Source organism: Streptomyces sp. NPDC048002 (genome assembly GCF_040653275.1).
Lineage (GTDB): Bacteria > Actinomycetota > Actinomycetes > Streptomycetales > Streptomycetaceae > Streptomyces.
Genome location: NZ_JBEZNL010000016.1, coordinates 1 through 165,469, shown reverse-complemented (window position 1 = coordinate 165,469; position 165,469 = coordinate 1). Strand labels below are relative to the sequence as shown.

154 protein-coding genes and 3 pseudogenes are annotated in these 165,469 nt (G+C 73.1%); 75 read left to right on the top strand and 82 right to left on the bottom strand.

The features are described from left to right. Positions 1 to 1,252: S8 family serine peptidase (locus tag AB0E07_RS21285; RefSeq protein WP_362254164.1), on the bottom strand; the 1,252-nt coding region annotated here is incomplete at its 3' end. A gap of 278 nt (positions 1,253 to 1,530) precedes the next feature. Between AB0E07_RS21285 and AB0E07_RS21280 the strand changes: the two genes are divergently transcribed. Further along, positions 1,531 to 2,247, top strand: coding sequence for a BTAD domain-containing putative transcriptional regulator (locus AB0E07_RS21280; RefSeq protein ID WP_362254188.1), 717 nt, complete (start codon positions 1,531 to 1,533; stop codon positions 2,245 to 2,247). A 184-nt stretch (positions 2,248 to 2,431) separates the two neighbouring features. Next, on the top strand, positions 2,432 to 3,202 hold the full coding sequence (locus AB0E07_RS21275; protein WP_362254185.1) for an isoprenyl transferase: 771 nt from the start codon (positions 2,432 to 2,434) through the stop codon (positions 3,200 to 3,202). A gap of 61 nt (positions 3,203 to 3,263) precedes the next feature. On the opposite strand, the gene AB0E07_RS21270 is transcribed toward AB0E07_RS21275, so the two are convergent. Together AB0E07_RS21270 and AB0E07_RS21265 are read right to left on the bottom strand one after the other, a co-directional pair. Beyond that, positions 3,264 to 3,719 (bottom strand): hypothetical protein, encoded by a 456-nt coding sequence (locus tag AB0E07_RS21270; RefSeq protein WP_362254161.1) that lies wholly within the window; start codon positions 3,717 to 3,719, stop codon positions 3,264 to 3,266. A 17-nt stretch (positions 3,720 to 3,736) separates the two neighbouring features. Continuing rightward, positions 3,737 to 4,315, bottom strand: coding sequence for a hypothetical protein (locus AB0E07_RS21265; RefSeq protein WP_362254159.1), 579 nt, complete (start codon positions 4,313 to 4,315; stop codon positions 3,737 to 3,739). Positions 4,316 to 4,491: 176 nt separating this feature from the next. Here AB0E07_RS21265 and AB0E07_RS21260 point away from each other — a divergent pair, with 176 nt between their 5' ends. Further along, on the top strand, positions 4,492 to 4,893 hold the full coding sequence (locus tag AB0E07_RS21260) for an SseB family protein (protein ID WP_362254156.1): 402 nt from the start codon (positions 4,492 to 4,494) through the stop codon (positions 4,891 to 4,893). A gap of 226 nt (positions 4,894 to 5,119) precedes the next feature. On the opposite strand, the gene AB0E07_RS21255 is transcribed toward AB0E07_RS21260, so the two are convergent. The 7 genes from AB0E07_RS21255 to AB0E07_RS21225 form a co-directional block, all read right to left on the bottom strand. Next, a complete protein-coding gene (locus tag AB0E07_RS21255; protein ID WP_362254153.1) occupies positions 5,120 to 6,109 on the bottom strand; it encodes an AraC family transcriptional regulator in 990 nt (329 codons plus the stop codon). A 117-nt stretch (positions 6,110 to 6,226) separates the two neighbouring features. Then, positions 6,227 to 6,616, bottom strand: a complete 390-nt coding sequence (locus AB0E07_RS21250; RefSeq protein ID WP_362254150.1) for a MarR family transcriptional regulator — start codon at positions 6,614 to 6,616, stop codon at positions 6,227 to 6,229. Between the two features lie 73 nt (positions 6,617 to 6,689). Beyond that, positions 6,690 to 7,040, bottom strand: coding sequence for a VOC family protein (locus tag AB0E07_RS21245; RefSeq protein ID WP_362254147.1), 351 nt, complete (start codon positions 7,038 to 7,040; stop codon positions 6,690 to 6,692). A gap of 152 nt (positions 7,041 to 7,192) precedes the next feature. Next, entirely contained in the window at positions 7,193 to 8,224 is a 1,032-nt protein-coding gene (locus AB0E07_RS21240) for a LacI family DNA-binding transcriptional regulator (RefSeq protein ID WP_362254144.1), read from the bottom strand. Next, the gene (locus AB0E07_RS21235; RefSeq protein ID WP_362254141.1) at positions 8,221 to 9,126 is read right to left on the bottom strand and encodes a carbohydrate ABC transporter permease; all 906 of its coding nucleotides are present in this window, start codon (positions 9,124 to 9,126) and stop codon (positions 8,221 to 8,223) included. The genes AB0E07_RS21240 and AB0E07_RS21235 overlap by 4 nt, the downstream gene beginning before the upstream one ends. Beyond that, positions 9,123 to 10,097 (bottom strand): sugar ABC transporter permease, encoded by a 975-nt coding sequence (locus AB0E07_RS21230; RefSeq protein ID WP_362254138.1) that lies wholly within the window; start codon positions 10,095 to 10,097, stop codon positions 9,123 to 9,125. The genes AB0E07_RS21235 and AB0E07_RS21230 overlap by 4 nt, the downstream gene beginning before the upstream one ends. Further along, positions 10,094 to 11,422, bottom strand: coding sequence for an extracellular solute-binding protein (locus AB0E07_RS21225; RefSeq protein ID WP_362254134.1), 1,329 nt, complete (start codon positions 11,420 to 11,422; stop codon positions 10,094 to 10,096). The genes AB0E07_RS21230 and AB0E07_RS21225 overlap by 4 nt, the downstream gene beginning before the upstream one ends. A 184-nt stretch (positions 11,423 to 11,606) precedes the next feature. On the opposite strand from AB0E07_RS21225, the gene AB0E07_RS21220 reads away from it, so the two are divergent. The 9 genes from AB0E07_RS21220 to AB0E07_RS21180 all read left to right on the top strand — a co-directional run bounded on the left by AB0E07_RS21220 (position 11,607) and on the right by AB0E07_RS21180 (position 20,722). Then, on the top strand, positions 11,607 to 13,637 hold the full coding sequence (locus AB0E07_RS21220; protein WP_362254131.1) for a beta-galactosidase: 2,031 nt from the start codon (positions 11,607 to 11,609) through the stop codon (positions 13,635 to 13,637). A gap of 119 nt (positions 13,638 to 13,756) precedes the next feature. Beyond that, positions 13,757 to 15,316, top strand: coding sequence for a glycosyl hydrolase 53 family protein (locus tag AB0E07_RS21215; RefSeq protein ID WP_362254128.1), 1,560 nt, complete (start codon positions 13,757 to 13,759; stop codon positions 15,314 to 15,316). Positions 15,317 to 15,508: 192 nt separating this feature from the next. After that, complete coding sequence (locus AB0E07_RS21210; RefSeq protein WP_362254182.1) at positions 15,509 to 15,796, top strand: ArsR family transcriptional regulator; 288 nt, start codon at positions 15,509 to 15,511, stop codon at positions 15,794 to 15,796. Between the two features lie 2 nt (positions 15,797 to 15,798). Further along, positions 15,799 to 16,770: an SMP-30/gluconolactonase/LRE family protein gene (locus tag AB0E07_RS21205; RefSeq protein ID WP_362254125.1), complete on the top strand. Its 972-nt coding sequence runs from the start codon at positions 15,799 to 15,801 to the stop codon at positions 16,768 to 16,770. A 165-nt stretch (positions 16,771 to 16,935) separates the two neighbouring features. Continuing rightward, on the top strand, positions 16,936 to 17,385 hold the full coding sequence (locus AB0E07_RS21200) for a CrcB family protein (RefSeq protein WP_362254122.1): 450 nt from the start codon (positions 16,936 to 16,938) through the stop codon (positions 17,383 to 17,385). Continuing rightward, a complete protein-coding gene (gene crcB / locus AB0E07_RS21195; RefSeq protein WP_362254119.1) occupies positions 17,382 to 17,744 on the top strand; it encodes a fluoride efflux transporter CrcB in 363 nt (120 codons plus the stop codon). Before AB0E07_RS21200 ends, crcB begins: the two co-directional genes overlap by 4 nt. A gap of 66 nt (positions 17,745 to 17,810) precedes the next feature. After that, positions 17,811 to 18,542, top strand: a complete 732-nt coding sequence (locus AB0E07_RS21190; RefSeq protein WP_362254117.1) for a FadR/GntR family transcriptional regulator — start codon at positions 17,811 to 17,813, stop codon at positions 18,540 to 18,542. Between the two features lie 134 nt (positions 18,543 to 18,676). Continuing rightward, complete coding sequence (locus tag AB0E07_RS21185; protein WP_362254179.1) at positions 18,677 to 19,732, top strand: asparaginase; 1,056 nt, start codon at positions 18,677 to 18,679, stop codon at positions 19,730 to 19,732. Between the two features lie 48 nt (positions 19,733 to 19,780). After that, positions 19,781 to 20,722, top strand: a complete 942-nt coding sequence (locus tag AB0E07_RS21180) for a glutaminase (RefSeq protein WP_362254114.1) — start codon at positions 19,781 to 19,783, stop codon at positions 20,720 to 20,722. A 104-nt stretch (positions 20,723 to 20,826) separates the two neighbouring features. Here the strand turns inward: AB0E07_RS21180 and AB0E07_RS21175 are convergent, their stop codons facing one another. Continuing rightward, positions 20,827 to 21,660, bottom strand: coding sequence for an MOSC N-terminal beta barrel domain-containing protein (locus AB0E07_RS21175; protein WP_362254111.1), 834 nt, complete (start codon positions 21,658 to 21,660; stop codon positions 20,827 to 20,829). Positions 21,661 to 21,861: 201 nt separating this feature from the next. Between AB0E07_RS21175 and mptB the strand changes: the two genes are divergently transcribed. Together mptB and AB0E07_RS21165 are read left to right on the top strand one after the other, a co-directional pair. Next, positions 21,862 to 23,256 (top strand): polyprenol phosphomannose-dependent alpha 1,6 mannosyltransferase MptB, encoded by a 1,395-nt coding sequence (gene mptB / locus AB0E07_RS21170; RefSeq protein WP_362254108.1) that lies wholly within the window; start codon positions 21,862 to 21,864, stop codon positions 23,254 to 23,256. Beyond that, complete coding sequence (locus tag AB0E07_RS21165; RefSeq protein WP_362254105.1) at positions 23,253 to 24,644, top strand: glycosyltransferase 87 family protein; 1,392 nt, start codon at positions 23,253 to 23,255, stop codon at positions 24,642 to 24,644. Before mptB ends, AB0E07_RS21165 begins: the two co-directional genes overlap by 4 nt. Positions 24,645 to 24,679: 35 nt before the next feature. Here AB0E07_RS21165 and AB0E07_RS21160 read toward each other — a convergent pair. The 3 genes and pseudogenes from AB0E07_RS21160 to AB0E07_RS21150 all read right to left on the bottom strand — a co-directional run. Beyond that, positions 24,680 to 25,567, bottom strand: a pseudogene (locus AB0E07_RS21160) (serine hydrolase); the annotation flags it as partial. A gap of 106 nt (positions 25,568 to 25,673) precedes the next feature. Beyond that, positions 25,674 to 26,798 (bottom strand): transcription termination factor Rho, encoded by a 1,125-nt coding sequence (rho, locus tag AB0E07_RS21155; RefSeq protein ID WP_362254102.1) that lies wholly within the window; start codon positions 26,796 to 26,798, stop codon positions 25,674 to 25,676. Between the two features lie 492 nt (positions 26,799 to 27,290). Continuing rightward, the gene (locus AB0E07_RS21150) at positions 27,291 to 27,689 is read right to left on the bottom strand and encodes a nuclear transport factor 2 family protein (protein ID WP_362254099.1); all 399 of its coding nucleotides are present in this window, start codon (positions 27,687 to 27,689) and stop codon (positions 27,291 to 27,293) included. A gap of 68 nt (positions 27,690 to 27,757) precedes the next feature. On the opposite strand from AB0E07_RS21150, the gene AB0E07_RS21145 reads away from it, so the two are divergent. Together AB0E07_RS21145 and AB0E07_RS21140 are read left to right on the top strand one after the other, a co-directional pair. After that, a complete protein-coding gene (locus AB0E07_RS21145; protein WP_362254096.1) occupies positions 27,758 to 28,321 on the top strand; it encodes a PadR family transcriptional regulator in 564 nt (187 codons plus the stop codon). Between the two features lie 28 nt (positions 28,322 to 28,349). Continuing rightward, the gene (locus AB0E07_RS21140) at positions 28,350 to 29,099 is read left to right on the top strand and encodes a methyltransferase domain-containing protein (RefSeq protein ID WP_362254093.1); all 750 of its coding nucleotides are present in this window, start codon (positions 28,350 to 28,352) and stop codon (positions 29,097 to 29,099) included. Here AB0E07_RS21140 and AB0E07_RS21135 read toward each other — a convergent pair. The 4 genes from AB0E07_RS21135 to AB0E07_RS21120 form a co-directional block, all read right to left on the bottom strand. Beyond that, on the bottom strand, positions 29,069 to 29,812 hold the full coding sequence (locus AB0E07_RS21135; RefSeq protein ID WP_362254090.1) for a GntR family transcriptional regulator: 744 nt from the start codon (positions 29,810 to 29,812) through the stop codon (positions 29,069 to 29,071). The genes AB0E07_RS21140 and AB0E07_RS21135 overlap by 31 nt on opposite strands. 134 nt (positions 29,813 to 29,946) lie before the next feature. Beyond that, complete coding sequence (locus AB0E07_RS21130) at positions 29,947 to 30,915, bottom strand: acetylxylan esterase (protein WP_362254088.1); 969 nt, start codon at positions 30,913 to 30,915, stop codon at positions 29,947 to 29,949. Between the two features lie 133 nt (positions 30,916 to 31,048). Beyond that, complete coding sequence (locus AB0E07_RS21125) at positions 31,049 to 31,843, bottom strand: ferredoxin reductase (protein WP_362254176.1); 795 nt, start codon at positions 31,841 to 31,843, stop codon at positions 31,049 to 31,051. 22 nt (positions 31,844 to 31,865) lie between these two features. After that, the gene (locus AB0E07_RS21120) at positions 31,866 to 32,471 is read right to left on the bottom strand and encodes a sulfite oxidase-like oxidoreductase (protein WP_362254086.1); all 606 of its coding nucleotides are present in this window, start codon (positions 32,469 to 32,471) and stop codon (positions 31,866 to 31,868) included. A 154-nt stretch (positions 32,472 to 32,625) separates the two neighbouring features. On the opposite strand from AB0E07_RS21120, the gene AB0E07_RS21115 reads away from it, so the two are divergent. Next, on the top strand, positions 32,626 to 33,336 hold the full coding sequence (locus AB0E07_RS21115; RefSeq protein ID WP_362254083.1) for a GNAT family N-acetyltransferase: 711 nt from the start codon (positions 32,626 to 32,628) through the stop codon (positions 33,334 to 33,336). 9 nt (positions 33,337 to 33,345) lie between these two features. On the opposite strand, the gene AB0E07_RS21110 is transcribed toward AB0E07_RS21115, so the two are convergent. Further along, positions 33,346 to 33,804 carry a MarR family winged helix-turn-helix transcriptional regulator gene (locus AB0E07_RS21110; RefSeq protein ID WP_362254080.1) on the bottom strand — a complete coding sequence of 153 codons (459 nt, stop codon included), beginning with the start codon at positions 33,802 to 33,804 and terminating at the stop codon, positions 33,346 to 33,348. A gap of 214 nt (positions 33,805 to 34,018) precedes the next feature. Here AB0E07_RS21110 and AB0E07_RS21105 point away from each other — a divergent pair, with 214 nt between their 5' ends. Beyond that, positions 34,019 to 34,801 carry a putative protein N(5)-glutamine methyltransferase gene (locus AB0E07_RS21105; protein WP_362254077.1) on the top strand — a complete coding sequence of 261 codons (783 nt, stop codon included), beginning with the start codon at positions 34,019 to 34,021 and terminating at the stop codon, positions 34,799 to 34,801. A gap of 699 nt (positions 34,802 to 35,500) precedes the next feature. Here the strand turns inward: AB0E07_RS21105 and AB0E07_RS21100 are convergent. Next, positions 35,501 to 37,588 carry a SpoIIE family protein phosphatase gene (locus tag AB0E07_RS21100; protein ID WP_362254074.1) on the bottom strand — a complete coding sequence of 696 codons (2,088 nt, stop codon included), beginning with the start codon at positions 37,586 to 37,588 and terminating at the stop codon, positions 35,501 to 35,503. 221 nt (positions 37,589 to 37,809) lie between these two features. On the opposite strand from AB0E07_RS21100, the gene AB0E07_RS21095 reads away from it, so the two are divergent. The 4 genes from AB0E07_RS21095 to AB0E07_RS21080 all read left to right on the top strand — a co-directional run bounded on the left by AB0E07_RS21095 (position 37,810) and on the right by AB0E07_RS21080 (position 41,898). Then, on the top strand, positions 37,810 to 38,682 hold the full coding sequence (locus AB0E07_RS21095; protein WP_362254071.1) for a hypothetical protein: 873 nt from the start codon (positions 37,810 to 37,812) through the stop codon (positions 38,680 to 38,682). Positions 38,683 to 38,823: 141 nt separating this feature from the next. Then, positions 38,824 to 39,195 carry a hypothetical protein gene (locus AB0E07_RS21090; RefSeq protein ID WP_362254068.1) on the top strand — a complete coding sequence of 124 codons (372 nt, stop codon included), beginning with the start codon at positions 38,824 to 38,826 and terminating at the stop codon, positions 39,193 to 39,195. A gap of 89 nt (positions 39,196 to 39,284) precedes the next feature. Then, complete coding sequence (locus tag AB0E07_RS21085) at positions 39,285 to 41,300, top strand: NADPH-dependent 2,4-dienoyl-CoA reductase (protein ID WP_362254065.1); 2,016 nt, start codon at positions 39,285 to 39,287, stop codon at positions 41,298 to 41,300. A gap of 40 nt (positions 41,301 to 41,340) precedes the next feature. Next, positions 41,341 to 41,898, top strand: a complete 558-nt coding sequence (locus AB0E07_RS21080; protein ID WP_362254063.1) for a PadR family transcriptional regulator — start codon at positions 41,341 to 41,343, stop codon at positions 41,896 to 41,898. A gap of 122 nt (positions 41,899 to 42,020) precedes the next feature. On the opposite strand, the gene AB0E07_RS21075 is transcribed toward AB0E07_RS21080, so the two are convergent. Next, on the bottom strand, positions 42,021 to 42,566 hold the full coding sequence (locus tag AB0E07_RS21075) for a hypothetical protein (protein WP_362254060.1): 546 nt from the start codon (positions 42,564 to 42,566) through the stop codon (positions 42,021 to 42,023). Between the two features lie 226 nt (positions 42,567 to 42,792). After that, positions 42,793 to 43,791: a fibronectin type III domain-containing protein gene (locus tag AB0E07_RS21070; protein ID WP_362254057.1), complete on the bottom strand. Its 999-nt coding sequence runs from the start codon at positions 43,789 to 43,791 to the stop codon at positions 42,793 to 42,795. Positions 43,792 to 44,204: 413 nt separating this feature from the next. Between AB0E07_RS21070 and AB0E07_RS21065 the strand changes: the two genes are divergently transcribed. Further along, positions 44,205 to 44,903: a glycoside hydrolase family 75 protein gene (locus tag AB0E07_RS21065; RefSeq protein ID WP_362254054.1), complete on the top strand. Its 699-nt coding sequence runs from the start codon at positions 44,205 to 44,207 to the stop codon at positions 44,901 to 44,903. Positions 44,904 to 44,976: 73 nt separating this feature from the next. On the opposite strand, the gene AB0E07_RS21060 is transcribed toward AB0E07_RS21065, so the two are convergent. Next, positions 44,977 to 45,738, bottom strand: a complete 762-nt coding sequence (locus tag AB0E07_RS21060; protein WP_362254051.1) for a glucose 1-dehydrogenase — start codon at positions 45,736 to 45,738, stop codon at positions 44,977 to 44,979. Between the two features lie 129 nt (positions 45,739 to 45,867). Here AB0E07_RS21060 and AB0E07_RS21055 point away from each other — a divergent pair, with 129 nt between their 5' ends. Further along, positions 45,868 to 46,521 (top strand): TetR/AcrR family transcriptional regulator, encoded by a 654-nt coding sequence (locus tag AB0E07_RS21055; RefSeq protein ID WP_362254048.1) that lies wholly within the window; start codon positions 45,868 to 45,870, stop codon positions 46,519 to 46,521. 21 nt (positions 46,522 to 46,542) lie between these two features. On the opposite strand, the gene dhaM is transcribed toward AB0E07_RS21055, so the two are convergent. From dhaM to AB0E07_RS21035, 4 genes are all read right to left on the bottom strand, one after another. Beyond that, complete coding sequence (dhaM, locus tag AB0E07_RS21050; RefSeq protein ID WP_362254045.1) at positions 46,543 to 46,953, bottom strand: dihydroxyacetone kinase phosphoryl donor subunit DhaM; 411 nt, start codon at positions 46,951 to 46,953, stop codon at positions 46,543 to 46,545. Further along, on the bottom strand, positions 46,946 to 47,545 hold the full coding sequence (dhaL, locus tag AB0E07_RS21045; RefSeq protein WP_362254042.1) for a dihydroxyacetone kinase subunit DhaL: 600 nt from the start codon (positions 47,543 to 47,545) through the stop codon (positions 46,946 to 46,948). The genes dhaM and dhaL overlap by 8 nt, the downstream gene beginning before the upstream one ends. A gap of 46 nt (positions 47,546 to 47,591) precedes the next feature. Next, the gene (gene dhaK / locus AB0E07_RS21040; RefSeq protein ID WP_362254036.1) at positions 47,592 to 48,584 is read right to left on the bottom strand and encodes a dihydroxyacetone kinase subunit DhaK; all 993 of its coding nucleotides are present in this window, start codon (positions 48,582 to 48,584) and stop codon (positions 47,592 to 47,594) included. A gap of 121 nt (positions 48,585 to 48,705) precedes the next feature. Then, on the bottom strand, positions 48,706 to 49,605 hold the full coding sequence (locus AB0E07_RS21035) for a LysR family transcriptional regulator (RefSeq protein ID WP_362254033.1): 900 nt from the start codon (positions 49,603 to 49,605) through the stop codon (positions 48,706 to 48,708). 122 nt (positions 49,606 to 49,727) lie between these two features. Here AB0E07_RS21035 and AB0E07_RS21030 point away from each other — a divergent pair, with 122 nt between their 5' ends. Together AB0E07_RS21030 and AB0E07_RS21025 are read left to right on the top strand one after the other, a co-directional pair. After that, complete coding sequence (locus AB0E07_RS21030) at positions 49,728 to 50,243, top strand: SRPBCC family protein (RefSeq protein WP_362254030.1); 516 nt, start codon at positions 49,728 to 49,730, stop codon at positions 50,241 to 50,243. A gap of 41 nt (positions 50,244 to 50,284) precedes the next feature. Continuing rightward, a complete protein-coding gene (locus AB0E07_RS21025; RefSeq protein WP_362254026.1) occupies positions 50,285 to 51,169 on the top strand; it encodes an NAD(P)-dependent oxidoreductase in 885 nt (294 codons plus the stop codon). Positions 51,170 to 51,219: 50 nt separating this feature from the next. Here AB0E07_RS21025 and AB0E07_RS21020 read toward each other — a convergent pair whose 3' ends face one another. Continuing rightward, the gene (locus AB0E07_RS21020) at positions 51,220 to 51,444 is read right to left on the bottom strand and encodes a DUF2180 family protein (RefSeq protein WP_362254023.1); all 225 of its coding nucleotides are present in this window, start codon (positions 51,442 to 51,444) and stop codon (positions 51,220 to 51,222) included. Between the two features lie 115 nt (positions 51,445 to 51,559). Next, on the bottom strand, positions 51,560 to 52,474 hold the full coding sequence (locus tag AB0E07_RS21015) for an EamA family transporter (protein ID WP_362254020.1): 915 nt from the start codon (positions 52,472 to 52,474) through the stop codon (positions 51,560 to 51,562). Between the two features lie 69 nt (positions 52,475 to 52,543). On the opposite strand from AB0E07_RS21015, the gene AB0E07_RS21010 reads away from it, so the two are divergent. Continuing rightward, positions 52,544 to 53,398, top strand: coding sequence for a LysR family transcriptional regulator (locus AB0E07_RS21010; protein ID WP_362254017.1), 855 nt, complete (start codon positions 52,544 to 52,546; stop codon positions 53,396 to 53,398). A 27-nt stretch (positions 53,399 to 53,425) separates the two neighbouring features. Here the strand turns inward: AB0E07_RS21010 and AB0E07_RS21005 are convergent, their stop codons facing one another. After that, the gene (locus AB0E07_RS21005) at positions 53,426 to 54,007 is read right to left on the bottom strand and encodes a hypothetical protein (RefSeq protein ID WP_362254014.1); all 582 of its coding nucleotides are present in this window, start codon (positions 54,005 to 54,007) and stop codon (positions 53,426 to 53,428) included. A 185-nt stretch (positions 54,008 to 54,192) separates the two neighbouring features. Between AB0E07_RS21005 and AB0E07_RS21000 the strand changes: the two genes are divergently transcribed. The 3 genes from AB0E07_RS21000 (at position 54,193) to AB0E07_RS20990 (ending at position 56,987) form a co-directional block, all read left to right on the top strand. After that, the gene (locus tag AB0E07_RS21000; protein ID WP_362254173.1) at positions 54,193 to 55,164 is read left to right on the top strand and encodes a nitroreductase family protein; all 972 of its coding nucleotides are present in this window, start codon (positions 54,193 to 54,195) and stop codon (positions 55,162 to 55,164) included. Positions 55,165 to 55,345: 181 nt separating this feature from the next. Continuing rightward, complete coding sequence (locus AB0E07_RS20995; RefSeq protein WP_362254011.1) at positions 55,346 to 56,020, top strand: pyridoxamine 5'-phosphate oxidase family protein; 675 nt, start codon at positions 55,346 to 55,348, stop codon at positions 56,018 to 56,020. A gap of 148 nt (positions 56,021 to 56,168) precedes the next feature. Continuing rightward, complete coding sequence (locus AB0E07_RS20990) at positions 56,169 to 56,987, top strand: universal stress protein (RefSeq protein ID WP_362254008.1); 819 nt, start codon at positions 56,169 to 56,171, stop codon at positions 56,985 to 56,987. A gap of 16 nt (positions 56,988 to 57,003) precedes the next feature. On the opposite strand, the gene AB0E07_RS20985 is transcribed toward AB0E07_RS20990, so the two are convergent. Both AB0E07_RS20985 and AB0E07_RS20980 read right to left on the bottom strand, forming a co-directional pair. Further along, positions 57,004 to 57,450 carry a pyridoxamine 5'-phosphate oxidase family protein gene (locus AB0E07_RS20985; protein WP_362254005.1) on the bottom strand — a complete coding sequence of 149 codons (447 nt, stop codon included), beginning with the start codon at positions 57,448 to 57,450 and terminating at the stop codon, positions 57,004 to 57,006. Positions 57,451 to 57,586: 136 nt separating this feature from the next. Continuing rightward, entirely contained in the window at positions 57,587 to 57,952 is a 366-nt protein-coding gene (locus AB0E07_RS20980) for a hypothetical protein (RefSeq protein ID WP_362254002.1), read from the bottom strand. A 209-nt stretch (positions 57,953 to 58,161) separates the two neighbouring features. Here AB0E07_RS20980 and gap point away from each other — a divergent pair, with 209 nt between their 5' ends. Together gap and AB0E07_RS20970 are read left to right on the top strand one after the other, a co-directional pair. Further along, a complete protein-coding gene (gap, locus tag AB0E07_RS20975) occupies positions 58,162 to 59,190 on the top strand; it encodes a type I glyceraldehyde-3-phosphate dehydrogenase (protein WP_362253999.1) in 1,029 nt (342 codons plus the stop codon). A 94-nt stretch (positions 59,191 to 59,284) separates the two neighbouring features. Beyond that, on the top strand, positions 59,285 to 61,015 hold the full coding sequence (locus AB0E07_RS20970; RefSeq protein WP_362253996.1) for a GAF domain-containing sensor histidine kinase: 1,731 nt from the start codon (positions 59,285 to 59,287) through the stop codon (positions 61,013 to 61,015). 201 nt (positions 61,016 to 61,216) lie between these two features. On the opposite strand, the gene AB0E07_RS20965 is transcribed toward AB0E07_RS20970, so the two are convergent. Further along, a complete protein-coding gene (locus AB0E07_RS20965) occupies positions 61,217 to 62,104 on the bottom strand; it encodes a universal stress protein (RefSeq protein ID WP_362253993.1) in 888 nt (295 codons plus the stop codon). Positions 62,105 to 62,284: 180 nt separating this feature from the next. On the opposite strand from AB0E07_RS20965, the gene AB0E07_RS20960 reads away from it, so the two are divergent. Both AB0E07_RS20960 and AB0E07_RS20955 read left to right on the top strand, forming a co-directional pair. Further along, a complete protein-coding gene (locus AB0E07_RS20960; RefSeq protein ID WP_362253990.1) occupies positions 62,285 to 62,707 on the top strand; it encodes an Hsp20/alpha crystallin family protein in 423 nt (140 codons plus the stop codon). Between the two features lie 144 nt (positions 62,708 to 62,851). Continuing rightward, complete coding sequence (locus AB0E07_RS20955; protein WP_362253987.1) at positions 62,852 to 63,004, top strand: hypothetical protein; 153 nt, start codon at positions 62,852 to 62,854, stop codon at positions 63,002 to 63,004. 24 nt (positions 63,005 to 63,028) lie between these two features. Here the strand turns inward: AB0E07_RS20955 and AB0E07_RS20950 are convergent, their stop codons facing one another. Next, the gene (locus AB0E07_RS20950) at positions 63,029 to 63,211 is read right to left on the bottom strand and encodes a hypothetical protein (RefSeq protein WP_362253984.1); all 183 of its coding nucleotides are present in this window, start codon (positions 63,209 to 63,211) and stop codon (positions 63,029 to 63,031) included. A gap of 130 nt (positions 63,212 to 63,341) precedes the next feature. Continuing rightward, on the bottom strand, positions 63,342 to 63,998 hold the full coding sequence (locus AB0E07_RS20945; RefSeq protein WP_362253980.1) for a DUF4389 domain-containing protein: 657 nt from the start codon (positions 63,996 to 63,998) through the stop codon (positions 63,342 to 63,344). A 225-nt stretch (positions 63,999 to 64,223) separates the two neighbouring features. Between AB0E07_RS20945 and AB0E07_RS20940 the strand changes: the two genes are divergently transcribed. Genes AB0E07_RS20940 through AB0E07_RS20925 form a run of 4 tightly spaced genes read left to right on the top strand, consistent with a single transcriptional unit; the run spans position 64,224 to position 69,080 of the window. After that, positions 64,224 to 65,075 carry a universal stress protein gene (locus AB0E07_RS20940; protein WP_362253975.1) on the top strand — a complete coding sequence of 284 codons (852 nt, stop codon included), beginning with the start codon at positions 64,224 to 64,226 and terminating at the stop codon, positions 65,073 to 65,075. Between the two features lie 2 nt (positions 65,076 to 65,077). Continuing rightward, positions 65,078 to 65,818, top strand: a complete 741-nt coding sequence (locus tag AB0E07_RS20935; protein WP_362253973.1) for a beta-phosphoglucomutase family hydrolase — start codon at positions 65,078 to 65,080, stop codon at positions 65,816 to 65,818. Then, positions 65,815 to 68,202: a glycosyl hydrolase family 65 protein gene (locus AB0E07_RS20930; RefSeq protein ID WP_362253970.1), complete on the top strand. Its 2,388-nt coding sequence runs from the start codon at positions 65,815 to 65,817 to the stop codon at positions 68,200 to 68,202. The genes AB0E07_RS20935 and AB0E07_RS20930 overlap by 4 nt, the downstream gene beginning before the upstream one ends. Further along, the gene (locus AB0E07_RS20925) at positions 68,199 to 69,080 is read left to right on the top strand and encodes a universal stress protein (RefSeq protein WP_362253967.1); all 882 of its coding nucleotides are present in this window, start codon (positions 68,199 to 68,201) and stop codon (positions 69,078 to 69,080) included. Before AB0E07_RS20930 ends, AB0E07_RS20925 begins: the two co-directional genes overlap by 4 nt. Positions 69,081 to 69,095: 15 nt before the next feature. Here the strand turns inward: AB0E07_RS20925 and AB0E07_RS20920 are convergent, their stop codons facing one another. The 4 genes from AB0E07_RS20920 to sulP form a co-directional block, all read right to left on the bottom strand. Next, positions 69,096 to 69,803: a response regulator transcription factor gene (locus AB0E07_RS20920; protein ID WP_362253964.1), complete on the bottom strand. Its 708-nt coding sequence runs from the start codon at positions 69,801 to 69,803 to the stop codon at positions 69,096 to 69,098. A 156-nt stretch (positions 69,804 to 69,959) separates the two neighbouring features. Next, positions 69,960 to 70,640, bottom strand: a complete 681-nt coding sequence (locus tag AB0E07_RS20915; RefSeq protein WP_362253961.1) for a CBS domain-containing protein — start codon at positions 70,638 to 70,640, stop codon at positions 69,960 to 69,962. Positions 70,641 to 70,677: 37 nt separating this feature from the next. Beyond that, positions 70,678 to 71,142 carry a cyclic nucleotide-binding domain-containing protein gene (locus tag AB0E07_RS20910; RefSeq protein ID WP_362253958.1) on the bottom strand — a complete coding sequence of 155 codons (465 nt, stop codon included), beginning with the start codon at positions 71,140 to 71,142 and terminating at the stop codon, positions 70,678 to 70,680. Positions 71,143 to 71,258: 116 nt separating this feature from the next. Continuing rightward, positions 71,259 to 72,971 (bottom strand): sulfate permease, encoded by a 1,713-nt coding sequence (sulP, locus tag AB0E07_RS20905; RefSeq protein ID WP_362253956.1) that lies wholly within the window; start codon positions 72,969 to 72,971, stop codon positions 71,259 to 71,261. A gap of 180 nt (positions 72,972 to 73,151) precedes the next feature. Between sulP and AB0E07_RS20900 the strand changes: the two genes are divergently transcribed. The 4 genes from AB0E07_RS20900 to AB0E07_RS20885 all read left to right on the top strand — a co-directional run bounded on the left by AB0E07_RS20900 (position 73,152) and on the right by AB0E07_RS20885 (position 76,770). Then, positions 73,152 to 73,787, top strand: coding sequence for a hypothetical protein (locus AB0E07_RS20900; protein WP_362253953.1), 636 nt, complete (start codon positions 73,152 to 73,154; stop codon positions 73,785 to 73,787). A 140-nt stretch (positions 73,788 to 73,927) separates the two neighbouring features. Beyond that, positions 73,928 to 74,833: a universal stress protein gene (locus AB0E07_RS20895; protein ID WP_362253950.1), complete on the top strand. Its 906-nt coding sequence runs from the start codon at positions 73,928 to 73,930 to the stop codon at positions 74,831 to 74,833. A 39-nt stretch (positions 74,834 to 74,872) separates the two neighbouring features. Next, complete coding sequence (locus AB0E07_RS20890; protein WP_362253947.1) at positions 74,873 to 75,895, top strand: zinc-dependent alcohol dehydrogenase; 1,023 nt, start codon at positions 74,873 to 74,875, stop codon at positions 75,893 to 75,895. Next, positions 75,892 to 76,770, top strand: coding sequence for a universal stress protein (locus AB0E07_RS20885; RefSeq protein WP_362253944.1), 879 nt, complete (start codon positions 75,892 to 75,894; stop codon positions 76,768 to 76,770). Before AB0E07_RS20890 ends, AB0E07_RS20885 begins: the two co-directional genes overlap by 4 nt. Positions 76,771 to 76,775: 5 nt before the next feature. Here AB0E07_RS20885 and ppk2 read toward each other — a convergent pair whose 3' ends face one another. Next, positions 76,776 to 77,579 (bottom strand): polyphosphate kinase 2, encoded by an 804-nt coding sequence (gene ppk2, locus AB0E07_RS20880; RefSeq protein WP_362253941.1) that lies wholly within the window; start codon positions 77,577 to 77,579, stop codon positions 76,776 to 76,778. Between the two features lie 74 nt (positions 77,580 to 77,653). Here ppk2 and AB0E07_RS20875 point away from each other — a divergent pair, with 74 nt between their 5' ends. The 4 genes from AB0E07_RS20875 (at position 77,654) to AB0E07_RS20860 (ending at position 84,174) form a co-directional block, all read left to right on the top strand. After that, complete coding sequence (locus AB0E07_RS20875; protein WP_362253939.1) at positions 77,654 to 80,035, top strand: phosphoketolase family protein; 2,382 nt, start codon at positions 77,654 to 77,656, stop codon at positions 80,033 to 80,035. Positions 80,036 to 80,220: 185 nt separating this feature from the next. After that, positions 80,221 to 82,914: a GNAT family N-acetyltransferase gene (locus AB0E07_RS20870; RefSeq protein ID WP_362253936.1), complete on the top strand. Its 2,694-nt coding sequence runs from the start codon at positions 80,221 to 80,223 to the stop codon at positions 82,912 to 82,914. 14 nt (positions 82,915 to 82,928) lie between these two features. Beyond that, positions 82,929 to 83,660, top strand: a complete 732-nt coding sequence (locus tag AB0E07_RS20865; protein WP_362253934.1) for a CBS domain-containing protein — start codon at positions 82,929 to 82,931, stop codon at positions 83,658 to 83,660. A gap of 16 nt (positions 83,661 to 83,676) precedes the next feature. Further along, positions 83,677 to 84,174 carry a flavodoxin domain-containing protein gene (locus AB0E07_RS20860; RefSeq protein WP_362253932.1) on the top strand — a complete coding sequence of 166 codons (498 nt, stop codon included), beginning with the start codon at positions 83,677 to 83,679 and terminating at the stop codon, positions 84,172 to 84,174. 71 nt (positions 84,175 to 84,245) lie between these two features. Here the strand turns inward: AB0E07_RS20860 and hypE are convergent, their stop codons facing one another. The 12 genes from hypE to AB0E07_RS20800 all read right to left on the bottom strand — a co-directional run bounded on the left by hypE (position 84,246) and on the right by AB0E07_RS20800 (position 95,564). After that, a complete protein-coding gene (gene hypE, locus AB0E07_RS20855) occupies positions 84,246 to 85,280 on the bottom strand; it encodes a hydrogenase expression/formation protein HypE (RefSeq protein WP_362253929.1) in 1,035 nt (344 codons plus the stop codon). Continuing rightward, positions 85,277 to 86,380: a hydrogenase formation protein HypD gene (hypD, locus tag AB0E07_RS20850; RefSeq protein WP_362253927.1), complete on the bottom strand. Its 1,104-nt coding sequence runs from the start codon at positions 86,378 to 86,380 to the stop codon at positions 85,277 to 85,279. The genes hypE and hypD overlap by 4 nt, the downstream gene beginning before the upstream one ends. Then, positions 86,377 to 86,997, bottom strand: a complete 621-nt coding sequence (locus AB0E07_RS20845) for a CBS domain-containing protein (RefSeq protein WP_362253924.1) — start codon at positions 86,995 to 86,997, stop codon at positions 86,377 to 86,379. The genes hypD and AB0E07_RS20845 overlap by 4 nt, the downstream gene beginning before the upstream one ends. Then, positions 86,990 to 88,351, bottom strand: a complete 1,362-nt coding sequence (locus tag AB0E07_RS20840) for a nickel-dependent hydrogenase large subunit (protein ID WP_362253921.1) — start codon at positions 88,349 to 88,351, stop codon at positions 86,990 to 86,992. The genes AB0E07_RS20845 and AB0E07_RS20840 overlap by 8 nt, the downstream gene beginning before the upstream one ends. Further along, positions 88,348 to 89,100, bottom strand: coding sequence for an oxidoreductase (locus tag AB0E07_RS20835; protein ID WP_362253918.1), 753 nt, complete (start codon positions 89,098 to 89,100; stop codon positions 88,348 to 88,350). Before AB0E07_RS20835 ends, AB0E07_RS20840 begins: the two co-directional genes overlap by 4 nt. Beyond that, complete coding sequence (locus AB0E07_RS20830) at positions 89,100 to 89,906, bottom strand: FAD/NAD(P)-binding protein (RefSeq protein WP_362253916.1); 807 nt, start codon at positions 89,904 to 89,906, stop codon at positions 89,100 to 89,102. Before AB0E07_RS20830 ends, AB0E07_RS20835 begins: the two co-directional genes overlap by 1 nt. Beyond that, positions 89,903 to 90,367, bottom strand: a complete 465-nt coding sequence (locus tag AB0E07_RS20825; RefSeq protein WP_362253913.1) for a cyclic nucleotide-binding domain-containing protein — start codon at positions 90,365 to 90,367, stop codon at positions 89,903 to 89,905. Before AB0E07_RS20825 ends, AB0E07_RS20830 begins: the two co-directional genes overlap by 4 nt. Before the next feature lie 3 nt (positions 90,368 to 90,370). Continuing rightward, positions 90,371 to 91,510 carry a 4Fe-4S dicluster domain-containing protein gene (locus AB0E07_RS20820; protein ID WP_362253910.1) on the bottom strand — a complete coding sequence of 380 codons (1,140 nt, stop codon included), beginning with the start codon at positions 91,508 to 91,510 and terminating at the stop codon, positions 90,371 to 90,373. A 33-nt stretch (positions 91,511 to 91,543) separates the two neighbouring features. After that, positions 91,544 to 91,876, bottom strand: a complete 333-nt coding sequence (locus tag AB0E07_RS20815) for a HypC/HybG/HupF family hydrogenase formation chaperone (RefSeq protein WP_362253907.1) — start codon at positions 91,874 to 91,876, stop codon at positions 91,544 to 91,546. 6 nt (positions 91,877 to 91,882) lie between these two features. Then, positions 91,883 to 94,168 (bottom strand): carbamoyltransferase HypF, encoded by a 2,286-nt coding sequence (hypF, locus tag AB0E07_RS20810; RefSeq protein WP_362253904.1) that lies wholly within the window; start codon positions 94,166 to 94,168, stop codon positions 91,883 to 91,885. Further along, positions 94,165 to 94,671, bottom strand: a complete 507-nt coding sequence (locus AB0E07_RS20805; protein ID WP_362253902.1) for a hydrogenase maturation protease — start codon at positions 94,669 to 94,671, stop codon at positions 94,165 to 94,167. The genes hypF and AB0E07_RS20805 overlap by 4 nt, the downstream gene beginning before the upstream one ends. A 74-nt stretch (positions 94,672 to 94,745) precedes the next feature. Next, positions 94,746 to 95,564: a universal stress protein gene (locus AB0E07_RS20800; protein ID WP_362253900.1), complete on the bottom strand. Its 819-nt coding sequence runs from the start codon at positions 95,562 to 95,564 to the stop codon at positions 94,746 to 94,748. A 178-nt stretch (positions 95,565 to 95,742) separates the two neighbouring features. Between AB0E07_RS20800 and AB0E07_RS20795 the strand changes: the two genes are divergently transcribed. The 7 genes from AB0E07_RS20795 to AB0E07_RS20765 all read left to right on the top strand — a co-directional run bounded on the left by AB0E07_RS20795 (position 95,743) and on the right by AB0E07_RS20765 (position 105,892). Beyond that, the gene (locus AB0E07_RS20795; RefSeq protein ID WP_362253897.1) at positions 95,743 to 96,657 is read left to right on the top strand and encodes a universal stress protein; all 915 of its coding nucleotides are present in this window, start codon (positions 95,743 to 95,745) and stop codon (positions 96,655 to 96,657) included. Next, complete coding sequence (gene ppdK / locus AB0E07_RS20790; RefSeq protein WP_362253894.1) at positions 96,654 to 99,344, top strand: pyruvate, phosphate dikinase; 2,691 nt, start codon at positions 96,654 to 96,656, stop codon at positions 99,342 to 99,344. Before AB0E07_RS20795 ends, ppdK begins: the two co-directional genes overlap by 4 nt. Positions 99,345 to 99,393: 49 nt before the next feature. Continuing rightward, entirely contained in the window at positions 99,394 to 99,768 is a 375-nt protein-coding gene (locus AB0E07_RS20785) for a ferredoxin (RefSeq protein WP_362253891.1), read from the top strand. Between the two features lie 104 nt (positions 99,769 to 99,872). Next, the gene (locus tag AB0E07_RS20780) at positions 99,873 to 101,051 is read left to right on the top strand and encodes an acyl-CoA dehydrogenase family protein (RefSeq protein WP_362253887.1); all 1,179 of its coding nucleotides are present in this window, start codon (positions 99,873 to 99,875) and stop codon (positions 101,049 to 101,051) included. 9 nt (positions 101,052 to 101,060) lie between these two features. Beyond that, the gene (locus AB0E07_RS20775; protein ID WP_362253885.1) at positions 101,061 to 102,050 is read left to right on the top strand and encodes an oxygenase MpaB family protein; all 990 of its coding nucleotides are present in this window, start codon (positions 101,061 to 101,063) and stop codon (positions 102,048 to 102,050) included. Further along, the gene (locus AB0E07_RS20770) at positions 101,962 to 104,229 is read left to right on the top strand and encodes a serine/threonine-protein kinase (protein ID WP_362253883.1); all 2,268 of its coding nucleotides are present in this window, start codon (positions 101,962 to 101,964) and stop codon (positions 104,227 to 104,229) included. Before AB0E07_RS20775 ends, AB0E07_RS20770 begins: the two co-directional genes overlap by 89 nt. Before the next feature lie 85 nt (positions 104,230 to 104,314). Next, the gene (locus tag AB0E07_RS20765) at positions 104,315 to 105,892 is read left to right on the top strand and encodes an NAD(P)/FAD-dependent oxidoreductase (RefSeq protein ID WP_362253880.1); all 1,578 of its coding nucleotides are present in this window, start codon (positions 104,315 to 104,317) and stop codon (positions 105,890 to 105,892) included. Positions 105,893 to 105,983: 91 nt separating this feature from the next. Here AB0E07_RS20765 and AB0E07_RS20760 read toward each other — a convergent pair whose 3' ends face one another. Further along, positions 105,984 to 107,747 (bottom strand): serine hydrolase, encoded by a 1,764-nt coding sequence (locus tag AB0E07_RS20760; RefSeq protein ID WP_362253877.1) that lies wholly within the window; start codon positions 107,745 to 107,747, stop codon positions 105,984 to 105,986. Between the two features lie 171 nt (positions 107,748 to 107,918). Between AB0E07_RS20760 and AB0E07_RS20755 the strand changes: the two genes are divergently transcribed. Both AB0E07_RS20755 and AB0E07_RS20750 read left to right on the top strand, forming a co-directional pair. Continuing rightward, positions 107,919 to 109,028 carry a nitronate monooxygenase gene (locus tag AB0E07_RS20755; protein ID WP_362253874.1) on the top strand — a complete coding sequence of 370 codons (1,110 nt, stop codon included), beginning with the start codon at positions 107,919 to 107,921 and terminating at the stop codon, positions 109,026 to 109,028. Next, positions 109,025 to 110,578: an acyl-CoA synthetase gene (locus AB0E07_RS20750; RefSeq protein WP_362253872.1), complete on the top strand. Its 1,554-nt coding sequence runs from the start codon at positions 109,025 to 109,027 to the stop codon at positions 110,576 to 110,578. Before AB0E07_RS20755 ends, AB0E07_RS20750 begins: the two co-directional genes overlap by 4 nt. A 22-nt stretch (positions 110,579 to 110,600) precedes the next feature. On the opposite strand, the gene AB0E07_RS20745 is transcribed toward AB0E07_RS20750, so the two are convergent. After that, on the bottom strand, positions 110,601 to 111,008 hold the full coding sequence (locus tag AB0E07_RS20745) for a RidA family protein (protein ID WP_362253869.1): 408 nt from the start codon (positions 111,006 to 111,008) through the stop codon (positions 110,601 to 110,603). 98 nt (positions 111,009 to 111,106) lie between these two features. Here AB0E07_RS20745 and AB0E07_RS20740 point away from each other — a divergent pair, with 98 nt between their 5' ends. Next, positions 111,107 to 111,502, top strand: coding sequence for a helix-turn-helix domain-containing protein (locus AB0E07_RS20740; RefSeq protein WP_362253867.1), 396 nt, complete (start codon positions 111,107 to 111,109; stop codon positions 111,500 to 111,502). A 39-nt stretch (positions 111,503 to 111,541) separates the two neighbouring features. Next, positions 111,542 to 112,411 (top strand): endo alpha-1,4 polygalactosaminidase, encoded by an 870-nt coding sequence (locus AB0E07_RS20735; RefSeq protein ID WP_362253864.1) that lies wholly within the window; start codon positions 111,542 to 111,544, stop codon positions 112,409 to 112,411. 54 nt (positions 112,412 to 112,465) lie between these two features. Here the strand turns inward: AB0E07_RS20735 and AB0E07_RS20730 are convergent, their stop codons facing one another. Beyond that, positions 112,466 to 114,874 (bottom strand): penicillin acylase family protein, encoded by a 2,409-nt coding sequence (locus AB0E07_RS20730; RefSeq protein ID WP_362253861.1) that lies wholly within the window; start codon positions 114,872 to 114,874, stop codon positions 112,466 to 112,468. Positions 114,875 to 114,996: 122 nt separating this feature from the next. On the opposite strand from AB0E07_RS20730, the gene AB0E07_RS20725 reads away from it, so the two are divergent. Together AB0E07_RS20725 and AB0E07_RS20720 are read left to right on the top strand one after the other, a co-directional pair. After that, positions 114,997 to 116,496 carry an acyl-CoA synthetase gene (locus AB0E07_RS20725; protein ID WP_362253859.1) on the top strand — a complete coding sequence of 500 codons (1,500 nt, stop codon included), beginning with the start codon at positions 114,997 to 114,999 and terminating at the stop codon, positions 116,494 to 116,496. Positions 116,497 to 116,505: 9 nt separating this feature from the next. Then, on the top strand, positions 116,506 to 117,390 hold the full coding sequence (locus AB0E07_RS20720) for an alpha/beta hydrolase (protein WP_362253856.1): 885 nt from the start codon (positions 116,506 to 116,508) through the stop codon (positions 117,388 to 117,390). On the opposite strand, the gene AB0E07_RS20715 is transcribed toward AB0E07_RS20720, so the two are convergent. The 4 genes from AB0E07_RS20715 to AB0E07_RS20700 form a co-directional block, all read right to left on the bottom strand. Continuing rightward, entirely contained in the window at positions 117,359 to 119,086 is a 1,728-nt protein-coding gene (locus AB0E07_RS20715) for a sulfatase (protein ID WP_362253853.1), read from the bottom strand. The genes AB0E07_RS20720 and AB0E07_RS20715 overlap by 32 nt on opposite strands. A gap of 137 nt (positions 119,087 to 119,223) precedes the next feature. Continuing rightward, positions 119,224 to 119,640 (bottom strand): hypothetical protein, encoded by a 417-nt coding sequence (locus tag AB0E07_RS20710; protein WP_362253851.1) that lies wholly within the window; start codon positions 119,638 to 119,640, stop codon positions 119,224 to 119,226. Between the two features lie 34 nt (positions 119,641 to 119,674). Further along, a complete protein-coding gene (locus AB0E07_RS20705; RefSeq protein WP_362253848.1) occupies positions 119,675 to 120,151 on the bottom strand; it encodes an SHOCT domain-containing protein in 477 nt (158 codons plus the stop codon). An 83-nt stretch (positions 120,152 to 120,234) separates the two neighbouring features. After that, positions 120,235 to 120,864, bottom strand: a complete 630-nt coding sequence (locus AB0E07_RS20700) for a DUF308 domain-containing protein (protein WP_362253845.1) — start codon at positions 120,862 to 120,864, stop codon at positions 120,235 to 120,237. Between the two features lie 195 nt (positions 120,865 to 121,059). On the opposite strand from AB0E07_RS20700, the gene AB0E07_RS20695 reads away from it, so the two are divergent. Next, a complete protein-coding gene (locus tag AB0E07_RS20695; RefSeq protein ID WP_362253842.1) occupies positions 121,060 to 122,466 on the top strand; it encodes a DUF2252 domain-containing protein in 1,407 nt (468 codons plus the stop codon). 69 nt (positions 122,467 to 122,535) lie between these two features. Here the strand turns inward: AB0E07_RS20695 and AB0E07_RS20690 are convergent, their stop codons facing one another. From AB0E07_RS20690 to AB0E07_RS20670, 5 genes are all read right to left on the bottom strand, one after another. Then, positions 122,536 to 122,733, bottom strand: a complete 198-nt coding sequence (locus tag AB0E07_RS20690; RefSeq protein ID WP_362253839.1) for a hypothetical protein — start codon at positions 122,731 to 122,733, stop codon at positions 122,536 to 122,538. A 145-nt stretch (positions 122,734 to 122,878) separates the two neighbouring features. After that, the gene (locus AB0E07_RS20685) at positions 122,879 to 123,412 is read right to left on the bottom strand and encodes a hypothetical protein (protein ID WP_362253836.1); all 534 of its coding nucleotides are present in this window, start codon (positions 123,410 to 123,412) and stop codon (positions 122,879 to 122,881) included. Further along, positions 123,409 to 125,067 carry an MFS transporter gene (locus tag AB0E07_RS20680; protein WP_362253833.1) on the bottom strand — a complete coding sequence of 553 codons (1,659 nt, stop codon included), beginning with the start codon at positions 125,065 to 125,067 and terminating at the stop codon, positions 123,409 to 123,411. The genes AB0E07_RS20685 and AB0E07_RS20680 overlap by 4 nt, the downstream gene beginning before the upstream one ends. Then, on the bottom strand, positions 125,064 to 127,712 hold the full coding sequence (locus AB0E07_RS20675) for a LuxR C-terminal-related transcriptional regulator (protein ID WP_362253830.1): 2,649 nt from the start codon (positions 127,710 to 127,712) through the stop codon (positions 125,064 to 125,066). The genes AB0E07_RS20680 and AB0E07_RS20675 overlap by 4 nt, the downstream gene beginning before the upstream one ends. 251 nt (positions 127,713 to 127,963) lie before the next feature. Next, on the bottom strand, positions 127,964 to 129,571 hold the full coding sequence (locus AB0E07_RS20670; protein ID WP_362253827.1) for an acyl-CoA synthetase: 1,608 nt from the start codon (positions 129,569 to 129,571) through the stop codon (positions 127,964 to 127,966). 165 nt (positions 129,572 to 129,736) lie between these two features. Between AB0E07_RS20670 and AB0E07_RS20665 the strand changes: the two genes are divergently transcribed. From AB0E07_RS20665 to AB0E07_RS20640, 6 genes are all read left to right on the top strand, one after another. Next, positions 129,737 to 130,537: a crotonase/enoyl-CoA hydratase family protein gene (locus AB0E07_RS20665; protein ID WP_362253825.1), complete on the top strand. Its 801-nt coding sequence runs from the start codon at positions 129,737 to 129,739 to the stop codon at positions 130,535 to 130,537. Between the two features lie 11 nt (positions 130,538 to 130,548). After that, entirely contained in the window at positions 130,549 to 131,499 is a 951-nt protein-coding gene (locus AB0E07_RS20660) for an OB-fold domain-containing protein (protein WP_362253822.1), read from the top strand. Then, positions 131,496 to 132,539, top strand: coding sequence for a thiolase domain-containing protein (locus AB0E07_RS20655; RefSeq protein WP_362253819.1), 1,044 nt, complete (start codon positions 131,496 to 131,498; stop codon positions 132,537 to 132,539). Before AB0E07_RS20660 ends, AB0E07_RS20655 begins: the two co-directional genes overlap by 4 nt. Further along, positions 132,536 to 133,702 carry a thiolase domain-containing protein gene (locus AB0E07_RS20650; RefSeq protein WP_362253816.1) on the top strand — a complete coding sequence of 389 codons (1,167 nt, stop codon included), beginning with the start codon at positions 132,536 to 132,538 and terminating at the stop codon, positions 133,700 to 133,702. Before AB0E07_RS20655 ends, AB0E07_RS20650 begins: the two co-directional genes overlap by 4 nt. 94 nt (positions 133,703 to 133,796) lie before the next feature. Continuing rightward, positions 133,797 to 134,039 carry a DUF397 domain-containing protein gene (locus AB0E07_RS20645; protein WP_362253813.1) on the top strand — a complete coding sequence of 81 codons (243 nt, stop codon included), beginning with the start codon at positions 133,797 to 133,799 and terminating at the stop codon, positions 134,037 to 134,039. Between the two features lie 181 nt (positions 134,040 to 134,220). Next, a complete protein-coding gene (locus AB0E07_RS20640; protein ID WP_351922374.1) occupies positions 134,221 to 134,718 on the top strand; it encodes a hypothetical protein in 498 nt (165 codons plus the stop codon). Positions 134,719 to 134,723: 5 nt separating this feature from the next. On the opposite strand, the gene AB0E07_RS20635 is transcribed toward AB0E07_RS20640, so the two are convergent. Together AB0E07_RS20635 and AB0E07_RS20630 are read right to left on the bottom strand one after the other, a co-directional pair. Next, the gene (locus tag AB0E07_RS20635) at positions 134,724 to 136,592 is read right to left on the bottom strand and encodes a peptidoglycan recognition family protein (RefSeq protein WP_362254170.1); all 1,869 of its coding nucleotides are present in this window, start codon (positions 136,590 to 136,592) and stop codon (positions 134,724 to 134,726) included. 244 nt (positions 136,593 to 136,836) lie between these two features. After that, positions 136,837 to 137,976, bottom strand: a complete 1,140-nt coding sequence (locus AB0E07_RS20630) for an aminoglycoside phosphotransferase family protein (protein ID WP_362253809.1) — start codon at positions 137,974 to 137,976, stop codon at positions 136,837 to 136,839. 254 nt (positions 137,977 to 138,230) lie between these two features. Here AB0E07_RS20630 and AB0E07_RS20625 point away from each other — a divergent pair, with 254 nt between their 5' ends. Next, the gene (locus AB0E07_RS20625; protein ID WP_362253806.1) at positions 138,231 to 139,721 is read left to right on the top strand and encodes a hypothetical protein; all 1,491 of its coding nucleotides are present in this window, start codon (positions 138,231 to 138,233) and stop codon (positions 139,719 to 139,721) included. Between the two features lie 48 nt (positions 139,722 to 139,769). Here the strand turns inward: AB0E07_RS20625 and AB0E07_RS20620 are convergent, their stop codons facing one another. After that, complete coding sequence (locus AB0E07_RS20620; RefSeq protein ID WP_362253803.1) at positions 139,770 to 141,197, bottom strand: SpoIIE family protein phosphatase; 1,428 nt, start codon at positions 141,195 to 141,197, stop codon at positions 139,770 to 139,772. Between the two features lie 453 nt (positions 141,198 to 141,650). On the opposite strand from AB0E07_RS20620, the gene AB0E07_RS20615 reads away from it, so the two are divergent. Next, the gene (locus AB0E07_RS20615; RefSeq protein ID WP_362253801.1) at positions 141,651 to 142,064 is read left to right on the top strand and encodes an SsgA family sporulation/cell division regulator; all 414 of its coding nucleotides are present in this window, start codon (positions 141,651 to 141,653) and stop codon (positions 142,062 to 142,064) included. 16 nt (positions 142,065 to 142,080) lie between these two features. On the opposite strand, the gene AB0E07_RS20610 is transcribed toward AB0E07_RS20615, so the two are convergent. Continuing rightward, positions 142,081 to 143,178, bottom strand: coding sequence for a chemotaxis protein (locus AB0E07_RS20610; protein WP_362253798.1), 1,098 nt, complete (start codon positions 143,176 to 143,178; stop codon positions 142,081 to 142,083). A 150-nt stretch (positions 143,179 to 143,328) separates the two neighbouring features. Here AB0E07_RS20610 and AB0E07_RS20605 point away from each other — a divergent pair, with 150 nt between their 5' ends. Both AB0E07_RS20605 and AB0E07_RS20600 read left to right on the top strand, forming a co-directional pair. Then, positions 143,329 to 144,756, top strand: coding sequence for a basic amino acid/polyamine antiporter (locus tag AB0E07_RS20605; protein ID WP_362253795.1), 1,428 nt, complete (start codon positions 143,329 to 143,331; stop codon positions 144,754 to 144,756). Between the two features lie 19 nt (positions 144,757 to 144,775). Then, positions 144,776 to 146,032: an arginine deiminase gene (locus AB0E07_RS20600; RefSeq protein ID WP_362253792.1), complete on the top strand. Its 1,257-nt coding sequence runs from the start codon at positions 144,776 to 144,778 to the stop codon at positions 146,030 to 146,032. Between the two features lie 20 nt (positions 146,033 to 146,052). Here AB0E07_RS20600 and AB0E07_RS20595 read toward each other — a convergent pair whose 3' ends face one another. Beyond that, positions 146,053 to 146,475, bottom strand: a complete 423-nt coding sequence (locus AB0E07_RS20595; RefSeq protein WP_362253789.1) for a PaaI family thioesterase — start codon at positions 146,473 to 146,475, stop codon at positions 146,053 to 146,055. A 66-nt stretch (positions 146,476 to 146,541) separates the two neighbouring features. On the opposite strand from AB0E07_RS20595, the gene AB0E07_RS20590 reads away from it, so the two are divergent. Continuing rightward, a complete protein-coding gene (locus tag AB0E07_RS20590) occupies positions 146,542 to 146,964 on the top strand; it encodes a MarR family winged helix-turn-helix transcriptional regulator (protein ID WP_362253787.1) in 423 nt (140 codons plus the stop codon). A gap of 98 nt (positions 146,965 to 147,062) precedes the next feature. Here AB0E07_RS20590 and AB0E07_RS20585 read toward each other — a convergent pair whose 3' ends face one another. After that, positions 147,063 to 148,637: an alpha/beta hydrolase gene (locus AB0E07_RS20585; RefSeq protein WP_362253784.1), complete on the bottom strand. Its 1,575-nt coding sequence runs from the start codon at positions 148,635 to 148,637 to the stop codon at positions 147,063 to 147,065. Positions 148,638 to 148,921: 284 nt separating this feature from the next. On the opposite strand from AB0E07_RS20585, the gene AB0E07_RS20580 reads away from it, so the two are divergent. Further along, positions 148,922 to 149,350, top strand: a complete 429-nt coding sequence (locus AB0E07_RS20580; RefSeq protein ID WP_362253781.1) for a chaplin — start codon at positions 148,922 to 148,924, stop codon at positions 149,348 to 149,350. Between the two features lie 49 nt (positions 149,351 to 149,399). Here the strand turns inward: AB0E07_RS20580 and AB0E07_RS20575 are convergent, their stop codons facing one another. From AB0E07_RS20575 to AB0E07_RS20565, 3 genes are all read right to left on the bottom strand, one after another. Next, the gene (locus tag AB0E07_RS20575) at positions 149,400 to 150,128 is read right to left on the bottom strand and encodes a class I SAM-dependent methyltransferase (RefSeq protein ID WP_362253778.1); all 729 of its coding nucleotides are present in this window, start codon (positions 150,126 to 150,128) and stop codon (positions 149,400 to 149,402) included. Beyond that, positions 150,125 to 154,474 carry an aminotransferase class I/II-fold pyridoxal phosphate-dependent enzyme gene (locus tag AB0E07_RS20570; protein ID WP_362253775.1) on the bottom strand — a complete coding sequence of 1,450 codons (4,350 nt, stop codon included), beginning with the start codon at positions 154,472 to 154,474 and terminating at the stop codon, positions 150,125 to 150,127. Before AB0E07_RS20570 ends, AB0E07_RS20575 begins: the two co-directional genes overlap by 4 nt. Positions 154,475 to 154,579: 105 nt before the next feature. Next, a complete protein-coding gene (locus AB0E07_RS20565) occupies positions 154,580 to 155,065 on the bottom strand; it encodes a nucleoside deaminase (RefSeq protein ID WP_362253772.1) in 486 nt (161 codons plus the stop codon). A 171-nt stretch (positions 155,066 to 155,236) separates the two neighbouring features. Between AB0E07_RS20565 and AB0E07_RS20560 the strand changes: the two genes are divergently transcribed. Further along, a complete protein-coding gene (locus AB0E07_RS20560) occupies positions 155,237 to 156,187 on the top strand; it encodes an NAD-dependent epimerase/dehydratase family protein (protein ID WP_362253768.1) in 951 nt (316 codons plus the stop codon). Here the strand turns inward: AB0E07_RS20560 and AB0E07_RS20555 are convergent, their stop codons facing one another. The 8 genes from AB0E07_RS20555 to AB0E07_RS20520 form a co-directional block, all read right to left on the bottom strand. Beyond that, positions 156,188 to 156,451, bottom strand: coding sequence for a GlsB/YeaQ/YmgE family stress response membrane protein (locus AB0E07_RS20555; RefSeq protein WP_362254167.1), 264 nt, complete (start codon positions 156,449 to 156,451; stop codon positions 156,188 to 156,190). 183 nt (positions 156,452 to 156,634) lie between these two features. Further along, positions 156,635 to 157,075 (bottom strand): SPW repeat protein, encoded by a 441-nt coding sequence (locus AB0E07_RS20550; RefSeq protein WP_362253765.1) that lies wholly within the window; start codon positions 157,073 to 157,075, stop codon positions 156,635 to 156,637. A gap of 118 nt (positions 157,076 to 157,193) precedes the next feature. Then, on the bottom strand, positions 157,194 to 157,886 hold the full coding sequence (gene urtE, locus AB0E07_RS20545; protein WP_362253762.1) for an urea ABC transporter ATP-binding subunit UrtE: 693 nt from the start codon (positions 157,884 to 157,886) through the stop codon (positions 157,194 to 157,196). Then, positions 157,887 to 158,651 (bottom strand): urea ABC transporter ATP-binding protein UrtD, encoded by a 765-nt coding sequence (urtD, locus tag AB0E07_RS20540; RefSeq protein WP_362253759.1) that lies wholly within the window; start codon positions 158,649 to 158,651, stop codon positions 157,887 to 157,889. Further along, complete coding sequence (gene urtC, locus AB0E07_RS20535; protein ID WP_362253756.1) at positions 158,648 to 159,730, bottom strand: urea ABC transporter permease subunit UrtC; 1,083 nt, start codon at positions 159,728 to 159,730, stop codon at positions 158,648 to 158,650. The genes urtD and urtC overlap by 4 nt, the downstream gene beginning before the upstream one ends. Further along, the gene (gene urtB, locus AB0E07_RS20530; RefSeq protein WP_362253753.1) at positions 159,727 to 160,623 is read right to left on the bottom strand and encodes an urea ABC transporter permease subunit UrtB; all 897 of its coding nucleotides are present in this window, start codon (positions 160,621 to 160,623) and stop codon (positions 159,727 to 159,729) included. The genes urtC and urtB overlap by 4 nt, the downstream gene beginning before the upstream one ends. A gap of 64 nt (positions 160,624 to 160,687) precedes the next feature. Then, positions 160,688 to 161,974 (bottom strand): urea ABC transporter substrate-binding protein, encoded by a 1,287-nt coding sequence (urtA, locus tag AB0E07_RS20525; protein WP_362253750.1) that lies wholly within the window; start codon positions 161,972 to 161,974, stop codon positions 160,688 to 160,690. Between the two features lie 217 nt (positions 161,975 to 162,191). After that, a complete protein-coding gene (locus AB0E07_RS20520) occupies positions 162,192 to 163,304 on the bottom strand; it encodes a substrate-binding domain-containing protein (RefSeq protein WP_362253748.1) in 1,113 nt (370 codons plus the stop codon). A gap of 78 nt (positions 163,305 to 163,382) precedes the next feature. Between AB0E07_RS20520 and AB0E07_RS20515 the strand changes: the two genes are divergently transcribed. Both AB0E07_RS20515 and AB0E07_RS20510 read left to right on the top strand, forming a co-directional pair. Beyond that, positions 163,383 to 163,820, top strand: coding sequence for a MarR family transcriptional regulator (locus AB0E07_RS20515; protein WP_362253745.1), 438 nt, complete (start codon positions 163,383 to 163,385; stop codon positions 163,818 to 163,820). Positions 163,821 to 163,934: 114 nt separating this feature from the next. Next, a pseudogene (locus AB0E07_RS20510) lies at positions 163,935 to 165,251 on the top strand (aldehyde dehydrogenase family protein); the annotation flags it as partial. Positions 165,252 to 165,328: 77 nt separating this feature from the next. Here AB0E07_RS20510 and AB0E07_RS20505 read toward each other — a convergent pair. After that, positions 165,329 to 165,469 (bottom strand): annotated as a pseudogene (locus tag AB0E07_RS20505) (ABC transporter permease); the annotation flags it as partial.

Sequence of the window (165,469 nt, the reverse complement as noted above, 5' to 3'; positions counted from 1 at the left end):
GGGCGGGCGGGGCCTGGGCCGCGGGCGGGGCCGTCGGCGGCAGCGGCGGCAGCGCGGGGGGCGGTGCGGGGGCAGGGGCGGAGAGGTGCGCCGCCGCCGCGGGCTGCGCGCCCGTGAGGTCCGGCCCCGGCTGGGGCGCGGTCATCGATGGTGTCGCGGTGGCGGGCGGTGCCGAGTGGGGGACGGGAGGCGGGGCCGCGGCCGCGGACAGACCCTCGGCCGCCTCCCCGGCGTGCGCGTGTACGGCGTTCGTGTCCATGACGATGGCTCTTCCTTTCGGTTCGGCGTGCGGCGTCCGGCGTGTCGAGATGCCGCCGGCGCCGCTCACGGAGTCGTCCCGTACTCCCTGCGGGGCGACTGAGCCCCCCTCCCTGATCAGGTCGAATGCCCGTGCGGCGGAGAGTCGGCCGCCCAGGAGCCGACGGCATCGCGGTGCGTCGTCCGGGGTGCACGGCGGCCGTTCGGCGGAGGCAAGGACGGCCCGGCCCGCGGCGAGCGGGTCCGGTGCGCCGCCCCCGGCGATCTGCTCGGCGACGAGCAGCGCCGCCACCCCGGTGACCACCGGGGTGGCGAAGCTGCTGCCCGTCAGGGCGGCGAGGCCGCCGCCCGGGACCGCGCCCTCGATCTCGCGGCCGGGCGCGAGGACGCCGTTCGCTCGGTAGGCGGGGCCCCAGTTGTTGATGTCGAGCGGTTCACCCGCCGCGTCCGTCGCGCCGACGGCGAGCGCCGAAGGAGTGGCGGCCGGGGCCTGGAGACAGTCACAGCTGTCGTTCCCGACCGCCGCGACCACCAGCACTCCGTTCTCCGCGCACCGTCGGAGCGCCCGCTCCAGCATGGCCTCCGCCCTGCCGTCCGCACTGCGCTCGCCGCCGCTGATGTTGATGATGTGCGCACCCGCCTCCATGGCCTGTTCGACGGCCCGCGCGAGGTCGAGCTGGGACACCCGGGTCACCCGTCCGTCCCCGGACTCCCGGAAGACCGGAACGACGAAACCCCGGCACCTCGGTACGAGGCCGGCCACAGGAGATCCGGGCTGCCCGAACAGAGTGCTCGCCACATGCGTGCCGTGCAGGGACATCGGCCCGGAACCCGCGGCATCGGAGACGAGCGTGGGCAGGCGGGTCAGATCCGCACCCGTGAAACACGGATGACCGAAGTCGACGGGACCGTCGAGCACGGCGACCCGCACCTCGGGGGTGCCCAGAAGCCCGGTTTCCCCGGGAACCGCGCGCAGTACCGAGCGGACGTCCATACGACCCTCCGTTCCCGGACCATCCGGTCCCTCCGGCTACGGAACACATTTCCCACACGGCCGTCCCTCGGTTATTCGACGAAATATGAATTGTTTATACAGCCGGTATCCCTGGTGCGTTCCCGGAGCGTTGGGGATGCGTTTTCTGTGTGTCACGAACCCATTCTTGAGGCGCTGATCAGGTGATTCCTAAATCGTTTCGTGAGGCGGGCGTACCTGGTCCGACGGGGTTACAGCGGTTGCAGCGGAATAACGCGTCGAGCACAGTGTTAGCTGTGATGAACGCAGTGCGGCTCGAAATCCTGGGGCCATTTGAATTAATCCGCGGCGGCCGATCGGCCGCCGTACCGGCGGGGGCTCAGCGGCTGATAGCGCTGCTCGCGGTGCGCGGCGAAGGCATTCACCGTCGAGCCGCCGCCGAGGAGCTCTGGCCCGAGTGCGCCCCCCTGCGGGCGGCGGCCAACCTCCGTTCGGCGCTGTGCCAGGGCCGGAAGATCGGCCCGAGCGGCGCGGTCGTCTGCGAGGGTCACCGACTCGCGCTGTCGCCGTGCGTCACCGTGGACCACCGGGACGCCTGCGAAGCGGCCCGGCACCTCCTGGAGGCCGAGAGCGGGGTGACGGACGCGCCCGCGGAACTCGACGGGCTCGTCGAGGCGCTCTGCCGGCCCCTGCTCCCGGGCTGGGACGACGAGTGGCTGATCCTCGCCCGGGAGCGCTGGGACCAGATGAGGCTCTACGCGCTGGAGGGGCTCGCGCAGCACTTCCTCGCCCTGGAGCGGTACCTGCCCGCGCACCAGGCGGCGCTCGCCGCCACCGCGGTCGACCCCTACCGGGAGACCGCCCACCGCATCGCCATCGAGGTCCACGCGGCCGAGGGCAACATCGCCTGCGCGGTCAAGCACTACCTGGAGTACCGCAGACTGCTCCAGCAGGAGCTGAGGGTCTCGCCCTCACCGCGGATGACGGAGCTGATCCGGGAACTGACGACGGCCTAGGCGGTGCCGGGGGCGGATGACTCCAACGGCGTTGCTCCTCGGCAGCGTTGGCGTCGGCCCGCCTCCCGTCTCATGAGGGGGCCGGTGCGGACGCCCACCGGCGCCGATGGCTCAGGCTCCGCACCGGGCGATACGGTGGCCCCCACTAGCGGTAGGTGGGGACGAAGGGACATGGCACGTGGCCTTGAGGGCGCTTCGCGCGGGATTGGAAGCCCTGTACGTCAGGCGGCTGGCGCGCAAGCTGGACGGCAAGCCACGGCCGCGGCACGTCGCCATCATGCTCGACGGCAACCGTCGTTGGGCCCGCGGCGCCGGCCACGACGACGTCCGTGAGGGGTACCGCGTCGGCGGTGCCAAGGTCGGCGACTTCCTGCGCTGGTGCGACGCGGCCGACATCGAGCACGTCACGCTGTGGATGCTCTCCGACGACAACCTCCACCGGCCGCCGGCCGAACTCGGGCCGCTGCTCGACATCATCGAGGAGACCGTGGCCAGCATCTGCGCGGCCGAGGAGGACTGGCGGATCGAGGTCATCGGGGCCCTGGACCTGCTCCCGGGGGAGACCGCGCGGGCTTTGAAGGACGCCGTCGCCCGCACCAACGGCCGGACCGGCCTGAAGGTCGACGTCGCGGTCGGCTACGGCGGGCGCCGCGAGATCATCGACGCGGTGCGGTCGGCCTTCGACAAACACATCTCCGCCGGTGGCGACCCGGTCGAACTGGCCGAGAACTTCGACCTCCGGCACATCTCCGACAACCTGTACTCCCCGGCGGGCCCCGACACCGACTTCATCATCCGCACCTCCGGCGAACAGCGGCTGTCCGGCTTCCTGTTGTGGCAGTCGGCCTACGCCGAGGTGCACTTCGTCGAGGTCCTGTGGCCCGCCTTCCGCGAGATAGACCTCCTCCGCGCCCTGCGTTCCTACGCCGTCCGCGACCGGCGCTACGGCAGGTGACGCGTGCCTCCCGCGGCGCGCCGGGCACGTGAGCCGGTGCGTGCGGTCGGCCGGGTGCCCGTCAGGCGTCGCGCCACAGCCTGAGCTTGTCCGGGTTGAGCACCGACCAGATCTGCCGGATCCGGCCGCCCGCGATGTCGAAGGCGAGCACCGACACGGGAACCCCGTCCACCTCGGCGACCAGGCCGGGCTGACCGTTCACCGTGGACTCCCGCAGGGTCAGCTCCGGCACCAGTTCCTTGCGGCCGGCGAAGAAGCGGGCGACCTCCTCGGCGCCCACGACGGGGTGCAGCAGGGCCCGGACCAGGCCGCCGCCGTCGCCGGTCGCCGTGGCGTCCGGTGACAGCACACCGATCAGCGCGTCGATGTCCTTGGCCTCCCACGCCAGTTTGAACGCCCTCACCGTGTCGGCGCGTCCGGCCGAGGGCGCCGTCGGCACGGGCGCCGGCCGGACGGCGCGGATCCGGTGGTGCACGAGGCCGGGCGGGTCCCCACGAACCCGCCCGGCCGCGGGCATGCCGTACCGGTCCGTCCTCAGCGGGCGCCCGTCCAGTTGTGGGCGACGTCCAGGACGATCCGGTCGGTCAGCACCTGCACCCGGAACGGCAGCCGGGCACGGACGCCGAGTCCGACGAGCGTCTCCCCTTCGAAGCTGCCGCCGAACCGGGTGTCCCGGAAGGTGCGGTACCCGGCGAGGTCGACCCCGGGCAGGGGCCTGCCCACCCGGCCGGGATAGGTCGGGGCGCCGGTCTCGTGGTCGTAGGCGGGCGCGGCCACCCGGACCTCCAGCACGGCGCCGCCGCCGACCGGTATGGGGCGGCCGGAGCCGTCCTGGTACAGGCGCTCCACGTAGCGGACCGAGTAGCCGAGACCGGAACGCCCGGCACCCGGCACGTCCACGACCAGTCGGTCGTAGCAGGCGTGACGGCCGCTCCTGATGTCGCGCAGCGGCTCGGTGGTGGCCGTCGGCCGGACCTCGGGCAGGCTGCCCCATCCGGTCGGACAGGCCGTGGCCTGCGCGGTCGCCGCCGAAGCGGTGGCGGCGGGCAGGGCGGGCAGTCCCAGGGCGGCGATGGCCGCGAGGGTCACTGAGGTGGTTCTGATTCTTCGCATGTCGTCCCCCGACAAGTGCGTCGTTCTGATATCAGGTGAGACAACCGGAATAGGCGAATGGTTGCGGTGCGGCACGAAGGTCCGTCCCGGTCCGTCCGACGCGATCGTGTATGAATGCCGCGCTCCGGATGGGGTACGCGGCCCGGACGACCGCTGCCGCTACCAGGGGACCTGTGATGGAGACACCCGCGAACCGCTACACCGCCACACCGGCCCGGCAGGCGCTGGAGGCGCTGGCCGACAACCAGGACGACACCGCGGCGCTGGACACCCTCGCCGGGAGCGAGGTGCTGGTGCCGGTGCCGGACGACGTCACCGAGGAGGACGCGACCGATCCGGACACCGTCGCGCTGCCCGTACTGGAACAGCCGGACGGCGGACCCGTGGTGCCCGTGTTCACCTCGGAGCCCGCGATGGCGGAACTGTTGCCCTCCGTCGGCCGCTACCGTCTGGTGCCGCTGGGCGCGCTCGCCGCGCAGTGGCCGGCCGAGGAGCTGAACCTCGCCATCGACGCCGGGTCGCCGCACCCTCTGACCCTCACGGCCGAGGGGGTGCGCACGCTGCTGGCCCGGCCCTGAGCAGGTGCCGGTCCGGCCCGGCCACCGAGGCGTCGGAAGGGGAACGGCCGGGTCGTCCGGGCGACGTCCCGCGCGGGGCCGAGTGGCACCGACTCCGCTCGGCCCCGCGCGGTCACGGTCGCCGTGCCCCCTGAAGATAGGACCGTCCCCGGGCCCCGTCGCTCCCTCTTGCGCGGCGCCTGTCCGCAAAACGCGGCGGACCTGTGGCCGACCGGGAGCGGGCGGTTCAGCCGGGTGCGCGCAGCGTCTGCGACGGCGACTCGCCGAAGCGTTCGCGGTAGCGTCGCGCGAACCGGCCCAGATGGGCGAAGCCCCACTGGTAGGCGACCTCCGCCACCGTCGTCGTACCCGGCTCGGACGCCCTGAGCTGGCCGTGGACGCGGTCCAGCCGCACCTCGCTGACGTACGCCATGGGCGGCACCCCCACGTGCTTGCGGAAGGCGTCCTGAAGGGTGCGCACACTGACGTGGCCGATCGCCGCGAGCCGCGCGGCGTCATAGGGCTCGGCCGGGAGTTCCTGTACGACGTCCATGACCCGTTTCACCGCGGCGGGCCGCATCGGCGGCGGCGGCCCCTCCAGCTCGGTCCGGTAGGAGTGGTCGGCGGCGAGCAGCACTCCTTCGAGCAGGGTCTGTTCGAGCCGGTCCCGGATGAGCGGGCGGCGCAGCAGACCGTCCGGGAGCTCCCGGTCCTCCAGGAGCCAGCGCACCAGCCGCGCCCAGCTGTGGCCGGGCCCGCACGCGACGTCGATGTACGGCTCGAAACGCGGCGGGCGGCGCACCGTTCTGCCCAGCAGGGCCTCCAGGCCGTGCAGCAGGGCGCGTTTGTCGATCTTCACCGTGAGGGAGTGGCAGTCCGCGGACCAGTCGTCGACGCGCACGCCGTACTCGGGATCGATCAGGACGGCCCGCCGCGGGGTGGCGCGCAGCCGGCCGCCCCGGCCCTGCTGGATGCCGAAGCCGCCGGTGAGGGGGACGGTCACGTGGAGGACGCCCGGCTCGCCGCAGCTCATCCGCACCCCGGTGCCGAAACTGATGTCGCCGACCGTGAGCGAGGCGAGGTCGACGACGCTCAGGCTCGTGCGGAACTCCGCGACGGGGCCGGTCACTTCGAGCCGCAGGTCGTAGTAGTGGGCGGCTATCGCCTCATGGCTCTCCTCCACCGATCGCGTCGTGTACGCGAAGTACGCGCCGGTACCGTCCTCGTCCGCGGTCAAGGTGATGTCTCCCCGTCCCCTCACAGGGTTGTGGGAGTGATGATGCCCGGGGCCCGCGGTCCGGAACAGTCCGCCGGGGCCGCGCCGGGTCCCGGCTCGGCCCGGGAGGGTCCTGACTCAGCCCGGGAGGGTCCTGGCGAGTGCGTCCCGCTGGAGGGGGCGGACCTCGGCGTGCAGTTCACGGCCCCGGGCGGTGAGGGTGACCCAGACCCCGCGCCGGTCCTCCGCGCAGATCGAGCGTTCCACCAGGCCGTCCTTCTCCAGGCGGCCGATGAGCCGGGACAGGGCGCTCTGGCTCAGGTGCACCCGTCCGACGAGGTTCTGCACCCGGCAGTGCCCGCCCTCCTCCGGGACGGTGGTGGCGAGGATGTCGAGGACCTCGAAGTCGCTCGCGCCGAGTCCGTGCGGATGCAGCGCGCGATCGATCTCGCACATGGTGCGCGCGTGCACCGACAGGATGTCCCGCCACTGTTCCTCTAGCCCGGCTCCGGCCGTCCTGACTGCCATACCCGCACGGTAGCACCGATCCGACCGATTGTTGAGCATGCAACTAGTGCATACGCAACCTACTGGGCGCCGCTCACTTCCCGGTGTCCTGCAGAAGCCCGATCGGGTTGCCCTCGGCGTCCTTGAGGGAGGCGATGAGCCGGCCGCCGCCGACGTCCTGCACGTCCTGGAGCACCTCGGCGCCGGCCGCCATTAGGGCCTCGCTGGTCGCCCGGATGTCCTCGACGTGCCAGTAGGCGACCGGGCCCGTCATGCCCTTGGCGTGGCCGTTCGGATCCAGCCCGACATCCTGGCCGGCGTCCTTGTAGCCGACGTAGTACGGCTCGTCCGCGTAGGGCTCGGTGCCGAGCAGGGCGCCGAAGACGGCCTTCGCGCGGGCGAGGTCCTTGACGGGGTAGATGATCGTCTGCACTCCGGCGGTCATGGGGCACTCCTCGAAGATTCGGGTCCGACGCCTGTCGTCGGTGCCTTCACGCTAGGTCCGGCCCCGCCCGTCCCGCTTCTCGAAAACTGACCGCTTGCCGCGCCCCGCCCACCTCCGAAGAGGAGGGCGGGTGGTCCCCTCAAGTCGACGCCTCAGGTCGACGCGCGGCGCACCAGTTCCGTGGGGAGGATCACCGCGGCCGGGTCCTCGCCCCCGATCTGAGCCAGCAGCACCCGGACCATCTCGGTGCTGATCCGGTCCCAGGGCTGGCGGATGGTGGTGAGTTCGGGACGGGCCGCGACGGCGGCGGGGGAGTCGTCGAAACCACCGACGGCGACGTCCTCGGGCACCCGGCGGCCGGACCGCTCCAGGGCCGTCAGTACGCCCTGCGCCATGAGGTCGGAGGCGACGAACACGGCGTCCAGGTCCGGAGCCTGCGCGAGCAGCCGGTCGGCGCCGGCCTCACCGCTGGCCCTGCTGTAGTCGCCGGAGACCACGAGCCGGTCGTCGAGCTCGACCCCGGCCTCGGTAAGCACCTCCCGGTAACCGGCGAGCCGCTCGACACCGCCGGGGGTGTCCAGCGGTCCGGTGACCACGCCGATCCGGCGGCGGCCCAGCGAGAGCAGATGGCGCACCATGTCGCGGGCGCCGTCCCGGTCGTCCGCCGCCACATAGCTGACCTTGGAGCCCAGCCCGATCGGCTTGCCGCAGGCGACCAGCGGCACCCCGGCCTCGCGCAGCTGCTCGGCGACCGGGTCCCCGGAGTGGCTGGAGACCAGGAGCACCCCGTCGACATGACCCGCGGTGATGTAGCGGGTTATGCGCCGCCGTTCGCCCTCGGTGCCGGCGATCATCAGCAGCAGCGGGATGTCGTGCGCGGCCAGGGCCTGGGTGCAACCCCGCAGCAGGACATTGAAGTTGGGGTCCTCGAAGAACCGCTCCTGGGGCTCGGTCAGCAGGAATCCGACCGAGTCCGAGCGTCCGGTGATCAGGGAGCGGGCGTGCCGGTTGACGACGTAACCGGTCTTGCGGATGGCTGCGTTGACCGCGTCCTGTGCCGCGGGACTGACGTAGTGACCGCCGTTGAGGACCCGCGAGACGGTGCCCCTGGAGACCCCCGCCTCGCGTGCCACGTCATGGATCGTCGGTGGTCTGCGCCGGCCCCCCGTGTTGCTCATGGTCATGACTTTACGGCCCCGGACAGCAGATCGAGGCTCCAGAACCGCTGGATGACCAGGAAGAGCACGATGAGCGGAAGCACCGCGAGCAGCGCCCCGGTGATCACCAGCGTGTACAGCGCCGGGGTGTTGGCGCCCTGTTCGAGGAGGGTGTAGAGGCCGAGCGTGATCGGGAACTTCTCGTCGTCGCTGAGCATGATGTACGGCAACAGGAAGTTGTTCCACACGGCCACGAACTGGAAGAGGAACACCGTCACCAGACCGGGCACCATCATCGGCAGCGCGACCCGGGTGAAGATCCGCCACTCGCTCGCGCCGTCCATGCGTCCGGCCTCGACCACGTCGGAGGGCACCGCGGCGGCGGCGTAGATACGCGCCAGGTACACGCCGTAGGGGGAGAGGACCAGCGGCAGCAGCACCGAGAGGTAGGAGTCGGTGAGGTCGGCCTCGGCCAGCAGCAGGTACTGCGGCACGGCCAGGATCACCGGCGGCATCAGGACGCCGGCCAGCAGCACGTTGAAGATCGTCTCGCGGCCGCGGAAGCGGTAGATCGCGAGCGCGTAGCCGCTGAACGCCGAGACGACGGTGGAGAGCAGGGCGCCGAGACCGGCGTACAGGGCGGAGTTGCCCATCCACTTCCAGTACACGCCGTCGCGGTAGGCGTTCAGGTCGGAGAGGTTCTGGGTGAAACCGGTGCCCGGCAGGAAGGTGAAGGTGGAGAACAGTTCGCTGCCGGACTTGGTCGCCGCGATCACCACCCAGGCGACCGGCAGCAGGCAGTAGGCCGCGCCGATCAGCAGGGTGATCGTGGGCAGCAGCGCGATCCGGCCGCGCAGCGGCGGGCCCTGGGCGGTGCCGGGCGTGGTGCCCGCGGCGGGGCGGGTCTTGCGGACGGCAAGAGAACTCATCGTGCGGCCTCCTGCTTCTGACGACGGTTCGCGGCTCGCAGGAAGCCGAAGGAGAGCACCAGCGTGGCCAGCGCGATGATCACGGCCTGGGCGGCGGCCGCGTAGATGTCACCCTTGCCGAAGGCGTCCTGGTACACCTTCATCAGGGGACTCCACGTGGTGGAGACGGAGTTGGTGAGCGGCTTGAGGGTGGTCGGCTCGTTGAACACCTGGAGCGTGGCGATGATCGAGAAGAAGAAGGTCAGCACCAGCGAGGGCGCCACCATCGGGATCTTGATCTTCAGCGCGATCTGCAGCGGGGTGGCGCCGTCCAGCTTGGCCGCCTCGTACACCTCGGCCGGGATGGACTGGAGCGAGGTGTAGATGACGATCATGTTGAAGCCGGTGCCGCCCCAGACCGCGATGTTCGACAGGGCCAGGTAGAGCGGACCGCCGTCCAGCAGGTCCGGCTGCGGCAGGCCCAGCCGGTCGAGCACGAAGTAGAAGGGGCTGACGTCGGGCAGGTACAGGAAGCCCCACAGCAGCGCCGCCACCACACCGGGGATGGCGTACGGCAGGAAGATCGCGAGCCGGGTGAAAGGCGCCAGGCGCACCTTGTCGGAGTCGAGCATCAGCGCGAAGACCAGGGCCAGGCCCAGCATCACCGGCACCACGATGCAGCCGTAGCCGAGCACGCGCAGGGCGCCGTCGACCAGTTCGCTGTCGCCGAGGGCGTCGGTGTAGTTCTCCAGGCCGGCCCAGACCTCCGAGCGGGCGCCGGCCCCGAGACCGAGCCCGGAGACCTGCACCTTGCGGAAGCTGAGATAGACGGCGTAGCCGATGGGCAGCGCGAAGAACAGCAGGAAGAGGATTGTTGCGGGGAGAAGGAAGAAGTAGGGCGCGCTTCGCGCTCGTTTGAGGGTGGTGGTGGGAGACGGGTGGGCGTACGGGGCCCCCTTGACCCCGTACGACCTCCGGCGTGCGGTGGTCACTCCGCGACCTCGAAGCCCTGCTTCTTCATGTCGGCGACCGTGTCGTCCTGCATGGTGTTCAGGGCGGCGACGAAGTCCGACTTGTTCTTGGCGGCGGCGCCGAACGCGTCCTTGAAGGTCGTGTAGGCGACGTTGACGTTCGGGCCCCAGGCGGACGGAGCGGTGCTCTTGGCTATCTCGGCGGCCTGGGTGTAGAAGTCCGCCTGGTTCGAGAAGTACTCGGGCGGGCTGGTGAACGCGCCGGAGGTCTGGGCGTTGGTGGCGGCGGGGTAGATGCCGCTCTCCTTGGCCAGCGCCTGGAGGGCTTCGTCGTCGGTGTTCAGCCAGGCGGCGAACTTGGCGGCGGCGGCGCGGTGCTTGGAGTCCGTGGTGACGGCGGTGGAGGAGCCGCCCCAGCTGCCGGTGAGGTTCTCGCCCTCGGACCACTGGGGGAGCGGGGCCATGGCCCACTTGCCCTTGGTGTCGGGCGCGGCCGTGGTCAGCGTGCCCGGCGCCCACACCGCGGAGACCCAGGCGATCTGCTTGCCGGTGTTCAGCGCCTTGTTCCAGGCCGGGGTGTACATCGGCTGGTTGTCGATGGCGCCCTCCTTGACGAGGTCGCCCCAGAACGTGGCGACCTTCTGGGTCGCCGCGTCGTTGATGCCGACCTTCCACGTCTGGCCCTCGGTGGTCCACCAGGAGGCGCCGGCCTGCTGGGCCAGGCCCGCGAAGAGGCCGGAGTCGTTGGCGGAGAAGGTGGTGAGGTCGGTCTCGGGGGACTTCTTCTTCAGCTGCCGGGCGGTCTCGGCGAACTCCTCCCAGGTCTTGGGGACGTCGAGGCCGTACTTCTTGAAGAGGTCCTCGCGGTAGTAGAACATCATCGGGCCGATGTCCTGCGGGACCGCGTAGACGGCATCCGTGCCCAGCGTGGTCTGCTGCCACACGCCCTCGGCGAACTTGGTCTTCGCGTCGCCGGTGTCCTCGGCGATGTCGGCGAGCGCGTCATTGCTGACCAGGGTCGGCAGCGCCTGGTACTCGGCCTGCACCAGGTCCGGGGCCTTGCCGGCCTTGTGCGCGGTGAGGATCTTGGTGACCAGCGTGTCGCCGGACGCCTGCTTCTTCACCGTGACGGTGATCTGGTCCTTCTTGCCCGGCCCGTCGTTCCACAGCTCGACGACCTTGTCCATGCCGGGCGTCCAGGTCCAGTACGTCAGCGACACCGGCCCCGATTCGGCCTCGGTGTCGTCGTCGGAGGAACCGCAAGCGGCGAGGGCGGTGGCGCCGAGCGTGACGGCGACGGCGGACGCTGCGACCTTGAAGAGTCGCCGGCGCTGGGTGTTGGGCATGGATCTCTCCCCTGACCTGGGGTCCTCGCCTGCTGCGAGGACCTGCCATGCTTCTGTGAGCGTTCACAGTAGAGAAACATCCCGGACACTTGTCAATGGTTGTTGCTGTGCGGTTATGTTGGGCTCGCACCGCCACCGCTGTGTGTGCACGTTCCCAAATGATCGATTACCCGGGAGAGATTCCATGCCGGAGACCACCCCCAAGGGCCTCACCAGGCTCGCCTTCGGTGGGGACTACAACCCCGAGCAGTGGCCGGAAAGCGTCTGGCAGGAGGACGTCCGGCTGATGCGCGAGGCCGGCGTCACGATGGTGAGCGCCGGGATCTTCTCCTGGGCCCTGCTGGAGCCCTCGCGCGGCACCTACGACTTCGGCTGGCTGGACCGCCTGCTCGACCTGCTGCACGAGAACGGCATCCGCGTCGACCTCGGCACCCCCACCGTGGTCCCGCCGGTCTGGTTCTACCGGGAGCACCCCGAGGCCCTGCCGCTCGCCGCCGACGGCACCCGCTACGAGTTCGGCTCCCGCGGCGCCATCTGCCACAGCAACGCCGACTACCGCGCCGCCGCCGCGAACATCACCACGAAGCTCGCCGAGCGCTACGCCGGCCACCCGGTCCTGGCCATGTGGCACGTCCACAACGAGTACGGCGTCCCCGTCTCGGCCTGCTACTGCGACTCCTGCGCCGCCCACTTCCGCCGCTGGCTTCAGACCACGTACGGCACCGTCGAGGGGGTGAACGAGGCCTGGGGCACCGCCTTCTGGGGCCAGCGCTACACCGACTTCGCGCAGATCAACCCGCCGCGCACCACCCCGACCGTCGGCAACCCCGCCCAGGCGCTCGACTACCGGCGCTTCGCCGACGCCACCATGCGCGAGAACTTCGTGGCGGAGCGGGACATCCTGCACCGCCTGACCCCGGGCGTCCCGGTGACGACCAACTTCATGACCGCGCTCAGCCAGTGCGACTCGGTCGACTACTGGGCCTGGGGCCGTGAGGTCGACATCGTCACCAACGACCACTACCTGATCACCGACGGCCGCCGCACCCACGTCAACCTCGCGATGGCCGCCGACCTCACCCGCTCGGTCGCCGGGGGAGCGCCCTGGATCCTCCTGGAGCACTCCACCTCGGGCGTCAACTGGCAGCCCCGCAACCCGGCCAAGGCCCCCGGCCAGATGGCCCGCAACTCCCTGGCCCACGTGGCGCGCGGCTCCGAGGGCGCCATGTTCTTCCAGTGGCGGCAGTCCCGGCGCGGCGCCGAGAAGTTCCACTCGGCGATGGTCCCGCACGGCGGCACCGACACCCGCGTCTGGCGCGAGGTCGTCGAACTCGGCGCGCACCTCGACTCGCTGAGCACGATCCGCGGCACCCGCACGCGGGCCGACGTGGCCGTCCTGTGGGACTGGAACTCCTGGTGGGCGCAGACCCTGGACTGGCGGCCCAGCGAGGACCACGACCCGCGCGAGCGCGCCGACGCGTTCTACGAGGCGCTCTGGGACCGCCACCTCACGGTCGACTTCGCCCACCCCGAGGCCGACCTCTCGGCCTACCCCCTGGTCGTCGTCCCCGCGCTGTACCTGATGACCGAGGCGGCCGGTGCCAACCTCCGGCGGTACGTCGAGAACGGCGGCACCCTCGTGGTGTCGTACTTCTCCGGCATCGTCGACGAGCACGACGCCGTCCATGAGGGCGCCTACCCCGGCGCGCTGCGGGACGTCCTCGGGCTGACCGTCGAGGAGTTCTCGCCGCTGCTGAAGGGCGACTCGGTGCGCGTCGATGGTGTCGAGGGCGCCGAGGACGTCGAGCTGACCGGGGACGTGTGGACCGAGTTCGTCGTGCCGCGCGGCGCCGAGACGGTGTGGACGTACGCCGACGGCCTGACCGCTGGCCGTCCCGCGGTCACCCGGCACCGGCTCGGCGAGGGAACCGCCTGGTACGTGTCGACCCGCCTCGACGCGCACGGCCTGGACGCCCTCCTCGGCCGGGCCGCCGAGGACGCCGGCATCGCCCCGCGCGACGGCCTGGCCCACGACGTCGAGGTGGTCCGCCGCGACGGCGAGTCCGGCAGCTACCTCTTCGCGATCAACCACAGCCCGTCGGACGCCAAGGTGCCGCTGGAGGCGCACGGCACCGAACTCCTCACGGGCGAACGGGCCGCGGGCCGCCTCGAAGTGCCCGCAGGAGCCGTCCGGGTCGTCCGGCTCGACGGCTGAACAGAGCCCCCCACCGCCCGCGCGTGCCACGAGAGCCGCGGGCGGAGGGGCACCCCGGGCCGGCCGCTCGGACCGGGGTATCCCCATCCCCATTCATGTCGAAGGGACGACGGACGAAGATGTTCCATCCCAGACGCACCCTCAGGGCCCTGCTGCTCCCGCTCGCGGCCGGGCTCGCCCTCACCGGTCTCCCCGCGCAGACCGCCCAGGCCGCCAGCACGCTGACCAACGGCGGCTTCGAGACCGACGGCACGGGCACCGCCACCCCGTCCGGCTGGTCCGAGTACGGCTCCACCGGGGCCAGTTACGTCGAGGCCGGCGGCCACGGCGGCAGCTACCGGCTCAGCCACTACGCCTCCACCGCCTACAAGGTGGAGACGTACCAGTACCTCTCGGGCCTGACCAACGGCACCTACAAGCTCACCGCCTGGGTCCGCTCCGGCGGCGGCCAGAACTCCGCCTACCTCGCCCTGAAGAACTGCGGCTCCACCGAGCAGCGCACCGACCTGCCGGTCTCCAGCAGCGGCTGGATACGCGTCGTCGTGCCGGTCAACGTCACCAACAACCAGTGCACGATCAGCATCTACAGCGACGCCAACGCCGGCAACTGGATCAACGTCGACGACCTGACCTTCGCCTCCGGCACGGGCGGCACCACCATCAAGGGCTCGGACATCTCCTCCCTCGCCAAGAGCGAGGCCCTCGGCGGGGGTTACAGGACCGCGTCCGGCACGAGCGGCGACGCCCTCGCCATCCTGAAGTCCGCCGGACAGAACTACGCCCGTCTGAAGGTCTGGGTGAACCCGGCCGACGGCTACAACAACAAGGCCCGGGTCCTGGCCATGGCCAAGCGCGTCAAGGCCCAGGGCATGAAGCTGCTCGTCGACTTCCACTACTCCGACACCTGGGCCGACCCCGGCGCCCAGGCCAAGCCGGCCGCCTGGGCGGGCCACTCCTACAGCCAGTTGAAGACGGACGTGTACAACCACACGTACGACGTCCTCAACGCGCTGAAGGCGCAGGGCACCACCGCCGACATGGTCCAGGTCGGCAACGAGATCAACGGCGGCATGCTGTGGTCCGAGGGCTCCACCGGCAACTGGTCGCAGCTCGCCGGTCTGCTCAACTCCGGCTACAGCGCGGTCAAGGCGGTCAGCTCCTCCACCACCGTCGCTCTGCACCTCGCCAAGGGCGGTGACCTCGCGGGCACCCGCTGGTGGTTCGACAGCGCCGTCGCCAACGGCGTCAACTTCGACGTCATCGGCCTGTCCTACTACGGCTACTGGCACGGCACGCTCTACGACTTCCAGACCACGCTGGACGACGCCGCCTCCCGCTACGGCAAGCCGGTCTACGTCGCCGAGACGGCCTACCCCTTCCGGCTCGACAGCGAGGACTCGCACGAGAACATCATCGACCTGGCGAGCGAGCTGGTCTCCGGCTACCCGGCCACGACGGCCGGCCAGACGCGGTGGATGAACGACATCGCGAGCATCGTGGAGGCCGTGCCCAACGGCCGTGGACTGGGCGTCTTCTACTGGGAGTCGACCTGGACCGCCGTCACCGGCAACGGCTGGGACCCCACCGACGCCTCCTCCGGCAACGGCTGGGAGAACCAGGCCCTGTTCGGCTACGACGACAAGGCCCTCCCGGCGATGGCGTGGTTCAGCCACCGCTGACCCCGCCCCGAGGGACCGGGCCCGGCCGCGAGCACGCGCGGCCGGGCCCCACTCCGTGCACCGAAGGCGAACACCTGCCCCTCGCACGGCAGTTCGGTACCGGCCAAGAGGTCACGAGCGCCGGACATGTCGGCTTCCGCTGCGGGACAGTGGGGACACTGGCTTCGAGCGGAACCGGACGGAGGGGACGTGATGGTGAGGACTCCGGTGAGTGAACGGCGTCTGGACATCCTGGAATGGCTCAAGGATCCGTCCACGCACTTCCCGCCCCAGCGGCACGGCGACCTCGTCGAGGACGGCGTCACCTCCGCCGCGGTCGCCGCCAAGCTCGGCGTGGACCGGAAGGTCGCCGACAGCCATCTGGGCCTGCTCACCGGCATCGGCCTGCTGCGCACCCGCCGCATCCGGCGGCGCACCTACTACCGGCGCGACGAGATCCGCATCGCCGAGGTGGCCCGCATGTTCGAGAAGGGCTGGTAGCGGTGGCGACGGCGGACCGCGCCCGGCCGCTCGTCCCGCACCGCTACGTCGCGATCGGCGGACGCGGACCCGAGGACGTGGTGGCCGACTCGCGCGGGCGTGTGCTCACCGGCGTCGAGGACGGCCGTATCCTCCGCCTCGACCGGCTCGACGACCCCGGGGGCACCCGTGTCGAGGTCCTCGCCGAGACCGGCGGCCGCCCCCTCGGGCTCGAACTCCTCTCCGACGACACCCTGTTGGTGTGCGACGCCGAACTGGGCCTGCTCCGCGTCGACCTCTCCGACGGCACCGTGCGCATCCTCGCCGACTCGGTCGCGGGGGAGCGGCTGCGGTTCTGCAGCAACGTCGTCGCCCTCTCCGACGGCAGCGTCTGCTTCACTGTCGCCAGCCGCCGCTACTCCCTGCGCCAGTGGATCGGGGACATCGCCGAGCACACCGGATCGGGCCGCCTGCTGCGCCTCGCCCCCGGCAGCGAGAGCCCCGAAGTCCTCCTGGAGGGGCTCCAGTTCGCCAACGGCCTGGTGGCGAGCGCCGACGAGTCCTTCCTGGTCGTCGCCGAGACCGGAGCCCGCCGCCTGACCCGCCTCTGGCTCACCGGCCCCCGCGCCGGGCGCAGCGAACCCTTCGCCGAGAACCTCCCCGGCATGCCCGACAACCTCTGGCGCGGCACCCCGGACGGCCTCCTCTGGGTTGCCCTCGCCGGTCCCCGCCTCCCGCCCCTGGAACTGCTGCACCGAAGCGCCCCCGCCGTCCGCCGCGCCGCCGCCCGGCTCGCCGTCCGCGCGCCGTTCCGGCCCACCGGCGGCATCGGCGTCTTCGCCTTCGACGACACCGGCGCCCGGGTCCACCACCTCGCCGCCCGGCACTCCCGCTTCCGGATGGTCACCAGCGTCTGCGAGGCCGCGGGCCACCTGGTCCTGGGAAGCCTGTGGGAGCCCGGGGTGGCGCTGTGCGAGCCGCCCGCCCCGAAGTGACCGCGGCGATCACCCGGCGTTAGGCTGAGTGCCGGCCGCGTCGACCCGAGCGGCGCGGCGGTGGGGCCCGCCGTATCCGAACCGCGGCGAGAGCGCCGACAACGGTCCCTACTTGCAGAGGCGTACGCCCGCGCTCCGGGCCCCGGCGAGTAGGAGAGTACGACCATGACCGGCCACCGCACCGATGTCCCGCCCCGGCCGGAGCCGCTGCTGCGCGGTCAGGCCCCCGTGCTCGCCGCCGTCGCGGCCGGCGGAGCGCTCGGGGCGACGGCACGCTACGCGCTGGCCCTGTGGTGGCCCCTGCGGCCCGGCGGATTCCCCTGGGCGACCTTCTGGACCAATGTCGCCGGGTGCGCCGTGATCGGCGTGTTCATGGTGATCGTCTCGGAAGTGCGGCCCGTCCACCGCCTGGTCCGCCCCTTCTTCGGCACGGGTGTGCTCGGCGGCTTCACCACCTTCTCCACCTATGCCGTCGACATCCGCCTGCTGTTCCGCTCCGGCCACCCGGAGACGGCCCTGGCCTACCTCGCGGCGACCCTCCTGGGAGCCCTGGCCGCGGTCGGCCTCGCCACCGCGGGCACCCGGCGCCTGCTGAAGGGCGGGAACGCGTCGTGAACTGGCTGCTGGTCGCCCTGGGTGCCATGGTCGGCGCACCGTTGCGCTATCTCACCGACCGCGCGGTGCGCTCCCGGTACACGGGGGTGTTCCCTTGGGGCACCCTCGCGGTCAACGTCACCGGCTGCCTGGTCCTCGGCCTGCTCACCGGCGCCGCCACGGATCCCCAGGTCCGGCTGCTGCTCGGCACCGGGCTGTGCGGGGCGCTGACCACGTACTCGACCTTCTCCCACGAGACCCTCCGGCTCGCGGAGACCGGCGCCGGCCGCGCGGCCGCCCTCAACGTCACCGCGAGCGTGACGGCGGGCCTGTGCGCCGCCTTCGCGGGGGTGTGGGCCGGGCAGGCGCTGTGGGGGTAGGGGGCGCCCGGGGTCCCGCTCGGTCCTGCCTTGACAGCGGGCAGCCCGCGGTCGGATCATCGCACCGTGGACCTGTCAGACAGCCGGACAGCCGGACAGCCCCCGCGACGCGTCAGCGCGATGGAGGCGGTCCTCGCCCATCTGCGCGCCGCCATCGAGCGCGGCGAGTACGCCGTGGGGGACAAGCTGCCCTCGGAGGCGGAGCTGTGCCGCGCCCTGGAGGTGAGCCGCCCCGTCCTGCGCGAGGCCCTGCGCGCCCTCCAGACGATGGGGCTGACCGTCTCGCGCACCGGCAAGGGCACCTTCGTCGTCGCCCACACCGTGGAGGACCCCACCTTCGGCGACTACGCGGCCAGCGACCTGATGGAGGTGCGCCGGCACGTCGAGATCCCGGTCGCCGGGTACGCGGCGCTGCGGCGCACCCCGGAGAACCTGGACCACCTGGCCCACCTCCTGGCCCGGATGGAGCGGGAGACGGACACCACCGCCTGGGTCGCCATGGACACCCTCTTCCACCTCGCCGTGGCCGAGGCCGCCCAGAACCCGGTATTCCGCAAGGTCATCGAGGAGATCCGGGACGCGCTGGCCCGCCAGTCGGCCTTCCTCACCGAACTCGGCGGCCGCCGGGAGCAGTCCAACCGTGAGCACCGGGCGATCGTCGAGGCGCTCACCGACGGCGGTGAACGGGACGCGACCGAGGCCATGGCCCACCACCTGGACCGCGTCGAGACCTCCCTCGCCGACATCGTGCGGGCCGGCCACGCCGGCTCCACCATGGAAGACGGAGGGGGACGGTGAACGGCACGCCGTCGCCGACGGCCTGCAGAAACGTTCCTCTGTACTCGGCGCCCGAGACCGGCGCCACCCCGCCCACCCCGCCGGCGCGTGCCCCGCGCCCCGGCGGCAACCCACCCCCCATGGATCAGGCAGCGATGCACAGCAGTTCCCTGGCGGACGCACCCCCCGTCCGCGCCCCCCGCCACGTCCCCGTCGCCCACGTCGTACGCGGCGGAGTGGTCGAAGGAGTCCACCACGGCTCGGTCGTCGTCCTCGGCCCCGACGGCGAGGTCCTGTTCAGGCTCGGCGACATCGAGGCCGCCTTCTATCCGCGCTCGGCCCTCAAGCCGCTCCAGGCCGTCGCCATGGTGCGGGCCGGACTGCCGCTCGACGGCGCCCTCCTCTCCCTCGCCGCGGCCAGCCACTCCGGTGAGGAGCGGCACCTGGCGGGCGCCCGCCGCATCCTGGAACTGGCCGGACTCGGCGAGGACGACCTGGGCAACGTCAGCGACCTGCCGTTCGACCCCGCGGTGCGCGACGCCTGGGTGCGCGAGGGCCGCGCGCCCTCCCGGCTCGCCCAGAACTGCTCGGGCAAGCACGCGGCCATGCTGTACACCTGCCGGCTCAACGACTGGCCGCTGGACGGCTACCTCGACCCCGGGCACCCGCTCCAGCAGGCCGTCGCCGAGATCGTCGAGGACCTGACCGGGCAGCGGATCGCCCGGGTGACCGTGGACGGCTGCGGCGCACCGCTCTTCGCCGTCTCCCTGCACGGCCTGGCCCGCGCCGCCGCCCGGATCACCACCGCCGTGCCGGGCACCCCCGAGGCCCGGGTCGCCGACGCGATGCGGGAGCACGCCGAGATGGCCTCCGGTGCCGGACGCGACGTGGCCGCGCTGATGCGGGCCGTGCCGGGACTGCTCGCCAAGGACGGCTTCGAAGGGGTCCAGGTGGCCGCGCTCCCCGACGGCCGCGCCGTCGCCGTCAAGATCGCCGACGGTGCCGTACGGGCCAGGATCCCCGTGGCCGCGGCCGCGCTCGCCCGGGCCGGTGTCGACCCCGGGCTGCTCACCGAGTTCGCCGGCGAACCCCTGCTCGGCGGCGGCCGTCCGGTCGGCCGGGTCCGCCCGGTGCGCGCCCTGGACCCGGACGCCCCGGCCGAGTACACCCACGCCGGGGCGACGGCCCCGTACCTCGGAAGCACCGGGTGAGGTGCCCTCCGATCTGAGCGGACGCAGCGGAACCGGCCCGGAGGCACAATGGCGATCATGAGTGTCCCGCCGTCGTCCCGGACCTTCCGGCCGGTCCTGGAGCGTATCGCCGACGAGATCGGCCGCACCCCGGGCCGGGGCCGCGCCGCCGACTACATTCCGGCGCTCGCCGCCTGCGACCCGCGCAGCTTCGGCATGGCCGTCGCCGAACTGGACGGCTCCGTGTACGGGGTGGGGGACTGGCGCGAGCCCTTCTCCACCCAGTCCCTCACCAAGGTCTTCACCCTCGCCCTCGATCTGGCCCGCGAGGGCGACGAACTCTGGGAGCACGTGGGCCGCGAGCCCTCCGGCAACCCGTTCAACTCCCTGGTGCAGCTGGAGTACGAGAACGGCATCCCGCGCAACCCCTTCATCAACGCCGGCGCGCTGGTGGTCACCGACCGCCTCCAGACCCGTACCGGCGACGCGGCGGGCGCGCTCCTCGCGTTCCTGCGCACCGAGAGCGGCAACCCGGACCTGGACTTCGACAAGGAGGTCGCCGCCTCCGAGACCGCGCACGGCGACCGCAACGCCGCCCTGGCCCACTTCATGGCCTCCTACGGCAACATCGACAACCCGGTGCCCGGTCTGCTGGACCAGTACTTCCGCCAGTGCTCGATCCGCGCCTCGTGCGCCGACCTCGCCCTGGCCACGACCTTCCTGGCCCGCCACGGCGTCCGGTCCGACGGCTCCCGGCTGCTGACCCGCAGTCAGGCCAAGCAGGTCAACGCCGTCATGATGACCTGCGGCACCTACGACGCGGCCGGTGACTTCGCCTACCGGGTGGGTCTGCCCGGCAAGAGCGGCGTGGGCGGCGGCATCATCGCCGTCGTGCCGGGACGCTGCGCGCTGTGCGTGTGGAGCCCGGGCCTGGACGAGCGCGGCAACTCGGTGGCGGGCGTGGCGGCCCTGGACCGCTTCACCACGCTGACCGGCCTGTCGGTGTTCTGACCCCCGCGACCGGCTTCCCGCGACCGGGCCCGCCGTGAGCACGGGCGGGCGGGACCGACGGGCGTCCGCCGGCCCGGTGAGCGGTTCCCGCTCGGGGTGAGGGACTACCGCTCGGCGGCGCCCCACTCGTCCACGGCCACCTCGTCGCCGAGGGACAGCTTCCCGGGCCGCAGCACGGACAGCTTCGTGCCGAACACCACGCCTCCGCCCGCCGCGCGCCGGTAGCGGGCGAGCGTGCGCAGCGGCTCCTTGCCCCCGCGCGCCCCGGTCTCCTGGTCGACCAGCGTGACCGCGCAGCGCACCGCGAGCTTGGCGTAGCCCAGTTCCGTACCGCCGATCCGCACCCGGCGCACCAGGTCCTCGGCGTGCGGCTCGGCCGCCCAGTCCGAGCCGTCCACGACGATGTTGGGGCGGAACCGGTTCAAAGGCAGCGGCGGGGCGCCCAGCTCGGCCATCCGCCGGTCCAGCAGGGCGAGGGAGGCGCGGGAGAGCAGGTGGACGGCGCTGCTGTCGGCGTACCCGGACGGTCCCGGGGTCCGGCCCGCGGCGATCCGGTCGTGCTCGGGCGGCACCCGTACCAGCCGGCTCGGTGTGCCGAGGACCGCCGTGAGCCAGTCGGCGACCTCGTCGCCCTGGTCGATCCCCCCGAACGTCTCGCCGAAGAGATCGACGGAGCGGCGCGGCGCGGACGTGGTGACCGCGACGCGCACCTCCGTGCCGTCCGCGTCGAGCAGGAGTTCCGTGCCGTCGGGGCTCACCGTGGGCCGGATCAGCGCCAGGCGCGGGTGGCGGCGCTGGGTGCGGTAGACCCCGTCCTCGCTCGTCACCATGAACGTGCGGTCGTGCGCGAGGCCCGCCGCGGTGAGCGGACCCTCGCTCAGCGACCGGCCCGCGCACCCCTTGACGGGATAGCAGATGAGATCCATGACCTCGGCCATGTACGCTCCCCCCTCGCCCGGCCGCCAGGTTAGGACATCGGCTCGACGCCCCCGGAACCGGCGGCGGCCGGGACCGCGACCGGCCCGCACCCGTCCGCACTCCGGTACCGGCCACGCACCGGACACACCTCGGCTGCCCTCCGGTGTTCCCCGCGTCGATTTCCGGCCATCCGCCACAGGCACGCTGACCGAGTGTTGGCCATGGCCTTTCCCGTCGATCTCCGCCGCTGCCAGGTACTCGGACTGGCGGGTACCGCCGTCCTCGCGGCAGGTGGCGGAACAGCAGGAGCGCTCCCCGTCCGGGACCTCCTCGCCCCCTCCTCCGCCGAGGCCGCCCTCGGCCTGATCGGCGTGTACTTCGGCGTCGTCCTGCTGATAGCGGCCTGGGCGCTGCTGGGCCGGCTGCTGCTGACCGACCGGCCGCCGACCCCGCGGGCCCTGCTGCTCACCCTCGCCGTCTGGGCGGTCCCGCTGCTGCTCGCGCCGCCGCTGTTCAGCCGGGACGTCTACAGCTACCTCGCGCAGGGCGCCATGGTCGACGCCCACATGGACGTCTACGCGCACGGGCCGGCCCGGCTCGGCGGCCCGCTCGCCGAGGAGGTCGCCCCGCTCTGGCAGCACACGGGAGCCCCCTACGGCCCGGTCTTCCTCGCCCTGGCCTCCGCGCTGTCCGCGCTGACCCGCGGTGAACTCCCCGCGGGCCTGGTCGGCATGCGGCTGGTCGCGCTGCTCGGGGTCGCCCTGATGGCGGCCGCCCTGCCCCGGCTGGCCCGGCACAGCGGCGCCGACCCGGCCGCCGCGCTGTGGCTGGGCGCCCTCAACCCGCTGGTGCTGCTGCACCTGGTCGCGGGCGCCCACAACGACGCCGTGATGCTCGGCCTGCTCGGCCTCGGCCTGGTCGCCGCGCTGGGCCGGTGGCCGGTCCTCGGAGCCGTGCTCGTGACCCTCGCCGCCCTGGTCAAGGCGCCCGCGGTGCTCGGACTCGTCGCGGTCGTCGTACTCCAGGCGCGGGCCGGCCGCGGCCCCCTCCGCGCCGTGCTCACGACCACCGCGGCCGCCGCCGCGACGACGGTCGCCGCCACCTCCGTCGCCGGCACCGGCTACGGCTGGATCGGCGCTCTCGACACACCCGTCTCGCCCCACAACTGGGCGCTCACCAGCCTGCTGGGCCGGGCCACCCGCGCGCTGCTGGAAGGGCTGGGCAGCGACCTGGCGCCGCTGGCCGTCCCGGCCTGGCACGCCCTCGGTATCGCCGCCGCCGTGATCGCCATAGCGGTCATATGGCTCAGGCTCCGAGTGCGTCCGGTCTACGCGCTCGGCCTGAGCCTCGCCGCCGTGGCCGCCCTCGGCCCGGCGATCCGCCCCTGGTACGCCCTGTGGGGCCTGTTCCTCATCGCCGCCGCGGCGCCGAGCACCTCGGTCCGCCACCGGCTGGCGGCCGTCGCGGGCGTACTGGCGCTCGCCACCCTGCCGAGCGGGGGTCAGGCCGACACCGGTCAGCTGGTGCTCGCCGTCTCCGGCGGGGTGCTCGCGGTGGTGGTGCTGTGGCAGGCCCACCAGGCGGAGCTGGCGCCGGCCTGGGGGCGTGCCGCATGAGACTGCCCCGTACCGATCCGGGGCGGCTGCTCCTGGTCCTCGTCCTGGCCGCCGCCGTGACCGCGTTCACGGCGACCGTGCCGCTGCTGCGCGACTGGTTCGACCTGCGCGTCTACCACGGCACCGTGGACAGCTGGGTGCACCACGGCGGCCACATCTACGACTACCTCGTCCCCGGCACGACGTACGGCTTCACCTATCCGCCGTTCGCCGCCGTCGCCATGCTGCCCATGGCCCTGCTGAACCTCCCGGCCGCGGTCGCGGTGGCCCTGCTGCTCAACCTGGCCGCGCTGGGCGTGGTCCTGCGCGTCCTGGCGGGGCGGGACCTGCGGCGCTACGGCTGGTTCGGCGGTGCCCTCGCCGTCTGCGCGCTCGCCCTGTTCGAGCCGCTGCGCGACACCTTCAGCTTCGGCCAGGTGAACCTCGTCCTGCTCGCCCTGGTGCTGACGGACGCCTGGCTGCTGGCCACGGGCCGGGAACGACGGGCGGGAATCGGGATCGGCCTGGCCGCCGCCGTGAAGCTGACGCCGGCGGTCTTCATCGGCCTGCTGCTGCTCGCCGGCCGCCGGCGGGCCGCGGGTGTCGCCACGGCCGTGGCGGTCGGGGCGACGGCACTGGCCGCCTGGGTGGCCCCCGACGCGTCCCGCTACTACTGGACGACGGCCCTGTGGGACACCACCCGGGTGGGCCGCCTCGACTACGTCTCCAACCAGTCCCTCCAGGGCGTTCTCGCCCGGCTCGGCGAACCGGAGCGGGCCCTGTGGGCGCTGGCGGTCCTGCTGGTGCTGGGTGTCTGGGCGTGGCGCACGAGCCGCGCGGTCGCGGCGGGGGAGTGGATCGCGGCGTTCGCCCTGACCGGGCTGGTGGCCTGTCTGATCAGCCCCATCACCTGGGTCCACCACCTGGTGTGGCTGCTGCCCGCGTTCGCGGTCCTGGCGCGCGCGGGGCGCCCGCGGGTCGCGGGCGCCCTGTACGCGGTGATGTGCACGAGCGTGGTCTGGCTGTGGTTCGACGACTCCTCCGGCGTCGACGGCTTCCTCGGCTCCAACCTCTACGTCTGGATCACGCTCGGGCTGCTGCTGTGGCTGCCGGTCGGTCAGCCTCCGTCGGCCCGGCGCCTGCCGGGGCGCAGTGTCACCGCCACGGCGGCCGCGCCGAGCATCGCGGCGGCGGCGACCAGCCAGGCCGCGCCCCAGCTCGGACCCCCGTCCGCCGACGCCGACGCCGACGCCGCCGCTGCCGGAGCCGCGGTCGGGGAGGCGCTCTCGACGGACACCGCCCCCGGAGCGGGGCTCGGTGTGACGCGCAGCGCGTCCAGCGAGCCCACCGGATCGACCCGCCCGGCGGCCGCGAAGCCCCAGTCGAGGAGCTCCCGGGCCTCCTCGTAGACCGCGAGGCCGCCGCCGGCCTGAGGGTTCATCACCGTGACGACCAGGGTGCGGCCGTCCTTGCGGGCGGCGCTGACCAGGGTGTGGCCCGCCTTGCTGGTGTAGCCGTTCTTGACGCCGATCAGGCCCGGGTAGCGGCCGACGCCGTCGGCGCCGGTGAGCAGCCGGTTGGTGTTGCGGATGCCGTACGACCAGCCCCCGCGGCCCGGGAACCTCGCCTCCGCCGTGCCGCAGTACCGCGCGAAGTCCTTGTTGCGCAGCCCCGCCCGGCCGAACACCGCGAGGTCGTACGCCGAGGAGACCTGGCCGGGCGCGTCATAGCCGTCCGGTGACACCACGCGGGTGTCGAGGGCGCCGAGGGACCGGGCCTTGGCCTGCATCCCCGCGGCCGTGGCCCGCCAGCCGCCGTTGAGATGCGCCAGCACGTGCACGGCGTCGTTGCCGGAGTTGAGGAACACTCCGTTCCACAGATCGGAGACCCGGTACGTGTACCCCTCGGCCACCCCGACCAGGCTGCTGCCCGCCCCGATGCCGGCGAGTTCCTCCTCCTTGACCGTGTGCCGGACGCCCGCGGGCAGCGAGGGCAGCACGGTGAGGGCGAAGAGGGTCTTGAGGGTGCTGGCGGGCGGGAGTCTGCGGTGCGCGTCGTGCGCGGCGAGCACCTCGCCGGTGGCGGCGTCGGCGACCACCCAGGAGAGCGCGGAGACCCGCGGTACGCGGGGCGCGCCCGCCTGCGGCCGTACCTGCGTGCCGGACCGGCGCAGCAGCGACGGCTCCGGAACCGTGGCGACACGCGCGCGCTGCGCGTCGCCGGGGTCGGTCGTGCCCCGCGCGGCGGCCGTGGCGGGGGCGAGCCCCAGCAGACCGGCCACGCAGAGCGCGCCGGCCGTGAAGGTCACCCGGGATGAGAATCCGATCTTCATGCAAATCAACCTAGAAAGGCCGGGCCGGGACATCGCGCTGCCCTGACGGAGCGTCGCCCGCGAGCACCCGGATGCCGCACGCGCGGAGTCCGGCGGCCCGCGCGGATCACCTCGGCTGAGGCAGCGTCGGCTGCACGCGGCGCAGGAAGGCCGCGTTGTCCGGCGTCTCCCGCATGCGCTCCAGCAGCGTCTCCAGGCCGTCCTTGGCCTGGAGGACCCGCCGCAGGCCCTGGGCCGCGCTCAACTCGGCCGGTGCCAGCAGCAGTTCTTCCCGGCGGGTGCCGGAGGCCGTGATGTCGACCGCCGGGAAGACCCTGCGGGAGGCCAGGTCGCGGCTCAGGCGGAGTTCCATGTTGCCCGTGCTCTTGAGTTCCTCGAAGAAGAACTCGTCGGCGCGGGAGCCGGTCTCCACCAGGGCGGTGGCGAGGATGGTCAGGGAGCCGCCCTCCTCGGCCGCCCGCGCGGCACCGAAGAACCGCTTCGGGCCGATGAGCGCGGAGGCGTCGACGCCACCGCTGAGGGTGCGGCCCCCCGAGGCGGCCGCGTTGTTGTGGGCCCGGCACAGCCGGGTCAGGGAGTCGAGCAGGATCACGACGTCCTCGCCCGCCTCGACCAGCCGCTTGGCCCGCTCGACGACGAGTTCGGCGAGCGCGATGTGCTGCTTGGGCGTCCGGTCGAAGGTCGAGGCGTACACCTCGCCGCGCACCGAGCGCCGCATCTCGGTGACTTCCTCGGGGCGTTCGTCGAGGAGCAGCACCATCAGGCGGCTCTCGGGATGGTTGCCGGCGACGGCCGCGGCGATCTGCTGGAGCAGTACGGTCTTCCCGGTCTTGGGCGGGGCCACGATCAGCCCGCGCTGGCCCTTGCCGACGGGCGCGATCAGGTCGGCGACGCGCCCGGTGAGGCCGGCCGCCGGGTGTTCGAGGCGGATCCGCTCGCTGGGGTGCAGCGGGGTCAGGTCGCCGAAGTGGCGGCGGTTGCGGTCGGGGGCCCGCCCGCCGACGCGGGCGACTTCGGTCAGGGCCCGCCGGCCGTCCCGGACGCCCTCGACGAGGTCGCCCCTGCGCAGGCCGTGACGGCGGATCAGGGCGGCGGGGACCTGGAGGTCGGAGGCCGTCGGCAGCAGGCCGGCCGGACGCAGGTGGCCCTTCCCGCTCGCGTCGATGTCGAGCACACCGATGACGGTCTGCGGCGGGGACTTCTGTACGGGGGGTTCGAGTGTGGTGGTCATGGGAGGGGTCCTTTCACGGACGTACGGCATGAGACATGCGAGAAGGGGAGGGGTCGCCGCGGGAACGAGGCGGACAAGGCGCCTTCGGGCGGCGGGGAACAGCACCCCGGAGTACGGCGGAACCGCTGGTCACGAGGTGGTGAGGAGAGGCCGGTACGACGACCGGCCGAAGGAGAACTGGCACCGGCGCCCTGGACAGGGCGTACACAAGGGCTGGCGGGACCGTACCACGCCCATGTCGTGCGTGGCGAGGATCCAAGGGGGAGCGGGTGCGGGCGACTGTGCGCCTCTGCGCGGCTCTCGGATGTCCGGTCCCGTGGGCTTCAACGCGTCGACGGCCTCGCCTATTCCGGGCGTCCGGTCGAGGCGGAGCGGGAACTCCGGGACGGGATGTGCGACCGGCCCCCGCGGCGGGTGGGTTCCCGCTTCGAGAGGGCCGGTCCGGGGCGTCGGCCCGTACGGGCCGCAAGGGGGCGCGTGGAGGCGCCCGGGTCAGACGGAGCGCGCCTGCGCGTCCGCCGCGATCCGGTCGAACTGCGCGCCCATCGCGGTCGCCAGGGCCTGCGCGGCCGACAGCGGACGGACCATCACCGTGAACTCGTCGATCAGGCCGTCCTCGTTGACGTGGAGGAAGTCGCAGCCCTGGATCTCGCGGTCACCGACCCGGGCCGTGAAGATCAGCGCGTGGTCGCGGCCGCCCGCGTCGTTGATCTCCCGGACGTAGCGGAAGTCCTCGAAGACCCGCGAGACCCCGCGCAGGATCGCGGCCGTCATCGCCTTGCCGGGGTACGGCTTGAACACCACCGGGCTGGTGAAGACGACGTCCTCGGCCAGCAGTGCCTCGGCGGCGTCGAGGTCCCATTTCTCGATCGCCTCGCGGAACGCCTGCATCGCCCCTCCATAGTCAATTTGTTGAATAGGTGCGGATGACATTAGTCACCTGCTGCTAGCGTGTCCACATGTCGCTGAAGTACGCCGTCCTCGCCGCCCTCCTGGAGGGAGAGGCGTCGGGCTACGAGCTGTCCAAGGTGTTCGACGTGTCGCTCGCGAACTTCTGGGCGGCGACGCCTCAGCAGCTCTACCGGGAACTGGAACGGCTGGCGCAGGACGGTCTGGTGGCGGCCCGCGTGGTCCAGCAGGAACGCCGGCCCAACAAGCGGATGTTCACGCTGACGGAGACCGGCCGGGCGGAGCTGCGCGCGTTCGCGGTGGAACCGGTGCGCAGGCCCGCCGCGATGCGCGACGAACTCCTGATCAAGATCCAGGCCATGGACGAGTCGGACCCGGTCGCCACCCGTGCCCTGATCGAGGAGCGGATGTCCTGGGCGCAGGGCAAACTCGCCCGCTACCAGCGGGTCAAGGACCGCATGCTGGACGGGCGGAGCGAGGAGGAGTACCTGCGCGGCACCGACCGCGTCGGGCCGTACCTCACCCTGCACGGCGGCATCGCCTACGAGCAGGAGGTCCTGCGCTGGTGCGAGCGCGTCCTCGCCGTCGTCGAGCAGCGCGCGCCGCTGGGCTGAGGTCAAAAGACGCCCTAAGCTGGCGCCGATGTTCAGCCCAGAAGGTCCCTCCCTGCGCGAACTCGCCGTCCAGGCGCTGTCGTCCGTCGAGCGCGGCTACGACCTGCTCGCGCCCAAGTTCGACCACACGCCCTTCCGCACCCCGGACTCGGTGCTCGACGCGGTCGCCGCGGCACTGGAGCGGACGGGGCCCTTCGACAGCGGGCTCGACCTGTGCTGCGGTACCGGCGCGGGCGTCGACGTGCTCACCCGGGTGTGCCGGGGCCCGGTGGTCGGCGTGGACTTCAGCGCGGGCATGCTCGCGGTGGCCCGCGCCCGCCGATCCGGTCCGCGCGTCTCCTACGTCCGCGCCGACGTCCGGGCCCTGCCCTTCGCCCCGGCCTTCGACCTGGTGGTGAGCTTCGGGGCCTTCGGGCACTTCCTGCCCCGCGAACTGCCGGACCTGTTCGGCCGGGTGCGTTCCGTGCTGCGGCCCGGCGGCGCCTTCGCCTTCCCCGTCGTCGCCCCGCCGCGGCCCACTTCGTGGGCGTACTGGATGCTGCTGGGCTTCGACGGGGTGATGCGGGTGCGCAACGCCGTGTGGCGGCCGCCGTTCGTCATGTACTACCGCGCCTTCCGGCTCGGCGAGGTGCGCCGGGAGCTGGAACGCGCCGGACTGACGGTGGAGCTGACGGCGCTGCCCGAGTTCGGGCAGCGCCGGGACGGCGGCCCGCGGGTGCGGATGGTGATCGCCCGGCGGCCGCCGGATCAGCCGGCCGCGGGGAGCGTGAACTCGTAGACCAGGGCGTCCTGCCGGGCGTCCACCAGGAGTTCGGTGATCTCCAGCGGGCGGGCGTACTGGTCGTGCACCCGGCGCGTCACGCGCACCGAGGAGGCGCCGGCGAGCGGGGTGATGGCGTCCCGGTGGTGCAGGGTCAGGCCCGCCTGGCGCATCCAGTCGTAGGCCCGGCGCAGTTGGGCGCTGGACGAGTCGCCCGCGCGGTCCCGGTAGCGGCCCAGCTCGCGGACCTCCGCCAGCGCCACGGCGGAGAAGGACGTCACGGCCGTCCGGCGCCCCTGGCCGCAGGCGTCCGCCGACTCGTAGCGGTGCACCAGGGTCGGGCGGTGCGGGGCCAGGCCCAGGGCCCGGGCGTGGCCGGGCGGGGGCGTCTCCCAGGTCACCGTCGTCCGGTCCACCGCGCCCGGATCGTCCGGCCGGGCGCCGACGGGGAAGGTCAGCGCGGCGGCGTTCTCCACCGGCAGCCCGGGGAGCGCGGCGTGGCTGCCGCGCCGGTCGGTGGCGACCGCGCCGTCGTGCCGCAGCACCTCCAGTGCCTGCCGTACGGTCTCCCTGCTGACGCCGTACTGGCGGGCCAGGTGCCGTTCGCCCGGCAGGCGCTCCCCGGGCGGGATCGTGCCGTCGCGCAGCTCTTCGAGCAACTGCGTGGCGACGCGCCAGTAGAGGGGCTGTCCCTCGGTGAGCTGATGGTCGTGCGGGGTGGTGCGGGCCATGCCGCGCCCTCCTGTGGGTGACGTGCCGTAGCCGTGGCGACTCATTGCGCCACCAGATCTAGCATTGGTCTAAACCACTAGGGAAGGGCGTCGGGCCGGTTCGGCCGAAACCGGCCCGCGCGCGGGCGCTCCCGTCAGGCGTGCGAACGCAGCCAGTTCAGCTTGGCGACGTCGTGGAAGGGGCCGCCGCCCTCGTGGTCGTTGAAGTCGTAGACCTCCATCGCCTTGTCGTCGTGCGCCCAGGCGTTGAACGCCGCGAACACGGTCGAGGGCGGGCAGGTCTGGTCCTCCAGTGCGGCCGAGAACAGCGCCGGGGCCGTGCCGCGTGCGGCGAAGTGGACGCCGTCGAAGTAGGACAGCGTGCGCTGCACCTCCGCGCTGCGGCCGCGGTGCGTCTTGAGGTAGAGCGCGATCTCGCGGTACGGGTGACGGTCCGTCAGGGTGGCGGCGCGCGGGAAGTCGCACAGGAACGGCACGTCGGGCGCGACGGCCGTCAGGTCCGGCACCAGGCCGCCGACCGCGATCGTGATCCCGCCGCCCTGGCTGGCCCCGATCACCGAGGTGCGCGAGGCGTCGGTCAGCGGGTGCGAGCGGGCCGCCTCCACCGCCCGCACGGCGTCGGTGAACACCCGGCGGTAGTAGTAGTTCTCCGGCGCGTCGATGCCGCGCGTCATGAACCCGGGGAACGAGGGCGCGCCGCCCACCGGGTCGGCGGTCGCGCCGCCGCCGCCCCAGGCGCTGCCCTGGCCGCGGGTGTCCATCACGAAATGGGCCCGGCCCGAGGACGCCCACAGCAGACGCTCGTGCGGCAGTCCGCGTCCGCCGCCGTAGCCGATGAACTCCACCACCAGCGGGAGGGGTTCCTCGGCCGCCGCGGGCAGGATCAGCCAGCCCTTCACCGGGTGGCCGCCGTACCCGGAGAAGGTCACGTCGGACACCGTCACCGTGGACAGGCCCGTCTCGACCGGCTCGAAGCGGGCGTCCAGGTCGTGCTCGCGCGCCTCCTGGAGCGTCTTGGACCAGAACGCGTCGAAGTCCTCGGGCGCGGCGGACTCGCTGCGGTAGGCGCGCAGTTCGTCGAGCGGGAGGTCGAACCAGGGCATGAGTGACCGCCTTTGGAAGGAGGAGGTGCGGGCGATCACACGGTACGTGGGGGCGAGGGCTTTCACCAGGTCGCGGAGGGTAAAGCGCTTTCTTTTCCGGGCTCGGGGACGCGTCCGTCCGCCCGCGCGGGGGTCAGCCGAAGCGCTCGATGCGGATGCGTTCCACCGGCTGCCCGGCCGCGACGAGCAGCCGGGAGGCGTGCTCGGCGAAGGCGTTGGAGCCGCACACGTACGCCTCCCAGCCGCCGTCCGGCGCCTCGGCCAGGAGCGGTGCCACATGGGCGGCCGACATACGTCCCACCGGGACCCCCTCGGGGGCGCCGCGCGTGAACACCGGGGTCGTCTCCGCGCCGTACTCCCGCGCGTAGATCAGCTCCTCCGGGCCGCGCGCCGACACCAGCAGCCGCAGCGGAACGTCCAGGGCGCGTGCCCGGTGGTGCCGCACCATCGACATCAGCGGTACGACGCCCGAACCGGCGCCGATCAGCAGCGCGGGCCGGTCGCCGGGCCACGCGAAGAAGCCGCTCAGCGGTCCGCGCACCGCCACCCGGTCGCCGGGCCGGGCCACGGTGTGGAACCAGCCGGAGACCTCGCCGCCCTCGACGTGGTCCAGGGTCAGCTCGATGTGTCCGCGGTCGTCGGGCGGCGACGCGATCGAGTAGTGCCGCTGGGCGGTGTAGCCGTCCTCGGCGGTCAGCCGCAGCGTCAGGTGCTGGCCGGGCAGATGCCCTGCCCACCCGGGCACCGCGAGCCGCACGGTGACGGCGTGCGGCGTCTCGCGCCGGACCTCGGTGATCGTGGCGGTCTGCCACGCCGTCGCCGTCTGCTGGTTCACGGCGATCCGTCCGGGCACGGCGAACCGGGTCGGAGGGGTGAAGGCCGCGGTGGTCACGTCCGCGGTGGTCACATCCGCGGTCGTCTCGGTCATGGTCGTCTGGGGCATGGTCGTCTCAGTCACCGGAGTACCGCTGTTCCTCCCAGGGGTTGCCCCGCTCGTGGTAGCCGTTCTGCTCCCAGAAGCCCGGCTCGTCGTGGTCGAGGATGCGCAGGCCGGCGACCCACTTCGCGCTCTTCCAGAAGTACAGGTGCGGCACCACCAGCCGCGCCGGTCCGCCGTGCTCCGGGGCCAGCGGCCGCCCGTCGTACTCCCAGGCGATCCAGGCGCGCCCGCCCCGGAGGTCCGCGAGCGGCAGGTTCGCGGTGTAACCGGTGTGGGAGTAGGCGACGGCGTGCGTGGCCGAGGCCTGCGGCCGGACCGCGTCGAGGAAGGTGTCCAGGGAGACGCCCCCGAACCGCACCCCGAACTTCGACCAGCCCGTCACGCAGTGGATGTCACCCTCGTACCCCGACCCCGGCAGCGCGTGCGCCTCGTCCCAGGTCCAGGTGCGGGCCTGCTCGACCAGCCCGTCGACGCGGAAGGTCCACGCGTCGGCCGAGAGGTCCGGGGTGACCTCCGCGGACAGGACGGGCCAGTCGTCGCCCGCGTCGTACTGGCCCGGCGGCAGGCCGGGCCGGCGGACGCGGTCGCGCCCGGTGAAACCTCGGGTGACGTTCATTGCGGGTGGTGCCTCCAGGCCGCCGCGCGGGACGGCCGTGTTCGTGCGGTGCGTCTTCGTTGCCCCTTCAACCGTACTGGCCCGCGCGCGCGGGAATACCCGGGGGCCGATCCTGCTTGGCCTCTGTGTCGGTGCAGGCGGAGAGAGGGAGCAGATGTCCAAGGCGCACGACGGGGTCCTCGACCATCCGGCCCGGGCCGCGCTGACCGGCCCGCACGCCCGGTTCGCCGAGCGGCGCGGCAGGGTGCTGCGCTACCCCGCCGAGGTCGCTCCCTGGGTGGCCCTGCCCGACGACGCCCGGGACGCCGACTGGGCCGACGTCGCCGCGCTCACCGGTCCCGGCAGCGAGGCCCTGACGGTCGGCTTCCGGGGCAGCCTGCCCGAGGGCTGGCCGACCGTGTTCCGCGCCGACGGAGTACAGCTCGTCGGCGAGGACGTGGCCGGGGAGCCGGACCCGGAGGCGGTGCTCCTCGGCGCGGTCGACGTGCCCGAGATGCTCGACCTGGTCGCCCGCACCCGCCCCGGGCCCTTCCTGCCGCGCACCCGGGAACTCGGCACCTATCTGGGCATCCGCCGCGGCGGAGCGCTCGTCGCCATGGCGGGGGAGCGGCTGCGGCCGCCCGGCTGGACCGAGATCAGCGCCGTCTGCACCGACCCGGCCGTGCGCGGCCAGGGCCTCGCCGGGCGCCTGGTGCGGGCCGTCGCCCACGGCATCCAGCGGCGCGGTGAGATCCCCTTCCTGCACACCGGCGCCGACAACGCGGGCGCGATCCGGCTGTACGAGTCCCTCGGCTTCCGGCACCGCCGCGACATCCTCTTCCTCGGCACCCGAGTCCCGGACGACCTGCTGGAGCCGGTCGCCTGACCCGCTCTCCTACCCGGCGCTCCGGTCGGCCGCAGGACCGGGCGCCGCGTTGTACCGCTCCAGATACGCGGCGAACCGCTCCAGGTCCGCCTCCGGCCAGTCGGCCAGCCGTTCCCGCACGACCTCCCGCCGCCGCTCGGTGACCTGGGCGAGGAGCCGGCGCCCGGCGTCCGTCAGGTGCAGCAGCTGCACCCGCTGGTCGTCGGGATCGACGCTCCGCCCGATCAGCCCGTCCCGCTCCAGTGCGGCCACCTGGCGGCTCACCGTCGACTTGTCCAGCGCGTAGTGCGTCGCGAGATCGGTGGCCCGGCAGCCGCCGCTCTCCTCCAGGTGCCCGAGCAGGGTGTACGACACCAGGGACAGCTCCGGGTGCATCCGTCCGGCCGAGGCGCGGGCCCGGCGGGCGAAGGCCGTCATCTCGCGCTGGATGGTCTCCACGGCCGTGTCCGGAACGTCCCTCGTGCTCATGGTTGCAGAGTACAACTCGGCGCTTCCGGGCGCCCTCGCACGGGTGATCGCCGGTGTACTCTTGCCCTCCGTCCGCGGATCGTCCCGGGCGTGTCGAGCCGAGGGGGTGAGACCCATTACCGCTGTGTCAGGTCGGGTGCTCTCCCCGCGCGTCGGCGCGGTCGCCGGTCGTCGGTGACCTCTGGAGCGCCCTTCGGATCCCGAAAGGCTCCCCTTGTCCTCCCTGTCCTTCTCCCATGACGCGGTCGTGGCCCAACTGCGCGCCGCCGGCTGTGTCTTCGCCGAGGACGAAGCGCGACTGCTGATCGACGCCGCCGTCGACCCGGCCGGACTCGCCGTGCTGGTGGAGCGTCGCGCCGCCGGTCATCCCCTCGAACTCGTCCTCGGCTGGGCCGAGTTCCGGGGCCTGCGCATCGACGTGGAACCCGGCGTCTTCGTACCGCGCCGCCGCACCGAGTTCCTGGTCGAACAGGCCCTCGCGCACGCACCCCATGCCCGCGTCGTCGTGGACCTGTGCTGCGGCTCGGGCGCCGTCGGCGCCGCCCTGGCCGCCGCGCTGGGTCCGGTCGAACTGCACGCGGCCGACATCGACCCGGCCGCGGTGCGCTGCGCCCGCCGCAACCTCGCCCCGTACGGCGGACTGGTGCACACCGGTGACCTGTTCCGGGCGCTGCCCACCGCCCTGCGCGGCCGGATCGACATCCTCGCCGCCAACGTCCCGTACGTGCCCAGCGCCGACATGGCGCTGCTGCCCGCCGAGGCGCGCGACCACGAGCCGCCGGCCGCCCTCGACGGCGGCGCGGACGGCCTGGACCTGATGCGCCGGGTCGCCTCCGGGGCGGCACGATGGCTGGCGCCCGGCGGCTGCCTGCTGGTCGAGACGAGCGAACGCCAGACGCCGGCCGCCGTGGAGGCATTCCGCCGAGGCGGCCTGACCCCGCGTCCGGCGAGCTGCGAGGAGCGGTACGCGCAGGTGGTGGTGGGCGTGTTCGGATAACCGAACGGCACGGTTCGTCGGGTGCCCCCCTGCGCGGCGGTGGCCCCGGTCCCGTGGGGTGGTGCCCCGGTCCTGTGGGGTGGTGCCCCGGTCCTGTGGGGCGGTGGCCCCGGTCCCGTGGGGCGGTGACGGCGGTCCCGTGCGGCGGTGGGCCCGGTCCCGCGCGGCGGTGACCTTGGCCCCGCGCGGCGGTGACGACGGCCCCGTGCGGCGGTGACGGCGGTCGCGTGCGTCGGTGACCCCGGCCCTGCGCGGCGGTGTCGGCGGCCCCGTGCGGCCGTGACCCCGGTCCCGCGCGGCGGTGGGGCAGCCCCGTGCGGCGGTGACGGCGGTCCTGCGCGGCGGTGGCCCCGGTCCCGCGCGTCGGTGACGGCGGTCGCGTGCGGCCGTGACCCCGGTCCCGTGCGTCGGTGGGGCAGCGCCGGGCGGCGGTTTATCGGCAGGCCGGGGTAACCCGTGCGCGTCGGCCGCCCGGCACGCGGCGGGGCAGGACGGCCACGAAGGCGACCGCGCCCTGATCGGGGCGGGGCGTCCGCCTGCGCGAGGGCGGAGCCCTTCGGGCGGCCGTCGGGGCGGCGGACGCCCCTGACGGCCGCCGCGGTGCGGTCGAGCGGCGGCCTCACCGGTGCCGGGTGCCGCGCGCACGGCAGGCCCCGGGCGGGGGCCACGCCGCCGGTGATCCGCCGGGCCGTCACCGGATCAACCGGTGCGGTCCGGTGGGACGGCGCGTGCGATGAGCAGGGCGACGTCGTCGGAGTTGTCAGGCTGGTGCAGGGTGCGCAGGAGCAGATCGCACACCTCCTCCAAGGGGCGGTCCGGTCCGCCGAGGAGGCGCAGCAGCGCCTCCAGCCGTTCGTCCAGCGGGTGCTGGCGGGTCTCGACCAGGCCGTCGGTGTAGAAGACCAGCCGGTCCCCGGGCTCCAGCGACACCGTGGTGGTGGAGAAGGCCACGCCCCCCACGCCCAGCGGTGCCCCGGTGGGCAGTTCGAGCAGTTCGGGAGCGTGTCCGGCGCGCAGCCGGACCGGCGGCAGATGCCCGGCGTTGGCGATCCGGCACTCGTTGCGGTACGGGTCGTGGACGGCGTAGACGCAGGTGGCGATGGAGTGGTCCAGGCCCTCCGTGGTCCGGTCCAGATGCTCCAGCAGACGCGCGGGATCGAGGCCCAGCGAGGCGAGCGTGTTGGTCGCGGTGCGCAGCCGTCCCATGGTCGCCGCGGCGTTCACCCCGCTGCCCATCACATCACCCACGACCAGCGCCGTCCGCCCGGCGTCCAGCGGGATCACGTCGAACCAGTCGCCGCCCACCTCGGCGGTGGCGCCCGCGGGCTGATAGCGGGAGGCGACCTCCAGGCCGCCCGTCACCGGCGGATGGCTGGGCAGCAGGCTGCGCTGGAGGGTGAGGGCGGTGTCGCGGGCGTTCTGGTACCAGCGGGCGTTGTCGATCTGCACGGCCGCACGGGCCGCCAGCTCCCGCGCCAGCAGCACGTCGTCGTCCCCGAAGGGCAGCGGGTTGGAGGTCCGCTTGAGGTCCAGCGCGCCCAGCACCTCGCCGCGCGCGATCAGCGGAACGGCGAGGTAGGAGTGGACGCCGGCGCGGGCCAGCTGCACCGCGGCCTCCGGGGAGCGGGCGATCCGGGGCAGGTCCGCCGGCTCGACCTCGGCCACCAGGACCGGGCTGCCGGTTCGTACGCACTGGGTGACCAGGCGGTCGGGGGCGTACCGGGCGATCTGGCCGGGCGGGTCGGCGGCGTCCAGGGCCTCGGAGGGCCCCACCGCCTGGACGGCCAGGGCGCGGATCACGGCCGGTTCGGCGGGGCCGAGGATGCTGCGTCTGCCCTCCACCACCGCGTCCAGCAGGTCCACGGCGGCGACGTCGGCCAGTTCCGGCACCGCGACGTCGGCGAGTTCGTGCGCCGTACGGCCCAGTTCCAGGGTGGTTCCGATGCGGGCGGAGGCGTCGGCGATGACGGCGAGGCGCCGGCGGGCCGAGTCGGCCTCGATCTGGGCGTGGCGCTGCTCGGTGATGTCCACGATCATGCAGGCCACGCCGGTCACCGAGCCCGGGGCGTCCTCCAGCCGGTACATCGAGACCGACCAGGCGTGGTCCTCGTCCGGATCGGCCGGGGTGCGTCCGATGGTGGCCTGGTCGACCAGGGGCTCCCCGGTCTCCAGCACCCGGCGGGCCAGGGACTCCAGGGCGGCGGTGTCCAGGCCCGGCAGGACGTCGGGGAGGGTACGGCCCAGGTGTTCCTCGGCGGGCACGCCGTTGATCCGCTCCAGGGCCGGGTTGACGGAGACGTACCGCAGATCGAGGTCGAGCACCGCGAGCCCCAGCGGTGACTGCGAGACCATCCGCGCGGAGAGCGCCACGTCCCGTTCCAGGCGGCGAACCGTCGACTGGTCGGCGGCCAGACCGAGCGCGTAGAAGTCGCCCCGGTCGTCGAGCAGCCGCTGGTTGCGGAACTCCACCATTCGGGTGCTGCCGTCCTTGTGCCGGATCGGGAAGGCGCCGGACCAGCTCTCCCCGGTGTCCATGACATCGGCGAAGAGTTTGAGCACCACGTCCAGGTGCCGTTCGTGGATCATCAGGCTGACGGCGGACCGGCCGAGCGCCTCGCTCGCCGCGTAGCCGAAGAGCTGCTCGGCCTGCGGGCTCCACAGCACGATGTGACCCCGCGCGTCCAGGACCACGGAGGCCATGCCGAGGACGTCCAGCAGCCCGCCCGGGCGCAGGCTCCCGCGCACCGGCTGGTCGTCCCGGGCCACGGGAGGTCCGGCTGCAGTCATCCCACGCACCGCCTTCGCCTGTTCGCACGGCACGCCGTCCCCCGTGCCGACTCCCCTTGTTCTACCGCGTTCAACCGTCTCCGCGACCTCTCGCGTCGCTCACCTCCACCATCCCTCAACACGCGGGAGATCGTCCGACGTTGGTCTGTACATGACCGTCCGGGCCCGGTCAGACTGTCCGCCGACTCGCACGCCCACCCCCGACCCGGGAGCCCCCAACCATGCCCCTGCGTGCCCGGCAACGTTGTCATGCCCTCATGGCCGGCCTCGTCGCCCTCGCCGCTGCCGCCGTCCTGTCCGGCGCCCCGCCCGCCCTCGCCGCCGACACCTGGACCGAGGTCGGCTCCGACCGCGCCGACCCGCTCACCGAGAGCCAGGGCCTGACCTCCGTGGAGGTCCCGGCGAACAGCCCCAACCGCTACACCGGCATCGGCACCATCCCGATCGGCGTGTCGAGCCGGGGCTGGAACCACGTGGGTGACCCGGACGCCTCCTACGACGGCCACTACATCGAGCCCTATCAGGCCGACTCCGGGTCCGCGAAGATGTTCCGGGTCCAGGCCCCGGGCGGCTCCTGGTCGGAGTACGTGCACACGCTGGCCGGCGGGGAGGCGCTGAACAACTCCTGGGTCGCCGTCGCGCCCGGCGGCCGGTGGATGCTGGCGGGGGAGTGGGGCACCATGAACCGCCTGCTCGTCTTTCCGACCCCGGGCGTCAACCCCGCCACCTCCCCGTCGGCGAACCTCCCGCTGGCCTCCACCGTGCGCCTCGACCGCGGTGTGCGGGACGTCCAGGGCTGTGACTTCTCGGGTCCGACCACGCTGCTGTGCTCCTCGGACGACCCGGCCGGCACCCTCTTCGGCATGACCAAGCCGCTGCTGCGGATCGACCTGTCCGCCGAGCCGGGCGCCTCGGACGTCGACGGGAAGGTCACCGCCCTGCGTCAGCTCCCGCTGCGCAGCGGCTGCTCGGGCACCTTCGAGACGGAGGGCGTCGACTTCGACCGCCGTACCGGCACCCTGCGGGTGATCGTCCTGTCGCCCGGGTTCTGCGTCCTGACCGACAGCAAGACCTACCGCTTCACCCGGAACTGACCGGCCGCTCCCGCTGGGGCCGCTCTGGGCCGCTCTGGGGCCGCGCATCCCGGAAGACAGTGGTTCTCTGGGAGTGGGACACGGTGTCGCGGGGGAACCCGGTGCCCGTGCCGGGGCGCGGCCCCGAGAGGAGCGATCAGGATGGACAGCGAACGACTGCACCCGGAATCCGTCTCCGTGGAGATCAGCGGGTGCAGCAAGGAGGACGCCCGGATCGTGTTCGAAGCCCTGTGCGCGTACTACGACTCCGACCGGCGCTCCGACGAGATTCCCGAGGAATGGCACGAGACCCGGCCGACGGTGTGGCTGGGCACCTTCGACGTCTCCGACCCCCATCCGGGCGCGGCCCCCGGCGGGCGGCTGACCCGGTCCGTCGAGGCGGACGTGCAGGGCGGCTACTGGGCCATCGACCGGTTCCGCACCACGCTGCACGACCTGTTCACGGTGCACGACCTGAGCACCGCCTCCGGCGATCAGGAGCGTGAGCTGCACGTACGACTGGAAAGCCGGTGACCTGGGTCTCTCCTGTTGTGCAACTAGTTGCATAATCCGTGCGCGGTCCTCTACAACAGTGAGGACGACACCGCGTACGGAGGGGCCCGATGAGCCGATACCCGCATCTGCTGAACCCGCTCGACCTGGGCTTCACCACGCTGCCCAACCGCGTCCTGATGGGCTCGATGCACGTCGGTCTGGAGGAGGCCGAGCGCGGCTTCGAGCGCATGGCTGCCTTCTACGCCGAACGGGCCCGCGGCGGTGTCGGCCTCATCGTGACCGGCGGCATCGCGCCCAACGACGAGGGCCGCCCCTACCCCGGCGGCGCGAAGATGACCAGCGAGGCGGAGGCCGAGCAGCACCGCGAGATCACCGACGCGGTGCACCGCGAGGGCGGCCGCATCGCGATGCAGATCCTCCACTTCGGCCGGTACGCCTACCATCAGGAGCTGGTGGGCCCGAGCCCCCTCCAGGCGCCGATCAGCCCCTTCCCGCCGCGCGAGCTGACGGACGCCGAGGTCGAGCGGACGATCGACGACTACGCCGAAGCGGCCCGCCTCGCCCGCCGGGCCGGCTACGACGGCGTGGAGATCATGGGCTCCGAGGGCTACCTGATCAACGAGTTCATCGCCAGGCAGACCAACCACCGCACCGACCGCTGGGGCGGCTCGTACGAGAACCGCATGCGGTTCCCGGTGGAGATCGTGCGGCGGGTGCGCGAGGCGGTCGGCGAGGACTTCATCATCGTCTACCGGCTGTCCATGCTCGACCTGGTCCCGGGCGGCTCCACCCTCGACGAGGTGATCACCCTCGCCAAGGCCGTCGAGGCGGCCGGTGCCACCATCATCAACACCGGCATCGGCTGGCACGAGGCCCGGATCCCCACCATCGCCACCTCCGTGCCGCGCGGCGCCTACACCTGGGTCACCAAGCGCCTGATGGGCGAGGTGTCCATCCCGCTGGTCACCACCAACCGCATCAACACCCCGGAACTGGCGGAGCAGTTGCTCGCCGACGGCTGCGCCGACATGGTCTCGATGGCCCGCCCGATGCTCGCCGACCCCGAGTTCGTGAACAAGGCCGCCGAGGGCCGCCCCGAGGCCATCAACACCTGCATCGGCTGCAACCAGGCCTGCCTGGACCACACCTTCCAGCTGAAGATCACCTCCTGCCTGGTCAACCCGCGCGCCTGCCACGAGACCGAGCTGGTGCTCTCCCCGACCCGGCTACGCAAGCGCGTCGCCGTCGTGGGCGCCGGACCGGCCGGCCTCGCCGCCGCGGTGACCGCCGCCGAACGCGGCCACGACGTCACCCTGTTCGACGCGGCCGCAGAGGTCGGCGGCCAGCTCAACGTCGCCCGCCAGGTCCCCGGCAAGCAGGAGTTCGACGAGACCCTGCGCTACTTCCGCCACCGCCTCGACGAGGAGGGCGTGGACGTCCGGCTCGACACCTGGGTGACGGCCGAGGACCTCTCCGACTACGACGAGGTCGTGGTCGCCACCGGTGTCACCCCGCGCACCCCGGAGATCCCGGGCGTCGACCACCCGAGCGTCGTCGGCTACCTCGACGTGCTGCGCGACCGGGTGCCCGTCGGCGAGCGGGTCGCGATCCTCGGCGCCGGCGGCATCGGCTTCGACGTCGCCGAGTTCCTCACCGACGGCGGCGACAAGGCGCACGAGGACCCGGAGACGTACTTCCGGCACTGGGGCGTCGACACCTCCTACGAGGGTCCGGGCGGACTGGCGGCGCCCGAGCGCCCCGCCCCGCCGCGCACCGTCCACCTGCTCCAGCGCAAGACCACCAAGGTGGGCGCCGGCCTCGGCAAGACCACCGGCTGGATCCACCGCACCGAGCTCAAGCACCGCGGCGTCACCATGGTCCCCGGGGTCAGCTACGACCGGATCGACGACGCGGGACTGCACGTCACCGTCGGCGAGGAGAGCACGGTCCTGCCCGTCGACACGATCGTCCTGTGCACCGGCCAGGAGCCGCGCCGGGACCTGTACGAGGAGCTGGCGGCGGCCGGCCGCGCCGTGCACCTGATCGGGGGCGCCGACGTGGCGGCGGAACTCGACGCCAAGCGCGCCATCAAGCAGGGCACCGAGGTCGCGGCGGCCTTCTAGGCGCCGTCACCGCCGTCCCGGACGTCCTTAGGATGACGTCATGTCACTCCCGCACGCGATCCTCACCGCCCTGCTCGAAAAGCCGTCCTCGGGGCTGGAGCTGACCCGTCGCTTCGACAAGTCGATCGGCTACTTCTGGTCGGCGACGCATCAGCAGATCTATCGCGAGCTGGGAAAACTGGAGGGCGACGGGTTCATCCGCACCCTCCCGGCCGAGCAGCCGGCCCGTGGGCAGAAGAAGAGCTACGAGGTCCTGCCCGCGGGCCGCGCCGAACTGGCCCGCTGGAGCTCAGCCTCCCAGGACCCCAAGCCGCACCGGGACACGCTGCTGCTGCGGCTGCGCGCGGCGGCCGTGGTCGGCATCGAGGGCATCGAGGGCGACCTGCGCCGCCACCTGGAGCTGCACCGGCGGCAGCTGGCCGAGTACGAGGCGATCGAGCGGCGCGACTTCCCGCCCGGCAGGGACGGACAGGGCGACCGGCTGCGCCACCTGGTGCTGCGGGCGGGCATCGATCTGGAGACGTTCTGGACGGGGTGGCTGGAACACGCGCTGACGGAGTTCGCCGAACTGCCCTCCGGTGAGGACCGGGCCGGCTGAGGCGAGCGGGCCGAGCCGGCGAGGACCGGCGCGCCCGCGCGCGCCGGTCGATCGGCGTGAGGGGGCGGGCGGCCGGTCCGGCGACCCGCCTGCCCGGTCACCGAGTGGGTACCTCCGTCCCGTCAGAGCCGGTAGGGCCTCGACCTGCGGCGCAGGAACCACACCGTGGCTCCGGCGCCGAGCACCAGCAGACCCCCGCCGGCCGCGAGGGTCAGCGTGCCGAAGTCCTTGGAGGAGCCGCCCATACCGCCCATGACGCCCCGCGAGGGCGAGGCGGACGCGGTGACCGTGGGCGAGGCGGACGCCGAGACGACGATCGCCTGGGTGCCCGCGGTCTGGCTGTTGTAGGCGCACTGCACGATGACGGTGTACGTACCGGGGCTGACGCTCGACCAGGCGGCGGACTGGAGGCTGGTGGTGCCCGACAGGGCCACCTGGCGGCCCTGGGCGAAGCTCGCCTGGCTGCTGGTGAGCAGGGCCGCGGTGCCCCAGCTGCCGGCGGAGTCGGTGCGGTTGCACGCGCTGGTGGTGACCGAGACGGTGGAGCCGCTGGTGCTCACCGAGATCCCGGACTGCGCGGTGGCCGTCGTTGCGGTCAGGGCGAGCGGAAGCGCGGCGGCGGCCGCCACGGTCAGCCCCGAGCGGAGAAGTGGCGATGTGTTGCGCATGTGGACTGCCCTCCGACGGCACGGTTGGCGGTACATCCCTTGCGCCGCCGAGGGTCGGGAAACGCCCGTGCTGCCTCAGGGGCAGCCAACGCGCCCCCGGCCCGCGCCGCATGCGGACGGCCGCCGGGCAGGTGACGGATTCCCACGTCCGGCCCATGAAGCCCCCCGCCACCGCCTCCGCCCTCTCCTGTCCGTGCCGGTGCTGCGCCCGCGCCGTGCGGGACGCTCACCGCTCCGCGTCGCCCGTCGTCACCGTCCGTTCCGCCGAGAAGCCGCCCCAGGTTCCGTCGGGCAGCCGGGCCCGCAGCCGGACACGGTGGTCGACGCCCGGCTCGGTGCCCGCGTAGAAGCTGTACTCGGCCCGCTCGCGGGGCGCGTCACCGCCGAAGACCACCGAGGTGGCCGCGCGCCCGTCGAGGTGCACCTGGTACTCCGTGATCACACCGTCGGTGTCCGGCGGCACCCAGCTGAGGTCGATGTAGTACGCGCCGTCCCCCTTGTCGCGGTGGCTCGTCGCCCGGAAGGCGCCCGGGGCCGTACCGCGGCCGTCGTCACTGCCGGGTGTGGTGAGGCGGACGGGGCCGCCGGCCGCGGAGACGTTGTCGGCGGCGTCCCGGGCGCGGACCGTGAAGGTGTAGCGGGTCCCCGGCCGCAGCCCCGTGACCACGGCGGCGGTCTGGTTCCCACCCACACTGTGGATCTTCGTACCGCCCTGAAGGATGTCGTACGAGGCCACGCCCCGGTCGTCCCGCGCGGCGGACCAGGACAGCTGGACGGCGCGGCTGCCCACCGCGCGGCCCTCGACGCCACCCGGCACCCCCGGGGCGGCCCGGTCTGCCGGGCCCGCCGCGGGAGTCGTGGCGCGGACCTCCTCGCTGGGCGGGCCGAGCCGGCCCTCGGTGTCACGGGCCCGCACCGTGAAGACGTAGGACGTGGACGGGCGGAGCCGGATCACGTCCACCATGTGCGCGTCACCCGGTACGTCCCTGACCTTGGTGGTGCCGCGGTACACCTCGTAGCCGTCGATGCCCTGGCTCGCGGTCACCGCGTTCCACATGACGTGCACGCTGGTCGCGCTGCCCGCCTCGGCGGTGACGCCTCTCGGCGCGCCGGGCACGGGGCCCTCGTCGGCCCCGCCCTGCCACCCGCAGGAGGCGAGCAGGACGAGCGCGCCGCTGACCAGGGCGATTCTGCGCGGACGGACGGGAACCGGAACGCGTCGCACGACTCTTCCTCCCCGGCGAACGGGTCCGCGGCGGAGCGCCTCCACTCCGGCACGGAAATGGTCCGGACCAATATGACCCGGCTGACGCGATCACATCAAGAGGGAGGGGTCGGGGAGTGCCCCGCGGAAGGTTACGTATGCTGGCCTCTCACGGCTGAACTTCCCGTGCTGATCCGGTAGTTCACGTCGGTGGCGCGGACCGCTGTCGTCGCAGATCCCGCGCCGTGCCGTGCGCGGCCGGGAGTCCGAGCGGACACAGGCTCAGACTCCCGGCCGCCGCCGGAAGTTCCGTGCCGCGCCGTCGTCGGGCGGGCGCGTGCACCGTCTGGCCCCCGAGCGGTGGCCTCGTGCGCGGACCGGCACCAGGGTGGGCTGAGTGTCCGTCAGTGTTCCGCCGGAGAGGGTCCCTTATCGTGCGTGCCAAGTCGCTGACCCTGGCCGCGGTGAGCGCCGTCCTGCTCGCCCCGACCATGCTGCCCGACGCCGAGCCCGGGGCCGGGCAGGCGCCGGTGGCGCATCCCCTGGGCGAGATCCGCGCCGCCGACCTGCTGGCCAGGGTCCGCACCTGCGCCCAGGTCTCCCAGGAGCGCTACGCCACCGACGCCGGTGGGTCCCCGACCGTCCCGGTCTGCGGTACCCGGGAGGCCGTCTTCTGGAAGGCCGACCTGGACATCGACTGCGACGGACAGCCCGGCGCCCGCTGCAACGGCGTCACCGACCCCTACTTCAGCGACGCCACGGCCTTCACCCAGTCCGACGGCCGCTACCTGGACGCCGAACGCCTCCCGTACGTCGTCGTACCCGCCCCGAGCCACCGCTGGGACTACCGGGAGCACGGGATCACCGGCGGCTCGGTGGTCGCGCTCGTGTACGGCGACAAGGTGCGGTACGCGGTCGTGGGTGACGTCGGGCCGCGCGACATCATCGGTGAGGCGTCCTACGCCGCCGCCGAGGCGCTCGGTGTGAACCCGGACCCGCACGGCGGCGGCACGCCCTCCGGCGTCACCTACATCGTCTTCAAGGACTCGCGGGTGCGGCCGATCGAGGACGCCGCGGCCGCCGCCGCGGAGGGGGAGCGGCTGGCCCACCGGTTCCTGGGCGGTGGCCGCTGAGCCCTCGTCGGACCGCCGACCAGCCTTCGTCGGGCCGCCGTCCAGCCGTCGTCAGACCCTCGTCCGGCCCTCGTCAGACCGCCGACCAGCCGTCGTCCACGGGCAGCACCACGCCGTTGATGTTGCTCGCCGCCTCGGAGGCGAGGAAAACGACGGCCGCGGCCTGCTCCTCGGGCCGGGCCAGCCGTCCGACGTTCACGAAGTGCGGGCCCAGCGCCGCCGGTCCGTGCGCGGCCTGGTCGGCGTCGACGACGATGCCGGTCGCGGTGCCGCCGGGCGCGATGGCGTTGGCGCGGATGCCCTGCTTCCGGTACATCACCGCGAGGTTCTTCGTCAGGCCCACGACGCCGTGCTTGGAAGCCGTGTAGGCGGCGCCCGCGGCGCTGCCCCTGAGGCCCGCCTCGGAGGCGGTGTTCACGATCGCGCCCCCGCCCGCGGCCAGCATGTGCGGCAGAACGGCCCGGGTGAGCTGGAACGGAGCCGTCAGATTGACGCGCAGCACCCGCTCCCACTCGGCGTCCGTGACATCCGCGAGCGCCGACATCCGGTCCATGATCCCGGCGTTGTTGACCAGTACGTCCACACCGCCGAACCGCTCCACCGCGACCGTGACCACCGCGTCGACGACCGACTGCTCGCTCAGGTCGCCGGTGACGGCCACCGCGGTGCCGCCCGCCTTCTCGATCTCCTCGACCACGGCTCGCGCGCCCTCGGCGTTGAGGTCCGCCACCACGACGTGGTCGCCCAGCTCGGCGAAGGCCAGGGCCGTGGCGCGGCCGATACCGGAGCCCGCTCCGGTGACGATGACACTGCGTCCGTCGGGGCCGTCGGTCATGGGGTCGCTCCTGTCGTCGGTCCGGGGCCGAGTGCCCCGGAGGGCCCACTGTACGACTTAATGTCTCCGAGTGACATAAAGTCGTGGTGTGAGAATTCCGGCAGAGCGATCAACGAGCCGGAGGAAGAGATGACCGCAGCCAGCGGACGCACGGGCCGACCGCCGCTGACCGAGGAGCGCAAGGCGGAGATCCGGCTGGAGATCGCCCGGGCCGCCGTCGGTCTGTTCGTCGCCCAGGGCGTCACCGCCACCACGGGCGAACAGATCGGGCAGGCCGTCGGTGTCTCGGCGCGCACGGTGTGGCGCTACTTCCCGAGCAAGGAGAGCTGCGTGCAGCCCCTGTTCTCGGCCGGGATCTCCGCGATCGCCGAGTCGCTCCGGCGGTGGCGGCACGGGGAACCGCTCCAGGAGGTCTTCGACCGGGGCCTGATGGCCGACGGCGCCCCCGGCCGCGATCAGGGCCACGCCACCGTGGGCGCCCTGGTCCGGCTGACCCGCACCGAGCCCGGCCTGCGCGCGGTGTGGCTCCAGACCTACGACGAGGCCGAACCGGCCTTCACGCGCGCCCTCGCCGAGCGGGCCGGGCTGCCCGCGGACGATCCGCGCCCGGTGATCGAGGCGGCGATGCTCAACGCCGCCCTGCGCGCCGCCGTGGAGCACCACGCCTGGCACGGCACCGAAGGGCACGGCACCGACACGGCCCCCGACGCCGAGGCGACGAGGGCCGAACTGGAAGCGGCGCTGCGCACCGCGCTTGAGGTGGCGGCGCGGGGCATCTCCTGAGCGAGGCGGAGCAGGGCGGGCTCACACCTTCCGGTAGGTGTACGCCTCCTCCGCGGCCGCCCGTACGGCCGCGAGGTCCGCGCCGGTGGCCGCCGTGACGACCGCGGCGATCGCGCCCTCGACGAAGGGCGCGTCCACCAACAGCGTGCCGTCGGGGAGTTCGTCGCCCTCGGCGAGCAGCGCCTTCACGGTCAGCACGGCGCTGCCGAGGTCGGTCAGGACCGCGACCCCGGCGCCCCGGTCCACGGCAGCGGCCGCGGCGGCGATCAGTTCCGCACTGGTGCCGAGGCCCCCGTCCTCCGTACCGCCCGCGGGTGCGACCGGCACCGCGGCACCGCCGCCCGCGAGACTCCTCGCCAGTTCGGCCACCGAGTCGGCGACCGCCGCGCTGTGCGACACCAGCACGATCCCGACCCGCTGGTCCTCACTCACCGTTCGCCTCCGCCAGAGCCGCGACCAGCAGGGCGGACGAGGTCGCCCCCGGATCCTGGTGCCCGATGCTGCGCTCGCCGAGGTAGCTCGCCCGGCCCTTGCGCGCCTGGAGCGGAGTCGTGGCCAGCGCCCCCTCCTCGGCCGCGGCCCGCGCGGCGGCGAAGCCGGAGTCGAGCGCGTCCCCGGCGGGCACCAGCGCGTCGATCATCGTCTTGTCCCCGGGCGCCGCGCCCCCGAGGGTCATGACCGCCTCGACCCCGGTGCGGAACGCCCACGCGAACTGCGCCTCGTCGACCTCGGGGGCCTCTCCGAGCGCCTTGCCGGTGCGCCGGAGCAGCGTCCCGTACAGCGGGCCCGAGGCGCCGCCCACCGTCGAGATCAGCTGCCGTCCGGCGAGGGTGAGGACCGCCCCCGGGGTGGCGGGGGCCTCCTTGTCGAGGGTCGCCGTCACGGCGCGGAAGCCGCGCAGCAGGTTGCTGCCGTGGTCGGCGTCGCCGATCGGGGAGTCCAGGGCGGTGAGCCGTTCCGCCTCGCGTTCCACGGACGCGGCGGTGGCGGCCATCCAGCGGCGGAAGAAGTCGGCGTCCAGCACACAATCTCCTTGCTCGGTAGGATCGTTGACAGCCGGCCGGGCCCGTTCACATGCCCCAGCGCAGTCCGGCCGTCCGGACCGGCGCGTCCCACAGACGCAGCAGCTCCTGGTCGATCCGGCACAGGGTGACCGAGGCGCCGGCCATGTCGAGGGACGTGACGTAGTTGCCCACCAGCGTGCGCGCCACGGCGACCCCGCGCTCGCCGAGCACCCGCTGCACCTCGGCGTTGAAGCCGTACAGCTCCAGCAGCGGGGTCGCTCCCATGCCGTTGACCAGCACCAGCACGGGATTGCGGACGGGCATGTCCTCCAGGATCGCGTTCACCGCGAAGTCGGCGATCTCGCCCGAGGTCATCATCGGGCGCCGCTCCCGGCCGGGCTCCCCGTGGATGCCGACGCCGAGCTCCAGCTCACCGTCGGGCAGCTCGAAGGTCGGGCTGCCCTTCGCGGGCGTGGTGCAGGCGCCCAGGGCGACACCGAAGCTGCGGGAGTTCTCGTTGACCTGCCGGGCCAGCGCCTCCACCCGCTCCAGGGGCATGCCCTCCTCGGCGGCGGCGCCCGCGATCTTCTCCACGAACAGGGTCGCGCCGGTGCCGCGCCGCCCCGCGGTGTACAGGCTGTCGGTGACCGCCACGTCGTCGTCGACGAGGACCTTGGCCACCTGGATGCCCTCGTCCTCGGCGAGTTCGGCGGCCATGTCGAAGTTCAGCACGTCACCGGTGTAGTTCTTCACGACGAACAGCACTCCGGCACCGCTGTCGACGGCCGCCGCCGCGCGCACCATCTGGTCCGGGACCGGGGAGGTGAAGACCTCGCCCGGACAGGCGGCCGAGAGCATGCCGGGCCCCACGAACCCGCCGTGCAGCGGCTCGTGCCCCGATCCGCCCCCGGAGATCAGCGCCACCTTCCCGGCCACGGGCGCGTCCCGCCGGACGATCACCCGGTTCTCCACGTCCACGGTCAGTTCGGGGTGGGCGGCCGCGAGACCCCGCAGGGCGTCCGCGACGACGGTCTCCGGGACGTTGATGAGCATCCGCATGGGTACCTCCAGGTGAGCCGACAGACAGCTTCCGTACCACTCCCGGCAGTATCGACCTTGGCGCGGGGAAGGTCACGTGCCGGGGCGGAGTCGGCGGCGCGCCCCGGGGCGTTCCGTGGGACTACCAGCTCCGCGCCACCACCCGCAGCCGCTCCCGGACCCGCGCGACGTCGGGGTTGGCGTCCGCCCCCGGGCGCTGGACGAGGAAGAGCGTGTTCAGCGGGGCCTCCACGGGCTCGTGCAGCAGGCTGAGCCGGCCGGAGTCCAGGTGCTCCTGGCACAGCGAGCGGGGGAGCACGCTGTACCCGGCGCCCGCGGTGACCGCCGAGAGCACCGCGTACAGATTGGGCACGGTCACCGACGGCCGGGCGGTGAGCTGCCGCCCGAAGACCGTGCGCCAGTAGCGGCGCAGGATCGGCAGGTCCTCGGCGTACGTCACCATCGGGACGTCCCGCAGCGCGGCGCCCACCTCGCCGCCCCCGGTCCGCTCGGCCCACCGGGGGCTCGCGACCAGCAGGTACTCCTCGTCGGCCAGCGGCACCGACTCCAGGGCCCGGCCGCGGGGCCGGCGCGTGGCGATCACCAGGTCGTGCCGGCCCGCCCGCAGCTCCTCCAGCAGCGGCTCGGGCAGGCCCTGGCCGACCCGGAGCTGCACCCCCTCGGCGACGAGCGGCACCAGCGCGGGCAGCACCCGCACGCAGAGCAGCTCCGAGGGCCCGGCCAGATGCACCGGCGCCGCCGCCGCGCCGGCGTCCTCCAGGGTGGCCAGCGCGTCCAGCGGCGCCGTGATCCGCGCGGCCAGCTCATGGGCGTACGGCGTGGGCTCCACCCCGCGCGGCAGACGCGTGAACAGTTCCCGCCCGGTCTGCTGCTCCAGCGTGCGGATCTGGGCCGTCACGGTCGGCTGCGACAGCCCGAGCCGGGGTGCCGCCGCCGTGAAGGAGCCCGAGCGGTACACGCCGAGGAAGGTGCGCAGCAGGTTCAGGTCCGCGTGCTGCGGCAGCTGCGTCCGGTTCGTCATGGGGTCAGCCTAGCGAGCCCGCCCATCGGGGTCCCGATATCGGAAATCGGCCTTCCTATTGGTGAGCGGATGGCGACCGGGCCTACCGTCGAGACAGCCCGCATCCCACCGAAGGAACCCCGATGACCACGCAGAACGCGATCAACTGGCCCGAGAAGTACCTGCCCGGAACCGGCGACAACTTCGTCTCCAACGAGGTGATCGTCAAGGGCGTCACCGCCGCCCGGGTCTGGCCCTTCCTGACCGACACCGCCACCTGGGAGTCGTACTACGACAACGTCGCCGACATCTCCTTCCCCGGGGGCGGCGGTCCCGCGCTCCACGACGGCGCCGACTTCAGCTTCGGCACCTTCGGCTTCCCGCCCCTGGACGCGCACGTCGTGGAGTTCCAGGAGCCCGCCGACGGAGTCCCCGGCCGGCTGTCCTGGACGGCCCGGCAGGACGGCACCCCGGCGGAGCGGCTGGACGTGCTGCACGCCTGGCTGGTGGAGGATCTACCCGGTGGCCGGGTCCGGATCCTCACCCAGGAGACTCAGCTGGGCGAGCCCGCGGCGGCCCTCGCCGAGGAACGGCCGAACCCGATGCTCAACGGCCACCAGGCGTGGCTGGACGGGCTGATCCGCGCCGCCCGCCGCTGACGCCGTACCCGAGCACGACGAGATCAGGAAGGCGAACACCCATGAGCGAGAAGCTCACCGTGGCGGTGCTGGGCACCGGGATCATGGGGGCCGCGATGGCCCGCAACCTCGTCCGCGCCGGACACGCCGTCCGCGCGTGGAACCGCACCCGCGCGAAGGCCGAACCGCTCGCCGCGGACGGCGCGTTCGTCGCGGAGAGCCCCGCCGAGGCGGTGCGGGGCGCCGACGTCGTGCTCACCGTCCTGTACGACGGTCCCGCCGCCCTGGACGTGATGGGCGAGGCCGCGCCCGCCCTGAGCCCCGGCGCCGCGTGGGTGCAGTCGACCACCGCCGGTCTCGACGCCCTCCCCGCGCTGGCCGCCTTCGCCCGCGAGCACGGGCTCGCCTTCTACGACGCCCCCGTGCTCGGCACCCGGCAGCCCGCCGAGGCCGGTCGGCTGACCGTGCTGGCCGCCGGGCCGGAGGACGGCAGGGAGCGCGTCACGCCCGTCTTCGAGGCCGTCGGCGCACGGACCGTGTGGACCGGCGACGACGGCGCCGCCGGATCCGCCACCCGGCTGAAGCTGGTCGCCAACAGCTGGGTCATCGCGGCCACCACCGCCGCCGGAGAGGCCCTCGCCCTGTCCCGGGCCCTGGACGTGGACCCGCAGCAGTTCTTCGCACTCATCGCGGGCGGCCCGCTCGACATGGGCTACCTGCACGCCAAGTCCGCGCTGATCCTGGAGGACCGGCTCTCCCCGGCCCAGTTCGCGGTCTCCACGGCCGCGAAGGACGCCCGGCTGATCGTCGAGGCGGGCGAGAGGGGCGGCGTCCGCCTCGACGTCGCCGCCGCGGGCGCCGCCCGACTGGAGCGGGCCGCCGCCCAGGGGCACGCGGAGGAGGACATGGCCGCCGCCTACTTCGCGAGCTTCGACGAACGGAGCTGACGCGCCGGCCGCCGCGGGCGGGGCGGACCGGCCGTGGCCTCCCACCTGGTTCACCCGGCCCGGCGTTCCCGGGCGAACGCCTCGGCCGCGTGACAGGTCGCGCAGGTCACCCGCCGAGCCGTCCTCGGGCCGTAGGTCAGGCCCAGACCGGCCTCGTGCGGCACGGCCTGGTCGGCGACGTGGGCGTGGCGCAGACACACTCCGCATCCGCAGCGCACACACATCGCGACAGCGGGCGCGGCCTCGTCTTCCAGCGCGCATTCGTAACACTGCACGACGCACCTCCTTCGTGCGGTCCTCCCCTCCCATGGTGGAACGGGCCGTGCGGTCCCGGAGTGGGCCACCCGGCCCGTTCGTGCGGGCCGCCCGGCCGACAGACGGACCCGGCCCTCACGCCCGCACCCCGCCCCGCCGGGTACCCCCGACGCCCAACGCGAGCGCGTTGGCCGTGACGATCGCCGTGATGCCGCACCACTCCGCCAGACCCAGCTCCTGGCCCAGACCGACGAGTCCGACCAGCGCGGCGATGACGGGGTTGACGCTCATGAACAGGCCGAAGGCCCGAGCGGGCACGTGTCGGAGCGTGAACAGGTCCGCCGCGTAGGGCACCGCGGAGGAGAGCACCCCCGCCGCCACCGCGCACCCCAGCGCCCCGGCCGTCAGCGGCTCGCGCACCGCGAGCACGACACCGACCGGCAGGAACAGCACCGCGGACAGCGCGGCCGCGGCCGCCGCTCCCTGCGCGCCCGGGACCCGCTTTCCGACGGTCCGGTTCAGCAGGATGTACGCGGCCCAGCAGGCGGCGGCCAGCAGCCCCAGCGACATGCCGACGTAGTCGGCGGACGGCCGCGGACGCATCAGGATCACGACCCCCGCGGCGGCGAGCAGCGAGTACAGCACGTCCACGCGGCGGCGCGAGCCGGCGAGCGCGATGGTGAGCGGGCCGAGGAACTCCAGGGTCACCGCCAGGCCGAGGCCGATCCGGTCGACGGCGGTGTACAGCGAGAGATTCATGGTGCCGAAGACCAGGGCGAGCAGCACCACGGGCCACCACTGGTGGCGGGTGAAGGACCGCAGGCGCGGTCGGCCGATGGCGAGGAGGACCACGGCGGCCACGTACTGACGTACCGCGACGACGCCGAGGGGGCCCACCACGGGGAAGGCGAGCGAGCCGATCGCGGCACCGGTCTGGTTGGCCAGGCCGCTGCCGAGCATCGTGGCCACCGGGGCGATGCCGATCCGGGCCGACTCCGCTGCGGGAAGCGGGACTTGGAGCGGAGGCGAGGGTACGGTTCGGGCGCTCATGCAGGCATCGTGATGCCGGGCACCCGGATACGTAAAATGCACTGATGGGTTTATCCATACGCTTGAGTCATGGATGTGGAGCTCAGGCAGTTGCGCTGTCTCGTCGCGATCGTGGACGAGGGAGGGTTCACCGACGCCGCCCTCGCACTCGGTGTCTCCCAGGCCGCCGTGTCGCGCAACCTCGCCGCACTCGAACGGGCCCTGGGCACCAGACTGCTGCGCCGTACGTCCCGGGAGGTGGCACCCACCGCCACCGGGCAGCGCGTGCTGGCCCACGCCCGCCGGGTCCTCGGCGCGGTGGACGACCTGACCCGCGAGGCCGCCTCCGGCCACGAACGGCTGCGCGTCGGATACGCCTGGGCCGCCCTCGGCCGGCACACCCCGGCCTTCCAGCGGCGCTGGACCGCCGCGCACCCCGGCACCGACCTCCACCTGGTCCGCGTCAACTCGCCCACTGCGGGTCTCGCCGAGGGCGCCTGCGAGCTGGCGGTGGTGCGCAGACCGCTGGACGACCGCCGCTTCGACTCGGTCATCGTCGGGCTGGAACGGCGGCTGTGCGCCATGGCCGCCGACGACCCCTCGGCCCGGCGACGCTCGGTACGCCTCGCCGACCTCGCCGGACGCACCCTGCTCGTGGACCGCCGTACCGGCACCACCACCTCCGAGCTGTGGCCGCCCGACGCGCGGCCGGCCACCGAGGAGATCCAGGACGTCGACGACTGGCTCACCGTGATCGCCACCGGCCGGTGCGTCGGTATGACCGCGGAGGCCACCGCGCACCAGTACCCGCGCCCCGGAGTGGTCTACCGCCCGGTGCGGGACGCCGAGCCCATCGCGGTACGGCTCGGCTGGTGGCGGGACGACCCGCACCCCGCGACCCAGGCGGCCGTGGAACTGCTCACCGCGCTGTACCGCGGCGAGTGAGCGTGCCGCCGTGCCGAGCGGAACGTGTCAGTTGTGCTGGCGCCGCCACTCGGGTTCGACCAGTTCCCACTCCTGGCCCCACCGCTCCGCGGAGTTCCGGCCGAGCCGCCAACGGGCCGCGGCGCCCGCGCCGAACACCAGCCCCGCCAGGGCCAGTCCGGCGGCCGTACCCAGGGCGCCGGACTCCCAGGCGGCCTCCGAGGCGCTCGGTGGCCGGGTCGCGGGGTCGCCCGCGCGGTCCAGCCAGAGGGTGACCTCGGCGCCGGCCTTGAGACCCCGGTCCACCATCGCCTCGTCCGTGCGCTCGGTGCCGGCGCCGGTCGTCCAGCGCACCCTGGCCAGGCCCTGCGGCCTCGGCGAGTCGGCCGAGCCGTCGGCCCGTGGCACATCGGTGAGCAGGACGGCCCGGGTGGGCCGTCGCTCCGCACGCTGCTCGGCGAACGCCCGGTCCGCCGCGTCCGACACCACCAGTCCCGCGAGGACGCCTCCGACCACCACGAGGAACCAGACCACCAACACGATCCATGCCTCGACCACGTCGGAGCGCCGTCGCAGCGGGTTCCTCCGCCAGCGCCACATACGCTGCCTCGCGCACCCCTTGTCGCCCATGGCCGAGCACCTCCTCGTCCCCTCGCTGTCTCGAACGTCGCATCCCGCGCCGGGTGACGGGAGAGGCCGAACAGACGGCTTGCACGGACGGTCGGACCCCGGCCCGGGACCAACGGCCCCTCACCGATCCGGGACCGCGCGCCCACGCTCGAACGACGGAACCGTTCCGGCGCGAGGAGGGCATGATGCACAGCACGATCCTTGACGCCACAGCGCTGGAGACCTGCGTCGCGGCCGCCGTGGCCGCGCCCTCGCTCCACAACTCACAGCCCTGGCGCTTCCGTCTCGATCCGGAGACGGTCACCTTCCACATCCGTGCCGCCCCCGACCCGGGCCTGTGTCTGACGGACCCGGACGGTCGTGCCCTGCACGTAGCGGTGGGAGCGTGCCTGCTCAACCTCCGGGTCGCCATGGCCCACTTCGGCTGGACCCCGGTCACCCGGTTGCTTCCCGTCCCACGTGACCCGGCGCTCCTGGCGGCCGTGTGCCCGACCGAGGTGGGGACGGGGCCCCTGACGGCCGACGCCGACCTGTACGGCCCGCTCTGGCGCAGGCACAGCAGTCGCCTGCCCTTCACCGGTGACGACCTGCCCCCGCAGGTCCGCGCCGACCTGACCGCCGCGGCACGAGCGGAGGGCGCGAGCCTGCACTTTCCCGGGCGCAGGGAGACGGAGCGGCTGCTCGGGCTCACGGCGCGCGGGGAGCGCCGCAACCACGAGAGTCCGGGCCGGGTCCGGGAGAGCCGCCGCTGGGTGCGCGACGACCCCTACGAGGAGTACGAGACGGGCCTGCCGCCGGAGGCGCTCGGCCCGCAGGACGCCCGTGAGCGGCTGCCGCTGCGCGACTTCACCGGGCAGCGCCACGCCGACCGGCTGACCGCCCGCAGCTTCGAGACGGCGCCCGTCGTCGCCCTGCTGTCGACCCGGCACGACCGCCGCGCCGACTGGCTGCGCGCCGGGCAGGCACTGGAACGCGTGCTGCTCGTCGCGACGGCAGGCGGACTGCGCACGTCCCTGCTGCACCAGGCCATGGAGTGGCCCGACCTCAGGCGGTTGCTGAGCCCCGTGTCCGGGCACGCCCAGATGCTGATCCGCCTCGGGCACGGTCCCCAGGGACCGGTCACTCCGCGGCGGCCCGTCGCCTCGGTGCTGGTCTGAGTACGCGCGCCGCGGTCGGTGCCGGGGACGGCCCGCGCGGGTCGGGGCGCCTGGGGAAAGTGCCCCGACCGGCGCCCGGACCGGGGCCGACCGGCCCAAGCGGAGTGCGGGGGACACGCACACGCTGGAGGGACAGCGGGCCGGTGAACGGCCCGGAGGCCGGACGAGGAGGCAACGGGTCATGGCGGAACAGATCTCGACGGAGGCGGCCGAGTTCCTCCCGGTCGGCGACCTCGGACGACGACTCGCGCTCCGGCGCACCCGGCTCGGCCTCTCCGTCGAGGAGGCGGCCGACCGCGCCGGCATGGCCCCCAGCTACCTCCGCTACCTGGAGGAGCAGCCGGTGGCCGCACCCGGCATGGGCGCACTCCTCAGGCTCGCGGGCGCGCTGCGGACCACGGTGACCGAGCTGACCGGAGGCGATGCCGACCGGCCGCCGGGTCCGGGCCGGGCCGCTCCCCGGGCGGAGTTCACCGAACTCACCTCGGCGGAGTGCCGCGCCCTGCTCTCCACCCACGGGGTGGGACGCCTGGCCGTGACCACCGCGACCGGTCTCGCCGTCGTCCCGGTCAACTACACCGTCGTCGACGGCACCATCGTCTTCCGGACCACCCCGGGCACGACACCCTCGCTGGCCGCCGGACTGGAGGTCGCCTTCGAGGTGGACCGCATCGACGACGCCTTCAGCAGTGGCTGGAGCGTGCTGGTGCGCGGGCGGGCCCATGCCGTCTTCGACTCCGCCGAGGCCACCCGCCTCGACAGGGCCGCGTACAGCGCTCCTTGGGCGTCCGGCCCCCGCACGCTGTGGGTCCGCGTCGAACCCCGGGCGATCAGCGGACGCCGAATCTCCGTGTGAGCGGAGCGGATTGACCGGGCGGACGGCGAACCGCCGGGCGCCCGGCTCTCCTTGGGCCGTCCGGGCGCCCCGTGGGGCTGCTCGGCCCCTGCCGCACCCTTCCTTCCAGGTCGAGGATCGGAGTCATCCGGAGGAAGGGAGAGGGGCCATGACTTCACCGTACGTCGTCGTGGGTGTGGACGGTTCCCTGGCTGCCGTACGCGCGCTCGACCGGGCGGCGCAGGAGGCGGCACGGCGTGAGGCCGTGCTGCGGATCGTGTACGCCGTGCGCGACCGGGACGAGGCCGGACCGGTCCTCGGGGCCGCCGTGACCCGTGTCCACGCATGTCATCCGGAACTCCGGGTGGAGTCCAGGACGGCCGTCGGCGGTGCCGTGGCCGGCCTGGTGGGGGAGAGCCGGGGGGCCGTGCTCACGGTGGTGGGCTCCCGCGGCCTCGGCACGGTCTCGGGTGTGCTGGCCCGATCGGTGGGCCTGGGGCTGGCCGCGCAGCTCCGCGGTCCACTCCTGGTCGTCCGCGGAGACCACCGGTGCGACGCCTCACGCGCGGTCCTGCTCGGCCTGGCGGGCGACTCCGACGCCGCACCGGCCGCCCACGCCTTCGAGGAGGCGGAGCGACGTGGCGTGGGGCTGGAGGTGGCGCACTGCTGGGCGCACCGCTTCCTCGCTCCCGAGCTGCCCTCCCTGATCCCGGCGACCAGCCCCGGGCAGCGGGCGAACGCGACGACCGGCCGGTCGGAGGACGCCGTGCCGCGGTTCAGCCTCGCCGGGCTCCGCGACCGGCACCCGGGCGTGCCGGTCGAGGCCCGCACCCTCCGCACGGGACCGGGGCGCACCCTGCTCGCGGCCACGCGTGACAGCTCCGTGGTCGTCATCGGCGCCCGGCACCACCACGGCCGCCTCGGACCCGTCGCGCACACCCTGCTGCGCCGCTCCCACTGTCCCGTGCTGCTGGTGCCCACGCCCTGACGAGCAGGTGCCGGGGTCAGGCCGCCGTGAGCCGGACCCCGGTGACCATGTCCGGGCGGATGCGGACCGCGTAGTCCATGGTGTGCGGGGACCACGGACGGAGGATCGTCGCGAGGCGCGCCAACTCGTCCTGGTCGGTGACCAGTCGGGCGTATCCGGTGACGACCACGCTCCAGCCCAGGTGGGTGGTCTGGTCGATGGCGTCCGCCTCGTAGGCCACGACGACGCCGGGGGACTGTGCCAGTCCGGCCCGTGAGGTCAGGGCCGCGCCGTCGTGGGTGCGGATGACGATGTCCCCGCCGTCCATGACGTGGTTGACCGGACGGATCGTCGGCAGCGCGTGCCGGGTGAAGACGACGCGTCCCAGGGACACGCTGCCGAGCAGCCTCAGTGCCTCGGCGTCGTCGAGCACGACGCTTCGGCGTGGGCAGGTGACCGCCTGGCGGCCGTTGTCGTGTGACATGGCGGGCTTCCGTACGGGTGAAGGAGGCAACCCTCGGCGCGGAAAGGTTCGATCTGATCATTCGAACCGGCGGGACGCCCTACCGGCTAGGGCCGTTCGGCCCCGACCGGTGTCCGGCGGTCCCTCGTCGTGCGGCTCAGCCGGCGGCCGGACCGCCCCGCCAGGGAGGAGGCGTCGCCGACCTGCGCGCCGTGTCGGCCCGGTGCGCCGCCCGGTCGGCCCGGACGCGCAGCCGGTCACGCAGCCGGTCGGCCAGCTCGTGCGCGGTCGCCTCCCGCGCGTGCAGGAGCAGATGTTCGTCGCCCAGCCGGATCTCGGCGGACGCCGACCAGGGCCGCTCGACGCGGTCGGCCGCGGCCTTGGTCACCCGGACCTCACCGACGGCCGCCGGACCGCCCGGACGGTCCAGGGCCGCCTCGACCTTGGCCCGCACATAGGCCAGTGCCTCGTCGTCCACCTCGCCCGTCGCGCGCACCCGGATCCCCGTGCTCTCGGCAGTCATCGGCCCCACTCCTTCTCGTCGTCGCTGCGGGCTCCAGCTTCCTGTGGCCGGAGAGCCTCGCCCAGGGCCGACCGGCCCCCGGGGCCGGGGCCCGTGGTCCTGTCCGGTCCCGGGTCCGACCCCGTCCGGCCCCTGCCGCGGCCGGTGCCCGCGCAGCAGGCTGACGGTGCACCGGACACCACCGGTCGGATTCTGGGAGGGCGACGGACATGGTCGTACGCGTGGGCATCAACGGCTTCGGCCGCATCGGACGCAACTACCTGCGCTGTGTGCTGGAGCGCGCGGAGCGCGCCGCCGGCACGCCGGTCGAGATCGTGGCGGTCAACGACGTCACCTCGCCGGCGACACTGGCCCATCTGCTGACGTACGACTCGACCTACGGCCGTCTCGGCCGTGCCGTCGGGCACGACGGGGCGTCGATCACCGTGGACGGGCACCGCGTGGCCGTCTCGGCGGAGCGCGACCCGGCCGCCCTGGCCTGGGCCGACCTGGGCGTCGACGTCGTCATCGAGTCCACCGGCCGCTTCCGCACCCGGGAACAGGCCGGGGCGCACCTCAAGGCGGGTGCGCGCAAGGTGCTGCTGTCGGTGCCCGGCAAGGGCGTCGACGCCACCGTGGTGATGGGGGTCAACGAGAGCAGCTACGACCCCGTGCGCGACCACGTCGTCTCCAACGCCTCCTGCACCACCAACTGCGTGGCCCCCATGGTCAAGGTCCTGGACGAGAACTTCGGCCTCGTCAAGGGACTGATGACCACCATCCACGGCTACACCAACGACCAGATCGTCCTCGACGGACCGCACAAGGACCTCCGCCGGGGCCGCAGCGCCGCTGTCAACATCATCCCCACCTCCACCGGGGCCGCCCGCGCGGTCGGTCTCGTCCTGCCGGAACTGTCCGGCACCCTGGACGGCATCGCCGTACGCGTCCCCGTGGAGGACGGCTCCCTGACCGACCTCGCCGTGATCCTGGAGCGCACCGTCACGGCCGACGAGGTGAACGACGCCTTCCGGGAGGCCGCCGCCGGACCGCTCAAGGGGATCCTGCGGGTGTCCGACGCCCCGATCGTCTCCCGGGACATCGTCGGTGACCCGGCCTCCTGCGTGCTGGACGCGCCGCTCACCCAGGCACACGGAGATCTGGTGAAGATCTTCGGCTGGTACGACAATGAGTGGGGCTACACCAACCGCCTGCTCGACCTGACCGAGTACGTCGCCGCTCGACTCCCGCGTGGCTGACCTGGCCCGATCCCGAGCCACAACCCCCCTCGGGCCGCTACCGTGGCCCTTGACCGCACTGGTCGGCGGCACGCCGAGGGGATGTGGAGGAACTGTGGGAAGCCAGGAGCAGGCCGGCCAGGCCCGCGTCCGTCTGCCGCAACTGAGGCTGGACGAGTTGCTGGAGGAGCTGCAGGCCCGGCTGGACGCGGCCCGGGGCACCCGGGACCGGGTGCACAGCCTGCTGGAGGCGGTGCTCTCCGTCGGCCGGGAACTCGATCTGGAGCAGGCCCTGCACAGCATCGTCGAGGCCGCGGCGGTGCTCGTCGACGCGCAGTACGCCGCGCTCGGCGTGATCGGGTCCGACGGCAAGCGACTTTCGGCCTTTCACACGGTCGGGGTCAGCGACGAGCAGATCTCCCGGATCGGCCCCTTCCCGGAGGGCCACGGCATCCTGGGCGAACTGATCCGCCACCCCGAGCCGTTGCGGCTGGCGAAGCTCTCCGGTCACCCCTCCTCGTACGGCTTCCCGCCCCACCACCCCCCGATGAACACCTTCCTCGGCGTCCCGATCCGGGTGCGCGATCAGGTGTTCGGCAATCTCTACCTGACGGAGAAGGCCGGCGGCGCGCAGTTCGACGAGGAGGACGAGTCGGTCCTGTCGACGCTCGCCGTCGCGGCGGGCGTCGCCATCGACAACGCGCGGCTGTACGAGGAGTCCCGGCTGCGCGAGCGGTGGCTCCGGGCCAATGCCGAGATCACCCACAGCCTGATGTCGGGCGCCGAGCGCGGTGAGGTGCTCGGGCTGATCGCGCAGCGCGCCAAGGACATCTCCGGAGCCGTTCTCGCGGTGGTCGCGATGCCGGTGGAGGAGACCGACGCGCTCCGCGTCGAACTGGCGGTGGGCGCGGGGGCCGAGGACCACCGCGGACTCGTGCTGCCCGTGGACGAGAGCCTCATCGGCCGCGCCTTCGCCACGGCGGCTCCCGTCGCCAGCGCCGATGTCACCCGCGACGACCGGGTGCCCGACGCCGAACCCCGGCTCACCGGTCTCGGCTCGGCCGTCGCCGTGCCCATCGGCACGGGCGAGGGGGTGCGCGGTGTCGTCCTGCTGGTCCGCGAGGCGGGCAGCACGGTGTTCTCCGCGAAGGAGACCGAGCCGTTGCAGGGCTTCGCCGCCCAGGCGGCGATCGCCATGGAACTGGCCGAGCGGCGGCGCGACGCCGAGGAGATCGCCGTCCTCAAGGACCGCGACCGGATCGCCAGGGACCTGCACGACCTCGCGATCCAGCGGCTGTTCGCGACAGGCATGACCCTGCAGAGCGCGGGCCGTTTCATCGATCACCCCGAGGCCGGGGACCGGGTGGCACGGGCCGTGGACGACCTGGACGAGACCATCAAGATCATCAGGTCGACGATCTTCGGACTGCGGGCCCGCGAGGACGGCGCCGGAACCGGGCTGCGCGCACGCGTGGTCCGGGTGGCCGGTGAAGCCGCCCAAGTGCTGGGCTTCGCGCCCAGTGTGAGGATGGAGGGCCTGATCGACACGGACGTGCCCCGGGAGATCGCCGAACATGTGGTGGCGGTGCTCTCCGAGGCGCTGACCAACGTCGCCCGGCACGCCCGCGCGGGGCGCGCCGAGGTCGCCCTGGAGACCGACGGCCACGACGTGCGGCTGACGGTGACCGACAACGGCGTGGGCATCACTCCGGGGGGCCGGCGCAGCGGCCTGCGGAACATGGCCGAGCGCGCCGAACAACTCGGCGGCGAGATGGAGTTGAGCACCCCGCAGGACGGAGGCACCCGGCTCCGGTGGCGGGTCCCGGTGCCCGCGTCGCCGCGCTAGTGCCGCGTCAGGCAACGTTCGCCCCGTCGCGACGCCCGGCACGCTCCCCCAGAGGGGGCACCCCCACTCGCCGCACCGGGCACAAGCCCAAGTACGTCCAGTACGAGGGCTCGCAAACGGCACGCCGAGAGCACGCACCGGACGCCGCTCCTTGACGGGCAAACGTTGCCTGATGCCGCACTGGTAACCGTCACCGTCCCCTCACCCGTGAGGTACGACCGCGACCGGGCAGGGGGCGTGGTGCAGCACGGCGTGCGCGACCGGCCCGGTGTGCGCGCCGATGCCGGCCGGCCGGAGTCTGCGGCCGACGACGAGCAGACCGGCGTCCTGGGCGCGGTCGAGCAGTCGCTGAGCGGGACGTCCCTCCTCCACGACGGCCGTCACCCGTACGGCGGGGTACGTCTCCCGCCACGGCGCGAGCACCCCGGCCAGGGCCGCTTCGGTGGAGCGTCGCCCCTCGTGGCGTGCCCCCGCCTCCCGTACGGACGGCGCGTACGGCAGGCTCCGGACGTGCACCACCCGCAGCGCGGCGGCCCGCAGGGCGGCGCTTTCGAAGGCGAACGCGAGCAGGTCGTCGCACCCGTGCGCCGGGTCCACTCCCACGACGACCGGGTACGGCGTGTGCGGCGACGCCCGGGAGGCGTCGTCCGGCTCGTGCTCGTCCTCCCCGGTTCGGCCGGCCCGTACCAGTACCACCGGTCGCGTCACGTGCGCCACCGTCGCCAGCGCCACGGAACCGGCCAGGAAGCCACCGAGGCCACTGAAGGCGCGGCTCCCGAGAACCAGCAGTGCGGACTCGGCTCCCGCCGCGCAGAGCGCCTCGGGAGCCGGCCGGGCGATCTGCTCGGTGCTCAGGCGCACCCGAGGGAAGCGCTCGGTCAGCCGGTCCGTCGCGCCACGCAGGATGTCCCGGGCCCAGTAGCGCGGTGCCGCCAGCTCCGGCAGGTCGGAACGGAGCGCGGAGCCGCCCTCCCAGGCGTGCACCAACCGCAGTGGAAGTCCACGGCGAAGGGCCTCCCGCGCCGCCCAGTCCGCGGCGGCGAGGCTCTCAGGTGAACCGTCCACTCCCACGACCACGGGGTGCTGCATGACCGTCACCTCCCCCGGACCGTGCCCACGCCGGGGCGCGCGGGCCGACGCCTTCAGCGTGTCCCGGTCCGGATCCGCTCCGGCAGGGGCCGGTCGGGTCCTTCACGGGCCGGTCGGCCCAGGCGTGCCGGGGACGCCGGGCGTGACCCTGGAAGCGGAGAGAACGAGGAGGAGGCTGACATGAGCGGCATGATCGAGCGACTGCCGGGATGGCCGGCGTTCCCGGACCTGTTCGGGTGGGTCGAGAGCGGGTTCCCCGCGGCCCACACCGCCCCCGGGACGCACGGCATCCGCATCGAGGAGCGGCTCGCGGAGGGACAGTACGTGCTGCGGGCCGAACTGCCGGGCGTCGACCCCGAGAAGGGCGTCGAGATCACCGTCACCGAAGGCACCCTGACGCTGCGCGCCGAGCGCACGGAACAGGTCGAGGAGAAGCACCGCACGGAGTTCCGCTACGGCACGTTCACGCGGTCCGTCAGGCTGCCCGCCGGTGCCACGTACGACGAGGCGAGCGCGGACTACAAGGACGGAGTGCTGACCATCACGGTGCCGGTGCCGGAGCCGAGGACGGACACCAGGACCATCCCCGTACGGCACGGTTGACCGCCCGGACGCGGAACACGGCCGCGACGGAACCACCAGAGCCGGACCTTCCTGCCTTCCGGGAGATCCGGCTCATGCGTCCCGGCCCGTGAAGGAGTGTGCTGTGAGGGAGCGAGAACGACACCGACCGGAGAGGAGCGGATCATGGGTACGAGTCTCACCCCCGAGTTCTGGGAGCGGTTCGCGCTCCTGCTGTGCGTGGCGGTGGCGGTGACCGTCGCCCTGGTCGCCCTCCTCGACGGGCCGGTCCTGCGACGGTGGGTCCGCCGGTCGCACCGGGCGCCCTCGCATCGCTGAGCCACCTTCGGGCCGAAGCCCGGCTCAGTACATCGATCCGGGCCGGCCCGTCAGGACCGCGGCGAGGACCCCCACGTCGAGCAGCGCGCCCACCGTCAGCCAGGGGTTGAACCAGGCGCCTCCTCGCCGTTCCTGGGCGCCTGCCGCGGCGAGTATGCCCCAGCCCCGGGCCGTCGGACGGGCCGCCATCGGCCTGGCCTCGGTCACCGCGATGCTCTACGTCATCGCGGGCGCGTCCACCGCCGCGCGGAGCGAGGGATGGGCCACCGCTGCGGTGATCGCCGCGTGCGCCGGACGGCCGGATGGAGCAACCCGTGTGCGAAGGGGAACGCGGTGATCACGACGGCGTACCCGGTTCGGAGCCGCCCTGGTCCAGACGGAACGGCGGGTAGACGTCGGTGAGGAGCGCCGCGTACGCGGCCACGCGCAGCACCCACCGGTTCAGGCCGACGACGAGGTCGAAGATGCCCCGCGGATAGCTCCCGGTCGCGGCCAGGGCGACGCCCGCGAAGAGGGTGAGCAGCCCGATGAGCCCGCCCGAGAACCAGGCCACACGGGAACCGCCCTCCAGGACGGCCACGACGAGGTACTGCGGAACGGCCAGCAGCCACCACTTGACCAGGACCAGGCCCCTCGACAGCCGTTCGGGGTACACGACGTCGAAGTGGGTCGGATAGTCCGGGACCTCGGCGAGTGTGAACGGCGGATAGCGGTCGGTGCCCAGAGCCCCGTACGCGTAGTAGCCCACCCGCCAACTCCAGCGCAGTACGCCCACGTTGAAGTCGAAGAGGGCGCGGGGGTAACGCTCCGTGAACAGGATCGCGAAGAACGCCACCACGCTCACCAGGACGAACGCCAGCCAGAGGAAGACCAGGACGACCAGGTGGGGCAGGGCGAGAAGCCACTTCACCAGCCACAGCCAGCGGGACAACGGTGCGTCGAGGACGGCCGACAGCCGGGCGGGCTGGACCGGGGTCCTTGCTTCCGTAGCCATGGATCGCTCCCTTCCGGGTCCGGGCAGGCGGGTGCGGCACGGCCCGACCGGCCGACGCGGCGACCGCCCACCCGGCTACAGCTTCCGTCCGGCGCGCGGACCGCCGCTTGGGCCGAACGTCCTCCACCACCGGCCGATCCACCCCCTGCGGTCTCCCGGTGACCCGTGCGACGGTGGAGGCAGCGCCGCGCTTCAGGCCGCGGACCGACGGAAGGCGGTGGGGCCATGCGGCTGCCCCTGGTCGTGGGGGTCGACGGTTCGCCCGGCAGCCTCCGCGCGGTCGACTGGGCCGCGGGGGAGGCGGTACGGCACGGACGGGCGCTGCGCCTGGTGTACGCGTCGCTGTGGGAGCGGTACGAGGGCGCGGTGCCGCCCGACGAGCCGGACGAGCCCCCGTCCGAGGAGACGGCCGCGCAGGACGTCTTGGCCGCCGCGGCGGAGCGGGCCCGCCGCCGGGAACCAGGAGTGGCGGTTTCCACCGAGGTGATCCCCGACGAGGCGGCACACGCGCTGCTGGCCGAGACCCGGCGTGCCTTCGCCGTGGTGACCGGCTCACGCGGCCGGGGCCGGCTCACCGAACTGCTCCTCGGGACGGTCTCGCTGACCGTCGCGGGCCGGGCCCGGGGCCCGGTGATCGTGGTCCGCGGCGACAAGGCCGGGCTCGCCGGCACGCACGAACGCGTCCTGCTCGGTGTCGCGGACCCGGGGACCGCCGGCGAGGCGGCCCGGTTCGCCTTCCGCGAGGCCGAGGCCCGCGGAGCCGTCCTGGACGCCGTACGGACCTGGCGCAGTCCCCGGAGGCCCACGGACGGCGACAGCGCCGCGCGCCGTGCGTCCCTGCTGCTCGACGCCGCCCTGCGCGAGCCGATCGCCCACCGTCCGCGGGTCAGGGTCCGCCCCGCGACGCCGGAAGGACCGGCTGCCAGGGTGCTGCTGAGGCGGACCGCCGCGGCCGACCTCGTGGTCGTCGGCGCGAGACAGCGGTCGGGGCAGCCCGGCCTTCAGCTCGGCCGCGTCGCCCACACCTTGCTGCGCCACGCCGCCTGTCCCGTCGCCGTCGTGCCCCAGCCGGAGTGACCATGGACCACCTCACCCCCGCGCTGAGCGCCGTCCGAGCCGTCGTTTTCGACACCGACGGAGTGATCACCGACTCCGCCCGGGTGCACGCGGCGGCCTGGAAGGAGGCGTTCGACGCCTTCCTGCTCGTCCGGCCGCCCGCCGACCCCGGGCAGCGGCGGCCGTTCGACGCACGGGACGACTACCTGCGCTACGTCGACGGCAGATCGCGGCTCGACGGCGCCGCCGCCTTCCTGGCCTCCCGCGGCATCGACCCCGAGGACGGAGCGGCCCATGAGGTCGCCGCCGACAAGGAGGAGTCGTTCACCCGCAGGCTCCGCGAGGGGGGCGTGGACGCCTACCCGGGCACCGTGCGCCTGGTCCGCGCGCTGCGTGCCGCGCGGCTGCCGGTCGCGGCGGCCTCGGCCTCCCGCCACGCCGGGGAACTGCTCACCCGGGCCGGGGTGCGGGACCTGTTCGACGTCCTCGTCGACGGCGGTGAGGCGGCCCGGCTGGGCCTGCCCGGCAAACCGGAGCCGGACCTGTTCCTCACCGCGGCCGACCGGCTCGGCGTGCCCGCCGCGGACAGCGCCGTCGTCGAGGACGCCCTGGCCGGGGTGGAGGCCGGCCGCGCCGGAGGGTTCGCCCTGGTCGTGGGCGTGGACCGGACCGCCGCCGAGGGCTCCGCCGAGCGGCTGCGGGAGCACGGCGCCGATCTCGTCGTCCGGGACCTGGCGGAACTGATCGGCGAGGAGGCGCGGTGACGGCCTGGACCTGGGAGTACGAGGGTTACGACCCCGCCGACCAGCGGCTGCGCGAGTCCCTGTGCACGCTCGGCAACGGCTACTTCGCCACCCGCGGCGCGCTCCCCGAGTGCACCGCCGACGACGTCCACTACCCCGGTACGTACGTCGCAGGCTGCTACAACCGGCTCACCTCCGACGTGGCCGGGCGGCAGGTCGAGAACGAGGACATGGTCAACCTGCCGAACTGGCTGCACCTGCGCTTCCGCCTCAGCGGCGGTTCCTGGCTCACCCCCGACACCGCGGCCCTGCTGGAGCACCGCACCGAGCTGCTCCTGGACACCGGGGTGCTGGACCGGCACACCCGCTACGACCTCGGCGAAGGCCGGATCCTCGGAGTGCGGCAGCAGCGCATCGTGCACATGGGAGACCCGCACCTGGCCGCCCTGCGCACCGAGTTCACCGCCGAGGGCTTCTCCGGCGACCTGGAGGTGGAGGCGTCGCTGGACGGCGGCGTCACCAACTCCGGAGTGCCGCGCTACCGCGACCTCGACGGCCACCACCTCGTCCACGCGCACGCGGGCATCGCCACCCCCGACACCGTCTGGCTGCGCTGCCGCACCCGCACCTCCGACATCCGGATCGGCATGGCCGCCCGCCTCACCTCCGACGCGCCCGTCACCGCCCGCAACAAGAACCCCCGCACCACCCAGCACACCGTCCTGCCGCTGACCGAGGGCCGCACGTTCACCGTCGACAAGACCGTGGCCCTGCACACCTCGCACGACCCGGCGATCAGCGACCCGCTGCACGCGGCCGTCAGCCGGGTCGCCCGCGCCCCCGGCTTCGACGCACTGCTCGCCTCGCACTTCACGGCCTGGGCGCAGCTGTGGCGCAGGGCCGCCCTGGACGTCGAGGGGGAGTCCGGCCGCATCCTGCGCCTGCACCTCTTCCACGTGCTCCAGACGCTCTCCCCGCACACCGCCGACCTCGACGTCGGAGTCCCCGCCCGCGGCCTGCACGGCGAGGCGTACCGGGGGCATGTCTTCTGGGACGAGCTGTTCGTGCTGCCCTTCCTCAACCTCCACTTCCCCGAGGTCTCCCGGGCCCTGCTGCGCTACCGGCACCGCCGTCTGGAACGGGCCCGCTCCGCCGCCCTCGCCGCCGGGCGCAAAGGTGCCCTCTACCCGTGGCAGAGCGGCAGCGACGGCCGCGAGGAGACCCAGCAGCTGCACCTCAACCCGCGCTCGGGACGCTGGCTGCCCGACCACTCGCACCTGCAGTACCACGTCGGCTCGGCCATCGCCTACAACGTCTGGCAGTACTGCGAGGCCAGCGGGGACATGGAGTTCCTGCACACCAAGGGCGCCGAGATGCTGCTGCACATCGCCCGCTTCTGGGCGGACGCCGCCGCATGGGATGACGGTCTGCGGCGGCACAGGATCAAGGGCGTCGTCGGTCCCGACGAGTACCACGACGCCTACCCCGGGGCGGGCGAACCCGGCCTCGACGACAACGCGTACACCAACGTCACCGCCGCCTGGGTGCTGCTGCGCGCCCGGGAGCTGATCGACGCCCTGCCGGAACCCAGACGCCGGGAACTGGCCGAGCGCACGGGCCTGGACACGAGTGAGCTGGAGCGGTGGGAGGAGGTCTCCCGGACCCTCCACGTGCCCTTCCACCAGGGCGTCATCAGCCAGTTCGAGGGCTACGGCGAACTCGCCGAACTCCCCTGGGAGGACTACCGGCGCCGCTACGGCGACATCCGCCGGCTGGACCGGATCCTGGAGGCGGAGGGCGACACCGTCAACCGCTACCGGGCGTCCAAGCAGGCCGACGTCCTGATGCTCGGCTACCTGTTCGGACCGGCGGAACTGCGACGGCTCTTCGAGCGGCTGAGCGTGCCCCTCGACGACGAGATCTGGCACCGTACCGTCGACCACTACATGCACCGCACCAGCCACGGCTCGACCCTCAGCGGCCTGGTCCACGGCTGGGTGCTGGCCCGCGCCCGGCGCGCGGAGGCGTGGTGGTTCTGCCAGGAGGCGCTCCAGGGCGACATCGCGGACGTGCAGGGCGGTACCACCGGCGAGGGCATCCACCTCGGGGCCATGGCCGGCACCCTCGATCTGGTGCAGCGCGGTCTGACCGGCCTGGAGACGCGGGAGGGGGCGCTGTGGCTGGACCCGGTGCCCCTGCCGGAGCTGTCCTCGTACGGGTTCGCCCTGCGCTACCGGGGCAACTGGGGGGTGCAGGTGCGGCTGGAGCGGGGCCTGCTGGACTTCGCCGTGCCCTCCTCAGACGTGTCGCCGATCGAGGTGCGGCTGCCCGGCCGTACCGTCCTCGTCGAGCCGGGGGAGACCGTGCGGCTGGAACTGGGCCCGGAGAAGGGAGCGGCGCGATGAGCGGTCCCGTGGTGGTCGGAGTGGACGGATCGGAGTCGAGCAGGAACGCGGTGCGGGTCGCGGCCGGGGAGGCCGCGCTGCGCGGTGTCGGACTGCGGCTCGTGCACGCCTTCGGCTGGCCCTCGTCGCACGTGCCGCCCCGGAGGGCGCCCTGGAATCCGGCGAACGCGGGCGTGCGCGACCTCGTCGACGACACCCTCGGCGAGGCCCAGGCGGCGGCGCACGCGGTCGCGCCCCAGGTGGAGATCGCACGCGAGGTCGTGCTGGGGGAGCCGGTGACGGTGCTGGAGCTGGAGTCGCGGACGGCGTCCCTCGCGGTCGTCGGCAGCCGGGGCCTGAGCCGCTTCGGCGCTCTGCTGCTCGGGTCCACGGCCTCGCACCTGGCCGCGCACGGCCGCTGCCCCGTCCTGGTCGTGGGCGGCAGACCCGATCCGTCCGGGCCGGTCCTGCTGGCCGTGGACGGATCGCCCCGGTCCGCCGCGGCCGTCGAGTTCGCCTTCGCGCACGCCTCGCTGCACGGCAGCGGCCTGCTGGCGCTGCACGTCTGGAACACCCGTACCGAACGCGTCTACGAGTCCCCGGGCGACCCGCCCTTCGTCACCTACGACGAGGGCCGGCTGCGCGACGAGGAGGAACGCGTGCTCGCGGAGGCGCTCGGCGGCCTGCGCGAGAGGTACCCGGACGTGGAGGTGACCGGCAGGCTGGTGCGGGGCCGGATCCGGCACACGCTGATCGAGGCCAGCGCCGAGGCCGCCCTCGTCGTGATCGGCGCGCGCGGTCACGGCGGCTTCGGCGGACTCCTGCTCGGCTCGGTCAGCCAGGCGGTCCTGCACCACGCGCGGTCCCCGGTGGCCGTGGTGCGCCTCGACGAGGAGTAGGCCGGGGCCCGCTCGTCAGTGGCCCACGCCCCGCCGCTCCGGGGCGTGCGGCTGCTCCAGGTGGGTCGCCAGGACGGCCGCCTGCACCCGGCGCTGCACGCCCAGCTTGGCCAGCAGCCGGGAGATGTGGTTCTTGACGGTCTTCTCCGACAGGTACAGCCGTTTGCCGATCTCCCGGTTGGTGAGCCCGTCGCCGATGAGCGCGAGGATCTCCCGCTCCCGCGGTGACAGGCCGGCCAGCTCGGGAGCCTCGGCCGGTTCCGCCGCGGGCTCGGTGCGCAGGGACCGCATCAGCCGGGCCGTCGTCGCCGGGTCCAGCATCGACTGGCCGGTGGCGACCGTACGCACCGCCGAGACCAGGTCGGAGCCGCGGATCTGCTTCAGGACGTAACCGGACGCCCCGGCCATGATCGCGTCCAGCAGGGCGTCCTCGTCGTCGAAGGAGGTGAGCATCAGCACGGCCAGCTCCGGCATCCGGTCGCGCAGCTCGCGGCAGACGGTGATGCCGTCGCCGTCGGGCAGCCGTACGTCCAGCACGGCCACGTGCGGCCGCACGGCCGGGGCCCGGACCAGGGCGTGCTCGACGTTCTCGGCGTCGCCGACCACGGAGATGTCGGGCTCGGCCTCCAGCAGGTCGGACAGGCCGCGCCGGACCACCTCGTGATCGTCGAGCAGGAAGACCCGGATCGGGTCCTGCGCTGAGAAGGTGCGTGGCTCGGTCATCTCGACCCCTTCGTCCCCGGGCGGTGGAGGGGCCGCGCCGGCCCGTCCGTACGACGATCGTCACCTGCCGGGGCCGAAGCCACCAGGGCCGACCGGCCCTAAGAGCTACGGACAAAAGTGAGGCCCGGCCGGCGGACCCCACTCTTGTTCGGAGTTCTAAGCGTCCGCGGTGTCCTCCGGGCGGACCCGCGGACCGTGCCCGTCCAGTTCGAACCGGACGTCCACAACGCCCCCGACCGCCCGGATCAGCCGTGCCGCCACCGGGACCAGGGACGTGTCCCGGACCTGGCCGGAGACCCGTACGACTCCGTCGTGGACCGTGACGCGCACGGCCGGGTCCGTGGCGGGGAAGAGACGCCGCACGACCTCGCGGCGGACCTCCTCGACGATGTCCTCGTCCTCCCGCAGGAAGACCTTCAGCAGGTCGGAGCGGCTGACCACGCCTTCCAGCCGGTCCGTGTCGTCGACGACGGGGAGCCGCTTGACCCGGGCCCTGGCCATGGCGCGGGCGGCCTGCGCGAGCGTCGCGTCCGACCGGACGGTGACGACGGGTGAGGTCATCAGCTCGCCCGCGGTCACCGAACCGGCCTTGGCCAGGTCGGCCAGACGGCGCAGTTGGGTGCCGCGGTCGGGGTCACTGTCGCGGAACTCCTCCTTGGGGAGCAGATCGGCCTCGGAGACGATCCCGAGCACATGGCGCAGGGCGTCCACCACGGGCAGGGCGCTCACCTTCCGTTCGTGCAGGGTGCGCACGACGTCCTTGAAGGCGGCGTCACGGTGCGCGACGGCGACATCGCGGGTCATCACATCGCTGACGAGGTGAGGGGCTGGGGGCACGACGACTCCTCGGTCCGTCTGCGGCGCGGGACGGCTCTCAGCGCCGTTCCCCGCTGCCGTAGGGGGCGTACAGGTCCAGCAGCCGGGTCCGGGCGGCCAGGAGGCGATGGGCCACGACCTCGCCCACCCAGTGGGCGACGGTGCGGCCGAACTCCGGGTCGTTCCGGCACATCTCCCGGACGGCGCCCGCGTCGAACTCGTAGGCGCGCAGCGGTGTCGCCGCTTCGGCGCCCAGATGCCAGACGTGCGGGGCGAACAGCCAGGACCACCCGATCAGCTCGTTGTGGCCCAGGGACTCGATGACGGCCGGCTGATGGCCGGGTACGCGCATGTCGAGTTCGACCGTGCCGGTCCGCACGATCCAGAAGCGTTCGGCGTGACCGCCCTCCTCGAACAGCCGCGTCCCGGCCGGGAAGGACACCTCGCGGGCGACCGCCATCAGTCGTTCCCGGTGCTCGGGGGGCAGGGCCCTCGGCAGGCTGGTGGCGACGGGAGCGTTCATGGCGGGCCTCCACTCGGGCATACCGGAATTACCACCTCCAGCGTGGGCTCGTGCAGCGGCCGGGACCATGGGCCACCCGGCCCTGTCGCCGGGTCCTTCGGCGCGCGGCCGCTTCCTCAGTGCTCGCGGTCCCAGCGGCGGTACGCCGCCACGGCCGTGGGCAGCGTGGGGAACACCAGCTCCCGTCCCACCGCGTCCACCAGCCCGTAGGCCTCCAGATCGGCCAGCAGATCCTGCTTGACCCGGGCCAGCGCGAAGACGACGCCCCGCCGCTCCAGTTCGCGGCGCACCTCGTCGACCGCGTCCAGGGCGGTGATGTCGACCTCCACGTTGGCCTCCGTGTTCAGCACGAACCACCGGACCGGGCCGGTCTGTTCGTCGACCGCCGCGAGGGCGCGGCGGCGGAAGTCCTGGGCGTTGGCGAAGAAGAGCGGGGAGTCGTAGCGGTAGACGAGCAGCCCCGGAACGGTCCGGGCCTGCGGGTAGTCGTCCACATCGTGCATGCCGGCCACACCCGGCACCAGCCCCTCGACCGCGTCGTGCGGCCGGGCCACGCGGGCGAGCAGCTCCGCGACCGACAGGCCGACGGCCACCAGGACGCCGTACAGCAGGTCCAGGGCGAGCACGCCGGCCAGGCACCCGAGGGCCAGCAGCAGTTCGCGGCGCCGGAAGGAGGCCAGCCGGGCGAATCCCGACAGGTCGACCATCCGGACCGCCGCGTAGACCACGAGAGCGCCCAGCACGGCGTCCGGCATCCGCTCCAGCAGCGGATCGAGGAACAGCAGCACCGCGAGCACCACCACTCCCGCGACCAGGGAGTACATCTGACTGCGGGCACCGGCCGCGGAGGCGAGCGCGGTGCGGCTGGCGCTGCTGCTCACCGGGAAGCCCTGAAGCAGGCCGGCGCCGACGTTGCAGGCTCCGAGCGCCAGGAACTCCTGGTCGGCGTCGAGCCGTCCGGCCTCCTCCTGGCCGGCGAAGGCACGGGCGGTGAGGATGAAGTCCGTGTACGCGACGAGCAGGACGCCGAGCGCCGGCAGCACCAGACGCGCCATCTCGGTCAGGTCGGGGGCACCGAACGAGGGCAGCCCCGCCGGGACTTCGCCCACGACCCGCACGCCGTACCGCTCGTCGAGCGCGAACGCCGCCACCGCCGCGGTACTCAGCACCACCGCCAGCAGGGGCCCGGGAACGGCGGGCCACAGCCGCGCCACCGCGAACAGCAGGGCCAGCACGACCGCGGAGAACACCGTGGTCGCCACGTCCAGGTCCGCCAAGCCGGCCAGAAACGACCACAGTTGCGGGAAGAACCCCGAACCGGAGGACTCCACTCCGGCCAGCCTCGGCAACTGGTCCACGATCATGATCGCCGCCACGCCCGCCAGATAGCCGATCAGGACCGGGCGGGACAGCAGGTCGGCGACAAAGCCCAGGCGCAGCGCACGGGCGGCCAGACACAGCAGACCCACCGTGAGCGCGAGGGTGGCGGCCAGCACGGCGTAGCGGCCCGGTTCCGCCCCGGCCAGCGGAGCCACCACGGTCGCCGTCATCAGCGCCGTCGTGGACTCGGGACCGACCGAGAGCAGTCGGGAGGAGCCGAGCACCGCGTAGAGGCCCAGCGCGGGAAGGATCGCCCACAGACCGGTGACCGGGGACAGCCCGGCCACACCCGCGTACGCCATCACCTGCGGCACCAGATACGCCGAGACCGTCAGACCGGCGGTCAGATCCCCGCGCAGCCAACCGCGTCGGTAACCGCCCAGCGCGGCGAGCCCCGGGGCCGGGCGCCGCCACCCGCCGGACTTCTCTCCCGCCGAGCCGTGGGACATGGGCCTCCTTTCGCCTGCCGATCCCAGCATCCCGTCTCCCGCGCCCGTCGCGGTCCGACAGGGCCCGCCGGAGGGGCCGTTCAGCCCAGTACCGGCCGACCTTCGGCACCCGGCGCCGCCCCGGCCCTGCCGCGACAGTGTCCATGTCAGCACAACGAATCCACGTGAAGGGACCAGACCATGGCCGTGCACGAGCACCCTCACCGGAGCCGCGGGTTCCATCTGCCCGTGCTCCGCAGGAACCGTACGGCGTCCACCGCCGGCACCGAGCGGGACGCCGCCGCCGCCGTCACCACCACGGGCACGGCCGCCTACGCGCTGGCGTCACTGCGGCTGCTGACCGGGTTCGTCTTCCTGTGGGCCTTCCTCGACAAGACCTTCGGCTTCGGCTACGCCACTCCCTCCGGCAACGGCTGGATCGACGGCGGATCGCCGACCCAGGGATTCCTGAGCCATGTCGCCGTCGGCCCGATGGAGTCCACGTTCCACGCCTGGGCCGGCGACGCCTGGGCGGACTGGCTGTTCATGCTGGGGCTGCTCGGCGTCGGCGTGGCACTGGTCGCGGGTGTCGGCCTGCGCCTCGCCGCCGTCGCCGGAAGCGCCCTGATGGCCCTCATGTGGATCGCCGAATGGCCGCCGGCCAAGCACCTCTCGGACGGCACGGCCAGCATGTCGACGAACCCCTTCGCCGACTACCACCTCGTCTACGCCCTCGTCCTGATCGCCCTCGCGGCCACCGGCGCCGGCGCCGTCTGGGGCCTCGGGAAGGCCTGGGCCCGCATCCCCTTCGTCAGCCGCAACCCCTGGCTGCGCTGACCGCGCCGCCGCCCGGCGGGCCCCGCCCCGGGGCCCGCCCGGTGGGCCGGTCGGTCCCCGCCGGGGACCTGCGGCCCCTGCTCCGCCACCCCCTGCCCCACGCACGCTGGGAACAGGTCCAACCCTCAGGAGGCATCACCATGGTCCGCACTGTCGTCGCAGGTCTCGACGGTTCCCCCGAGAGCCGGGCCGCCGCTGAATGGGCGGCCCGCGAGGCCAAACTGCTCGACCTGCCGCTGAAGATCGTCCACGTCTGGGAGCCGGTGCCGGACCCCCTGGCCCAGGCGCCCCTGCTCGGCGTCGAGACGCACCAACACTGGAGCGAGCGGATCCCGCGCGAGGCCGCCGAGGGACTGCGCCTGCGCCACCCCGGAGTCGAGGTGACCACCCAGCAGCTCGACGGGACGCCCGCGGACGCCCTCGTCGAGGCGGCCGAGGACGCGGACCTGCTGGTCCTCGGCTCCCGCGGCCTGAGCGGCATCCGCGGCTTCATGGTCGGCTCCGTCGGCCTGTCCGTCGTCGCCCACACCACACGCCCCGTCGTCCTGGTGCGCGCCGGGGAGCAGGCCGCCGACGAACACCGCCCGGACCTCGCGGGCATCCCGTCGGCCGCCACGCCCTACCTGCCCGTCCTGCTCGGTCTCGACGCCGCCCAGCCGCATCCCGACGTCATCGAGTTCGCCTTCGAGGCGGCCGCCAGGAGGGGCACCGCCCTGCGCGTCCTGCACGGCTGGAACCTTCCGCCGTACTACGTTTACGGCCTCACCGCCGACCTCCAGCTGCACGACGAACTCGTCGCGCAGCAGGCGGCCGCGCTCGCCGAGGTCCTGAGGCCCTGGCGGGAGAAGTACCCGGACGTCGAGGTCGTCGAGGAGGTCCCCGCCGGCAGCCCCGGCGTCCGGCTGGTGGACGCCGCGCGCGAGGCGTCGCTGGTGGTGATCGGCCGCCGCATCCGCCGCAGCCCCTTCGGCGCCCACATCGGCACCGTCGCCCACGCCGTCCTGCACCACTCCGCCGCCCCCGTCGCCGTCGTCGCGCACGACTGACCGACCCACCCCAAGGCCAAGGTTCAAGGAGCAGCAGCAATGAAGGCAGCCGTCGTACGAGCCTTCGGTGAGCCCCTCGTCATCGAGGAGCGCCCCGACCCCGAGCCGGGCCCCGGACAGGTCCGGGTCAGGGTCGAGGCGTCCGGGCTGTGCCACACCGACATCCACGCCGCCCGCGGCGACTGGCCCGTCAAGCCGAACCCACCGTTCGTGCCGGGCCACGAGGGCGTCGGCCTCGTCGAGGCACTCGGCGACGGGGTCACCCACCTGACCGTGGGCGAGCGGGTCGCCGTGCCGTGGCTCGGCCGGGCCTGCGGGCGGTGCGAGCACTGCCTGTCCGGCTGGGAGACCCTGTGCGAGCAGCAGATCAACACCGGCTACGGCTGCGACGGCGGCTACGCGGAGAAGATGCTCGCCTGGGCCGACTTCGCGCAGCCCGTCCCGCCGGGCGTCGACCCCGTCGACGCGGCGCCGCTGACCTGCGCGGGCGTCACCACGTACAAGGCCCTCAAGGTCGCGGGAGTCCGGCCCGCGCAGCTCGTCGCCGTCTCCGGCGTGGGCGGGCTCGGCCATCTGGCCGTCCAGTACGCGAAGATCGCCGGCGCCTCCGTCGCGGCGATCGACGTCACCGACGAGAAGCTGGAACTCGCCGCCGAGCTGGGCGCCGACCTCGTCATCGACGCCCGCAAGGAGAACGTGGCGCAGGCCCTGAAGCGGCACGGCGGCGCCCACGCCGCCATCGCCCTCGCCGTGAACGAGGACGCCTTCGCCGCCGTCAACGCCGGGCTCCGGCGCGGCGGGAAGCTGGTCATGGTCGCCATGCCGGCCCACGGCACGGTCCAGGTCCCGATCTTCGACACCGTCCTCAACGGCACCTCGGTGATCGGGTCCATCGTCGGTACCCGGCAGGACCTCGCCGAGGTCTTCCGGCTGCACGCGGCCGGCCGCACCCGGGTCATCCGCGAGACCCGGCCGCTCGGCTCCGTCAACGACTCCATCGACGACGTGCTGCACGGCAGGGTGCCGGCCCGGATCGTCTTCGACCTCGGCGCGGGACGGTGAACGCCGGGGAGCGTCACCTGGTCGTCGGCGTCGACGGTTCCGAGGCGAGCCTGCGCGCGGTGGACTGGGCGGCCGACGAGGCCCACTTGCGCGGGGTGCAGCTGAGGCTGGTCCACGCCTGCCCGTCGGAGCGCCACGAGGACGCCACGCCCGCCCAGGACACCGGCCGGGCCGGACCATCTGCCCCCCAGGACGTCGTGGGCGCCGCGACCCGGCGCGCACACGCCCGGCAGCCCGGGCTGGAGGTCGCCTCCACGGTCGCCTTCGAGTCACCCGGGCGGGCCCTGACGGAGGCCGGCCGCGGTGCCGCGGCCGTGGTCGTGGGCACACGGGGCCGCGGCGGCATGGCCGAGCTGCTGCTCGGATCGGTGAGCCTGACGGTCGCCGCGCACGCCGAGTGCCCCGTCGTGGTGCTCCGCGGCAGCCACGACAACCAGGTCACACCCCCCGTGCACGGCAAGGTCGTCGTCGGTCTCGGCGACGGTGCCGAACACCCCGGGACGCTGCGCTTCGCGTACGCCGAGGCCCGCCGTCGGGGAGTCCCCCTGGAGGTCGTGCGCGCCTGGCGCCGCCCCGCGCGCGAGCGCGGGGACCTTCCCGGGTCGGTCGAGGCCACGGCGAGGGCGCACGAGGAACGGGCCGAGAGGGCGCTGGACGAGGCGCTGCGCGAGACACCGCCCGACGTGAAGCTGATCCGCCGGACCGTCGAGGGCACCGCCCGGCGGGCGCTGGTGGACGCCTCGCACTGGGCCGACCTCCTCGTCGTCGGGGCCCGGCGCCCCGCGGGCCGCGCAGGGCTCCCACCGGGCCGGGTCGCGCACACGGTCCTGCATCACTCGGCCTGTCCGGTGGTCGTCGTACCGCAGCGGACGTGAATCCCCTAAAGGCTCGCCGCGTGATCCGGGACGTAGTTCTGCAGATCGCGCGGCGGGCGCTCGTAACCGGTCGGAGCCGGCCGCTCCGGCAACTCCAGCACGGGCGGGGGGACGTCCTGGTACGGCACCGAGCCCAGCAGGTGAGCGATCATGTTCAGCCTCGCCCGCCGCTTGTCGTCGCTCTCGACGACGTACCACGGTGCCTCACCGATGTCGGTGTGCACGAGCATCTCGTCCTTGGCCCGGGAGTACCTCTCCCAGCGGGTGATGGACTCCAGGTCCATCGGCGACAGCTTCCAGCGCCGCAGCGGATCCTCCAGACGGCGCCGGAACCGGTCCTGCTGCTCGGCGTCACTGACCGAGAACCAGTACTTGCGCAGCAGGATCCCGTCCTCCACGAGCATCCGCTCGAAGAGGGGGCATTGACGCAGGAAAAGCTGGTACTCCGCCTTGGTGCAGAAGCCCATCACATGCTCCACGCCGGCCCGGTTGTACCAGCTGCGGTCGAACAGCACGATCTCCCCGGCCGCCGGCAGATGCTCCACGTACCGCTGGAAGTACCACTGCGTGCGCTCCCGCTCGGTGGGCTTGGGCAGCGCGGTGATCCGTGCGACGCGCGGGTTGAGATGCTCGGTGACTCGTTTGATGGTGCCGCCCTTGCCCGCCGCGTCCCGCCCCTCGAAGATGACGACGAGTCGGGCGCCCTCGGCGCGCACCCACTCCTGAAGCTGCACCAGTTCCGTCTGAAGACGCAGCAGTTCCCTCTCGTACGCCCTGCGCGGCACCTTCTCCGCCTTGCTGCCGGTCACGCCGCCTCCCACCGCCCGAAGAACACCTGTTGACGACCCCGACGAAGACGCCACCGACGATCCAGGAGTCACCCATGCCCGAGGTCGAACATCAGAACAGCACCGTACTGACCGACGACGAACTGCGCACCCTGGACGCCCACTGGCGCGCCGCCAACTACCTGGCGGCGGGCCAGATCTACCTGCTCGCCAACCCCCTGCTGCGCGAACCCCTGCGCCCCGAGCACATCAAGCCCAGGCTGCTCGGCCACTGGGGCACCTCGCCCGGCCTGAACCTCGTGTACACCCACCTCAACCGGGTCATCGCGGCACGCGGCCTGGACGCCCTGTGCGTGTGGGGCCCCGGGCACGGCGGGCCCTCCGTGGTCGCCAACTCCTGGCTGGAGGGCAGCTACAGCGAGACCTACCCCGACATCGGCCGCGACGCCGAGGGCATGCGGCGGCTGTTCCGGCAGTTCTCCTTCCCCGGCGGGGTGCCCAGCCACGTGGCGCCCGAGACGCCCGGCTCCGTCCACGAGGGCGGCGAGCTGGGCTACGCCCTCTCCCACGCCTACGGCGCCGCCTTCGACAACCCCGGCCTGGTCGTCGCCTGCGTGATCGGCGACGGCGAGGCGGAGACCGGCCCGCTCGCCGCCTCCTGGCACTCCAACAAGTTCCTCGACCCGGTGCACGACGGCGCGGTCCTGCCCGTCCTGCACCTCAACGGCTACAAGATCGCCAACCCGACCGTGCTCGCCCGGCTGCCCGAGGCCGAGCTGGACGAGCTGCTGCGCGGCTACGGCCACGAGCCGCTGCACGTCAGCGGTGACGACCCGGCCGCCGTCCACCGGGCCATGGCCGGCGCCCTCGACACCGCCCTGGACCGCATCGCCCGCTTCCAGCGCGCCGCACGTGCGGAGGGCGCCACCGAACGCCCGCGCTGGCCGGTGATCGTGCTGCGCACCCCCAAGGGCTGGACCGGCCCCGCCGAGGTCGACGGTGTGCCCGTGGAAGGCACCTGGCGCGCCCACCAGGTCCCCCTCGCCGGGGTCCGCGAGAACCCGGAGCACCTGCGGCAGCTGGAGCAGTGGCTGCGCTCGTACCGGCCCGAAGAACTGTTCGACGCCGACGGGCGACCGGTTCCGGACGTTCTCGCCTGTCTTCCCCGGGGCGCCCGCCGCCTGGGCTCCACCCCGCACGCCAACGGCGGACTGCTGGTCAGGGAGCTGCCGATCGACTCCCTCGACCGGTTCGCGGTGCCGGTGGACAAACCCGGCACGACCCTGCACGAACCCACCCGGGTCCTCGGCGACCTCCTCGCCCAGGTCGTCCGGGACACCCAAGACCGCCGCGACTTCCGGGTCGTCGGCCCCGACGAGACCGCCTCCAACCGGCTCCAGGCGGTCTTCGACGGCAGCGGCAAGGCGTGGCAGGCCGAGATCCTCCCGGTCGACGAGCACCTCGACCGGCACGGCCGGGTGCTGGAGATCCTCTCCGAACACACCTGCCAGGGCTGGCTGGAGGGCTACCTCCTCACCGGCCGGCACGGCCTGTTCTCCTGCTACGAGGCGTTCGTGCACATCGTCGACTCGATGGTCAACCAGCACATCAAGTGGCTGAAGACCTCCCGGGAACTGCCGTGGCGGGCGCCCGTCGCCTCCCTCAACTACCTGCTCACCTCGCACGTGTGGCGTCAGGACCACAACGGCTTCTCGCACCAGGACCCCGGCTTCGTCGACCACGTCCTGAACAAGAGCCCCGAGGTGGTCCGGGTGTACTTCCCGCCGGACGCCAACACCCTGCTCTCCGTGGCCGACCACGCGCTGCGCAGCCGTGACTACGTCAACGTCGTGGTGGCCGGGAAGCAGCCCTGCTTCGACTGGCTGTCCATGGACGCCGCCCGCGCCCACTGCGCCCGCGGCGCCGGCATCTGGGACTGGGCGGGCAGCGAGAACGGCGGCGAACCCGATGTCGTGCTGGCCTGCGCGGGCGACGTGCCCACCCAGGAGGTGCTGGCCGCCGCCCAGCTGCTCCGCCGCCACCTGCCCGAGCTGGCCGTGCGGGTCGTCAACGTCGTCGACATCGCCCGGCTGATGCCGAGCGGGGAACACCCGCACGGCATGGCCGACTTCGAGTACGACGGTCTGTTCACCGCCGACAAGCCGGTGATCTTCGCCTACCACGGCTACCCGTGGCTCATCCACCGGCTCGCCTACCGCCGCACCGGCCACCACAACCTGCACGTACGCGGCTACAAGGAGTCCGGGACCACCACGACACCGTTCGACATGGTCGTCCGCAACGACCTCGACCGCTACCGGCTGGTCATGGACGTCATCGACCGCGTCCCCGGCCTCGCGGTCCGCGCCGCCGCCGTGCGCCAGGACATGGCCGACGCCCGCACCCGCCACCATGCCTGGATCCGTGAGCACGGCACGGACCTGCCGGAGATCGCGGAGTGGAGCTGGAACGCCTGACGGCTCCACGAGGGACCACGGACCCGCCCGGCCGCCTTCCCGGCCGGGCGGGTCCGGTGCGTCCGGCCACCCGCCCGGCCGGAGGGGGCCGACCGGCCCCACGGTCGCGCCCGGACAGCCCATGGGACCGCGCGGTGAATCGCCGGACCCTCGAAGGAGACGGGAAGACGACAAGGAGATCCGCGATGACAGACGACGCGCTCGGCCGGCCCCAGGTGCACGCACTGCTCGCGGACGGCACCACGGTCCGTATCCGTCCGGTGCGGCGGTCCGACCACGACCAGGTGCGGGGGCTGTACGAGGAGATGTCCCCGGAGAACCTGCGGCTGCGGTTCTTCACCGCGGGCCGCGCCTCCGCGGGGCCGGCCGCCGACCGGGCCTGCGCGGCGGACCGGCCCGGCCGCCGGGCGCTGCTCGCCGAGACCGCCGGGCGCGTCATCGGGATCGCCGAGTACGACACGGCCGGATCCGCGCACTCCGCGGAGCTGGCCGTCGCCGTCGCCGACGGACTGCACCACCGGGGCGTCGGCACCCTGCTGCTGGAGCACCTGGTCTCGGCCGCCCGCGCCGACGGCATCACCTCCTTCACCGCGGACGCCCTCAGCGAGAACCACGAGGTGCTGCGGCTCTTCGCCGACCTCGGGCTGCGCACCACACGCCGCTTCGAGGGCCCCGAGGTGCGCTGCGAGATCGCCCTCGATGCGAGCGACACCTACCTCTCGGCCGTGGAGGAACGCGGCCGGGCCGCCGACGTCGCCAGCCTCGGCCCCCTGCTGCGGCCCCGCACGGTCGTCGTGATCGGCGCCGGACGCACACCGGGTTCCGTCGGCCGCGCGGTCCTCCACCAACTGCACTCCGGCGGCTTCACCGGCCGCCTGTTCGCGGTGAACCCCGGGGCGCAGGCGATCCTCGGCGTGCCGTCGTACCCGGCCGTGGGCGCCGTTCCCGCCACCGTCGACCTCGCCGTCGTCGCGGTGCCCGCCGCCCAGGTCCCCGACATCGCCGAGCAGTGCGGGAAGGCGGGCGTACGAGCCCTCCTGGTGGTGACCGCGGGACTGGACGCGGAACAGTCCGAGGCGCTGCTGACCGCCTGCCGCGGCCACGGCATGCGCCTGGTCGGACCCAACTGCCTCGGCGTCAGCAACACCGATCCCGCCCACCGGCTCGACGCCACCTTCGCCGCGGACCGCCCCGACCCCGGCACCGCGGGAGTCGCCGTCCAGTCCGGGGGCGTCGGCATCGCCCTGCTCGACGGCCTGTCCCGGCTCGGTATCGGCGTGTCCTCCTTCGCCTCGCTCGGCGACAAGTACGACGTCAGCGGCAACGACCTGCTCCAGTGGTGGGAGAGCGACGGCCGCACCGACCTGGTCCTGCTCCACCTGGAGTCCTTCGGCAACCCGCGCGCCTTCTCCCGCACCGCCCGCCGCGTCACCCGCCGCATGCCCGTGCTCACCGTGGACGCCGGCCGCACCGACGCCGGCCGCCGTGCCGCCGCCTCCCACACCGCGGCGGCGGCCACCCGCACCATGACCCGGGGCGCCCTGTTCACCCAGGCCGGCATCACCGCCACCGAATCCTGCGGCGAACTCCTCGAAGCCGCCGCGCTCCTGCACTCCCAGCCGCTGCCCGCCGGCACCCGCGTCGCCGTCGTCACCAACGCGGGCGGCGCCGGGGTCCTCGCGGCCGACGCCTGCGCCGAGTCCGGGCTCGTCCTGCCCACGCCCACCCCCGATCTCGCCGAGGACCTGCTGGCGCTGCTTCCGGAGGGGGCCGCCGTCGGCAACCCCGTCGACGCCACCGCCGCCGTCTCCGAGGAACAGCTCACCGCGTGCGTCGACCGGATCACGCGCTACGGCGGCATCGACGCCGTCCTGGTCGCCCTGGTGCCCACCGCCGTCGCCGCGGCGACCGGCGACGACCTGATCCGGGCCCTCACCCGGGCCCCCGGACCACGGCCCAAGCCGGTCGTCGCGGTACGGCTGGAACAGGCACTGCCCATGCGACTCCTGCCCGCCGAGGGCGGCGGCACGGTCCCCGCCTACGCCGAACCGCAGGCCGCGGCCCGTGCCCTGGCCCACGCCGCCCGCCGCGCGGCCTGGCTGTCCCGGCCCGTCGGGACCGTCCCCGACCTGGACGGCGTCGAGACGGCGCGGGCCCGCGCCGTGGTCGACGCCTATCTCACCGCCCACCCCAGCGGCGGCTGGCCCGAGCCCCGCGTGGTCGCCGAACTCCTCGACTGCTACGGCATCCCGCAACTGCCCTGGGCCTGGGCCGAGTCCGAGGACGACGCCGTGCTCGCCGCCGACCGGTTGCGCGGCGCCGACGGACGGGTCGTCCTCAAGGGCCACTGGCCTGGCCTGCTGCACAAGAGCGCCCAGCACGCCGTCCACCTCGATCTCCGCGGTGACCAGCAGGTGCGCGCCGCGTTCCGTGACCTCGACACCCGCTTCGGGAACCTCCTCACCGGGGTGATCGTCCAGCCGCTCGCCCCGCGCGGCACCGAACTCTTCGCCGGCGTCGTCCAGGACGAGGTGTTCGGACCCCTGGTCCTGTTCGGGCTCGGCGGCACCGCCACCGAGGTGCTCGCCGACCACGCGGCCCGCCTCGCCCCGCTCACCGACCACGACGTGCACGATCTGATCACCGCCCCGCGCTGCGCCCCGCTGCTGTTCGGAGCGGACGGCGGCGGGCCCGTGGACCTCGCCGCTCTGGAGAGTCTGCTGCTGCGACTGTCCCGGATGGCGAGCGATCTGCCGCAGCTCGCCGAGGCGGACCTCAACCCCGTCCTCGCCACACCGGGCGGCGTCACGGCGCTCGACGCGCGCGTTCGCCTGCTGCCCCGCAGGCCCCAGGACCCCTATCTGCGCAGGCTCCGCTGAGGGAGGGAACGCACATGAGGCACGACAAGGTCGGCTCCGTGATGACCACGGAGGTCGTCCGCGCCGAGTACGGAACCCCGTTCAAGGAAGTGGCCAGGCTGCTGGCCGAGCACCGCGTCGGCGGACTGCCCGTGGTCGACGAGGACGAACAGGTCCTCGGAGTCGTCTCCGAGACGGACCTGTTGCTGCGGCAGGCCGCGACGCCCGACCCGTACGAGCCGGCGAAGCACGCCTGGTTCGCCTCCCTGACCGGTCGCGGCCGCACTCGGGCCGCCAAGGCCGAGGCCCGCACCGCCGGCCGGCTCATGACGCATCCGGCCGTCACCGTGCACGCCGAGGACACCATCGTCGAGGCGGCCCGGACCATGACCCGGCACGGCGTGCGGCGACTGCCCGTACTGGACGAGGAGAACCGGCTCGTCGGCATCGTCTCCCGGCGGGACCTGCTCTCCGTCTTCCTGCGCCCCGACGCCGGGATCCGGGCCGCGGTCGTCGACGAGGTGCTCGTGAAGGCGCTGTGGCTGAGCCCGCGGGCCGTGGACGTCTCGGTCACCGAGGGCGTGGTCACCCTCAGCGGACAACTGGAGCGCAGGAGCGAGAAGGAGATCGCCGTCTCCATGACCCGGCAGATCGACGGAGTGGTCGCCGTCGTCGACCACCTGACCCACCGGCTGGACGACTCCCGGCTCCAGCCCGACCAACAGGCCCTGCACGGCGTCGCCGACGACTGGCTGCGCCGGCTGTGAGAGGAGGCGGACCGTCATGACCGAGAAGGTGCTGGTCGCCTACGGGACGACGAACGGATCGACCGCCCGGATCGCCGAGGCCGTGGCCTCGGCCCTGCGCGAGGAGGGCTGCGCCGCCGAGGCACGCCCGGCCGCCGAGGTCGCCCGCGTCACGGAGTACGACGCCGTCGTGGTCGGCGGTGGACTGTACGCCGGACGCTGGCACAAGGACGCCCGGCGCTTCCTGCGCCGGCACCGGGCCGCCCTCGCCGAGCGCCCGCTGTGGCTGTTCAGCAGCGGCCCGCTGGACCCGTCGGCGGGCGAGCGGGACATCCCGCCCGTCGCCGGACTGCGGCGCGCCATGATCCGCCTGGACGCCCGCGGTCATGTGACCTTCGGCGGCTGCCTGGAGGAGGGCGCCAAGGGGCGGATCGCCAAGATGATCCTGCGCAGCGGAAAGGGCGGCGACTTCCGCGACTTCGACCGGATCGAGGCGTGGGCGGCGGGCGTCGCCCGGGACCTGGCCAAGGTCTGAGCACGCCAGGGGCGCCGGACGCGGGTCCGGCGCCCCGCTGCCGGGTCGGCCCGGGTGCGCGGCGCGACCGTTCAGCAGATCCTCGGCAGTTGCTCGCCCAGCGGCATCTCCACGATGCGGAGGGCACCGACCAGGGTCCGCACCGTCACCCGGCCGCCCGGCCCCTTTGCCAGTACGGTGCCGATCCGCACGGCCGACCGTCCCTCGGGCCGCGAGCGCAGCGCCGCCAGCGCGGCATCGGCCGATCCCGCCGCGACGAAGGCGACCAGACAGCCCTCGTTGGCGACGACCAGCGGGTCCAGGCCGAGCAGGTCGCAGGCGGAGGCGACGGCCCGCGGCACGGGCACGGCGGCCTCCTCGATCTCCACCGCGACCGACGAGTCGCGGGCGATCTCGTTGAGGGCCGCCGCGAGCCCGCCCCGAGTCGGGTCGCGCAGCACACGCACCGCCTCCCCGAGCGGTGCCAGGCCGGCCACGAGCTGGTGCAGGGGGCGGGAGTCCGAGGCGATGTCGGTGTCGAAACCCAGGCCGTCGCGGGTGCTGAGCACGGTCGTGCCGTGCAGCCCGACCGGGCCGGACAGCAGCACGGCGTCCCCGGGCCGGGCGAGCGCGGCGGAGGGGCGCAGCAGGGGATGCCGCCGCCCGACGCCGGTGGTGTTGACGAACAGCCGGTCGGCCGCTCCCCGCCCGACGACCTTGGTGTCCCCGGTGACCACCGGCACTCCGGCCGCCTGCGCGGCCTTGCCCAACGACTGCGTGACGGAACGGAGTTCGGCCAGGGGCAGCCCCTCCTCCACGATGAGTGAGACCGACAGCGCCAGCGGCCACGCCCCGCGCATGGCCAGGTCGTTGACCGTGCCGTGCACCGCGAGCGAGCCGATGTCGCCACCCGGGAAGAACAACGGACTCACGACGAAACTGTCGGTGCTGATCACCAGGTCCGGGTGACCGGGCAGCAGCGCCGCGTCCTCCAGGGGCCCGCCCCCAACCCCGAGGGCGGGCAGGACCAACCGGTCGAGCAGCTCCGCGGTCAGGCGTCCCCCGGCGCCGTGGCCGAGCAGGACGACCTCGTCCTCGTGGTACGGGCCGGGACAGCCGAGCGTCATGGCGTGCTCCTCGCGGGGACTCGCCCGGCCGCGTGGAAGGCGGCGCAGGTGCCCTCGGCCGACACCATCGGCGCACCGAGGGGGTGGCGGGGGGTGCAACGGGTGCCGTAGGCGGAGCAGTCGGTGGGCAGCCGGGCGCCGGTGAGGATCGCTCCCGCGATGCACTCGGGGTCCTCCGCGGGGCGGAGCCCGCCCACCTCGAAGCGGCGGGCCGCGTCGAACCGGCGGTAGCGCCCGGCGAGTTCCAGGCCGCTGCCGGGCAGCTCCCCGATCCCGCGCCAGGACCGGTCGGCGACGCGGAAGACCTCGCGGACCGCGTCCTGGGCCTCGGTGTTGCCCGAGCGGCGCACGGCCCGCGCGTACTGGTTCTCCACCGTGTGACGGCCCGACTCCAGCTGTCGTACCGCCATGAGGATGCCCTCCAGCAGGTCCAGCGGCTCGAACCCGGTGACCACGATCGGCACCCGGTGGCGGGCGGCGATCGGTTCGTACTCGCGCCAGCCCATCACCGCGCACACGTGCCCCGCCGCCAGGAACGCCTGCACCTCGCAGTCCGGGTCGTCCAGCAGGGCCTTCATCGCGGGCGGCACCAGGACATGGCTGACCAGCACGGAGAAGTTCGTCAGCCCCAACCGGGCCGCGTGCAGGACCGCCGTCGCGTTCGCCGGAGCGGTGGTCTCGAAGCCGACGGCGAGGAACACCACCTCGCGGTCCGGACGCTCCGCGGCCAGCCGCACGGCGTCCATCGGGGCGTACACCACCCGGATGTCGGCGCCGCGCGCCCGCAGGGACAGCAGGTCGGTGCGGGTGCCCGGCACGCGCAGCATGTCCCCGAAGCTGGTGAGGGTCACCTCGGGGCGGGCGGCGATCGCCAGGGCCCGGTCCAGGGTCTCCAGCGGGGTGACGCACACGGGGCAGCCCGGACCGTGGATCATCCGCATCCCGGCCGGCAGCAGTTCGTCGATGCCCTGCCGGACCAGGGTGTGCGTCTGGCCCCCGCACACCTCCATGATCCGCCAGGGGTGTGCGGCGGCGCGCCGCAGCTCGTCCAGCAGCCGCCGGGCCAGTACGGGATCGCGGTACTCGTCGAGGTACTTCATCGTGGGGCCAGGTCCAGCCGGATGTCCACGACGCCCTCCACCGACCGCACCGCCCTGGCCAGCATGGGCAAGAGCGTCCGGTCGGGCAGGGTGCCGCCGAGGGTGACCACGCCCTCGGTCACCGAGACCGTCAGCGGGGTGGTGAACGGCAGCCGCCCGAGGACGCTGCCGCGGATCTCCTCCGCGATCTCCTCGTCGTCGCGCAGGAAGACCTTCAGCAGGTCGCTCCGGCTGACCACGCCCTGCAACAGACCGACGGAGTCCACCACCGGCAGCCGCTTGACGTGCCGTCGGGCCATGATCCGGGCCGCCTCACCGAGGGTGGCGTCCGCGTGCACGGTCACCGCGGGAGCACTCATCAGCTCGCCCGCGGTCACCGCGCCCGCCTTCGCCCGCTCGACGGGGTCGCCCTCGTCGGAGTCGCGGAACTCCTCCTTGCGCAGCAGGTCCGCCTCGGAGACCACCCCGACCACGCGGCCCTCCCCGGCCAGCACGGGGACCGCGCTGACCTTCCACTGGTCGAGCAGTTCGACGACCTCCTTGAAAGGCGCCTCCCTGCCCACGGCGACGACGGTGTGCGTCATCACGTCGCTCACACGGTGCGGAGATTCAGACATCGCTGCCTCCCGGGTTCGGGCCCTGCGTCCTGACGACCGTCAGGTCGAGGAAATGGGTGGAGCACGAGATGCACGGATCGTGGTTGCGGATCGCCCGCTCGCACAGATGCGTCAACTCGGCGTCGGCCAGGTCGCCTTCGCTGAGCGCTTGCTGGGCCAGCCGGCGCAGGTCGGCCTCGATCGCCCCCTGGTTCTGCGCGGTGGGAGGAACCAGCACGGCGCCGGCCACCGTCCCGTCCGCGGTGAGTTCGTAGCGGTGGTAGAGGACCCCGCGCGGGGCCTCGGTGGCACCGTGCCCGACCCCCGCGACCGGCGGGACCTCGATGTACGGCCGCTCGGGCGGCTCGTAGGCGTCGATGAGTCGCTGTGCCTCCGTGACGGCGTACACCGTCTCCACGGCCCGCACCAGGATGGAGCGGAACGGGTTGCGGCACACGGCACCGGCCCGGGGGTCCCCCAGACCGGCCTCCACGGCCGCCTCCCGCGCGACCGGGGACAGCTGTGCCCCGCCGATCGCGAACCGGGCGAGGGAGCCGGTCAGATGGGTCCGCCCGTCGAGTGCGGAGTGCAACGCGGTGGAGTGAGGTACCTGGGTCTCGGTGACGCGCCGGGTGAAGTCCCGTACGGGGAAGGAGTGCCGGGTGCCGTCGGGGCGCAGCACCGTCGGCGTGCCGCTCTCGATCGCGTAGGTGCCGGGTGCGGCCAGGGCCAGCAGGTCGGCGTCGATACGCGCTTCGGGGAAGTCGAAGCCGGACACCCAGCGCACGGTCTGCCAGGCGTCGTCCAGGGCGACCTTCAACGCCTGGGACAGCGACCGGAGTTCGCCGCGGGACGGGGTTCGGTGGAATCCGCCGAGGCGGACGTTGACCGGGTGCACCGCCCGGCCGCCGAGCAGCTCCATCAGCGCGTTGCCCGCCTTCTTGAGCCGGAGCCCCCGTTCCACCTCGGCCCGGTGCGTCCGGGCCAGCTCGATCGCGCCCGCGCTGCCCAGGAAGTCGGGTGCGTGCAGCAGATGGATGTGGAGGGCCTGGCTCTCGATCCACTCGCCGCAGTACAGCAGCCGCCGCAGATCCCGGATCGCCGCAGGGACGCGCACCCCGCACGCGTCCTCGATCGCCGCGCAGGCGCTCATCTGGTAGGCGACCGGGCAGATCCCGCACACCCGGGCGGTGATGTCCGGCGGCTCGGTGTAGGAGCGTCCGCGCAGCAACGCCTCGAAGAAGCGCGGCGGTTCGTAGATCTCCAGCCGCGCCTCGGTGACCGTGCCGTCGCGCACCCCGAGACGCAGCGCGCCCTCACCCTCGACCCGGGTCAGTGAGCCGACGTGCAGCACCCGCGAGCCGCGATGCGTCACCGCTCCCACTCCCTCTCGAAGGCGGGCGCGTTAAAGGTGCGCAGGAACCGCTCCACGGCGTCGTCGTCCATGCCGTCGCGGCGCAGCAGCGGGATCATCGCCCGCATGTTCACCGACCCGGACGGGCCGAAGCAGCCGTAGCAGCCCCGCCCGTACGCGGGGCACAGGGCGCCGCAGCCCGCGTGGGTGACGGGACCCAGGCACGGGATCCCGCGGGCGACGGTGACACAGACCGTTCCGCGCCGCTTGCACTCGAAGCAGACGCTGTGGTTCGGCACGTCGGGCCTGCGCCCGGCGAGGAACGCGGTGATCACCTCGATGAGCTGCCGCCGGTCGACGGGGCAGCCGCGCAGTTCGAAGTCGACGTCCACATGGTCGGAGACAGGGGTGGAGGTGGCCAGCGTCGCGATGTACTCGGGCCGGGCGTAGACCGCGCGCCGGTACTCGTCGACGTCGGCGTAGTTGCGCAGTGCCTGGATGCCGCCTGCCGTGGCGCACGCCCCGATCGTCACCAGGTGGCGGGAGGCGGCCCGGATCGCGCGGATCCGTTCGGCGTCCTCGGCCGTGGTGACCGAACCCTCGACCAGGGACAGGTCGTAGGGCCCCGGTTCGACCGCGCTGGACGCCTCCAGGAAGTGGACGATCTCCACCTGCTCGGCCAGCGCGAGGAGTTCGTCCTCGCAGTCCAGCAGGGTGAGCTGGCAGCCGTCGCAGGAGGCCAGCTTGAACACGGCGAGCGTGGGTGTCATCACAACTCCCTGACCGACAGGGGGAACGCCGCACGTTCCCAGTCCACGACCGGTCCGTCCCGGCACAGCAGCAGCGGGCCGAGCTGGCAGTGCCCGCAGTGGCCGGTCGCACAGCGCATGTTGCGCTCCAGCGAGACCCTGATCCGGTCCGGCGGCAGGCCGCGCGCGGCCAGTTCGCGGGCGGTGGCCCGGATCATCGGCTCCGGCCCGCACAGGAACGCCGAGGCGTCGCCGGGCACGAACTCCGCCCGGTCCAGCAGATCGGTCACCAGACCTACGTCGCCGCGCCAGGAGTCGTCGGGCCGGTCGACGGTCACCCCGGTGCGGGCGGTCGGCCAGCCCTCGATCTCCGCACGCGCGACGAGATCGGCCGGGGTGCGCGCGCCGACGAGCACGTTGACCCGCCCGTACGCCTCCGGCTCGGCGAGCGCGCGCAGGATCAGGGGCCGCAGCGGCGCCAGCCCGATCCCGCCCGCGATTACCACCAGGTCCCGCCTGCGGGCCCGCTCCAGCTCCCAACCGGTGCCGTAGGGCCCGCGCAGGCCCAGCACGTCGGCCACCCGGGCGTCCCGGATGCCCGCCGAGACGGCACCGACCGCGCGGACCGTGTGCGCGAGACCGCCGGTGGACTGCACGGAGCTCGCGGAGAGCGGGATCTCGCCCCGCCCGAAGCAGTGCACCATCGCGAACTGTCCGGGCGCGAAGTCCGCCAGCGGCGGGCCGGCCGGCTCCAGCCGCAGCGTCACCGTGTCGGTGGTCTCCGGTGTGCGGGCGACCACCCGGTAGGGCACCGGTACGTCCGTCATGGGATGCTTCCCCCGCCGTCCGGGCCGTACAGGTCGAGGAGGCGGGTGCGGGCCGCGCGCAGCCGGTGCGACAGCACCCGGCCCACCCAGTGCTCGACCGCCCGCCCGAACTCGCTGTCGTCCAGGCACATCAGCCGTACCGCGACCGCGTCGAACTCGTAGGCCCGCACCGGTGTCACGGTCCGGGCGCCGAACTGCCACACGTGCGGCTCGTACAGCCAGGACCAGCCGATGAGGTCGCCCGCGCCGAGCGTCTCGACGACCGTCGCCCGGCGGCCGGGCACGTGCAGGTCCAGGGCGAGTCTGCCGTCGCGGACGATCCAGAACCGGTCGGCCCGCCCGCCCTCGTTGAACAGCCGCCTGTCCTGCGGGAAGTGCACCTCGCGCCCCACCCGCAGCAGCCGGTCACGGACCTCGGCGGGCAGGGCGTGGTTGACGTGCAGGGTGATCGAGGGGGCCATCGCTCAGGTCTCCGTTCCGTGGTCGGTGCTCTCCCGGGCCTCCGCGGCGAGCGCGGTGACCTCCTCCGTGATGTCGATGCCGACCGGGCACCAGGTGATGCACCGCCCGCAGCCGACGCAGCCGGACGAGCCGAACTGGTCGTACCAGGTGGAGAGTTTGTGGGTCAGCCACTGCCGGTACCGGCCGCGCGCCGTGGCCCGCACGGGGCCGCCGTGCAGGTTCGAGAAGTCGAGGTCGAAGCAGGAGTCCCAGCGCTGCCAGCGTTCGGTGTGGTCACCGGTGAGGTCGCTGACCTCCTCGGTGGTGGTGCAGAAGCAGGTCGGGCAGACCATGGTGCAGTTGCCGCAGGTCAGGCAGCGCTCGGCGACCTCGTCCCAGCGTTCGGCGTCAGGACTCGCACCGAGCAGCTCCCGGACGTCGACCGGGGGCAGCGCGCGTCCCATCCGGTCGCGGGCGTCGTCGACGGCGGTACGGGCCGCGTGCTCGGACTCCTCGTCCGCCGCCCGGTGCGGCACCCGGGCGAGCAGTTCGGCGCCCGCGTCGGACCCGACACGCACGAGGAAGGAGCCGTCGATCTCGGTGAGCGCCAGGTCGTAGCCGGGGTCGGCGGCGGGCCCCCCGCCGGTGGAGACGCAGAAGCAGGTGGCGCCCGGCTCGGTGCACTCCGCGGCGATCAGGAAGGCACCGGCCCGCCGCTTCCCGTAACCGGTGTCCGCGTAGTGACCGCCGGTCAGCACCCGGTCCTGGATCGCGATGGCGCGCAGATCACAGGGCCGGACACCGAGGAAGGCGTACGACGGGACCTCCGGGTCCTCGGCGGTGTAGGCGACCCCCTCCGAGGCGGTGCGGTCGGCGCTCCACACGCGCTCCCGGGCCGGGTGGAGGAAGTTCTTCCAGGACTGCGGGCCCGCGCTGTGCGCGAAGGCGGCTCCGTCCTCCCGGCGGACCAGCCGGTAGCGTCCGGCGTCCAGCTCGACACCCCAGCCGAAGGGGAGTTCGTCGGCCGAGGCCAGCTCGGCCAGCACGATCGCCCCGTCCTTCACGGTCGGTCCCACGACGGTCTGCCCCTGTGCCCGCAACGCCGCGACCAGGGCGTTCAGACCGGAGCGGTCGAGTACGGCCGGGGCCGCGGTGACGGTCATGGCGGACCTCCTCGCACGGGTGCGCCTCAACCCTCAGCTTCGGGCCGGGCGTGTGTCGGACGGCAGGGGCTGACCGGCCCCGTGTTCGGGCCGACCGTCCTCGGGACGCCGGGGCAGAGGTTCCCCCAGCTCGCCCGCCACGGCGTCGGCCATGGCCCGCAGGACCTCCAGCGTCCGGTGCGCCTCCGCCTCGTCGACCTCCGTGATGGCGAACCCGACGTGCACGATGACGTACGTCCCGACGCCGGCCCTCGGAGTGCAGTCCAGGCAGACCTCGCGGCGGATCCCGTCGAAGTCGACCGTGGCCATCCGCAGCCCCGCGTCGTCGTGAATCTCCAGTATCCGCCCCGGAATGCCCAGGCACATTCGCGCTCACCTCTCTCCGGACAGCCGGGCGGCCGCGACTGCGGCCTGCCCGTAGCTGATGCCGCCGTCCCCGACGGGCACCTGGCCGCCGACGAGGACCCGCAGCCCCTGGGCCCGCAGCCGGCGCCGCACCTCGGTCACCAGCCGCCGGTTGACGAAGCACCCGCCGCCGAGGCAGACCGTCCGGGGCGCGCCCTCGGCCACCGCGCGCTCGACGAGCTCGGCCGTGGCCACGGCCAGGGTCAGGTGGAAGGCCGCCGCGAGGTGTGCCACGGGCTCCCCGGCCAGCCGCCGGTCCAGCAGATCGGCGAGGGTGACGGAGGAGTCGTAGACCCACAGTCCCTGGGACCGCACGAGCCGGTGGGCGAGGGGGACCGCGTGCGTGTCACCCGCCGCCGCCTCCACCAGGACGGCCGCCTCGCCCTCGTAGCTCACCCGGTCGGCGAGGCCGAGCAGCGCGGCCGCCGCGTCGAAGAGCCGACCGGCGCTGGACGCCCTCGGGCAGTTGACGTTCCGGGCCACCATGGCGCGCACGGCGGCCACCTCATCGGGATCGAGGCGGTCGACGAAGGGCCGGGTGAGCCACGGGCAGGGGCGCGACGAACCCAGTGGCTCGGCGCCCAGCAGGTGCCCGAGCGCGGTGCGGGAGGGATGGCGTACCGCCGCGTCCCCTCCGGGCAGAGGCGCCGTCGCGAATCTGCCGACGCGGCGGTAGCCGCACAGATCGGCGACGAGGATCTCGCCGCCCCACAGGGTGCCGTCGTCGCCGAGGCCGAGACCGTCGAAGGCGACGCCGAGGAACGCTCCCCGCACCCCGTGCTCCGCCGCGCACGCGGCCACGTGCGCGTGGTGGTGCTGCACGGGGACCAGGCGCAGCGGCTGTGCCCTCGCCCACTGCGTGGAGAGGTAGCCGGGGTGCAGGTCGTGGGCCACGGCCACCGGCTCGATCCCGCTCAGCCGCTTCAGCCCCTCGTACGACGTCAGGAAGGCCTCGTGGGTCCGTACGTCGGACAGGTCACCGGTGTGCGGTCCGAGCACGGCCCGCCCGGCCCCGGCCAGGGTGAAGCTGTGCTTGAGCTGGGCTCCGGCGCCGGCGACCGGTTCGCGGACGGCGAGCGGCAGGGCGGCGGGGGCGAGGCCGCGGGCCCGGCGGACGGTGATCCGGGCGCGTCCGGCGAACTGGACCACGGAGTCGTCGTACCGCGACCGGATCGGCCGGTCGTGGGTGAGGAAGCCGTCCGCGAGCCCGGCCAGCGACGCGTGTGCCTCGTCGTCGTCCACGGCGATCGGCTCGTCGCCGCGGTTCCCGCTGGTGACCACGAGCGGTCGGGCCAGCGTGTCGAGGAACAGGTGGTGCAGGCCGGTGGTGGGCAGGAACAGACCGAGGCGGCGCAGGCCCGGAGCGACCTCGGAGGTCACGGCGCCGCCGCCGCGTCGTCGGCGGGCGAGCAGCACCACCGGACGCTCGGGGGAGAGCAGCGCCTGCCGCTCGGTGGCGCCCAGCGACGCCAGCCGGGCCGCTGCCGCCAGGTCGGGCACCATCACCGCGAACGGTTTGGCCGGGCGGCGCTTGCGCAGGCGCAGCCGGGCCACGGCCCTCGGATCACCCGCGTCGCACACCAGTTGGTAGCCCCCGAGTCCCTTCAGCGCGACGACACCGCCCTCGTCGACGGTCCGCACCGCGGCGCGCAGCGCGTCCTCCCCGCGCAGCTCCGCCCAGGCGAGCCGGGGCCCGCAGACGGGACAGGCGACGGGCTCGGCGTGGAAGCGCCGGTCGGCGGGGTCGGCGTACTCGTCGGCGCACCGCGCGCAGAGCGGGAAGCGGCGCATGGTGGTCCGGGCGCGGTCGTAGGGCAGATCCTCGATGATCGTGGCGCGCGGGCCGCAGTCGGTGCAGTTGATGAAGGGGTAGCGGAAGCGGCGGTCGCGCGGGTCGCGCAACTCGCTCAGACAGGCCGCGCACAGGGCCGTGTCGGGCGGGATCTCGCGAACGGCCGGCTCCGCCGGGCCGGGGGCGCTGGGGCGGACCTCGAAACCGTCGGAGCCCGCCGGGAACGCGGAGGCGTCCTCGAACAGGACACGGCGGACGCGGGCGAGGGCGGGCGCCTCGGCCCTCAGCCGCTGGGCGAACTCCTCGACGCGGTCCCGCTCCCCGGCGACCTCGCCCTCCACATGGCCGTTGACGTTCGCCACCCAGCCGTCCAGACCGAGCGCGGACGCGGTGCGGTGGACGAAGGGCCGGAAACCGACCCCTTGCACGACTCCGTCGATCCGGAAGCGCCGCGCGTTCACGACCGCTCCCCGGACGTGCCGTCCCAGTACGGCGCGATCTCCTCCTCGACGGCCCGCACCAGCACGTCGACGGCAGCCGCCACGGCCGGCGTCAGCCCGGTGCCGAACGCACTGTCGGCGCCCTCCACGGCGTACACGACGAGGCGTCGTGGAAGCCGGCGGAGCACCCGTGCCAGTTCCACGGCCTCGCCCAGGCCCAGTCCGTGCGAGCTGGTGGCCGAAGGCACCGGCGGCAGCCCCGGGTCGAGGGTGAGTCGGTGCACCCGGCCCGGGGCCGGGGGATGCGCGTGGGCCGCGTCCACGACGACGGCCAGCCGGGCGTCCTCCCACAGCCCGATCAGCCGCGCGGGATCGCCGTCACAGGTGGCCAGTACGGTGTCCGACGGCAGGAGGTGCCGAGCCGAACGCTCCCGCAGCCGGGCGATCACCTCCCAGCCCACGCCGTCGTCGCGTCGGTAGTCGTTCCCGACGCCGATCACGGCGATCCGTGCAGTCCCGCTCATGGTCCTCACCCTGCGCCCGGTCCGCCCCGCCCCACAGGGGCCGAAGGACCCCCGTCCAGGGGCCGAAGCGCCCCTCACGGCACCGTCGGCACCATGGCGACCGGGCCCTCGGCGTGCCGCAGGAGCGCGAGGGCGGTGCCGCCCGAGCGACGTCCCACGACCACGAGTTCCGCGTGGGCGGAGGCGTGGGCGAGCGCCTCGGCCGTGGGGAGCAGGCGCACGTCCTCGACGACCTCGACCTCGGGATACTTCTCGCGCCAGGGCCGCAGCGCGTCGGACAGCAGCCCCACCTCGTGGTCCTCCCAGGCGGCCCGGTCCGCTTCGAGCACCGGCCAGGGCAGACAGGGACGGCTCGCGGGCAGCCGCCAGGTGTGCACCGCGCGCAGCCGGGTGCCGTGGCGCTGCGCCGTCGCGAAGGCCAGGTCGAGCGCGCCGCCCGCGGGGTCACGTGCGTCGACGCCCAGGACGACACCGGCGGGGCGGCGCTGCGGTCCGGGTGAGGCGAGCGTGCCGGGCACCAGGACCACCGGGCCCGCGGAGTCGGTGACCAGGGCTGCCGCCGTTGTGCCGACGGGCGTTCCGGTGTGCGTGCCGGCCCCGCGCAGACCGGTCACGAGGAGTTCGGCCCGGGCGCCGGCCGCGCGCAGTTCGGCCTTCGGCGCCCCGGTCAGCACGCGCCCGTGAACCATGAGATCGGGGTGCCGGCGCACGAGTTCGGCCACGGCGTGATCCACCACGGCCTCCGGCCGGTACGGCCAGCGCTCGACGGCGTGGGGTGCCGCGTGGACGACGCGCAGCGGGATGCCGCGCGAGAGTGCCTCACGCGCCGCCCAGTCCGCGGCGGTACGGCTTCGGGCCGAGCCGTCGACACCGGTGATGATCATTCGTTCCATGGTCCGCTGCCTTCCGGCCGGGGAGCCGGGTTTCCCGGCCGCTCCAGCCTCCGTCCGGGTCCGCCCCTCGGGACAGGGGCCGAACGGACCCGGGCGGGCACCCTGCGGCCCATGCGGTGCCACGGCTCCCGGGGTGAAGCTGGACAGGAGATCGGTCCGACCTCAGGAGGTGTGCGCCATGCTGTTGCCCGTCGTCGCCGGAGTCGACGGTTCCGCCGAAAGCCTCGCCGCTGCCCAGTGGGCGGCACGCGAGGCGATCCGCCGTGAGCGGCCGCTGCGTCTCGTGCACGCCCGAGGCCGGGGGCCCGGCCGGGACGGCGAGCGTGCGGCCGCGCACCGCCATCTCGCCCGGAGGGTCCTGCGTCGGGCGGAGGAGCACGTCAGCCGCACCAACCCGGGGGTCACGGTCGAGGCCGAGCAGGTCGAGGGCCTCGCGAGCGGCGCGCTGGTGCGCGCCTCCGAGGGGGCCGAACTGCTCGTCCTCGGCTCCCGGGGGCTGAGCGGGTTCACCGGGTTCCTGGTCGGTTCCGTCGCCCTCGCGGTGGTGGCACGTGCCGCCCGCCCGGTCGTCCTCGTCCGTGCGGGGGAGGAGGCCGCCGACGAGCACTTCGCGGCACCCGACGGTACGCCCTCGGTCCGCACCGGACACCGGGACGTAGTCCTCGGCCTGGACCTCGGTGACCCCTGCGACGAGGTGATCTCCTTCGGCTTCGAGGCGGCCCGGGTGCGGGGTGCCCGCCTCAGGGTCGTCCACGCCTGGGACCCGCCCTCGCCGTTCGGTCCCGGACCTGGCGAGGTCGGCCTGGCCGACCCTCCGCGCCAGGCGGCCGAGTGGCTCGGCTTCATGACGGCCGTGCTCCAGGTGTGGCGCGACAAGTTCCCGGACGTGGAGGTCGTCGAGAAGGTCGCCGCGGGAAGCGCACGGTCCGTGCTGGTGCGGGCCTCTTCCGGGGCCGGCCTGCTCGTCGTCGGCCGTCGTGCCGGCGCACGCCCCACCGTCCCGCGCTCCGGCCCCGTCACCCACGCGGCCGTCCAGCACGTCGGCTGCCCGGTGGCCGTCGTCCCCCACGAGGGAGAGGCCCACCGACCATGACCGCGCCGATCAAGTTCGTGTACGAGTTCGCCGAGGGCGGCCGGGACATGGCCGGCCTGCTCGGCGGCAAGGGAGCCGGACTCGCCGAGATGACGAGGATCGGCCTGCCCGTCCCGCCCGGCTTCACCGTCACCACGGAGGCCTGCAAGGTCTACCTGGCGACCGGGGAGGAGCCCGACGAGCTGGGTGTGGAGGCGGCCCGCGCCCTGGTGCGGCTGGAGGAGGCCATGGGCCGCGCCCTGGGCGCGCCCGAGGACCCGCTGCTGGTGTCCGTGCGCTCGGGTGCCCGCTTCTCCATGCCCGGCATGATGGAGACGATCCTCGACGTCGGCCTGAACGACGACTCCGTCGGCGGGCTGGCGAAGGCGTCCGGACAGGAACGGTTCGCCTGGGACTCCTACCGCCGGCTCGTCCAGATGTTCGGCCACACCGTGATGGGCGTCGACGGCGACCTCTTCGAGCAGGCCATCGCCGAGCACCGGCAACGGCGGGACGCCGCCACCGACCACGAGCTGGACACCGGTGAACTCGTCCTGCTCACCGAGGAGTTCAAGGCCATCGTGCGCGAGGAGACCGGCGAGGAGTTCCCGCAGGACCCCGCCGACCAGCTGGCCCGCGCCGTCCGTGCCGTCTTCGACTCCTGGAACACCGAGCGGGCCCGCGTCTACCGGCACCGCGAACACATCCCCGAGGACCTCGGCACCGCGGTCAACGTCCAGGCGATGGTCTTCGGCAACCTGGGTTCCGACTCCGGCACCGGGGTCGCCTTCACCCGCGACCCCGCCACCGGCGCACGCGGCGTGTACGGCGACTACCTGCCCGACGCCCAGGGCGAGGACGTCGTCGCCGGGGTCCGGGACGCGCTGCCGCTGAGCGAACTGGAGCGGCTCGACCCCCGCGCGTACGCCGAACTCGGCCTTCATCTGCGCACGCTGGAGGGGCACTACCGGGACCTGTGCGACGTCGAGTTCACCGTGGAGCGCGGGCGTCTGTGGGTCCTGCAGACCCGCGTCGGCAAGCGCACCGCGGAGGCCGCCTTCCGGATCGCCCACGATCTGCGCGCGGAAGGTGTGCTCGACGCCGACGAGGCCCTGCGACGGGTCGACGGAGCCGGACTGACCCGGCTGATGTTCCCCCGCTTCGCCGCCACCGGGGACGACGTGCCCCTCGCCCGGGGCGTGCCCGCCTCGCCCGGCGCGGCCGTCGGCGCCGCCGTCTTCGATTCCGCCGAGGCGGTACGCCGCGCCGGAGCCGGGGAACACGTGGTCCTGGTCCGCCGTGAGACCACCCCGGACGACCTGCCCGGCATGATCGCCGCCGAGGCCGTGCTCACCAGCCGTGGCGGCAAGACCAGCCACGCCGCCGTGGTCGCGCGCGGCATGGGCAAGGTCTGCGTGTGCGGTGCCGAGGCGCTCGCCGTGGATCTCGCCGCCCGCCGCTTCACCGCCCCGGACGGAACCGTCGTCGAGGAGGGCGACACCGTCTCCGTCGACGGCACCGCCGGCACCGTGCACCGGGGCGAACTCCCGCTCACCGCCTCCGACGTGGGCGACGCGCTGGAGTCGGGCACCTCCACCGGCCCCCTCACCGAGGCGGTCCTGGCCGCTCTCGCGCACGCCGACTCGGTACGCCGTCTCGACGTCCGCGCCAACGCCGACACCCCGGAGGACGCCGCCCGCGCGCGGGCACTCGGCGCCCGGGGCATCGGACTGTGCCGGACCGAGCACATGTTCCTCGGCGAGCGCCGGGCCCTGGTGGAGGCGATGATCCTCGCCCGCGACGACCGTGCGCGGGAACGGGCGCTGGCCGCCCTGCTGCCGCTGCAACGGGACGACTTCACCGCGATCCTCGCGGCGATGGACGGCTTCCCGGTGACCATCCGGCTGCTCGACCCGCCCCTGCACGAGTTCCTGCCCGACCGCACCGACCTCGCGGTCCGCCTCGCCGCCGCCGAGGATCCCGACCCGCACGACCGGGACCTGCTCGCGGCCGTCGAGCGGACGGCCGAGCAGAACCCGATGCTGGGCCTGCGCGGGGTCCGGCTGGGGCTGGCCGTGCCCGGCCTGATGGCCATGCAGGTACGGGCCGTCGCCGAAGCCGCGACCGCCCGACTGCGGGCGGGCGGCACGCCCCGGGCGGAGATCATGATCCCGCTGGTCGGCACCGTCGAGGAGCTGCGGCTGGCCCGCGCGGAGACGGAGCGGGTGCTGGCCGAGGTCGCGGCGGAGACCGGGACGGACCTCGACTGCCCGATCGGCACCATGATCGAGCTGCCGCGGGCCGCGCTCACCGCCGGGCGGATCGCCGGGGCCGCCGACTTCTTCTCCTTCGGTACCAACGACCTCACCCAGACCACCTGGGGTCTGTCCCGCGACGACGCCGAGGCGTCCTTCTTCCCGCTGTACCTGGAGAAGGGCGTCTTCGAGGTGTCACCGTTCGAGACGATCGACCAGGAGGGGGTGGGACGGCTGGTGGAGCTGGCCACCGAGGCCGGGCGGGCCGTGCGGCCGGGGCTGGAGACGGGTGTCTGCGGCGAGCACGGCGGTGACCCGGAGTCGATCCACTTCTTCCACCGGACCGGCCTGGACTACGTCTCCTGCTCGCCCTTCCGGGTCCCGGCCGCCCGGCTGGAGGCCGGCCGGGCCGCCCTCGCCGACGCGGAGGACGACGGCGGCGACGGTCGGTGACCCGGCTCGGCCCGGGTTTGGAGCCCCCGGCCCCGGCAACCCGCACGGAGTGACCACGACGACTTCGCAGCAGCAGCTCTTCCGGTACCTGGAGGACCGCTTCGCGTGCGCGCAGGCGTGCACCGAGTGCGCGCGCGCCTGCGCGGTGCGCGCGGCCCAGGCCTCCCCCGACGGCTCGGAGCAGGAGGAACTCCTCCGGCGCAAGGGGATCATGTGCGCCGAGGTGTGCGACGCCACCTGCCGCGTCCTGTCCGACCAGGCCCTCATGGACGAGGACACCATCCGCGTCCAGTTGGAGTGGTGTCGCGCGGTGTGCCTGGAGTGCGCCCAGGTCTTCGACGGCCGGCTGGGCGCGGAGGACGGCGCGAAGGCCTGCCGGGAGGCCGCCCAGGCCTGCACGGACCTCCTGGCCGCCCTGGACTGAGACGACGCCCGGGGGAGCGGGGGACGCCTTCGGCCTTCCCAATTTCTGCAACAGGTTCTACCGTGTGCGCCGTCAGGACCGGCCGAGGGAGACCTGGAGGCGCCGTGCATCTGGACCACACCCCCGAGCAGCAGCGGCTGCGCACCGAACTGCGCGCCTACTTCGCCGAACTGGTGCCGGACACGGCCCGCGCCCGCCACGCCGACCCGGCCGAGCAGAAGCGCTTCTACCGCGAGACGATCCGGCGGCTCGGCGCGGACGGCCGGCTCGGCATGGGCTGGCCGAAGGAGTACGGCGGCCACGGCCTGACCGCGATGGAGCAGTTCATCTTCTTCGACGAGGCCGCCCAGGCGGGCGTCCCGCTGCCGCTGATGGCGCTCAACACGGTCGGCCCGACGATCATGCGGTTCGGCACCGACGAGCAGAAGGCGTACTTCCTGCCACGGATCCTCTCCGGCGAGATCGACTTCGCGATCGGCTACAGCGAGCCCGACGCGGGCACCGACCTCGCCGCCCTGCGCACCCGGGCGGTACGCGACGGCGACGACTACGTCGTCAACGGGCAGAAGATCTGGACGACCAACGGCGACACCGCCGACTGGGTCTGGCTCGCGGTGCGCACCGACCCCGCCGCCCCGGCGCACAAGGGCATCACCATGCTGCTCGTCCCCACCAGCGACCCCGGCTACTCCTGCACCCTGATCAACACCCTCGCCGGACACGACACCACCGCCAGCTACTACGAGAACGTCCGGGTCCCGGTCTCCCGGCGCGTCGGCCCCGAGAACCTGGGCTGGCGGCTGATCACCAACCAGCTCAACCACGAGCGGGTCACCCTCGCCGCCCACGGCACCATGGCCGTCCGCGCCCTGCACGACGTCCAGCGCTGGGCCGGCGAGACCAAGCTCGCCGACGGCCGCCGCGTCATCGACCTGCCCTGGGTCCGCCGCAGGCTCGCCCGGACCCATGTCCGCCTCGACGCCCTGAAACTCCTCAACTGGCAGATGGTGCAGGCCGTCCAGGACGGAACCCTCACCCCGCAGGACGCCTCCGCCGTCAAGGTCTACGGCTCCGAGGCCCGCCGGGACGCCTACGCCTGGCTGATGGAGATCGTCGCCGCGCCCGCAGCGCTCAAGGAGGGCTCCGCCGGCGCCGTCCTCCACGGCGAACTGGAACGCGGCTACCGCTCCGCCGTCATCTTCACCTTCGGCGGCGGCAACAACGAGATCCAGCGGGAGATCATCTCCTGGACAGGGCTGGGGATGCCGCGCGTACGGCGTTAACCTGCCCCCATGGGCGATCCCGGGCTGTTCACCCCGAACTCGGTCACTTGGCAGATGCACGGCGACCCCATGATGTGGGTGGCCGGCGTACGCGCCCTGTACCTCCAGGCACTGCATCCCCGCGCGGTGCGCGGTGTCACGCAGAACTCCGACTTCCGGCGCGACGCCTGGGGCCGACTGCTGCGCACCGCGAGTTTCGTCGGCACAATCACCTACGGCACCACCGACGCCGCCGAGGAGGCGGGCCGCCGGGTGCGGCGCATCCACGCCCGGCTCACCGCCACCGACCCCGGGACCGGTGAGGAGTACCGGGTCGACGAGCCGGAACTGCTGCTGTGGGTGCACTGCGCCGAGATCGACTCCTATCTGAGCGTCATGCGCCGCTCCGGATACCGGCTCAGCGACGCCGAGGCCGACCGGTACGTCCGCGAACAGCGCGCCGGCGCGCGGCTGGTGGGCCTCGACCCCGCCGACGTACCCGCCGATCGGGCCGGGCTCGCGGCCTACTTCGAGCGGGTGCGGCCCGAACTCGCCGCCGGGGCCGAGGCGCGCGAGGTGGACGACTTCCTGCGCCGCCCGCCGACGCACCCCCTGCTCGTCCCGGCCCGCGCCCTGCTGTGGCGGCACGTGGCGCACCTCGCCTACGACGCCCTCCCGCCCTTCGCCCACGAGCTGTACGGCAGAACAGCCCCCGCGCCCGCCGCCGTCGACCGCCGGCTGCGCGCCACCGGGCGGGTGCTGCGCGCCGTCCCCGACCGGCTGCGCTGGCAGCTGCCGCCGAAGCACATCCTGCGCGCCATGGCCCGGCTCGGGCCGGGCGCCCGCCCGGCACCGTACAAACTTGGACGAGACCTCGCCATACTGGACGAGTCAGGGCGGGCGACCACAGCGACGGGGGCGGGCGCGGGAGATGGAGGACAGCGGACTCGTCCAGGGCCGGTACCGACTGCTGGACCTGATCGGGCGCGGCGGCATGGGCGAGGTGTGGCGGGCACGTGACGAGTCGCTCGGCCGCCATGTCGCCGTCAAGTGCCTCAAACCGCTCGGCCCGCACCGCGACCAGTCCTTCACCAGGGTCCTGAGGGAACGGTTCCGCCGCGAGGCGCGGGTGGCCGCCTCGCTCCAGCACCGCGGTGTCACCGTCGTGCACGACTTCGGCGAGTCCGACGGCGTCCTCTACCTCGTCATGGAACTCCTCGACGGCCGCAACCTCAGCCAGCTCCTGGAGGACAACAAGCACCATCCACTGCCCGTGCCCGCCGTCGTCGACATCGCCGACCAGGTCACCGCGGCCCTCGCCTACACCCACCAGCAGGGCATCGTGCACCGGGACCTGAAACCCGCGAACATCGTGCGGCTGACCGACGGAACCGTGAAGATCTGCGACTTCGGGATCGCCCGGCTCGGCGCCGACATCGGGTTCACCTCCCGGCTGACCGGCACCGGCATCGCCATGGGCACCCCGCACTACATGTCCCCGGAGCAGATCGGCGGCTCCGAGGTCGACCGGCGCAGCGACCTGTACTCGCTGGGCTGCGTGCTCTACGAGATCGCCACCGGCGTCCCGCCCTTCGACCTCGACGACGCCTGGGCGGTCCTGGTCGGACACCGCGACACCCCGCCCCGGCCGCCCCGGGAGCACCGCGCCGAACTCCCCGGCTACCTGGAGCGGATCGTCCTGGACCTGCTGGCCAAGAGCCCCGAGGACCGGCCGCAGGACGCCCGCGAGGTGGGCCGCAGAATCGGCCTGGGCCGCGGCACCTCCACCTACGTGCCCACCGTCGTCACCCCGCGCCCCGAACTGCGCCCGCCCGAGCCGTCGCCCCCGCGACCGCGCACCCCCGAACCGCCCGGCCGCGAGCCCCGGATGCCCTCCTGGACCCGGGGCATGACCACCGGCCACAAGGCCACCGGCGCCGGACTGCGCGGCACACCGCCGGACGCCGGGGCCGCGCTGACCGGCGAGTGGATCCCGCGCCCCGCCACCGGACGTCCCGAGGCGCCCGTACCCGAGGCCCCGGCCGCCCCCGACCCGGCCGCCCTCGTCGCCCTGGCCGGCCGGCACAACGCGGGACTCAGCCTCGGCCGGCTGGGCCGCTGGGCCGAGGCGGGGGAGGTGCACCGGGCGGTCGCCGCCGAACGCGAGCACCTGCTGGGTCCCGACCACCCCGACACCCTCGCCAGCCGCTTCGAGGTCGCCGTCACCCTCAGCCGCACCGGCCGCGCCGCCGACGCCCTGCGCGAGTACAAGCACGTCACCCGGGCCAGGAGCCTCGCGCTCGGCCCCGACCACCCCGACACCCTCGCCGCCCGCCAGGAAATGGCCTATGTGCTCGGCCAGTTGGGCCGCCACTTCGACGCCCACCAGGTCTACCTCTCGGTCCTCGCGGCCCGCGAGCGCTCCATGGGCGCCGACCACCCCGACACCCTGCGCTGCCGCCACAACCTGGCCTTCAACCTCAGCCGGCTGGGCCGTCTGGAGGACTCCTACCGCATGGCCCGCGACGTCGCGGCGGCCCGGGCCAGGGTGCTCGGCCACGACCATCCGGAGACCCTGGTCACCCGCTACGAGGTCGCCTACGCACAGGGACAGCTGGGCCGTTGGGCGGACGCCCTGCGCACCTACCGGGAGGTCGCCGAGTCCCGCGCCCGCGCCCTGGGCCCCGACCACCCCGACACCCTCGCCACCCGCTACGAGGTCGGGATCAGCCTGGGCCGCCTCGGGCGCAGCACGGAGGCCCTCCAGCTGTACCGCGAGCTGATCGACGACCGCACCCGCGTGCACGGCCCCACCCACCCCGAGACCCTGCGCGCCCGCCACGGCCTCGGCGTCAACCTCGGGCGGCTGAACCGCTGGGAGGAGGCACTCGCCGAGTCCCGCGACGTGTGCGCGATCCGCGAGCGCGTCCTCGGCCCCGACCACCCCGACACCCTCGTCAGCCGCCGGGAGGTCGCGGTCGGGCTCGGCTGGCTGGGCCGCTGGCCGGACGCGCTCGCCGAGTACCGCAAGGTGGCCGCCGCCCGCGAACGCGTCCTCGGCCCGACCCACCCCGACGCCCTCGCCAGCCGCAACGACGAGGCCCACTGCCTGGAGCAACTCGGGCGCTCCGCCGAGGCGGTCGAGCTGTACCGCAGGGTCGCGGCCCTGCGGCAGCAGGCGGCGCCGGGCGGGCAGTGACCCCGCGTCCGGACGGGCGCGCCCGTCCGGACCTGATCGCCGCGCAGCCCTGGCCGACCTAGATCATCCCGTGTTACCAAGAACCATGGCTGCACACGAGGGACACCCGGGACATCGCGCGTACGACGCCGTCATCGTCGGCGGCGGCCACAACGGACTGGTCGCCGCCGCCTACCTGGCGCGGGCCGGGCGGTCCGTGCTGGTGCTGGAGCGGCTCGACCACACCGGCGGCGCGGCCATCTCCACCCGCCCCTTCGCGGGCGTCGACGCACGGCTCTCCCGCTACTCCTACCTGGTCAGCCTGCTGCCCAAGAAGATCGTGCGGGACCTGGGCCTCGACTTCCGGGTGCGCACCCGCACGGTCTCCTCGTACACCCCCGTCGAGCGGGACGGACGGGCCACCGGGCTGCTGGTCGGCGGGGGCACCCGCCGCACCCGGGAGGCGTTCGCGAAGCTCACCGGAGGCGAGCGCGAGTACGCGGCCTGGCAGCGGTTCTACGGACTGACCGGTGAGGTCGCCAAGCGGGTCTTCCCCACGCTCACCGAGCCGCTCCCCGACCGGGAGGAACTGCGCCGCCGGGTCGACGACGAGGACGCGTGGCGGATCCTGTTCGAGGAGCCGATCGGGGTCGCCGTCGAGGACCGGTTCGAGGACGACCTGGTGCGCGGTGTCGTCCTCACCGACGGACTGATCGGCACCTTCGCCGACGCCCACGACGCGAGCCTGAAGCAGAACCGCTGCTTCCTCTACCACGTCATCGGCGGCGGAACGGGCGACTGGGACGTGCCGGTCGGCGGCATGGGCGCCCTCACCGACGCCCTCGCGGCCGCGGCCCGCACGGCCGGCGCGGTCATCGCCACCGGCCACGAGGCCGTCCGCATCGACACCGACGGGACCACCGCCGAGGTCACCTACCGCACGGCCGACGGCGAGGGCGTCGCCGCCGCCCGGCACGTCCTGGTCAACGCCTCCCCGCAGGAGCTGGCCGCCCTGACCGGCGACACCGTCGACGACCCCGCCGAGGGCGCACAGTTGAAGGTGAACATGCTGCTCAAGCGGCTGCCGAGGCTCCGCGACACCTCCGTCGACCCGCGCGAGGCGTTCGCCGGGACCTTCCACATCGCCGAGGGCTACGAGCAGCTGGCCACCGCCCACGCCGAGGCCGCCGCGGGGAAGCTGCCCGGCGCCCCGCCCTCGGAGATCTACTGCCACTCGCTGACCGATCCGACGATCCTCGGCCGTGAGCTGGTCGAGCGCGGCTACCAGACGCTCACCCTCTTCGGACTGCACACGCCCGCCCGGCTCTTCGAGCGGGACAACGACGCGGTGCGCGAGGAACTGCTCAAGTCCACGATCGCCCAGCTCGACGCCCATCTGGCGGAACCGGTCGCCGACTGTCTGGCGACGGACGCCGAGGGCCGGCCGTGCATCGAGGCGAAGAGCCCGCTCGACCTGGAGCGCGATCTGCGGCTGCCGGGCGGCAACATCTTCCACCGGGACCTGTCCTGGCCGTACGCGGAGGACGGCACCGGACGCTGGGGTGTGGAGACGGCACGCCCCAACGTCCTGCTGTGCGGGGCGGGCGCGGTGCGGGGCGGCGGGGTGAGCGGAGTGCCGGGCCACAACGCGGCGATGGCGGTGCTGGAGCGGTCCGGCACCTGAGCGGTGCGGCGGTACCGGCGCGTACGCGGACGTTCCGGCACCTGAGCGGCTGGGCGGTCCCTGCGCGTACGCGGACGGGACCGCCGGTCGTTCAGTCCTCCGAGAGGGCCCAGCCGGACGCGGCGATCCGGGCCGCGTCCGCCGGGCGGGCCTCGTCGAAGAGCACCTCGCGGCCGCTGTCCACGCGCAGCCCGTCCACATAGGCGCCGCGGCCGACGTAGAGGCGGTCGGTGGCGTACCGCCAGCGCACCAGGAGCCGCCCGCCGGCCGGAAGGCCCGCCGTCAGCCGGTGCCAGGTACGCCCCGACCAGCCGGTGACCGACCCCGCGGGATGCTCCGTCGGTTCTCCGCCGCGCCCGGCCGTGGTGAAGGGCACCGGCTGCCAGGTCGTGCCGTCGTCCGCGCTGGCCTCCAGCACCAGGGAGTCCGCGACGGGCTCGGTGTCCCACCACAGGTCGCAGCGCAGCCGCGCTCCGCCGGCCGAGGTGTCCAGCGCGGGGAGGCCGAGCGTGGCCGTGGTGGAGTTCGCCATGCCGGAGTGCCAGGCGGTGCGGCCGTGCCGGGGCCGGACCGGGACGGCTCGCGCCAGCTGGTTGGCGGCGGCCACCCGGGGCGCGGAACCTGACCGCCAACCGCGCACCGGATGAACCGAGTTGCCGAGCACCACGAGGAACGAGTCGGTGCTGGGGTCGAGGACCAGCGAGGTGCCGGTGAACCCGGTGTGGCCGGCCGTGCGCGGGGTGGCCATGGCCCCCATGTACCAGTGCTGGTAGAGCTCGAAGCCCAGTCCGTGCTCGTCGCCGGGGAAGTCGGTGTTGAAGTCGGTGAACATCAGCTCCACCGACTCGGGCGTCAGGATCCGCTTCCGGCCGTACGTACCGCCGTTGAGCAGGGTCCGGCCGAGCACCGCGAGGTCCCAGGCGCAGGAGAACACGCCCGCGTGCCCGGCGACCCCGCCGAGGCTGAACGCGTTCTCGTCGTGCACCTCGCCCCACACCAGCCCCCGGTCCAGCCCCGACCAGGGCTTTCGGGCGTCCTCGGTGGCGGCGATCCGGGGCTTCCAGGAGGCCGGCGGGTTGTAGCGGGTGCGGTCCATGCCGAGCGGGCCGGTGATCTCCTCACGCAGGAGGGTGTCCAGGCGGCGGCCGGTGATCCGTTCCAGGACGAGCTGGAGCGAGATCAGGTTGAGGTCGGAGTAGAGGTACTCGGTGCCCGGCGGGTTGAGCGGGGCCTCGTTCCAGATGAGACGCAGCTTCTCCTCGTACGTCGGCGCGCTGTACAGCGGGATCCAGGCCCGGAACCCCGAGGTGTGGGTGAGCAGCTGACGTACGGTCATGGACTCCTTGCCCGCCGCCCCGAACTCCGGCAGGTAGGAGGCGACCGGTGCCTGGAGCTCCAGCGCGCCGCGTTCGATCTGCTGCACGGCGAGGATCGAGGTGAACAGCTTGGAGACCGAGGCGAGGTCGAAGACGGTGTCCGCGGTCATCGGGATCTGCTCGCCGGCGGGGAACTCCACACCGGTGTCGGTCTTCTCGTCGTACGAGGCGTAGCGCACCGCCATGCCGATCGGCTCGTGCAGGGCCACCGTGCCGCCCCGGCCGGCCAGCAGGACGGCCCCGGCGAACCACGGGTACTTGGGGGAGGGGCCGAGGAACGCGGAAGTGTCGGTGACGAGTTGGCGGAGGTGACCGGCGAGCAGGCCGGCCCGTTCCGGCGATCCGTGGCGGAGGGTGCTGCGGCCGGAGGACGCGGCCGCCGGGCCCGCCGGGAAGGGGGCCAGGGCCAGGGCGCCGCCCAGGGCCAGGGCTCCTCGGGCCAGTTGGCGCCGGCTCGGGCCGCGTCTGCTGTCGGTCATCGAGGTACCTCCCGCGAGTCCGCCTGAAAGTATCTTTCCGAGATCACCTTGCGCGCTGAAACTTTCCTGTCAGGGAGTGGGTCGTGTCAACCGGGCGCAGCCGCCCAATAAATCTGACGGTGCATCAGAAAAACCCTTCCGTCCTTCCGATGAGTCCGGCATCCTGCGCCCATGCAGACGGAGTTGAGCAAGCGCCTCGGCATCGAGCACGCCGTCTTCGGCTTCACACCGTTCCCCGCCGTCGCCGCGGCCATCAGCCGGGCCGGTGGATTCGGCGTGCTCGGCGCGGTCCGGTACACCGCCACCGACGAGCTGAAACGGGACCTCGACTGGGTCCAGGCGCACACCGACGGCAGGCCCTACGGGCTGGACGTCGTCATGCCCGCGAAGAAGGTCGAGGGCGTCACCGAGGCCGATGTCGAGGCGATGATTCCCGCGGGGCACCGCGCGTTCGTCCGGGAGACGCTCGCCAAGTACGGCGTGCCCGAACTCGCCGAGGGCGAGGCGTCCGGCTGGCGGATCACCGGCTGGATGGAGCAGGTCGCCCGCACCCAGCTCGACGTCGCCTTCGACTATCCGATCCGGCTGCTCGCCAACGCCCTCGGCTCACCTCCCGCCGACGTCGTGGCCCGCGCCCACGACCAGGACGTCCTGGTCGCCGCCCTGGCGGGCAGCGCCCGGCACGCGGAGAAGCACCGGGAGGCGGGCATCGACGTCGTCGTGGCCCAGGGCTACGAGGCCGGCGGCCACACCGGCGAGATCGCCTCCATGGTGCTCACCCCCGAGGTGGTCGAGGCCGTCGGCCCGCTGCCCGTCCTCGCGGCGGGCGGTATCGGCAGCGGACAGCAGGTGGCCGCGGCCCTCGCCCTCGGCGCCCAGGGCGTGTGGCTGGGCTCGCTGTGGCTCACCACCACGGAGGCCGACCTCCACTCGACGGCCCTGACCCGCAAACTCCTCGCCGCGGGGTCCGGCGACACCGTCCGCTCGCGCGCCCTGACCGGCAAACCCGCCCGCCAGTTGCGCACCGAGTGGACCGACAGCTGGGACGACCCCGCCGGACCCGGCACCCTGCCCATGCCCCTCCAGGGGCTCCTCGTCGCCGAGGCCGTCTCCCGCATCCAGAAGTACGAGGTGGAGCCGCTCCTCGGCACGCCCGTCGGCCAGATCGTCGGCCGGATGAACAGCGAACGCAGTGTCCAAGCCGTCTTCGACGACCTCACCCGGGGTTTCGAACAGGCGGTGGACCGCATCAACCGCATCGCCGGAAGGAGCGGCCAGTGACCAGCACACCCCCTCCGGGCTTCTGGGCCCAGGCGGCCGAGCACCCCGAGCGCGCCGTCCTCGTCGCACCGGACGGCGAGATCTGGAGCGCCGGGCGGCTGCACGGTGCCGCCAACCGCCTCGTGCACGGCCTGCGCGCCGCCGGCCTGGAGAGCGGGGACGCCTTCGCCGTCGTCCTGCCCAACGGCGTCGAGCTGCTCGCCGCCTATCTCGCCGCCACCCAGGCCGGGTTCTACCTGGTGCCGGTCAACCACCACTTCGTCGGACCCGAGATCGGCTGGATCGTCGCCGACTCCGGCGCCAAGGTGCTGGTCGCGCACGAACGGTACGCCGGGCCCGCCCGCGCCGCGGCCGGCGAGGCGGGGCTCCCGGCCACGCACCGGTACGCCGTCGGCACCGTCGAGGGCTTCCGGCCGTACGCCGAACTCCTCGACGGACAACCGGAGTCGGCGCCCGACGACCGCACCCTCGGCTGGGTCATGAACTACACCTCGGGCACCACCGGCCGCCCCCGCGGCATCCGCCGCCCCCTGCCCGGCAAGCTGCCCGAGGAGTCGTACCTCGGCGGATTCCTCGGCATCTTCGGCATCAAGCCGTACGACGACAACGTGCACCTGGTCTGCTCGCCGCTCTACCACACGGCCGTGCTCCAGTTCGCGGGCGCGTCCCTGCACATCGGCCACCGGCTGGTGCTGATGGACAAGTGGACGCCCGAGGAGATGCTCCGCCTCATCGACGCCCACCGGTGCACCCACACCCACATGGTCCCCACCCAGTTCCACCGCCTGCTGGCGCTCCCGCCCGAGGTGCGGGCCCGCTACGACGTCTCCTCCCTGCGGCACGCCATCCACGGCGCCGCCCCCTGCCCCGACCATGTGAAGCGGGCGATGCTCGACTGGTGGGGCCCCTGCGTGGAGGAGTACTACGCGGCCAGCGAGGGCGGCGGCGCCTTCGCGACCGCGCAGGACTGGCTGAAGAAGCCCGGCACCGTCGGCAGGGCGTGGCCCATCAGCGAACTGGCCGTCTTCGACGACGACGGCAACCGGCTGCCGCCGGGCGAACTCGGCACCGTCTACATGAGGATGACCACCGGGGGCTTCGCCTACCACAAGGACGAGCACAAGACGCGGAAGAACCGCATCGGCGACTTCTTCACCGTGGGTGACCTCGGACTGCTCGACGAGGACGGCTACCTGTTCCTGCGCGACCGCAAGATCGACATGATCATCTCCGGTGGGGTGAACATCTACCCCGCCGAGATCGAGTCCGCGCTCCTCGCCCATCCCGGCGTCGCCGACGCCGCCGTCTTCGGCGTGCCGCACGACGAGTGGGGCGAGGAGGTCAAGGCCGTCGTCGAAGCGGCCCCCGGCCACCCGCCGGGCCCGGCGCTCGCCGCCGAACTGCTCGGCCACTGCGCCGACCGGCTGGCCGGCTACAAGCGGCCCCGGAGCGTCGACTTCGTCGCCGAGATGCCCCGCGACCCCAACGGCAAGCTGTACAAGCGGCGGCTGCGCGACCCGTACTGGGAGGGCCGCACCCGGGCCGTATGACTGCGGCGGGTGACCGTGCCGCTCAGTCGAGGACCGCGGTCGCCTCGATCTCGACCAGGTGTTCGGGGACGTCCAGCGCCGCCACCCCGATCAGCGTGGCGGGCGGCGCGTGCGCGACCCCGAGCGCGGCCCGCGCCCGGTCGATGCCCTCCAGGAGCAGCGGCATCTTCTCGGGCGTCCAGTCGACGGCGTAGAAGGTCAGCCTCGTCACGTCCTCGAAGGACGCCCCGGCGGCGGTCAGCGCGGTGCCGACGTTGAGGTACGCCCGCTCGACCTGGGCGGCCAGATCGCCCTCGCCGACCGTGACGCCGTCCGCGCCCCAGGCGACCTGACCGGCGACGAAGACCGTCCTCGTGCCGGACGCGATCGCCACCTGCCTGTAGACGCCCACCGTGGGCAGTCCCGCGGGATCCAACAGGGTGACGGCCATGGCTCGCTCCTTCTCGTACTCTCTTGCGGTTACCCGGGAACCATAGGAGAGTTAACGCTGACCTGGAAGAACGCACTTTTCGGTGACTGGGGAACCTCATGGTGACCAAGCAGCTCAAGGGATCCGCGGGCTCGGCGAAGGACGAGGCCGATGTGACGCGGGCGGACTCCCTGGCACGGGAGATCTTCTCCGACATCGCCAACAAGTGGGCGTTGCTGATCATCGAGGCGATCGGTGACGGCACCCTGCGTTTCACCGAACTGCGCGACGCGGTCGAGGGCATCAGTCATAAGATGCTCACCCAGAACCTGCGCCTGCTGGAGCGCAACGGCCTGGTCGAACGGACCGTGCACCCGACCGTTCCGCCCCGCGTCGAGTACACCCTCACCGAGCCCGGCCGGGCCCTGCGGGCCACGGTCGACGGCATGTGCGACTGGACCCATCGCTACCTGGGCGCCATCGAGTCCGCCCGCGGCCGCTTCGACTCCGCCTGACCCGGCCCGCGCACCGCCCCGAGACCTGGAGTTCTCCCTATGCACAACCGGGCATCCGCCGCGCGGTCGTCCCTCGTGGCCCTGGTGGTGGCCGTCGTCATCGCGCTCGCCGCCGTCGTCACCGCACTGATGGTCACCGTCCTGCGGTCCGAGGAGCCGGCCGAGTCCGAGAAGCCGGCCGGTGGGCGGGTGACACCGCCTCCCGTACGCGCCGGTTTCGACTACCAGCTCGGCGGTGCCTACGACCCGCCCGAGGGGGTCTCCGTCGTGGCACGCGACCGCACCGCGGAACCCGCCGAGGGGCTGTACAACATCTGCTACATCAACGGCTTCCAGGCCCAGCCCGGCGAGGCCCGCGACTGGGACGCCGACCTGCTGCTGCGGGACTCCTCCGGCGAGGTCGTGATGGACGAGGACTGGGGCGAGGCGATGCTGGACGTCGGCACCGAGGCCAAGCGCGAGCGGATCGCCGAGACGATGTACGAGTGGATCGACGACTGCGCCGAGCAGGGCTTCCAGGCGGTCGAACCCGACAACTACGACACCTTCGCCCGCGCCCCGCGCGGAATGCTGACCGAGGACGACGCCAAGGCCTTCCTCACCCTCCTCGCCACCCACGCCCATGAGCGGGGCCTGGCCATCGGCCAGAAGAACACCCCCGAACTGGCCCCGGCCCGCGCGGAGGTCGGCGTCGACTTCGCGGTGGTCGAGGAGTGCGGGCAGTACGACGAATGCGCCGCGTACGCCGCGGAGTTCGGCGACGCCATGTTCGTGATCGAGTACACGGACCGGGGCATGGAGCGGGCCTGCGAGGGCTTCGGCGACAAGGTGAGCGTCGTCCGCCGCGACCTCGACCTCGTGGCGGAGGGCGCGAAGGGCTACCACCGCGAGGACTGCGGCACGACCTGACACGACCCGACGCGACCGGGTGCCGCCCCGGCGGGGCGGCACCCGGGACGTACGTCAGCGCCGTTCGCGCACCACCACCAGCCGCAGCGAGGGCGACGTCAGGATGTCCCACTCGCAGAAGCGGGACGTCACCCACTTCTCACCGGAGAACAGCCGCGTCTGGTCGCTGAAATGAGCCGAACCCGGGTTCGAGGACTGGGAGTACGACAGCAGCGTGCGGGCCACCGGGCAACGGCCGCCGTCCCAGCCCACCGCCTGGATGTAGCTCGACCCGGTCGACACCTCGGTGTAGCCGCCGCCGGCCGGGTTCCACACCGGCTCGACCTTGTTCCACACGCCCAGCGACTCGGTGCCGCCCGGTACCGCGATGCGCTTGCCGTTCCGTACGACGAACTGGTGCTCGCCGAGGGGCGCGTCGAGCGCGATGCCCGCCGCGCGCAGCTCCGCCACCGCGTCCGCCAGCGCCGTGGCGAAACCCGGGGCGGCGGTGTTGAGGGTGTGCGGTGTGCCCACCGGGTCCGCCGCCGAGAACGGCACCCGCCACAGCTGGGCCGCCGGGACGGAGGCGCTCAGCTTCCGCCAGAAACGGTCGAACAGCAGCGCGCCGCGGCTGCCGGTGTCCGTGCCGCGGTCCCAGGCGTCGAGCACCGCGCAGGCCCCGGACACGTCGACCGCCCTGCCGTCGCTGCCGGTCGCCGTCCCGCCGGGCAGCGCGGCACACGCCTTCGCCGCGTCCCCGGCGGCCAGGTCGCCCGCGGGCACCCGGTTGGCGAACTGCTGCGCCTGAAGGTCCCGGACGGTCAGCCGGCCGCGCTCGGCCATCGCGTCGACGTCCTCGATCGCCCCGCGGGTGCGCATCGAACGCTGCGTCCCGACGGTGCCGAAGACCCGCTCGTACCCGGTCAACGGCCGGTCCGCGTTGGCCAGCCAGGCACTGTCGTTGGAGTTCTCTGCGTACGGCGCGTCCTTCAGCGTCGGCAGCTTCGCCGGACCGAAGATGCCCGGCTGCACGGCGTCGGCGTCGGCACCGAGGGCGCAGGCCGCCCGGGAGCCGTCGAGGATCGCGAGCCCGGCGGAGGGGTAGGTGACCCTGCCGAGCGGGGTGGAGCAGGACTGCGCCAGTTCGTCGGTGATCCGGGGCAGCACCTGCGACTGGGTGAACAGGGTGTGGCCGGAGGAGTCCGCGGCGATCGTGTTCACCCACGGCAGGCCCTGCGTGCGCTTCAGGGCACCCAGCACCTCACCCGTGTTCCGGGCCCTGCTGAAGCCGAGCGCGGTGTCGGAGGCGCGCAGGTTCACCGCGTTGGGGTCGTTCACCGCGTACGCCGTCGTGGCCGTCCAGGGCAGGGGCAGCGTCGCGCCCATCGCGTTCACCACCGGCCCGTACCGGGTCCACCACTGGGTCCGGGTCACCGGCGCGCCGTCCCGCACGTCCACCGTGACCGTGCGCTTCGTCATGCGCTCGCGCTCGCCGTCGACGAGGTACACCGTCGGATCGGCCGGATCCAGCGTCAGCTGGTGCAGGTTGAGCGGGACACCGGTCGCCACGGTGTGGCTCCACGCCACCCGGGCGTTGTGGCCGATGGAGACGGTGGCCGTGCCCAGCAGCGAGCCGCCCGCCACGTTCAGCTCGCCGGGGATGGTCTGCTGCGACTGCCAGAACCGGCGGCCGCCCTGCCACGGATAGTGCGGGTTGCCCAGCAGCAGCCCGCGCCCGTTCGCGGTGGTGGCGCCGCTGAAGGCGACCGCGTTGGACCCCATGTCGGCGGTGTCGGCGGCGAGGAGCTCCCGCGCGGCTCTGGCGGTGTCCTCGGCGTCCGGGGCCCGCACGGCCGTCCCCGTCGGCGGCTGCGCCGCGGTGATGCCGTCCACGGCCCGTCCCTGACCGCCGAGCACCGCGAGCGCGAAACCGCGGGTGGCCACGTCGAGGGCGGTGACCGGGCGCACCCAGGCGGCGCCCGCACAGGCGGGATCGGTGATCCGGTTCTGCCGCAGCCACGCGTTGTACCCGGCGGCGAAGCCCCGCATCAGCTCCTCCGCCTGCCTGCTGGGGCCGCGCGGAGCGGGTTCGGCGAGCAGCTTCTCCACCGTGCCGGCCTCGCGCACCCCGCGGAAGTACAGGTCGCTGGAGAGGTTCTTCGCCGCCGAGGAGAGGGAGGAGTCCGGTGCCGCGTCGGGGCCGAAGAAGCGGGAGCGCTCCCCGCGTACGGTCACGAAGCCGTCGGCGAGCGTGCACACCTGGTCGGCGGCCTGCGCCCAGCCGGTGCCGAAGCCCAGGTTCGCGTAGTCCCTGGCGACGATGTGCGGGATGCCGTACTCGGTGTAGCGGATCACGGCCGACAGGCCGCCGTACGAGGGGTGTTCGCCGCGGTCCTGACGCTCGGCCGCGCTCGCCGGCAGCCCGGCGGTGGCGGTGAGCAGGGCGACGGCCGCTATGACGAACCGTCTCGGGCGGGTGCGCATCGAGCCTCCCAACGTCTGCGGGGGAAGGGGCGGTTGAGGCTACCAACCGGTATGTGTCAGGGGAACGTGTCGACCGTTCGGTCTCTTGACCTCCGTTCGGCGCGCACCGAGGATCAGCACTCATGACGCCCGGACACGGCAGCACCGTCGACGGGGTGCTGCGGCGCAGCGCCCGCCGCACCCCGGCACGCGTCGCGGTCGAGTACCGCGACCGGACCTGGACCTACGAGGAGTTCGACGCGGCGGTCTCCCGCGCGGCGACCGTCCTGCTCGCCCAGGGCCTCGCCCCCGGGGACCGGGTCGGCGCCTACGGCCACAACTCCGACGCCTATCTGATCGCCTTCCTCGCCTGCGCCCGCGCGGGCCTGGTGCACGTCCCGGTCAACCAGAACCTCACCGGGGACGACCTGGCCTACCTCGTCGGCCAGTCCGGCAGCGCGCTGGTACTGGCCGACCCGGACCTGACGGGACATCTCCCCGACGGCGTACGGTCGTTGCCCCTGCGGGACGCCGACGGCTCCCTGCTGGAGCTGCTCGGCTCGGCCCCCGCGCACGACGGTCCCGAGGCCCGCGCCGAGGACCTGGTGCAACTGCTCTACACCTCCGGCACCACCGCCCTGCCCAAGGGCGCGATGATGACGCACCGCGCGCTGGTCCACGAGTACCTGAGCGCGATCACCGCGCTCGACCTGAGCGCCGGCGACCGGCCCGTGCACTCCCTGCCGCTGTACCACTCCGCGCAGATGCACGTGTTCCTGCTGCCCTACCTGGCGGTCGGCGCCACCAACATCATCCTCGACGCCCCCGACGGCGACCGCCTCTTCGACCTGGTCGAGGCGGGCCGCGCGGACAGTCTGTTCGCGCCGCCCACGGTGTGGATCGCGCTGGCGAACCGCCCCGACTTCGCCACCCGCGACCTCGGCGCCCTGCGCAAGGCGTACTACGGGGCCTCGATCATGCCGGTGCCCGTGCTGGAGCGGCTCCGCGACAGGCTGCCGGAGCTGGCCTTCTACAACTGCTTCGGACAGAGCGAGATCGGTCCGCTGGCCACCGTCCTCGCGCCCGACGAGCACGAGGGCCGCATGGACTCCTGCGGCCGGCCGGTGCTGTTCGTCGACGCGCGGGTGGTCGACGAGGACGGCAAGGACGTTCCCGAGGGCACACCCGGTGAAATCGTCTACCGCTCACCGCAGTTGTGCGAGGGGTACTGGGACAAGCCCGAGGAGACGGCAGAGGCGTTCCGCGACGGCTGGTTCCGCTCCGGGGATCTCGCCGTGCGCGACGCGGACGGCTACTTCACGATCGTGGACCGGGTGAAGGACGTCATCAACTCCGGTGGCGTACTGGTCGCCTCGCGCCAGGTGGAGGACGCGCTGTACACCCACGAGGGCGTCGCCGAGGTCGCGGTGGTCGGACTGCCCGACGACCGCTGGATCGAGGCGGTCACCGCCGTCGTCGTGCCGCGCGGCGAGGTCACCGAGGACGAACTGATCGCCCACGCCCGGGAGACACTCGCCCACTTCAAGGCGCCCAAGCGGGTCGTCTTCGTCGACGCCCTGCCGCGCAACGCCAGCGGGAAGATCCTCAAAAGGGAACTGCGGGACCGGTTCGCCGCCACCTAGGATCGGCCCGTGCCGATCTTCACATCGTCCGACGGAACCAAGCTGGCCCACCACGAGCAGGGCGGGGGCGAACCGCTCGTCGTCCTGCCGGGCGGGCCCATGCGCGCCTCCTCCTACCTCGGCGACCTGGGCGGACTGCACACCCGGCGCCGTCTCGTCCGGCTCGACCTGCGCGGCACGGGGGAGTCGGAGGTGCCCGCGGACCCGGCGACCTACCGCTGCGACCGGCTCGTCGACGACGTCGAGGCGCTGCGGGAACGGCTGGGCCTGGACCGGATGGACCTGCTCGCGCACTCCGCCGGCGGCAGCCTCGCGATGCTCTACGCCGCCCGCCACCCGCACCGGGTGCGGCGCCTGGTGCTCGTCGCCGCCAACCCGTGGGCGCTGGGCACCCCGGCGACGCCCGAGCGGCGCAGGGCCGCCGCGCTGCTACGGGCGGCCGAGCCCTGGTTCCCGGAGGCGTACCGGGCCTTCGACGCCTGGCTCACCGGCGCCGGCGACGCCGGACCGGACATCGCGCCCTTCTTCTACGGCCGCTGGGACGAGGCGGCCCGGCTGCACGACGCCCGCGGGGACGAGGAGTTCAACGACGCGGCGGCGGGCGTGTACGGCTCCGAGGGCGCCTTCGACCCGCCCGCGACCCGGGCCGCCCTCGCCCGGCTGACCGCCCCCGTGCTGGTGCTGGCCGGGGAGCGGGACGGCGCCCCCGACCCCGACCTGGCCCGCGCGACCGCGGAGGTCTTCCCGCACGGCGAACTCGCCGTCCAGCCCGGCGGCGGCCACTTCCCCTGGCTGGACGACCCGGAGTGGTTCACGGAACGCGTCGGCGCCTTCCTCGACCGGGCCGACGCGGCCGGACCCGTCAGTCGCGCTGCGGACCGTACGCCGTCATGAACCGGTCCCGGAACTGGTTCATCGGCCACTGAGGGGCGTCCTCGGCGGGCTTGAGGCCGTCGGTCCAGCCCCAGTCGGCGACGCGCTCCAGCACCTTCGGATCGCGGGCGACGATGGTGACCGGGACGTCCTTGCTCCGGCTGCCCGCGGTGACCGTCGGCACCGGCTGGTGGTCGCCGAGGAAGACCAGCACCGTGTCGTCGTCGCCGTAGCGCTCCACGTACTCGACCAGGCTGCGCAGCGAGTACTCGATGGCGTTGGCGTACTCGGCGCGGACGCTGTCGGGGTCCTTCCAGACCTCCTTGGGGTCCTTGCCCTGTTCCTTGATGCCGTGGAAGACCGAGCCGTCCCCGAGGTCCTCCCAGTCGATCATGTGCGCGACCGGGGCCCACGGGTTGTGGCTGGAGGCCAGGATGATCTCGGCCATGATCGGCTCGCGGTCCTTCTTCCCGCGCTCCAGGCGCTCGAAGGCCTCCAGGCTGAACTGGTCCGGCACCGGCGTCCAGCTGAAGTACGGTCCGTGGTAGCCGAGTTGCTCGGAGTCGTAGATGTGGTCCAGAGCGAAGAACTCACCCTCAGGCCAGGCCCTGCGCACTCCGGGCACGATGCCCACGGTCCGCCAGGCGCCGGTCTTGCGGAAGTAGCTGTTCAGCGTCGCCCGGTCGCTGGTGGTCAGACTCCGGTACCGCTGCTGGTTCTTGATCCACAGTCCGGACAGGAACGTCGAGTGGGCGAGCCAGCTTCCCGCGCCCGTCACGGGGGCGCGCAGCCAGCCGCTCCGCGAGGCGAACCCGGCTTTCTCCAGCCGGTCGGTGCCCTCGTCGAGGACGGTGTCGATCTGCCCCGCCATCGCCGGGTCGTCGATCGCGACCCGGCCGTAGCTCTCGATGAAGGTGAAGAGCACGTCCTTGCCGCGCAGTCCGGTCAGCAGCTGGTCCGGCGGGGTGTCCGCGAAGGCGTCGACGGCGGCCTGCTTCTCGAAGACCTCCGCGTCCTTCAGTCCGGCCCGGACCTGCTCCACCCGGTTGTCGACGTAGTCCGCGTTGATCTTCGAGGCGAGGGGTACGTCGGTGAACTGCACGCCCAGCGTGACGCAGGTGATCCAGGCGGTGCCGAGGATCAGTGTGGTCCGCGCGGCGACCGGGCGGTGGCGGACCATCAGGTTCGTCAGCCGCACGGCCGACAGGATCGTGGCGACCAGGACGGCCACCAGCAGGACCAGCACCCCCGTCACGGCGAGGACCTGGCCCGTACGCCCGAACGACTCGCGCAGGAACTCGGTCGCGTCGTCGAGCAGGATCCAGTCCAGGACCAGGTCGAACGGGCGGGCCAGCACCTGGTAGAAGCCCATGTCCAGGATCTTCAGCACGGTCAGCGCACCGAGCAGCGATCCCGTCGCGACAGCGGCGATCCGGCGCCACCGGGGCGGCAGCGAGAGCAGCAGGCCGGCCAGCAGGACGCCCTCGGCCGGGATCCGCAGGAACGCGTCGAAGGTCAGCCGCTCCAGCCGGTTGGGCAGCAGGAGCGAGCACAGCAGGAGCGCGCCCGCCAGGACGGTGGTGGTCACGGAGACGCCCCGGGCCAGTCGCGGCCGGCGTGCCCGCCATCCGCGCGGTCCGGGGCGTTCCTCCGTGCCCTCCGTGCCCGTGTCCTCCTCCGCCTCGGCGTCCGGCAGTTGCCCCGCGACTTGCGACACCCGTGGTTCCTTCCCTGCGTCCCGTCATCATGCGTACGGTCGGCCTTCGACTTGTGTTCACCTGTCGAGCCGGTCGAGACGCACACGGTACGCGGGCCGGGGGACGGGGTGCCGGGGGACACCGCTGCCGGGCGGGTTCAGCCGCCGGACTTGGGCCGTTCCACGCACAGCGCCCAGATGATCAGCGCCGAGATCGCGATCAGCACCACCGACCACACCGGGTAGTACGGCAGGGAGAGGAAGTTGGCGATGATCACGAGGGCGCCGATGGCCACCCCGGAGACCCGGGCCCAGGTCGCCTCGCTGAACAGGCCGAAGGAGACCAGTAGGGCGATCACGCCGAGGATGAGGTGGATCCAGCCCCAGCTGGTCAGGTCGAACTTGAACACGTAGTTGGGCGTGTTGACGAACACCTCGTCCTCGGCGATGGCCATGATGCCCCGCGTGATGCCGAGTACTCCGGCGATCATCAGCATCACTCCGGCGAAGACGGTCATGCCCTCCGCCCAGCTCTGCTTCGCACTGGGCGGCCGTGCGCTCTGTGTCGACGTCATGCCGCTGCCCTCGTCTCTCGTCGTGCGGCCGGCCTCAGTGGCCGACTCCCGGAGTGGCTGATTCAGGCTGCTTGCGGGCGCCCGCCGGGGCGCTGTCGGTGAGGATCAGCTCCTTCGCCCGTCGGAACTCCTCGTCGGTGATGGAGCCGCTCTCCTTGAGCTTGGACAGCTTCGCCAGTTCGTCGGCGTGGCTCGGGCGTCCACCGCTGCCCGCGGTCTCCCGGACGTAGGAGTCGAAGGCGTCCTGCTGGGCGCGCGCCTGCTCGATCTCCCGGCGCCCCATGTTCTTGCCCCGGGCGATGACGTACACCAGCACACCCAGGAAGGGCAGGATGATGACGAAGACGAGCCAGCCCGCCTTGCCCCAGCCGCTCATCGCGTCGTCGCGGAAGATGTCCACGACGATCCTGAACAGCAGGATGAACCACAGGATCCACAGGAAGAACCACAGCATCGCCCAGAAGGTGCTCAGCAGCGGGAAGTCGTACGCGAGGTACATGCCTTGGCTCATGGTGTCGCCTCCGTCCGGGCACGGTGCCCGAGAGTCGTTGTCCGTTCCCAGCGTGCGCGTGACGCGGTGTGAGCGCTTCACCCTCAGGGGGTGAGACGGCGGACGGCGTGCCGCCAGGCGAGGGCGACCGCCAGTTCCATCACGCCCAGCAGGACCAGCCACAGGCCGAGCAGCCTGGTCAGGGCCACCGCGGACTCACTGGGCAGGGCCAGTACGACGATGCCGGCGACGATGCCGAGCAGGGCCGCGCCGAGCACCACACCGCGGTGCGGCATGCCCTTCGCGGCGAGCGCCGCGTAGGCGGTCAGCAGTCCGGACACCAGCCAGACCACGCCGACGATCACCGACAGCGCGGCGATCGTCTGGAGCGGGTTGCGCAGACACAGCACCCCGGCCAGGACGAACAGCACCGCGATCAGCAGGCCCGGCAGCCGCTCGCCGCGCTCCTGCCCGAACACCGCGACGAACCGGAAGCCGCCCGTGACGAGCAGGTACAGCCCGAACAGCACGGCCACGACATGGAGGGTGGCGTCCGGCCACACCAGCAGCAGGACGCCCGGCACCAGGGTGGCCAGGGCCGAGCCCAGCATCCAGGTCCACGAGGCACCGAGGCGGCCGAGGACGTCCTCGGGGTCGCCGGAACCCGTGAGCACCGTCCCGCCGGGTCGCTGCCCGGACCCGGGCGGCTGCGCCGACGTGTGCGATTCGGTCATGGCTCCTCCTCGCCCTGCGGGGCGCGCTCCCGCCGGGCACCGGCGGGACGGGTGGGTGGAGTTCCCACCCCGTCAGCGTGGTCCCTCGCGCCCCGCGGGGGATCACCCGCCAAGGGTGATCCGCACCGGGCGGCCGCGCGGAAGGGTGGAGACTCGGCCAGAGCCCTGGCCACCCGCGTTGACGAGGAGGCGGCCATGACCCCAGGGAGCGCGTTCTCCCACTCCCGGACCCCGGCCGAACGGGCCGCAGCGGGCAAGGAGGCACGCTCGCGGGTGCCGCGCCTGGCCCAGGCCCGGTTCGAGCCGGGACCGGGGCGTTTCGATCCGATCGACGTGATCGAGGGCCAGTCGGCGACCCGGCTCCAGGACCTGATCCCCATCCGCTACGGCCGCATGCTGGAATCGCCCTTCCGCTTCTACCGGGGCGCGGCCGCGATCATGGCGGCGGATCTCGGCGCCGCTCCGGACACCGGGCTCACGGTCCAGCTCTGCGGCGACGCCCATCTGCTGAACTTCCGGCTGCTGGCCTCCCCGGAACGGCACCTCGTCTTCGACATCAACGACTTCGACGAGACCCTGGCCGGACCGTTCGAATGGGACGTCAAACGGCTGGCCGCCAGCTTCGTCATCGCCGCCCGCGCCAACGGCTTCTCCACCGCCGAGCAGAACCGGGCGGTACGCGAGTGCGTGCGCTCCTACCGGGAGCGCATGCGGGAGTTCGCGGGCATGGGCACCCTGGACATCTGGTACGCCCAGGACGACGCCGACCACATGCGGACCCTGATGGCCGCGGCCATGGACAAGAAGGCCCGTCGGCGCACCGCGCAGGCCACGGCCAAGGCCCGCACCCGCACCCATATGCAGGCGTTCGAACGGCTGACCGTCAACACGCCCGAGGGCCGCCGGATCACGCCGGACCGTCCGCTGATCACACCGCTCGCCGACCTCGGCGGCCCCGAGGAGGCCGCGCAGTGGAAGGAACTGGCCGCCGTCGTCGAGCAGTACACGACCAGCCTGTCCTCCGAGCGGCGCCATCTGCTCCGCCACTTCCGGATCGCCGACATGGCCCGCAAGGTCGTCGGCGTCGGCAGCGTCGGCACCCGCTGCTGGATCCTGCTGATGCTCGGCCGGGACGACGACGATCCGCTGCTGCTCCAGGCCAAGGAGGCCCAGCGGTCGGTGCTCGCGGACCACACCGACGGCGACGACTACGACAACCAGGGGCGCCGCGTGGTCAGCGGACAGCGGCTCATCCAGACCACCAGCGACATCTTCCTCGGCTGGACCCATGTCACGGGCCTGGACGGCAAGGGCCGGGACTTCTACGTCCGCCAGCTGCGGGACTGGAAGGGCATCGCCCGCCCGGAGACCATGGACCCGTCGCTGCTGAACCTCTTCGCCCATGTGTGCGGCGCCTCCCTGGCCCGTGCCCACGCCCGGTCCGGCGACCCCATCGCCATCACCGCCTACCTCGGCGGCGGCGACCGCTTCGACCGGGCGCTGACCGAGTTCGCCCAGAGCTACGCCGACCGCAACGAGCGGGACTTCGAGGCACTGGCCGCGGCCGTGCGCTCGGGCCGGGTGACAGCACGCGACCTGTGACCGGAACCGGGTGAGCCGCCCCCGCCGAGGGGGCGGCTCACCCGGTCCCGGCGGGCGTCCGGCGGGGCGTCACTCGGGCTGCCGGCGCATCTCCACGATCCGCAGGCCCAGGGACTGGCAGCGGGCCACCAGGCCGTAGAGATGCGCCTCGTCGACCACCGAGCCGAAGAGGATGGTCTGACCGGCCATCACCACATGGTTCAGCTCGGGGAAGGACTTGACGAGCGCCTCCGACATCTGCCCGTCGACGCGGATCTCATAGCGCATGGCCGATCTCCCTGGCCGGTCTCCCGCGGAAGGCGTGGAGCGGGCGGAACAGCACCCCGCACTCCGATACTCCGGCCCCGGGCCGCCCGCGTCCTCACCCGGCACAGGTGATAGCCGGACAGGATCGCTCTCAGTACTTGACCTCTCAGTGCTTGACGAAGAGCTTCACGGCGACGACGACCAGGCCGAGCAGCAGGTTGACGACCGCCGTGACGGTCACCAGCCGCCGGGACGCCCCGGCCCGCACCGCCGCCCGCACCGACCACCCCACCTGCCCCGCGACCGCGACGCCGAGCGCCAGCCAGACGGCACCCTGCACGTCCAGCCCCAGCAGCGGGCTGACCGCCACCGCGAGGGCCGGCGGCAGACAGGCGCGCAGGATCGGCCACTCCTCCCGGCACACGTTCAGCACTTCCCGGCGGTCCAGCGCCCGGCGCGCCAGACGCTCCCCGAAGAGCTTGGCGTGCACATGGGCGAGCCAGAACACCACTCCGGTCAGGAGCAGCAGCAGGACCAGTTCCGCCCGCGGGAAGTTGCCGAGGGACCCCGCGCCGAGCACCACCGAGGCCGCCAGCAGCGAGCCGTAGACGCCGCCGGTGAAGTCCTCGTGGGCCCGCCGCTCGGCGCGGCGGGCCCGGCGTTCCGAGCGGTCGCTCCCGGCCTCCTCCGGAGCCGTCACGACCCCGCTCCGGGCTCGGGCGCGGCTCCGGGTGCGGGTGCCGCGCCGCTTCCCGGCGGCCGCACCTGGTCGCCGCGGCCGGGCAGCCGAGGGGTGATCAGGAAGCTCGCCAGGGTGATCCCGCCGGCCGCGAGGATCGCCGCCTTCAGGCCGCGCAGCTGCGCCGAAGCGTAGGCGTCGGCGACCGCGTCCACCTCGGCGGGCGGCAGCCCGGCGGCCTCCGCGGAGGCCCGGATCTCGTCGGTGGGGACGAAGGAGATCCCGGCCTGCAGGGCTACCGCAGCCTGCTCCTTCGTCGCCTCCGAGAGCCGCGGTTCGTCCTCCACATGGGTGGTGAACGCCTGCGCGAGGGCGCCGATCAGCAGCGAACCGATCAGGGCGGTACCCAGCGCCGACCCCAGGTTCTGGGCGGTGTACTGGAGCCCGCCCACCTCACTGCGCTCGTCCTCGGCGGCGCTGGACTGCACGACGTTGCCCAGCTGCGAGACGAGCAGCCCCATGCCCAGTCCGAGCAGGGCCATGGCCGCGCCGAACTGGACGTCGTCGATCTTCGGGTCGATGGTGGCGAGCAGCCAGAGGATCGCTGCCGCCAGGGTGAGCAGGGCGACCCTGACCAGGGTGCGCGGCGGGACCTGACGGGCGAACCGGGAGGCGCCGAGCGACGCGACGAGCATGGTCACCGAGACCGGCAGCAGCCGCAGACCGGTCTCGAAGGCGTCGAAGCCCTGGACGACCTGGAGATACAGCGGGATGGCGAAGAACAGCCCGAGCAGGATCAGGTTCTGGCTGAGCATCGTGCACAGCCCGGCCCGCAGCGCGGGCCGCTCCAAGACCGCCAGGTGCACCAGCGGGTCCTCGCCCCGCCCGGTCCGTCTGCGTTCCCAGTGCGTGAACGCGGACAGGACGAGCGCCGCGAGGCCGATCACGAACAGCGTCGGCGCGAACCCGAAGACCGTGAACGGCGGGTTGCGGGGCTCCACCCAGCCCCAGGTGCCGCTCTGGAGCACGCCCAGGACGCCCAGCCCGAGACCCGACGCGGACAGGACCGCGCCCACCACGTCCAGCCGGGGGCGCGGCCCGGTCCGCGGAACCTCCGTGATCATCTTCCGGCAGAGCAGCATCGCCGCCACGAGCACCACCTCGCCGGCGAAGACCAGCCGCCAGGTGAGGTACGTCGTCACCCAGCCGCCCAGCAGCGGCCCCACCGCGATACCCGCACCGGCCAGGCCGCCGATGACGCCGTACGCCACCGCACGGTCCCGGCCCCGGTACGACTCCGCGACCAGGGCCGCCATCGCGGGCAGCACCATCGCCGCGCCGAGCCCCTCGATCACCGACCAGCCGATCGCCAGCACCCCGACGGTCGGCGCCGCGGCGGTGAGGGCCGAGCCGACGCCGTAGACGCACAGGCCGATGAGGAACAGCCGGCGGCGTCCGAGGATGTCGCCCAGTTTCGCGCCGACCGCCATGAACGCGGCCATCATCAGCGCGTAGAGCGTGATGACGGCCTGGATGGCGGTGACCTCGGTGTCGAAGTCCTCGACCAGCTGGCTGATCGAGACGTTCATGACGGAGGTGTCCAGGACCATCAGGAACTGGGCCGTGCCGAGCACGATCAGAGCCCGCCAGGATCGCGCCGCCCGTTCGGCGGTCACACCAGGCCCCGTTCCCGGGCACGCCGCACGGCGTCGGTGCGCCGGTTGACGGCCAGTTTGCGGAAGACGCCCTTGAGGTGGGTCTTGACCGTGTTCACGGAGACGAACAGGTCGGCGGCGATCTCCTCGGTCGACATCATGTCCGCGAGCCGCACCAGCACATCGTGCTCGCGCGCGCTGAGTTCCTCCACGAGGACCGGTCCGTCCTCGCCGGGCCGGTCGCGCCCCGGCAGCAGCCAGCCCGCCGCGAGCGCCTCCGCCTGCCCGGTGCCCAGCATCCGCCGAACCCAGGGCCCGGCCTCCAGGAAGGGCCGGCGCAGTCGCTCCCGGCGGGCTTCCGTGAGGGCCCGGACGAGGAGACGGCGGGCGCCCTCCGGATCGCCGGTACGGTCGGCGGCCTGCGCGCGCACGAGCAGGGCCGGCACGGTGACGGCGGGACCGGCCTCGCCCTCGGCGGGCAGCGCGTCGAGGAGGCCGAGCGCCGGGCCGGGCCGTCCCGCAGCGAGCAGGGCGCGCGCGGTCTCCACCGCACAGGCGGCCTGATCGCCAGGGTCCTCCGGCAGCGCCCGTACGGCCGTCTCGGCGCGGCCCTCGGCCAGGTACGCGGCGCACACGACGGCGGCCGTGCGGTCCCGCGCCCAGGGCGATACCGCCTCGGCGCCGACGCGGGCCCCGGCCGCGGCGAGCGCAGCGGACGGGTCGCCCTGCGCCAGCAGCAGCCGCGCCGTGGTCAGGGCCCGTACGGCCGCCACCACCGGGTCGTCGAGCCCGGCCGGACCGGACGCCGCCGCCTCGTCGAGGAGCTGCCGCGCCTCGGCCGGCTCATGGCGCTCCACCGCGATCGCGGCCCGGACCAGATGGCCCATCCCGGAACCGGCGGACGGGGGCAGCCCGTACCGCTCGGTCTCGGACAGCGCCGCGAGCGCCGTGCGCTCGGCCCGGTCGAGCCAGCCGTCCAGATAGGCGATGAGCGCGAGATGACCGAGGCTCTCCTGGCGGGGCCGCGTCGTCGCGGCGCCCGGGGGGCAGTCCACGACGGTCTCCAGGGCGTCGCGGGCCTCCTTGAACCGTCCGGCCCACAGTTGCGTCGCGCCCAGATGGGTCAGGAGCAGGGCGTTGAGCTCGGGGTGCTGTTCGAGGAGCCGGGCGGGGACGTCGCCCTGGAGGAGCCGGGCGGCGTGGGCCGCCCGCTCCGCCCGGTCCGGGGCGCCGGACAGCCGGGCGGCGTGGGCCTCCAGCAGAGCGCAGCTGAGCCGGGCGGCGGCCGGGTCGGTCGCCTCGTCGGTCAGGGTCCGCTCGGCGTGGTGCAGATGGGCCAGCGCGCGGTCGGTCTCGTGGCGGTTGAGCGCGCGGGCCGCGCGGACGAGTTCGGCGGCCGGGGTGCGGGTGCCGGGCTCCATCCGGGCGAACAGGCCCGCCAGACCCTCGGCGCGCAGACCGGTGAACAACTGCCCGATGGCCAGGTCGTCGACGAGGGCGGCCGTGGTGAACTCCCAGTCGCCCGCCTCGGCGCCGTGGGCGAGCGCCTCCGGGAGGTAGCCCGCGGCCCGCAGCCAGCGCGCGGCCCGGCGGTGCAGCCGGGGCCGCGCCCCGGGCAGCGTCACCTCCAGATGGGACCGCAAAATCTCCCCGAAGAGGGGGTGCAGCCGGTACCACGAGTGCCCGAGGGACTCCACGAAGGCGTTCTGCCGGCGCAGCTCGTCCAGGATCGACTCGGCGTCGAGGCGGCCGGTGAGGGTGTTGGCGAGCGCGGGGGAGAACCGTTCCAGGACGCTGACCCGCAGCAGCAGGTCCTGGGTCTCGGCCGGCTGACGCCGGAGCACCTCCCCGAGCAGGTAGTCGGCCACCGTGCTCTGTCCGGCCTCGAACTCCTTGAGGTAGACCTCGGCGTCGTCGGCCTCCTGCGCGGCCAGGGCGCACAGCCGCAGGCCCGCCGCCCAGCCGCCGGTGCGGTCCACCAGGGACCGGGCGGTGTCCACGGACAGCCGCAGACCGTGCAGGCCGACGAGGCCCACCGCCTCCTCGGGGGTGAAGGCGAGTTCGGCGTTGCGGACCTCGGTGAGGGTGCCGGCCGCGCGGTAGCGGTGCAGCGGCAGCAGCGGCTCGTTGCGGGTGACCAGCACCAGGCGCAGACCCGGACCGGCGTGCTGGAGGACGAAGTCCACCTGTTCGCTGATGGCGGGTCCGGTCACCCGGTCGTACTCGTCGAGGACGACGACCACCGGCCGTTCACGGGCGGCGAGGGCGACGGCGAGCCGGGCCAGCAGTTTGCGGTCCACCCGGTGGGCGTCGGCCGGGAACCCCACGTCGGCGGGTTCGAGCACGCCCTGGTGGTGCAGGGCCTCCAGCAGATACGCCCAGAACAGGCCGGGCGTCTGGCCGGTGTCGGCGGTGAGCCAGACGACCGGCCCCTCCAGTCCCGCGGCCCAGTCGGCGACCAGCACGGTCTTGCCCGCTCCGGCCGCCCCGTTGACCATGGTCAACGGCGTCGAGCGGCCGAGGTCGAGCCGGCGGTGCAGACGTGGGCGGCGCAGGAAGGTGGCGGGGCGGGCCGGAATCGTGAAACGGCCGGGGAGGTAGGGCGCGCCCAGGGGGTCGACTCCCACGGTCGAGGGCATGTGCCCGCCCGGATCGACCGCAACCATGCCGACCACCACCATTCCTCAGGCCATGGTCAGTGTTCCTCCTCCAGAGTCCCAGCTTCCCCACCGGTCGGCACGCGAGAGGGCGCCCGACGGGCGCCGTCACCCCACGGACGGGTCTCTGACCTGGGGCGCAGGGCCGTCACCCGGAGGGCGCAGCGAGGCGCGGAGCGGGCCGCCGCCGAGTCGGTACGGGGGCCCCGCGGGGTTGCCGAACCGGACCTGCGGACCTGCGGACCCGCGCCCGACCGCCATCAGCCCTGCGCCGCCCCGGCGACCTCCCGCGCCCACCGGTAGTCGGCCTTGCCGCTCGGCGAGCGGCGGATCGAGTCGGTCACCACCAGGCGGCGGGGGATCTTGTACCCGGCGAGCCGGGACCGGCAGTGCGTCTGGATGTCGGTGAGCGACGGCCGCTCCGCCCCCTCCCGCAGCTGCACCACCGCCGCCACATGGTGGCCCCACTTCGCGTCGGGCACCCCGGCGACCAGGGCGTCGTAGACGTCGGGGTGGGACTTCAACGCCTGTTCCACCTCCTCCGGGTACACCTTCTCGCCGCCGGTGTTGATGCACTGCGAGCCGCGGCCGAGGACGGTCACCACGCCCTCCTCGTCGACGGTAGCCATGTCACCCAGCAGCACCCAGCGCGCGCCGTCCTTCTCGAAGAAGGTCTCCGCGGTTTTCACCGGGTCGTTGTAGTAGCCGAGCGGCACGTGCCCGCACTGGGCGACCCGGCCCACCACGCCCGGCCCGACCGGCTCCCCGGTCGCCGGATCGACGACCTGGGTACGGGAGTTGACGCGGATGCGGAAGCCGCGCTCGGGCCCAGAGTCGTCGGTGGCCGTGCCGTTGAAGCCGGACTCGGAGGAGCCGAAGTTGTTCAGCAGCAGGACGTGCGGGACCAGTTGGAGGAACTGGCGGCGGACCGTCTCCGACATGATCGCTCCGGACGACGACACCGAGAACATCGACGAGCAGTCGGTGCCCTTCATCGGTCCGGCGAGCGCGTCGATGAGCGGCCTGAGCATCGCGTCACCGACCAGCGACATGCTGGAGACCTTCTCCTCGGCGATCGTGCGCAGCACGTCCTCGGGCACGAACTTGCGGTGCAGCACGACCCGTTGGCCGAAGTTGAAGCCGATGAACGCGGTGAGCGTGGAGGTGCCGTGCATCAGCGGGGGCGCGGGGAAGAAGGTGATCCCGGACCCGCCGGCCGCGACCCGCTCGGCCAGCTCCTCCGGCTTGCCCACCGGGTCGCCGGTCGGCGCCCCGCCGCCGAGCCCCGCGAAGAACAGGTCCTCCTGGCGCCACATGACACCCTTGGGCATGCCCGTGGTGCCGCCGGTGTAGATGATGAACTGGTCGTCCCCGGAGCGCGTCGGGAACCCCCGCTCCGGTGAGCCGGACGCCTCCGCCTCGGTGAACGGCACCCCCAGGGATCCGTCGCCCGCCCCCACCCGGACCAGGTGCCGGAGCTTCTCCACCCGCGGCCGGGCGGCCGCCACCCGGTCCGTGAACTCCGCGTCGAAGACCACCGCCACCAGATCCGCGTCCCGGTAGAGGTAGACCAACTCCTCTTCCACGTAGCGGTAGTTGACGTTCACCGGCACGATCCGCGCCTTAAGGCACCCGAGCACCGTCTGGAGGTACTCGACGCCGTTGTAGAGGTGCAGCCCGAGGTGTTCGCCGGGGCGGATCCCGCGGTCCAGGAGGTGGTGGCCGATCCGGTTGGCGGCGGCGTCGAGTTCGGCGTACGTCAGCCTGCGCTCCGCGCCGGTGCCGGGGTGGTCGAGGTACACCAGCGCCTCACGGTCCGGCACCACGTCCACGACCGACTCGAACAGGTCGGCAAGGTTGTACTCCACCGCTCCTCCTGACCTCGCTGTCCCTCGGATGCCGGTCATCAGAGCAAAGGGCGGCAGGACTGTGAAGACTCCGCGCACAACAAATCTGACTGACAGTCAGAAAACTCTTGAAGTGCTCAGCCGCCTCCTGCAACCTGTTCTCGTTCCGGAGAGGGGAGACCGGCGATGAGTGGAACCGAACACCTCACCGTGCGGCGCGAGGGCGCCACACTCGTCCTCACGCTCAACCGGCCCGAGGCCAAGAACGCGCTCTCGCTGCCCATGCTGGTGGGCCTGTACGACGGCTGGACGGAGGCCGACGAGGACGACGACGTCCGCTCGATCGTGCTGACCGGCGCGGGCGGCGCGTTCTGCGCGGGCATGGACCTCAAGGCCCTGGCCGGCCAGGGGATGGCGGGTCAGCAGTACCGGGACCGGCTCACCGCCGACCCCGACCTGCACTGGAAGGCCATGCTCCGCCACCACCGCCCGCGCAAACCGGTGATCGCCGCCGTGGAAGGGCCCTGCGTGGCCGGCGGCACCGAGATCCTCCAGGGCACCGACATCCGCGTCGCCGGGGAGTCCGCCGTCTTCGGCCTCTTCGAGGTCAGGCGCGCACTGTTCCCGATCGGCGGCTCCACCGTCCGGCTGCAACGCCAGATCCCGCGCACCCACGCCCTGGAGATGCTGCTCACCGGCCGCCCCTACAGCGCCCGCGAGGCCGCCGACATCGGCCTGATCGGCCATGTCGTCCCGGACGGCACCGCCCTCGCCGAGGCCCTGGAGATCGCCGAGCGGATCAACGCCTGCGGTCCGCTCGCCGTGGAGGCCGTCAAGGCGTCCGTCTACGAGACCGCCGAGCTGACCGAGACCGAGGGCCTCGCGGCCGAACTCAAGCGCGGCTGGCCCGTCTTCGACACCGCCGACGCCAGGGAAGGCGCCCGCGCCTTCGCCGAGAAGCGGCCGCCCCGCTACGAGCGACACTGAAGGAGACCGGCATGCCCGAAGTCCTCAAAGCCCCCCTCGTCGTCGAGTTCCCCTTCACCCGCTCCCTCGGCCCCGTGCAGAGCGCCTTCCTGACCGGACTGCGCGAACGCGTCGTCCTCGGGGTCCGCACCGGCGACGGCCGCACCCTCGTCCCACCCGTCGAGTACGACCCGGTCACCGCCGAGGAGCTGACCGAACTCGTCGAGGTGGCCCCCACCGGCACCGTCACCACCTGGGCCTGGAACCACGCCCCCCGCCGCGACCAGCCCCTCGCCACCCCCTTCGCCTGGGTCCTGGTCCGCCTCGACGGCGCCGACACCGCCCTCCTGCACGCCCTCGACGCACCCGGCCCCGAAGCCGTCCGCACCGGAATGCGTGTCCGCGTCCGCTGGGCCCCCGAACGCACCGGCGCCATCACCGACATCGCCTGCTTCGAACCGTACGACGGCGAAGCCGCCCAACCCGGCGGCCACCCGGGAGAGTTCGAGAACCCCGTCACCGGCATCGTCGCCCCCGCCCGGCTCGACTACACCTACTCGCCCGGACGCGCCCAGAGCGCCTACATCGCCGCCCTCGCCGACCGCCGCAACGTCGGCGAACGCTGCCCGTCTTGCCGCAAGGTGTACGTCCCGCCCCGGGGCGCCTGCCCCACCTGCGGCGTCGCCACCACCGAGCAGGTCGAGGTGGGACCGGGCGGCACGGTCACGACCTTCTGCATCGTCAACATCAAGGCCAGGAACGTCGACAACGCGGACATCGAAGTCCCCTACGTCTACGCCCACATCGCCCTCGACGGCGCCGGACTCGCCCTGCACGGCCGGATCGCAGGCATCCCCTACGACCAGGTCCGCATGGGCCTCAGGGTCGAACCGGTGTGGACCGAGGGCGCCCGCTACCCCGACCACTACCGGCCGACCGGCGAACCCGACGCGGACTACGACACCTACAGGGAGCTGCTGTGACCCGCGAGATCGCCGTCGTCGCCTTCGCCCAGACCGACCACCGGCGCACCACCGAGGACCTCTCCGAGGTCGAGATGCTCATGCCCGTCCTGCACCAGGTCCTCGACTCGACCGGCCTGCGGACCTCCGACATCGGCTTCACCTGCTCCGGCTCCAGCGACTACCTCGCCGGCCGCGCCTTCTCCTTCACCCTCGCCCTCGACGGCGTCGGCGCCTGGCCCCCGATCTCCGAGTCGCACGTCGAGATGGACGGCGCCTGGGCCCTGTACGAGGCCTGGACCAAGCTCCTCACCGGCGACGCGGACACCGCGCTCGTCTACTCCTACGGCAAGTCCTCGCCCGGCCCGCTGCGCGACGTGCTCACCCGCCAGCTCGACCCGTACTACGTGGCACCCCTGTGGCCCGACTCCGTCGCCCTGGCCGCCCTCCAGGCGCAGGCCCTCATCGATGCGGGCGAGACGGACGAGCGCGAACTGGCCGGCGTCGCCGCCCGCAGCCGCACCACCGACAACCCGCACGCCCAGCTCCGAGGCCCGGTCCCGCAGGGCGACTACCTCGTCCGGCCCCTGCGCACCGGCGACTGCCCGCCCATCGGCGACGGCGCCGCCGCCGTGATCCTCGCGGCCGGCGACCGGGCCCGGGACCTGTGCGCCCGGCCCGCCTGGATCCGCGGCATCGACCACCGCATCGAGGCCCACTCCCTGGGCGTCCGCGACCTCACCGACTCGCCCTCCACCCGGCTCGCCGCCGAGCGGGCCGGAGCCTTCCTGCGCCCCGTCGACACCGCCGAGCTGCACGCCCCCTTCACCGCCCAGGAGGTCGTTCTGCGCAAGGCGCTCCGGCTCGGCGACGACGTGTGCGTCAACCCCTCCGGCGGAGCCCTCGCCGCCAACCCGGTCATGGCCGCCGGGCTGATCCGCATCGGGGAGGCCGCCGCCCGCGTCCACCGCGGCGAGTCCGACCGCGCCCTCGGCCACGCCACCTCCGGCCCCTGTCTGCAACAGAACCTGGTCGCCGTCCTGGAAGGGGACCCGCGATGAGCAAGGAACCCGTGGCCGTCGTCGGGATCGGCCAGACCAGGCACGTCGCGGCCCGCCGGGACGTCTCCATCGCCGGGCTGGTGCGCGAGGCGTCCCGCAGGGCCCTCGACGACGCCGAACTGACCTGGGCCGACGTCGACGCCGTCGTGATCGGCAAGGCGCCCGACTTCTTCGAGGGCGTCATGATGCCCGAGCTGTACCTCGCCGACGCGCTCGGCGCGGTGGGCAAGCCCATGCTGCGGGTCCACACGGCCGGCTCCGTCGGCGGGTCCACCGCGCTCGTCGCGGCGGGGCTCGTCGCCTCCCGCGTCCACGGCACCGTCCTCACCTGCGCCTTCGAGAAGCAGTCCGAGTCCAACGCGATGTGGGGCCTGTCCCTGCCGATCCCCTTCCAGCAGCCCCTGCTCGCCGGAGCGGGCGGCTTCTTCGCCCCGCACGTCCGCGCCTACATGCGGCGCAGCGGCGCCCCCGACACCGTCGGCTCACTCGTCGCCTACAAGGACCGGCGCAACGCCCTGAAGAACCCCTACGCCCACCTCCACGAGCACGACATCACCCTGGAGAAGGTCCAGTCCTCGCCCATGCTGTGGGACCCCATCCGCTACTCCGAGACCTGCCCCTCGTCCGACGGCGCCTGCGCGATGGTCCTCACCGACCGCGCCGGAGCCGCCCGCGCCCCCCACCCGCCCGCCTGGATGCACGGCGGCGCCATGCGCAGCGAACCCACCCTGTTCGCGGGCAAGGACGCCGTGTCCCCCCGGGCCGGCCAGGACTGCGCCGCCGACGTCTACCGGCAGGCCGGCATCGCCGACCCCCGCCGGGAGATCGACGCCGTCGAGATGTACGTACCGTTCTCCTGGTACGAGCCCATGTGGCTGGAGAACCTCGGCTTCGCCGCCGAGGGCGAGGGCTGGAAACTCACCGAGTCCGGGGTGACCGAACTCGACGGCGACCTGCCCGTCAACATGTCCGGCGGGGTGCTCTCGTCCAACCCCATCGGCGCCTCCGGCATGATCCGGTTCGCCGAGGCCGCCCTCCAGGTGCGCGGCCGGGCCGGGGAGCACCAGGTGGCGGGCGCCCGCAGGGCCCTGGGCCACGCCTACGGCGGCGGATCGCAGTTCTTCTCCATGTGGCTGGTGGGATCCGAGCCCCCCGACGCCTGAACAGGCTTCGCAAAGGTCCCCCTCACGTGGCCTGTTGGCACCCCGGACCGATCGCTAGGCTGGCCGCGGACGACGAACCGGGAGGAGCACGGACGTGGCCGAGAGCACCATCCAGCAGCAGCCGCCCATGGGTTGGGACAAGCCGGAGCTGGACCTCAGCAACGCCGACTGGCACTCGAGCAGCCGCGGTCTGGGAGACGTCCAGATCGCCTTTGTGGAGGGTTTCATCGCGATGCGCAACAGCGGCAGCCCCAAGAGCCCTTCCCTGATCTTCACACCCGCCGAATGGGGCGCCTTCGTGTCGGGCGCCCGGGAGGGCGAGTTCGACCTCACCTGAGACAGACCCCGCCGGACCCGGTCCGGCGGGCCGATCCGGGGACACGCGACCGCCCCCGCCGGCGGAACGAACTCCTCCGCCGGCGGCACGGCCCCGGCACCGGACGAGTGCCCTCGTGACGCGGTGGAGGCGGGGGGCGCCCACCCGTCATGGACCGGCTCCGGACACGTACCATGGCGGCATGTCGTTCCTCCGCCGCCGCAGCGCCACGCCCGCCGGGCCCGACTTCGACGTCCTGGCCATGGACCCGGGCGACTGGCCCGGCAATCTGGGCGCCGGGCTGCTGCCCGCCCCCGACGGCAGCTGCCAGGGTGTCTTCCTGCGCTACGACCTCTTCGGCGGCCGCGGCCCCGCGATGATCATCGGCAATCTCCCCGAGGGCTCCCCGGCCCGCGAGGTCGCCGAGGGCGAGATCCCCTTCGAGGTCGCCCAGCTGCTGCTGGCCCTGGAGAACGACGAGGAGATCACCGTGGTCAGCACCGAGGACGTCCCGGTGATGCAGGGCGACAACCTCCTCATCGTGCGTCGGCTGAAGCTCTCCGAGGGGCGGATCTCCTGCGTGCAGTTCGACCGCAGCGACAACGTCCTGGTGACCATCGCCGCCTGGGACCGCCCCATCACCGACGACCTCTACGCCCTGCTGAAGCCGCTCCCCGCGGAGCTGTTCCAGCAGGGCTGAGGCGGCTAGCGAGCCGAGGAGGACACCACCTCCACGTCCGCGGCCCGGACGAACGCCACCCGGTGGCCGAACTGGATCTCGTAGTACTGGTCCTCGCCGGTCACCACCCGGTGCGAGGCCGGGTCGAAGGTCACCGCGTAGTAGTACTGGCCGGGCACCTTGTCACCCACCACGTACGTCTGCCCCTTCGGCAGCTGGTACGGAAGGGGTGAGACCGGCTGGGCCGGTACCCCCTCCGGGTAGGCCGACGCCTCCGGGTACGCCCTCCCGTACACCGGGACGGACTCCAGGCCGTCCTTCGCCCGGACCACCGGCCCTCGCGCGGACACCGCGGTCGGTGCCTTCACCGGGTTGTGGAACCAGGCCCGCTGCCCGAGGTACCAGATAGCCGTCCAGTCCCCGTCGCGTCCGGCGACCGCGAACCGCTGGCCGGTGGAGACCCGGGAGGACAGGTCGTTCACCCCGGTCGTCGGCGTGATGCCCAGGCCGATGTCCTTGATCAGCGGGTACGACTCACCGGGCCCGGAGTACAGCCGCACCGCGCTCGAACCGTGCGGGGCGCACGGCTCGCCGGCCGCCGTGCAGCCCGTGTACGAGGGCCGGTGCGCGGCGTAGTCGGGGCGGATCGTGACCAGCCCGCCGTGCTTCCCCGCGGTCGGCGTGAGCGGCCGGCCGAGCAGCTCGAAGTAGTGCTGCCAGTCCCAGTACGGGCCGGGGTCGGTGTGCATACCGCGGATCGTCGCCGTGGTCGGGCCCGGCACCGTGTCGTGGCCGAGGATGTGCTGCCGGTCCAGCGGAATGCCGTACGCGCGCGCCAGATACCTCACCAGCCGGGCCGACGACCGGTACATCGCCTCCGTGTACCAGGCGTCCGGGTTCGCCAGGAACCCCTCGTGCTCCAGACCGATCGACTTCGCGTTCACGTACCAGTTCCCGGCGTGCCAGCCGACGTCCTTCGCCTTCAGGTGCTGGGCGATGTGGCCGTCGGTGGACCGCAGGGAGTAGTTCCACGAGACATAGGTCGGATCCTGGACGAGGTCGAGCACACCCTCCCAGGCGCCCTCCGTGTCGTGCACGACGATGTAGTCGATGCTCTGCGAGCCCGGCCGGTCGCCCAGATCGTGGTTGCCGTAGTCGCCGTCCCCGAACTCCTCGTACGGTGCCGGGATCCACTCGCAGGACACCGAGGCCGGGCACTCCGTGTCACCGGCGGCGGGGGCGCGCAGCCCGGCGTCCGCCAGCGTGCCGGTGTCGGGAGTGAGCCCAGGCCGCCCGGCCAGCGCGACCCGCTGCCCCGCGTCGGTGACCCGCTCACCCCCGCTGCGGAGCACGGTGAAGACCTCGTCGGCGTAGGCGGCGGCCGTCGCCCGGTCGTCGGCGCCCGAGAACAGCGCCACGGCTCCGTACCAGTCCGCCGGGTCCGCGCTCGGGGGCGCGCCCAGCCGCCGCTGGGCCGCCGCCAGCAGGGCCGCGCCGCCCTCCACATTGGCGGCCGGGTCCTCGCGCAGCCGTGCGGGGCTCAGCCCGGTCAGCGCCGCGGCTCGTTGCAGCGTCCGCAGCCGGGCCGGCACCTCGCCGGCCGACGGGATCCGCTGCTCGGGGACGAGCGCCGGGCGGGACGCGTCACCCCGGGCGTCCTCCGTGCCCTCGCTGTGGTGGGCGGCCCCGGCGAGCGCCGTGCGGGCGTCGGTGAGGTGCATCGGGCCGTAGCCGCCGGTCACGCTCGGCGCGCCGGCGTGCGCGTCCCACCGCGACTGGAGGTAGGAGACGCCCAGCAACACGCTCGGCGGGACGCCGTACTCGGCGGCGGCTTCGGCGAACGCCGCTTGCAGACGCTGCGCCGGGGACGGGGCGGGAGCGGGCGCCGCGCCCATCAGGGGGAGCAGCAGCGCGGCGGAGGCCACCGGAACGGCGGCTCTTCTCAGGGCGGTGACGGATCGTCGCAAGGCAGCCTCCTGTGACGGTCGGGGGCGATGAGCCGCGTGGGGCGGAACAACCCGTCCGTGCTACAGGTCGGCCGACGATCCGTCAATCACGCCCAGGGGGCTGTGCGGTGATGTGCGTACGAAGGTCCGCGGTGCGCCGCCGCTGCGGGCGCGCCGCGGACCGCCGTCCCCGTCAGCGAGTGCCGACGGCCGCGCGAACGGCCCGGCGGGCCATCTGGCAGTCGTCGTGCAGCCGCCTCAGCAGCAGCCGCTGTTCCTCGCCGGACGGCGCAGCACCCGGGTGGGCCGTTCCCGGTGCCGCCGGGGCCGTGTCGTGCATCGAACGCTGCACGGCCGTCTCGTAGGTGCGGATCTCCCGGGTCAGCACCAGCATCAGATTCACCAGGAAGGCGTCCCGGGAAGCCGGTCCCGCCGACTGGGCGATCTGGCTGATCTGCCGGCGCGCGACCGGCGCGTCCCCGAGGACCGACCACAGGGTCGCCAGGTCGTAGCCCGGCAGGTACCAGCCCGCGTGCTCCCAGTCCACCAGCACTGGACCGGCCGGCGAGAGCAGGATGTTCGACAGGAGTGCCTCGCCGTGGCAGAACTGGCCCATGCCCTGCCGGCCCGCCGAGTGGGCGATGCCGTGCAGCAGCTTCTGCAGGTCGCCCAGGTCCCGGTCGGTGAGCAGCCCCAGCTCGTGGTAGCGGGAGATGCGCGCCGGGTAGTCCAGCGGGGCGTCGAAGGTGCCGGCCGGCGGCCGCCAGGCGTTGAGCCGGCAGATCGCCGCCAGCGCCGCCCTGACGTCCGCCCGGGGCGGGGTCTCGACCGGGTGGCGCTGAAGCGCCGCGACCCGTCCCGGCATCCGCTCGATCACCAGGGTGCAGTTGTCCGGGTCCGCCGCGATCAGCCGGGGCACCCGCACCGGGGGGCGGTGCCGGACGAACGAGCGGTAAGCGGCTATTTCGTGCCGGATCCGCTCGGACCAGACCGGGGAGGGGTCCAGTAAGCACTTGGCGACCGCCGTGCTGCGCCCCGTGGTGCCCACGAGGAGCACGACCCGTCCGCTGCGGCGCAGCACCTGGACCGGGGCGAACTCCGGGCAGATCCGGTGCACCGACGCGATGGCCGTGCGCAGTTGGGCGCCCTGGGGGCCGGACAGGTCGAGTCTTCCGCTGAGCGGTGGCGTGCCGAGCCCGGGGGCGCGGCGCGTCCGGCCCGTCCCGAGGACGGGGGAGGCCGAGCGGGCGGGGTCGAGGTAGGGGCCGCTGCCCGCCGGGCGGGAGTGCAGCGTCCGGGGCGGGGCGGACACGGAGGACGATGCTGCGTACATGGGCTGGACAGATCCCTTCGTGTGCCTGCATTACCTGCTGAAGCGCAAGTGCGCTACCCGACCCGGACACCCGGGCGCACCCTGGGGAGTACGCCTTTTGCCTGGCGGCGACCGGGTCGGGGTGGCGCGTTCCTACCTGACACCCGTTGCCCAGTGGCACACCATCTGGCGCACCCTGGCGAACCCTGGCGAATAGTCGCCCGGCAACCCTCACCGGGCTACTGTCAACTCAGCCGAGAACCTGGGGGCTTGACGTGAACGGACAACCCAACTCCCGCCTCGCGGACCTGTTCGGCCTGGCCGGCTGGTCCAAGGGCGAACTCGCGAGGCTGGTCAACCGGCAGGCGGCGGCCATGGGCCACCCCCAGCTGTCGACCGACACCTCACGGGTGCGGCGTTGGATCGACATGGGAGAGATCCCGCGCGATCCGGTGCCGAGGGCGTTGGCGGCTCTGTTCACCGAGCGACTCGGCCGTGTCGTGACCATCGAGGACCTCGGTCTGGTCCGGCACGGGCGTACGGGAAAACGGCAGGGCGGCGGGAATGCGGAACATCCCGACGGCGTGCCGTGGGCGCCCGAGCGGACGGCTGCGGTCCTCACCGAATTCACGGGAATGGACCTCATGCTCAACCGACGCGGCTTGGTGGGCGCGGGTGCCGCGCTCGCCGCGGGATCAGCACTCAGCAGCGCCATGCACGACTGGCTGCACACCGATCCGACACTCAAGTCCGACGCTCCCCGACTCGACGATCCCCTGCACGCCGACCCCGCTGGGTTCGACCGCTACGAGGCCGCCCCCATCGGGTCGCAGGAGATCGAGGAACTGGAGCGCTCCGTGGAGGTGTTCCGGGCCTGGGACGCCGCCCGCGGTGGCGGGCTGCAACGCAAGGCGGTGGTGGGACAGCTCAACGAGGTGGGCGGCATGCTCGCCTACCACCACCCCGACCACCTCCAGCGGCGCCTGTGGGGCGTCGCGGCCAACCTCGCCGTCCTCGCGGGCTGGATGTCGCACGACGTCGGCCTGGAGCCCACGGCCCAGAAGTACTTCGTCATCGCCGCCCACGCGGCCCGTGAGGGCGGCGACCGGCCCCGTGCCGGGGAGGCGCTCTCCCGGGCGGCCCGTCAGATGGTGCACCTGGGCCGGCCCGACGACGCGCTGGACCTGATGAAGCTCGCCCAGTCCGGCTCCGGCGACGAGGTGCTGCCGCGGACCCGGGCGATGCTCCACACCATCGAGGCCTGGGCACAGGCGGCCATGGGCAAGGGCCAGGCGATGCGCCGCACCCTCGGACAGGCGGAGGACCTGTTCGTCTCCGACCGGAGCGACGTGCCACCGCCCAGCTGGATGCAGCTGTTCAACGAGGCGGACCTGTACGGCATGCAGGCGCTGTCCTACCGCACGCTGGCGGAGTTCGAGCCGACCGCGGCCGCCCATGCCCAGCACTACGCGGAGAAGGCCCTGGCGCTCCGCGTCGAGGCGCAGGAACGCTCAAGGATCTTCGACAACCTGTCCATGGCCTCCGCGTGCTTCATCGCCGACGACCCCGAACAGGCCGACCGCTACGCGCGCCTGGCGCTGATGGCGATGGGCTCCAACTCCTCGCACCGCACCTGGGACCGGCTGCGGCAGATGTACCGGCTGACCGCCGAGTACTCCAGCTATCCGAAGATCAACGAACTGCGGGAGGAGATCAAGCAGGCCCTGCCGAAGCCGGCGAAGGGCAGCGGCAGCGCACGGGCCTAGAGGGCTCGTGCGGGCCCGGTTCCACGGGCGCACCGCACAGGAACAGCGTCAGGAGGTCACCCTGGCGACCAGCACACAGGCGTCCCCGGCGCGCTCCGCCGTGCCGAACTCCTCCATGACCATCCGCACGCAGTCCTGAGCGGTGTCCGCCGTGTCCAGGCGCGGGGCCAGGTCGAGGAGACGGTGCACGGCGTCCTCCTCGCTGTGCCCGGACACCAGTTGGTCGGTGTGCAGGAGCAGCAGGTCGCCGGTCTCCAGGATCGTTTCGGCCTGGCCGTAGGCGGCACCGGTCGTCGCGCCCAGCAGGACGCCGTCCGGGGAGCGCAGTCGGCGCCCCGTCCCACCGCGGAACAGCAGCGGGGCGGGGTGTCCCGCCTGCGCCCAGACCAGGGTGCGGGTCCGGGGCCGGTAGCGGCAGCAGACGGCGCTGCCGAGGGCCGGCTGCACGGTCGCGTCGAGGAGTTGGTTGAGCCAGGACAGCAACTGTCCCGGCTCGGTGCCGGCCATCGCCATGCCGCGGACGGCGCCCAGCAGGGTCGCCATGCCCGAGGCCACGGCCACGCCCTGCCCGGTGAGGTCGCCGACGCTCAGCAGGGTGTCCCCGTCGGGCAGTTCGAGGGCGTCGTACCAGTCGCCGCCGATCGGTGAACCGGCGCCGGGAGGCCGGGAGTGGACCGCCAGGTCGAGCGTCTCGGGGCCCTGGAGCGGCCGGCGCAGCGAGCCCCGCCACGGCGGCAGTACCGCCTCCTGGAGCTCGGCCGCCAGCCGGTGCTCGGTCTGTTCGCGGTGCCGCGTGCGCTGGAGCGTCTCGTGGGTGTCGCTCACCGCGCGCTGGCTGCGCCGCAGTTGGCTGACGTCCCGGAGGACGGCCCACATGGACGCGGTGCTGCCGTCGGCGCCGAGCACGGGCTCGCCCATCATGTGGACGCTCCGCACCTCTCCGTCCGGGCGCAGGACGCGGAACTCCCCGTCGATGGGCTTGGCGTCGATGAGGCAGTCGGTGACCATCGAGGTCAGCTTCGGCCGGTCCGCGTCGAGCACCAGCGAGGGCAGTTCGTCGAGGGTGAGCGGGGGAGCGGACGGGTCCCGGCCCAGGATCTGGTACAGCTCGCCGGACCAACTGGCCTCGTCCGTCAGGAGGTTCCACTCGGCGCTCCCGACCCGGCTGAGCAGCGAGCCGCTGTGCGGTGCGGGTGGCGCGGGGTCGGCCGCGGGCGCCGCCGGTGTGGCGGGCACCGGCGGCGGACCCTCCCGCAGTTGGGCCAAGTGGGCGTCGAGGTCGTCGAGTTGGTTCAGGGCGAGGTCGCAGAGCGCGCGCTGCCAGCGCTCCTGGGGGTCCGTGCCGTCGTGGGGCGTGTCCCGTCGCACGGCGTCCACGTCGCCCTTCAGGCGCCGCGCCTGCGATATGAGCGCGTCGACCGAGCCGCGTCCGGGCGGCTGGGCTGCGGGGCGGTCCGCGGAGAGATGGGACGGCATGACGCACTCCGGTGAAGGGGACGGTACGGCCAAATGCGACGGAGGGACCGCTACGACTGTGGCACAGCCCGCGACGCGCTGTAAGGGATTTGGCAACACCCGATACGGTGGTGCACCTGGCATATGCCACAGTCTTTTCGGCGGGGTCACCTCGCATGAATGACGTATCCGGTGGAGCCGGTAAGTCGTATGCGGCGTACGTGATGTGACGGTCCGTCGAGGCGGTCGGGTGGGGGTCGTGGCGCGCGTTCGACGGGCAAGCGTTCGAGTATTCCGCGGAACCGTGGGGCGGCTTCGGGCGGTTTCATGACCGTAATGGGGAAGTGCCTGGATTCGCCGTGACGCAGGTCACGCCGGAACCTGCGGTTCCGACGTCATGCAAACGGCCACTTCGAGGTCGTAAAGGCAGACCGGCCGCAGCCGGCCTGACCACTGACCCGCGGGGGGACCGCCATGGACGTCACTCTGGAGCAGCCCGTACAGGCGCGGCTGATCACCGCCGACGAGCGGGAGCTGCCCGCCACCGCCACGCTCCGTTACGGCTCGGCGGATCCGCTCGCCGTCTACGTCGACTTCCCGGCCGAGGTCTCCCTGGACGGCGAGGGCGTCACCTGGACCTTCGCGCGGTCGCTGCTGGCCGAGGGGCTGCACGCCGCGGCGGGCGGCGGCGACGTGCACATCTGGCCGTGCGGACCGCTCCGCACGGTGATGGAGTTCCACTCGCCGTTCGGGCTGGCCCTGATGCAGTTCGACAGCTCCGCGCTGCGCGGCTTCCTGGTGCGCAGCTACGCGGTCGTGCCGGCCGGGCAGGAGGACGTCGCGGCGGCCGTCGAGGAGGGGCTCAGCGCGCTGTTCGGCAGCGTCTGACGGCCGCCGCCCGCCCTCAGTAGCGCAGGACGCCCGCGATGCCCGTCGCGTCGCCGAGCATGCCGTCCGGTACGAAGCGGACGTCGGCGCCGGTCTCCAGGCACTGCTCGACGATCTCGTCCACGATGTCCTCGCGGGCGTCGAGGTCGCCGCTCTCCGCCGGGGTCAGATGGTCCCCGCCGTCGTCGCGGACGGTGGCGCGGTAGTTCTCCTCGACGGCCAGCAGCCGTACCCGGCCCTCGCGGGCGCTCTGCCAGACCTCGTCGAGACCGGCCGCGTACGTCTTGTGTCCGCGGGCCGACTCCAGGTCCCGGGCGACCTCGTCGGTGCTCCTGCGGCTGTCGGCCGTCACCATGGGGCGCACCGCCTGCCAGACCGTCTCGGCCGAGGAGTCCGCGAGGCCGCCGTGCCGGATGTGGACGGCGCCGTGGGTGACGCTGCCGACCTCGTCGAGCAGCGACAGCGCGGCCGTCTCGCCGGTGACGTAGAGGGGCCGCGGATGACCGCGCAGCAGTCGGCCCATCGCGGTGTCGGCGTCCCGCAGGAAGTGCCGGGTGGACTCGTCGCGGAAGGTGCTCGGCAGGTCGCCGATCCGCTCCTGGCGCTCGGCGTCGAAGTTGTCCGTGCTCCGGGTCAGCGGGAAGCCGCCGGCCCGTTCCTCCACGACCCGGTCGCCGCCGCCGTTCCAGAGGGTGACGCGGTCGGCGGAGACCGACAGCACCCAGAACGGCCGCTCGGCGGCCTGCGCCGAGACGAGGTTGCGGGTGAGGAAGGTGTCCGCGAGGACCACGCGTTCGGGCACCGTGCGGGCCAGCGACCACACCTGGTGCTCACCCGGAGCGGCGAAGATCACCAGGCCGTCCTCGGCGTGCGTCAGATCCACCTCGGTGAGTGCTTCCTCCAGCTGCCGCACGACATCGGCGCGGCGCTCCCGGGTGACCGCCGGATCGGACTCCAGCTGCTTCTTGGCGTCGGCCACGACATTGCGCAGCCGGACCGGGTCCTGGGCGTTCTCGGGCTCACGGCGATGGGTCGGGGTGAGGACGGAGACAGCGGGGTACGGGCGCGGGCGGCGCAGTTCGGCGAGTGCGGCGGGACTCAGTGCATGCTCCATGACAGCACGATAGAGCCGATTGGCGTATCGGGCACAAGGGATCAAACCGGGCGGGCATACGCGACATTTCACTGTTAATCTCGCTCGGACCGCCGGATGGCGCCTCCGCATCGTCGAGCTGCGGTGATGCCCGATCGTCCAAGGACGCCCATGCCCGAGGCCGAGACCACGACCGAGCAGCCCCGCACCGCCAAGCTGAGCCTGCCGACGCTCACCATGATGGTGGTCGGCTCCATGGTCGGTGCCGGTGTCTTCTCCCTGCCGAGCCGCTTCGCCCAGGAGACCGGCGTCGCGGGTGCCCTGATCGCCTGGGCGGTGGCCGGCACCGGCATGCTGATGCTGGCCTTCGTCTTCCAGAACCTCGCGGTGCGCCGTCCCGACCTCGACGCCGGTGTCTACGCGTACGCCAAGGCGGGCTTCGGCGAGTACCTCGGCTTCTTCTCCGCCTTCGGCTACTGGGCCAGCGCCTGCGTCGGCAATGTGACGTACTGGGTGCTGATCATGTCCACCATCGGCGCCGTGGCACCCGCCCTCGGCGACGGCGACACCGTCCTCGCGGTGGTGCTCTCCTCGGCGGGTCTGTGGCTGTTCTTCTGGCTGATCAGCCGCGGAGTGAAGGAGGCGGCGGCCATCAACCGGATCGTCACCGTCGCCAAGGTGGTGCCGATCCTCGTCTTCGTCGTGATCGCGCTCTTCTACTTCGAACCGTCCGTCTTCGCCGACAACTTCGGCGGCGCCGACTACGCCGGCTCGCTGTTCCAGCAGGTCAAGGGCACCATGCTGGCCACCGTCTTCGTCTTCCTCGGCGTCGAGGGCGCCAGCGTGTACTCCCGGCACGCCCGACGCAGGCGGGATGTCGGCCGGGCGACCGTGCTCGGCTTCCTCAGCGTCTTCGCGGTCTTCGCCTCGGTGACCATCGTGAGCTACGGCCTGATGCCGATGGGCGAGATCGCCGACCTGCGCCAGCCCTCCATGGCGGGGGTGCTGGAGCACGCGGTGGGCAACTGGGGCCAGGTCTTCATCAGCGTCGGCCTGATCGTCTCCGTCCTCGGCGCCTATCTCGCCTGGACGCTGATGGCGGCCGAGGTGCTGTTCGTGGCCGCCAAGGACGACGACATGCCCCGCTTCCTCAAGCGGTCCACCCCCGCCGACGTCCCCATGCCCGCCCTGGTGATGACCACGACGCTGAGCCAGGTCTTCCTGGTCGTCACCTGGTTCTCGGACGACGCCTTCGACTTCGCCCTCAACCTGACCAGCGCGCTCACCCTGATCCCCTTCCTGCTCGCCGCGGCCTTCGCCCTGAAGATCTCCGCGGCCGGGGAACGGCAGCGCTCCACCGAACTGGTCGTCGCCGCCCTGGCGACCGTCTACACCGCTTTCCTCATCTACGCGGCCGGGCTGAAGTACCTCCTGGTCTCCCTGATCGTCTACGCCCCCGCCTCCGTGCTGTTCGTGATGGCCCGCAAGGAGCAGGGCAGACAGGTGTTCGGCCCCCGTGAACTCGTCATCCTCGCCGTGTCGGTGATCGGCGCGGTGATCGGCGTCCTCGCCCTGGCGCTGGGCTGGATCAGCATCTGAACCTCCCGGAAGGTGCAGCGTGAGCAGTCAACAAACCCCTCCCCCGTACGGCGTCCACTCCGAGGTCGGCCGGCTGCGCAAGGTCCTGGTCTGCGCGCCGGGCCTGGCCCATCGCCGGCTCACCCCGAGCAACTCCGACGACCTCCTCTTCGACGACGTGATGTGGGTCGAGAACGCCCAGCGCGACCACGCCGACTTCGTCAACAAGCTGCGGGAGCGCGGAGTCGACGTGGTCGAGCTGCACGATCTGCTGGCGCGGACGATGGCGGTGCCGGGCGCCCGCGACTGGCTCCTGGACCGCAAGATCGTCCCCAACGAGGTGGGACTCGGGCTCGTCGACGGCACCCGGGCCTATCTGGAGACCCTCGAAACGACCGAGCTGGCCCGCTACCTGATCGGCGGCCTGGCCACCGCCGACCTCCCCGACGAGCACCGCTCGGGCAGCATCGCCCTGGCCCGCGAGTCGACCGGCGTGCGCGAGTACCTGATGCCGCCCCTGCCCAACACCCTCTACACCCGCGACACCACCTGCTGGCTCTACGGCGGCCTCACCCTCAACCCGCTGTACTGGCCCGCCCGTCACGACGAGACGCTGCTGATGAAGGCGGTGTACACCTTCCACCCCGACTACGTCGGCTCCACGGTGTGGTGGGGCGATCCGGAACGCGACTGGGGACAGGCGACGTTCGAGGGCGGCGACATCATGCCGGTGGGCCGCGGCGTGGTGCTGATGGGAATGAGCGAGCGCACCTCGCGCCAGGCCATCACCCAGGTCGCGAAGGCCCTCTTCGAGGGCGGCGCCGCCGAGCACGTCATCGTGGCCGGGATGCCCCGGCTGCGCTCGGCGATGCACCTGGACACGGTGTTCACCTTCGCCGACCGCGACCTGGTCACGCTCTACCCGAACATCATGGACGGCGTCCACACCTTCTCGCTGCGCCCGAGCGACCGGGCGCCCGGTGTGGAGGTCGTCGACGAGGCCCCGGCCTCCTTCGTCGAGGTCGTCGCCAAGGCACTCGGGCTGCCGGAACTGCGCGTGGTGGAGACCGGCGGGGACGTCTACGCCTCCGAGCGCCAGCAGTGGGACAGCGGCAACAACGCGGTCGCGCTGGAGCCGGGCGTGGTGTTCACCTACGACCGCAACACCCAGACCAACACGCTGCTGCGCAAGGCGGGCGTCGAGGTGATCACGATCGTCGGCGCCGAACTGGGCCGCGGCCGGGGCGGCGGCCACTGCATGACCTGCCCGATCGTCCGGGACCCGGTCGACTTCTGACGCCTTCCGCGTGCGTGGGGTCAGGCGGCCTGCCGGACCGCGATCGTGCCCTGCGCGACCGCGCACAGCGCCGGAGCGGAGCCGCCGTCGACCGTCGACAGGTCGCAGCGCACGACCACGCTGGTGCGGCCGGCCCGGACGACCCGGCCGTGGGCGCGCAGGACATCGCCCCGGGCGGGACGCAGGAAGTCGATGGAGAAGCCCGCGGTGGTCAGCCCCGCGCCGACCACGGAACCCGCGGCGAAGGCCAGCGCGTTGTCGGCGGCGTAGCCGAGGACGCCGCCGTGGACGCTGCCGAACTGCTGGAGCAACTCCTCGCGGATGTCGACCTCCAGGACGGCCTCGCCGTCGCCGAAGGCGGTCAGACGGGCGCCCACCAGGGAGCTGAAGGGCTGCGCCGCGAGGATCTTCCGGGCCTGCTCAAGACCTGCGATCTCGTTCATCGTCCACCTCACTTCACTAGTGAACTGAGACTGGCGCGGGCCGGGCGGCTCTGTCAAGATCGGCCCATGTCCGAGCCCGACGAACGCCTGTACTTCCTGCTGCAGCGGGCCGCGCACCGGCTGCGCACCACCGCCGACCGGCGCTGCGTCGCGGCCGCGGGCGTCACCACCGCCCAGCTCGGCGCCCTGTTCGCCGTCGAGGAGCGGCCGGGTGCCACCCAGCAGTCACTGGCCCGCACCCTCGGTCTGCGCGAGTCCGCCGTCACCGCCCTGGTGGCCCGCCTGACCGGGGCCGGTCTCCTCGCCAAGTCGGCGCACCCGAGCGAACACCGGGCCGTGATCCTGGAGTTGACCGACACCGGCCGGACCGCCCTGGACGCGGCCCGCCCCGAGATCGACCGCTTCAACTCCGAGCTGCGCGCCCTGCTGGGCGACGAGGGCTTCACCCGCACCGCGACCGCCCTGCACCGCATCGCGTACGACGACTGAGATTCATACGACGACTGAGATTCAGTCGACTGCTGTTCGGACGGCTGCGGTTCGGACGGCTGGGGTGGTTTGGACGGCCGGGGTTCGGACGACTGAGTTCAGGCGGACGGTTCGGGGCCGCACGAGCTGCCGTCCGGGGGCAGGGAACCGTCCAGCAGGAAGTCGTCCACCTTGCGGTGCACGCAGGTGGAGGAGGCGTAGCCGGTGTGGCCGCCGTCGCGGTTGTCGAGGACCACGGCGGAGGAGCCCAGTCGCTCGGCGGTCTCCATGGTCCAGCGGTACGGGGTCGCCGGGTCGCCGCGGGTGCCGACGAGGAGCAGCTTCGGCGTGTCGAGGTCCTTGACCTCCTCGCGGATGAAGTCGGTGCCCTGGGGGCGGCCGTAGCACATCAGGATCTCGCTCAGGCGGTAGCGGCCGAAGACGGGGGAGGCCCGGTCGTACTCGGCGCGCAGCCGGGGCAGGTCGCGGGTGATGGACTCGGCGGTGGGGCGGTCGGGGTCGTCCGCGCAGTTGATCGCCATCAGCGCCGCCGGGAGGTTGTCGAGGGGGACGCTCTCGGCGTCGGTGAGACCTCCGTCGCCGTCCCCGTTCCGCGCGGGCCCGGCGATGCCGCCGTAGGCGAAGTTCATCACGCCGGAGGTGTCCCCGTCCTCCACCAGTGCGGCGAGGGCGCGTTGCAGCGACGGCCACAGCTCCTCGCTGTAGAGGCCCTGGGCCAGGGCGCCCGCGAGGTCCTGTCCGGTGAAGGAGTCACCGAAGTCCGTCGGTACGGGGTCCTCGTCCAGGGACCGCACGAGCCGTGCGATCTCCTCGCGGCCGGTGCGCGGGTCCTGACCGAACGGACAGGCGATGTCCTCGGCGCACCAGGCGATGAAGTCGTCCAGCGCCGCCTGCTGCCCCCTGGCGCCCACCAGGCCCTGCTCGGTGAGCGGTTCGGTGAGGGTGTCCACTCCGTCGAGTGCCATCCGGCCCACGTGGTCGGGGAACTGCTTGGCGTACACCGCGCCCAGCCGCGTCCCGTAGGAGAAGCCGAGGTAGTTGAGCTTCCTGTCGCCGAGGGCCGCACGCATCACGTCGAGGTCGCGGGAGGCGTTCACGGTGCCGATGTGCGGCAGTACGGGCCCGGAGTTGCGGGCGCAGGCCGCGGCCGTCCTGCGGATCTCCTCCAGCAGGGCCCGCGGATCGGAGTCGAGGTCGGTGGCGTCGTCCGTCACGTCGGAGGTCTCGTCGGTGCCGACGCCGCAGCTGACCGGAGAGGACCTGCCGACGCCGCGCGGGTCGAAGGACACCACGTCGTAGCCGTCGGTCAGGCTCATGAAGTCCTCGCCGCCGTAGGCGAGCTGGTCGACGCCCGCACCGCCGGGACCGCCGAAGTTCAGCAGGACCGAGCCCCGGGAGTCGCCGGTGGCCCGGTAGCGGGCGAGGGCGAGGTCGAGGGTTCCGGCGTCGGGGTCCCCGTAGTCGAGGGGGACGGTGACCTTCCCGCACTGGAGGTCCTCGGGCGCGTCCATGCCGTCGCACTTCCCCCACGACACCTTCTGGTCGTAGAAGCGGGCCAGGCCGGGGTCCTCGTCCGCCGCGGCGGGCAGCGCCGCCCCGAGCAGGGCGAGTGCCGCGGCCGGGACGACCGCGCAGCGTCCGAGGGCGGACCATTTCGACCGCTCGACCGGCATCGATGCCTCCAGGGCGCCCGTCGGCGGACCGGTGTGCGGCGCCCTCGAACACGATAAGCGGGGCGCGGGGGCGCCGCCTCCGGGCGGGCGGCGCATGCGCATCCGCCACCCTGCATGCGTATTCACCAGTTTTGCCACTAGTTCGATAACAGTGTCGCTCCATGGGGTGAAAGACCGATTAGCCATAACTCGATCGGTTCGGAGCCGTTCTATCCGGTGCGGGCGAGTGCCCGCGTCCACGTCTGGAAGGCAGGGAACCTATGCGAAGGGTTACCCGAAACGGTGTGTTCGCCGTCGCCGCCGTGTCCGGCGCGATGGCGGTGACGATGCCCGCGCAGGCCGACTCCGGGGCGGACGGAGCCGCGTCCGGCTCGCCCGGAGCGCTCTCCGGCAGCACCCTCCGGCTCCCCGTACACCTCCCGGTGAACGCCTGCGGGAACACCGTGAACGTGGTGGGGCTGCTCAATCCGGCCGCGGGCAACGCCTGCGCCGAGGAGGAGCCGAGCGCCGAACCCGCTCCCGAGCCGCCGTCCCCGCCGCGCTCCCACCCCGACCCCGAACCCCGGCCCGCGGCGCACACCCCGCACGGCCCCGGGGCCTCGCTCGCACGGACCGGCGCCGACCGGACCGTCCCGGCCCTGGCGGGGAGCGCCGCGCTCATCGCCGCCGGTGCGGTCCTCTACCGCCGGTCCGGCCGCCGCGCTTCCCGGTGAACCACCGGCGCGCGGCACCCCGACGGTGCCGCGCGCCGGGCGCGTCGGCTCACCGGGCCACGCCCGACAGCAACACCATCCCCGAGTCGCCGTAGTCGGGGAGCGTCGGGTCGGAGTCGATGTGGGTGACCGACAGCTCCCGCGTCAGGGGTGAGAAGACCGAACTGACCCGGTCCGGGTCGATCGGGCAGCCCGGCCAGCGCGAGGCCGGGCCGATGCGGTAGGTCGGCATGTTCTCCATGAAGGCCGCCACCAGGTACCCGCCCGGCGCGACACAGCGGACGAAGGCCCGGCAGAACGCGGTGAACTCGGCGAGATCCTCCGTGGCGCCCTCCGCGACGAAGTGCATCGACGCCAGACCGTAGGTGTCGGCCGGCAGGTCGCGCACGTCCGCGTGCACCACGTGCACCGGTGCCAGCGCGCGGGCCGGGGTCGGCGGCACGGCGGGGTTGAGCCGCCGGCACAGCGTGTGGAAGGGCTGCCAGCTCGCCTCGGGCCCGCACATGATCTGCCGCTCCAGATAGGCCACGTTCCCGGCGCCCGCCTCGACCGCCTCGATCCGGCGGCTGACCGCGGCCGCCAGCATCAGCGGATACAGGTTCGGGCCCGCCCCGAACTCCACCGAGCGGTCCACCGAGGCGGGCGGCAGACGCCGGTAGAAGGCCGAGTGGTGCGCGATGACCGCCGCGTCCGAGGGATGCACGTCCCGGTAGTTCTCCGCGAGGTAGTCGGCGACCGGCCAGCGGTCCCAGTCGACGTCGTCGTTGTGGGTCGTCATGGCTGCACCAGCCCCGGTGCCGGGGCCGCGGCGGCCCGCTCCGTCCGGCGGCGCAGCGGATACCGCTCCGCCAGCCGGGCCAGCGTGCCGTTCAGCCGTTCGACGTCCTCGTCGGAGTTGAGCGCCGTGAGCTGGACGCGGAAGCCGACCCGGTCGCGGGGCACGAGCGGGTAGGCGGCGAGCGTCACATAGATGCCCTCGGCCCAAAGGAACCGCCCGACCGCCTCCAGGCTGTCGGGATCGGCCAGCGGGATCTCCAGGATCGGCAGGCCGTCGCGGTTGAGGCAGTGCACGTCCAGACCGGCCAGGTGGTCCAGCACCCGGGCCGTCTTGCGGTGCAGATCGGCCCGCAGGGCGTCCCCGCGGCGGTCGTTGACCTCCAGGCCCGCGAGCGCGGTCGCCAGCGACGCGGTGGGCGAGGGGCCGGAGTACAGGTAGGGCGCCGCGGCCGTCTTCATCCGGTTCTTCAGCTCGGTCGGCAGGGCCACGAAGGCCAGCAGCGACGAATACGCCTTGGAGAACCCGGCGACCAGCACGATCCCCTCGTAGGACTCACCGGCGTACCGCACCACGCTGTTGCCGCGCGACCCGTAGGAACACGGCTCGTCGGGACCCCGCTCGCCGATCACCCCGAAGCCGTGCGCGTCGTCGACGTACAGCGTGGCGCCCCGGTCGCGGCACACGGCGGCGAGCGCCGCGAGGTCGGAGACGTTGCCGCTCATGCTGTTGACACCGTCCAGGCACACCACCCGGGGTCCGCCGGTGGGGGCCGCGGACAGCAGCGCGTCGAGTTCGCCGGGCCGGTCGGCGTGGAAGCGGCGCAGGGTGGCGCCCTGGCTGCGGGCCACCAGGCAGCCGTCGTAGACCGTGCGGTGGGCGGTGGCCTCCACGAAGACATGGCCCTGTTCCGCGAGGACCGGGATGACCGACGCGTGGATGAGGGTCAGGGTCGGCAGCAGCAGGGTGTCCGGGGCGTGCAGCAGCTCCGTGAGCCGCTCCTCGATCTCCGGGTAGAGCCGTGGACTGCCCAGCAGCCGGGACCAGCTGGGATGGGTGCCCCAGCGGCGCACCGCGGGTTCGACCTCCGCGATGATCTCCGGATCCCAGTCGAAGCCGAGGTAGTTGCACGAGGCGAAGTCGATCAGCCAGTGGTCGCGGCACCGGATGTGCCGGCCGCGCACCTCGTCCAGCACCGCGTCGCTCATCGGGCTGGTGCGCCGCAGCCGTTCGAGGTCCGCCGCCCGGTTCGGGCGGGCCGGCGCGGTGGCGCGCGCGGGCGCCGGACGCGCGGGCCGGGAGGCCGGCGTACGGCCGCCGCCGCGCCGCCGCAGGACCCGCTCGGTCTGGTCGATCGTCATCGGGCGGGCGAACAGATAGCCCTGCCCCAGCCGGCACCCCATGCCCGCCAGCAGATCCCGCTGTGCCGGGTCCTCGATGCCCTCGGCGATCACCTGGAGGCCGAGGGTGTCGGCGAGCCGCACGATGCCCTCGACCAGGGCGACCTGCTGGGTGTCGCGGGTGATGTCGTCGATGAAGGACTTGTCGATCTTCAGTACGTCGATGGGGAAGTCCCGCAGATAGCGCAGCGAGGAGAAGCCGGTGCCGAAGTCGTCGACCGCGATCCGTACGCCCAGGTCCTTCAGGGTGTGCAGGACGGCCTGCACCTCGGTGTCCCGCCGCAGCAGTACCGTCTCGGTCAGCTCCAGCTGGAGCGAGCCGGGCGTCAGCCCGGGGGTGCGCAGCGCGTTGCCGACCTGGTCCAGGAAGGCGCCGTCCCGGAACTGCCGGGCGGAGACGTTGACGCTGATGAACGGCTGGCCCTCGCGCGGCCGCGTGAGCGCGGGCAGCCCGGCGAAGTCGCTGACGGCGTTCTTCAGGACCCAGGCGCCGAGCGCGGCGATGTGCCCGGTCTCCTCGGCCAGGGTGATGAACTGCTCCGGCAGGACCGGCGGGCGCGGTGCGCCCGGCCAGCGCACCAGGGCCTCGAAGCCCACGACCTGGCCCACGGAGATGTCCACCACCGGCTGGTAGCGCAGGGTGAACTCCTCGTCGGCGACGGCCTGTGCCAGCCGGCTCTGCATGTCGTGCCGCTCCACCATCCGCGTGTGCAGCAGCTGCTGGAAACGCCGCCACTGCCGTTTGCCGGCCGCCTTCGCCGCGTACAGGGCGAGGTCGGCGTGGCGCAGCAGTTCCTCCGCGTCCGTGCTGTCCCGCGCGGTGGCCACGCCGACGCTCGCGGACACGGTCACCGTCTCGTCCGCCAGCATGAACGGCCGGGACAGCGCCTGGATCACCTGCGCCGCGAGCAGTTCCGCGTCCAGGGGCTCCCGGGCGTCCTCCATCAGCACGGCGAACTCGTCGCCGCCGAGCCGGGCCGCGGTGTCGGTGCGGCGCAGGGTGCGGGAGAGCCGGGTGCCGACGGCGTCCAGCAACTGGTCGCCCGTGGTGTGCCCGAGGGTGTCGTTGACCTGCTTGAAGTCGTCCAGGTCGATGAAGAGCAGACAGGTCAGCGCGGACTCGCGGCGGCCGCGGAGCAGGGCGCGCTCGATCCGCTCCAGCAGCAGGGTGCGGTTGGGCAGCCCGGTGAGCGAGTCGTGGAAGGCGCGCTGGGTCAGCTCCTGCTGGAGCCTGCGCTGCTCGGTCACGTCCCGCAGCGTGACGACCAGCCCGCCCACGGTGGGTTCGGCACGGAAGTTGGTGCAGCGCACCTCCACTTCGACGTGCCCGTCGCGCCGGTGCACCCACCAGTGGTCGTGTCCGGGCCGGGACTCGTCGTCCCGCATGGACGCCAGGGCGCGGGCCGCCCGGGGCCGGTCCCGGGCGTCCATCAGGTCGGGCAGGGAACTGCCCGCCAGTTCCGAGGTGCCGAAGACGGAGCCGGCCGACGGGCTGGCGTACCGGATGGTGTCGTCGTCCTCCACGATCAGGATGACGTCGGAGGTGTTGCGCACCAGCGTGCGGAAGTACGCCTCGCTCTCCCGGCGGATCACCTCCTGGCGCAGCTTCACCCGCTCGACGGCGAGACCGGCGTGCGAGGCGAGGATCTCCAGCGAGCCCCGGGTCTCGGCGAGCCGCCGTGCCGGCCCGCCCACCAGCAGCGCGCCCGCGGGGCCGTCCGAGGGCCGGTCGGGCTGGGTCATGGGACAGACCAGCACCGCCGGAAGGCCGGCGAACTCGGTGGCGAGGGCGGCGCCGAGGGCGTCGGGGGTCGTGAGATGGGAGGTGCGCAGGGCCGGGTCCTCGGTCTCCTCGCTCGACAGCACCCGGGTCCGGTGGCGTACGTCGGGTCCCAGGAACCGGTCGACGGCCGCCTCGCAGGAACCGGTCACGTCGGGCAGCCGGAACGCCGAGACCAGGGAGGCAGCGGCGTGGCGCAGCGCGAGTTCCCTCGTCACCGCCCTGCGGTGGGCCACGACCATGACCGCCAGACGCAGGATCACCAGCAGGAACAGCACGGCCGAGAAGGCCGCGATCACGGCGGCGTCGTGGGCGGCGCCGCGGATCGCCTCGTGCAGCAGGATGCCCGGCGCTATGAGGGTGGCGAGGGCCAGCAGCAGCAGTCTGCGCGCGGGGGGCAGGAGGGACTCGCGGGTCGGCACGGACGCGGTCAGCTCCACCATGGCCGGGTTGAGTGCGGCCAGGCCCCAGGCGGTGTACCAGACGATCCAGCCGGCGTCGAGCAGGGTGCCCGTCTGCCACATGCCGTTGAGCTGGAGGATGCCGTAGGCGATGTCGAAGAGGAGCAGCGTCGAGGTACCGATCACCAGGAACTGCACCGACCTGTTGGGCTTCAGCGGGGTCGGGGCCAGCAGGCGGACCAGCAGGGCCAGCACCAGCACGTCGCCCAGGGGGTAGGCGATGCTGATGGCCCGTTGCTGCCAGGTGAGGCCCTCCACCTCGGTGAGCGGCTGGACCAGGTACACCCACACCGGCAGCGCGAGGCCCGCGGTGAAGATCAGTGCGTCCAGCAGGCTGGGCAGGTCCTTGCCCGCCCACCGGTAGCGGACCAGTCCGGACAGGCCGATGGCGAAGAGCGGATAGGTCGCGAGGTAGAGGGCGTCGGACGGGGAGGGGAACGGGTTGGGGACGTCGAAGTACGTCTCCATCACGTTGTAGTAGGTGTCACCGGCGATGAAGGTGAGCAGTCCGGCCGCCAGGGTCCACCAGGGCCAGCGGTGGGCGGGTCGGTGCAGGTGGACGCCCAGCAGGACGGCGCCGACGCCCATCAGGCCGATCATGGCCCAGACCGGGGTGAGTGCGGCGGGGACGGTCAGGTAGACGGTGGTGGCGACCGCGACCAGCGTCACCAGTACGGCCGTCGGCCGCTGTTGCAGGTGCAAGCTCATGCGCCTCCCCGCCTGGGAGGGGCCCTGCCGTCCACCTGGCCGGGGCCTTTACCGATCTTAGGCAGCGCCGGTCGGCCCGTGCATCTTGGCGGGAGGGCGCGCCGATCAGTCCCGGCCGCGGTGGAAGCGCGTGTGCAGCGCGTGGACCTGGTCGGTCAGTTCGGGCACGGGGCCCTCCACCGTGACGCCGGGCGCCACGTCGTTGACCGGCAGGGCCCGCACCGGTGCTGCGGGCACGCCCAGTTCGGCCAGCCAGCCGGTGAGCTGCTCGGTCGAGGCGGCGTACACGATGCGCCCGAGGCCGACCCAGGCGTGCGCGGCCGCGCACATGGGGCAGTGCTCGCCGGAGGTGTACACGGTGGCGGCGGCCCGCTCCTCGGGCGTGAGGTGTGCCGCCGCCCAGCGGGCCAGCTCGAACTCCGGATGCCGGGTGCGGTCCCCGGACGCGACCCGGTTGTGGTCCTCGGCGAGCACGGTTCCGTCCGCCCCCACGAGCACCGATCCGAAGGGCTCGTCGCCCGCGTCCAGCGCCTGGGCCGCCAGCTCCACGCAGCGGCGCAGGTACGGCAGTTCGGAGTCCTTCACGGCCATGGCGTACGTCCCTTCTCGCGGGGGCGGTCCCGCTCCGGTGATCTTCTCCCGCACCCTACGCCCGCCGTCCGTTGCTACATGCTTTCGCGAGAGTTATAGTCTCTAACGTAAATGAGAAGCGATAGCCCGCCCGGCGCACCCGCGCCCCGCGCTCCTGACAAGGGGTCAGTCATGTCCGTTCCCGCCCAGTCCCTCCATGTCGTCCTCGGCTCCGGGCCCGCCGGTACGGCGCTCGCCGGTGAACTGGCCCGCAGGGGCCACCCGGTGAGGCTCGTGGACCGCAAGGGGGAGGGGCCCGCGCCCGCCGGCGCCGAGCGGTTCGCCGCCGACGTCGCCACCGGCGAGGGGGCGAGGGCGGCCGTCGCCGGTGCCGCCGTGGTCCACCACTGCGTCAACGTCGGCTACCACCTCCAGGTCGAGGTGATGCCCCGCGTCCAGGAGGCCGTCCTGGCCGCCGTCGAGGGCGTCGGCGCCCGCCTGGTGGTGCTGGACACCCTGTACCCGTACGGCGAGACCGGGGGAGCGGTGATGACCGAGGACACCCCGTGGCGGGCGACCACGCGCAAGGGGCGGATGCGCGCGGAACTGGACCGGCGCTATCTGGACGCCCACCGCGAGGGGCGGGTCCGTGTGGTCCTCGGCAGGTCCGCCGACTTCGTCGGTCCCGGCGTGCTCAACTCCACCCTCGGCGGGGCGGTCTTCCCGGCCGCGCTGACCGGGGGCGAGGTGCCCGGCATCGGTGACATCGACCTGCCGCACAGCTACACCGCCGTCGGTGACGTCGCCGCGGGGCTCGCCACGCTCGGTGAGCGCCCCGAGGGCGACGGCCGCGTCTGGCATCTGCCGACCGCGCCGGCCGTCAGCACCCGCGAGATCTTCCGGCTGATCGAGCAGCGGGTGGGCCGTCCGTTGAACGTCGTTCCGGTGCCCGAGGCCCGCCCCTTCGGCCCGTTCGACGCGGAGTTCATGGCCGAGTACGCGGAGATGTTCTACCAGCACACCGAGCCCCAGATCGTGGACTCCTCGGCGTTCGAGCGGGCCTTCGGGGCGGCCCCCACCCCGCTGGCCGAGACCCTCGACGCCACCGTGCGGTGGTACGCCGAGTGGCTCGGCCGGCGGTGATCAGCGGCGGGCCCGCGAGCGGTCCAGGGCGGCGACGCCGAGTGCGGCGAGGCCGATCTGGATGAGCCATTCGACCCAGTCGACGCCGTCGGTCGAGCGGACGTCGAACGCTCCCGCCAGGGCCGTACCCACCAGGGCGGCCACGATGCCCACGACGATCGTGAGCAGGATTCCGATGCGCTGACGTCCCGGCACGACCAGTCGGCCCAGGACGCCGATGACGATGCCGATCACGATCGCGCTGATGATGCCGGAGATCTCCATCTCCACCCCACCCTTTCTCCTCAAGTGCTCACCACGCGTGTGCCCTTGGGCCGCCCCCTCATTCCCGCGCCGATCGACGGATTCGAGCACCTGCGCGAGAGCGCACGGCGCCGGCCGGTCCGCTCGCCCGGGACCGGCCGGCGCTTCCTCCTCCGTTGTCTCCTGTTCCTCACTTCGTGGTCGTCACGGCTTGGGGGAGCTCTTCGCCGCCGTCATCGCGCACATCAGGCCCAGGATCACGGCCAGTGCGCCGATGACGATGTTGTTCCACACGACGCCCGCGTCCGGGCTGCTGCCGACGATCCACGGCGAGACGATCATCCAGGCGCCCAGCGCGCACATGGCCCAGCTCAGGCCGTACATGCGATCCGGGGCCCGGGTGAAGCCCAGTGCGAGCAGGGCGATGGCGATGCCGATGACCAGGTTGTGCGGTACGAGGTCGGGCTGGCTGGTCGTGTAGTGGACGATCCACGGGGACACCGCGCAGTACAGACCGAGCAGAAACACCGGTCCGTCCACGAGCGCCACATCACGACCGCCGAGCATGCGGGCGTAGCGTTCCCGCATTTCCAGTGCGTCGGGGTGACTGGTGATGTCACCTCTGGTGGGCGAGACGTTGGCCATGACTCGTCTCCTTTGACTAGCAGGCCTGACCGTTTCCGGGGCGGTATGCGAGGAAGCGCCACCCCCGTCCATTCTGCGCTTATTTTCCCTTTATGTGTAGAGGTCGGTACAGGTCCGTCTACACACTCAGCGCCTCCCGCACGGTGCGCTCGGCGTCCTGCCCGCCCTCCCCCTCCGAGGTGACCCGGCCCGCCTCCAGCACGCAGTACCGCTGCGCCGCCCGCATGGCGAAACCGACGTGCTGCTCGACCAGCAGCACCGACAGACCGCCGCGCGCGGACAACGCCAGGATCGTCTCCTCGATCTCCGCCACCACCGAGGGCTGGATGCCCTCGGTGGGCTCGTCCAGGAGCAGCAGCCGGGGCTCCGTGACCAGGGCGCGGGCGATGGCCAGCTGCTGACGCTGCCCCCCGGAGAGCAGCCCCGCCCTGCGGTTCGACAGCGCCCGCAGAGCCGGGAAGAGGTCCAGCGCCTCGGCGGTCGCCGCCTTGCCGCGCCGCCGGCCGTCGGCGACCAGCTGGAGGTTCTCGGCGGTGGTCAGGTGCGGGAAGGACTGCTGCCCCTGCGGCACGTACGCCATGCCGCGCGCCACCCGCTCGTGCGGCCTGCGTCGCGTGATGTCCTCGCCGTCCAGCCGTACGCTGCCGCTCACCGGGGTGAGCAGGCCGACGGCGGCGCGCAGCAGGGTGCTCTTCCCGGCGCCGTTGTGGCCCAGCACGGCGGCGACCCCGTCCTTCGGCACCCGCACGGACACGCCGTGCAGGACCGTGCTGCGGTGGTAGCCGACTCGTATGTCGTCGATCTCCAGCATCTACGCCTCCTGTACCGCCGCGTCGGCGGGTGCGTGCCCCAGATAGACCTCCTGCACCTTCGGGTCGGCCTGTACCTCGGCGACCGTGCCCTCGCTGAGCACCCGGCCCGCGTGCAGCACGCTGACACTGCGGGCGAAGGAGCGCATGAAGTCCATGTCGTGCTCGATGACGACGACGGTCCGCTCCGCGCTGATCCGCTCCAGCAGCTCACCGGTGGCCTGCCGTTCGTCGTGGCTCATCCCCGCGACCGGCTCGTCGAGCAGCAGCAGCCGCACGTCCTGCACGAGGAGCATGCCGATCTCCAGCCACTGCTTCTGACCGTGCGCGAGCGTCCCGGCGGGGGAGTCGGCCAGTTCGGTGAGCCCGATCGTCTCCAGCGCCCTCGCCACCGGCTCGGGAACCGACCTGCGCCGCCGCAGCATGGTCCACACACCGCGCCCGGCGCCGGCGGCGATGTCCAGGTTCTGAAGCACCGTCAACTCCTCGAAGACCGTGGCGGTCTGGAAGGTGCGGCCGATGCCCGAGCGGGCGATGCGGTGCACGCTCCGGCCGAGCAGCTCCGCGCCGCCGAACCGCACCGAGCCCTCGGCCCGCGCCAGCCCGGTGACGGCGTCGACCAGGGTCGTCTTGCCCGCGCCGTTCGGACCGATGAGGAAGCGCAGATCGCCCGGCCGGACATCCAGGTCCACACCGTCCACGGCGGTGAAGCCGTCGAAGGATACCCGCAGTTGACGAATCTCCAATCCTGCCGGCTGCTCGCTCATGCTGCTTCTCCCACGGAGAGGGCGGGGGTCCGCCGAAGGGTCCGGCGCCGCCGTACGATCGAGGCGAGCGAGGCCAGCCCGCCCGGCAGGAACGCCAGCGCGACGATGAACAACAGGCCCTGGAAGTAGGTCCACGCCGCCGGGAACTCCTCCGACAGCGCCGTCCTGGCCCAGGCCACGCCGACCGCGCCGAGCACCGCGCCCACCAGGGAGGCCCGGCCGCCCACCGCCGCGCCGATCACGAACTCGATCGACGGCACGATGCCGATCATCGCGGGTGAGATGATGCCGACCGCCGGCACGAACAGCGCGCCCGCGAGTCCCGCCATCCCGGCCGCCACCACGTACGCGACGAGTTTGACGTTGGCCGGGTCGTACCCGAGGAAGCGCACCCGCTCCTCGGAGTCCCGTACCGCCACCAGGAGTTCGCCGTAGCGGCTGTGGATCAGCTGCCGGGCGAGGGCGATCAGGGCCAGCAGGCAGGCGGCGATGACGAAGTACACCATCCGCTGGTTGACCGGGTCGTCGAGGTCGTAGCCGAAGAAGCCCTGGATGTCGGTGAGTCCGTTGGTGCCGCCGGTGGTGGCCTGCTGGCCGATCAGCCAGATCGCGAAGGCAGCGGCGAGGGCCTGGCTCAGGATCGCGAAGTACGCGCCCTTCACCCGGCGCCGGAAGATGAACGAGCCGAGGACCGCGGCGACCGCCATCGGCAGCAGCACGGTCGCGGCGATCGCGAACAGCGGGTTCTCGAACGGCTTCCACCACCAGGGCAGTTCGGTGGCGGTGCCGTACAGGGACATGAAGTCGGGCAGGTTGCCCGGACCCGCGTCGGCGATCTTCAGATGCATCGCCATCGCATAGCCGCCGAGCCCGAAGAACACGCCCTGCCCCAGGGTCAGCAGTCCGCCGCGGCCCCAGGCCAGACAGATACCGACCGCGACCATGGCCGTGCAGAGGTACTTGGCGAGCAGGCCGAGCCGGAAGTCGGACAGGGCCAGCGGCGCCACCGCGAAGAGCAGGGCGGCGGCCCCGGCGAATCCCGCCGCGGCCCGCGCGGAGCGTCCCTTGAACAGGTTCATACGAGACTCCTGGTGCGCAGCGTGTACAGCCCCTGGGGCCGCCACTGGAGGAACGCGACGATGGCCACCAGCACCAGCACCTTGGCGACGCTCACGGTGGTGGAGTACTCCAGCACCGCCTGGAGCGCCCCCAGGACGAAGGCGACGATGACGCTGCCCTTGAGCTGGCCGATCCCGCCGACCACGATCACCAGGAAGGCGTCGATGATGACGTTGGTGCCCATCGTCGGGCCGATCGGACCCACCAGGGTGAGCGCGACGCCGGCCACGCCCGCGAGACCCGAGCCGATGAAGAACGCCGTCCGGTCCACCTTCGAGGTGGAGATCCCGGACACCTCCGCGAGGTCCCGGTTCTGCACCACCGCCCGGATCCGGCGGCCCAGCGGGGTCAGCCGCAGCGTCAGCGCCAGGGCCACGACCGCCGTGACCGCCAGGGCGAGGATGAACAGACGGCTGTTGGCGAAGGTGAGCGGATCGTCGCCGCCGATGACGGTGATGTGGCCGGTGAGCCAGTCGGGCGCCCGGGTCTGCACGTTCGGCGCGCCGAAAATGTCCCGGGCGAGTTGCTGGAGCATCAGGGAGACGCCCCAGGTGACGAGAAGCGTGTCCAGTGGCCGCAGATACAGACGGCGAATCAGCAGCCATTCGAGCAGCGCGCCGAGGACGCCGGAGACGAGAAAAGCGACGGGAAGCGCGACCAGGAGCGAAATTCCCGCTCCGGAAATGGACTTCTGCAGGACGTATGTGGTGTAGGCGCCCGCCATGATGAACTCGCCGTGCGCCATGTTGATGACGTTCATCTGGCCGAAGGTGAGCGAGAGACCGAGCGCGATGAGGAGCAGGACGGCACCGATGCTGATGCCGGTGAAGGTCTGACCGAGGATCACGGTCACAGGGCGGCTCCGGGGGACGGACGCCGCGGGCCCCGCCGAGGGGCCCGCGGACGGTGACGGTCGGTCAGGAGAGGCCGGAGGCCCAGTCGTAGCCCTTGAGGTACGGGTCCGGCTTGACGGGCTCGCCGGAGTTCCACACCTCCTTGATCAGTCCGTCGGTGCCGATCTCGCCGATCCGGGCGGTCTTGTAGATGTGCTGGGTGGCGCCGTCCACGGTGACCTTGCCCTCGGGCGCGTCGAAGGTGATGCCGTCGGAGGCGGCCTTGACCTTCTCCGGGTCGAAGGACTTCGCCTTCTCGACCATCGCCTTCCACAGGTAGACGGAGGTGTAGGCGGCCTCCATCGGGTCACTGGTCGGCTTGTCCTGGCCGTAGGCGTCCTTGTACGCCTTCACGAACTTCTCGTTCGCCGCGCCCGGGGTGGTCTGGTAGTAGTTCCAGGCCGTCAACTGGCCCGCCAGGTACTGGGAGCCGATCGACTTGACCTCCTCCTCGGCGATCGAGACGGAGACGACCGGCATGGACTTCGCGGTGAGCCCGGCGGACTTGTACTCCTTGAAGAAGGCCACGTTGGAGTCGCCGTTGAGGGTGTTGAAGACGGCGTCCGCCTTCGACGCCTTCACCTTGTTGGCGATGGTGCTGAACTCCGTGGAGCCGAGCGGCGCGTAGTCCTCCCCGAGGACCGTCATGCCGTTGGCCTCCGCGTACGCCTTGATCTCCTTGTTGGCGGTGCGCGGGAAGACATAGTCGCTGCCGACCAGGTAGATCTTCTTCAGGCCCTTGCTCTTGAGGTAGTCCAGCGCGGGGACGATCTGCTGGTTGGTGGTGGCGCCCGTGTAGAAGATGTACGGGGACTGCTCCAGGCCCTCGTACTGCACCGGGTAGAACAGGAGCGACTTGTTCTTCTCGAAGACCGGCTTGACCGCCTTGCGGCTGGCGGAGGTCCAGCAGCCGAAGGTGGCCGCGACCCGGTCCTCCCTGATCAGCTTCTGGGCCTTCTCGGCGAAGGTCGGCCAGTCGGAGGCGCCGTCCTCGCTGATCGGCTCGATCTTCTTGCCGAGCACCCCGCCCGAGGCGTTGATCTCCTCGATCGCCAGCTTGAGCGCGTCTCGTACGGTGACCTCGCTGATCGCCATGGTGCCGGAGAGCGAGTTGAGCAGACCGACCTTGACCGTGTCGCCGCTGACGTCGGCCTGGGCGGCCTTGTCGGACGTCGAACCGCCCTCGTCGGTCTTGGCGCCGCACGCGGAGAGCACCACGGCCGCCGTGAGTGCCGCGCCGCCGGCCAGGAAACGCCGCCGACGTATACGAGAAGCGCTGGAGCCGTTGGAACCGCTGGAACCGCTGAACAATGGAACTACCCCCTCGGGTATGGAGGACGACAACCTCCTGAAGCGCGGTCCACAGACTCAAGTCCCCCTGTTTCCAAGGTGTTTCGCGCTACTTTCCCCAAGGCAACAAAAAACGCCCCGGTGTTCTGCGACCTGCGTTCGGAAAACGCATTCACAATTCGCCCGAGGCATTCTAATTACTTTCTGTGGGAAGTATCTTGGCGGCGCCCGGGGCCTGTCAAGGGCCGGGGCCCTGAAGGTCCAGCTCGGTCAGTACGTCGAAGTCGAGCCCCTCGGCGCGGGCCAGGTAGATCCGCTGCCGGACATGACGCCCCCTCAGACGCAGCAGCCCGCGCGGCCCTTCGTAGGAGACGGTGTCGGCCGCCGCGCCGATCGCGGTGACGTCGAGGGTGCCGGCCCGCCGCAGCAGCGCGGCGAGCAGCAGCACCCCCTCGTAGCAGGACTCGCCCAGACTGCCCAGCGCGGGCGCCTCGACGCCGTACCGGCCGGCGTACTGGCCGTGGAAGTCGAGGGTGCCCTGGTTGGCGAGCGAGGCGAAGAACCCGGCGGTGCTGTACAGGTCCTCGGTGGCCGAAGGACCGCTCGCCATCAGCATGTTCTCGTCCATCAGGGTGCTCAGCCGCAGACAGCGGGCGGGCAGACCGAAGGCGGCGAACGCCCGGTTGAAGCGCACCGCGTCACTGCCCACCAGCAGCATCAGCACGGCGTCCGCCTCCGAGCGTTCGATGTGCCGCAGCACGGGCTCGAAGTCATGCGTGCCCAGGGGGAGGTAGACCTCACCCTCGACCGTGCCGCCCGACGCGTGGGCGTAGCCGTGCGCGGCCCGTGCCGTACGGCGCGGCCACACATAGTCGTTGCCGACCACGAACCAGCGGCGCACCCGCCGCTCGTTCGCCAACAGGGTCATGGCGGGGCGTAGTTGGTCGTGCGGCGTCTCACTGGTGAGGAACACCCCGGCGGTGTGCTCGCCGCCCTCGTACAGGGCGGTGTAGACGTAGGGCACCCGATGGGCGATCCTCGGCGCCAGCGCCTGACGCACCGAGGAGATGTGCCAGCCCGTGACGCCCTGCACCACGCCCAGGTCCACCAGCGCCTCCACGTGGTCGGCGATCTCCCGCGGCGTGCCGCCCCCGTCCACCGGCACCAGCCGCAGCTCCCGGCCGAGCACCCCGCCCGCCCGGTTGACCTCCTCGGCCGCCAGCCGCGCGCACAGCTCGCAGGTCGGCCCGAAGATGCCCGCCGGCCCCTGCAGGGGGAAGACCAGCGCCACGCCGAGCACGGAGTCGTCGGCCGTGAACCACTCGGGGGTCGAAGGACGGTGCCGGAACATGGCGTCATGATTTCGGGTCCGCCCGGTGAACTCCAGCCTGTCTCCTACGATGTACGCACCCCGTGACCTAGGAGCACGATGCCAACCTCATCCGCGCGTCAGCCCCGAGATCTGGTGCAGCTCCTGACCCGGGCCGAACGGCTGGTCGCGCGCCGTCTCCAGCGGGTCCTCGACGAGGAGGGCTGCTCGCTGGACGCCTGGCGGGTGCTCGCGCTGCTCTCCGACGGGCAGGGGCACCACATGACTGCCGTCGCCGAGGCGGCCTTCCTGCCCCCGCCGACGCTCACCAAGCTCGTCGACCACCTCGTCGACCTCAATCTCGTCCACCGCCGTGTCGACCCGCTGGACCGGCGCCGCATCCTCGCCCACCTCACCCCGCGCGGAGCGGACTACTGGCGCCGCGTCGACCGGGCCGTGCGCGCGGACTGGCCCGCCCTGAGCGACGGCGACGACGAACTGCTGCGGGCCCTGCTGGACCGGCTCGCCACCGGACTCGACGAGTCCACCCGGGTGTGACCGGCGCGTCGCGCAAAGTTACCCACCTGGTCGGGGAATCAATTCGGGCACAGTAAAGGTTGGCATTTACATCCAACCGTTCGGGGCCGCACCCGTCGGCCCGCGCACCACCAGCGAGGCACCGTGAACGACCCAGCCGACACCGTGGCGCGACTGCGCGCCGCCTTCCGCACCGGCCGCATCAAGCCCGTCGAGTGGCGGGTCAGCCAGCTGCGCCGACTGCGTGACCTGCTCACCGAGAACGCCGGCGACCTGGCCGCCGCGCTCCACGCGGATCTGGGCAAGAGCGCCACGGAGGCCCAGCGCACCGAGATCGGCTTCACCGTCCGCGAGATCGACCACACCCTCGACCACCTCCAGGAGTGGCTGCGCCCCGAGGACGCCCCGGTCCCGGCCCACCTCGGCTCCGACGCGCGCGCCTGGACCCAGTACGACCCGCTGGGCGTCGTCCTCGTCATCGCCCCCTGGAACTATCCCGTCCAACTCCTGCTGACCCCGCTCCTCGGCGCGCTCGCGGCGGGCAACGCGGTCGTCGCCAAGCCCAGTGAGCTGGCCCCGGCCACCTCCGAGGTCCTGGCCCGGCTGCTGCCCGCCTATCTGGACCCCGAGGCGGTGGCGGTCGTGGAGGGCGGGGTGCCGGAGACCACGGCGCTGCTGGCCGAGCGTTTCGACCACATCTTCTACACCGGCAACGGCACCGTCGGCCGTGTCGTCATGCGGGCCGCGGCCGAGCACCTGACCCCCGTCACCCTGGAACTGGGCGGCAAGTCACCGGCGTTCGTGGACCGCGACGCGGATCTGGGGGTCGTCGCCGACCGGCTGGCCGCCGGCAAGTTCCTCAACGCCGGGCAGACCTGCGTCGCCCCCGACTACGTCCTCACCGACCCGGCGACCGCCGAGGCTCTGGAGACCGAGTTCGTCCGCGCGGTGGAGGCCCTGTACGGGGCCGACCCCGCGGCCTCGGGGGAGTACGGCCGGATCGTGAACGAACGGCACTTCGACCGGCTGACCGCGCTGCTCGGCTCCGGGCGCGCGGTGGTGGGCGGCGGCAGCGACCGCGCCACGAAGTACATCGCGCCCACGGTGCTGGCCGAGGTAGACCCCGCCTCGCCCGTCATGCGCGAGGAGATCTTCGGCCCGATCCTCCCGATCGTCACGGTGGCCGGGCTCGACGAGGCGATCGACTTCGTCAACGACCGGGACAAGCCGCTCGCCCTGTATGTCTTCTCCGCGTCCGAGGGGACGCGGGAGCGGTTCGCCGCCGAGACCTCCTCGGGCGGTCTGGGACACGGGCTGCCGCTCGCCCATCTCACCGTCTCCGACCTGCCGTTCGGCGGAGTGGGGGAGAGCGGCACCGGCAACTACCACGGCCGCTACTCCATCGAGACGTTCAGCCACCGCAAGGCGGTGCTGGCGAAGCCGCTCGGCTGACGGCCGGGCGTTCCGCGGAACACGACGGCGGGCCGCATCCCCTTCTGGGGAGGTGCGGCCCGCCGTCGGTGCGGGGCTCAGCGCGTGACGAGGAGGCCGCGGCTGCGCAGGACCCGCCGTTCGAGCGGGCTGAAGATCAGCAGGTCGATGGCGATGCCGACGAGCAGGATCAGGAAGATGGCCAGGAAGACCTGGGACATGCTCGCGTTGTTGCGCCC

Coding starts and splice junctions, on each gene's coding strand:
- AB0E07_RS21280 (WP_362254188.1), top strand. CDS start 1,531: ATGAACGCAGTGCGGCTCGAAATCCTGGGGCCATTTGAATTAATCCGC.
- AB0E07_RS21270 (WP_362254161.1), bottom strand. CDS start 3,719: ATGCCCGCGGCCGGGCGGGTTCGTGGGGACCCGCCCGGCCTCGTGCAC.
- AB0E07_RS21265 (WP_362254159.1), bottom strand. CDS start 4,315: ATGCGAAGAATCAGAACCACCTCAGTGACCCTCGCGGCCATCGCCGCC.
- AB0E07_RS21260 (WP_362254156.1), top strand. CDS start 4,492: ATGGAGACACCCGCGAACCGCTACACCGCCACACCGGCCCGGCAGGCG.
- AB0E07_RS21250 (WP_362254150.1), bottom strand. CDS start 6,616: ATGGCAGTCAGGACGGCCGGAGCCGGGCTAGAGGAACAGTGGCGGGAC.
- AB0E07_RS21245 (WP_362254147.1), bottom strand. CDS start 7,040: ATGACCGCCGGAGTGCAGACGATCATCTACCCCGTCAAGGACCTCGCC.
- AB0E07_RS21240 (WP_362254144.1), bottom strand. CDS start 8,224: ATGACCATGAGCAACACGGGGGGCCGGCGCAGACCACCGACGATCCAT.
- AB0E07_RS21235 (WP_362254141.1), bottom strand. CDS start 9,126: ATGAGTTCTCTTGCCGTCCGCAAGACCCGCCCCGCCGCGGGCACCACG.
- AB0E07_RS21225 (WP_362254134.1), bottom strand. CDS start 11,422: ATGCCCAACACCCAGCGCCGGCGACTCTTCAAGGTCGCAGCGTCCGCC.
- AB0E07_RS21220 (WP_362254131.1), top strand. CDS start 11,607: ATGCCGGAGACCACCCCCAAGGGCCTCACCAGGCTCGCCTTCGGTGGG.
- AB0E07_RS21215 (WP_362254128.1), top strand. CDS start 13,757: ATGTTCCATCCCAGACGCACCCTCAGGGCCCTGCTGCTCCCGCTCGCG.
- AB0E07_RS21210 (WP_362254182.1), top strand. CDS start 15,509: ATGGTGAGGACTCCGGTGAGTGAACGGCGTCTGGACATCCTGGAATGG.
- AB0E07_RS21200 (WP_362254122.1), top strand. CDS start 16,936: ATGACCGGCCACCGCACCGATGTCCCGCCCCGGCCGGAGCCGCTGCTG.
- AB0E07_RS21185 (WP_362254179.1), top strand. CDS start 18,677: ATGCACAGCAGTTCCCTGGCGGACGCACCCCCCGTCCGCGCCCCCCGC.
- AB0E07_RS21180 (WP_362254114.1), top strand. CDS start 19,781: ATGGCGATCATGAGTGTCCCGCCGTCGTCCCGGACCTTCCGGCCGGTC.
- AB0E07_RS21175 (WP_362254111.1), bottom strand. CDS start 21,660: ATGGCCGAGGTCATGGATCTCATCTGCTATCCCGTCAAGGGGTGCGCG.
- mptB (WP_362254108.1), top strand. CDS start 21,862: ATGGCCTTTCCCGTCGATCTCCGCCGCTGCCAGGTACTCGGACTGGCG.
- AB0E07_RS21165 (WP_362254105.1), top strand. CDS start 23,253: ATGAGACTGCCCCGTACCGATCCGGGGCGGCTGCTCCTGGTCCTCGTC.
- rho (WP_362254102.1), bottom strand. CDS start 26,798: ATGACCACCACACTCGAACCCCCCGTACAGAAGTCCCCGCCGCAGACC.
- AB0E07_RS21150 (WP_362254099.1), bottom strand. CDS start 27,689: ATGCAGGCGTTCCGCGAGGCGATCGAGAAATGGGACCTCGACGCCGCC.
- AB0E07_RS21145 (WP_362254096.1), top strand. CDS start 27,758: ATGTCGCTGAAGTACGCCGTCCTCGCCGCCCTCCTGGAGGGAGAGGCG.
- AB0E07_RS21140 (WP_362254093.1), top strand. CDS start 28,350: ATGTTCAGCCCAGAAGGTCCCTCCCTGCGCGAACTCGCCGTCCAGGCG.
- AB0E07_RS21135 (WP_362254090.1), bottom strand. CDS start 29,812: ATGGCCCGCACCACCCCGCACGACCATCAGCTCACCGAGGGACAGCCC.
- AB0E07_RS21130 (WP_362254088.1), bottom strand. CDS start 30,915: ATGCCCTGGTTCGACCTCCCGCTCGACGAACTGCGCGCCTACCGCAGC.
- AB0E07_RS21125 (WP_362254176.1), bottom strand. CDS start 31,843: ATGACCGAGACGACCGCGGATGTGACCACCGCGGACGTGACCACCGCG.
- AB0E07_RS21120 (WP_362254086.1), bottom strand. CDS start 32,471: ATGAACGTCACCCGAGGTTTCACCGGGCGCGACCGCGTCCGCCGGCCC.
- AB0E07_RS21115 (WP_362254083.1), top strand. CDS start 32,626: ATGTCCAAGGCGCACGACGGGGTCCTCGACCATCCGGCCCGGGCCGCG.
- AB0E07_RS21110 (WP_362254080.1), bottom strand. CDS start 33,804: ATGAGCACGAGGGACGTTCCGGACACGGCCGTGGAGACCATCCAGCGC.
- AB0E07_RS21100 (WP_362254074.1), bottom strand. CDS start 37,588: ATGACTGCAGCCGGACCTCCCGTGGCCCGGGACGACCAGCCGGTGCGC.
- AB0E07_RS21095 (WP_362254071.1), top strand. CDS start 37,810: ATGCCCCTGCGTGCCCGGCAACGTTGTCATGCCCTCATGGCCGGCCTC.
- AB0E07_RS21090 (WP_362254068.1), top strand. CDS start 38,824: ATGGACAGCGAACGACTGCACCCGGAATCCGTCTCCGTGGAGATCAGC.
- AB0E07_RS21085 (WP_362254065.1), top strand. CDS start 39,285: ATGAGCCGATACCCGCATCTGCTGAACCCGCTCGACCTGGGCTTCACC.
- AB0E07_RS21080 (WP_362254063.1), top strand. CDS start 41,341: ATGTCACTCCCGCACGCGATCCTCACCGCCCTGCTCGAAAAGCCGTCC.
- AB0E07_RS21075 (WP_362254060.1), bottom strand. CDS start 42,566: ATGCGCAACACATCGCCACTTCTCCGCTCGGGGCTGACCGTGGCGGCC.
- AB0E07_RS21060 (WP_362254051.1), bottom strand. CDS start 45,738: ATGACCGACGGCCCCGACGGACGCAGTGTCATCGTCACCGGAGCGGGC.
- AB0E07_RS21055 (WP_362254048.1), top strand. CDS start 45,868: ATGACCGCAGCCAGCGGACGCACGGGCCGACCGCCGCTGACCGAGGAG.
- dhaK (WP_362254036.1), bottom strand. CDS start 48,584: ATGCGGATGCTCATCAACGTCCCGGAGACCGTCGTCGCGGACGCCCTG.
- AB0E07_RS21035 (WP_362254033.1), bottom strand. CDS start 49,605: ATGACGAACCGGACGCAGCTGCCGCAGCACGCGGACCTGAACCTGCTG.
- AB0E07_RS21030 (WP_362254030.1), top strand. CDS start 49,728: ATGACCACGCAGAACGCGATCAACTGGCCCGAGAAGTACCTGCCCGGA.
- AB0E07_RS21025 (WP_362254026.1), top strand. CDS start 50,285: ATGAGCGAGAAGCTCACCGTGGCGGTGCTGGGCACCGGGATCATGGGG.
- AB0E07_RS21015 (WP_362254020.1), bottom strand. CDS start 52,474: ATGAGCGCCCGAACCGTACCCTCGCCTCCGCTCCAAGTCCCGCTTCCC.
- AB0E07_RS21010 (WP_362254017.1), top strand. CDS start 52,544: ATGGATGTGGAGCTCAGGCAGTTGCGCTGTCTCGTCGCGATCGTGGAC.
- AB0E07_RS21005 (WP_362254014.1), bottom strand. CDS start 54,007: ATGGGCGACAAGGGGTGCGCGAGGCAGCGTATGTGGCGCTGGCGGAGG.
- AB0E07_RS21000 (WP_362254173.1), top strand. CDS start 54,193: ATGCACAGCACGATCCTTGACGCCACAGCGCTGGAGACCTGCGTCGCG.
- AB0E07_RS20995 (WP_362254011.1), top strand. CDS start 55,346: ATGGCGGAACAGATCTCGACGGAGGCGGCCGAGTTCCTCCCGGTCGGC.
- AB0E07_RS20990 (WP_362254008.1), top strand. CDS start 56,169: ATGACTTCACCGTACGTCGTCGTGGGTGTGGACGGTTCCCTGGCTGCC.
- AB0E07_RS20985 (WP_362254005.1), bottom strand. CDS start 57,450: ATGTCACACGACAACGGCCGCCAGGCGGTCACCTGCCCACGCCGAAGC.
- AB0E07_RS20980 (WP_362254002.1), bottom strand. CDS start 57,952: ATGACTGCCGAGAGCACGGGGATCCGGGTGCGCGCGACGGGCGAGGTG.
- gap (WP_362253999.1), top strand. CDS start 58,162: ATGGTCGTACGCGTGGGCATCAACGGCTTCGGCCGCATCGGACGCAAC.
- AB0E07_RS20965 (WP_362253993.1), bottom strand. CDS start 62,104: ATGCAGCACCCCGTGGTCGTGGGAGTGGACGGTTCACCTGAGAGCCTC.
- AB0E07_RS20960 (WP_362253990.1), top strand. CDS start 62,285: ATGAGCGGCATGATCGAGCGACTGCCGGGATGGCCGGCGTTCCCGGAC.
- AB0E07_RS20955 (WP_362253987.1), top strand. CDS start 62,852: ATGGGTACGAGTCTCACCCCCGAGTTCTGGGAGCGGTTCGCGCTCCTG.
- AB0E07_RS20945 (WP_362253980.1), bottom strand. CDS start 63,998: ATGGCTACGGAAGCAAGGACCCCGGTCCAGCCCGCCCGGCTGTCGGCC.
- AB0E07_RS20940 (WP_362253975.1), top strand. CDS start 64,224: ATGCGGCTGCCCCTGGTCGTGGGGGTCGACGGTTCGCCCGGCAGCCTC.
- AB0E07_RS20935 (WP_362253973.1), top strand. CDS start 65,078: ATGGACCACCTCACCCCCGCGCTGAGCGCCGTCCGAGCCGTCGTTTTC.
- AB0E07_RS20925 (WP_362253967.1), top strand. CDS start 68,199: ATGAGCGGTCCCGTGGTGGTCGGAGTGGACGGATCGGAGTCGAGCAGG.
- AB0E07_RS20920 (WP_362253964.1), bottom strand. CDS start 69,803: ATGACCGAGCCACGCACCTTCTCAGCGCAGGACCCGATCCGGGTCTTC.
- AB0E07_RS20910 (WP_362253958.1), bottom strand. CDS start 71,142: ATGAACGCTCCCGTCGCCACCAGCCTGCCGAGGGCCCTGCCCCCCGAG.
- sulP (WP_362253956.1), bottom strand. CDS start 72,971: ATGTCCCACGGCTCGGCGGGAGAGAAGTCCGGCGGGTGGCGGCGCCCG.
- AB0E07_RS20900 (WP_362253953.1), top strand. CDS start 73,152: ATGGCCGTGCACGAGCACCCTCACCGGAGCCGCGGGTTCCATCTGCCC.
- AB0E07_RS20895 (WP_362253950.1), top strand. CDS start 73,928: ATGGTCCGCACTGTCGTCGCAGGTCTCGACGGTTCCCCCGAGAGCCGG.
- AB0E07_RS20890 (WP_362253947.1), top strand. CDS start 74,873: ATGAAGGCAGCCGTCGTACGAGCCTTCGGTGAGCCCCTCGTCATCGAG.
- AB0E07_RS20875 (WP_362253939.1), top strand. CDS start 77,654: ATGCCCGAGGTCGAACATCAGAACAGCACCGTACTGACCGACGACGAA.
- AB0E07_RS20870 (WP_362253936.1), top strand. CDS start 80,221: ATGACAGACGACGCGCTCGGCCGGCCCCAGGTGCACGCACTGCTCGCG.
- AB0E07_RS20865 (WP_362253934.1), top strand. CDS start 82,929: ATGAGGCACGACAAGGTCGGCTCCGTGATGACCACGGAGGTCGTCCGC.
- AB0E07_RS20860 (WP_362253932.1), top strand. CDS start 83,677: ATGACCGAGAAGGTGCTGGTCGCCTACGGGACGACGAACGGATCGACC.
- hypE (WP_362253929.1), bottom strand. CDS start 85,280: ATGACGCTCGGCTGTCCCGGCCCGTACCACGAGGACGAGGTCGTCCTG.
- hypD (WP_362253927.1), bottom strand. CDS start 86,380: ATGAAGTACCTCGACGAGTACCGCGATCCCGTACTGGCCCGGCGGCTG.
- AB0E07_RS20845 (WP_362253924.1), bottom strand. CDS start 86,997: ATGTCTGAATCTCCGCACCGTGTGAGCGACGTGATGACGCACACCGTC.
- AB0E07_RS20835 (WP_362253918.1), bottom strand. CDS start 89,100: ATGACACCCACGCTCGCCGTGTTCAAGCTGGCCTCCTGCGACGGCTGC.
- AB0E07_RS20830 (WP_362253916.1), bottom strand. CDS start 89,906: ATGACGGACGTACCGGTGCCCTACCGGGTGGTCGCCCGCACACCGGAG.
- AB0E07_RS20825 (WP_362253913.1), bottom strand. CDS start 90,367: ATGGCCCCCTCGATCACCCTGCACGTCAACCACGCCCTGCCCGCCGAG.
- AB0E07_RS20820 (WP_362253910.1), bottom strand. CDS start 91,510: ATGACCGTCACCGCGGCCCCGGCCGTACTCGACCGCTCCGGTCTGAAC.
- AB0E07_RS20815 (WP_362253907.1), bottom strand. CDS start 91,876: ATGTGCCTGGGCATTCCGGGGCGGATACTGGAGATTCACGACGACGCG.
- AB0E07_RS20805 (WP_362253902.1), bottom strand. CDS start 94,671: ATGAGCGGGACTGCACGGATCGCCGTGATCGGCGTCGGGAACGACTAC.
- AB0E07_RS20800 (WP_362253900.1), bottom strand. CDS start 95,564: ATGGAACGAATGATCATCACCGGTGTCGACGGCTCGGCCCGAAGCCGT.
- AB0E07_RS20795 (WP_362253897.1), top strand. CDS start 95,743: ATGCTGTTGCCCGTCGTCGCCGGAGTCGACGGTTCCGCCGAAAGCCTC.
- ppdK (WP_362253894.1), top strand. CDS start 96,654: ATGACCGCGCCGATCAAGTTCGTGTACGAGTTCGCCGAGGGCGGCCGG.
- AB0E07_RS20775 (WP_362253885.1), top strand. CDS start 101,061: ATGGGCGATCCCGGGCTGTTCACCCCGAACTCGGTCACTTGGCAGATG.
- AB0E07_RS20770 (WP_362253883.1), top strand. CDS start 101,962: ATGGAGGACAGCGGACTCGTCCAGGGCCGGTACCGACTGCTGGACCTG.
- AB0E07_RS20765 (WP_362253880.1), top strand. CDS start 104,315: ATGGCTGCACACGAGGGACACCCGGGACATCGCGCGTACGACGCCGTC.
- AB0E07_RS20760 (WP_362253877.1), bottom strand. CDS start 107,747: ATGACCGACAGCAGACGCGGCCCGAGCCGGCGCCAACTGGCCCGAGGA.
- AB0E07_RS20755 (WP_362253874.1), top strand. CDS start 107,919: ATGCAGACGGAGTTGAGCAAGCGCCTCGGCATCGAGCACGCCGTCTTC.
- AB0E07_RS20745 (WP_362253869.1), bottom strand. CDS start 111,008: ATGGCCGTCACCCTGTTGGATCCCGCGGGACTGCCCACGGTGGGCGTC.
- AB0E07_RS20740 (WP_362253867.1), top strand. CDS start 111,107: ATGGTGACCAAGCAGCTCAAGGGATCCGCGGGCTCGGCGAAGGACGAG.
- AB0E07_RS20735 (WP_362253864.1), top strand. CDS start 111,542: ATGCACAACCGGGCATCCGCCGCGCGGTCGTCCCTCGTGGCCCTGGTG.
- AB0E07_RS20730 (WP_362253861.1), bottom strand. CDS start 114,874: ATGCGCACCCGCCCGAGACGGTTCGTCATAGCGGCCGTCGCCCTGCTC.
- AB0E07_RS20725 (WP_362253859.1), top strand. CDS start 114,997: ATGACGCCCGGACACGGCAGCACCGTCGACGGGGTGCTGCGGCGCAGC.
- AB0E07_RS20710 (WP_362253851.1), bottom strand. CDS start 119,640: ATGACGTCGACACAGAGCGCACGGCCGCCCAGTGCGAAGCAGAGCTGG.
- AB0E07_RS20705 (WP_362253848.1), bottom strand. CDS start 120,151: ATGAGCCAAGGCATGTACCTCGCGTACGACTTCCCGCTGCTGAGCACC.
- AB0E07_RS20700 (WP_362253845.1), bottom strand. CDS start 120,864: ATGACCGAATCGCACACGTCGGCGCAGCCGCCCGGGTCCGGGCAGCGA.
- AB0E07_RS20695 (WP_362253842.1), top strand. CDS start 121,060: ATGACCCCAGGGAGCGCGTTCTCCCACTCCCGGACCCCGGCCGAACGG.
- AB0E07_RS20690 (WP_362253839.1), bottom strand. CDS start 122,733: ATGCGCTATGAGATCCGCGTCGACGGGCAGATGTCGGAGGCGCTCGTC.
- AB0E07_RS20675 (WP_362253830.1), bottom strand. CDS start 127,712: ATGGTTGCGGTCGATCCGGGCGGGCACATGCCCTCGACCGTGGGAGTC.
- AB0E07_RS20665 (WP_362253825.1), top strand. CDS start 129,737: ATGAGTGGAACCGAACACCTCACCGTGCGGCGCGAGGGCGCCACACTC.
- AB0E07_RS20660 (WP_362253822.1), top strand. CDS start 130,549: ATGCCCGAAGTCCTCAAAGCCCCCCTCGTCGTCGAGTTCCCCTTCACC.
- AB0E07_RS20650 (WP_362253816.1), top strand. CDS start 132,536: ATGAGCAAGGAACCCGTGGCCGTCGTCGGGATCGGCCAGACCAGGCAC.
- AB0E07_RS20640 (WP_351922374.1), top strand. CDS start 134,221: ATGTCGTTCCTCCGCCGCCGCAGCGCCACGCCCGCCGGGCCCGACTTC.
- AB0E07_RS20635 (WP_362254170.1), bottom strand. CDS start 136,592: ATGGGCGCGGCGCCCGCTCCCGCCCCGTCCCCGGCGCAGCGTCTGCAA.
- AB0E07_RS20630 (WP_362253809.1), bottom strand. CDS start 137,976: ATGTACGCAGCATCGTCCTCCGTGTCCGCCCCGCCCCGGACGCTGCAC.
- AB0E07_RS20620 (WP_362253803.1), bottom strand. CDS start 141,197: ATGCCGTCCCATCTCTCCGCGGACCGCCCCGCAGCCCAGCCGCCCGGA.
- AB0E07_RS20615 (WP_362253801.1), top strand. CDS start 141,651: ATGGACGTCACTCTGGAGCAGCCCGTACAGGCGCGGCTGATCACCGCC.
- AB0E07_RS20610 (WP_362253798.1), bottom strand. CDS start 143,178: ATGGAGCATGCACTGAGTCCCGCCGCACTCGCCGAACTGCGCCGCCCG.
- AB0E07_RS20605 (WP_362253795.1), top strand. CDS start 143,329: ATGCCCGAGGCCGAGACCACGACCGAGCAGCCCCGCACCGCCAAGCTG.
- AB0E07_RS20595 (WP_362253789.1), bottom strand. CDS start 146,475: ATGAACGAGATCGCAGGTCTTGAGCAGGCCCGGAAGATCCTCGCGGCG.
- AB0E07_RS20590 (WP_362253787.1), top strand. CDS start 146,542: ATGTCCGAGCCCGACGAACGCCTGTACTTCCTGCTGCAGCGGGCCGCG.
- AB0E07_RS20585 (WP_362253784.1), bottom strand. CDS start 148,637: ATGCCGGTCGAGCGGTCGAAATGGTCCGCCCTCGGACGCTGCGCGGTC.
- AB0E07_RS20575 (WP_362253778.1), bottom strand. CDS start 150,128: ATGACGACCCACAACGACGACGTCGACTGGGACCGCTGGCCGGTCGCC.
- AB0E07_RS20570 (WP_362253775.1), bottom strand. CDS start 154,474: ATGAGCTTGCACCTGCAACAGCGGCCGACGGCCGTACTGGTGACGCTG.
- AB0E07_RS20565 (WP_362253772.1), bottom strand. CDS start 155,065: ATGGCCGTGAAGGACTCCGAACTGCCGTACCTGCGCCGCTGCGTGGAG.
- AB0E07_RS20560 (WP_362253768.1), top strand. CDS start 155,237: ATGTCCGTTCCCGCCCAGTCCCTCCATGTCGTCCTCGGCTCCGGGCCC.
- AB0E07_RS20555 (WP_362254167.1), bottom strand. CDS start 156,451: ATGGAGATCTCCGGCATCATCAGCGCGATCGTGATCGGCATCGTCATC.
- AB0E07_RS20550 (WP_362253765.1), bottom strand. CDS start 157,075: ATGGCCAACGTCTCGCCCACCAGAGGTGACATCACCAGTCACCCCGAC.
- urtE (WP_362253762.1), bottom strand. CDS start 157,886: ATGCTGGAGATCGACGACATACGAGTCGGCTACCACCGCAGCACGGTC.
- urtD (WP_362253759.1), bottom strand. CDS start 158,651: ATGAGCGAGCAGCCGGCAGGATTGGAGATTCGTCAACTGCGGGTATCC.
- urtC (WP_362253756.1), bottom strand. CDS start 159,730: ATGAACCTGTTCAAGGGACGCTCCGCGCGGGCCGCGGCGGGATTCGCC.
- AB0E07_RS20520 (WP_362253748.1), bottom strand. CDS start 163,304: ATGTTCCGGCACCGTCCTTCGACCCCCGAGTGGTTCACGGCCGACGAC.
- AB0E07_RS20515 (WP_362253745.1), top strand. CDS start 163,383: ATGCCAACCTCATCCGCGCGTCAGCCCCGAGATCTGGTGCAGCTCCTG.